Raw genomic sequence first — 230,686 nt, forward strand, 5'->3', positions numbered from 1 at the left:
TAAACGCCTCAGAAGCAACATCAATTACTTTGTCATAATCATTTTTTGAAGTCGTTTTTACCTTGGCAATAAGTGATCCATCAACCGGGGAATAGGATTCAATAGTTTCTCCCGAAGAAAAATTATTGGAACCAGTAGAGCTTCCATCGTTCAAATTTTGAATACCAAGGGCGAACAAGGCCTCATCGATTCCAAAATCAGTTTTTATTTTTGACATTTTTATAACTTTAATAATATTAATTGTTAAATATTTTCAAATTTACAAATAAAGAAACTTATAATAAGAGTGTTCTTAGACTGATATTTTTATGTGCTGTTTATTTTAAAAGTATTAAAATAATGGCAAGTAGAGCGGGCATACCCTGAATGAAAAATATTTTTTTTGACACACTTATTGCCCCATAAATACCGGCAACAGAAATACAGCCTAAAAAAAATAAAGAGATATTATCTTTCCATATCTCATTGCTGATAAAAAATGTCCAAATAAGCCCGGCAGCAAGAAACCCGTTATAAAGTCCTTGGTTGGCCGCCATATTTTTTGTGGGGGTAAACATATCTTTGGGAAAATTTTTAAAAATCTTTGGCCCTTTGGTGGGCCATGCAAACATTTCAAACCACATGAAGTATACGTGCAAGGCAATGACCAGTGTTATTAAAGCCTTAATTAAATAGGACATTTACTCTTCTTTTACAAAACGTTCGTCTACTGGCATAACTGTCCCACAATTGGCACAAGTTCTAAGTTTCTTAGATCCATAAAAATGTTTAAAATGCGCTAAGAAATCCTTTTCAATATCATTTAAAGTAAAATATACCTCATAGAGCTTATGGTTGCAATGATCACAGAACCAAAGTAAACCATCATCTACTTTCATATGGGATCTTTTGCGTTCAATTACCAAACCAATTGACCCTTTATGCCTAACTGGGGAGTGTGGAATTTTTGCTGGGTGTAAATACATGTCGCCGGGCCCTAATTCCATGGTTCTTTTTTTACCATTTTCTTGAATATGGACTTCAATAGTGCCTTCTAATTGATAAAATAGTTCTTCTGTTTCGTTATAGTGGTAATCTTTTCTTGCATTTGGCCCAGCAACGACCATAACAATGTAATCTTCCGATTCTTTGTATAAATTTTTATTGCCTACCGGTGGTTTTAGGTTATCCCTGTTAGCTTCTAACCACTTGTTTAAGTTAAATGGTGCTTTAATACTCATATAAAAACTTTATTGAAAGTTATAAAAACCTAGCTCCAATACCTAAAAAGGGAGAAATAAAAAAAGCCTTTGATCTCCAAAGGCTTTTTAATTTATACTTGAGAAATATTATTTAAAAAACATATGTGTAACATACAGGTTGCCATTGGCATCTGGTTTTATGTTTATGGCAGAATAGTCGTAATTGCCTTCTAAGTTTTTCTTGTGACTAGGGCTACTAAGCCATCCATCTAAAATTTCCTGCATGGTTTCATAATTTCTTGCCACATTTTCTGCCACAATTTCGGCCCCTGTGCGGTTTGCTATCTTAGAAGCACGTTCATTAAAATTGTCATGACTCATAACGCCTTTGGATATCATATAGTTTGTGTGTTCACCCGCATAATAATAAGTAACAGAGTCAAACTCCAAAGCGTTCAAACCAATACTAATTCTATAATCATTTACGAGAGTAAATAATTCATTTTCTATAACAGAATGTTTGTCAGATGAAAATAAGGTAGTCTCTTGGTTTACACCATTAAGTTCTTCCTGGTATAAAGAATCAGATTCATATTTGGAACAAGAACTTAAAATACCAAGGGCGAGTCCAATAATTATAAATTTATTTTTCATGCGTTGGGGAAATTTTTCAATTTGTTCAAGGCAAAAGTATTGGGACAGGCATGATTCAAAAGAAAAATATCTACCACGCAACTAATAAAATCGTTAAGCGGTAACATTAGTGTTTTTAGGCTTTTATCGATGAAGTGTACTTGTTTTTAATCGATGAAAAGTAACCGGTTAAATAAAATCACACTGATAATCCTTTAAAAAAAACCAGACATCGAGTATTCAAAAATGTCACTATAGACCGATGGTAAATAATGATAGATGAATGGTTATTTCTTGTAAAATAATTGTGTAAAATAATAATTGCCACGTTCATCTTGTTTTACACTTACTGCAGTATGGGTAAAATCCCCTTCCATTGTTTTCTTGTGACTAGAGCTATTATACCAACCATTAAATGCTTCGGTTGCCGTGTCATAATCCTTAGCCACATTTTCTGCCACCATTTCAACCACTGCCTCAGAATGTATATTAGAAGCCCGAGAGCTAAAATTATCGTGGCTTATACTTCCTTTGGCAATCATGTAATCGGTATGCTTGTTCGCATATTTATAGGCTACATCACTAAACTCGAGGTCAATAAGCTCCAATGAAACACGATGTGTATTTACAATATCCAAAAGTTCCTGTTCTAGGGCAATATTATTCACTGCCTCTATTATAGGGGTTTCCTCCAAAGCTTCGCTTGTACAAGAATTAAATATCATTACAAACAAAACCAGGACCGCATAAAGCAATCTCATTTTCATATTGTGTCTTATTTGTAAGTAGGCCGCTCAGCGCAGGGAAGTAGGTCTGTAAGAAATAGGTGTTTCTGTGTTCTCTACCAATGTGGGGTATTGGCACAGTAATATTAAATAAAATACGGTTAGAGGTCTTTAAAATCTAGGTATTATTCGATGAAAAGTAAATAATCGCAAAAAGTTTACCAATCATCTTATTTTTAGGCATTTCAACGACACCAAAAAACCTAGTATTTCCTTTTGGCTTCCAGTGCTCTTTCAAAAACAAAGTTGCCTATTTCTTTTAAAGGTCGATATAAGGTAGACTCTTCTAAAGTTGCTTCACTGAGCAATCCAAGATTTTCGTTCATTCGTTCCAAAAAAATTAAAAGCGCCCCTAAAATAACGGTTACTTTAAGAGTGCCAAATAAAGCACCTGCAATTTTGTTCAATAGACCGAGCATAGCAAAATCTGCAATTTTGGTCAATAATTTACCAGCTAGGTTAACAACCAAAACAATGATGATAAATGTAATAATGAAAGCAGCGAGATTTATATTCCTTTCATTCCATTCCATTTTATTAGAGAGGTAATCACCAGTTATATACGAAAAGTGAATAGCGCCATAAATTCCTGCCACCAAAGCTACAATAGAAGCAATCTCTACAAAAAGACCATTGTTTAAACCTTTCCAAAGCCCCCAAAGTAAAAGAAGCCCTAAAATAATATCTAAAAAACTCATTGTAAAAGTGTTTTACACAAATATAGAACTTTGATTAGTACCTTTGTGCCATTAAAACAAAGCATGTATTTTTAAAATATTATGGCTAGGGATTTAGAATTAAAGAAAAGGTGGGAAGTGTTGATTGCTAAACTGTCCAACCAATTTGCAGATGGCGATACTTTAGAACTGGATGCCGTGATTTATTTAGTTGGTGTGCAGGAATTAGGTCAATATCATAGGAGATATAAAAAAGAAGACAAATTAGATTTAATGCATATTGCCATTTGTAGGTTATTAGAACCATACGGGTATTATGAGTTTGATTTTTTTGATGAAGACGGATGGCCCCATTATAGGGTAAAAGAGCAATTACCCACATTAAAGGCAGGTGAGCAGTCAATCTTGATGAAGGAGGCCATAGTGGATTATTTTTTAGAGAAAGAATTTATTTCCTGACCATGAAAAAACCCTATTATGCTGTAATCTTCACCTCGGTACGAAACACTACAGATAATGGTTACTCAGAAATGGCCATAAAAATGGAAGAATTGGCAAAAACCCAACCCGGATATCTAGGTATTGAAAGTGCGAGGGAGGAGATAGGAATTACTGTAAGTTATTGGGAGAACCTGGAAGCCATAGCCAATTGGAAACAAAATGCTGATCATTTGGCTGCCCAAATAAAGGGTGCGAAAGATTGGTATACCAAATATTATGTAAGAATTTGTTTGGTAGAACGTGAATATGCTTTTAATAAGGAACCTATTCCAAACAAGTAAATTGATCTTTCCATTTACTTTGTAAAACCCATAAATCCCACTATCTTTCAATAGGAATTGAACTTTAATAGTATCAAGAAGTTCTTTTATTCAAAAAAAGATATGGGTGAATTCATTATTGCATTAGACCAAGGCACAACTAGCTCTAGGGCCTTGTTGGTGGATCAAGATGGGCAGATTAAAGGGATGGTCCAGAAAGAGTTTAAACAAATATTTCCTAAATCGGGTTGGGTAGAGCATGATGCCAAAGAAATCATGGATTCCCAATTAGAAGTTTTGCATCAATTAATTAAGGAAACCAATGTTTCAGCATCAAGCATAAAAGGTATAGGAATAACCAATCAACGTGAAACAACCGTAGTCTGGGACAAAAACTCTGGGGAACCCATTTATAATGCCATTGTTTGGCAAGACAAGCGAACCGCAAATATATGTGAACATCTTAAAAAGGAAGGCTTGTCAGAACATGTTCAGAAAACTACTGGTCTGGTGATAGATTCCTATTTTTCTGGTACAAAGGTCAAATGGCTTTTGGACCATGTTGAAGGTGCAAGGGAAAAGGCAGAAAAAGGAGATTTACTCATGGGGACCATAGATACTTGGTTGTTGTGGAACATGACCGATACCCGCAACCATTTAACGGATTATACCAATGCCTCTAGGACAATGTTATACGATATTGTAAATCTAAAGTGGGATGACAGGCTGTTATCCGCATTGGATATTCCTAAAAGTATGTTGCCAGAAGTGAAACCATCTGCTTATCATTTCGGGGATTACGAATTAGAAGGTGTTAAAATACCAATAACCGGTATTGCTGGCGATCAACAGGCTGCTCTTTTTGGTCAGGCATGTTTTAAAAAAGGAACGGCTAAAAATACGTACGGAACAGGTTGTTTTATGCTTATGAATACTGGTGACAAACCACAATTTTCTAAAAATGGGTTATTGACCACGATAGCCTATGGACTTGATGGAAAAGTGAATTACGCCTTGGAAGGTAGTATTTTCATTGCAGGTGCAGCGATACAATGGTTACGGGATGGTCTTGAGTTAATTGATGATGCCAAGGAAACAGAAGAGCTGGCCAATTCGGTAAAAGAGGACAGTACGGTTTATGTGGTTCCTGCATTTGCGGGTTTAGGTGCGCCTTATTGGGATATGTATGCCCGTGGTGCCATATTTGGCTTAACTAGGGATACTGGTAAGGCACATTTGGCAAAGGCGACTTTAGAATCATTGGCGTACCAGACAAAAGATATTTTAAAGGCGATGGAAGATGATTCCGGAATTCAATTAAAAAATTTGAAGGTAGATGGTGGCGCATGTGCAAATAATTATCTAATGCAGTTTCAGGCTAATATTTTGGATACTGAAGTGCATCGACCAGAAGTAATTGAATCAACTGCAATGGGCGCGGCGTTTTTGGCGGGAATACAAGTGGGTTTATGGACACAGGCAGACATAGATCAGAGTAGGCCTATGAACCGAATCTTTAAACCAAGTTTTGATCGCGTCAGAAGAAAACGTCTGTATAAAAAATGGCAAAAAGCCGTTGAGCGCACAAAAGGTTGGGAGGAAGAGGAATAACACACCGCCAATTTCACCTAAACTTAGTGGGTTACTATCTATTTTCATTATTATAAGTAGATATCTTAACTATAGAAAGAAAGTTATGCAAAACATTAAATTTTCCAATCTAGACCGTCATAAAATCGTATCTAGACTCAGTAATGATGAGTTTGACCTTGTGGTTATTGGCGGGGGTATCACGGGAGCTGGTATTGCGCTTGATGCTGCTTCAAGAGGTTTAAAAGTAGCTTTGGTAGAAAAGAGAGATTTTGCCTCTGGTACAAGTAGCAAGTCCACCAAACTAATTCATGGTGGATTAAGATATTTGAAACAGTTTGATTTTTGGTTGGTTAAGGAAGTTGGCTCGGAAAGGGCCATAGTTCATAAATTGGCGCCGCACTTGGTCTTGCCAGAAAAAATGTTGCTGCCCCTAATAGAAAATGGTTCGTATGGTAAATGGCTTACATCAATAGGCCTTAAGGTATATGATATTCTTGCACAGGTTTCTGGTGATGATCAAAGAAAAATGCTAGATAAGAAAGAGGCTTTAAAACTGGAACCATTGTTGCCAAAAAAAATATTAAAGGGTGCTGGGTATTATGCGGAATATCGCACGGACGACGCCCGTTTGACTATTGAAAATATTAAGACTAGCTTACTTTTTGGAGCTTGCGCCTTAAATTACGCGGCAGTCACAAATTTCATTTATACCAATGAAAAGGTATCCGGTGTAAAGGTAAAAGATGAATTATCCGGAGAGGAATTTAGTATTTCATCAAAGTATGTTATAAGTGCTGCCGGACCATGGGTAGATGAGCTAAGGGGGATTAACAACTCTAAAAAGGGGAAGCAGTTACATCTTACTAAAGGAGTTCATTTGGTTTTTCCTTATGAAAAACTACCAGTAAAGCAGTCTGTATATTTTGATATTCCTGATGGGCGAATGATGTTTGCCATTCCACGCGGTAAAATTACGTATGTAGGTACAACGGACACTAACTATAATGATGATAAGGATAATGTGAAAACCAATCTTGCTGATGCCATTTATTTGATTTCAGCAGTTAACAATATGTTTCCTGATATTAATTTGGAGTTGGATGATATCGTTTCCTCATGGGCAGGATTACGCCCCTTAATTCACGAAGAGGGGAAATCTGCTTCTGAACTTTCCAGGAAAGACGAGATTTTCATTTCGGATACCGGATTGGTGAGTATTGCAGGTGGGAAGCTTACAGGGTATAGAAAAATGGCAGAAAGGGTAGTCGATAAAATTGCCGATAGATTGGCCACTGATTATAAAACTGAACTAAAACCCTGTTTTACCGAAAAAATAGCACTATGTGGCAATACCAATTTTAAAAAATATAAACACGTAAAAAAATATATTACCACTATTTACGACCTAATTGAGCAAGAAGGTTTCACAAAACATGAAGCTTGGTTTTTGGTTACTACGTATGGCCACCAAACAGAAACGATATTGGAATATTACAAAAAGGGAACTGAACTGGATAAGGCAACAAAACTTGTTTTAGCGGAATTGGAATTTGGAATCAATTATGAAATGATCCAAAACCCAATGGATTTCTTTATTAGAAGAACAGGGAGGCTATATTTTGATATAGACAGCATAGATACGTATTTAGAAGCAGTTATTGAGTACTTTAAAAAAGTTTTTAAAACTGATGAGCAAACCATTAGTAATTGGAGGGATACCCTTCATAAGGAGATAAAGATTCATTCAGATTTTTCTTTGGAAAGGGCTTAGTCTAATTTTTCAGTTAACGTAGCAAATACCTTTTTCGCATTTTTCTTTTCATAAAGCACGCTATATACGGCGTCTATTATTGGGGCTTTTACCTTTTTCTTAAAGTTGGATTTTATTTCAAAAGCACTTTTGGCCGCATAATAACCTTCAGCAACCATGTTCATTTCCATCTGGGCACTTTTTACGGTATAGCCTTTACCTATCATGTTTCCAAACATACGATTACGGCTAAAAGTAGAATAGCCTGTAACCAGTAAGTCCCCTAAATAGGCAGATTGGTTAATATTACGGTCTATGTTATGGATACGCTTAGTGTATCTTTTCATTTCACGAATGGCATTGCTCATAAGCACACTTTGAAAATTGTCCCCATAGCCCAATCCATGTGCAATTCCTGCGGCAATAGCATAGATATTTTTAAGCATTGCGGCATATTCCGTTCCAATGATATCTTTGCTGATTTTTGTCTTTATATAATTACTGGAAAGGTTTTTAGCAATCAAATTAGCTTTTTTCTTATCAACACAGGCAATGGTTAAATATGACAACCTTTCCATAGCTACCTCCTCTGCATGGCAAGGTCCGGTAATAACGCCTATATTGTCAAATGGGATGTTGTAGGTCTCATGAAAATGCTCACCTACAATCAAACCTGTTTCCGGTACAATTCCCTTAATGGCAGAGAAAATTATTTTATCCGTTAATGATTCTGTTAGTTTTTGTAACTCTTCCATTAGAAAGGCAGATGGTATGGCAAAGATGAGTACATCCGCAAAACGAATTATTTCATTAATGTCATCCGTTAATAGCAACTGTTCAGTATTAAACTCGACTGATGTTAGGTAGTTAGGATTGTGCTTTTGAATTTTTATATAACCAATGGCATCAGAATTACGCATGTACCAACCTACCTTTTCTTGGTTTTCCGTCAACATCTTAACAAGGGCCGTTGCCCAACTCCCACCTCCTAAAACCGCAAATTTCAACTCTTTCTTCATTCCATATAATTATGAGTTCAAAATTACCAAATTAAAAGTATCATGTTAATATTTGATAAACAGAAGGTTAACTATTTTGGCATGGTGCTTGTTTTATACCAGTGAAACCATAATACCCAGTACTATGAAAATTTTAAAATTACTTTTTGGATATACCCTATTGGCAACGCTATTGGTTTCTTGTTATGCGGAAGTTATTGTTGATGACGAATTTATTGAGGAATCGGCCTATAATACTGATCAGGTATTACAGTCCTATGATTTATGGTATATAGCTATTAATGAAACACGTGGTAATGGCGAAGTGCCTTTTCTACAAAGGGCCTTTACAGTAAGTTTTAGAGGGGGTATTTTTTATGCCAACAATAACCTGGTCGGAATAGGTAAATCTGGTAATGGTTTAGGATTGGATACCGGTTATTATGAAACGTTCAGAGGTGTGGTTGAGGTAGACCATGTTGTAGATGGTAAATGGTTATTGGAAGTTTATGCCTTAAATGGTAATACGTTAGAATTATATGATGCCCGTTCGGATACTTCCTATGTTTTAAAAGGATACCAAAAAAATAATTTTGACTATGACCAAGTTTTTTATGACAACATTGGTTATTTCATTCAGGAATACGACGCTTGGGAAAAGTCCTATACTAGTGAGGCAGGAATGTTGAATGATTTTGATGAGGAAAATTTCCTTCAATTTTCACCTTCTTTATTCAGATCTTCCGTAGATGTCCCAGGAACATCTTTAAGCAATTTGCAATGGGATTTTGAAGGAGTATACCAATTATACGATGTTGTAGGTGACGCAAGCTTAAAGACCCTTACCTTAGATTATGATTTTTTTGACAACGATTACTTTGAGCTTTACGTAATCAATGATAGCACCATTGAGTTGTATCATCCAGATAGTGGCACTGTATATGAATTTAAGGGTAAAGGATACCAGCAGTACTTAAAAACAGGTAAGGGTGTCATGGATAAGAAAAGAACAAATACCAATAATCCTACCATGGATGTTAAAAGGAAGAGAAAATAGATTTTTAAGGTTACTTAGTTGGTTGATAACCACCAATAGAAAAGTTTTTATTGGTGGTTTTTATAGTAGTTTTTTACATAGGATTTTTTAAACATTGAAGGATTTTCCCCAGTTATCTTTTTAAAACTTCGGTTAAAATAGGAAAGACTTTCAAACCCACATTCAAAACAAGTTTCACTTACATTTTTACCAAGCAATAATAATCTTTTTGCTTGGCTGATACGGTATTGATTTAAAAATGATGTAAAAGTGCTTCCAGTTGCTTTTTTAAAATACCTGCAAAAAGCAGGTTTGGTCAAATTGCATATAATGGCAACTTCTTCTAAGGCAATTTTTCCTTGATATCGCTCATCAATCAATGCATATATTTTTCTAATTCGTTTTTGTTCCTTATCACTATATCGGTTTATATATGGTTTCTTGTGAAGTAATACAAATTCTGCGCTAGCAGACAGTTTTTTAAGAATGGTCATCACTTGCATGAAAAACTCAAAAGGTTGTAGTTGGTGTAGTTTTTTCATTAAAACACCGATTTCAATTTTGGTATCCCCATAAAAGGCGATACCATATTTGGCTAATTCTAAAAGGCGTTCAATTTGTTTTAATTCTGGTAGACCGTCTGTAATCATATCCTTAAAGGAAGGCTTCATATGCAGCACTTCCTTTCTATATGAGGTCTTAACGCCATGGTCAAAATTTAAATGTGGAATATTACTGCCAATGAGAACTAGGTCGTTGTCTACAAATTCGGAAATATGTTCGCCAACATGTCTTTTGGCACTGGCACCTTCAATATATACCAATTCTAATTCTGGATGAAAATGCCAATAAAACAGATGGTTCAGTTTAGGGTTATGAAGTAACCTAAACGGACTTTTAGATTTTGGTGAGATACTCTCTAATTGTACTTTCAAGGTGTTTTTTTATTTGGTTATTTCAGATAATTTGTAGTGTCCTTTTTTAAGAACATCACTGAATTGATATTTATATTTCTAATAAAGCATATTAAATGTCAATATAGTTCAAATTTGAATCAATATCAAGGTGGTTTCAGTTTAGCATCTAAGCTAATTTTATCCTAATCGATTTAAAAACATTAAAAATAGTTTCGACATGCAAGGAATATCAAATAAAATAGAAATGGCCAATAAGGCCCATGAGGAAATCCCTGGAAACCCATCTACAGCAACAAGTAGTAAAATTAAGTTGAACAACCGTTCTAATGGTAGGCCTTTACGTGTATTAAGCGAGGACGATTGGCAATTTTGGAAACATAACGGATATATAGTAATTAAAAATGCCGTACCTAAGGAACAGGCACAAATGACTGCGGATTTTTTATGGGAATTTGACGAAAAAGATCCGAACGACTCCAATACTTGGTATGCCCCTGCAAGGGCAGAAATGAAAATGAAGGAACTAACAGGAACTGGAATGGTAGAGGTGTACAATCATCAATACTTATGGAATAATAGGCAAATGCCTAGGGTTTATGATGCTTTTGTAGATGTATGGGGAACTGAAAAATTGTGGGTAACCATTGATAGGGCCAATTTAAACTTTCCCTTACCACCGGGGGTGAACAAGAAGGGTTTTATTCATTGGGATTATGATCCAGAGACCAGACCACAGAATGTGCAAGGGGTATTGGCATTGGCAGACCAAACTGATGAAAACATGGGCGGTTTTCAATGCATACCTTGGCTATACCGCCATTATGATAAATGGAAATTATCCCAACCTGATGACCGAGACCGTTTTCAACCAGATTTAAATGGTTTGGAAGATAAAATTGTTAAGGTTAAAATGGAGACTGGTGATTTGTTAATTTTTAATAGTACTGAACCACATGGCATACGCCCCAATAAGTCCAATGACAAAGTGCGAATTGCCCAATATATTTCAATGATGCCTGCTGAAGAAGATAATGAAGCTTTAAAAAATTGGCGCATCAATTCTTGGAAAAATCGGATTGCCCCAGAAGGGTATGCCTTTCCTGGAGATCCTAGAAATTGGGAGCAGACAAAATATGAAACCGCTAAGTTAACTCCATTAGGCGAAAAATTATTAGGATTAAAAGCGTGGTAATTTGCTAAATCATTAATAATCATTTGCTTTCTAGTGCCATCGCAGAAATAATACTATTTTTGCGCCCTTAAAATAATAAGCTGTGCGTAAGTATTTGAATTTGTTCGATTTTAAGCAGAAAGTAGATTATAAAACAGAGATTCTTTCCGGTTTAACGGTGGCCCTTGCCTTGGTGCCAGAGGCAATTGCGTTTGCACTTATTCCAGGGTTTTCTCCTCTAACAGGATTATATGCAGCATTTGTTTTGGCATTTGTAACTTCCATTTTTGGTGGTCGACCTGGAATGATATCTGGAGCTACTGGTGCGGTTGCAGTGATTTTTGTAGGGTTGATTTTGGAGTTAAAACGTAATTTTCCAGGCATAGAACCAGAGACTATTTTAAACTACGTTTTTGCCACAGTGATATTGGCAGGAATTCTTCAAATACTGGCAGGAGTTTTACGTTTAGGTAAGTTTATTCGCTTAGTACCCCACCCGGTTATGTTTGGGTTCGTAAACGGACTTGCCATCATTATTTTTATGGCGCAGTTTCCAAATTTTTATCAAAAAGGAACAGGTAGTCTATTGTCCGGTAATCCTATGTATGTAATGTTGGGTTTAACGATATTAACTATGTTAATTATCTGGGGACTTCCTAAATTAACCAAGGCAGTTCCTTCATCATTGGTTGCCATAGTGGTAGTTTCGGCCATAGTGCTGGGTTTTGGAATTGATACTTTAACCGTTGCAGATACTATGCGAGAAGGAGAAAGTATTAAAGGTGGTTTCCCCCCACTATCTATTCCCCAGTTGCCATTTACAATGGAAACCTTTAAAATAATCATTCCCTATGCAGTGATTGTAGCAGGAGTTGGTCTAATTGAAAGTTTGCTTACCTTAAATATTATTGACGAGATAACCGAGACTAGAGGTAGTGGTAACAAAGAGTGTGTTGCGCAGGGAACCGCAAACATTCTATCTGGATTTTTATCAGGAATGGGTGGTTGCGCAATGATCGGACAGAGTTTGATCAATACTTCATCAGGTGCCAGAGCTAGATTATCTGGAATTACTGCAGCGGTGATGTTGTTGGTTTTCATCATGTTTGGATCTAGTCTTATTGAAAGATTACCAATGGCGGCCCTAGTAGGTTTAATGTTTATGGTAGCTATTGGAACATTTGAGTGGGCTAGTTTCAAAACTTTTGGCAAGATGCCCAAATCAGATGTTATTGTTATGGTATTGGTGACCTTGATAACTGCAGTTACACACAATTTGGCGGTAGCCGTATTGTTAGGGGTTATAATTTCTGCCTTAGCCTATTCTTGGGAGAATGCAAAACGCATTCGTGCTAGAAAATATGTAGATGACAAAGGGGTAAAACATTATGAGATATATGGTCCATTATTTTTTGGATCGACTACACTTTTTTCTGAGAAGTTTGATGTCCCCAATGATCCTGATGAAGTTATCATAGATTTCAAGGAAAGCCGTGTTGCCGATATGTCTGGTATTGAAGCTTTGAACAAGTTAACCGAGCGTTATGCCAAAGTTGGTAAAAAAGTACATTTACGGCATTTAAGTAAAGATTGTATCCAATTACTTGAAAATGCCAATGAAATTATTGATGTAAATGTTATGGAAGATCCTACATATAAGGTTGTTGTGGACAAAGTAAAAAAGAGCGATAAAGAATTAGAGCGTCCTTTTAATTTGTGGGAGTTATAATAGCTATGAAAATACTAAATCATTTATTTTACATATTTTATTCCAAAAACAACTAGAATAATACTTAAGGTTATTGTTGAGATTACTAAATTGTTTCATTGATTTTGTTCCGCCTTCATAATAATTTTATCCCGTATTAATTTTTGCTGAAAAGGGGTAAGCTGCTTAAAGGAGAGTTTGGTTTCTTGGTTGTAATTTTCATAGTGTTCCCGAATCTCTTTATAGGAGCGTCTTTTCTTTAATAGAGCCTTATTTGCTTTAATAACTAACATTGGTTGACTGGCTGATCCCAAAAGATGATATTTTATATACAATAAGTAGAAAAACTTCTTTACCTGTTACAGAATTACCAATTTATAATTAATGAGAAATAAAAAAACCCTTTCAATAATTTGAAAGGGTTTTTTTATAGTCCCAATAGAGTTTTGGGATATTTTTTAAAGCGTACGCAAGTACTCGGCTACCGCTCTTGCATCATCCTCACTTAAGTTTTGATTAAGCATTATAGCATTATTGTATTCTTTTAATAAAGCTTTAGCAATTGGATCTTCTTTAAGCATGCCATCAGGATTTAAAATCATGTTCATTACCCATTCTGGACTTCTTCTTTCATAAACACCTTTTAAAGCTGGTCCAATCATACGTTGTTCTGCCATATGGCATGCAGTACAGACAGTTTGAAATTTTTCACTCCCTGCAGCAGCTAAATCAGCATTGATCTCATCTCCAAAATCTACATTTGAAATTGGACCTACACCCTTATTGTCCATATCTACCGGCACACCTTCTGCTGTTGTGGCGGCCTTAACTTCCTTTTTGGCACGGTTCATTTCAAAACCATCTTTCTTTTCTTCTTTCTTTTCACCACAGCTAACTACTAATGTTCCAAGGGCTAATAAGGTTACTAATTTTCGCATTTTCTATTGTCTTTAAGTCTAAAAAAATTGTTGCAAGGACTAATATAGGAATTTTTATTTGCTCAACACTCAGTCTATAAATTTTTAAGAAATTCTGTTGTTCGCTTTTCGCTATATGTTATATTATTTTTACCATGAAATCCCACATGTCCGCCATGTTTGGGAATTTCTAGAAATAGATTTTCGTTATATTTTGCTTCTTGAACAGGGTAACAGGCTTCACCAAGAAAAGTATCGTTTTGTGCATTTATAATCAAGGAAGGTACTTTGATATTTTTTAGAAACTGCAAACAACTGCATTTATCATAATAGTCCATTGCATCTCTAAAACCATGCGCCTTACTAGTGTAGATGTCATCAAAATCTTTTAACGTTTTAATCTTTTTTATATCAGAAACGGAAATTTCCGAAGGGAAAAGCTGTTGTTTTATTTTAAGCTTATCAATCAAGTTTTTTTTAAATTTTTGGGCATAATGCGCATTTTTTAAAGAGAGCAATTGTGCTAAGGAATCATCTAATTTACAAGGAACAGAAACGGCAACAGCACCCTTAATATATTTTGGAATGCTGTTACTTTCGCCTAAATATTTTAAGAGAAGATTACCCCCAAGACTAAACCCATGCAGAAGAATATTTTGGTATTTGTCCTTTTCTAAGATTGATACTATTATTTCTTGTAAATCTTCTGTAGCACCTGAATGATAGGATCTAAACAGTTTATTTGGCTCTCCGCTGCACCCTCTCAAATTAACGGCGCAGACATCAAAGCCATTTTGTTGTAGAATTTTTGCACTTCCCTTAATATAAGCTCTTTTAGAATTACCTTCTAAACCATGAATAATGACTACCACTTTCGAAGTTGGGGCTTGGGCATAACTCCAATCTAAATCCAAAAAATCCCCATCACTTAATAAAAGTCTTTCCCTATATTGTTCTGTATAATCTACTCTTCTTACTAACCCGGCATAAATGGTTGATAAATGCCCATTTCTAAAAAATAATCCTGTTTGGTATTTAGAACTTACTAATGGCATTCTTGTACAACTAAGAATTTATGAATTAACCTTATTTCTTGGTATAGTGTAACAGAAGTTTAGTTTGATCCTCTAAGGCCAAAATAAATTCTGTTTTGAGCTTGGTAATTAAGTCGGCTACGGGGACAGAATCCTGAATTAACGCAACACCTTGACCCGCAGACCAAATCGTTTTCCAAGCTTTGGCCTCTGTATCCATTTCTTTGCCAAAATCTATCTTGGTATCTTTTTTAAGATCTTCCTCGGTTATTCCCGCTGCTCGTAAACTTGCCCCTAAAAAGTTGGCGTGAACTCCAGAAATAGAAGCAGTATAAACGATATCACTTGCCCCGGCATCTATTATCATTTTTCTGTATTCAGGAGTTGCTTTGCTTTCATTTGTATTGATAAAGCGCGTACCCATATAGGCCATATCCGCTCCCATTTGTAGAGCAGAAGCAATGTCCCTTCCTGTACTTATACAACCCGAAAGTATAATGGTTTTGTGATAAAACTGCTTTATTTCCGCAACTAAGGTCATGGGGTTGATCGTGCCTGCATGACCACCCGCACCAGCAGTAACAAGAATTAAACCATCTACTCCTGCTTCTGAGGCTTTTTGCGCATGTCTTTTTTTAATAACATCATGAAATACCAAACCACCATAACTATGAATAGCATCAACAACTTGTGATACCGCCCCCAAGGAGGTTATTATTAATGGGACTTTATGTTTTATACAGAGTTTAAGGTCGGCCTCCAATCTAGGGTTGGTTTGGTGTACAATTAAGTTTACACCAAAAGGGGCCGCTTTTTTCCCTGTTTCTTCTTCAAATTCTTTTAAGGCTGTCTTAATCTCTATTAACCACTCCTCAAAACCTTCACTAGTGCGCTGGTTTAAAGCAGGAAAAGTGCCTACTATACCATTTTTACAACATGATATAACCAATTCAGGACCAGAAATTAAGAACATGGGCGCTGATATGGCTGGTAGGGTTAATTCTTTAATGAACGGTGCCTTTGATTCCATAGAAAGTAATATTGATTTTTAGAATTTAAGCAAATATCCTTTAATAAGGATATTTACTTTCCCAAAACTATGGTATTTTTATCAAGTATTATGCATGCATAGAAAATTAGAAAAATGTATTTAAAGGAATTTGAAATACGGTGGAGCGATATTGATGCCAATAGACATTTGGCAAATTCAGCATATCTGAACCTTATGAGCCATACACGAATGTCGTTTTTAATGGAAATAGGATTTAGCCATAAATTATTGGCTATGCATGAAATTGGACCTGTGGTCTTCTATGAGCATGTTTATTATTTTAAAGAGGCATTTCCTGGAAAACCCATAAATGTTTCTTTGGAAGTTATGGGGATGAGCGAGGATGCTAAATTTTTTGAATTCCATCATAACTTTTATGACCATAAAGGGATTAATTTTGCGCATTGTGAAATGATGGGGTCTTGGGTGGATTTACAGACTAGAAAATTAATAGGGCTGCCAGAGAACTTTTTAAAAACCTTTTCCAATGTTGAAAGGGCAGATGGCTTTAGAATATTGACCAAGGAGGATACCCGTAAATTCGCTAAAACTCCTAAAAATATTGATTTATAGTAGATAAAATCTGAACTATTTAAGAGGAGGACTGCTCATAATTAGTTTGCATTTTTTATATTTAAGTTTTTATGCAGTCATTGGTTGAACAACTAGAGGATGTCTATATAAAGTTGCGAAAAATGATCGTGACAAAAAAACTATTGCCAGGGCTGCAAGTGAGTAGGCCTAGTTTGGCCGTAGAACTTCAAACAAGTGATAATTTGTTGGATTTGGCAATTGAAAAATTGGCCAACGAAAATTTAATAATTATTTCGCCAAACAAAAGTGTTCAAGTGCGTGAAATAAGCACAGTAGAGATGATAGAAATTCTGGATTGCAGAATTGCTCTAGAGACCAAGGCCGTAAAACTTTTCACATTAACTGCAGCGCAAGATAAAATAGACGATTTAAGAAATCTTATGGTACCTTTTGAGAAAGGGCCACAAAGCATCCATGTTTTTCAAAAAATAGACCGGCATTTTCACGAATTGATTGTAAATAATTGTGGTAACAAAACACTTAAGGAATTATTTGATAAATCCAATTTTTGGGAATCAATGGAGCTAATTGGGATTACGCGGTCCTTAAATGATGTTTTACAAGAACACCTGGATATTATATCTGCCATTCACCATAGAAATCATAATAGGGCAGTATTGCTAATGCGTAGGCATTTAGAATATTGCAAGGATTCTATTCTTTAAGCCTTAAACTTTTTTGTCTACAGTAGAAATAGGTTTTTTGCTTGCTAAATAAACGCCAAGCATTACAAAACATGCGGCAATAATCTTAATTGTTGTTAAACGGTCTTGACCAGTGCCAATAGCATAACATATGCCTATCAACGGTTGTACATAAACGAAGGCACTTAATGTAGAGGCTTTTAATTGGGTCAAGGCAAAAATGTTGAAAAGGTAGGTGCAAAATGTAGTGCCTATTATTACAAAAGCAATTGCACCAACAGCCTCAATTGGTAAGTCTAACCATTCAATTTGTGTGAGTTCTTGGTAACCAAATGGTAGGCAAATAAGAATACCCACTGTAAATAACCATTTCATAAAAGTAAATGGGTGGTATTTTGTAATTAGCGTTTTTACAACAATTAAATACGCTCCATAGAAAATTGAGTTTAGCAAGATCAAAAAGTTCCCTAAAGGAATATTGGGAGCATCCTGTCTAATTTCAGCCCCAAAAAGTATAAGCCCCAGTGCGCCTAAAAGCCCTATTCCTATTCCAATTATTTTTCGGTTCCCTATATGCTCTTTAAGAACAATGGCCGATAATATTAAAACAATTATTGGAGTTGTAGTCACCAAAACAGCACTATTTATTGGAGTTGAAAGGGACAGTCCTTTAAAAAAGACCAACATATTGAAGCCCATACCAAGTAAAGCACATAGCAACATTTTTGGAAAGTCTTTTTTATCGATCTTTTCCTTGGGACCAAAGATTGAAATAAGCCAAAACAAGGCAGAGGCACCTATAACCCTTAACATTATAAACCCCATTGGAGGCACATAAATGGGCATCACCCCTTTGGCAATGGTATGATTAAGGCCATAAATTGTAGTAGCACCTATAGCTGCGAAAATAGCAAGTGTTCGTTTACTCAAGAATGTATGGTTTGCTTAGCAGCATCCACTACTTTTTTACTATTCCCAATAAAAATTTTATCGTCAACAATTAAAACAGGTCTTTTAAGAAATGTATAATGTTCTAAAATTAAATCTTTATAATCTTCTTCCGTTAGGTTGCTGTTTTTTAAATTTCTTTCTCGAAAAAGCACGGCCCTTCTACTAAAAAGCGACTCATAACTATCAGTTAGCTCCCGCATTCCTTCTAATTGTATTTTGGATATTGGTTCTGTTTTTATATCCTGTACTATAAAACCATCTAAGGGCTGTAATTCTTTAATTATGCGTTGACAAGTGTTACAAGTGCTCAGGTGGTATATTTTTTTCATCAATTTCTGAAGGTTATTTAAACTACAAAGAAACCCAAATCCCTTGAATTGTACTATTTTTAAATCGTATTAAAACCTTGACATTTTGAATAACATATTTGAATTTACACTACAGAACAGAAAAAACCTAAGTACGTTACTTGAAAGTACTTCAAAGGAGGATTTATTAAAAATCCCTGAAGGTTATAGAAATAACATTTGGTGGAACATAGCTCATGTTGTGGTAACCCAACAAGTATTGTTATATAAACTAAGTGGGCTGCCGATGAGAGTTCCTGAGGAATTAATAAATAAGTTTAAAAAAGATACGGTTCCGGATGGCACAGCTAAAGACGAAGAAATAAAAATGATTGCTGACCTTTTAGTCGTCACTGTAATTTGGGCAAAAGAAGATTATGAGGCAGGACTTTTTAAAAACTATATGGAATATACAACAAGTGCAAAAGTGACTCTAAAAAATGTTGAGGATGCTATCGCATTTAATCTTTTTCATGAAGGGCTACATTTGGGGTCAATTTTAGCTTTAAGAAAAAAGCTATTATAATTAGTATTTTTCAATAAACACCAGAAAATCCTTTAATTCAGGATAGGGCAGGGTAAGGATAATTGGCCCGTCTGCATAGGAAGCTATCTCGTATTGCTCATAAAAAAGTTGAAGTCCATCTTGTGTATATCCTATATTTTCCGGCAGATTAAATGTTTCAGATTCAAACATAAAACCCGTGCTATTGATAGGTTGGGAAATAGGTATTTTTTCTTGTTCCCTAAATTTGGTTTCTGCAAAGGCGATAAATTTTTCTTTATCCTTAAATAACTGAGAGTTATCCAATTCTATTCCTTTTACTTTATCAAAATTTAAAAAGTGTATGGTAGAGTAGCCATGTGCGCCACCGGTAAATAAATAGGATTCTAACTTTATGGTTAAAACATTATCATCTTCATAAGAGACCGTACATTTAATGGTAGCTTCCCATGGTGTGGTTTCTTCCACATACTTTTCCCGTAATTCCCCAAATTCTTTTTGAAAGGATGAAATGGCATTATTTACATCACTAGCAGATTGATCTTCATTAAAATTTAAAGTATATATTATCTCCTCTGCAAGTGCAGTGTTAATGGTTCTACCAATTTTACCATCATTTAATACTTTGGGGTATTCTACCGTAACCAAGGCACAGTCATTACAATGTGGGTTGTTTAAAGAAATGGGTTCAAATATGAGTTTGTTTTCCTTTTCACATGATAGAATCACGATAAGTAGAAATAAGTACAATATTGGGGTTTTCATATCTTAAAAACACTTTTGGGGCTAAATTAGCTCTTCATTGTAATCTCCGAAAGATAACGATACATTTGTTTTAATAATTTTAGTTTATGGGTAAAAAACCGTTAAAATTTAATAGTAAGGTTATTCATGGAGGGCAACAACCAGATTGTGCTTATGGTGCGGTAATGGCCCCGATTTACCAAACATCCACATACGCACAATCTACTCCAGGGAATCATAAGGGCTACGAGTACTCTAGAACTGCAAATCCAACGCGTACGGCTTTGGAGAATGCCCTAGCTTGTATAGAAAATGGTAATTATGGACTTGCATTTGCTAGTGGATTGGCGGCTATAGATGCTGTTATTAAATTACTTCAGCCAGGGGACGAGGTGCTTTCTACAAATGATCTTTATGGTGGGAGTTATAGGCTATTTAAGCAAATATTTGAACGATATGGCATCATTTTTAAGTTTGTAGGGATGCAAAATGCTGGGAATATTGCAAGGCATATCAATTCAAAAACAAAATTAATTTGGGTTGAGACTCCAACCAACCCAATGATGAATATTATAGACATAATGGCAATTTCTAAACTTGCCAAACAATATAATGTTCTTTTAGCAGTAGATAACACATTTGCTACACCATATTTACAAACACCGTTAGATCTTGGGGCAGATATTGTAATGCATTCCGCTACCAAATATTTGGGAGGGCATAGTGATGTTGTGGTTGGAGCACTTATTGTAAGGAACAAGGAGCTGGCCAAAAGATTATACTTTATACAAAATGCAAGTGGTGCCATTTGTGGCCCCATGGATAGTTTCCTGGTTTTAAGAGGAATAAAAACCTTACATGTACGCATGCAGCGACATTGTGAAAATGGAAGAGCAATAGCATTGTTTTTGGTAAAACATCCCAAAATAGAAAAAGTCTACTACCCTGGATTGGAAGATCATCCCAATCATGATATCGCAAAAAGTCAAATGAAGGACTATGGCGGAATGATTTCATTTGTAACCAAAGGTAGCAGTTATGAAGATGCCATTGCATTGGTAGAGCGCTTACAGGTATTTACTTTGGCAGAATCGTTAGGAGGTGTAGAAAGTCTTGCCGGACACCCCGCAAGTATGACACATGCCAGTATTCCTAAAGAGGAAAGAGAGAAAAGTGGAGTTGTAGATGCCATGGTTCGACTAAGTGTTGGTATTGAAGATATAGACGATCTTATTGCAGATTTAGAACAGGCTTTGGGGTAGATACGAGATAAATTTATAGTTTAGAGCAAAAGCGTGACTATTCTTCATATAATTCAAAACAACACAGATAAAACAATAAAATTTATTGAATAATTAAAAAAACAGCACTTAAATTATAATAATAATATAATTTTGCCGATATATTTTGAATTCGTTAATTTAAATTGATATCAATTATCTCTATGGAAGCAAAAATTAAAGCGTTTATGGATGAGGTGAAAACCAGAAATGGTCATGAGCCAGAATTTATCCAAGCAGTACAGGAAGTAGCCGATACTGTAATACCTTACATTGCAAAACATGAAATTTATAACGGTAAGAACATTTTGCTCAGAATGGTTGAGCCAGAAAGGCTAATATCATTTAGAGTGGCATGGGTAGATGATGAAGGAGAGATCCATGTGAATCGTGGCTACCGTATCCAAATGAATTCTGCTATAGGACCTTACAAGGGTGGCCTGCGTTTTCATCCTACGGTAAACGCAAGTATTTTAAAGTTTTTGGCATTTGAACAAGTATTCAAGAACAGTTTGACCACTTTGCCTATGGGCGGTGGTAAAGGAGGGTCTGATTTTGACCCAAAAGGCAAATCAGATGATGAGGTAATGCGTTTTTGCCACGCTTTTATGTTAGAACTCAATAGGCACATAGGTCCTAATACGGATGTGCCAGCTGGAGATATTGGTGTAGGCGCCAGGGAAATAGGTTACTTGTTCGGAATGTATAAAAAAATTAGAAATGAGTTCACAGGGGTACTAACAGGGAAAGGACTTTCTTGGGGAGGATCTAAAATACGACCAGAAGCAACAGGGTATGGTACAGTATATTTTGCACAGAGTATGTTAAAAACTAAAGGGGAGGATTTTGATGGTAAAACCGTTGTTATTTCAGGTTCTGGAAATGTGGCACAGTATGCAGCTGAAAAAGTTATACAGCTTGGAGGTAAAGTAATTACATTATCTGATTCTAGTGGGTATGTTGTAGATGAGGCTGGTATAGATGAAGAGAAGTTGGCTTTTGTAATGGATTTAAAGAACAATAAAAGAGGACGTATATCAGAATATGCAGTTAAATATTCTTCTGCAACATACCATAAGGGTAAAACACCATGGGAAGTAAAATGTGATATAGCCTTGCCTTGTGCAACCCAAAATGAGATGGATGAAAAAGATGCCAAGAAGCTCATGGATAATGGCTGTATTTGTGTCGCTGAAGGCGCAAATATGCCTTGTACAACTGAGGCGGTACATGCGTTTCATGACGCAAAATTACTATTCGCCCCAGGAAAGGCATCCAATGCAGGTGGTGTAGCCACCTCTGGTTTAGAAATGTCACAAAACTCCTTGAGAATTAGTTGGACAAGGGAGGAGGTAGATGAAAGGTTAAAAGGTATTATGGCTGATATACACGATTCTTGTATAGCTTATGGAAAAGAGGAGGACGGTTATTGCAATTATGTAAAAGGTGCAAATATTGCAGGTTTCGTAAAAGTTGCAGATGCTATGTTGGCCCAAGGTGTCATCTAAAAATAGAAAATAGCTCATTAAACGAGCAATAATTGGTAGACCTAACAGATAATTGTTATTTGTTAGGTCTTTTTTATTTGATACCGGTGGTTTGCTTTGTTTATGGCTATTATCTTTGTGCAAATCGTTAAAGTAGATGCAAATAACCACCAAGGCCATTATTTTAACCCAACTAAAATATGGGGATACCAGTCTTATTGTAAAAGCATTTACAGCTTCAGCTGGGGTTAAATCTTACTTGTTAAAAGGAGTATTGGCATCAAAAAAAGGAAAGCTTAGAACAGCACTTTTTCAGCCACTAACTCAACTAGAGCTTGTTGCCAATCATCGTAATAAAGGAACCCTAGAAAGTATTAGGGAGGCCAAAGTGAGTTATCATTACCAAACCTTACATACCAATGTGGTTAAAAATGCCATGTCATTTTTTTTAGCGGAAATGTTGGGAAATAGCATTTATGAAGAAGAACAGAACGATGAGCTTTTTAGCTTTATAGAGGCATCGCTACAATGGTTGGATATGCATACTGAAATTTCCAATTTCCACCTCCATTTTTTATTGCTACTTACCAAGTACCTAGGCTTTTACCCGGATACCAATGCTATCGATGCTGATTGTTTTGACCTGTTGGAAGGGGAGTTTAATAGAGTACCAACATTGAACCCATTATTGACTGGTGAAAACCTTTCATTTTTTAAACAATTTTTAGGCATAAATTTTGATACAATTCATACAATCAAGATGAGGAAGGAAAATCGTCAAGAGTTGCTCAAATCCCTTGTTCTCTATTATGAATTACATCTACAAGGATTTAGAAAACCTAAGTCACTTGCAATTCTAAATGAAGTTTTCAATTAGTATGCACAAAATTACATTTGTTGTTTTATTTTTATGTACAATTATTGGTCGGTCGCAAGAAGTCATTATTCTAGATATCGAAACTAATGAACCCATTGCAAATGTGGCCATATTTAATAACGATAAAAGTAAAATTGCCCTGACAGATTTTGATGGGAATTTTAATACCTCAAAATTTTCAAGCAGGGAACGTCTAACGATCCAACATCTTAGTTACGAGGTAAAGAAAACCACCAAAGAACAAATCGGCAAACAAGATTTTAAGGTTTATCTTGTTATGAAGCCGGAGCAGTTAGATGAGGTAATTATGTCTGTTTCTAAATGGGAACAGCAGAAAAAAGATATTCCAAATAAAATTACTTCAATAGACGCAAGGACCATTGCATTTACAACACCCCAAACTTCGGCGGACTTATTGCAAAATAGCGGCAAGGTCTTCGTGCAAAAAAGTCAGTTAGGTGGGGGTAGTCCTATGATACGTGGTTTTTCAACCAATAGATTGGTCTTATCCGTAGATGGCGTACGAATGAACAATGCCATTTTTAGGGGGGGGAATTTACAAAATGTCATTTCTATTGATCCATTTTCTATAAGAAATACTGAAGTAATTTTTGGGCCTGGCTCTGTTATATATGGTAGTGATGCTATAGGAGGCGTCATGAATTTTTATACTAAAAGGCCAACATTAAGTCCCAAGGATGCACTATTGGTCCATGGAAACTCAAATTATCGTTTTGCAACGGCAAATACGGAAAATACCATACATACAGATATAAATATTGGAAAAAGTAAATGGGCATCACTTACCAGTTTTACTTATAATGAATTCGGTGATTTAAATATGGGTAAAAAAGGACCTGATTCTTATTTAAGGGAAACCTATGTGCAAACCGTGAATGGAAAGGATATTTTGTGGAATAATGACAATCCTAGAAAACAAGTTACAACGGGTTATGATCAGATTAACATTATGCAAAAAATCCTTTTTAAACCTAATGCCAATTGGGATTTAAATTTAGGGGCATATTATTCTGAAACTTCAGATTATTCTAGATATGACCGCTTGATTAGACCAACTAGTGATGGGGAAGGACTCAGGTCTGCAGAATGGTATTACGGTCCACAAAAATGGTTTATGGCCAATGCGCAGTTAAAAAAGAAAGGGAACGGGAAATTTTATGATGGGTTAAAAGTTACAACAGCCTACCAGCATTTTGAAGAAAGCAGAAACAATAGGGATTTTCAAGATGCCATGTTAAATAATACAACTGAAAAGGTAGATGCATTGAACATCAATTTAGATTTTGAGAACAAGAAAATTGGGAACTTTAGATTGTATTATGGCAGCGAATTTATATTTAATAAAGTCTATTCCAAAGGTTCAGACATCAACATAGTTACAAAAGAGGTTTTAAATGCGCCCTCAAGATATCCTAATGGGTCAACTTGGAAAAGTTTGGCGGGTTATGTAAATGGGGAATATAAAGCAAAACCAAATTTTACCATAATGTCCGGTCTGAGATATAGCCAGGTTTGGATTAATGCACTTTTTGACCAAACCTTTTATGATTTTCCGTTTGATGATGCTGACCTGAGTACGGGAGCAGTTACAGGAAGTTTGGGATTTAGCTGGTTCCCAAAAGAAGATCTACAGATTACAGTGAATGGCTCCACGGGATTTAGGGCGCCGAACATTGATGATGTAGGTAAAATATTTGATTCTGAACCAGGTTCAGTGGTAGTGCCCAACCCAGATTTAGAATCAGAATATGCCTATAATATAGAGTTTGGCATTCAAAAAAACTTTAAGGACAAGGTGGTGTTAAAAGGGGCTACATTTTATACGTATTTGGTTGATGCCCTAGTGCGGAGGGACTTTTCTTTTTACGGAATGGAGCAAATAGAGTATAATGGGGAATTGAGCAATGTTCAGGCAATTCAGAATGCGGCAAAAGCTTATGTTTATGGTTTTGAGTTTGGGTTGGATGCTTTTATATCGGATAATTGGTCCTTATCAAGCAACTTAACGATTACGGAAGGTATTGAGGAAGAGGATGACGGAACAGATACGCCAGCAAGACATGCTGCTCCTACATTTGGTGATTTCCATGTGATTTGGAAGAACCAAAAATTAAAGACTGATGTATTCCTTAACTATAATGGAGAACTTGGTTATGAAGATTTGGCATTGTCGGAACGGTCAAAGGATTATATCTATGCCAAAGACACTAAAGGTTATCCATATTCACCTTCATGGTACACGTTGAATTTTCGTTCACAATACAATATTTCTAATAGGGTAAAGGCCACTTTGAGTTATGAGAACATTACAAACCAACGGTACAGGTCATATTCTTCCGGGATTGCTTCAGCGGGGAATAACCTTATATTAGGTTTGGGATATCATTTTTAAAAATGAAAAAGCCCGAATTATTCGGGCTTCAAATCAAAACTAATTAATGATTTAGTTTTTTACTGCCTCTTTAACTTCTTTAGCCTTTTCAGAAACTTTGTCAGCGGCATCTTTAGTGGCGTCTTTAACATCTTCGCCAGCTTCTTTTACTGCTTCAATCGCATCCTCACCAGCTTCTTTTGCAGAATTCATTGCATCCTCACCTGCTTCTGCAGCGTTGTCAATCGCATCTTCAGCCGCATCCATCATATCTTCACCGGCTTCTTTTAGGTCTTCACCTGTTTCCTCTAAAGCCTCACCAGCTTGCTCAGCAGCATCTTTGGCTTTGTCTGTGGTTTCCCTACAAGAAACTAAGGAGATGCTTAATGCTAACATTAATACTGAACCTAGAATTACTTTTTTCATTTTTGTTAATTTTTAGTGTTTGTTTATAAGGATATGTACGTTTCAAAACCTAATTTGGATCTACATTATTTTTTAATTGCACCGTACTTTACCTTTTTATCTATTTCAATACTGATATCGATGTCTAGTTAAATCTAATTTTTATAATTTTGCAGCCTTAAAACCCAGTACTATAAGCATTTCGTATGAAGTTCGAAGAATATAAAGGATTAAACTTACCAAAGGTTGCAGAAGAAGTTCTAAGCTACTGGAAAGAACATGGAATATTTGAAAAAAGTATAAGTTCCAGAGAAGGTAGTGAGAGTTATGTTTTTTATGAAGGACCACCTTCTGCAAATGGTATGCCTGGTATACACCATGTTATGGCCAGGACCATAAAGGATATATTTCCTAGGTACAAGACCATGAAAGGTTTTCAAGTAAAACGTAAAGCAGGTTGGGATACCCATGGTTTACCCATTGAGCTTGGTGTTGAAAAAGAATTGGGAATTACAAAGGAAGATATTGGAACTAAAATTTCTGTTGAAGAATACAACGCTGCCTGTAAAAAAGCGGTTATGCGTTATACAGATGTTTGGAATGCTATGACAGAGCAGGTAGGGTATTGGGTAGATATGAACGACCCATATATTACCTATAAATCAAAATATATGGAATCTGTTTGGTGGTTGCTAAAACAGATTTATGATAAAAATCTAATATACAAAGGGTATACCATACAACCGTATTCCCCAAAGGCAGGTACGGGGTTAAGTTCTCATGAATTAAATCAACCGGGAACCTATCAAGATGTTACTGACACGACCGTTGTTGCCCAATTTAAGGCAGTTGAGGAAACCTTGCCAGACTTTTTACAGAATGAGGGAACAATATATTTTCTGGCTTGGACTACCACGCCATGGACACTCCCTTCCAACACGGCATTAACTGTTGGCACCAAAATAGATTACGTATTGGTAGAGACCTATAACCAATACACCTTTGAGCCAATGAATGTGGTGCTTGCAAAAAATTTGGTTGGGAAGCAGTTTTCTGGCAAGTATTATGCAGTTGAACAAAAACCAGATTTGATCGGATATAATTCCGGCGATAAAAAAATACCGTTTTACATCGTAAAGGAGTTTAAGGGTAAAGAGCTCTTGGAGATAAAGTACCAACAGTTGCTGGATTATGTCTTGCCTTATGAAAATGCTGAAAATGCATTTAGGATTATTGCAGGGGATTTTGTTACAACGGAAGATGGTACGGGTATAGTACATACTGCTCCAACGTTTGGTGCCGATGATGCTTTTGTAGCAAAACAAGCGGTACCGGAGATTCCACCCATGTTGGTTTTGGACGAAAATGCCAACTTGGTTCCATTAGTAGATTTACAGGGAAAATTTAGACCAGAATTAAAAGAGCTTGGAGGTAAATATGTCAAGAATGAATATTATGAAGATGGGCAAGCACCAGAACGATCTGTTGACGTTGAGATAGCGATAAAATTAAAAGAAGAGAACAAGGCATTTAAAGTAGAAAAGTACGTGCACAGCTATCCTAACTGCTGGCGTACAGACAAACCAATCTTGTATTATCCATTAGATTCATGGTTTATTAAGGTTACAGATGTCAAAGACCGCATGTTTGAACTTAACCAAACCATAAATTGGAAACCAAAGGCTACAGGAGAAGGTAGGTTTGGCAATTGGTTGGCAAACGCAAATGATTGGAATTTATCCAGATCTAGATATTGGGGTATTCCATTGCCTATTTGGAGAACAGAGGACGGTAAGGAAGAGGTAATTATTGGCTCGGTTGCCGAATTAAAATCTGAAATACAAAAAGCACTTCGTGCGGGGGTGTTACAAAATGATGTATTTGAAGATTTTGAAGTAGGAAACATGTCGGATGACAACTACGAGAAAATAGATTTACATAAGAACATTGTTGACCAAGTTACATTGGTATCCCCTTCAGGAAAGCCAATGAAACGTGAAAGTGATTTAATAGACGTTTGGTTTGATAGTGGTTCTATGCCATACGCCCAATGGCATTATCCCTTTGAGAATAAAGATTTAATTGATGAGGGTAGAACTTTTCCGGCAGATTTTATAGCAGAGGGTGTTGATCAGACTAGAGGTTGGTTTTATACCCTACATGCAATTGCCACAATGGTTTTCGACTCTGTTGCGTATAAAAATGTAGTTTCTAACGGTTTAGTTTTAGATAAGGAAGGCAAAAAAATGTCCAAAAGATTGGGTAATGCTGTGGATCCATTTGAGACTATGAACGAACACGGGGCAGATGCAACCCGTTGGTATATGATTAGCAATGCCAATCCTTGGGATAATTTAAAATTTGATACTGATGGCATTCTTGAGGTAAAGAGGAAATTCTTTGGCACGCTTTATAATACGTATTCTTTCTTTGCGCTATATGCCAATATTGATAATTTTAGCTTTGAGGAAAAGGTAATACCCGTAAAAGACAGGCCAGAAATAGATCGTTGGATATTATCTGAGCTGAACTCACTAATTGGGGTGGTAGACGAGGCATATTCAGATTATGAACCTACTCGTGCCGCTAGGGCAATTTCAGATTTTGTCCAGGAAAATTTAAGTAATTGGTATGTTCGATTATGTAGAAGGCGTTTTTGGAAAGGAGAATATGGCCAAGACAAAATAGCGGCATATCAAACCTTATATACATGTTTGGTAACTGTTTCCAAACTAAGTGCACCTGTGGCGCCATTCTTTATGGATCAACTCTATAGGGATTTAATGGCAACAACAAAAGAAGAACTTTTTGAAAGCGTTCATTTGGCAAATTTCCCTGTTGGGGACGTTTGTTTAATAGACAAGGGCTTAGAAGCTAAAATGGGCAAGGCACAGACAATTTCATCTTTGGTGTTGTCTATTCGCCAAAAAGAGAAGATAAAAGTAAGACAGCCGCTTCAAAAAATCATGATTCCGGTGCGGGATGAGCAGGATAAAGCTGATATTCTTGCGGTTTCTGATTTAATTAAATCTGAAGTGAACGTAAAGGAGGTTCAGTTATTGGATGACGCCTCCGGAATTTTAGTTAAACGTATTAAGCCCAATTTCAAGACGTTAGGCCCAAAATTTGGCAAGGATATGAAATTAGTGGCCCAGGCAGTAAACCATTTTTCACAGGAAGATATCCAAAAAATTGAGCAAGAGGGCGAAATATCCATCCAAATAGAAAATAAAAGCATTATTTTACAGTTTCAGGATGTAGAGATTAGTTCACAAGATATAGAAGGTTGGCTAGTAGCAACATCGGGCAAAATAACAGTAGCATTAGATGTTACGATAAATGAGGAGTTAAGAAAAGAAGGTATTGCCAGGGAGCTGGTGAATAGAATTCAAAATTTAAGAAAGGAATCTGGTTTTGAGGTAACGGATAAAATAGATGTTAAAATGCAGAAAGATGGTTTTGTTGAACAGGCCGTTTCTAGTAATTTAACATATATTAAAACTGAAACTTTGACAGCAGAACTTAATTTTGAGGAAAAGTTAGAAAATGGCACAGAGATTGCCTTTGATGAAGTAAACACTAAATTGTTGATTGAAAAGCATTAATAAGATGGCAGAAGATTTAAAAGTAAGATATTCAGACAAAGATTTGGCTGAATTCAAAAGCCTGATAGAGGAAAAAATAGTAAAAGCAAAAAGTCATTTAGAGCTTTTAAAAAGCTCCTATATGAATGATGGTAACAATGGCACTGACGATACCTCGCCCACATTCAAGGCATTTGAGGAAGGTTCTGAAACTATGAGCAAAGAAGCCAATACGCAATTGGCCATTAGGCAGGAGAAATTTATTAGGGACTTAAAAAATGCCCTATTAAGAATAGAAAATAAAACCTATGGCATTTGTAGGGTGACAGGAAAACTGATTAATAAAGAAAGACTAAAGTTAGTGCCGCATGCAACTTTAAGTATAGAAGCTAAGAATATGCAATAGTAAACAAGAACGCCTTCATTGGCGTTTTTTTAATAGTATACATTGAGAAGTATTTTTTTCACTCTCTTTCTTGTAGTGTTTTTGCCCTTAACAGCACAAAAGAAAGTAGCAAAGTCTATCCTAAAGGAATCCATTCATTTAATCCAGATTGATGCCAATAGTTGTTTTGAGGTAGTTTTACAAACGTCAACTACTAATGAAATACTAATTGAGGCACAAATGGATGGAGAGTACAGCAATGAACTTTTTTTAAATCTTTTAGAGAACGGGAATACCTTACAGGTTAATGCAGGTTTTGGTCCAAACTATAAAAATCCTAACGACAAATTAAGTGCACATAAAGTGGTGTCCATTGCCTTAAAGGTTACCATACCACAATTTAAAAATGTTAAAGTTCATGGAACAAGCGCAAATATTATAGCTTACGGTGAATATGATAATTTAGGGATTTCACTTTCAGATGGTATTTGTAGGCTAAAAGGCTTATCTGGAAAAGTAGAGGTCAAGACGCAAAATGGAAATATTTTTGTTGAGGCAAATAAGGCTATAATCATTTCGTCAAGCAAATATGGGACAGTTAGTAACAATCCAATAGATGATGGTGCAAGCTTATATCAATTGAGTACGGTAACAGGTGATATCATCTTAAATAAAACAAAATAATATTTATATTTTTGCACTTTGAAAAAACCATATGAATCTTAAAAAATCAGTAGTAGTTATTCTTTTGATATTAATAATAGATCAATGGAGTAAAATTTATATCAAGACCCATTTTGTTTTGGGAGAATCTATTGAGGTATTTAGTTGGTTTAAGATTCTTTTTATTGAAAATGAGGGAGCAGCATGGGGTGCTAAGCTAAGTGATGTGCTTCCAATATCGGACAGTATAGGTAAACTTATCTTGACCATTTTTAGGTTGTTTGCCATTTTTGGTATCGGATATTGGCTTTTTGATGTTATAAAAAAGAATGCATCAAAAACATTAATAATTGCTGTTTCATTGATATTTGCTGGTGCTCTTGGCAATATATTGGACTCAATGTTTTACGGGTTATTGTTTAATGATAGTTATAATGAAGTGGCTACTTTATTTTCAAACGAACCTTATGGCAAAGTCTTTTATGGTAAGGTGGTAGATATGCTCTATTTTCCAATGGTAGACGCTACTTGGCCAGAATGGGTGCCTTATTTTGGCGGAGGTAACTTTAGGTTTTTCGAACCTGTATTCAATATTGCTGATACAGCAATAAGTACAGGAGTAGGTATTTTATTGGTCTTTAACAAGAAGGCTTTTAAAAATAGTGCCGATGAAGAGCATCAATCGGTAAAGGATGATCATGAGGTTTCTGGGAATGAATAGATATTTTCTGGGGTAACACAAAAATCGAGAGGTATATCATTTGGGTCAATATCAGAAATTTTATCTTCGGCCTCAAATAAGGACAATCCAACCTTAATGACATCTTTTTTGCATTCTTTTAAAAAACGATCGTAAAAACCTTTGCCATAACCTACCCTATTGCCTTTTTGGTCAAATGCCAGCAATGGGATGAAAACTACATCAATCTTTTCTGGCTGTATGGGAATGCCGTCAATAGGTTCAGGAACACCCCAATGGCTATTTTTAAATCTAGTATTGTCTGTTAAAAGATAATGCTCTAAAGAAGTATTGGTTACAACTTTGGGTACTATTATATTTTTGTCCTTGCCCTGTAGAATAGACAATAGGTTTATAGTGTCAACTTCTTTTTTGGTTTTAATCGGTAAAAAAATGTGGTAATAGTTGAATGTCCAAATAGGTAGTTCTAATGAAATATTAGCTATTGAAAGACTTTTTGAAGCAAGTGAAACTGTAGAAAGTTCTGCTCTAAGGGTATCGTATTTTTCACGTAAATCTTTCTTCAACATGGTTGAAAAATGATTTTGTATTGGGGCACAGTTATTTAAAACTTATTCTTTTCCAGCAACCGCAAAGAAAACTTTAAAAAACAGCATTAAAATTAAGTAAGTCCCAAGAGTTATTATATAGCTTTCCATTATTCAGGGGTTTTGTTCAGTGTTAAATGTAAGTAAAAAAATCATCAAATTTCCTTGAACGGACACTTTTTATCGATAAAAAGCACTTTTTTTTGAAAAAATTAACTTTCAAGTGAATATTCATAATGCGTAATTTGGCATAATTGTCTGAAAATCAATAAATAAGATAAATAGAGCCATGTAAAAAATTCATTATGTGATAATTATTGCAAGGTTATTTTTATTTATTTTCAATATAACCCTTTAAAATCAAGAATTTAATAACCTCTAGTTTGGGGTTATTATATATTAATGTTTGTTAAAGTGAAGAAAAATGTATTTCATTATTTTAAAAAGAAAGTAATTTATATCTTCTAAGAAAAAGAGTTCTATCTATATCACCTATGTCCAATATTCCTATTAATGTTCAATTAAGCACGCTGCCTAATAGTCCTGGTGTTTATCAATTTTATGATTCTAAGGAGACCATATTATACGTAGGAAAGGCCAAAAACCTAAAAAAGCGAGTTTCATCTTATTTTACTAAAAATCATGAGTATGGTAAGACTAGGGTCTTGGTTAAGAAGATTGTGACCATCAAGCATATAGTAGTACCTACAGAATCCGATGCGCTGTTGTTGGAGAATAATCTTATAAAGGAATATAGGCCTAGGTATAATGTTCTTTTAAAGGATGATAAATCGTACCCTTGGCTTTGTTTAAAAAACGAAAGGTTTTCTAGATTATTCCCTACCAGGCGTACAATAAAGGATGGGTCTGAGTATTTTGGACCTTATACTAGTATGAAAACGGTAAGAACTTTGTTAGACCTAATTAAGAGTGTATATCCTTTACGGACTTGTAATTATGATCTTTCAAAGGATAAAATACGTTCTGGAAAATATAAGGTTTGTTTAGAATATCATTTGGGTAATTGCAAAGGGCCCTGTGAGGGGCTTCAAAGTGAAGAGGATTACCAACGTCAAATTAATGATATACGTGAAATAGTAAAAGGTAATTTTAAATCCTCCTTACTTTACTTTAAAGGTCAAATGAAAAAATTGGCTTCTGATATGCGTTTTGAGGAAGCGCAGCTGATAAAGGATAAGATAGAGGTGTTGGAAAACTATCAGGTAAAATCTACTATAGTCAACCCTAAGATCAGTAATGTAGATGTTTTCTCGATTATATCGGACAAATCTTATGCCTATGTGAATTTTTTACAATTGAGCCATGGCTCTATTATTCGCTCCCATACCATGGAGATAAAAAAGAAATTAGATGAAGAGGATGCCGAGTTATTGCAGCTGGCGATTATTGATATTAGACAGCGTTTTAACTCTAGTTCCAAAGAACTCTATCTTCCATTTAAGGTTGTGATTGATGAATCCTTAAAAGTCACTGTGCCTAAATTGGGAGATAAAAAAAGAATTTTAGAATTATCTGAGCGCAATGCAAAATTCTATAGACAGGAGCGGTTTAATCAAATTAAAATAATTGATCCAGATCGCCATACCAATAGGATAATGTCTCAAATGAAAAAGGATTTGCGACTTTCTGCAGAACCTAAACACATAGAATGTTTTGATAACAGTAATATTCAAGGTACTAATCCGGTAGCAGCTTGTGTGGTGTTTAGAGATGGTAAACCAAGTAAAAGGGAATATAGACATTATAATATTAAAACTGTAGATGGTCCAGATGATTTCGCATCTATGGAAGAAGTGGTTTTTAGAAGATATAGGCGCCTTTTAGATGAAGATGAACCATTGCCTCAACTTATTGTAATAGATGGTGGTAAGGGGCAATTATCCTCCGCGCTTAAGAGCTTGGATATTTTAGGACTTAGAGGTAAAATTGCTATTGTTGGTATTGCCAAGCGATTGGAGGAAATTTATTTCCCGGAGGATCCAATTCCGTTATATCTAGACAAAAAATCGGAAAGCCTAAAAATAATACAACAATTAAGGAATGAAGCCCATAGGTTCGGAATAACATTTCATAGAAATAAAAGAAGTAAAGCGGCCATTAATTCTGAACTAGAAAATATTGATGGTATAGGAGAAAAAACGGCAAGTCAATTATTAAAGAGCTTCAAGTCTGTTAAAAGAATAAAAGAAGCTAACTTAGACAGTCTAACCGAAATAATAGGGGTGTCAAAAGCAAAGATTGTATATGAAGCATTTCATTAGGGTTATACCTGCATATTTTCTATTGTCTAAATGGCTTTGGTCGTCTTTGTTGCTACTTTGTTTAATGGCGGTGAAAGGGCAAGAAAAAACGCAATTTGGCGGTAAAAAGATTGGTGTAGTTCTTAGTGGTGGCGGTGCAAAGGGTCTTGCTCATATTGGTGCGTTAAAGGTTATAGAAGAGGCCGGGGTAGAAATAGATTATATTGGGGGCACAAGTATGGGTGCTATTATCGGTGCCCTTTATGCGTCTGGCTATTCTGCAGACCAATTAGATTCCATTTTTAAGGTTACAGACCTATTAAGTCTTATTGAGGATAAACTTCCACGAAGTGCCAAAACATTTTATGAAAAGGAGGATACAGAAAGATATGCATTAACATTACCATTTGATAATTTTAAGGTTACTATTCCAACGGCCTATTCCGGTGGGCAGAATATATATAATGAACTTATAAGGTTGTTATACCATGTAAAGGATATTAACAATTTTTCTGAACTGCCCATCCCTTTTGTATGTATCGCAACCAATATAGAAACAGGTAAGGAAGTAGTACTGGATTCCGGTTATTTGCCCCAAGCCATAATGGCCAGTGGTACGCTACCATCTCTTTTTGAACCTTCTAGTATTGACGATATGGTGCTTATAGATGGTGGTGTAGTAAATAATTATCCAATAGATAAAGTCCGTGAGATGGGGGCGGATATAGTTATAGGTATCGACGTACAACATGGCCTATCTGAAAGGGATGCCCTTTTATCGGCAACTGAGATTCTTTTACAAATTAATAATTTTAGAACGGTTGAGGATATGGTGGAGAAGTCCATAAAAACAGATATCTATATTAAACCAAAAATCGAAAAATATAGCGTTATCGAATTTGACAAAGCTGCCGAAATTGTAAAAAGTGGTGAGGTGGCCGCAATAGAGCTTTTGCCAGAACTAAAGAAAATAGCCACTAGAGTCAATGGGTCTAAACCAAAAATTAAAATCATGGGCCTGCAGGATAGCATCATGATAAATAGGCTTATAATAAATGGCGATCATGAGCACACGCGTGGTTATATTAAAGGTAAATTACGTTTTAAATTAGGGGAGCCCATTGCATTTAAAAAATTACAACAAGGTATAAGTAATTTAACGGCAACAGGTAATTTTAACACCAATAGGTATAAGCTTGTCTCTAATGGAGCCGGTGAGGACTTAATTCTAAGATTGGATGAGACTACGAATAAGTCTTTTTTGAGATTAGGTGCCCACTATGATGATTTGTATAAAAGTGCAGCCTTAATAAATTTAACATATAAAAATATTGCCTTTAGAGATGATGTTGCTTCTTTTGACCTTATGTTGGGAGATAATGTGAGATATAATTTTGAGTATTATATAGATAAGGGTACATATTGGAGTTTTGGATTCAACTCCAGATTTAATCAATTTAAACAGGAAATTAATTTTGATTTGATCAGGGATAATTTTGAAGTACCTTCCACCGCAAATCTAAATCAAATAACCTTAGACCTATCCGATTTCACCAATCAGATTTATTTGCAAACCGTATTACGGGAAGAGTTTGCATTTAACCTTGGTGCAGAACTAAAACATTTAAAGTTTAGCACAAGCACACTTGGTGAAGTAGCAAACGGTTCTAATACCACGGCCCAATTGAATACAAATGAACGCACATATTTTGAAAAGAGTAATTTCTTTAGTGTGTTTGGAAATTTAAGGTTGGATACTTATGATGACAAATATTTTCCAACTAGAGGTTTGTTTTTTGATGGTGATATGCACTATTATATCTTATCCTCTGATTTTAATAATAATTTTAAAGATTTTTCTGTTTCAAAGGCAAGAATAGGTATGGCCTTTCCAATAGTTAAAAATTTAGCGATAAATATAGAAACCGAAGGTGGGTTTAAACTTGGCACATCCAATGTAACTTCTTTTGATTTTGTTTTGGGTGGTTTCGGGACTGATCTCATCAATAATCTAGTACCATTTTATGGGTATGACTTTTTAAGTCTCCCAGGGAATAGTTTTGTAAAGGCTTACAGTAGATTGGATTTTGAATTTTTGCCTAAAAACCATTTGTTGTTCTCGGCCAATTTTGCCAATGTAGAAGATGATATTTTTAGAACTGGTGAATGGTTTACTTCTCCAAACTTCTCTGGCTATGGGGTAGGCTATGGATGGGAATCCTTTTTGGGTCCCGTTCAAGTAATCTATTCATGGTCACCAGAGATAGAAAACAGTAATTTCTTTTTTAGTATTGGGTATTGGTTTTAGTTAAATAGAGTCTTCGTTTTCCTAATACTTTCCCAATAAATACAGGCAATTGTGAAGATTTGTTAAGTTTATCGTTAAAGTAAGTTAAAACCTATACGTAAGAAAAAAGGTTGTTTAATTTTACATCAGTAAGGGGTGGTTCCCTTACAACTTTAAGTATTGGTTTTTCATAATTTAAAGTTTGGTTGGTTATTTAGGAAAAGCCCAGTTTAAAGACTGGGCTTTTTTTATACAATACTTTGGAATAAATTTTGTTTAAGTTATTGTAAGAATGGCATATATGTCAATTCTATTAGTAATTTTATCTAAAAACTACGTTATGAAAAGGATTTTCTTCATTCTCCCTTTTATGTTTATTTCGGGATTATTTGCACAAAGTGGAGGATCTGCATTTAAAAGTGGGGAATGGCTAAAGTTTAGAATGCATTATGGTTTTCTTAATGCCAGTTATGCGACCTTGCAGGTAAAAAATGCTAAAATAGACTCCATACCCGTTTATCATGTAGTTGGCCATGGAGAAACCACCGGATTTGCGAGTTTGTTCTTCAAGGTTGATGATACTTACGAAAGTTATTTTGATAAAAAAGACGGTAAACCATATAAGTTTATAAGAAAGATAGATGAAGGTGGATACAAAAAAGATGTCGAGATAAATTTTGATCATAAAAATGACAAAGCAATCTTAAATGACAAGAAAAACAAGAAAAAGCTTAATTTTACCCTTGAAGACAGCATACAGGATTTAATTTCTGCGTTTTATTTTTTAAGGAATAATTACGAGCCAGCAGATTTAACAGTTGGTGAGGCCATAGACCTTAAAATGCTTTATGATGATGATGGTATATTTAATTTTAAATTAAAATACCTTGGAAAGGAAATTGTCCATACCAAGTACGGTAAAGTAGAATGTCTTAAATTTAGACCTTTGGTACAATCGGGGAGGATTTTTAAGGAACAAGAAAGTTTATCCCTCTGGGTTTCCAATGACGATAATAGAATTCCGATAAGGATAAAGGCAGATTTGGCAGTGGGTGCCATTAAAGCTGATTTGGATGGTTATAACGGTCTAAAACATCAATTTAAGATAGTAATGGATTAGCTTGCAATGGAAGATAAAGAGCGCATTAAGTCTCAGATTTTAAAACTTGAAGAAAAATATAAAGACTCCGGTCAAGACTTAAGCTCATATCTGGACGGTCTTCTTTATCAACGCTACTTAACGTATTGGGACTACATACATTTAGATACCTTATTAAGTCTTCAAATACCAAGAACACATTTTCCTGATGAAGAAATATTCATCATGTACCACCAGATTACCGAATTATATTTTAAACTCATTTTACATGAGCAAAAGCAATTGGTTGATGATAAATCACAACGGCTGGATTTTTTCCTTGAAAAAATAAGAAGAATCAATAGCTACTATACTGCTTTAATATCCTCTTTTGGTATTATGATAAAAGGTATGGAGCGTGAACAATTTCTTAAATATAGAATGGCGTTGTTACCGGCAAGTGGCTTTCAGTCTGCACAATTTAGAATGATAGAGATATACTCTACACCAATGGAAAATTTGGTACATATATCTAAAAGAGGACACTATTCTTCTGAAACTAATTTGGAGGAACTATATGAGAACATTTATTGGAAAAAGGGTGCGACTGATATGGAAACTGGCGAGAAAACACTTACATTGAAACAGTTTGAGTATAGGTACACGCCTAGGCTCATAAGAATTGCAAGACAGGTTAAGGACAGCACAATTTATAATAAGTATTTATCGTTGTCATTGGAGCAGCAAAAAGATAAAGAACTTATAAAGGCACTAAAGGCATTAGACGTTAATGCAAATATTAATTGGCCCCTAATGCACATGGGTTCTGCACATAGATATTTAGGAAAGGAATCTGTAAATATTGATGCAACAGGTGGTACCAACTGGAAAGAATATTTACCTCCAAGTTTCCAAAAAGTCATATTTTTTCCTAAAATCTACAGTAATAAAGAAATTAACGAATGGGGTAAACAGTGGGTAGACCATATGTTTAATCCTAATAAAATAGGTTCATAAAAATGCATAAATATTGGGGCGTAATATTCGCATTGACCGTAACATTCTCCTGTAAGGATAAAAATCAGGTCGAAGTAAATAATAGTTTAGTAGAAATAGCCGAGGTTAAAAAACCTATAAAAAAACACTTTGGTTTTAACTTAGATGAGTTTAATGTTCAGTTAGACACGGTTAAATATGGTGATAGTTTTGGAGAGTTAATGTTGAAAAACAATGTGGATTACCCAAAAATCGCTAAAATTTCAGAAGACTTTAAGGACACGTTTGATGTTAGGAAAATAAGGGTAGGTAAACCGTACTCTATCTTAAAATCAAAGGATACTACAGAAAAGGCCCAGGTTTTTATATATGAAAATGACCCAATTAATTATACAGTTGTAGATTTAAGGGATAGTGTTACCGCCTATAGGAGCAAAAAGAAAGTTAGGTATGTTGAACGAGAGGCATCGGGAGAAATAGAAACATCGCTATCCGAAGCCATTCTTGATCAAGGTATAGACTATAATGTAACCAATAATCTATCTGAAATATATGCCTGGACCATTGACTTCTTTAGGTTGCAAAAAGGTGATAAGTTTAAGGTTATTTATAAGGAGAAATATATAAATGATACGGTCTACGCTGGCGCAGAGCCTATAGAGGCAGCCTATTTTGAACATAATGGAAGACCAATTTATGCATTTGCATATGAAAATGATTCCTTAAATAATATAGTTGATTATTTTGATGATGAGGCCAATAACCTAAGAAGAACATTTTTAAGGGCGCCAGTTCAGTTTAGTAGAATATCATCGCGATATAACTTAAAACGACGAATTCGCTATTATGGATACAAATTAAGGCCGCATAAGGGCACAGATTATGCAGCGCCAATTGGTACACCAATTTTGGCAACAGCAGATGGCACAGTAATAGAATCTACAAGAAGAGGAGGCAATGGTAAATATGTAAAGATTAGACATAACGCTACATATGCCACCCAATATCTGCATATGAAAGCCCAAAAAGTTAAAAAAGGTGAATTCGTTAGACAGGGCGATGTGATTGGCTGGATTGGAATGACCGGTAATACAGGTGGGCCACATGTATGTTATCGTTTTTGGAGAAATGGTAAACAAGTAGATCCACTTAAAGAAGATTTACCACAAGCAGAACCTTTGGCAGAACCCTTGCGACCCGCATATTATGGTCACATCAACCCAATAAAAGAACAATTGGATTGCATCGCATATCCTGAAAAAATAAATGAAGAAGAATTTCTAACACTTAATGAAGAAAATGTCGCTAAATAAAACCAATCCAACAACCACCCTAGCCTGGAAAAAATTATCTGATCATTATTCAAAAACCAAAGAACATCATTTAAAAGAACTTTTTGCATCTGATAAGAAAAGAGCAGAAACCTTTAGTATAAAATTCAATGATTTTCTTCTAGACTATTCGAAAAACAGAATTACTTCAGAAACATTGGATATTTTGCTTCAATTGGCGGAAGAGGTTCAATTAAAGGACGCTATTTCAAAATACTTTTCTGGAGATCAAATAAATGAGACAGAAGATAGGGCAGTTTTACATACGGCCTTAAGGGCTAACCCTAACGATTGTGTTTTAGTAGATGGGCAGAATGTTATGCCTGAAATAAATGAGGTAAAGCAACATATAAAGTACTTTACAGACGATGTTATTAATGGAAAAAGTAATGGTTATACCGGAAAAGCTTTTACTGATGTTGTTAATATAGGTATTGGTGGGTCAGATCTAGGCCCCGCAATGGTAACAGAAGCATTACGGTTTTATAAAAATCATTTAAACCTTCATTTTGTAAGTAATGTTGATGGTGACCATGTACATGAAATTTTAAAAGGATTAAACCCAGAGACCACTTTGTTTGTGGTGGTATCCAAAACGTTTACCACTCAAGAAACCTTGAGTAATGCAACAACCATTAAAAAATGGTTTTTGAAATATGGATCACAGGAAGATATTGCTAAACATTTTGCTGCGGTTTCTACAAATACTGAAAAGATAGCAGAATTTGGGATAGCATCAGAAAATGTGTTCCCAATGTGGGATTGGGTTGGTGGAAGGTTTTCACTTTGGAGTGCGGTTGGCCTGTCTATAGCACTAGCAGTAGGTTATGAAAATTTCAACAACCTTCTTAAAGGTGCCAATACGATGGATACTCATTTTAAAAATGCGGAATTCAATACTAATATGCCTGTAATTATGGGTCTGATCAGTGTCTGGTATAATAATTTTTATAATGCCGAGACGGAGGCCATAATTCCATACACACAATATTTAAGTAGATTCTCAGCGTATTTACAACAGGGTATCATGGAGAGCAATGGTAAAAGTATGGATCGTAATGGAAAAAAAGTAAGTTATGAAACGGGAACTATAATTTGGGGAGAGCCAGGAACAAATTCGCAACATGCATTTTTTCAGTTAATCCATCAAGGAACCAAATTAATTCCTACAGATTTCATCGGTTTTAAAAATTCGCTGCATGGCGATGTTGATCATCATAACAAATTAATGGCCAATTACTTTGCTCAGACAGAGGCATTGATGAACGGTAAAACCCTGGAAGAGGTTATTTCGGAATTAGAAGTAAAAGGGTTATCTAAATTAGATATTGATAATCTGGCGCCATTTAAGGTTTTTGCCGGAAACAAACCTACCAATACCTTATTGATAGATAAATTAACACCGGAGAGTCTTGGAGCTTTAATAGCACTTTATGAGCATAAAATATTTGTTCAAGGTATTATTTGGAATATTTTTAGTTATGATCAATGGGGAGTAGAATTGGGGAAACAACTAGCTGGAACAATATTAAAGGATATAGAAAGTTCACAAATTGCCGATCATGATAGTTCTACTTTGCGACTTTTACAATATTTTAAGAGTTGATTTACATCTTTATTAATTTTACGCAATTCGCTTCAAGTAATTCATTTTCAGTATTTAAAGTGTGTTAATTAGTTTATTTTTGCATAATATAATTTAACGTTGTCTTAACTTATTAGGTTAAAAAATACAAGACTTTTGCAAAACGTTAAAATTAACAAAACACATAAAAAATGAGAAAAATGTACTTTGCGATCGCGGCATTTTTAATGACCGTAACCGCTTTTTCACAGGGAACAATTACGGGTACTGTTTATGATGGGGAAACCAATACACCATTACCAGGGGCAACCGTAGTGGTAAAAGGGACTACTAACGGTACTTCTTCCGATTTTGATGGAAATTTTATTATTAATATAAGTACCGAGGCAGGTACTTTAGTGGTTTCTTATATTGGATATAATTCCAAACAAGTAACTTTTTCTTCCGCAGGTAACATAGGGAACATAACTTTAAGTCCAAATGCAGAGGAGTTAGAAGGCGTGGTAGTAGTTGGTACAGGTATTATTGACCTTGCTTCTGATAGGCAAACACCTATTGCTGTTTCTTCTATTCCTGTAACAGTAATCCAGGAAAAGATTGGCACACAGGATATTACCATGACTTTGGTCAATACACCTTCAGTTTACGTTTCTGGACAAGCAGGTGGTTTTGGTGACACTAACATGAGAGTTCGTGGTTTTGACCAAGATAATACGGCGTTTCTATTAAACGGACAGCCAATAAATGGGATGGAAGATGGTTTAATGTACTGGTCTAACTGGTCAGGTTTAAACGATATTGCCAGTGGTGTTCAAATCCAACGTGGTCTAGGTTCTTCCAAACTGGCTATTTCTTCTGTCGGTGGCACGGTTAACTTTGTAACTAAAGCTACTGAAATGAATGAAGGTGGTTTTGGTTATGCTACTATTGCCAACGATAACTATATAAAAACATCTGCGGGTTATAATACAGGTATTTCGGAAAAAGGATGGGGTTTAAGTGTAATGCTTTCACACTGGCAAGGAGACGGGTACAATGAGGGTAACTTTGGTGAAGGCCAGACTTATTTTATTTCTGCAGGATATAGACCAAATGATTCACATAACTTCAACTTTTTAATTACCGGGGCGCCACAGTTTCATGATCAAAACTTTACAAAATCTATTTCTACTTATTTAGAAAATGGTTTACGTTATAATAATAACTGGGGTACCTATAAGGGTCAATACTTAACCGAGAGAAGGAATTTTTACCATAAACCAGTGGCGAACTTAAACTGGGATTGGAATATTAGTGAATCTGCTAACCTATCTACAGTTTTATATGCCTCTTGGGGTAATGGTGGTGGTACAGGTAACCGTGGGTCCCGTATCAGAACTGCAGAAGGGCGTATTGATTATGATGCTATTTACGCTCAAAATTCTCAAGTTACAGATGGAGCAGGTGTAAATTTTGGTTCTGAACCTGCATACGTAACCCGTGCTTCTATGAACCTACATAGTTGGTATGGTTTAATAAGTAACTTTGAAAAACAACTTACAGATAATCTTACTTGGAACCTTGGTTTTGATTTAAGAACTTATTACGGAAAGCATTTTAGGGTAGTGTCTGATTTCCATGGTCTTAATTCATGGACTGAGGATATTCGTCTAATTGATCAAAATAACAATCATGAACCTTATGGTAGTTTTGGTACATACAAATTTGTGACAGCTACTGAAAGCTTTAGACCATCTGGTTGGGAAGCAGCTTTTAGCAAATACCCAGAAGACCAGAAAATCGCTTATAGTAATGATGAGCGTATTTCTTACGGAGGATTGTTTACTCAATTAGAGTATGCTACCGATAATTTATCTGCTTTTTTCCAAGGGTCGGTTTCTAATCAATACCACCAAAGATTTGATTTTTATCAATATGCAGACCAATCTTTAATTGATGGTATATCTAGCCAAGCTACAGGTGAGCCGTTGCCTGCCGGAATTGTACCAGGTACAGATTCTGAAAAAGTAAACAACCTAGGTTATAATGCAAAAGCTGGATTTAGCTATAAGCCATCTGATGCCCATAGTTTTTATTTCAACACTGGTTTTTACAATCGCCAACCATACCATGACAATATTTACTTAAACTTTACCAACCAAGTAAATCCATTAACCGAAAACGAAAAGATTTTTGGTTTGGAAGCTGGTTATGGTTTCTCTAGCTCTATTTTTTCAGCTAATGTCAACCTGTATAGGACTTCTTGGAAAGATAGAGTGGTTACAAGCTCTGATGTTGTTAATGATGTACTTACATTTACAACTAATTTTGGCACTGAGCAATTACACTCTGGTGTTGAATTAGACTTTAAAGTAAGACCAACTACAGATCTTTCATTTAATGGTTTTGCATCTATAGGCGATTGGATTTACAAAGGTGAAGCGGTAACGCAGGTAACCGATGAAGAGCGTAATGTTATCAGTCTAGAAAATGTAGATTACGATGGCGGTAAAGTAGGTGGTGCAGCACAACTTTCTGGAGGTCTTGGTTTTAGATATCAAATCTGTGATAATTTTGCTGTAGATTCTGACTGGAGATATTATGACAATTTGTATTCCGATGTTGGCGCGGTTAAAGAAAACTTAGAATTACCTTCCTATAGCTTGTTAGATGCTGGTCTTACTTTTACCGTTCCATTAGGAGCTGATAAATTAAAGCAATTGAAGATAAGAGGTAATATTAACAACCTTTTGGATACGGAATATATTTCTAGATTGACTACTGCCAATTTTGCCCAAGCAGGTGATGAAACTTATGAAGGTATAGCAGTATCAAACCAAGGCTACTTTGGATGGGGTAGAACTTGGAACGTTACCTTAAGATATGATTTCTAGTAGCTAAGCAAATAAAGTATCAATTTTTAAAAAACCCTGCCATTAGGCAGGGTTTTTTTGTTGTTAAATTTCACTATTTTTAGAACTCTAAAACCAACACTATGTACGAAACTATTCAAATGTTACACTCATATTTAGCATATGTAGCATTAGCGGTATTACTTTTGGCTGTTGTTAACTCAATAACCGGTCTTATAGGTAATAGAATCTTTAACATGAACAAAGATTTAAGATTAAGCCTGTTTGCGCTTATTCTATGCCATATACAACTTCTTGTAGGGCTTATTCTGTTTTTTGTCTCGCCTAGCGGACTTAATGCAATTCAAGAGTTTGGTATGGGCGGTTTAACTTCTGCGGCAAGACTTTTAGCCGTTGAGCACCCATTCGTGAATATTTTGGCTATAACTTCTATAACCATAGGATGGTCTAGACATAAAAAGTTTGTAGAAGGGGAGAAAAAATTCAAAAACATTGCCATCTTTTATAGTATTGGCTTGTTACTTATTTTAAGTAGAATTCCTTGGAACCAATGGTTCTAATTTAAAGCAGAAAAAAACATGAAGAATTTAGGATTTATAGTACTGTTATTGTCAACAGTAGGTGCAGTTAATGCCCAAAAAATCGACTTGTTCAATGGTGAAAATTTGGATAATTGGACTATCTATGGTACGGAGAAATGGTATGTAGAAGACGGACTTTTAGTCTGTGAAAGTGGTCCTGATGCAGGTTACGGTTATTTGGCAACCAATGAGTTTTACAAAAATTTTATTCTAGAACTAGACTTTAAACAAGAGGCTAATGGCAATAGCGGGGTTTTTATTCGATCAACAGTAGATGGTACGCTAGTTAGCGGTTGGCAGGTTGAAGTTGCCCCACCTGGTCTTTTTACTGGTGGGATATATGAATCATATGGTAGAAAATGGCTAATTAAACCAAATCTTGATAAGGATAAAGCTTTGAAATTTGGAGATTGGAACCATATGAAAATTATGGTAAATGGGGATAATATAACTACTTGGCTTAATGGAACCGAGATGATTACTCTTGACGATAAAATTATTGGTGAAGGGCAAGGGTCAATACTTCTTCAAATCCATGATGGAGGCGGGATCAAAGTTAGGTGGAAAAATATAGAGCTTACAATGTTGGATTAACTAATGCCTCAGAACATATCATAAATGGCGCTTAACCCTAATTAACTGCTCTTATTAAATAGAGATACACTGGGAAATGGTCACTATAACCGCCAACATAGTTTCCACCGGCATAAGTACGTAAAGGATAACCTTTGTATTTACCTTTTTGATCTATGAGGTATGATGGCGTAAAAATATTTGCATTCCAAAACCTGTATGTTTGTTTTGAATTTAATACTAGATTGGCACTCATATACATTTGGTCAAAAATATTCCATTTATCCCTGTAAGCTAGGGAGCCCATTCCCTTTTTGAACATTTCCTCCATAGGCCCATACAAATCAGTAGAATCCAGTTTTTTCTTTTTGCCTTTTACACCTAAAATCTTTTTGAAACTAGGATCTATTGGGTCATCATTAAAGTCGCCCATGACAATAATCTTAGCACCGTAATCCTGTCTTCTTACAGAATCGATTATTCGTTTATTTAATCTGGCGGCTTCTAATCTAAAAGGTCTACTGCGAAGTTCTCCCCCACTTCTAGATGGCCAGTGATTAATCAAAAAGTATAATTTTTCATCATCAAGTAAACCTTTTACAATTAATTGGTCCCTGGTATAGTTTCGTTTTCCATCATCATTAAAAAGAAGCAATCTGTGACTGTTAAAAGCCACTGGTATAAATGCAGATTTTAGATATAATAACGCTACATCTATACCACGTTCATCTGGCGAGTCAAAATGTATAATCCCATAGTTCTTGTCACGCAAATTCGGATGGTTTATCAAATCTTGTAGAACCTGCCTGTTTTCTACCTCACAGACACCAATTATATCTGGTGAAGATTTACTCTTTTCTGTACCTATTTGGGAAATTACATTTGATAAATGTTCAATTTTATTGTGGTAACGTTCCTTGGTCCAAGCATCTTTGCCTTCAGGAGTTCTATCGTCATCAAAAATTAAACTATCATTTTTAGTATCGAAAAGATTTTCCAAGTTATAGAAGGCAATTGTTCTAACTTGATATTCTTGCGTAGTTTGTGTATAACTATGATAGATGAAAAAAAAGAGGATGTAGGATAGTAACTTATACATTATGAGGTGAATATATGATATTAAACAGAAAATTCGCACTTTATGTCAATAAACTACATATATTGTAAGACCATTAACTTTTTTCACTCACTGATTATATGTACAAAGGCATATTATGGATGTTACTTTTTATAGTGACCGAGCTACTATTTGCCCAAGAAAATACTTCTATCTCAGGAATTGTACTAGATGAACTGGACAATTCATTGATAACAGGTGCAACAGTTGCTATCGAAGGAGAATTATTAAAAACAACAACCAATCAAGCAGGTGAATTTCTATTGGCACATTCATTAAACGGAGATTATATACTAAATATTTCGTACAATGATTTTACTATAAAAAGAATCCCAATTAATTTGCAGGGCAAGGACCTAGACTTAGGGCACATCCTTTTAAAAAGGGATATTGCTGTTGATAAGCAGGTTAATCTGATAACACTAACCGAAAGTGAAATCCTGGACGATGAAGCAAGTGCTAATGCCTTAGGGTTATTGCAATCTACAAGAGATGTGTTCTTAAATAGGGCCGCTTTTGATTTTGGACAGGCATTTTTTAGGGTGCGGGGATATGATTCACAGAATGGGGAAGTGTTGTTAAACGGTATGCCAATGAACAAAATTTATGATGGAAGGCCCCAGTGGAACAATTGGGGAGGGCTTAATGACGTAATAAGAAATCAGCAATATTCAAATGGACTGGAAGCATCAGATTATACTTTTGGCGGCATATTGGGAAATACAAATATTGATCTTAGACCTTCGGGGCTAAGACCTGGACTGCGTATTTCTTCATCTGCAACTAACAGAACTTATACAGGAAGAGTTATGGCAACATATAATTCTGGATTACAGGATAATAAAATAGCCTATATCTTTTCTACCTCGAGAAGATGGGCAAAAGAAGGTTATATAGATGGTACGTTATACGACGCTTATTCATTTTATGGTTCTTTGGAATTTAAGTTTAACACTACAAATACTATTTCCTTAACCGCAATTATGGCCTCTAATAGAAGAGGTAGGTCATCCGCATTGACCAGAGAAGTTTTTGATTTGGTTGGTAATAAATATAATCCGTATTGGGGAATACAGAATGGTAAAATTAGAAACTCAAGGGAGCGAAAAATTGCGGAGCCAATAGTATTGTTAAATTATTTTTATGAGCATGGGAACGTAAACGTAACTGCCGGTATCATGTACCAAACCGGTAATTTTTCTAAAAGTAGATTGGGATACTTTAATTCCCCAAACCCAGACCCCACCTATTATAGATTTTTACCAAGTTTTTATATCAATAGTCCAATTGGAGCTAATTTTGAGAGTGCAGAAATTGCAAGGGAATCTTTTATTTCTAATCCGCAGTTAGATTGGAATTCTATTTACAGAGCCAATACCAGCATATCACAAAATGGGAAAGCAGCATATGTTTTGTGTGATGATACTACTTCTGATACCCAACTAACCGCTAGATTAAATGGAAATTTAAAATTAGCTGATAATTTAAAATTAGGTTTTGGGATACTTGGAAGAAATCTAGTTTCTAAGAATTATGCAGAAATAACAGATTTGTTAGGGGCTAATTACCATAAGGATATAGATCCTTTTTCCTTGACACGTAATAACATCAATGGCGATATTGAAAAATCAACAGGTGATATTTTTAATTACAACTATAACTTCAAGGCTAATCAGGTTAATGCAAATACTCAGTTAAGTTTAGATTTGCCTAAGTGGAAGGCATTTTTAGCAGGGAACATAGAATTGATGTCATACCAGCGAAAAGGAAATTTCCAAAATGAAAGGTTTCTTGATAATTCTTTGGGAGAAAGCGAAAAAATCAGCTTTTCTAATTATGGTTTAAAAGCGGGCTTAACAAAAAGTATTACGGGGAGACATTGGGTGTCCGTACATGGTGCACTAATTAAAAAAGCACCATTGCTTCAGAATAGTTTTATTAATCCTAGAGAATCAAATGCATTGGTTCCCAATCTTGAAAGTGAGAAGATTTCGACAGCAGATATTAACTATTATATCAGAATGCCAAAACTTATTGGTCGTGTAACGGGTTACTATACAAGGTTTCAAAATACTACTGACATTAATTTTTTCTTTGTAGATGCTGGTGTTGGCTCTGATTTTGTGCAAGAAGTATTGACAGGTTTAGATAAGTTACATTTAGGTACAGAGCTGGGTTTAGAGTATCAATTGTCTTCATCTGTAAAATTATCGACTGTAGCGTCGATTGGCAAATATCTATATGCAAGTGATCCAATGGTCACCATTAATTTTGATACTGCAGCCGCAGAAGATGAGTTAATAGATGTAAGTGGCTCAAAAGATTTAGGAATTGCAACTATAAAAGGTTATAAACTAGCTCAAGGGCCTCAAAAAGCTATGGCTTTTGGTATTGAATATCGCGATCCAAAATATTGGTGGGTAGGGGTAACAGCCAATTATCTAGCGAACAATTATGCCAATATTTCAACGATAACAAGAACCAATAGTTTTATGGTAGATCCCGAAACGGGCACTCTATTTCCTGACGCTTCAATTGAAAATCTAAATAAATTGCTACGCCAAAAACCGTTAGATAATTTTTACTTACTAAATATGGTTGGAGGAAAATCTTGGTTGACAAATGGAAAATATATTGGAGTGTTTGCAAGTATTAATAATGTTTTTGATACTAAGTTTAGAACAGGTGGCTATGAACAAAGTCGTAATGGTAATTATGGACAGTTAAAGCAAGATAATTTAAGTGGATCGCCTTCGTTTGCACCAAAATATTGGTATGGCTATGGAAGGACCTATTTTTTGAATCTTTCAATAAGTTTTTAATTTCTAGGAATATGAAATTACCCAACATATTATTGAATACAAGCTTTAGGATTAAGCCAGTTATACTTTTATTAAGTCTAATAGGTTGTGTGAAAAGTTCAAATTTTGATGCTCCAAGCTTGCAGTGTGAAACGGATTTAAAAGCGAACACAACGTTTGGTGCTGTTAAAGGACTCTATGTTGGCGAGACATTTCAAATCCAGGAAGATTTGGTTATTGAAGGGTATATAAACTCATCGGACAGATTTGGTAATTTTTTTGGAACACTTCATTTTCAAGATGCACCCAATACTCCTCTGGAAGGTTTTCAGATAGAAATGGATTTAAGGGACTCGCATTTGTTTTATAGTGTTGGTTCCAAGGTCTTGGTTAAGTTAAAAGGACTGTATCTTGGTAAATCAAAAGGGTTGTATAAATTGGGAGACGTATTCAACTCATTTGGAAATAGAACTGTTGGTAGGTTGCCCTCGAAGACAGTTAATGAGCATGTACTTTTGACTTGTTCTGACAATTCAGAAATAATTCCTACTAAAACTTCTATCCCAAACATAGATAACAACATGGTCAATACCCTGATAGAGTTGGATAATGTAGAGTTTAAGTTTGAGGAACTTGGTAAAACGTTTGCTGAACAGGAAGAGGAAACGGATCGCGTATTAATAGATTGTGATGATAATGAATTAGTTATGATAAATAGTGGTTATTCTGATTTTCAAGAAACGGAATTACCCACGGCTCGTGGAAAAATAAGAGGGCTTCTTACACTAGTGAATAGTTCTTATCGGATTATAATTAGGGGTTTGGATGATATTAGTTTTAATGAACAACGATGTGATGACGTAATCACGGAATTTACCTCTGACAATGTTTTTATTTCTGAATTGGCAGACCCCGACAATAATTCGGGGGCAAGATTTGTAGAGATTTATAATGCTGGGCAAGAGCCATTATCTTTAAATGGTTGGAAACTGTTGCGTTACACCAATGCAAGTTTGGAAATAAGTTCACAATTAGACCTTTCAGATTATAATATTGGAGCAGAAAGCACTCTGGTGGTATCGCCCAATGGTCCGGTTTTTGAAACTATTTATGGATTTCAGCCTGATGTTATTACAGGCACAAATTCTCCAGCAGACTCCAATGGAGATGATACTTTACTATTGGTTGATCCCTTTGGATCCGTAATTGATATTTTTGGTAGAATCGGGGAAGATGGTAGTGGTACGGACCATGAATTTGAGGACGGTAGGGCAGTAAGAAAGATTGAAGTCATTAGAGGAAACCCTAACTATAGTTTCTTTGAATGGATTATTTTTAATGATACGGGAGAATCGGGGACCACAAACTCTCCAAAAAATGCACCAAATGATTTCACACCTGGTGAAAGATAAATATTAACTAGCTTTTTTTGTAACTGTAATTTTATCTAAGGAAGTGACGGTAAATGGTTTCATTATATATTGCTCTACCATATCATATGTTTTTGCTTTTGCGAGATTATCAGGACTAACAAAAGAACTAACAATATAAATCTTAACGCCTAATCTTTGATTCATTGGTATCCCACTAAACTCTTCCAGAAATTCCCAACCGTTTTTGTTGGGCATATTTAAGTCTAGTAGAATAACTTCAGGAAGTGGAATATTCTCAATGAGCAGACCAATTAGACCGTCTATAGCTTTTTGGCCATCAGTATACTGTAATATATTATCACAGAAGCCATTCTCCTTCATTAGTTTTTTGGTGTTAAAGGAAAAAAACTCGTCATCATCTATTATGCAACAACTATCTAATTTAATCATATGCCTGTTAGGGTCTAAAATTTAAATACCATTTACGGCATGAATGTATTTTTGTATCACAAAGTATCTGAATGTCCGCAATGAATCATAAACATAATAAGCCATGTCCGGTCGAGCGCAGTCAAGACCTCTTTTTGAGTACGTAATGTCAAACGACCTCTCGACTGCGCTCGAGGTGACGTTATTATATGACTCATTGCGGATATTCAATAAAAGTATTCATAAGTTACAAAATAATTTCAATTATCTGAAAATTTTGTTAAATAGTAATGGGTAGCGATTTGGTTAGAATAAAATAATATTTTGAGAAGACCTATGGTAGATTAATAGTAAACTATTTGGTAGAAATTGTTGTCAAAATTGTTTCTAAATCCTTAGGGGTAATTGGTTTTAAGATATAATTATTAACTTCTTGATATAATTTCACCTTTTCAAGGTCTCTAGGATCCACGGAGGAGCTAATTATATATACCAAAATTTTATTGGTATTGTTAGTGGGTAATTTAATAAATTCATCTAAGAATTCCCAGCCATTCATAATAGGCATGTTTAAGTCTAAAAATATGATAGAAGGTAATTTTTCACCTGCAGAAGTTATTTTCATTATTCCGTCCAATGCTTCTTGTCCATTGTTATATACAATAAATGATTCACAGAAGTCCATTTCTTTCATTATTCGTTTGGTGCCATAAATGAAAATTGGATCATCATCTATTATGCAACAACTATCAATCTTGCCCATCTTTGTTTATGCTTGTTTTAAGGTAATATAAAATGTTGTCCCCTTGTTTATTTCACTTTCCACATTAATAGTGCCGCCCATAGCCTCAATTTGGTTTTTTGTTATAAAAAGACCAATACCTTTGGAATCCTTGTGCTTATGAAATGTTTTGTACATGCCAAATATTTTGTCGGCATGTCTGTTCATGTCTATTCCAATACCATTGTCTTTAAAGACTATGGTTGTGATACCACTTTGTGTTTTTGCACTTATTTCAATATTTGGTTTTCTAAGTGGTGAGCTATATTTTAGGGAATTTGTATACAAATTAAAGAAAATACTTTCAATATATGCAGGAACAACCATTACAAAGTCGGATTTATTAACAAAGATTTTCGTTTTTGCCTTTTTCTGCAGTAGTAATCCTTCAATACTTTTTTCAATCTTTAGTAAACAAGATAAAACATTGACACTTTGGATTTTTTCTAAAGCACCTGTTTTTACTTGTACAACATCATTTAAATGTAGGATAGTTTCATCTAAACTGTCGGCAGCGTTTACCAACATAGTTGTTATATTTTCACGCTCCTTCTCATCATTTTCTTGAATAAGAAACTTCGTTAACATAGACATGTTGGTAGCATGTGATCGTAAATTATGTGAAACAATATGTGCAAAATTGGTCAAACTAGAATTTTGGTCCTTGGTTACCTTAAGTAATTCTTGTAATCTTTTTTCTGCTTCAATTCTAGGGGTAATATTCAATACTTGTGAAATGTAATGGGAAATGCCGCCATCTAAGTTCTTAACTACGGTTACTGTTTTAATGGTGTTTATTATGGATTTATTTTTATGATAGTATCTTTTTTCTAATTGAAAACTGTCAGTTTTCCCTTGATTAATTTTATTAAATAGATTTAAGGTTTTTTGTAAATCTTCTTCATGTGTTAAATGTTGAAAATTTAAATTGACCAGTTCCTTTTCTGAATAGCCCAAAGTGTTACATAGGCTTTTATTAAGTTTAATAAATTTATAATCTAAATCTAAATAAGCCATTCCTATTACAGAATTCTCAAATGCAGAAGCAATTGACTTTTCACTTTGGTATAATTTAGATTGTGCATTTGTTAGCTCGGTAACATCCCAGTTAACACCGATCAATTTTATTCCTTTTCCATTGGCATCCCTTTCTGTGTTGGCTATTGCCCTTATATTTCTAACATTACCATTTGGCCATACGATCCTAAATTCAGAATTGAACATATTTTCATTGCTAATAGCCGTAGTTATTTCAGATTGGGCTCGTTCCTTGTCATCGTTATGAACTACGGATTCCCAAGCTTCATAGACCCCAGTGAATTTTTCTTTTTTAATACCGTATAGATCAAACATATTTTTATCCCATACCAGCTTATTGTTTTTGATATCAAATTCCCATATTCCAATTTTGGCCGCATTAGTGGCAATTTTTAATCTTTCAGAAGTTTCTCTATATTTTAGTTCATCTTTCTTTTTATTGTCTATGTCCTGAAACGTTCCAATTATCCGTAGTTTTTTACCATCAATACATTCCACTTCACCCTTTGCTCTTACCCATTTTTCATTACCTTTTGCAGTAACCAATATAAGTTCAGTATCCCAATTGGTGCCTTCGGCAATGGCATTACTTACCAATGCGGTTATATTATCTCTATGCTCACCTTCTTTATAGAAATTTATACCCTCTTCTAAATTTGGAATATAACTGAGAGGTAGCTCATGAATTATTTTGGTCATGGGACTCCAATAAAGTTCATTGCTAAGCAAGTTTAATTCCCAGCTTCCTGTTTTGGATACCAATTCACCTTTTAAGAATAATTCCTTATTCCTTTCATAATTAGTAACATCTTCAAGTAATAAAACAATCCCTCCAATTTTTTTAGTATCGTCCAGTATAGGTGAGGTTTTCCATTTTAACCACTTAATGGCATTGCCTTTTGTAGTAAATTTGGTAGCTGGACTTGAAATTCTCTTTCCTTTTAAACTTTTGTTAAGGTCATTTTTTAGCTCGATAGGAATGTGGTCAAGAACATCAACAAGTTTTTGCCCTAATAGGTCAGTGTCCTGACACTCAAACTCCTCTAGCCAAATTTGAGAATAATTAATGATTTTTAGCCTATCATCAAGTACAGCTACTGCAGCTGGATAGTCTTTTACAAAATAATCCAAGAAGGGGGATATCAAGTTAAAATAGATTATAAGTTTAGAATAACTAAGGTATTAAAATTGAAAGAAAATATTGTTTATAAGTAAGAAAATATTACAATTATATTTCAATACTATAAATTTTATCTATTATTAGGCGCTATTCTTAATTAAGAATAAGCTATTAAATATTAAGTCTTTGAAAAGTGTATTTCATATTTTTGACTAACTACTAGGTATGGATATTATGGAAAATAGATTGTTTAGTTTTATCAGGGAGGGGAACGTAAATGAAGTGAAGAAGGGTATTGAATTAAATCCACAATTAATAAACAGTAAAGATGAAAGGGGTTCTACCCCACTTATTTTGGCCACTTATTATAATCATAAGAATATTGTACAAACATTATTGGATTTGGGGGCAGACACCAACTTAAAAGATGCTTCTGGCAATACAGCTTTAATGGGAGTATGTTTTAAAGGGTATACAGATTTAGTTGAAATTTTAATTGAAAAAGGAGCCTTTATAAATGAGCAAAATGCTATGGGTGGTACTTGTTTAATATATGCAGTTACCTTTAAGAAAATTGATATTGCTAAATTATTGATTGAGAAAGGAGCAGACAGGTATATAAAGGATGCCCGGGGAAATACAGCTTTAGACCACGCAAAAATGCAAGGTGTGCCAGAATTAATAGAAATGTTAAAATAATGTCTTTTTTAAAATGGTAGTATAATTTATCCCAAAATTAGTTAGTATGCTTAATTTTAAATAAGCAACTGTAATTCTATAGATTAACACTTGGCCTTTATGAAAGAAACCCTAAAAATAGCGCTTATTCAAACATCTTTAAATTGGGAAAAACCAGAAATAAATCGTGTTGTATTTTCTAAAAAGATAGAAAATTTATCAAGTGATGTAGATTTAATAATCCTTCCGGAAATGTTTACAACCGGTTTTACAATGTCACCAGAAAATATTGATGAAACTGAGGGATTGAAGACAATAGAATGGATGAAGTTGAATGCAAAAGAAAAAGATGCAGCATTGGTTGGCAGTATTATATACACGGAAAATGGAATCAACTACAATAGACTTTTCTTTGTGAAACCAGATGGTAGTTATCTAACCTACGACAAGAGACATTCTTTCACCTTATCTGGAGAACATTTGAAATATATATCCGGTAAAAACACATTACTAGTAGATTTTAGAGGTTTTGTAATCAATCCAATGATTTGTTATGATTTACGTTTTCCTGTCTGGAGCCGTAATACAAATAATTATGATGTGCTGTTGTATGTTGCCAATTGGCCAAAACCAAGAATTGGCGCTTGGGACGTATTGCTCAAAGCCCGTGCAATTGAAAATATGTCGTATTGTATAGGGGTAAATAGGATAGGTTTTGACGAAAAAGGTCTTGAATATGTAGGGCATTCGGCTGTTTATAATGCTTTAGGCGAAACATTGGTATTTTCGGAAGAGGAAGAATCTTTAGAGGTGGTAGTTACCAAAGACCATTTAGTACAAACTAGGGGAAAACTTAAATTTTTAGAGGATAGGGACCATTTTACTCTTCAATTGGACTAAAACATTTTTTGTTATTTCATAAGTCTTCAACCTTTCTGCTTTCCTCTTTCTCATTTAGATGGATATTGCATAACAGTATAGCCTTTAGTACTGGAAACCCTTAAAAACGGAGTATCCATATTGCCAACTTGTTAGGTTGCAACATCTTCCTATGTGTAAGTAACTTGCGAATTAATTACTTTATTGAAAAATGAATGGAAAACATGGGGAAAATGCAATATTGCCCTTAGTCCAGTAGATTAAAAGTTTCAATTTTTTCCCAATTGGCCCTCATTTCTATCAATCCGGGATAATAACTAATTTTTTCGGGTTGCTTCTTTAATAAATAATTACCCGTATCCCATTTTTTATTTTGATTTTCATCAAAAATTACCCTGATCAAGTAGTTGCCTGGATCCAGTTGGTTAAACTCAAAAGGTATTGGTTCCTTGGTATAAATCTCACGTAGTACTTCCTCTTTTTCGTTCATTAATTGAACAATCACCGGGTAAACAATGTTAGACCCATTCAGGTTTAACGTTAAGTTGCCAAATTCTGCGAGGCTTTTGGTCCCTATGGAAAAAGCAATGGAATCATTGGTTGTGCCAAAAAAATCTTCAACAGCCCCAGGCACCATCAGTATCCTGTATTTATTATTAGGTGATACTTCCCAATCAATATTAATCTCATTTTTAATACGGTCTAAATTCACTCCAAATGGTAATTGGATAGAGTCTTGGTGTATTAAGCTGATTTTGGAACTGTCAACAGCTACAAGTGGTGTGTTACTATAAATACTATAGGGCACGTCATATTTTAAGTTTCCTGTTTGACCAGGGGTTAAACGCAATGAATCAAAATCAACTTTTCTATTTTTAACGGTAAAAGTATCTATTACTTTTTCGGCATCATTGATTACTGTAAATAGTAATGAGTCCATTTCAAAAGGCGTAAACCAGTAATTTAAAGTGTCTTTTCCTCGCTCTTTTAGAATAATAGTTTTTACCGAATCTGGCATTGTGGTCAAAGGTGAAATTCGGATATCATTTCCATTGCCATAATAACCAAAGCTAATCTTATTTTTGGCTATCAATGATGGTACTGCCGCCGCATAATCTGGTATTTCCCTAAAGAGATTAAGTAAGTAAATAGAGTCTGTAGGTAAAATTACGGTATCTTGTATAAAAGCAATCTTGTCCGTTTTTTGGTCAAATACATTATTTTTTGCTGCGTCTTTAATAGCAAAAAGAGCATATTTTCCTTCTTTTAAATTTTTCAATCTAAAAATCACAGTACTGTCTAAAGTATTGGTTAAGTAGTTAGGTGGTTTTTTGTAGATGGTAGAGTCGGTATATGAGGTGTCTATTTTATAAAGCATAACACTAATAAAATCCTCCGCCTCCTTTTTCAAGGCATCTTTTACCACTCCAGCAAGTTCTAACGAGTCTAGATAATCACCAGTTGAAAATACATAGCTAAAAAAGCTATTTGGGTTTTCTTCATTGTTGTCCACGATACTTTGACCAAAATTCAAGGTATATGTAGTGTTTTCCAATAAGGTGTCCTTAATTTTAATTTCTATGTATTTATTGGCACCTCCTTGGGGCGTCACTATAGGTGGGTACTTTAATGGGGGTGAAACTATGAGCTGTTCTTGTACATCTTTTAATTTTACCAACTCATCAAAATATAACCTTATTTTTTCGGCTTTGAAGCTAATAGACATATTAGGTGGTTCCGCCTTAACAAGAACGGGGGGGGTAACATCTTTAGGTCCTCCAGTAGGTGTTCCTTTGCGTGCACATTGGTAAAAAGCCATGGCAATAAAAAAGAGATAAAAACAAGCTAAAAATCTACGAAACATACTAATGAAAATCTTGCACAAAGAAACGACATATTTTATAGAAATAACATTATTCAACTATGGCCATACTGGCTATAAAGATTTCCGTACCCTCGATTCTTTTAATTGGTATGGCGCACAATTCCATCGTTGCCCCCGTAGTTATAACATCATCAAGCAAAAGAATCTTTTTGTTCATCAGTAATTTTTCATCTGTTACTTCGTATAGTGATCTATTATCGTACCATCTACCTATTCTGGTTTTTTTGGTTTGTGTGCGTGTATTTGCGGTCTTTATTAGTATACCTTCTATGTAGGTCGCCCCTATATGATTAGCCACTTGTTCTGCAAATTTAGCCACTTGGTTATACCCTCTTTTCTTTTGTTTTTTCTTATGTAAAGGAACAGGGATAACAAAATCTATGTTTGGTATATAATTATTCTCTTTAATAATTTGTCCAAACCAATTGCCTAGAAAACTGCCGATCTGTTGTTGGTTTTTATATTTTAGATTGTGGATAATGTTTTTTACAATACCGTGATCTGTAAATAAAAGGAAGGAATTTGCCTTTTTAATGTTAATTCTCCCGTAAAAAATACGATCTACGGGATTTTCATCGTTAAAGGTATAATCGGTGAGTGGCAATTGATGCCGACAAACGGTACATAAAAGTTTCTCTCCTCTAGTTAATTGGGTATTACATCCAAAACACACCAAGGGGAATAGCAGGGTGTTTACATCATTTACTATATTTGAGAGCTTATTGTATAACAAGTCTTACAATATTAGAATAACCTACTAAAGGCCGATTTTTGAATGGATAGTCAAGATACTAAATTCAATTATAAAATAATCCTTACTGCTTTGGTTGCAGTTATATTAGGCATACTTATTGCCTTTTATTATAGCTATGCCCAGTCAAAGACGGAAATAAATTTCTTAGAACAAGAAAAGGAAATTTTAGTTAAGGACCTTACCATAATGAAAGCCGATTTGGATCGGATATCTGCATTAAACGAAATGAACGATATAGAGCTTCAAGATGCAAAATTTGAAGTTCAACAATTAAAGGATTCCGTAGGAAGGTTAAACTTCACCGTTGCTAAGTTGAGAGAATTTAAATCTGAATTAAGGAGGCTTGCCGCTAAGAATGACAGTTTAATGCTTAAAAACAATTTTCTACGCTATAATAATATGCTTCTTACCGATAAGTATGAAGATAGCCGAAGGCAAATGGAACTATTACGTGCCAGTTCAAGTTCATTAGCTGAAGCAGAGGCACTCCAACGCCGAAAGATATTGGAGTTGAACCAAAAATTAAAAACCAAAAACTATCTAAAGATGGACTTTTCTGAAGGTCGGGGTTATAGGTTAAGGGGAGCAAGACCGGTAGGCACCAACAAAGCCTCCACTATAGAAAAGCTGCGAGGTTGTGTTACCATTCTTACTGATCCCAACGTTGCTGAGTCTGAGAAGGTTATTTACCTGCAATTTTTAGATCCTGATAAGCAGATTGTTGAGGATAACGCCAATACAATCGTAGTTAACGGAAATGTTTATAGTAAAAGGGTAGAATTTGTGTATTTGGGTGTTGAGACCTCTGTTTGTGAATCTGTAACCATTCCAGAGGGCTCTTTAAAACCAGGAACCTACACCCTAAATGTATTTGAGGATGAACGCCTCATTACCTCTTCAGAATTTCAACTAAAATAATTATCCTTATTTAGGGTAAAATTCTATTTTTGCCGCATGGCAAATCAAGAAGACAATTTTAAGAAAGTTATTTCCCACGCTAAAGAGTATGGGTACGTATTCCAATCCAGCGAAATTTATGATGGTTTAAGTGCTGTTTATGATTACGGTCAAAATGGTGTTGAGCTAAAAAAGAATATTCGCGAATATTGGTGGAAGGCTATGGTACAGCTAAATGATAACATAGTAGGTATCGATGCCGCTATATTTATGCACCCAAGTACGTGGAAAGCATCTGGCCATGTTGATGCTTTCAATGATCCCTTAATAGACAATAAAGATTCCAAAAAAAGATATAGGGCAGATGTTTTAATAGAGGACTATGTTGGTAAGATCGATGTTAAAATAGAGAAAGAAGTCAACAAGGCCGCTAAACGATTTGGGGATACTTTTAATAAGGAGAAATTTATAGCCACCAACCAACGTGTGGTAGATTATATAGAACAGGGCAAAACTATTTTAAGCCGTATGGCCAAGTCTTTGGAAAATGAGGATTTGGCAGATGTAAAAGCTCTAATAGAGGAATTGGACATAGCTTGCCCAATGTCCGGATCTAAGAATTGGACAGATGTAAAGCAATTTAACCTGATGTTTGGCACAAAGCTCGGTGCAAGTGCAGAAAGTGCCATGGACCTATATTTAAGGCCAGAGACCGCCCAAGGTATTTTTGTTAATTTTTTGAACGTTCAGAAAAGTGGTCGCATGAAAATACCGTTTGGAATTGCCCAAACAGGTAAAGCCTTTAGAAATGAGATTGTTGCCAGGCAGTTTATTTTTAGGATGCGTGAGTTTGAACAGATGGAAATGCAGTTTTTTATACAACCTGGCACCCAGCAAGAATGGTATGAGTATTGGAAGGAACACAGGATGAAATGGCACCTTTCTTTGGGTATGGGTGAGGAAAATTATCGTTTTCACGACCATGAAAAATTAGCTCATTACGCAGATGCTGCGGCTGATATAGAATTCCGATTTCCCTTTGGTTTTAAAGAACTGGAAGGCATACATTCCAGAACTGATTTTGACCTTGGCAGTCATGAGAAATTTTCGGGTAAAAAACTTCAGTATTTTGATCACGAGACCAATAAGAATTATGTTCCTTATGTATTGGAGACATCAATTGGTTTGGATCGTATGTTTTTGGCCGTTTTTTCTAATTCTTTGCAAGATGAAGAATTAGAAAATGGGACTTCAAGGACCGTTTTAAAATTACCGGCAGTTCTTGCCCCTACTAAAGCAGCAATTTTACCATTGGTCAAAAAGGATGGTTTACCAGAAATAGCTAAAGATATTATCGATGATTTAAAGTGGGATTTTAATGTCACTTACGATGAAAAAGATGCCGTGGGTCGCAGATACAGAAGGCAGGATGCCAACGGAACGCCTTTTTGTATTACTGTAGACCATCAAACAAAAGAAGATCAAACGGTAACTATTCGCCATAGGGACTCTATGGATCAAGAACGTGTTTCTATCCCAGATTTAAGGAAGATTATTTCAAATGCTGTGGATATGCGTACTTGGCTAATGAAAATGGAATAGCCTAAAGGGAGTACCCAATACTAAAACTTGCATAATAATTTCTAGCATTGCCCGGATAGTAATATCTGGGTTCATTGCCTCCAAAACCTTGTGTGTTTATAAGGACAGATTGTGCAAATACCTTATCTGTTAGATTGTTAATGCCAAAATCAATTCCCAAAGAAAATTTATTCGATATTTTTTTTTGGTAACCGCTTCTCAAATTAAAAACTGTAGATGCATCACTATACACATCATTGGCATCGGTTATTGGAATTTTGCCAATGTGTTGTGCAATTAAGTTCAGATAAAAATGGTTGAATATACGTGTCTGTAATCCAGCAGTAACCCTATTTTTAGGTACTCCGGTAACTTCATTTCCGGAATAATCGTTTCCATTATCAACAAAATCCACAAAACTATGATAGTTTAGGGTGTAATTAATAAATGGATTTAAGTTGAATTCAGGGGTATGAATCAAAGAATAATCAAGACCTAGTTCTAAACCTTGGTGTTTTGATTTTCCCGCATTTTTTTCTATAAACTGATCATCTCCCACTTGTTCCCTTATCAATAAATTGTTGATGTTCATTTGATACAAAGCCAAGCCTATATTAAGGTTATTGTCAACCAAGCGTAGGTTCGTGCCAATTTCATAATTAACTCCTGTCTCTTGCTTTAAATCTGGGTTTACCAGTCCGTCTGGCGTTAAGGTCCTTTCTAAACTAGGGTTGGAATAGCCTCTACTAATATTGGCAAAAAACTCATTGGTAGTATTGGGATGGTAATTTAATTCTATACTGGGGAGTAGTATTGCCTTAAAACTTTTTTCCGAACTTTTATTATCATTTCCTTCATTAAAACGGTCCTGTAAATTAAATTTTGTTTTATTCACAGAAAGTCCTACTTGGGTTGATAAAACATTGGTAAATGGAAACAGAAATGTTGCAAAACCATTCAATTGATTTCTATATTCCTTATTTCTTGCAAATTGAGCACCTTCTAGGCTACCATTGCCATTATTGTCCTGATATAGGTTCTCATACTCGTCCCAATCATATTCATCCTTATAAAGTTCACCTCCAAAAGTTATTTGACTGGTTTTATTAAACACCTCAAGGCTGCTAGAAAATTTAGTCCTAAATCCGTAGCCATTGGTCATTTCATCAAGAATACCAAAAGGCCGTGCTTCGTATTTATCTAAATATGAATAAAAAACACTAGTGGTATTTTTAAAATTTTGATTGAATTCATGTGCCAACGAAATACCAACAAGGGTTTGATTGTTGGTCTCATAACCTTGGGAAGCCCTCCAGGTAAATGTTGCTTGCTTTGGATCTTCCGCAAATGCAGTAGCCCCTAAGGAACTTGGTATTTGCGCAGTATAGTCAACATGGTTAATTAATAGTGATATTGTATTTTTTTCATTAATTTGATAGGCGGTATTCAAAAGAAAACCGTCTCTTTCAAAATTATTGTTTTCCCTAAAGCCATTAGTTTGTAAATGTCCATATTGTAAATTTAGGCTGAAAACATCATCCTGATGGTTAAAGGATAGGTTGTTTTTGATCATATTAAAAGAACCTACTGTAAAGTTGTTCCTTAGATTGATGGATTTCCCCAAAGCTTCTTTTGGCGTTAATAAGATTGCCCCACCCAGGTTGGCGCCATAAACTGTTCCTTTAGGGCCTTTAATGATTTCAATTTGACTTAAATTTTCTAAATCATAAGACTCCAGTGTAGACGTGCCCGTGCCATTGGTAACAGGAATTTCATTATAGTACATTCTTAGCTTATCCGTTCCAAATAAGGTTCTGGCCCCTATACCTCTGATTGTAATTCGGTTGGTATTCAATGCCCCAGAAAGGATATAGACGCCAGGAATTTGATTCATGGCAGAAACTAAATCAACCGGGCTATAGCTTTGAAAAATTTTTGCTGATATTACATCTGATGGTGTTATACCAGTAGCATTTTTCGCTTTTAATGCATCAATTAGGATTACTTCCTCTAGTTGTGTTATACTATCTTTTAAAATAGCATCTTGACCTTTGGCAGCAATGAAACTAAAAAGAAAGACAAGTGATAAAATTCTCATAAATCATTAAATAAAATACGAAAATACAGTTTAAAACTTAAAACCAGCAGATAAACCTGCCCTGTGAATACATGAGTTTTGAATAGCTTCTGGATGTATATTTCTAGGCAAAACACTATTGACTTCCAATATGAGCCTATCACTTCTTGTATCCCATTTTGTACCAAGACCATGACCTAATGCAGTTATGCCATAATCATTGTTTCTTTGGCCAATGTTGTTAGTATCAACTTCATCTTTACCGTCATTAAAATTGACCAGTATTAAAATTGACTTCATGATTGTTTTGAAATTGTGGTTATGCCTTGCTACTAATAGATAAGCAAGTTATATTTTGAAGAATGAAACTAAATAGAAGCCTCATAATCAAATACTTAGTATTTCTAATAGTATTGTAAACGTTGTTCCGAAGAACAAAGGTTAAGTTTTATTAATCTTCCTTACCCTATTATATACTAAGGTTTTTCTATTTTTGAAACAAAGACTACTTCATGAAAATAGTATCCTATAATGTAAATGGAATTCGCGCTGCATTGAAAAAAGGATTTTTAAATTGGTTGATAACAGTAAACCCGGATGTGGTTTGTCTTCAAGAAATTAAGGCTAATGAAGAACAATTGGACCTGTCTGTTTTTGAAGCTGCAGGGTATAGCTTTAACTACTGGTATAGTGCACAAAAGAAAGGATACAGCGGTGTAGCTATTTTAATGAAAAAGAAGCCAGACCATATAGAATGGGGAACTGGTATTGATTATATGGATGTTGAAGGCAGAAATTTAAGGGTGGATATCGGTGACATGTCCATTATGAGTATGTACTTGCCTTCTGGAACGAATATGGACCGCTTGGATTTTAAGCTTACTTATATGGATGATTTTCAGAGATATGTAGATGAACTTAGAAAGACACACCCAAATTTAATTGTTTTAGGGGACTATAATATTTGCCATGAGGAAATAGATATTCATAACCCAAAAGGACTTAAGAACGTATCTGGCTTTTTGCCTGTAGAAAGGGAATGGATAGGTAGTTTTATAAATAGTGGTTTTGTTGATAGCTTTCGCCATTTTAATGATTCGCCAGACAATTATACTTGGTGGAGTTATCGGGCCAATGCCAGAAACAACAACAAAGGTTGGCGCTTGGATTATGGTATGGTAAATGAAAGTCTAAGAGATAGGTTAAAGAGATCGGTTATCCTGTCCGAAGCAAAACACAGTGATCACTGTCCAATTCTTGTTGAGTTGACCGATTAATGAATCTTCAACACCTATTTAAATTTGTAATTTTGCCAATTTTAAAGTTTTAAAAATAATCCCATGATTTATAACAATCTTCCAAATACAACTATTGAGGTAAGTAAAATTTGTTTAGGCAGCATGACCTGGGGCAATCAAAATACAGAGGAAGAAGGTCATGAACAAATGAACTATGCCGTAGACCAAGGAATTAATTTTATAGATACAGCAGAGTTATATCCAATCCCGGCACATCCTGATAGACATTCTGTGACTGAAAAAATTATTGGTAATTGGTTCAAGAAAAATGGCAATAGGGAAAATGTTGTATTAGCCTCTAAAATTGCTGGCAAGGCCGAAATGTCCAAGTTTATAAGAACTACTGGATTTTCAAGAACATCAATAATAGAGGCGGTTGAAGGAAGTTTAGAGAGATTGCAGACAGATTATATTGATCTTTATCAGTTACATTGGCCAGAGCGAAACACAAATTATTTTGGTAAGAGGGGTTATGTACATGATATTTCGGACCATTGGGAGGATAATATCCATCAAGTTTTAGAAACACTCAGAGACCTTATAAGAGAAGGAAAAATTAGGCATATAGGAATTTCTAATGAAACACCATGGGGGACTATGCGCTTTTTAGAGGAGAGTAAGGTACATGCTACCTTACCAAGGACTATTACTGTTCAGAATGCTTATTGTCTAACCAACCGGTTGTATGAAGTAGGTATGGCGGAGATATCTGCTAGGGAACAAATAGGTTTGTTGGCTTATTCCCCTTTAGGTTTTGGGGTTTTAAGTGGTAAATATTTAGGAGACAGGTTGCCACAGGATTCACGTCTTGCCCTTTTTCCCCAATATAAAAGATATAGTGGTACAACGGCCATGGAGGCAACGCAGAAATACTATGAATTGGCCCAAGCCAATAACCTTTCCTTGGCTCAAATGTCATTAGCTTTTGTAAATACAAGGCATTTTGTGACAAGTACTATAATTGGGGCAACCACTATGAAACAATTAAAGGAAAATATTGGAAGTATAGATGTAGAACTATCGGATGAGGTACTTTCTGAAATTGAAAATATACATAATCTATACCCTAACCCAGCTCCTTAAATATGATGAATCTAGTTTTTTTAAAAGTCGGATTTGGACAAATAGTCTTGATAATTGCCGTAATAATTATAATAATGGTTTTTGCACGTATAATGAGAGACAAGCGCTAACCAAATAAAAGACGTACCACATCTTCTATTTTTGAAGCCATTTGAATTCTGATTTTGGTGTTCTTAAGGCCAATTTTATTGTTTTTAGATACCACAATGGCTGTATAACCCAATTTTTCTGCTTCTAGAATGCGTTGTTCCACGCGCTGTACCGGTCTAATTTCACCCGCCAATCCTACTTCAGCGGCAAAACAAATGCCTTTTTCTATCGGAATATCCTCATTGCTGGAAAGGATAGCTGCAATTACCGCTAAATCAATGGCAGGATCATCAACAGAGATTCCTCCAGTTATATTTAAGAACACATCTTTTGCCCCAAGTTTAAAACCGGCTCTTTTTTCCAATACCGCCAAAAGCATGTTTAAACGTTTGGCGTTATAACCGGTTGTAGAGCGCTGTGGGGTTCCGTAGACCGCTGTACTCACTAAGGCCTGTATTTCTATCAACAAAGGCCGCATGCCTTCTACTGTTGAGGCAATGGCGGTTCCGCTAAGGCCTTCGTCGTTCTTGGAAATTAATACTTCAGAAGGATTGTTTACTTCCCTTAATCCACTCCCTTGCATTTCATAGATGCCTAATTCTGCCGTGGAGCCAAATCTGTTTTTTAATGACCTAAGAATACGATAAACATAGTTGCGGTCCCCTTCAAACTGAAGGACTGTATCTACCATATGCTCCAAAATCTTAGGTCCGGCAATAGACCCATCTTTAGTTATATGGCCAATTAGAATAACAGGTGTATTGGTTTCCTTGGCAAATTTGATTAATTCTGCTGTGCACTCCCTAATCTGTGAAATACTGCCAGCGGCAGATTCTATATAATCTGAATGTAGGGTTTGTATAGAATCTATCACAACAATATCTGGTTCTATATCCCCAATTTGTTTAAAGATGTTCTGCGTCTTGGTTTCGGTAAGTATAAAGCAAGTCTTACTATCTGGGTGAATACGGTCTGCCCGCATTTTTATCTGTTTTTGGCTTTCTTCACCCGATACATAAAGAGTCCTGTAGGGTAATTTTAAAGCAATTTGTAATAATAATGTGCTTTTCCCTACACCAGGTTCGCCTCCTAAAAGGACTAAAGCGCCAGGAACCAATCCGCCGCCTAAAACCCTATTGAACTCTAAATCAAAAGTATTTAATCTAAGTTCTTTTTCTGTGCTAATTTCATTGATTAAAAGTGGTCTTGAAACTCTTTTTTTATCATTCGATGGTTGTTTCCATCCCGTTTTTTCTTCTTTTTGAACTAGTTCTTCTACTACAGTATTCCACTGTTTACATGCAGAACATTGACCAACCCATTTTGAATATTGGGTTCCACAGTTTTGACAAAAAAAAGCAGTTTTTACCTTGGCCATAACTATAAATCGTAAGTTTGGCTAAAGGTAACAAGAAGTTTCAAAGCATAGGCTTATGAAACCGTAAAGAAGTTAAAGTCTCAACTTTCTCGTTTTCTACTTTCAATTATTGCTAAAAAAAAGGAAGTCCAAGCCATTATTAGGGCACTGCCATTATAATGGAGGACAAAGTCCCCTTTTAATCCGTGGTACGTAAATAGTACACCGGCAATAGATAGGAATACAGATTTAACATTGATCATTTAAGTAGGTGTAGGTTAAGATTTGGGGGTTTGTTATTTCAGGATTATCTAAAATCCAAAATCTGCCTTTAGGGCGTCTATTTTTTCCAAGGCCATTTCTTTAGTTAAAAAATCTATCTCTTTCATCTGAAAAGATTTTTCAAAAGTTTTTAATGCTTTTTTAGGTTCTCCCAATTGCTCATAATATTCACCTTCAAAATAAAAACCCAACATGGTTTCTGGATATTCTTTTTTACATAAGTCCGATAAAGGTTTTAATGATTCAAAATCTTCTTTTTTTCTTGCTGCTGCGTAAATAGCCATTATATCATTAAGCTCTACTGGTTTACTAAACCCAAATAAATCAACTATTCCCTGGTATTTATCCTCTAAATACTTATAAACTGGTTCGTCTGAAGTTAATATGTTTGTTTTATACTCTTTTGGACTTATGGGTTTGAACATGCCAAAAATATTGTCAAAAGCTTTGCCTATACCATATGTGGCTACAGAGATATGGTCAGCGGTTTTGTATTCATCAAAGAAATAATGTAAGGTCTCTTTATTTAATGCCTCAATTCCCTTATGCAGTGCCATCACTTTTGGGGTATCCCTTGTTTGTTCACCTTCGACAATAAGTTGATAGAAGATTTGCTTGTCAAAAGTATTTAATCTCATTGGCACCCTACTTTCCATTTCTGGAGCTAGGGTAGGTGAGATACTTACATAAGCATCAAAAACAGAATTATCCTTAAACAACCAATAATTTTGAAAGTTGGCAGTGATATCATAACCAACTATCATTTTAAAGGGGGCAGTACTAAAGTTCAAGTCCAAATATGGAATAAGTTCCATGCCAATAAATTCGTAGAAGTTTTTGCCTTTTTCACTTGGCAGTCCATTATTTTCATCAAAAGCACAATCCTCATATCTAATATCATTTTTACTTTGGTTGATACCTACCACAATACTTTCTGGCATCCCATGAAACCGACTGTAAAATTTAGATGTGGCAACAACTTGGTCAAATAAATAATTTCCATCCAAAACAATGATTAATGGATATTTCTTTGTGTCATCTAACCCTTCGGGAAAATAGTATTGTACATCCCTTCTTTCTTGAAGTTTAAAAGATTCAAAAATTTCCTGTGTTACTTGTGCATAGGAAGAAATACTAATAAATAGTATGAAAAGGCCAATTAATTGACGCATAGTAGGATTTTTGCAATAGTAAGGTACTATTTGTTTCTGTTTAATAACGGTAACAGAAGAAAAGATATTGCACCGAAAACTACGTTCATAAGAGTTTGTGCAATCCACATGATCCAACCAAAAGCATCACCAGAGACAGCACTGATGCCAAAAAGCATTAATGCCTTGCTTACCAAGATAGGAAATAGACCTACACCACCATTGGTTGTGGCCATAGCAAAGGCACCAAAAACAAAGGCTACCATAATTTCATTTAAGCTAAGCTCCGTTGTTTCCGTAATGGTAAATTTTATGACCCACATCATGCCAATATAACATGCCCAAATAAGTATGGTGTGAAAAACAAAGGACCATTTGTTTTTCATCTTAAAAATACTAAAAACGCCATCTAAGAGCCCTTTTACAAAACCCTTGATTTTTAAGGCGATTTTTAATTTGGATTTTTTGATGAACAGAAAGAAAATAAGTAGGGCTATAACTCCAAGACCAATCAGTAAAAAAATACCATTTAGATTGAATCCTCGTTGTTGAAAAAAATGTAGAATTATATCGGTTTGTAAGAGAAGGGTGGTTAAAACTACAATTAGTAACATAATTACATCAATTACCCTTTCTGTAACAATAGTCCCAAATCCTTTTTCAAAAGGCACGCCTTCATACGTAGTTAATGCAGTGGCTCTAAGGATTTCACCTGTTCTTGGAACACCCAGATTGGCCAAATAGGCCATGAAAATCATAAAAATATTATTTATAAGTTTAGGTTTATAACCTAAAGGCTCCAAAAGGTAATTCCATCTAATGGCTCTCGAGATATGGCCAACCAAACCCAGTATTAATGAAATGAAAATCCAAAACAAATCTGCTTCACTAATATAAAATAGAATTTGTTCCCTATCTGAAGCAGGTGTTTTAATGTACCAGTAAAGTACCAAGAATAGACCAATTAAAATGGGTAATACAATTTTTAGGGTCTTCTTAAGGTAACTGGTCAAAATATAGTAACGTTTAGAATTCGAATGTAACCAATGTATTAACTAATATAGAAAATGAATTTAGAAAATAATGCGAATGGTATTCTAGTTTAGTTGAGTAAATTGTTTTCTTCGTTAGGGAAAACTAACGAAGGATTAAATGATTTTGCGTCGGCTAAAGGCATCCAAGCATAGGTAATTAATATTAAAACATCGCCAACTGCAACTTTTCTGGCGGCTGCACCGTTTAACGTGATTTCCCCACTGGATCTTGGTCCTGGTATGGCATAGGTTTCTAGCCTTTCCCCATTATTGTTGTTTACAATTTGGATTTTCTCACCTTGTATGATACCGGCTGCATCCATTAAATCTTCATCTATGGTAATGCTTCCGATATAATTGAGATCTGCTCCAGTGACTTTTACTCTATGAATTTTAGATTTTACTACTTGTACTTGCATGTGGCAAAATTAATTAATTGAGGGCAATATTGTCAATTAGTCGTACATCATTGGCGTAAACCGCTATGAACGCCCTGTATTTTGTATTGGCTAATATAGTTTTAGTAGGCGTTAAAGTTTCAACATCCGTTATCTCAAAATATTCTAATTCCAATTCCATTTGATTTTGAAACGTATTTACTACCCACTCCTTTGTTTCTAAAGCACTTTTCATGCCAAAGATTTCCTTGGCAGTTTGCAAAGTCTTATATATAAAGCCAGCTTTTAGTCGTAATGTTTTATCTAACCTTTCATTTCTAGAGCTCATTGCCAATCCGTTAGATTCTCTTACAATTGGGCAGCCAATAATTTGAACAGGTATATGTTGTATTTGGGTAAGTTTTTGAATAATTCTTAATTGTTGAAAGTCCTTCTCACCAAAATAAGCTCTGGTAGGTTTGATGAGCTTAAAAAGCTCTTCAACTATAGTTCCTACACCATTAAAATGATTGTCCCTGAACTCGCCCTCCATCACTTTGTCCAATCCATTAAAATCATAGGATTTAGAAATTATATTTTCATTGTAAATTTCTTTAATAGATGGTGTAAATACAATTATTTTAGTAGATATATCTTTAATTAGTGTAAGGTCTTCATTAATGGTCTTGGGGTATTTAATAAGGTCATCTGCATTATTAAATTGGGTAGGATTTACAAATATACTAACAACTACATAATCATTTTCAGAAACCGCCTTTTCAATTAGAGAAGCATGGCCAAGATGTAGCGCCCCCATAGTGGGAACAAGCCCAAGACTATCTTTTTGGTTAATTGTATCAAGTACTTGCTTAAGTTCTTTTTTGGTCATTATAGGGAACATGTAACGTTGTAATTGGCGAGCAAACTTACTATAAATACTGGTAATCTCTATATTTTTTGTAATTTTGCACCTGCATTTCCGCGAAATATAAAAAACAGCTTTTATGAATGGCAAAAAGATATTGTTTGTATCTTCTGAATTAGTTCCTTACCTCCCAGAAAATGAAGTTTCCTTAATGTCCTACGAAGCGCCAAGAATGGTGAACAGTAATGGTGGGCAGATAAGGATATTCATGCCTCGCTACGGTAATATTAATGAAAGAAGACATCAATTGCATGAAGTGATTCGTTTATCTGGCATGAACTTGGTAATCAATGATATGGACATGCCATTGATCATAAAGGTGGCCTCTATCCCAAGAGAGCGGATTCAGGTGTATTTTATTGATAATGAAGAATACTTTAAGCGTAAGGCGACCTTTACCGATAAGCAAGGAAATCTGTTTCCAGATAACGATCAACGAGCAATATTTTTTGCAAAGGGAGTTATGGAAACGGTTAAAAAACTGAATTGGTCTCCAGACATTATCCATGTTCATGGGTGGATGGCCAGTTTATTGCCATTATATCTAAAGAAATATTATGCGGATGAACCTTTGTTTGCCGATAGTAAAATTGTTTTGTCTGTATACGGTAAAACATTTGAAGGGGAACTAGATGCGGACATGATCAAAAGAATAACTTTTGATGGTATTCCAGAAGAGGAGATTCAGGCCTTGGGCACGCCCAACTATAATAATTTGTTAAAAGTTGCAGTAGATTATTCTGATGCGGTTATTTTAGCCTCGGAAGAAATTCCAGAAGAATTATTAAACCATATTTCTAACCAAGAAAAACCAGTGCTGCCATATGTCCCTGTTCAAGAATTTGAAGAAGCATATGCAAACTTTTATAATTCAGAAGTTTTAAAATAGCCTAAATGAATCTTTTCAAGAAATTGCCTTTTTCGGTGCTTTTGGCACCCGTTCTTATAATGGTCTTATTTACATCTTGTGAAGAAGATTTAACAACTATTGGTGCAGGTGTGGTTACTAGCCAGCCTTTCGCCACTGGAAAAGAAGTTTTTGATGTTTATGCCTTCAATAAGAATATTGAAGCAGTCCAGACCAATAAATTGCCTGTTTATCAATTAGGAACATTTGATGACCCCATCTTTGGTCAGACACAAGCCACAATAACATCACAACTAACTTTAACTTCTAGTAATCCTACTTTTGGTATTTTTTCGCAAGACACGGAAAATAATGCGGATACTGATGACATTATTACTACGATTGATGAAAATGAGACCGTTAAAGAGGTTTATCTATATATCCCATTTTTAACCAAAAGTGGTTCTAGGGATACTGATTTGGATGGCGTGGAAGATGAGTTTGATGAAGTGCCTGATGAAGATAACGATAATGACAAGGATGGTGTATCCAACAGGGTTGAAACTGCCCAAGGTACCGACCCGCTGGATAAAACAAGTGTAGATGCCGATCAAGATGGCATCAATGACACAGATGGTATTGCCATTGTTGCCAATAGCTATGCTAAAAAAGTGGACATAGACAGTGTTTATGTGAATAGTAAAAACTATGATGACATTAAAAACGTATTAACCCCAACTTTTAATCTTAAGGTTGAGCGCTCAACTTACTTTCTTAGGGATTTAGATCCCGATACAAATTTTCAAAATGCACAAGAATACTATTCAGATCAAGAATTTTCACCTTCATTTGTTTCCGATGAATTATTTGATTCTGAAGCCTATGGGGATATAGAGGTAAATGATTCTGAAATCTTAATTCAGAATGAAGACGATAAGGAAACGGAGGATGTGGATGAGTCTCTTACATACACCAAATTAGCTCCTGGAATTCGTATTCCCTTGAATAATACATTTTTTCAGTCCAATATTTTAGATAACGAAGGTAAATCGGAATTGTTGAGTCAGGCGAATTTCAATGAGTTTATGAGAGGAATTCATTTGTCCCTTTCTAATTCTGGTGAAACGGAATCCCTAATGCTTTTGTTAGATTTAAGACAAGCCAATATTACCGTCACCTACACTTATAATTCTTACAAGACCAATAGTACAACAGATGATACAACAGATGATACTATCGAAGAAGAGGAAAAAGACTTTGTCCTTAATTTTTTAGTAGGGTCAACATCTGGCAATATTACTGGTAATGCGGTGAACACATTCATAAATGAGGCGTATCCAACGGAAATACAAAATGCATTGGACAACGGAATAAATGCATCGAGAATTTATTTAAAGGGAGGTGCTGGTACCACAGCTCAAATTAATCTTTTTGAATTGGATGGAGGAGAGGATATTGTGGAGCGGATAAGATCGGAAAATTGGATAATTAATGAGGCGAATCTAGTGTTTTATGTAGATAAGGAGCAAACGGGGGCAGCTATAAATCCACCAAGATTATATCTATATAATTCTGAAAGTAACAACCCTCTGTTCAACGTAAATACAGAACAAAATGTAGCGGAAAGTCTTTTTGGTCTTTTCCTAAACTATGATGGTATAGTTGATGATACAGACCCACAATCCCTTAAATATACGGTAAGAATAACAGAGCATATCAATAATATTATCGTACGTGATTCTGCAAATAGTACCCTAGGTTTAAACCTAACCACAAATATAGAAAATATTGGTGTGGTCAAGGCAAGATTAAGTACAGTTGAACAGGATGTCCCAGTAACTGCGACAATAACGCCTTTGAGCTCAGTTTTTTATGGAAGTAATATCCCTGTGTCCGATCCAAATTATGATAAAAGGTTGAAGCTAGAAATTTTTTATACAAAGGCAGACTAACGTTTTAAGGTTAAAATTATCACGTTAAGTAAATTTTTTAACAACAACATACACTTAAAAGATTTTATTCGTTCTATATCCATAAACTAAAGTGTATTTCTATGTATTAGGTTACTTTTGCGTAGGAAATTATTGATAAACACCTAACTATAAAAATATGTGTGGAATTGTAGGATATATTGGCCATAGAGACGCTTTTCCAATTATTATAAAAGGATTACAGCGTTTAGAATATCGTGGTTACGATAGTGCAGGTATTGCCTTATTTGATGGTAATCAAATAAATCTTGCTAAGACTAAAGGTAAGGTTGAGGATTTAAAAAAGAAAGCTGAGGGGATTTCCCTGAAAGGCAGCTTAGGAATAGGCCACACACGTTGGGCTACACATGGTGTGCCAAATGACGTTAACTCCCATCCACATTATTCCAATTCAGGGGAATTAGTAATCATCCATAATGGAATCATTGAGAATTATGAGTCCATTAAAAAAGAATTGACCAAGAGAGGATACAGCTTTTCTTCGGATACTGACACAGAGGTGTTGATAAACCTTATTGAAGAAGTAAAAAAGACCGAAAACGTTAAATTAGGTAAGGCCGTTCAAATTGCGCTTAACCAAGTTGTAGGTGCTTATGCAATTGCTGTTTTTGATAGAGAGAAACCAGATGAGATTGTTGTTGCTAAATTAGGTAGTCCACTGGCCATTGGCATAGGTGACAATGAGTTTTTTATTGCCTCTGATGCTTCTCCCTTTATAGAATTCACAAACAATGCTGTTTACTTGGAAGATGAGGAAATGGCAATAATTAGATTGGGAAAGGAAATTAAGCTTAGAAAAATAAAGGATGACGCGGTTGCTTATCCAAGGATTTTGGAGCTTCAAATGAACTTGGAGGAAATAGAAAAAGGTGGTTACGACCATTTTATGCTTAAAGAAATTTATGAGCAACCAAGGGCCATTAAAGATACGTATAGGGGAAGGTTACTTGCAGACCAAGGGATAATACGTATGGCGGGGATAGATCAGAACTTGGAAAAGTTCATGAACGCTAACAGAATTATAATCGTTGCTTGTGGTACTTCTTGGCATGCAGGTTTAGTAGCGGAATATATTTTTGAGGATTTGGCTAGAATTCCTGTTGAAGTAGAGTATGCCTCTGAATTTAGGTATAGAAATCCTGTTATTACCGATAAAGATGTACTTATTGCTATATCACAATCTGGTGAGACAGCGGATACACTCGCTGCTATAAAATTGGCAAAGGAAAAAGGCGCTTTTGTTTTTGGGGTGTGTAATGTTGTTGGTTCGTCTATTGCCAGGGAATCAGATGCCGGAGCATATACCCATGCTGGGCCAGAAATAGGTGTTGCTTCTACCAAGGCATTTACCACACAAATTACGGTGCTGACTTTAATGGCACTTAAATTGGCCAAGGAGAAAGGTGTGTTCTCACAGAGTAAATACCATGAGTATTTATCGGAGTTGGAAACAATTCCAAGTAAAGTGGAAAAATCATTGGAGTCTAACCCTTTGATTGAGATAATATCTGATGTTTATAAGGATTCAACAAATTGTCTTTACCTAGGCAGAGGATATAATTTTCCAGTTGCCTTGGAAGGGGCATTAAAATTAAAGGAGATAAGTTACATTCATGCGGAAGGATATCCTGCTGCAGAAATGAAACATGGGCCAATTGCTTTAATAGATGAGCATATGCCTGTTTTTGTAATCGCCACTAAAAAGGGCCATTATGAAAAAGTTGTGAGTAATATTCAGGAAATAAAATCCCGTAAGGGTAAAATAATAGCCATTGTTACCGAGGGTGATGAGCAAGTCACGGAGTTGGCAGATCACGTGATTGAGGTTCCGGAAACGCTTGAAAGTCTAACGCCATTATTAACTACTATACCATTACAATTACTATCATATCATATTGCGGTGATGAGGGGATGCAATGTTGATCAGCCCCGTAATTTGGCAAAATCAGTTACAGTAGAATAAGTCAGAAAAATAGTATTAAAAAAAGGGGTTCTAATTTTAGAGCCCCTTTTTTTATGAATTTTTAGTTTATACAAGTTTTTATTGCGAATAAAATACTATGCATGCATAATTTTTTTACATTTTGCTGTTATCCGTTCAAAATTATCTGTATCTTGAACCCCACAAATTTTAACTCAAATTTAGAATGAAAACAATACTTTATTTGGCATTGGTTTTGTTTGGCGCCTTAGGTTTTTCCCAAACAACCATCAATGGAAACGTTGTTGATGAAAACAACGAACCTATACCTGGAGCTAACATTGTTATAGAAGGTAAAGCAATAGGTACAACTACCGATTTTGATGGTAATTTTGTTTTACAAACTTCAGAAGTCCCCCCGTTTCAACTTAAGGTCACAAGTATTGGATTTACAGAGGGTTTTGCAAGTATTACTGCCAACATTCAAACAATTTCTGTTGTATTGCAAGAATCTCAAACTTTTTTAGATGAGGTAGTAATATCTGCATCAAGAACACCTGAGCGTATTTTTGAATCCCCGGTAACCGTAGAAAGAATGGGTATTTCGGAAATTCAGAATACCACGGCTGCAGATTTTTACGGTGGTCTGGAAAATTTAAAGGGTGTTGATGTAAACACAAATAGTTTAACTTTTAAATCTGTCAACACAAGAGGTTTTGCAACTTTTGCGAATACTAGATTTATGCAATTGGTAGATGGAATGGATAATTCTACACCAGCATTAAACTTTCCAATTGGAAATTTAGTGGGTATGGTAGAAACCGATGTATCAAGTGTTGAGCTATTACCAGGTGCATCTTCAGCCCTATATGGTGCCAACGCATTTAATGGAATTTTATTCATGCGTAGTAAAAGTCCTTTTGACTATCAGGGAATAAGCGCTTCCATAAAGCGTGGTATTACTTCTCAAGAGTCCGCTGGTGATAATTCCTATACAGATGTAGGAATCCGCGCGGCCTATAAGTTTAGTAACAAGTTTGCCGGTAAGGTAAATTTTGGGTATTTAAAAGGTACCGATTGGGCGGCAACTAGTGAGATAGACAAATTTGACCCAACGAGAACAAGGGCAGATTTAAATTATGATGGAATCAACGTTTATGGAGATGATTACTCAGCTGATATAAAAGATGTTGCTGTTACACTAGAGGGTCTTGGTATTTTACCTGCGGGTGCCAATGCGCTTGTTCCTTCACAAGAGGTTAGTAGAACTGGGTATAATGAAAGAGACCTTACCAATTATAATGCTGAAAGTATTAAGGCGGATTGGGGACTGTATTACAGACCAATTGAAGGTAATAGTCTAGAATTATCGTATGTAGGTAAAGTAGGAACAGGGTCTACTATTTATCAAGGGACTAACCGGTATAACATCAACGGTTTTTTTCAAGAACAACACAAACTTGAAATAAGAAACGATAATTTCTTTTTAAGAGGGTATGTTGTTGCAGATAAAGCTGGAGACTCTTATGATATGGTCTTTACAGGTATAAATATTAACAGGGCCTGGAAAGACGACAATACATGGTTTGGAGAATACACGGGCACTTATGTGCTGGCAACTTTATCTGGTGCTACTGACGAACAAGCACATGCTGCAGCAAGGGCACAAGCAGAATCTGGAAGATATTTACCTGGGAGTCCAGAATTTAAAGCTGCTTTTAATAGAAGTATCAACGATCCAGACTTATCTACGGGTTCTAAATTTCAGGATGCTTCAAAATATTACCATGCTGATGCTAACTATAATTTTAGCCATTTAATAGATTTTGCTGATATCCAAATTGGAGGTTCCTTTAGGGAATATAGTCTAAATTCATCCGGGACTATTTATACGGATTTTGATGGTCCAATATCTTACTCGGAGTATGGTATTTATACCCAAGTTCAAAAAAGTATCGATCTTCAAAATGAAAAAAGCTTAAAACTAACAGGGTCTGTTAGATATGATAAGTCGGAATTTTTTGATGGTTTCTTTTCTCCTAGATTATCTGCAGGTTTTACATTAAATCGCGATCATAATATTAGGGCTTCCGTTCAAACAGGTTTTCGCAATCCAACAACACAAGATTTATTTATAGGGTTAGATGCCGGTAGGGCAATATTGGTTGGTTCTGCACCGGATAATTTGGATAGATATTCTAGAAATTTTGAAGTAAGTGGTGCTGGTCAAGATTTAGGTCAACCAGCCAGTATTACCCAAACCGGGGCTGCTGCATATACTAGTTCATATTCTTTGAGTTCTGTTGAGCGCCTAGGTCAAACAGGTAATCCTGCGGATTTGGAGGTTGCCAATCCAGATTTGGTTAAACCAGAGCAGGTAACTTCTTTTGAGGTGGGTTATAGGGGGAAAATAGATAAGATAATTGTTGACTTTAGTACGTATTATAATAACTATAAAGATTTTATTTCCCAAGAAGTAGTGATAGCTCCATTTTATGGATCAGCTGGTGACGGTGGGCTGTCAGTAGCTGCAATTTCAAATGGGGATTTTCAAGCGTATAGTGCTTATACCAATTCTAATGTTGATATAAATTCTTATGGGGCATCACTAGGGCTTTCTGCCAAAGTGTTGGGAAATTTTGATTTGAGTGGAAGCTATACCTTTACTAAACAAGACTTTGACCAAGAGGCTAATCCAGATTTTATGTCAAACTTCAATACACCAGAGCATAAGTTCAAGGCTTCTTTTGGTAATGAGTCCTTGTTTAAAAATGTTGGATTTAACGTAAACTACCGTTTTAGCGATGATTATTTTTGGGAAGCTACTTTTGGTAATGGTGTAGTACCAGAATTCCATGTGGTTGATGCCCAAATAAGCTTAAACGTGCCTAGTATTAAATCATCCTTTAAGGTTGGTGGAAATAACCTGTTAGGTGATGAGTACTTTACGGCATTTGGAACAGGTTTTATTGGATCTATGTACTACCTGTCATGGACAATCAATAACTAATTTAAAATCAAACTTAGTTTAAAATGAAAAATTTAAAATATATTTTCTTTTCCTCTGTAGCTTTGGCCTTTGTGGCTTGTAACGATATTGAGGATGTGGACATGTCCGATGTAGATGTTGTAGAACAACTTCCAGAATTAACCTCTGGCTCGGCGGACTTTTCCAACTATGTGTCTTTGGGAAATTCATTAACCGCTGGTTTTACGGACAATGCATTATTTCAAGCAGGTCAAACCAATTCCTTGCCAAATCTACTTTCCCAAAAATTCGCTTTAGTTGGCGGTGGAGATTTTTCCCAACCATTAACTAGCGATAATTTTGGCGGACTAGCAGTGGCTGGTAATCGTATACAAGATCCTAGGCTAGTTTTTGGAGGTGCAGGTCCTGTTCCTTTGGAGTCGGTTATTGGTCCGGTTACTGTATCTACGGATATTGTTTTGAATAATCCTGCGGGACCGTTTAACAACTTGGGCGTTCCAGGCGCAAAAAGTTTTCATTTATTGGCCCCAGGCTATGGTAATTTGGCCAATTTGGAAGCAGGTCTTGCCAACCCATACTTTGTGAGAATGACCGGAGCAACACCAAATGCAAGTGTTTTAGAGTTGGCGGTAGTGCAAGCACCTAGTTTCTTCTCCCTATGGGGCGGTGAAAATGATGTATTGGGTTTTGCACTATCGGGTGGTGACGGAACAAACCCTATTACTCCAGTTTCTGGAGCTCCTGGTGTTGGTTTTGATGGTACTTACGGAGCATTGATTGCTAGTTTGACTGCAGGAGGAGCCAAAGGCGTAGTTGCAAACATACCCAATGTCCTTAAAATCCCGCATTTTACTACGGTTCCACATAATCCGTTAGATCCTACAAATGAATCTTTTGGACCATTAATTCCCACTTTAAATGGCATTTTTGGGCAATTGAATCAGGTTTACGCTTTTCTTGGTGTACCTGAGCGATCTATTGAATTTTCAACCTCAGCTGCAAGTGAAGTAGTTATACGGGATGAAGAATTAACGGATATTTCTGCACAGATTGAGGGTGTTTTAAATGCTAGCCCAACATTCCCTGTATTTGTACAGTCATTTGGTTTGCCTGCCCAAGCAGCACCATTGGTTGCTAATTTGTTAGGGTCTGCATATGGCCAAACAAGGGAGGCAACTGTCGATGATTTATTCGTTTTACCTAGTTCTACAATAATAGGAACCGTAAATACTGTATCGGTAGCGGCATTAATGGGTCTTGGCTTATCTCAAGAATTGGCAGGTCAGTTTTCTGTGGAAGGAATTACTTTTCCTTTAGCCGATAAATGGGTATTGTTGCCAAGTGAGCAAGCAGAAATAGCAGATGCCACAGCTAGCTTTAATGCTATAATTGCTGCTACTGCTAGTCAAGCTGGTTTGGCTTTGGTTGACACCAATGGGTTATTGGATCAATTGGCAAATGGTGGTATTACCAGTGGCGATTTTACATTAACAGCCAATTTGGTTACCGGTAGTGCTTTTTCATTGGATGGTGTACATCCAACAGCACGGGGGTATGCCCTCATTGCAAATGAATTTATGAAAGCGATTGATGCCACATATGGTTCTAATTTTGAAGATTCGGGTAATTTATTGAACGTTGGGAATTACCCAACAAATTATTCTCCTGCGTTACAATAGAACGACTTGTAAAAATAAATGATAGAAAGGTGCTCTTTGGGCACCTTTTTCATTTGAAAAAAACAAAAAAACAATTTTTGTTTAAAATGGAATGATATATCTTTGCAGCCTGAAAATCAGAGCATTTTTTAAGATATTTTTAAAGTAATATATAAACAACATAGTAATGTCAAAAGTTACAGGTAAAGTTTCGCAAATTATTGGACCCGTGGTCGATGTAGAATTTGAGTCAGGTGCAGACCTTCCAAAAATCTATGATTCTTTGGAAATAACCAATAAAGATAAGTCCAAACTAGTACTAGAAGTTCAGTCTCATGTAGGTGAAAACACAGTAAGAACCATTTCGATGGATTCTGCGGATGGTCTTAGCAGGGGAACAGAAGTTGTTGCAACAGGTGCAGCAATTCAAATGCCAGTAGGTGATGATGTTTATGGTCGTCTCTTCAATGTTATTGGAGACGCTATCGATGGTTTGGGAAATTTACCTAAAGCAGGAAAAGACGGATTGCCAATTCACCGTGAGGCCCCAAAATTTGAAGACCTTACTACTTCTACGGAAGTTTTATTTACGGGTATCAAAGTTATCGATTTGATCGAGCCTTATGCAAAAGGTGGTAAAATTGGATTGTTTGGTGGTGCAGGTGTTGGTAAAACGGTATTGATCCAAGAATTAATCAATAACATTGCTAAAGGTCACGGTGGTCTTTCTGTATTTGCAGGTGTTGGTGAAAGAACACGTGAAGGAAACGATTTGCTTCGTGAGATGTTAGAATCAGGTATTATCAAGTATGGTGATGATTTCATGCATTCTATGGAAGAAGGCGGATGGGATTTATCCAAAGTAGATAAAAAGGCAATGAAGGATTCAAAAGCAACTTTTGTTTTTGGTCAGATGAACGAACCACCTGGAGCACGTGCACGTGTGGCACTTTCAGGATTAACCATTGCAGAATATTTCCGTGATGGGGCTGGCGAAGGTCAAGGTAAAGATGTTCTTTTCTTCGTAGATAACATATTTAGATTTACCCAAGCAGGATCGGAAGTATCCGCACTTCTTGGTCGTATGCCATCTGCGGTAGGGTACCAACCAACATTGGCAACGGAGATGGGTGCCATGCAAGAACGTATTACTTCTACTAAAAGAGGTTCTATTACTTCAGTACAAGCGGTTTACGTTCCTGCGGATGATTTAACGGATCCTGCCCCAGCAACTACCTTTGCGCACTTAGATGCAACAACGGTATTGTCCCGTAAAATTGCTGAGTTGGGTATTTATCCTGCGGTGGATCCTTTGGATTCTACCTCTAGGATTTTAACAGCGGAGATTTTAGGAAAAGATCATTATGCTTGTGCGCAACGTGTAAAAGAGTTATTGCAACGTTATAAAGAGCTGCAAGATATTATTGCTATCCTTGGTATGGAAGAATTATCGGAAGAGGATAAATTGGCTGTAGGTAGGGCTAGACGTGTACAACGTTTCCTTTCCCAGCCATTTCACGTAGCAGAACAGTTTACTGGTATACCTGGTGTTTTGGTTGATATTAAGGAGACTATTAAAGGCTTTAACATGATTATGGATGGTGAGTTAGATCATTTACCAGAATCTGCCTTTAACTTAAAAGGTACCATTGAAGAAGCTATAGAAGCTGGGGAGAAAATGTTAGCGGAAGCTTAAACGGGTAATCAGTAATTGGTTTTCAGTGGGTTTAGGACGGCTGAATACTGAGTACTGGATACGGAATACTTAAAAAATTATGTATTTAGAAATAGTATCACCAGAAGCCACATTATTTGCGGGAGAGGTAACATCTGTAACTGTACCGGGAATCAATGGTGAGTTTCAAATGTTGAAAGACCATGCGCCTATTGTTTCCTTATTACAGGAAGGCAATGTAAAAGTTGAGGGGAATATTAGTATTGATGAAGCTTACGAAACCAAGTTCTCTAAAGACGCAACGGGCAAAACCATACTTCCTATTACTAGTGGAACAATTGAGTTAAAGGACAATAAGGTTATTGTATTGGCTGACTAACCACGTATAAAATAAATATTTAAAAAGCCATACTAACAAGTATGGCTTTTTTATTTAGGAAAACTAATCTTTTTCGAAGGCCAATATATCACCTGGCTGACACTCCAGGACTTCGCAAATTGCCTCTAGGGTGGAAAAGCGAATAGCTTTTGCCTTACCAGATTTTAAGATAGACAAGTTGGCTTCGGTAATGCCTATAGCTTCCGCTAATTCTTTACTCTTCATTTTTCTTTTGGCGAGCATCATATCTAAGTTTACGATAATTCCCATATTATATGGTTAGGTCGTTTTCAGATTGAACATATTGGCCCTTTTTGAAAATATGAACTAAAAAGAGCGAAATCAATCCAAAAATCAGATGTAAAATCAGATTATGAATATCTCCAAAGTTTGTTTTGTGCATAATGGGATAGTGAATCATGAAATACAAAATGGGACCAACTACTAAGTTGAGGATGGTAAAAAACCTTAAATGACGTATAACTATTTTGCTAAAAATATGTTCTTTAGTGAGTTCCTCAAAAATATTGGAAATCACATAGAAAAAGATTGTCGCAAAAAGTAAACCCAACGAAATGGTTAGAATAATATTGAACTGATAATCACCTTCTATATTAGTTCCTAATAAAGGAATTTTAATAAAGAACCTTCCATTTTCAATTCTAAAATTGTTGGTGAGAAAGGAAAAGTCAATATAGATAACCAATAGTAAAGTAAGTATGGCAATTATTCTAAATGAAAAAAAAGCCACGGTAGAAAGTGATTTTGGACCTAATGTTCTCATAAAATTATTGTTTATCAATAATCAAATATATAAAAATTATTGATAAACAATAATAAAATATTGAAGAAAGGAAATATTACTTCCAGTCCCAGCAAATCAATTCCCAAGAAATACCCTCTGAAATTTGTGTTTCGAGAATATCAAATCCTATATTTAAATGGGCATTTAAAGATCGCTTATTGCTCGTAGCCACCTCAGTAACCAGACAGTCATAATACCCATTAAGTTCTTTTCTGTAAAAAGTGTACATCCCCCTAAAAACACCTTTACCCCTAAATTGCTTGGAAACACAGATTTGACCTAAGGCCAAATAGTTTTTTCCTTTTAATAATGAATCGGCGGTGTTGAACATAGGGGTAAGCACGGGTATTTCCTCTCTGAACTTTTTAGTCATGCAAAGGGCATAACCTATTACCTCATTTTGGTACTTAGCGATAATATGGGGACAGTCTTCATTAAATTTTTTTAATTGTTCAAAGCTATGGATCACGGTAATAAAACCCTCTTTTACCTTTTCCTCTGCCGATAGGTTAGTGGGTGCATTTTTTTGTTGAAGTGTTAAAATTTGATTTAACTCTTTATCCGTGATGGCACGTCCATAGGTTATGTTCATTTATTCCAGTTTTAGCCAATTTTTTCTTGCCTCAATCTGTTTTTCGGTAAGCTTACCACCCTCTTTTTCTAAAGGGAGTATGGTATAGATGGGACTGGACCCTAATTGTACTTCGGTACTTTTTGGCTTTCCAAAACGCTCAAATTCAATTTTTAGAATGTCACCGGGCTCAAATTGGGATAGGTAGTCATCAAATTGAACTCCATTAGGAAAACTTTCCCCGTTTATGGAAGTAATGACATCCCTTTTGTCCAAATTAGCGGTATAGGCTGGACTACCTATTTTGAGGTTGGATTTTATTTCACCATTCCCATCCCCAATTAGGAAGGCGGTAGCTCCAAAATAAGGTACTTCTAGATTTTTCATAAGAACAACACCCATTGACCCTAAAAGTCTTTCGTAATCGGGCATATCACTATTGTAGATATGTGAATTAAAGAACATATTCCCAAAAAGGGCACCAGCATACTCTTTTAACGTATTGTGCAAATCTTCTATGGTATATGGGGTTTGGGGCTTCCCAAATTTTTTCCAGACCAGCTTCATATAATCATCAAGATTTAAGTTTTGTTCTCTAAGGCTAAGGTCTAAGGCAAGGCCTAGTACACTACCATAAGAATAATAGGATACAAAGGTATTTTCTCTATTCACAGGGTCAACAGAAGTTGCGGCATCCACAAAAGGGGCCTGATAACTCATTTCAATAGGATTAAAGAATTCTAGTGCCGGAGAATTCCAAACATAGTTAAATGATCCGGTAAGTTCATCTATGTATTTTTCAGGAGAGATTAGTCCGGCCCTACAAAGTATTAGATTGGTATAATAACTGGTAAATCCTTCAGCAAACCAAAGTTCCCCGCTCATATTGGTCTCTTCAAAATTAAAGGGCTCCAAAGCTTTTGGTCGAATACGTTCTACATTCCAAGCATGAAAAAACTCATGTGATACCGTACCTAAATTTTCATCCATACCACCATTAGCCAGACCTCTTGTACTTGTAAGAATAGTAGAGTTTCTGTGTTCCATTCCATCTCCAGAAGCATTAGGCATATAACATGCTAAGAAGGTGTATTTGCTATAATCAAAAGTGGGTAACTCATCAAAAACTTCCTTTTCTTCTAAAACAATCTTCTTTACTTTTTTAAAATAGGTATTTAGTTCTTCCTCTGTCCCATTGTGGTGTAGTACAAATTGAATGGTTTGGCCATCTACAACAAATTCACGTATGCCATAATTACTAATTTCCGTTGGAGAATCCATAAAATACTGCAAATCGGGAGCAGTATACGTGGTCCCTGAGGACAATGGTAATTGTGTTGCCACTCTCCAGCCTAGATCTTCACGAACCTTAAAATCTATTTCAATTTTTCTATCAGCGAATGTTGGGGCGTACATAAAAGTAGCTGGAATATTCAAGTGGGCATGTGTTTCATCAATTTGTGAATAGGTGCCGTCACCACGGTTGGCAAACAGGGTATATGTAATTGTAACAGTTCCATCATGACCGATAATCAACCACTGATATGGGTCTGGCCGTAAAACCTCTAAACCCTTGCCGTTACTGTCCGTTGCATTAAATCCATATACATTTTTGGCAAATTCATGGAGGGCATATCGTCCAGGGGATGTCCTACTCATTCTTATAGCCAATGTATCCGAAGAAACATTTGGAAAGGTTGCAGTAATTACCGCTTCATGATGTACTGCATTATCAAAAGAAATTTCATAAGAATTTGTTTGGGAAAAAGAGATATAACCTAAAAGAAAAACGATACCATATAGCGCTTTGAAGTTCATAAATTCATCTTTAGAAATAAAAACTAAAGATATGCAATTACACTGCGGAACTCGAAAAGCAATTTTTAGTAAAATAACCTTGTTATTTAGTATTTCAATATTACTATTTTATAAATTATTTAATATTTACTGTTTAATATAATTTCTAAACATCATACATTTGGGCGATGTCCAAGTTTCCTATTAAACTACAACAAAAACTAGATAAAAGGCTACAAGAAAATGCGTTTCGCAGCTTGGGCATGACTTCTGGTATGGTTGATTTTTCCTCAAATGATTATTTGGGCATTGCCCAAAACGAGACTGTCTTTTCCAAGACCTTTCAGTTGCTGCTAAATCGTAATATAGCACAAAATGGGGCTACTGGTTCCCGCTTGTTGAGTGGAAACCATGGTCTTTATCCTATTTTAGAGGAGATGCTCACATCTTTTCATGATAGTGAGAGTGCCTTAGTGTTCAATTCTGGTTATGATGCTAATATTGGTTTTTTTAGTGCCGTTCCGCAAAAGGGAGATTTCATTTTTTATGATGAATACATACACGCTAGTATTAGGGACGGTATTCGTTTAAGTTTGGCCAAAAGCTACAAGTTTGCACATAATGACCTTGAAAGTCTTAAGAACAAAATTGAGCAGGCACTAAAGAGTTCCGAGGGGATTTTTGATTCGGAAATATATATTGTTACGGAATCTGTGTTTTCTATGGATGGGGATTCTCCAGATTTGCAAGCTTTGGTAGCCCATTGTAATTCTAATAGTTATCGTTTGGTAGTTGATGAAGCCCATTCCGTTGGTGTTTATGGTAAAAATGGCGAAGGGCTTTTGCAGGAGATGAATCTGCACCAAAAAGCTTTTGCACGAATCGTTACTTTTGGAAAGGCTATGGGTGCTCATGGTGCCGCTATTTTGGGTGATGCTTCCTTAAAACAATATCTGGTTAATTTTGCCCGCAGTCTAATATATACCACAGGACTTCCACCTCATGGTGTTGCAACCATTATTTCTTCTTATTCATATATAAAGGAGAATGGAAAGGCCGAACAAAATAAGCTGTCTGAAAATATTACCTTTTTTAAAGAGCGATTGAAAAAACTAAATTTAGAAGATTATTTTACTAAAGGAAATGCACCAATACAATCGTGTATCATTGGAAATACGGAAAAGGCTAAAAAGATTTCTAGAAAATTAATGGACAAAGGTTTTAATGTAAAGGCAATAGTTTCGCCTACCATCCCAGAAGGTCAGGAAAGATTGCGTTTTTGCGTACATAGTTATAATTCTAAGGAAGAGATAGGTTTAGTATTACAATTATTATCGGAGTATATTTAAGGGTATGGATGAAACTTTTTATTTATTGGCATCTTTCGAGTATGCTGCAGATGTTCAAATTATTAAAGGCAAGTTAGAGTCTGAAGGCATTCCTGTTTTTTTAAGGGACGAGAACACCTTAAACTCCGACCCATTAATTAGTAATGCCATTGGAGGAGTTAAGCTACAGGTATATAACAAAGACAAGGATAGGGCACTTGAAATTTATAATGAGGTTAGGGCCTATGCATTGGACGAAAATAACAACCCAGTGAAATGTCCCAACTGCAAAGCTGAAAAATCTGAGGTATATTATAACAGGAAGGGTCTATTTTATAAACTTTTTCCATTTTTCGAAAAAAGAAAATATAAGTGCTTAAATTGTGGCATAATCACTAATTCAAAATAGGAATGCAAAAGATTTTTATTGCGGGAATTTCAACAGGGGTAGGTAAGACATTGGCTTCAGCTATTATAACAGAAGCGTTACATGCAGATTATTGGAAACCTATACAATCCGGTGATTTGGATAATACCGATAGTGATACTATAAAAAATTTAATTTCTAACGATAATACTGTTATTCACCCTAGTAGCTATGAGCTTAAATCTCCAATGAGCCCACATGCAGCTGCAGAGATAGATGGGGTTCGTATAGATCGTTTTCATATCAATGAACCGGAAACTGAAAACCATTTGGTAATTGAAGGTTCTGGAGGCCTTTTGGTACCTTTGAATGAGGAAGATACAATGTTTGATATTATAATGCCCAATTACAAGGTTATTGTAGTTTCCAAACACTATTTAGGCAGTATTAACCACACGCTTTTAACCATTAATTGGTTGCAGCATAAAGGGTATGATGTTTCCGTTCTTTTTAACGGCAACCCAAACCCGCAATCAGAAAATATAATTTTACATAAAACAGGTGTTTCCTTAATTGGCCGTATTGAAGAAGAGAAAGAGATCAGTAAGGAGGTAGTTAAAAAATATGCCGATAAGTTCAAAGGCATATTGGAATCACTTTAAACGCTGCAATATATCTGCTTTATCAACAGTAGCCAATACTTTGTAATGGTCTTGTAAATACTGGTTGATATATTCATTCGCTTCAATTTCCAATTGATCAAAAACGCGTCGTCCTTTTCTAACAACCACTGTTTTGGGTTGTAATGATTCCATTATATATTTAAGTTCTTCCAGGGAGTTTGTTCTAGGATTATCAAAAAATGGAAAAAGTTCGTCCCGGCAAATATTGCTAGGGTGGGTTGAAGCCACTGTTGGCGGAAGAGTATCTAAGTTCCAATAACCAATATGATAGCCAAGGAACAAGATGTTTTTTCTCTCCAAATTACTTTTGGCAATATAACTAGGAACGCTAAAACCTTCACCATTAAAAAAACTACCCTTTTCAATTTTATGTTTAATGATATTGCCATATTCCAAATAACTTTCCATAGGAATCAATAATAGTAAGTAAAGTACAGTTTTGGGTATTTTGCATTTATAAAATAGAATCAATTTTTCAACAACAATCACAACCAGTATAATGAGCATAGGATGCAATTGAATTAGGTAATGGCCATTTATTCTACCGCCTTTTAAAAATGAAAATAATACACCAATAATGGCAAGTGTCAAAACTATAATCGCTGGATTTTTAAAAGAAACCCATTTTTTCTTCCATGAGTGAAATAGAAAAAATCCAACCAAAATAAAGGTAGGTGCCAATTTAAAAACGGAAAACCTTCTGGCTTCTGTATACTTCAAAGGAGCAAGTACCACAGATTTCCACCAAATAATAGTTTGTCCATTTAAATAGTAGGGTAGAATGGTAAGCAAGATGATAAATATGATGCCTAAACCATAAAATGAAATCTTCAAAAATGATGCTATTTGCCTAGATTTCACAAAATCATACATCAAATAAAGACCCAATATGAGTACAGCATAGGCCATGTTTAGTTTTACCATAACCGAGATACCCATTAAAACTCCCGCAATCAAAAACCAATAATTTTCTTTTTTTGAAACCAGGAGATATATTGCCGGCATAAAAAATGCCATGCAAATATGCTCCGACATAACACCTTGTAAACTACCAAACAAACTCAATAGGAATATGCAAAACAATGATGCCCAAAGTGCTATTTTTTTGGAGCTAATTCGCAAGCCTATTTTGTATGTAAAATAGGAAGTGACAATCACCAAAACAGTCCCGAAAACACGAATAACGACAAAGCTCTTACCGAAAATCGAAATGATAGCTGCAAAAAAGGCAAAAGTTAGTGGGGGTTTAAGGTCCCATAATTGTGTGTACGGGAGATAACCATCTACCCAGGATTGGCCCATGAGGATAAAAGTACTTTCATCCCGATCAATATAGTCCCTAAAAAAAAATGGAAGTCTAACAAATAGGGTAATAACAGAAAGAAATAGAAAAACGGCTTTGTTTTTTAATTGGGAATTGTTAAACAACCCATTATATAGCGCCGTAAATACCTCGAAGGGTTTAAGTTTATTTCCCATCTTTGCAAGATAGATAAAATGCGGATTTTGAATTCTATGACAGGTAAAAATCTATCGGAAAGGGATAAAAAACATTTGTGGCACCCATTGACACAGCATAAAACAGCAGCACCAAACATAGGTATTGCAAAGGCGAAAGGTGCTTTATTATGGGATGAGGATGGAAAGGAGTATATAGACGGTATTGCATCATGGTATTCTACTATGTATGGTCATGGTAACACTACTATTGTCAAAGCGATAACCGAGCAGATGCAACAATTGGATTTTGTTATGTTCAGTGGCTTTACCCATGAGCCAGCCATTAAATTATCTGAGGAGTTGGTAAAAATACTGCCAGATAATCAATCTAAAATATTCTTTAATGATAATGGATCCACAGCTGTGGAAGCGGCTATTAAAATGGCCTTGCAGTATCATCATAATATTGGGGAAAAGAGAGATACCCTTATTGCTTTTGAAGACGGTTTTCATGGGGATACTTTTGGTGCAATGAGCGCTTCCGGACTCTCTTCTTATAATGGTCCGTTTGAAGATTTTTTATTGAAGGTAGAACGTATTCCAGTTCCTAAAGTGGATACTATTGAAAGCGTTTTAGCACAACTAGAGACCATTATTCAAAATAATAATTGTGCTGCCTTTGTTTTTGAGCCGCTAGTACAGGGTGCTGCAGGAATGAAATTTCATTCTGCCAAGGGGTTGAGTTTGTTAATTGAGAAATGTAATGAAAAGGGTATCATCTGTATTGCCGATGAAATCATGACTGGTTTTGGTAAAACAGGTAAAAACTTTGCATCTGAATACTTGGACCATAAGCCGGATATTATGTGTCTGAGTAAAGCATTAACCGCTGGAATGTTTCCATTAAGTATCACCAGTTGTTCGCAAAAAATATTTGATAGATTTTTGAGTGATGAGGTATCAAAAGGATTTTTTCATGCACATACCTTTAGTGCACATCCTTTAGGTTGCGTGGCCGCATTGTCCGGAATAGAATTATTATTATCTAAAGATATTACGGAGAACAGGCAAAAAATTGAGCATCTTCATAGGAGATTTTTAAAGGATATTCAAGGTCATCCTAAAGTCGGTGAAGCTCGTTCTATAGGTGTCATACTTGCTGTTGATTTGAATATTGAGATTGCCCGTTATGGTAACACACGTGATCAGCTCTATCAGTTTTTTATGAAAAGAGGTGTTGTACTTAGACCTCTGGGAAATACAATATATGTACTACCACCATATATTATAACAGACACACAGCTTCATAAGATTTATGGAGCTATAAAGGAACTTTTAGAAACGCTTTAGCTTTATGTTAAACGATAAGATAGGAATAACAGCTATAGCTTCTGTATCCCCTTTGGGAGATGGTATGGATGTGGTTTGGGGTAATTATCAGAATAAAGGTCATTGTTTTCGTCAGCAAAGGTTTAATGGCAACCCGGTTTGGGTTGCCCCACTTCAAAAGGACCTTGTGAATAAAATAGAAGCCATCAGAATATCTGATAGCAAATATAAAAACCTTGACAAATCGGTTTTATATGCTTTGTATGCTTCAAGGAATGCTATAAAAATTGCTGGTTGGAAGGCAGATGATAATTTTGGAATTAATATAGGGTCATCAAGAGGAGCTACAGCATTATTTGAAAAGTATCATGAAGAATATTTAAATAATGGTAAAACGGCAACCTTGGCTTCCCCAACAACCACATTAGGCAATATTTCGTCGTGGGTAGCACATGATTTACAGACACAGGGGCCTGAAGTATCCCATTCCATTACATGCTCTACGGCATTACATTCCTTGTTAAACGGAATAGCTTGGCTAAAAAGTGGTATGGCCAACAAGTTTTTGGTTGGCGGTAGTGAAGCACCCCTAACACCTTTTACCATTGCCCAAATGCAAGCTTTAAAAATCTATTCAAAAGTAAAAAACGAAAGCACTGGTTTAGTAGGAGACAAAGAAAGTGCTATAGTTAAGGAAAGTCTATGGGGAACTGAGCGTAGTCAAAGTTACCCTTGCCGTGCATTGGATTTGAAGAAGGATAAAAATTCAATGATTTTAGGAGAGGGTGCATCTGTCGCCTGCCTAGAAAAAGGAATCTCAAATAACACGCTTGCCATTATTGATGGAATTGGTTTTGCTACAGAACCCCTTGAGCACAATGTATCAATTTCTACAGATGCTGATTGTTTTCAAAGATCTATGAAAATGGCCATGGGAGCAACAAAACCAGAAGAAGTGGATGTTATTGTAATGCATGCACCAGGCACTATAAAAGGAGATCAAACCGAGGTAAACGCCATCCAAAAGGTTTTTAGAGACAAAATGCCTTTTTTAACTACCAATAAGTGGAAAATAGGACACACGTTTGGCGCATCGGGTATGTTGAGTATAGAATTGGCGGTACTTATGCTACAACAACAACAGGCCATCAGCGTGCCGTATATTGACAATTTAAAAGAACCAAAATTTATAAATAAAGTTTTGGTGAATGCGGTGGGTTTTGGCGGTAATGCGGTGAGTGTTTTGGTAAGTAAGCCATGAATTCTATGGGCACCTTGTTATGTTAGAAATAATATTATTCTTACAACCGTCAAAAAATAGTATCTTTCAAATGCTTATAATTACCATCACTAACTAAACTTGTCATTATGGAACAATGGTTCGCTGCATTGACCCTTTTTGAAAAAATATATTGGGTCATTGCCCTATTATCCTCAGGAATTTTTGTCATTCTTATGATTATGACTTTACTAGGCAGTGATTCAGATGACATAGGAGGTGATGTAGATGCTGAAATTGAAAGTGATGCCGGGATAGGGTTCCAGTTTCTATCGTTTAAAAACTTAATGGGATTTCTGACCATTTTTGGATGGTCCGGTATTGCATGTTTGGATGGAGGATTAAACAAATTGCTCACGGTTGTCATTTCAATTTTATGTGGACTCTTAATGATGACTGCAATGGCAGCGCTATTTTACTACTTGGCCAAATTACAAAGTAGCGGGACACTTAAACTTAAAAATGCCCTTAATCAGGTTGGGGAAGTTTATTTGACCATAGGGGCCAATAGGACTAAAATAGGCAAAGTAAGTATTAATGTACAGGGTACTTTAAGGGAATTAGAGGCACTTACAGATGAAAATCAAGATCTTATTCAAAGTAACGTAGTACGTGTAAAAGATGTCACGGCCAACGGAATATTAATAGTTGAACTTTTAAATAAATAACCAAATGTTGTTACCATTACAAATGGGAGGAAGTGCCTCTTTGCTAGCTATTGGCTTTGCAATTCTTTTCTTTTTTATTATAATAATTTCTTTTATCCGTAGGTATAAAAGGTGTCCGTCTGATCGTATACTTGTGGTTTATGGTAAGGTTGGCACGGGTAACTCTGCAAAATGTATTCATGGTGGCGCGGCCTTTATTTGGCCGGTAATTCAGGATTATGAGTATTTGGATTTGACCCCAATATCTATAGAGGTTAATTTGGTAAACGCTTTGAGTAAGCAAAATATCAGGGTAAATGTTCCTTCAAGATTTACAATAGGTATTTCCACTGAACCGGGTATTATGCAAAATGCAGCTGAACGTCTTTTAGGTCAGGGAATGCAAGAAGTGCAAGATTTAGCCAAGGAAATTATTTTCGGACAATTAAGGTTGGTAGTCGCCTCAATGGATATTGAAGAGATAAATTCAGATAGGGACAAATTTTTGACCAATATATCACAGAGTGTGGAATCCGAATTAAAGAAGGTTGGACTTAAACTCATTAACGTAAATATTACAGATATAGTTGATGAATCTGGGTATATAGAAGCGTTAGGTAAGGAAGCTGCAGCTCACGCCATAAACGCGGCACGTAAATCGGTTGCTGAAAAAAATAGGGATGGTTCTATTGGTGAAGCCAATGCCGTACAGGATGAAAGAACCCAAGTTGCCGCAGCTAATGCACAAGCCGTGGAAGGGGAAAATATCGCTAAAATTAATGTGGCAAATTCAGATTCGTTAAGAAGGCAAAGAGAGGCAGAGGCAGAACGTACGGCCATAGCAGCAGAAAAAGTACAATCAGCCAAGGCATTAGAGGAATCTTATGCCGCAGAAAGGGATGCGGAATTGGCAAGGGCAGAACGTGTGCGAAGTTCACAAATGGCAGATATCGTAGTACCTGCAGAAATAGATAAAAAGAAGGTGGAAATTGACGCTGAGGCGGAAGCAGAAATGATTAGGAGAAAAGCAAAAGGCGAGGCGGATGCCATCCTTTTTAAAGCGCAAGCGGAAGCGAAAGGATTATTTGAAATTTTGACCAAACAAGCACAGGGATTGGATGAAATAGTTAAAGCTGCGGGCAATGACCCTAAAGATGCAGTACTATTATTAATAGCGGATAAATTACCGGAATTGGTAAAGACCCAAGCAGAGGCCATAAAAAATATCAAGATTGATAAAATAACTGTATGGGATTCTGGTGCAACTGGTAAAGATGGAAAAAGCTCTACGGCCAATTTTATATCGGGGATGTACAAATCCGTGCCTCCATTGCAGGAAATGTTTAATATGGCAGGAATGCAGCTGCCTGAGTATTTAAAAGGTAAGGACGTTATTGGCGAAGATGAAGTTGTAGATGGTGATAATCATTCCAATTCTAAGAAGAAAGAAAAGGAAGAATAAAATTATAGGTAAGGCAACTTATTTGAAATACATATTGATTAGAGTGTAATAAAGTATAAAACCTACACATTTTTAAAAGGAAGGTGCATTTTTAGATTTAAACGCTGTAATTATATTTTCTAGGTGAATTCAGCTATTTTTGACCTCTGTTAGATTATTAGATTTATGAGCGAAATGAGACATAACTGGACCAAACAAGAAATTCTTAACATATACAATCAGCCTTTGATGCAATTGTTATACGATGCGGCAACTGTGCATCGTAAACATCATGACCCTAACACGGTACAGGTTTCAACTTTGCTATCGATTAAAACAGGCGGTTGCCCAGAAGATTGTGGCTATTGTCCACAGGCAGCAAGATATCATACAGATATAGAAGGGAACGATCTAATGAAAGTATCGCATGTTAAGGCACAAGCCTTACGTGCTAAAGCTTCAGGAAGTTCACGAGTTTGTATGGGTGCAGCTTGGCGTAATGTTAAAGATGGTCCAGAGTTTGACCAAGTTTTGGAAATGGTACGCACCATTAATAAATTGGATATGGAGGTTTGCTGTACCTTGGGTATGCTAACCGAAAACCAAGCTAAACGTCTGGCAGAAGCTGGGCTATATGCATATAATCATAATTTGGATACATCAGAAGATTATTATAAAGATGTAATTTCCACTAGGGCCTTCGAAGATCGTTTGGAAACCATAGATAATGTTAGAAAAAGCAATGTTACCGTATGTAGTGGTGGTATCATAGGTATGGGAGAGAAACTAGAGGATCGTGCAGGTATGTTGGTGGCGTTATCTTCGTTAAACCCACAACCAGAATCGGTTCCAATCAATGCTTTGGTAGCTGTTGAAGGCACCCCAATGGAAGATATTGAGCCTATAGCTATTTGGGATATGATCCGCATGGTTGCAACTACTAGAATCGTAATGCCAGAAACACAAGTAAGACTTTCTGCCGGTAGAACTGAAATGAGTAGGGAAGGGCAGGCAATGTGCTTCTTTGCTGGTGCTAACTCTATTTTTGCTGGCGATAAATTATTGACCACGCCTAATCCCGATGTAAACGAGGATATGGAAATGTTCAAGCTTTTGGGTCTAAATCCTCAAAAGCCTTTTACTAAAATATCCCAACCAAAGACAGTTGAGGCAGAAGATTCTAAATACACCGATCAAGGAGAAAAGCCAAAATGGTCTAGGCCGGGGCATAGTATTGAACGAAATGAAATGGCCAAGCAAAAGGCTAAATTGACGGAGTAGTCTTACATTAATACATTTTTAATAAGATATTTTCTTTAGGTTAACTAACTTTGAGGTTCCTATAAATTTAAATATCATTGAAATTAGTTGAAATCCCAAGGGTTGACACAATAACCAAGGAAGACTTCTTAGAAAACTATTTTAAGCCTCAAAAACCTGTGGTAATTGGCAATGCCATTACTGATTGGCCGGCCTTTTCCAAATGGAATTTGGATTATATGAAAAGTGTTGCTGGGAACAAGATTGTGCCACTTTATGACGATCGCCCAGTTCAACATAAAGACGGTTTCAATGAACCACATGCCACTATGAAAATGGCGGCATATATTGATCTTTTAAAATCCAAACCTACAAAATATCGCATTTTTCTCTGGAACATCTTAAAGGAAGTGCCCGCGTTACAAAACGATTATATATTTCCAGATTTTGGTTTAAAGCTAATGAAGGGTTTGCCCATGCTATTCTTTGGTGGTAAAGATTCGCATACGTTTATGCACTATGATATTGACTTGGGAAATATTTTTCATTTTCATTTTGATGGGGAAAAGGAGTGTATTCTTTTTCCGCAATCAGAGACCAAGTTTTTATACAAGGTACCCCACTCTTTAATTACTCATGAAAGTATAGATTTCTCCAATCCAGATTTCAGGAAATGGCCTGCTTTAAAACAAGCGATAGGGTATAGAACAAAATTGTCACATGGTGAAGTTCTTTACATGCCAGAAGGATATTGGCATTATATGAAATATATTACACCTGGATTTTCGATGAGTTTGCGGTCTATGGCCAAGAACCCCAAAAACATAAGTAAGGCAATCTATAATGTTTTGATCATGCGCTATTATGATGTGTTGATGCGAAAGATAAAGGGTCAAAAGTGGATAGATGAAAAGAATGAAAGGGCCATAGTGAATTCTAATAAAAATCTTTAAAAAGTGCTTTAGTTTTATAACGCTTTTTGTCAAGAAATTAGTTCTTGAATCTTTTCATAGACCAAATGACTTTCCCAACCACGATATAGTAAATAATCAGCTAGTTTTTTTCTTCTTTTTTGGATATTTGTCTCTTTTATTTGGCCTACTCTTTTTATGGCAAGTGAGTGTAAGGATTCCAAATAATCATTTTCATTAATTTCCTTAAGGGCAGTTTTTATATTATAACTAGTAATATTTCGTTGTTTTAGCTCGGTTACAATTCTATTTTTACCCCATTGTTTTATTGTGAATTTACCTCGGGCAAAGCTTTGCGCAAATCGTTCTTCATTCAGGTAATTTTCTTGGATAAGGTGCGCCACTATTTGGTCAATAGCATCAGGTATCATGCGCATCTCCTTTAACTTCCTTATTACATCCTGATGACAACGCTCTTGATAGGCACAATAACCTTCTAATTTTTTAATAGCCTCGTTAATGGTGTATGTAGGGGTGCTTGGAAACAAAAGTACTGCGTTAAAAGTTTTAAAATTTGGAGCTAATAAAAGCAATGACTATGCCAATAATTACTGCAACTATAAAAAGTGCGATAATCACACCCATAAGTATACCTAGAAATATGATAATTTTCAATACAGACTGGCCAAAAGTTAATTTGTAAAGCTTACCATATACATAGCTATAGAATAAAATTGATAATACAACAGTTAAAAAGTAAATTGATGAAAAAGTATATATACTTATAATAAACATAATGGTTGTAACCCAAAACGTAATTCCTTGGATATAACTATTTATTACTAAATGCTCTGCATAATTATAGGGTTTACCGTAAACCAATTTAGCCATAAAGGTGTATAGAGGTATTAAGATTAAAACAAATAAGTTAAAATACTTTAATGTAAAAGCACTGGTATTTGTAATCTGTTCTAGCTGTTCCTTTTTAAAAGATGTGGCGTCAAAATCATCTCCTAATTGATTTGCAAACATATCTCCCATTAGCTCTATGGATTGTTTGTTAGAATCAACCTGAAGTGCTAAATAATCATTAGTAAAAAAGTTAAAAGCAAATAATGCAATGGCACTACCGATTCCTAAAAATGTGAACGGATTCATATATTTTTTACGAGTTCCATTTAAAAACTCACTCAAAATTTCTTGGGGTGCTTTTATTAGTTTTCTGAAGGTTAAAAAGAAAGTATTATCCCATCCAAAAATGTTACTTGTGAAATTGACAAGAATGCCTTTAATTGTAATTCTATCGTTTACCACTTTTGCCCCACATTGGTTACAAAAAACGGAGTCAATGGTAATATCAGAAGTACAGTTTTTACAAGACATTGAATTCTGTTTGGTTAAGAAAGTGTCAAGGTAAAGAAATTGTGTTAACAAAAAAAGCGACTCCTTTTGGAAGTCGCTTTTAACTTTAAATAGCTATTATCGCTTAATATATGGTTTTACCGTCTTTATTCTTAAAACGGTATTCTAGATATGTGTAGGCATCCCTTGGTTGAATTTTAATCCATTTTTTATGCTCCAAAAACCACTTGGTGCGTATGGATGGGAAACCTTTTGTGATATAAGCTGCTATAAAAGGATGTATATTTAGTGTTATACTATTATCCTTTGCAGGGCCTTTTAAAAGTCGCTCTAGATCTACATTTATTTTGTCTATTAATACAATGGGGGCTTCTATTTCCTGACCAACAAGGTTAGGGTTTTGCTCTGTTGTCTTAATATTCATTTCGGGTCTAACCCGTTGCCTAGTTATTTGGATCAATCCAAATTTACTTGGCGGTAAAATTTTATGTTTCGCACGGTCATCTTTCATTTCATCCCTAAGATGTTCAAAAAGTTTTTTCCTATGCTGTGCTTTTACCATGTCTATAAAATCCACAACAATGATACCTCCCATATCTCTAAGACGGAGTTGTCTTGCGATTTCTGAAGCTGCCAATAAATTGACTTCCAAAGCAGTATCTTCTTGATTTTTTGCTTTGTTGGAACGGTTGCCGCTATTTACATCTATAACATGTAATGCTTCGGTATGTTCTATGATCAGATAGGCACCTTTGCTCATTGTGGCAGTTTTACCAAAAGACGTTTTGATCTGTCTTTCAATTCCAAATTTTTCAAATATTGGAACGGTACTGGTGTAATGTTTCACGATGGCTTCCTTATTAGGGGCGATTTCTGCCACGTAATCTTTAACTTCTTCATATAAGGAGTTGTCATCTACATAAATTCCAGTAAAACTATCATTGAAGATATCCCTCAGAATGGAAGAAGCCCTATTTAGCTCTACCAATACTTTTGAAGGTGTTTGTGCACGGTATAATTTTTTACACATTGCTGTCCATTTGTTCAGCAAGTTTTCTAGATCTTTGTCCAGCTCGGCTACTTTTTTGCCTTCTGCAACTGTTCTAATAATTACGCCAAATCCTTTTGGTTTTATACTCTTTACGAGTCTCTTTAACCTATCTTTTTCTTCATTGCTGCCTATCTTTTGGGATACGGACACGCGGTCGGAAAAAGGTACCATTACCAAATAACGCCCAGCTATAGATAGCTCAGAGCTTATTCTTGGCCCTTTGGTGGATATGGGTTCTTTTACAATTTGCACTAAAAGAGATTGGTTGGCCTTAATAACATCTGTTATCACTCCATTTTTGTCAATATCTTTATCAAACGGAAAATTTTTTAAGGAGAAATCTTTTAATTTTCCAGAACTCACTTGTTTTGTGAACTTAAGCATAGAGGATAATTGTGGGCCAAGATCATGATAATGCAAAAATGCATCTTTCTCATACTCAACGTTTACAAAAGCCGCATTTAGCCCTGTAACCGGTTTCCTTATTTTGGCCAAAAATATATCGCCAACAGAAAAATTATTATTGTCTTCTTCTTTATGCAGTTCAGTGAGTTTTCCGTCTTTTAGTAAAGCAAAGTCAACGGCTTCGGAACTAGATCTTACGATTAATTCTCTATTCACCTGAATGTATTTGTATTTATCCCACAAAATAATATGCGGATAAATTGATTAAACAATGCCATAAACAGATTTGATTTAAATCTGCCGAGATTCTTTATTTGAACCTCTATGTCAAGGAACGTGTTAAAATGAAAAAGTAGTTTAAAAAACTACTTTTTCTTGTGTCGGTTAGCTCTTCTACGCTTTTTGCGCTTGTGTGTAGCTACCTTATGTCTCTTTCTTTTCTTACCACTCGGCATAAAGTTCTTCTTTTAGATTATTATTTTACTTGTACGTTGCTCTTAACTCCTTCAACAAAAACCTTTGCAGGTTTAAATGCTGGAATATTATGGGCGGGTATTTTAATTGTCGTATTCTTCGAGATGTTCCTACCGGTTTTTTCAGCTCTTGTTTTAATAATAAAACTACCAAAACCTCTTAGGTAAACATTATCTCCACTCTCTAATGAAGTTTTCACTTCTTCCATAAAGGATTCCACTGTTGCTTGTACATCTCCTTTTTCAATTCCCAGTTTATCTGAGATCTTCGATACAATTTCCGCTTTCGTCATCTTGAAATATTATATTTTCTGTATTTTTTTCGGGTTGCAAATATATAAATTAAATTCAATCTTTCTTTCTAAAGGGTTAATTTTAAGTATATAAACTGCTACTTTTATCCCTTAGTATTAAACTAGATGAGTTTTTCCGAAAAATTATTGACTTGGTATAGTCACAATAAACGAAAATTACCATGGCGAAATACCAAAGATCCTTACAAAATTTGGTTATCGGAAATTATACTTCAACAAACCCGAGTAATTCAAGGAATGCCTTATTATGAGCGTTTTATACAGGCATTTCCAACGGTGCAGGATTTGGCGAGTGCCAATGAGGAAACTGTTTTAAAGTTATGGCAAGGTTTAGGGTATTATTCTCGGGCAAGAAACTTACATGCTACTGCAAAAATAGTGGTCAATGATTTTGACGGAGTATTTCCCGATACTTATAAGGATTTATTAAAACTAAAAGGAATAGGGGATTATACAGCGAGTGCTATTTCATCTATTTGTTTTAATGAGCCACATGCCGTTGTAGATGGCAACGTTTATAGGGTATTAGCTCGTTTTTATGGTATTGACTTACCAATAAATAGTACTGAAGGGATAAAATATTACAAAGAACTGGCGCAAAACCTTTTGTATACGGGCAACGTTAGGGATTATAACCAGGCAATCATGGAGTTTGGGGCAATTCAATGCACACCTAAAAACCCTAATTGTATGTACTGTCCATTAAACGATAAGTGTGTCGCCTTAAAGGAAGGCAAAGAAGCGGTTTTGCCTGTAAAACTTAAAAAGTCTAAAGTAAAAGATAGATATTTTAATTATCTGGTTCCTTTATATACTGATGATTCTGGTAAAACAACCACTCTTTTAAATCAACGGTTAGGAAAAGGTATTTGGCAAAATTTATGGGAATTTCCACTTTTGGAGAGTCAACATGAAATACATTTGAATGATGTTGAAGCTCAAATACAAACTTTATTGCCCCAGGTTAACACACAGGACGTATCATTATATAATACTAAAACAGTCATACATAAATTATCTCACCAACACTTAAACACCAAATTTTGGATTGTAGAAAGTTGTAGTCCTTTAATCAAGGGAATTTCTACTTTTGAAATAGACAAGTATCCCGTACCTGTTTTGATAGCTGATTTCATGAAAACATTTAAATTTTAGTACTTTTGAATATTAGATTAAAGTTATGAGCGGTACATTAAATAAAGTGATGTTGATAGGGCATCTAGGAGATGAGGTTAAAATGCATTACTTTGAAGGAGGAGGCAGTATAGGCAGGTTTCCTATCGCAACGAATGAGACCTATACAAACAAGCAGACCGGAGAGCGTGTAACCAATACAGATTGGCATAATGTTGTAGTGCGAAACAAGGCTGCAGAAATTTGTGAAAAGTATTTGAGCAAGGGGGATAAGGTATATGTAGAAGGTAGGCTTAAGAACAGACAGTGGCAAGGAGAAGATGGCAACACAAGATATACAACGGAGATTCATGTACAAGATTTTACCTTCCTGACCACTAAAAAGGAAAGTATGTCCAATATGGCACCCGGTTCTAGTGCGCCACAGCCTTCAAGTACGGAGCAAAAATCTCCGTCTAAAGAACCTGCACCATTAAACCAAGTGGAAGAAGATGATTTACCTTTTTAAGTTTTAAATAGGAACTATTGGACCCTGACCCTTTACGATTTGTCTTAAATTTTATGGTAATGGATGGTGCTTATGCACTTAATTTCATAGTACTGGTAGTGCTGTTAATTTGTTCTGCTTTAATCTCAGGAGCAGAAGTTGCCTTGTTTGGATTATCGCCGACAGAGGTAAATGAGCTACAGGAACAAAAGACGATACAATCAAATATTTTAATCAAACTCTTGGAGCGGCCAAAAAAATTATTGGCTACTATTCTAATTGCTAACAATGCCATTAATATTGGCATTGTATTGCTTTTCAACATTATAGGGGATACACTTTTTTCAAGCATTGACCAGATGCTTTTTAATATCATCTCTGTCCGGTTTTTGTTAGAAGTGGTGGTTGCGACATTCCTCATATTGATGTTTGGGGAAATTTTACCAAAGGTTTATGCCAATAGGAATCGTATGAGTTTTTCTAATTTTATGGCATACCCCCTAAAGGTGTTGGATTTTTTGTTTTCTCCCTTAAGTTTGCCAATGCGTTCTGGAACTATTTTTCTATATGATAAATTAGGAAAGGAAAAATCTAATTTAAGCGTTGACCATCTCTCACAGGCTCTAGAACTTACTTCGGAAGGGGATACCACAAAAGAGGAACAAAAGATTTTAGAGGGTATAGTCTCTTTTGGTAATACCGATACCAAACAGGTTATGTGTCCACGTATAGACATTTTTTCCTTGAACGACCAAATGAAATTTTTAGAGGTTTTGGAAGAAATTAAAAAGAATGGATATTCTAGGATCCCTGTATTTTCAGAAAATATAGATAATGTTCTCGGTGTATTATATGTGAAGGACCTACTGCCGTATTTAGACCGAAAATCCTTTAATTGGGTCACATTGATCCGTGATCCCTATTTTGTGCCAGAGAATAAGAAATTAGATGATCTATTAGCAGATTTTCAGGAGAAGAAGAATCATTTGGCTGTTGTGGTAGACGAGTATGGGGGTACTTCTGGAATAGTGACTTTAGAAGATATTATTGAAGAAATAGTAGGTGATATTAGCGATGAATTTGATGATGAGGACCTTATTTTTTCCAAATTGGATGACTTTAATTATGTATTTGAAGGAAAAACAACCCTAAAAGATTTTTACAGGGTTATAAAATTGGAGAATGAAGATCTCTTTGAAGAAAATAAAGGCGAATCTGAGACCATTGCAGGTTTTGTTCTAGAAATAGCGGGTAGTTTTCCTAAACGAGGGGAAGAAATAGTTTTTGACAATTATAGGTTTACTGTAGAAAGTCTAGATAAAAAGAGATTAAAACAGATAAAGGTTACTTTACCGTATGAGGCTTAACTATCTAATACTATGTATAGGTTTACTCTTGGCAAATTTTGCATGTCAGGATAACATACCAGTTCCAAAGCCGAAGGCGCAAATACGTCTAGAATATCCTAAAGGGGAATTATCATCGTTAGAAACCGATAATTTTAAGTTTAAATATAACCAGTTTGCACGACCGAGGTTAAATAGTGAAAATGCGTATACCCTGGATTACCCCGAGATGAAAGGTGCTATTTTTTTAAGTTATAAGAAAATAAATAGCAACCTAGAAAAATTGATAATCGACGCTAAACGTTTGAGTTATGAGCATGCGGTAAAAGCAGATAATATAGTAGAGCAACCCTATGTTAATCCAGATAAAAAAGTGTATGGTGCTTTATTTGAGGTACAAGGTAATGCCGCCTCTCAGTCCCAATTTTTTGTTACCGATAGTACCAAGCATTTTTTGACTGGATCTGTTTATTTTTATACAAAACCCAATTATGATAGTATTTTACCTGCCGCTGCTTACTTACAAAATGACATTAGGGGAATTATAGAGACCTTGCAATGGAAATAAAAAATGGCTAAATGATATCAAAAGAGGTTTTGTTGAATTGCTGCCAAAGGATACAACCTTTTATCCATAATACACCGATTCTTAGTTCAAAGTCGATAGATCAAAAAATTGGAGCCTCCATTTTCTTTAAGTGTGAGAACTTTCAACGTGCTGGTTCCTATAAGATTAGAGGTGCAACCAATGCTATTCTGCAATTATCCCAGGAACAGAAATATAATGGGGTGGTTACACATTCCTCGGGTAATTTTGCCCAAGCCTTATCATTGGCTGCCCAGAGTATAGGAATACCTGCTCATATTGTAATGCCATCTTCCGCCCCACATATAAAAAAAGAAGGCGTACTCTCCTATGGTGGTAAAATTTATGAATGTGCACCAACGGTAGAGGCTAGACAAAAAAAAGCAAACGAAATAGCCGCGAAAACGGGAGCTACTTTTATTCATCCTTCAAATGAGACCGAAGTAATCATTGGTCAAGGAACAGCAGCCTATGAACTTTTACAGGTACATCCAGATTTAGATATTGTTTTTTGCCCTATTGGGGGAGGTGGGCTCATTGCCGGAACTGCGTTATATGCCAATTATTTTAGCAACACGTGTATGGTGATTGGTGGGGAACCTTTTGAAGCAGATGATGCCTATCGTTCGTTAAAAAGTGGTTCAATAGAGAGTAATACCACCGTAAATACTATTGCAGATGGGTTAAAAACTACCTTGGGAGACAAAAATTTTCCAATTATTAAAAAACATGTGTCTAAAATAGTCAGGGTAACAGAAGGAGAAATAATCGATGCAATGCGCTTGGTCTGGGAACGGATGAAAATTATAATTGAACCTTCCAGTGCCGTTGCACTTGCAGCCTTGATTAGGGATGCTCAAGAAAATAAGGACATGTACAAGAACAGAAAAGTTGGGGTCATTATTTCTGGAGGTAATGTTGATTTGGACAACTTGCCCTTTTAACCTGCATTTTAAAAATAGCACCTATTCATTAAAAGGCGTTTAAATTAGCAATTCTCCCATAGATATAACCTGTGGAAAGAATTAGTGCTTAGAAAATTGTGTTACGTATCTTTTACTTGCCAAAAAGACGGGTCAATATTATTTATAAATAATGCTTTAACTGTATAAAGTGGTGGATTAAATTTAATTAGTGGTATCTATAAGTGCCTCAGCTTGAGATATACTAGCGTTTATTTTTTCTTTTACCGCTCGTACTTTGGCTTCTTCCTCATTAAGCATTTTTTGTTTTTCTGGACTAAGTGCTTTACCTTCTAAAATTTCTTCCGAATCAAATTTATCACCAAATCCTTGCATCCATTCCATCATAGATTTGTTGGCATCTTGCAAATCTTTCATCGCTTTTGCTTGTTTGGATTCAGCACCTAAAGAATCAGCCATAGGTTTTAAGTAGCCTACGAGTTTACTTAACTGACCCATTTTTGGCATTACCTCATCATGTATGGCCATTACCTGATCCATTTGTGATGGGCCCCCTTCTTTTTTTTCTTCTTTACAGGATACAAATATTGCTAGGAAGCTAAGAATTATTAGTGTCAAATTTTTTTTCATGAGTCTTATTCTTTAATGTTTGTTTTACCAATCGTATAGATGTAGTCTTTTACTCGAGTATTGGTGATGACAGATTTTAAATCGGCTAGGGACACTATATCAGGATAAAAATTGATGATAGCTTCTTTTTTTTCAAAATTGACTTCAACAGCGGCAACACCGACTGTGCCTTTTAGATTGGAGCTAATTTTATCTGCACAACCTTCTTGGCATGCCATGCCTTCAATCTCAATAGTGACTAATTGTGTACTTGATTGCAACATGTCTATTTGGGTAGAAAGTGAAACTTGGGCAACTATGGCAGTGCTGAAGTTCAAAACAAAAACTAAGGGTAAATAGATTTTATGTTTCATCAATTTCATTTTGGATATTTTACTTTTTAAAAAAAGCATAAATCCCCATGGGAAGGTAAAGATACCAAATATAGAAAATGCTCTTTTAGTGAATACAGGAAATTTTAGATATAGATACGATATAATAAAAAGGTGGGATTAAATTTACTGCCCTGTAGTAATTGGAATTAGGTTTATTGTAACTTTCCATACATACATAAAGACTCAATAAACATTACTTTCCCCATCAGTTTGGTTTCTCTTGACTTTTATGTTTCATCACAATTACAGCCACTTTGTTTTCATTTAACATGTACTATACGGTTCTGTTTTTTTGAAATTGATGTTTTTTATTTCAAAGGGGCTTCTTCAATGACTAATCAATAAAGTGCTGTAATTTATGATATATGTCAGGTTTTAGTAAAATAAGAAAGGCCACATTTGTAGTTTATTTAATCTTAAAAAGATGGTTTTGCCTAAATCAATACATACCTTTCATATTCCAGTAATGGGATTAGCGTATACCATAGATAGTCCTATTCGTGTAGCTCAATATGGAATTTCTTCTGTGATATCCATTATTGACGATGAGCTTATGGAAAAAATGAATGCGTTTTACAGCAAAAAATTTAATCTTCCATATCAGGAAATATCAAAAAAAGCACAGGACTATCGTGCCGAACGTATTACTTCTTATTTAAATTTAGTCGATACTATAGTTAAGGAAAAATTTGCAAAATTTAAAACAGAATTGGCCGAAAACAAATTAGCTTTGGAAAGCTTCATGGCTACATTACCTAATAAATCCAGTTTAAAGGAAGGGATTTCTAAATTAATTAATGAAGGCGCTGCACTTAAGAACACTATAGAAGATTTTTTGGAAATACATTTAAAAGCTGGAGACATTGATGTAAATATCATGACAAAAGTTGACAAAGATAACTTTGTTAAAAATGAGCCATTACCTGTTGAATTTAACGATGCGCACGCATCACTTCGGGGTTTTGCCAATAGTAACCTAAATTCTTCAGTGGTGCTCTCGGCAGGAATGAACCCAAGATTATACAGTTATTTTGAAAATTTCAAAGATTTCTTCCCAGATAAAAACAACCAGTTAAAAAAGAAGATTATCCTTAAAGTCAGCGATTATCGTTCGGCAACCATTCAAGGAAAATTTTTGGCAAAAAAGGGCATTTGGGTTTCAGAATACAGAATTGAATCTGGTTTAAATTGTGGCGGACATGCCTTTGCAACAGATGGTTTTTTATTAGGTCCGATTTTAGAAGAGTTTAAAAACAAAAAAGCGGAACTAATACAAGATACACACGATGTTTTTGTAAAAGCGTTACGTATAAAAGAATTCAATGTTCCAGAGCAACCTTTGGATTTAAAGATTACCGTTCAAGGCGGTGTTGGCACAGCAGATGAACACGCATTTTTACAAGAAAAATATGAGGTTGATTCTGTAGGTTGGGGATCCCCCTTTTTATTGGTACCTGAAGCTACATCTGTTGATAAACAAACTAGGGAGTTATTGGCAAATGCTAAAGAGAAAGATTTGTATTTAAGTGCTATTTCACCTTTAGGAATTCCTTTTAACACTATTAAAGGAACTACAAATGAGTACCACAAACAACAACGTATCGATAATAATAAAGCAGGTAGTTCTTGTCCGAAAAAATATTTGGCATTGAGCAAAGAATTGGGTCCAGAAGGTGTCTGTACAGCTTCAAAAAAATATCAAGATTTGAAACTACAAGAATTAGAAGCTAAAAGAACCGAAGTATCTGGAAAAATGTATGAAACCGCCAAGGCTAAAATAAACGAAAAAGCCTGTCTTTGTGTAGGTTTGGCCAATGCGTCCTTTTTGGAAAACGATATTAAAATAAAGGGTCAGGAACAAGGTGTTGTTATTTGTCCGGGACCAAATATGGCTTATTTTGATAGTGAAGTATCGCTTTCCAAAATGATGCAACATATTTATGGAAATGGGTCTGTACTTTCACATATAAATCGTCCAAACATGTTTGTCAAAGAATTGAAAATGTATGTGGATTATTTAAAAAATGAAATAGAAACTATTTCAGAAGAAATTACAACCAAACAAATTAAGAAATGGGAGGCTTTTAAAAGTAATTTATTTAATGGCATCACCTATTATCAGGATTTGTTTCTAACGTCTAGAGCTTCTGAAAGCACTAACATTCAAAAAGAACTTTTATTTTATAAGGAAGAACTCAAAGCAGTTACTATCCCAGTATTGGGATAGAAATAGTTGTAGGGTTCAATTGAAATGAAAGATTTAGATTTTATGGCCTTTGCAGAAATGTAAGGGCTTTTATATTGGATAGGTCGAAAAAATAGATGACTTAGTGTAGTTTAGAAAACTCATCCTTGTTGAGTTGATTGATTTAAGTTGTTTGGTTGCGCGCAGATTGTCATACTGCCGCTTTGATTTCCTCTTCACTTAGGTCCTTACGTTGACCTTGGGCAACCCATATATTGTTAATCACCACCTTGAACCTGCTTACATACAGAATTACCTAAAATTAGAACATCTTGCAGAAATTCGTTCTTAGAAGTTTTTTCATTTCAAGATCCATTTTCATTCCTTGCATTTTTACATTGGCCCCCATACAATGAGATTCAACACCTTCCAGTTTGGATTTTCCCTTTATTCCTGCAATATAATTCTCAATTATTGATGTTGCCGCTACTACCCACCGGTATTTTGGTATTGGCAATTGGTTTTTCAGTCTTTTCGGCCATTTTAGAATAGAAAAGTACTGGCAATTGTTTTCCTTGGAAATTTACTTTTTCTAGATTCTCCAAAACATCGCTTCCTTTTCCAACAACTACCACACGGGCATTGGAGGAGCTTATATATTTCTGGGCTGCATTTTGAACATCTTCAATGGTAATTTTATCTAATCGTTCTAGATACGTTTTATAAAAATCTTTTGGGAGGCCTTCTTTTTCAATATTGAGGGCATAATTGGCTATTGTTTGTGGTTTTTCTAAAGCCATAACAAATCTACCTGCATAATTAGCTTTGGTATTCTTAAGTTCTTCAGCAGTTACTGGTTGAGATATCATCTTGTCTATTTCCTTTAACATTTCTACTACAGTGCTATCGGTAACCGTATTTCTAACACTGGTAGTGGCAAAAAATCGAGAAGATTCATATTTATCATTTCCAATATAGGAGTAGGTATCATAGGTATAACCTTTATCCTCCCTTAGGTTAAGGAACAAACGGCCTTCTCCGCCCCCTCCTAGAATTTGATTGGCGATTAATGCTGGCAAATAATCGTCATCCTTCATTTTTAAGGAAACAATATTCTGTACCGCTATTTCTGATTGTACGGCATTGGGCATATCTACAAAATTAATTTGTGTATTGTAAACATCTTTTGGTTTGGTGTATGTAAACGTAGGTGGGGTTGCCTTCGTCCATGAAATGAAATATTCTTCTACCAAAGCTTTTACCTTATCAAAATGTACGTCACCAAGAACTACAAGATATGCATTGGCAGGAACAAAATAATCACGGTAAAATCCCTCAACATCTTTTAATGTTATATTGTTAACTGTTTCAACAGACATAATTTCTCCAAAAGGATGATCCTTGCCGTATGCTAAGGCACGTTGTACCCTGTCAGCAATTGCAGCTACATCTTTTTCCTCTGACTTAAGACTGGTTATCCACTTCTCTTTTTCTTTATCAAATTCTTCCTGGGTGAAATTAGGATTGATTGCAGCATCAGACATTAATTCTAACATTCTTGGAAAATATTTTGACAAAGAACTGGCAAATGCACTTTGCGAACCAAAATTCATCCGTGCGCCAAGAAAATCTATCTCTTCATTAAATTCATCTTTGCTAATATTCTTTGAACCTTTTCCTAAAAGCGTGGCTGTTAAACTGGAAACCCCTGCTTTGTCACCTTCTAAAATAGGAGGATTGTCAATTGTTAATTGAATAGAGACTCTAGGTAGCTTATGGTTTTCAACAACCATGACCTTAAGTCCATTACTTAATGAAAAACTTTGGGGTTCCTCTAGATTAATTTCAGGAGCTGGTCCTGGTTTTGGCATTACGGTCCTGTCTACTTGTGCTTGTCCGACTATGGTAACGAAGACACTTAAAATTAAAATATATAATGTTTTCATCTTAGTGTTTAATTTGCTGGTTTTTCTTCTGGTAGATAGTCTATTGTTACACGCTGTTTTGGGTTAAGGTATTTATTAGCTACCTCCATTATTTCTTTCCTCGTAATAGATCTATATATTTCTATTTCCTTATTTATTAATGAAGTGTCACCATATAGCATATAATTAGTTGCTAAAGAACTGGCTATACCTTCTACGTTAGAATTTGAGTTTACGAACCGGTTTTCAAATTTGTTCTGTAATTTTTTGTAATCGTTTTCAGAAATCAACGTTGTCCTAGCTTTTGATATCTCTTCCTCTATAGATACGTTCAAGGTGTCTAAAGTGGTTTCGCCTACAGGCAAAGCGTAGACTAAGTACATGCCATAATCTTCCTGGCCAATATTTAAAGCACCTACTTGTAAGGCCTGCTTTTGCACATCAACCATTTTTTTATATAGTTTGGATGTAGGTCCATCACTTAAATACGTGGAGATCATATCCAAAACATAGGCATCTCGATCTTTAAAGCCGGGAGTTCTGTATGCAATTATGGTAGCAGGAATTTGAATATTTGGATCGTACTCTTTAGTTTTTATAGCCGTGGTGATTGGGTCTTCCTTAGGATAATCCCTAATTATTTCCACACCTTTAGGTATAGGGGAAAAATAGTCGAAAATCCATTTTTTGGTTTGATCAATAACTATATCGCCTGCAACCACCAAGGTAGCATTGTTAGGCACATAATATTTGTTTTTATAGGCGATGAACTCTTCCAAGGATGCCGCGTCTAAATCCTTCATATAGCCTATATTTGGGTCTTTATATGGATGTTTTTTGAACAGGTTTTCAGAAACCGCGAACAGAATCTTACCATAGGGTGAATTGTCATACCGGAGTCTTTTCTCCTCTTTTACTACTTCATTTTGCGTATCTACCCCGTCTTGATTAATAACTGGGTGAAGCATACGTTCGGACTCCATCCATAAACCAAGCTTTAAATTATTTGATGGGAAAACCTCATAATAATACGTTCTATCCTGTGATGTATTCGCGTTGTTCATGCCCCCATTTGAAGAAACAATTTCAAACCATTTTCCATTTTCAATATTTTTGGTTCCCTCAAACAACAAATGCTCAAAAAAATGCGCGAATCCAGTCCTGTCTTCGGTACGGTCTTTACCGCCAACATGGTACATTACAGCAGTAGTCACGACAGGAGCAGTATTATCTTGGTGTAAAATCACATGTAGTCCGTTATCAAGGTCGTACTCTTGGTAAGCTACTTCTTGTGCAAGTATAGTGGAACTACAAAAAAGTAGGGCAGAAGCTACTAGCAGTCTTTTGTTCATTACATAGTTTTTAGATTTCATACTCAGTGTTAGTGTACAAGTTGTGAATGATGTTACACGAATTTAAGGTATTGTAAGTTAAATTCTTACAAACGTTTTTTGATTAACGACAATTTATGACTCTATTTTCATCAAGATTTCTTAACTTAATACTATTGTAAAAAAGAACGATTATGAAATACTATGCGTTACCTATTCGTTTTGGAATTGCCACTAGTGGTTGTTTGATAGCTTATTTCTTAATTTTATCGTTATTGGGTTTTCACACTACTATTTTTTATAGTCTTTTTAATGGCATAATCACTGGTTTTGGTATTTATGAGGCCATCAAATATTTTAAGATAAAAAAATCTGTTTCGTTTACCTATAGCAATGGTTTTATAGCTGGCTTGGTAACAGGAAGTGTGGCAACATTGATTTTTACTATATTTTTTGCATTGTATTCAACAGAGCTAAATCCTGGTTTTTTGGAAGAACTGTCTACCCAATGGGCCCATGAATATGCTAATTTTGAAGCAATTGTATTTTTAGTGGTAGCGATAATGGGATTCAGTACTACTTTGGTTTTGACCCTCTCCTTTATGCAACTGTTTAAACCTTCAAATAATTTAAGGCAAAAAGAGGGCTAAATTCTAACGAAAACCCTTGTGAGTTAATGAATAAGCAGTATATTTGCACCCGCCTTTGGAAAAAATCCAACAGGTTTTAATATTACATTTTTAACGATATGTACGCAATTGTAGAGATGGCAGGGCAGCAATTTAAAGTTGCAAAAGACCAAAAAGTGTACGTTCACCGTTTACAGACTGAAGAAGGTAAAAAGGTTACTTTTGACAATGTTCTTCTTTTGGATGATGGTAAGAACGTTACCGTTGGCGCCCCAGCTATAGACGGAGCCGCAGTAGAGGCTAAAGTCATTAAGCACCTAAAAGGTGACAAGGTTATCGTCTTTCACAAGAAAAGACGTAAAGGTTACAAAAAGAAAAACGGACATCGCCAGTCGTTGACCGAGATTGTAATTGAGTCCATTATTGCCAAAGGTGCAAAGAAAGCTGCACCAGCAAAAAAGGAGGAAAAGCCAGCTGTAAAGGTAGAATCTGAAAAAGCAGCACCTGCTAAAACAGCTACAAAAAAGGCAGCTCCTAAAGCAACAAAAGCCGATGACCTTAAAAGGGTAGAAGGTATTGGACCAAAAATTGCAGAAACGCTTATTGCGGCAGGTATTTCTACCTTTGCTGAATTGGCGAAAACAAAATCAGAAAAAATTTCTGAGATTATTGCAGATGTTCGTGGCAACCACGTTACAGATACTTGGCCAGCACAAGCAAAATTGGCTGCCGAAGGTAAGTGGGACGAGCTTAAGAAATGGCAAGACGAATTAGATGGTGGTAAGGCTTAATTGCAATACCATTTAAGTATAACATAATAAAACCGGAAAAAAATGGCACACAAAAAAGGTGTAGGTAGTTCTAAAAACGGTAGGGAATCAGAATCGAAACGATTAGGTGTTAAGATTTTTGGTGGTCAGGCTGCTATCGCTGGTAACATTATTATCAGACAGCGTGGAACAAAACACAATCCTGGTGAAAATGTATATGCCGGGAAGGACCATACATTGCATGCCCGTGTAGACGGACTTGTAAAGTTTGAGAAAAAAGCAGGTGGAAAATCTTATGTTTCCATTGAGCCTTTCGAAGCTTAATAATGAAACCAATGTTTTTAAAAGCCTTTGCATCTGCAAAGGCTTTTTTGTTTTTGGGTGGGTAATTTTATGAAAGCCTAGTCCAAAATTTGACGACTACATAACTAGTATCAAATTTCCTCTCACTTATTATTTTTTGGAGAGATTCTGTACTGCTTTCAACGATGATATGATTTTTGTTTTTATAACTTGGTTAAAGTTAGATTATAATAGTTTTTTGGCAACATCTAGCCAAGTGTCCACCCGTTCAAATCCATTGGTGTTTACATTATGGGGCGATGTGAACTGTAGACTTCGACCATTAAAATGCTCTAAATTGTAACTCCTATCATCAATAAGTACATCGCCCTTTAAAATATGCTTATGGCCACATAAAATTCTATTTTGCCAAGATATGAAAGGAAAAAATTCATCTAGCCAGTCGCTTTTTTCCTCCAAGGAGTTGGGGAATTGCATTGCGGCAGAGGCAATATAAAGCTCATGCGCCTCATTAATTTTAGAAAGGACTTCAATACTGTGTTCTATAGGTTTTAGGTTTCTAAAGAATCCTCTTCGCGTAGCATGTTTGCGCACACTTTCCTGATGCCCTTCGGGAACCATCTTCCACACCTCATTGCCGAGACAGTCTTGTTTTGTAAGGTTTGCATTAAATTCTTGATTGTAAATTTCTATATGGGCGCCGTAAGTATCCGCAATAACCTCGTCCATGTCCACGTATATAACCATTTTTCAAATTTTAATAATGTAAAAATAAAAACCCTTTCGATATGGAAAGGGTTTTTATTAACAAGATAAATATTTCTTAATATCTATAATAATCTGGTTTAAAAGGTCCCTCGACCGTAACGCCGATATAGTCTGCTTGTTCCTGTTTAAGAACAGTAAGTTCTGCGCCTAAACGAGACAAGTGAAGCTTGGCCACTTTTTCATCTAGATGTTTAGGCAGCATATACACTTGGTTCTCATAATTATCACTATGCTTCCATAATTCAATTTGAGCCAATGTTTGGTTGGTAAAGGAATTACTCATTACGAAACTTGGATGTCCTGTGGCACAACCGAGGTTTACCAATCGGCCTTCGGCTAAAATGATAATATCCTTACCGTTAATGGTGTATTTATCAACCTGTGGTTTTATCTCATCTTTTGAAGCACCATGGTTTTTATTTAGCCAAGCCATGTCTATTTCATTATCGAAATGACCAATATTACAAACAATGGCCTTATCCTTTAAAGCTTCAAAATGTTCCCCTCTAATGATGTCTTTATTACCCGTAGTTGTAATGACAATATCAGCATTGCCAATTACAGTTTCTAATTTTTTAACCTCAAAACCGTCCATACATGCTTGTAAGGCACAAATTGGGTCAATTTCTGTAACGGTTACAATAGATCCCGCACCTTTAAAAGAAGCAGCTGTACCCTTGCCTACGTCACCATAACCGGCAACCACAACTCTTTTTCCTGCAAGCATAGTGTCTGTTGCTCTTCTTATAGCATCCACAGCACTTTCCCTACAACCGTATTTATTGTCAAATTTTGACTTAGTTACAGAATCGTTCACATTAATGGCAGGCATAGGTAATGTACCCTTCTTTACCCGCTCATATAATCTATGTACTCCAGTAGTTGTCTCTTCGGAAAGTCCCTTTACACCAGAAGCCAATTCTGGATATTTATCCAAAACCATATTGGTTAAATCGCCACCATCATCCAAAATCATGTTCAAAGGCTTTCTGTCCTCACCAAAAAATAAGGTTTGTTCTATACACCAATCAAATTCCTCTTCGTTCATGCCTTTCCAGGCGTAAACCGGTATTCCTGCTTCGGCAATTGCTGCAGCTGCTTGATCTTGTGTAGAAAATATATTGCAAGAGCTCCAGGTAACCTCTGCTCCTAAGGCAATCAACGTCTCTATTAATACTGCCGTTTGTATAGTCATATGCAGGCATCCTGCTATGCGGGCACCTTTTAATGGTTGCTCATTTTTATATTCTTCTCTCAAAGACATTAGGCCTGGCATTTCTGCCTCTGCCAATTCAATTTCTTTTCTCCCCCATGCTGCCAAGCAAATATCTTTAACCTTGAAGGGTACAAATGGTACTGTTTTGGTGCTCATATGTTTTTTTCTTTATACTTTCGTTCGTAAGCCTATAGGCTAAAATTTTTGCTGCAAAGGTACAAAATAGACAAGGAATCTATGCCCATTTACAAGACAATAAAAGTAAATAAGGATACCTCCATTGCCATATGGAAGGTAGAAGAAACTGAAGAATTTTTATCCAAGGGTATTGATCTTGGTCCAAAGTGCCAAACGCGATATGACGGGATGAAATCTGAAACACACCGTAGGGCATTTTTAAGCATTAGACATTTAATGGCCTTGTTTGGTTATGTTGATACGGATTTGTTTTACGATGAAGCAGGTAAGCCACATTTAAAAGATGGTAATTTTATCTCTATAACACATTCAAATAATTTTACCGGGATTATTATTAGCAAGACAGATGAAGTTGGTATAGATATAGAAAAGCAACGTGATAAAATATTGCGAATAGCACATAAATTTACACCCTTTGAGGAATATAGGACCTTGGCGAATACTGATGCTATAGTGCGGAAATTGACTATAGTTTGGGGTGCTAAGGAAGCTTTATATAAAATATATGGCCAACAGGGGGTAAGTTTTCTCCATCATATAAATGTAATGGACTTCTCTTTTAATAATCTAAAAACTACAGCTGAAATTTTATATAATGGAGATTTGTCAAACTATGCAATAGACTTTTTGGAGTTCGAAGGATTCACTTGTGTGTATGCTTTGAAGGAGAGGAAATAGAGCGAAACTTACTTATTACATTTAAAACTTATTTTACCAACAACCAACAACCAACAACCAACAACCAACAACTAAAATAATAGCATGAATATATCAGTAGAATTAACCTTCTCACCCTTACAAGACGATTTTGAAGAACATATTATCAATTTTATCAAAAAGCTTAGAGCATCTGGACTTACGGTTCGTGAAAATCCATTGAGCACACAAGTATATGGCAATTATGACGCTGTCATGAAAGTGTTACAATCTGAAATTAAAACCTCATTTGAACTTATGGACAGGGGTTTATTGTACATGAAATTAGTAAAATCTGATAGAAGCTTGTATGAACCCCATTTTTGATTTCTTCTTAGACGGTTACCGTAACAAAGAATCGTACATTATTATATTGGAGGCCGTAGTTTTTGTTTTTGGTATTGCAAGTGTTTGGTATGCCAAAAAAGAAAATATTTTGGTATATCCCACAGGCTTAATAGCGACTGTTATTACTGTCTACCTTTTTTTAAGAGACGGACTTTTAGGTGATATGATGATGAACCTATATTGGTCTGCCATGAGTTTATATGGTTGGTGGAACTGGTCTAGGAAAGAGAATAATGTAAAAATAGTCCATATTACAAAGACAACACAAAAAGAAAAAATGATTGGACTGGTAATGTTCATAGCCACTGTTTGCTTAAATTATATAGTATATAGGATATTTGGTAACGAAATAGCAGTTAGTAATTACATCGATATTTTCACATCTGGTATATTTTTTACGGCTATGTGGTATATGGCTCTTAAAAAATTAGAAAATTGGACACTTTGGATATTTGCAGATTTAATTACAGTACCACTTTATGCCTATAGAGGTTGGGGTATGCTATCGCTCCAATATTTAATATTTACAATTTTGGCCATTCAAGGCTATATAGCATGGAAGAAAAATATAGACAAGAACCTTCAAACATATTAAAAGTTGTTCTTTTTGGACCAGAGTCTACTGGGAAAACTACCTTATCAGAGCAATTGGCAAGACATTATAACACGGTTTGGGTACCAGAATATGCACGGGAGTATTTGCAAAATAAATGGAACAATGAACGAAAGACCTGTGAACCAGACGATTTGCTTCCAATTGCTAAAGGACAGATGGTGTTGGAAAACAACTTGACAAAAAAAGCAACAAAGATTCTAATCTGTGATACCGACCTACTAGAAACAAAAGTATATTCCGAAGCATACTATGTGGGTGACTGTGATCCCATTCTAGAAAAATATGCTCTGGAAAATACGTATGATCTGTATTTGTTAACCTACATAGATATTCCTTGGGAGGCAGATGATTTAAGGGACAAGCCTAATGAAAGGGAAGAAATGTTTACCTATTTTAAGCAGACTTTGATAAAATATAATCGGAATTTTATTATCTTAAAAGGGAATAAAAAAGATCGCTTAAAAAAGTCGATTACGCATATAGATAATTTATTGAATCAAATGACAGACCTAACCAAAAAAGACATTGAACAATTTAGCAATAAGGGGATAAGTAAAGAAAAAGTACTCGGACAGATTCGGACTTTCAAAGAAGGAATCCCTTTTGTAACATTAAAAAATGCCGCCGTAGTAGATGATGGTATTCTTAAGTTCACCGACCAGGAAGAAAAGAATTTAATTGAATTGTATGAATCCAGGGTCAAGGAATTGGATGTTTTAAAATTTGTCCCAGCGTCTGGAGCTGCATCACGTATGTTCAAGGCTTTGTTCGGTTTTTTAGATTCGTATGATTATAGAAAAGAAACTTTAGAGGCATATTTAGAGCGTACCAATGATAAGGATATTGCTATTTTGGCCAATGGTCTAGAACAGTTGCCTTTTTATGGGAAAGTGATGAAAAATTTGCCTCATTCCTTCTTATCAAAAGGTGAAAAGGTCTACCGATTTGTTGAAGAGGTCTTAGCGGAAGATGCACTTAATTATGGTTTCTATCCTAAGGGCTTATTACCTTTTCATAAATACGGAGAACTTACTTCTACGCCATTTGAAGAACATTTAAAGGAGGCGTCACTTTATGCAAGTTCCAATAATTACGGAAAGCTTCATTTTACAGTTTCTGAACAACATGAAGAGATGTTTAAAACGGAGTTCAAAAATGTTAGGGATAGGGTAACTAAGGAAACAGGAACTATCTATGAGGTAGACTATTCGTTTCAAAAATCGTCAACAGATACGGTTGCGGTAGATTTAGAAAATAAACCTTTTAGAAATTCTGATGGCTCCATATTGTTTAGGCCCGGTGGTCACGGTGCCCTAATTGAAAATTTAAACGAGCAAGATGCAGACATCATATTTATTAAAAATATTGATAATGTTGCTGTATTGGACGATGCCAAATTAGTAGCAGATAGCAAGAAGGTACTTGCAGGAGTATTATTGGATGTTCAAGAGCAGGCATTTAAATTTGCTAAACTTTTAGCTGATAAAGTTGTTTCTGATTCAGAAATTAAAAATATAGGTATGTTTTTAACTAATGGTTTAAACGTAAAACTACCTGTTGGGTATGCTGATATATCAAACGAGGAGAAAATCTCTTTTTTAAAGGATAAAATCAACAGACCTATACGAATCTGTGGTATGGTAAAGAATGAAGGTGAACCGGGTGGTGGACCGTTCTGGATAGAAAATTCTTCAGGAGAAGTTTCGCTACAGATCATTGAGTCTGCTCAAATAGATTTGGACAACTCTCAACAGAAATCAATTGCACAAAATGCTACTCATTTTAATCCTGTAGACTTGGTATGTGGCATTAGGGATTATAAAGGTAAGAAGTATAATTTGATAGATTTTGTTGATGAAAAACAAGGTTTTATTACTGGGAAGACAAAAGATGGTAAAGAGTTAAAAGCCTTGGAATTGCCTGGTTTATGGAATGGCGCTATGGCATTTTGGAACACTATTTTTGTTGAGGTGCCATTGGTTACTTTTAACCCGGTTAAAACGGTAACAGATCTCCTCAAAGATTCTCACCAAGGGTAATTACATAATTAATGATGCTAAAAAGTGTGTATGCTTACACACTTTTTTTATGCCCAATTTCAACTATTCTTCTTTTAAATTGGAACGCTTTATCCATATAAAATCCCTGTGTTCAACATCCAGATGTATTTCTTTTCCGTAAATAATAGTAATACATAATTAAAATTTAAAATTTACAGAATGAAAAAGTTTGCACTATTGACGTTAATAGGATTAGGTTTTATTACAACTATTTCTGCAAAGGAAGTTTTCATAACTGCCAATGAAATAATAGTTTTTATAGCAGATGATTATGAGAAAGTCAGTTCTAGTGAATTAACCCCTGCTGTAGTAGAAGAGCTATTAAAACAATATCCAACTTCGAAATTAGGTGGGGTGTATAGAAATTCTAAAGGCGAATTTAAATTAATAATGGTTCTTAAGAGTGGTACCAGAAGAACGGTTTTTATTGATCCTTACGGTAATTGGATTGACAAAAAGAAAAAATAATCCTAGTTTAAATGGGTCTAAAAAACTGCTGAGGCAGTTTTTTTTTGGTTAAAAGTGACCTTTTAAATAGTTGTGTGTCTTATTACATAAAGAACAAATCCTTTAAAATGGCAACCCTGATTCTTGTAGCAGTGGCAGTAATAATAACAGTGACTTCCTTAGGTATAATGGTAAAAATTATTTGTGAAGAGTAATATGGAGCATTTCACTAAATCAACAATTCTCGGCGTATTAACGATTGTAATATGGATTGCGTCATCATATATACTAAATAGGTCAGAACAGCAGGTGTCAGATAATATTGAAATAGTAAAGAGTGGAGAAAATTTAAAGAACCCTTTATAGAAACACTAACCATTGACTATAGAGGCACCATCAAATAAACTAGAATAAAGGTATAGACTTTACTCCCCATTAATTGAGACTGAAACTGGTTCATTTTTAATAGAATTGGTTCAGAAATAATTAAAAAGTTTAGAAAAGCGGTTTTTTTGGTTGGTTGTGAAGGGAGTTGCTTAGGCAGCTCCTTTTTTGTTTTAAATAGTTTGTTATACTCTTCTCGAAAGTATAGTGCTATGTTAAAATAATTTAAGATAGAACTCAATAATATTAAAATAACTGTTTTACATTTGTCCCCATCTCAAAGGGGTGCCGAATCATAATATGAGGAAGCTGAGATTATACCCAAGGAACCTGGGCGGGTAATGCTGCCAAGGGAAGACGAAAGTCACTATTTGGAACAACAATGTCCTTAGTTGGGCAACAATCAATTTTAACTTAGAATAATTGCCCCTTTTATTCGTAATATTTTTTACGAATGAAGACTTTTATTTTTACATCACTGGCCGTTCTAGGGCTAGGGACGGGCTTAAAGGCCCAACAACAACCAACAGATTCTTTAGAAGGCAAAAAAGTAGTGCTAGATGAAGTTTTTGTGTCCGCAGTACGTGTTACCAAAGAATCACCAGTAACCTTTTCCAATTTAACCAAGGCCGATATTAAACCTAGGAATTTAGGTCAGGATATTCCGATCTTAATGAATTTTCTGCCTTCGGTGGTTACCACTTCAGATGCTGGTGCTGGAGTAGGGTACACTAGTTTACGTGTTAGGGGCAGTGATGCTACTAGGATTAACGTTACCATTAATGGGATCCCATATAATGATTCGGAATCACAGGGGACATTTTGGGTAAATATGCCTGATTTTGCTTCTTCTACAGAAAGTTTACAGTTGCAAAGGGGTGTGGGCACCTCTACCAATGGAGCAGGTGCTTTTGGTGCTAGCTTAAATTTGTTGACCGATGGTTTTTCTGAGGATGCCTATGGTCAGGTTTCATCTTCTATTGGTAGTTTTAATACGCTGCGGAATACATTGAAATTTAGTACCGGAATGCTGAATGACCAAATAGAGGTTTCTGGAAGGCTCTCTAGAATTACATCAGATGGCTATATAGACCGTGCTTCTTCCGAATTGGAATCATACTTTTTACAAGGAGCATACAAAGATGATAATACATTGCTAAAGGCATTACTATTTGGGGGGCATGAAATTACCTACCAAGCTTGGTATGGTATAGATGCTGAAACATTGGCAACTGACCGTACTTTTAATCCGTCTGGGATTTATACAGATGCCAATGGAAATACACAGTTTTATGAAAACGAGGTTGATAATTACAAACAAGATCACGCCCAGCTATTATGGAATCAACAGGTTTCAGAATACTGGAGCACTAATATCGCATTACATTATACAAGGGGTAGGGGCTTTTTTGAACAGTTTAAAGAGGATGATGATTTTGAAAACTATGGTATTGACCCCATAATTGTGGACGGAGCAGTAGTCTCTACCACAGATTTAATACGAAGACGTTGGTTAGATAATGATTTTTACGGTATAGTTGCTTCAACCAACTATGCCAAAGATAATTTGGACCTAATAATAGGAGGTGGATGGAATACATATCAAGGAGATCATTTTGGTGAGATTATCTGGACACGTTATGCAGGTAATACCAATTATAGAGATCGTTATTATGACGATAGTTCAGACAAAACGGACTTGAATATATATACAAAAGCAAATTATAAATTAAACGATCATTGGTCTTTGTATGGTGATCTGCAATATAGAACTGTTGGGTACAATGCCAATGGTGATGATACCGGAATGGTAGATGATAACTTTAATTTTTTTAACCCAAAGGCTGGGATTACGTATGACCTTAATAAAAATAATAATTTCTATTTGTCTTATGCTGTAGCAAATCGTGAACCAAATAGGAACGACTTCGAAAGTGGCAATCCCAAACCAGAGAAGCTCAATGATTTTGAGCTAGGTTGGCGTTATATTTCCCCGTTGGTACAGGTAAACACCAATGTTTACTATATGAAGTATAAAGATCAATTAGTACTTACAGGTGAGTTGAATGATGTGGGTGCCCCACTGCGTGAAAATGTAGGTAACAGCTATCGTTTAGGTTTGGAATTGGATGCCAATATCAGAATTGGTAATTCCTTCGTGGTCAGACCAAACATTGCATTAAGCACCAATAAGAACCAAGATTTTGTTTTTGAACGCGATGGTTTATTAGAGGCATTGGGAAATACCAATATTGCCTATTCCCCTAATCTGATCATAGGAAATACTGTAACTTATAGAACTAATGAGGCGTTTCAAATTTCGTTTTTATCCAAATATGTAGGTAAGCAATATATGGGGAATATAGACTCTGAAAATTCTATATTGGATGCCTATTCCCAAAGCGATTTAAACTTACAATATGAAATACCTTGCAATGGTTTTTTAAAGAGTATTGTCTTTTCAGGATTGGTTAACAACATTTTCAATGCTAAATATGAGTCCAACGGATATTTTTATACCTACGATGATGATTTTTCAAACCCCGGTACTACTACCACTATTGAAGGTGCTGGCTATTATCCCCAGTCAGGGACGAACTTTCTATTGGGAGCTGCAATTAATTTTTAAAATATCTGAATAAACAAAAGACTATGGAAATAGTTCATTTCCAATAGTAATTTTAACTTAGGAATCACAGTATTTTAATATGGTAACTCTATTGTTTTGGTAAACCTTTTTTCTTAACCATTTGTGTCTATTAAATATCTTATGCTAGGTTGGAATTAAAAAAAAGGGTGCCCAACAGAACAAATGGGGCACTACACTAAATAGTGAAAATCCCATTTATCATATTAAATGGGATTTTCTATTACTGTTATAGCTATTTTATATGTTATAATTCTAAACTTTGAGTTTAAAATATAATTAGTAAAATATCGTTATTTAAAAATGGTATTTTTCACTAATAGTGATATTAGGGAGAATTATTATTTGCTGATCATTTTTTGGTCTAGTGTTGTGTGAGTGAATCAAAATCTAGAAAGTATTTATTTAAAGTAAAATTGTGCAAAGTTATATTCTATAATAAATGAAAATTTTAATAACAGATGGCGAAAGCGACCATGCCTTAAATGTTCTCCATTGTTTTAAAAGAAGAAAGGGCTTAATCATTTATGTTTTATCGAAAAAGAAAATTAGCCTTGTTAGATTTTCTAGATATTGCCACAAATTTATTTATTATCCTCCTTTCGAATCAGAAAATGATTATTTAGAATTTATAAAATCTATGATTCAAGAGTATAAGATAGATGTGCTCTTTCCAGTTGATGAGGATGGAATCCAATATATTTCTAAGCATAGTTTAAAATTTCAAAACCTTTGTAAGATTGCACTAATACCTAAAAGTGAACTTTCATTAAAAGTATCTGATAAATGGACTTTCTATAAAGCTTTAAAAGGTTCTGGTGTTAACCTGCCAGACACTTTTCTTATTGATGAGGTAAAGGAAATATCATGCCCGCTAATCTTAAAACCCAGAAGGGGGAAAAGTGGTGAAGGGATATATTTAATTAGGAATTTAAAGGAAATAGAACAACTAAAGATTTTAAAATCAGAATATATTGCACAGAAATTCATAGAAGGATATGATATAGACTGTAGCTTTATTGCAAGAAATGGAAGTGTTTTGGCCTTAATTGTTCAAAAACCAATTAGAAAAAATAACGCCTTAAATTTTGAACCAGCAAAAGATTTGGAAATTTGCAAAAATGAGCAAATTAAAAGTTTAATAGAATCTGTTGTCAAAGATCTTTCCTGGAATGGCGTAGGACATGCCGATTTAAGATATTGTATAGAAACTGGGAAATTCTATTTAATTGAAATTAATCCTCGTTACTGGTCTTCAATACTTGCTTCCTTAGCCGCTGGAATTAATTTTCCTATGCTGGCATTGGATTTAAATCCGAAAGCTCAATTTGACTTGGAGAGCTATAATGCCATACATTTTTTAGGGATGAAATCTGAAATCAAAAGAATAATTTTAAATAGAAGAAAAAAAACACCTTCAGATTTTTCAAGTCTTTACCACTTTATCTATGATCCAATGCCTTATTTTACATATAAGGTCAATTGGTTACTACAACGGTACTTCCACTAAATGTCGCTCTATATTCCAACATGTCATAATAGCGGTTACCATCATCCGGTCTATTCAATTGCTGACCTGTGAACAAGCTATATTCATAACCCTCACAAGAGCAAGTAGCTATTTGACCATTTAGAGTCATTGTTGAGCAATTATTAGCTGCATGGTTAGGACAACTCGCCTCGAATGCCCTATATTGATTAAAACCCGAATTGATTATAAAGATTCCTTTCGTGCCAATACCATCGGTGGTAATTAGCACAGTACTTCCTGTATTGGTCAACGGACTATATAATGGTAAATTCAAATTCGCATCAAAACGGAAATTAATCTCTTGTAAATATGGGTTTCTGTTGGTGCTGTTTTTTTCACAAGAAGTAATAAACATTAAAAATATGAGTGTTAAAATAGGTTTCATGTCCATATTAGTTTTGGGAACGCTTAAGCAAAAGTGCATAATTTTTATGTATATTTGCGTTAAATCCTCTCTAAAAGGCCTCATTAAAAGGCAGTTGAAGAGGATTTTTCCTATTTATAAAAGACGATGTTATGAGTAATATATCTTACTATACGGCAGAAGGTTTAAAAAAGCTCAAAGATGAGCTTAATTACCTTAGGGATGTAGAACGTCCTAAAGCATCACAAGCAATTGCAGAAGCTAGGGATAAAGGGGATTTGTCTGAAAACGCTGAATATGATGCGGCCAAGGAAGCACAAGGCTTACTGGAAATGAAAATTTCCAAAATGGAGGCCACTCTTGCCAATGCAAGATTAATTGATGAATCCCAATTAGATACTTCAAAGGTTTTGGTTCTATCTACAGTCAAACTTAAGAACCAAATCAATGGTATGGAAATGAAGTATAAATTGGTTGCAGAAAGTGAGGCGGATATAAAAACGGGAAAAATATCGGTTAGTTCTCCTATTGGTAAAGGATTATTAGGTAAAAGTGTTGGTGATACAGCAGAAATTACGGTTCCTAATGGCACTTTAAAATTTGATATTCTAGAAATTACAAGGGAATAAGAATTCATATTTACTTATATTTAATCCTATTATTCACTATGATTAATAGGATTTTTTATTTTCTTAAAACAAAACAGTATGCCAACGATATTTACTAAAATTATTAGCGGGGAAATACCATGTTATAAAATTACCGAGGATGATTCATTTTTGGCTTTTTTAGACATTAATCCTAATGCAGTTGGGCATACCTTATGTATACCAAAAAAAGAAGTAGATAAAATTTTTGACCTTGATGAGGAAACCTATTTGGGCTTAATGCGTTTTTCCAGAAAAGTAGGTAAGGCCATAGAAAAAGCAATAGATTGTAAACGTGTTGGCATCACTGTTATTGGTCTAGAGGTGCCACATACGCACGTTCATTTAATTCCATTAAACAGTATGAAAGACGCTACATTTCAACAAAAAGTATCGTTGACCAATGATGAGTTTAAGGAAATTGCAACGCAAATACGTTCTAATATTCAATAGTCCCTCCAAGCAAAAAATAGATAACAACTGCAACTAAAACAGTAATAACCAACATAAGGATATAAAAAAATAAGGTTGGCTTAGAGGATTTTTTATCCGGGACCACTGTTTTTTGGTAGTAATTGAACATGCGCTCAATATCATCGGTCCATTTAACAGGATAGATCATTGAGCTACACTTTCTACATACAATTTGATTGGTAATCTCATCCGTTGTTTTATGAAAAAAAGTTCCGTAAGTATGTTTTTGATAAAAAGATAGTTTCAAATCCTGATTAAAACATTCTGGACAATTATTGTTAAGGTCCGCTTCCTTTATCAGATTCAATTTTTCTTTTGCCATAGTTATAACTTTGCTTTGAGGGAAATTTGCATTATAGTTCCTTCCTTTCCTGAAGAAAGGACTTTTATTTTACCATCATGGTATTCTTCTACAATTCTTTTTACCAAAGATAGGCCTAATCCCCAACCTCGTTTTTTGGTAGTTACACCAGGGTTAAAAATGGCAGAAAAATTGCTCTTTGGAATACCATGACCTGTGTCGGCAATTAGTATGTGTACAAATTTGCCTTCTGGTACTATTTCTATAGCAATACTGCCTTTACCACGCATGGCATCAATGCCATTTTTAACAAGATTCTCTATTGTCCAATTGTAAAGAGAACTATTTAAAAGTACCGACATACTATCAATTTGTGACTTGAAAGTAAAATGAATTAGCTTGGAACTTCTTTTTTTCAAATACTCATATGCTCTTTTTGTTTCTTCTACAATATCACTTTCATTGAGTTTTGGAAGCGATCCAATTTTTGAAAAACGATCAGTAATGGTTTGCAACCGATCTATATCCTTTTCAATTTCTTTAGGGATATCTGGGTTAATGTTTTCTGCTTTTAACAATTCGTTCCAACCCAAGAGAGAAGATAAAGGAGTCCCTATTTGGTGTGCTGTTTCTTTGGCCATACCCGCCCATAGTTTGTTTTGCTCGGAAGCCTTGTTTGTTCTGAACAAGAAGTAAATTACGGTGCCAAATAAAAATATGATAAGTAATAGTGCAATAGGGTAAAATTTTAGTTTATTTAAAACTTCAGAATTGCCATAATACAAAGTAGCCAAATGCTCTCCTTGTTGATCTATGGCGATTGGCGTGTTCTCATTTTGAAATTTCTGTAATTTCTTAAGAATATAGAGACTGTCCTTAGCCTTCTCTTTTGGAATATTATTTACCCTAATAGAACTGTCTTTATTAATAAGAATCATTGGGGTAGAAGTATTGTTTTGAAATACCTTTAAGTGCAAACTTCCCAAATCTACATCTTCTGCAGATTGTAGGAATTCTGATTGTGCAGTGGCCCATATCTCCATTTTTAATCGCTCTTCTTCCTTAAACTTTTTAAAAAAACTATTAGTATTCCAAAGTATAAGGCTTACAACAATAAATGAGCCGATTAACAAAAATATGCTTGTGGTCTTGTTTTTGGGATTAAAATTCATCCAGTGTTTTTCTATTACTAAAGATAACCCAATTTGTAAATAATTGTTGTGTTGGAATTTTGCTTCATTATTTTATAACCGCTTCATTTTATGTATTTTTGTTTTTTAGATAAAAGAGAATTTAAGATGGAAATAGAAGGAAAAGTTAAAGTTTTAGGTGATACCCAAACCTTTGGGAACAACGGGTTTAGAAAACGTGAGATTGTAGTGACAACAGATGAGCAGTATCCGCAGCATATTATGGTAGAATTTGTGCAGGATAAATGTGATTTGTTGAATAGCTATAGTGTTGGTCAGGACGTAAAAATCAGCATTAACCTAAGAGGAAGGGAATGGACCAATCCACAAGGAGAAACGAAGTACTTTAATTCTATTCAAGGATGGCGTATTGAAAGCTTACAACAGGCACAGCCTGAGGGGATGCCTCCAGTACCGCCTATGGAAGCTTTTGAACCAGCTGATAATTTAAACGAAGAAGATCATGACGACCTTCCTTTTTAAGGTCGGCAACACTACTTTTTAGATAAATAAAGAACTTGTTTGACTTAATTAGTTAAACAAGTTTTTTGTTTTTTGACCTTTTTATTAAATTGAAAATGAATATTTGGAAAAGGAGATGACAAAGAATCCTATTTACTTTCTATCCGATAGGTTGTATTTTCCACCAGTTGGGGAAGCCAATGAAGAAGGTTTGTTGGCAGTAGGTGGAGACTTGTCTCCAGAACGGTTGTTATTAGCTTATCAGGAGGGTATTTTTCCGTGGTTTAATTCAGATTCCCTTATCATGTGGTGGAGTCCAGAACCCAGAATGGTATTGTATCCAGAAAATATAAAAATTTCAAAAAGCATGCGCAAGGTACTAAGTGACAATGTTTTTACAGTTACGGTAGATACTTGTTTTGAGAAGGTGCTCGAGTATTGTGCTTCCGTTAGAAGAAATGATCAAGATGGTACTTGGATTACCAAAAATATGAAAGATGCTTATATAGAAATGCATCGGCGAGGAATTGCAAAATCATACGAAGTATGGCAAAATGAAGAATTGATCGGAGGTCTATATGGTATTGACCTGGGAACAGTTTTTTGTGGAGAAAGTATGTTTAGCCTAAAAAGCAATGCCTCTAAATTCGCATTTATAAAACTCGCCCAAGAGCTAAAAGAAAAGAACTATAAATTAATAGATTGTCAACTGTATACAGAGCATTTAGCAAGTTTGGGTGCAATAGAGATTTCAAGGAAGGAATTTATAAAACTGCTAAAGGCTTAGCACCAATATTGATGTACTCTTCTAATCAAATGGCGCCCTAAAACGATAATAAATTCACTGGACCATAAACTAGTTATTTTTTTTAATTTTTAATATAGCACATGGTCATAATTTGCAGGAAGTGATTGTTTGATGTTTTTGAATTTACCTTGCGCATCAAATTGAGCTTCAAGGCCAACATGTTTTTTGTCTTTTTTTCCAGCAATACTAAATTTGTAATTTATGGATGGCAGCAACATGTTTTGAAAGGCATTTTTTAAGGTAATGTCCAAAAGTTCACTAGAATTGGAAGGATATTGTTGTTGGATACTTTTGATTTTATAGGTGTCAAAATAGGTATTTAAGTAACTTGTCATTTCCGAAAAAGCATCAGTAGGGATGTCTACTTCTGTAATACGGATTTCTATAGTCTCCAAAATACCATCTTCATTAAATACTATGTTATACCAGAGTTTTGCTTTTTTAAATTTCGCTTCAAAATTGGTATTGGCACTATCTATTTCCTTATAAAACTTCAATCTTTTAACACCATCCAACTTATCTTGTATCATTACAAGGGCATTTTCTGGAAATTGGGATTTTCTAATTCTAAATTCCTGTTCATACTTACCTTGGCCTAGACCTATAAATGTTCCAGAAAATAAAACTAAAATAAAGTAGAATATGTTTTTCATGATGTTTAAAGTTAGTGCAATTAGGACAACAAACGTAACGCTTCTCGCTTACTTAAAGGAGTAAGATTATTTTTGGCAACAAAATTAATTACCCAATTTGGATTTGTTTTACTGTATTCACGCAATACCCACCCAATGGCCTTATTTATGAAAAATTCTTTGGAGCCCAATAGTTTTTTGATGATGTATTCAAGTCTTTTTATGTCTATTTTATCCTTGCTTTTTAATTGATAGAGTATACAGCAACGTTGTAACCATATATTGCCTGAAGACAACCACTTTTCAATTGCGGAATCTATTAGAGATGGGTATAACTTAAAATAAGCGCTCATCAGCTTTGCCGCAATATAATCTACCGTATCCCACCAAGATTTATGGGTTACCATATATTCTAAAAGAGACAAATCTTTTATTTCAAAAACTCTGGTGTATTTTGAAACCAATTCTTGTGCAAAAAGTTGAAATTCCCTTTCTGGTTTGTTCCATAATATGGTAACAATAGTTTCCAGTTCTGATTTAGGAGGCAGATACTCATTAGCTAAAAGTGGTTTTTGTAGTGTACGACGTTTAGGTGTTTTTATTCCGAAAAACTCAAACTGATCGCGCATATATGCTTTTTGTCCAGCAGCTATTTTAGCGTTTGAATTACACTTAAATTCATGTTCTAAAGTTTGGATGTAATTGTTTATTAGTACCATGTTCAAGATGATAAAACAGGGAATGGGAATCTAAACCTCACGATATCTATAACAGCCTAATTCATGATCGTTTACCATACCGGTTGCTTGCATAAAGGCATATACTATAGTGCTTCCTACAAACTTAAACCCTCTTTTTTTAAGGTCTTTGCTAATTTTATCCGATAATGGTGTAGTGGCGGGTGCTTCTTTGTAATTTAATATGGTATTTATAATGGGCTTGTCATCTACAAAATCCCAAATGTAGTCGCTAAAACTTCCAAATTCATCTTGAACGTCCATAAAGGCCTGTGCATTGCTTATGGCTGAATTAACCTTTAATTTATTACGGACTATGCCTTCATTTTGTAATAAGGATTGGATTTTGGAATCATTATATTTTACAATTATCTTATAATCAAAATTATCAAAAGCCCCCCTGAAATTTTCCCGTTTGCGCAAAATGGTAATCCAGCTAAGCCCCGCTTGAAAAGTTTCCAATATCAAAAATTCAAATAGTGTGGCATCATCCTTTACAGGCACACCCCATTCTTCATCGTGATAGGCTTCATAAAGGGAATCACCTTTGCACCAGCCACATCTTTTGTTTTCCATATAAAACTTATTATTAAAGATATGCGAATAAATTAAAAGTACTGAACTATACAAAGATAAAGTGGCATGCCCAAGGTTATATTAAAAGGAAAGGTTATTGCCAATGCCATCGGCAAATACAAGCTAGGATTTGCCTTTGGCGCAGCCAAACGCATGGCGGCAGGTACGGCTATATAGGATGCACTGGCCGCTAAAATGGCAAATAAGAGTCTGTTACCCATACTGTCTGTTATTACAGAACTGATTAGGGCTACAGTACAACCATTAATTAATGGAATGACTACAGCAAATAATAAAGCAAACCAACCCTTTTTCATAAAATCATTAAGTTTTTTACCACTACTAATGCCCATATCTAAAAGAAATACTGCTAAAAATCCTTTAAAAATATCTGTTGTAAAAGGTTTTATACCCATAGCCTGATGGTCACTGGCCAGAAAACCAATACAAAGGCTCCCTATTATAAGCAATACACTACCATTGGTAAGTGAATGTTTTAAAACAGATGAAAGGTTTATTTTGTCTTTATTCTTTTTTTGAAAATAGGACATCAAAAGAACGCCAACAATTATTGAAGGAGCTTCCATCAAAGCCATGACGGCTACCATATGTCCGCCAAATTCTATTTGTTCAATCTCTAAGAAGGATATCGCCGTTACAAAGGTTACAGCACTAACAGAACCATAGGCTGCTGCAATAGCCCCAGAATTGGCCACATTGAATTTTTTTCTCAAAATAAAGAAAGCGTATATAGGTACAAAAACGGCCAAAAAAACACCAAATAAAAGTGACCATAGAATCTCCATGTCCAAATTGCTATGCGATAGTTCTACACCACCCTTAAAGCCAATTGAAAACATTAAATAAAGAGAGATGAACTTTGATGAATTGGGAGGTATTTCCAAATCGCTTTTTAATTGAACAGCAACTATACCCAAGAAGAAAAATAGTAGGGCTGGGTTGGTTAGGTTGTCAAGAAGTAAATTTAAATCCATTAATAGTAATGAGGTAATTATTTTGTTAATTAGGCAAATAAAAGCCTTCAATCCTAAGTTATATTTTTGGAGTGAAGGCCTTTTGTACTGTTTTTAGGATGATTTTATCTTATCGTAAATTAGATTAATCTTCAATTACTAAGACAATAGAACTATTAATCTTAAGATTTTTACCATCTCTCCTAGCAAGAGAAATGAAATCCTTTACAATGTTCTTATCATACTCTAACTCATTAATTCTTTCTGAAGGCTCCTCAGTATCGCCATCTGGGTGCACAGCATAAACCGATAAGCGTTCTAATTTGTGAAAATTTATTTTATGCTCAAAAAAGGCAATAAGCAAGTCTGAAGCTTCTGATGGTGTAAAATTTCCTTTAATAAGATCTACTGATTGTGTTGAATTTTCCATGATTTATTTTTGGGAGTTAATTAATTTTTCTTTTATCTAAATTTTCCTCTTGTTCATAAAGATTTACCACTTTAGAGAAATCCGTTTTCCTATCCCTTCCTTTAAGTACCATGACTATAGATATAATGGCTATCGCAATGGCTAATTCCTTTAGGAACAATTGGTCGTTTACATAGGAGAAGGATAGAATAAAAGCTGCAAAGACTATGGCTAAAATTGTCTTGAATAATTGAAACCGGTTCTTATTTTTCTTTTTTAATTGTATTACGTCTTTCATTTTAGTCTGTTTTTTTATTGACACGGCAAAGGTGTAAATCTTATTCGATTAAATTTTATTTATATTTATTATGAAAAACATAAATAAAATTAATGAACTATACATTGCACCAACTTCAGGTGTTTCTTAAAGTAACTGAAAAACAGAGTATTACACTTGCGGCAGAAGAGTTGTTTTTAACACAACCGGCGGTGTCAATACAACTAAAAAATTTTCAAGATCAGTTTCCAATTCCGTTAACAGAGGTAGTTGGTAGAAAGCTCTTTGTTACAGATTTTGGCCAAGAAATTGCAAAAGCCGCTGAAAAAATATTAAATGAGGTACATGCTATAAACTATAAAACATTGGCATATCAAGGAAATCTATCAGGTCGGCTAAAACTCTCTGTGGTATCAACGGGAAAGTATGTGATGCCTTTTTTTCTAAATGATTTTATGAAGGACAATAATGGACTGGAGCTTATTATGGATGTAACTAATAAGTTAAAGGTAGTTAGGGCTTTGGAACAAAATAAAATTGATTTTGCATTGGTTTCTGTTTTGCCCGATAATTTAAAAATAGAGGCTGTTCCCCTTTTGGATAATAAATTGTTTTTTGTAGGAAGTGGAGAGTTAGTGCATGAAAACCTTTCTAAAAAGCAACTTTTTGAAACGCGACCTTTAATTTTTAGGGAGCCAGGTTCGGCTACAAGAAACGCTATGGAAGATTTTATAGCTAAAAATAAATATAGATCTATAAAAAAAATGGAGCTTACTTCAAATGAAGCTGTTAAACAAGCTGTTGTAGCCGGTCTCGGATATTCTATTATGCCATTAATAGGAATTAAAAATGAGTTAAAAAATAAAGACTTAAACATTGTGGAAGTAAAAGGCTTGCCATTAAGCACTACTTGGAATTTAGTTTGGTTAAGTTCAAAAAAACTATCACCTGCCGCAAATGCTTTTTTAAGTTATATAAAGAAAGAAAAGGAGCATATTATTGAGGATTGTTTTAGTTGGATCAAAGACTATTGAAATAGGAAGCTGCTATTCTTCTTAAAATTTCCATTTTTGCTTTATATTTAATTTCGAAATTGATATAACGTACTACAAATTATATAGGTTATTTGAACAAGTTAATATTCTATGTATTGCCCTTCATAATACAAAAACATATACTAGTAAATTAGGGAGTCATTAAAAAACGGCCCAGCTCCCCATTATATAATGGTAAAAGGAATTTCTAGGCCGTATTGGAGAACAAAAATCTAGTATTAATTATTGGCCAAGGATTCTTTAGATAGATTTGGTTGTATAAGTTCATTACTTTCAATAGCCTTACTTAAGTTTGCTGAAACATAGGTATAGCGATTAAAGAATTTCCCACCTGCTATGGGGGTTAGTTTGGCCATTTGATTACCTTTAGTGTTAACATATGACAATTTGATCTTTACTGCAATTCCATTTAGGCTTTTATAATTAGCTATAGCGCCCCTTTTTATGATAAAGTTGGTGCGGGGAAAATCTATATGGTCAAAGGGCATGTTTTGCTTTTTGTTAATTATCAAAATAGCTCCATCAGTAACCATTTTGGAATTATCCTGACCAATCAGGTTTAAGGATGCCAGTATCAAAACAAAAACAAACATTACATTTCTCATAATAATAATTTAATATTTAGGGTTCTACTTCGTTTTACATCTTCTTTGGAATCGTTTCTTCATTTATAGGAGTGTATGAATCGTAAAATGTTATGATCTTTTTTCTGTTTAGGACTAAAATTGCATTGCCATAACGTGTCTGATATATCCTCTTATTTTTTTGAAATATGTCATTTATTAGACTTGCTAAACCTCTACATCATATAGCTTTTGGCACACTATTTTTTAACTAATGATAATTTTAAAAATCAATAAAATGACAATAAAATACTCGTATAAATATATTATTCCAATTTTAAACACAAAATAGTAATAAATCCACAAAAAATACAATTACTATCGTTAATGATTAGTTAAACTATCATATTATGATAGTTATACTATTATATTTGCATGGTAATATTGTTAGTTATGGAACATTTACTTAAAACGGTAAAAATTGTTATAAACGATAAAATATTTGTGAAAGACCCTGAGTCATCAGATTTGGGTAAAAGAATTATTAAACAAAGCATTATAATGATTAACGAAATGGGATTTGAAAGCTTTACGTTTAAAAAATTAGGTGTAAACATAAATTCCAATGAAAGTTCTATATATAGATATTTTGAAAACAAGCACAAACTGTTGCTTTACCTTACCTCGTGGTATTGGGGATGGATGGAGTATCAATTGGTTTTTGCTACCAACAGCATAGCTGATCCAAAGTTAAAACTAGAAAAGGCTATAGAGGTGGTAACCAAAACCACCGTTGAGGATTCTTCCTTTTCACATATTAATGAGGTACTTCTAAATAAGATAGTAATTAATGAATACTCTAAATCGTACTTGACCAAAGAGGTTGATGTTGAGAACAAAGAAGGTTATTTTGTAATCTATAAACGATTGGTGAATCGTTTAAGTAATATGATAGGTAATTTTAATTCGGAATACAAGTACGCCTCAAGTTTGGCCAGTACAATTTTGGAAGGTTCTTTGCATCAAAACTTTTTAAATGATCATTTTAATTCTTTGACCAATTGCCATGACAATCAAAGTACCACACAGTTTTTTCTTCAATTAACTTTCTCATCACTTAAACAATAAGTTTTATGTCTAAAAATATTATGACCCCATGGCAAAGGATGCTGGGAATGTTGCGCTTGGACAAACGGGATATCTTACAAATTTTTTATTATGCCATTTTCGCTGGAATTGTGAGTTTGTCACTTCCCTTGGGAATACAGGCGATAATTAATCTTATTCAAGGGGCACAAATAAGCACTTCATGGATAATACTTGTCATTCTGGTAACCTTGGGTGTGGCATTCGTAGGAATTTTACAGTTAATGCAATTGAGGATTATAGAGAATGTTCAGCAAAAAATATTCACTAGGGCATCATTTGAGTTTGCATATAGGTTTCCTAAAATAAAAATGAGTGAGTTACATAATTATTATCCTCCTGAACTAGCAAATCGCTTTTTTGACACCTTAACCATACAGAAGTCGTTGTCAAAGGTGCTTATAGATTTTCCTGCGGCTTTGCTGCAAATTGTTTTAGGGCTATTGTTACTTTCTTTCTATCATCCTTTTTTTATCATATACGGGATACTCCTTTTAGGCCTTATCTACATTGTATTTAAGTTTACTGCACAAAAAGGTTTAGACACTAGTTTGGATGAATCAAAAAACAAGTATAAAGTAGCTCACTGGTTACAGGAAATAGCAAGGTCCATTATAAGCTTTAAACTTTCGGGAAAAACATCACATGCAATCGACAAAAATGACACTTTGGTTTCGAGATATTTAGATGCAAGGGAAAGTCATTTTAGGATTATAGTAATTCAATTCATCCAGATGATTGGTTTTAAGATTCTGGTTACGGCCGGTCTTTTATTAATTGGTGGTTTATTGGTTTTAAATCAGGAAATGAATATTGGTCAGTTTGTGGCAGCGGAAATTATTATTCTACTGGTTATCAATTCCGTTGAAAAACTCATTCTTGGTCTGGAAACTTTCTATGACTTACTTACTTCTTTAGAAAAAATGGGTCAAGTAGTGGATAAGGAACTGGAACCTCAAGAAGGAGAGATTCCTTTTAAGGAGAACGAGAGTTTTACGGTAGAATTGGAAGACATTCATTATAAATTGCCGGATACCGGCAAAGGAATACTTAATGGTATTAATTTAAAGATAACACCAAACAGTATTATATATTTAAAGGGGGGCAGGGATTCTGGTAGAACGAGCCTATTACGTGTCATAGCTGCAATTTTGGAACCCGATTCTGGTGGCATGTATGTAAATAATGCTTCTATCAAGGGGATGAACCTAAATTATTATCGTTCGCATTTAGGGCAGTCCTTATTAGAGGAGTCTCCATTTGAGGGTACTATATTGGACAATATTACTTTTGGTAATGCCTCTATTTCCCAAGATCAAATTTATTGGGCCATGGAGAAGGTTGGCCTTACCAGTTTTGTAAAAGAACAACCCAATGGCTTGAAGACTGTTTTATATCCTGAGGGAAAACAAATACCATATATTGTTTCAAAAAAAATAGTCTTGGCAAGAAGTATCGTAAGCAAACCTAAATTATTGGTGCTCAAAGATCCATTGGATCAATTTGGTAAGGAGGAGGCCAATAGGATCATGAAATTTTTAACAGACCCAGAAAATGGATGGGCTTTATTGGTGGTTAGTGAAAATGATTCATGGTCAGATTACTGTAATGGTATAGTGACCTTGGAAAAAGGTAAGGTTGTAAACGAAAAATACAAATAAGGTTATGTTGAACATTTCAAACAATAAGCTTAATAAAAAAGTTTCCCTAGATCGATTTGCTTCGGTACAGAAAGTTTTTCATCAAAGGCATTACAAGCATTTTAATCGATTTTTAATGGCTTTTACTATTATAGGGGTCATAGTGCTATTCTTGCCGTGGACTCAGTCTATTAGTGGGAGTGGCTATTTGACCACTTTAATGCCTGGACAAAGACCACAAACCATACAATCCCCAATACCTGGGCGTATTGAAAAATGGTATGTCCAAGAGGGTGACTATGTTAAAAAAGGGGATACCATATTATTCATTTCTGAGATCAAGAACGAATACTTTGACCCAAGGCTTGTAGAAAGAACAGGTCAGCAAATAAGGGCAAAGGAAGCATCAGTTACCTCTTATGGTGGTAAAGTCAAAGCCTTGAACAATCAAATTGCAGCATTAACCAATGAACGTAGTTTAAAGCTGCAACAGGCAGAGAATAAATTAGTACAGTCCAGATTAAAGGTACAGAGTGATAGCATAGATTTAGAGGCGGCCAAAACAAATATCTTAATAGCCCAACGTCAATTTGACCGAACGGAACAATTACAAAGTGAGGGCTTAAAGGCGGTGACCGATGTGGAGGAAAAAAGGTTAAAGCTCCAGGAAACACAAGCAAAACTTGTATCGCAAGAGAATAAATTGTTGGCAGCTAAAAATGAAGTCATTAACGCCCAAGTAGAAATAAATAGGGTTAAGGCAGCATATACCGATAAAATATCCAAAGCACAAAGTGATATGTTTACGGCACAGTCCAATCAATATGATTCGGAGGCACAGGTAACCAAATTGGAAAATCAATATACCAATTATGAAATGCGTAGTCAGATGTATTACATAAGGGCTCCGCAAAACGGGTATATCAATAAAGCCATACAGGCCGGTATCGGTGAAACTTTTAAAGAAGGTGATCGTTTGGTAGGCATTATGCCATCAGACTATGAAATGGCAGTAGAGACCTTTGTTGAACCAATTGATTTGCCATTAGTCCATTTAGGAGAGAAAGTAAGAATACAATTTGATGGATGGCCTGCAATTGTCTTTAGCGGTTGGCCCAATGTATCATATGGTACTTACGGTGGTAAGGTAGTAGCTATTGAAACCTTTATTAGTGATAATGGTAAATACAGAATTCTATTGGCACCGGATGAGGACGATCATGAGTGGCCTAAAGATTTAAGGGTGGGTTCAGGTGCTAGAACTATTGCTTTATTGGAGGATGTACCTATTTGGTTTGAGTTGTGGCGACAGTTAAACGGTTTCCCGCCAAATTATTATCAACCTCAGGGTGCACAAGCAAAACCAATTAAAAAATAAACATGAAGAAGTATATTCTTGGTCTATTTTTTGGTCTGGGCCTTATAATTCAGGCTCTAGGGCAGGACTCAGCTAAGCTCAAGTTTAATGAGTATTTGGGTTATGTGAAGAAATTCCACCCAATTGCTAAACAAGCTGATTTGACCATTGGAATGGGGCAGGCCAACCTTATGAGATCAAGAGGTGGTTTTGATCCGAAAGTAGAGGTAGACTATAGTCGAAAAGAGTTTAAGGGTACGGAATATTATGACCGGTTAAATGCAACGTTTAAAATTCCAACTTGGTATGGTATCGAGCTTAAAGGAAATTTTGAGCAAAACGAAGGCGCTTTTATTGATCCGGCGGAAACCGTGCCCGAAGATGGTTTATATAGTGCTGGTATATCAGCATCATTATTGCAAGGGTCTTGGATTAATGAGCGTATGGCGACCTTAAAAAAGGCTAAGTTTTTTAGGGAGCAAAGCAAGGCCGATCGGGATCTGTTGGTTAACCAGGTATTGTTTGAAGCTTCCCTTACATATTTCAAATGGCTACAGACCTATAAGGATAGTAAGGTTTTCTCTAATTTTTTAAACAATGCACAAGTACGTTTTGAGGGAATTAAAAAGAGTGCTTTGGCCGGAGATAAGGCGGCGATTGATACTGTTGAGGCAAAAATAGCTGTGCAAAATAGGGCATTGGAGTTAGAACAGGCCAATGTAAAATTTAAGAATGCCTCGTTAGAACTTTCTAACTTTTTATGGTTGGGAGATAATATTCCTACAGAATTGCAGCCCAATGTAATACCAGATGACAATCTTGATTTGGAAATAGACACGACTTTAGAAATTCTAGGTAAACCCCTAGATAGCTTCACCTTGGAGAATCATCCCAAATTAAAGTCCTTAAGTTATAAGGTAGATGGTTTACGGGTTGACAAACAACTGAAGACCAATAAGCTATTGCCTACATTAAATGTGGAATATAATTTTTTGACAGAAAGCCCAGAATTTATAAACTCATTTGTAACCGAGCAATATAAAGGAGGCTTAACATTCCAGATGCCCTTGTTTTTAAGAAAAGAAAGAGGAGATCTTAAATTGGCTAAAATTAAACTAAGGGATGCCCAATATGAATTGGATAACGCTGAAATCCAGGTGAGGAATAAAGTACTCGCCATTTATAACGAGTTGGATTCCTTTGAAAGACAAAACGACTTGATTTATAATATTGTTTCTAATTACAATACCATGCTGGCTGCAGAGGAACGCAAATTTAGCTTTGGAGAAAGCTCGCTATTTCTTATTAATTCTAGGGAAAGCAAACTTATTGATGCCGTATTAAAACAAAATGCCGTTCAGAACAAGTTTTATTCAGCAAAGGCCAAATTATTTAATAGCTTGGCAGTGAATCCAGAGAATTTATAATGAACTCAATCAAAAAAATATGCAGTTAAATCAATATAAGCAGCAGGTAAATTATAAGTTGCTTATTATGGATTCCTTTTTCATTATTTCTGGGATTTTTCTAGCTGCCTTTGCCTTAGAAAGTTTTTTGTTACCAAATAAATTTATTGATGGTGGTGCAACGGGAATATCATTGCTTATTGCAGAAACATCTGCAATACCCTTGTATGTATTAATTTTAATAGTAAATGTTCCTTTTGTAATGCTAGGTTACCATGTGATTGGTAAAGTATTTGCTTTTAAGACCGCTTTGGCTATTTCTGGTTTGGCCCTAGTGCTACTACTTGTTGATTTTCCAGAAATCACCCAAGATAAACTGTTGGTTGCCGTTTTTGGCGGGTTTTTTCTTGGTGCAGGAATTGGACTTTCTGTTAGGGGAGGCAGTGTTTTGGATGGTACAGAGGTTTTGGCAATTTTTTTGAGTAGAAAAATAGGTACAACCATTGGCGACATTATTATCCTTATAAATATTTTGGTCTTTTTGGCGGCCGCATATCTTTTGTCTATAGAAACGGCATTGTATTCCATGTTAACGTATTTATCGGCCTCCAAAACATTGGATTTTGTCATAGAGGGTATTGAAGAATACACGGGGGTAACCATAGTATCTGATGCAAGTGAGGCAATTAGGTTGATGATTATAGAAAAATTGGGGCGTGGCTTAACTATATATAAGGCAAAAGGAGGCTACGGAAGGCATGGAATCCATAAGGAATATGATGTAATTTATACGGTAATTACCAGATTGGAAATTCGTCGTCTTACTATTGAAATTAGCAAGATAGATTCAAAAGCTTTTGTAGTAATGGGTAAGATAAATGATACACGTGGAGGAATGATAAAGAAACGCTCTTTGTAATGAATTGTCGTCCAATGCTACTAAGCTCTAATGGATACAAAAGTAAAAACGGTCAATGCGAAATCAACTGTGGATCTTGTGAACAAGGCTTTGACCAAAGCAATATCTTACCGTGAATATAGAGATTTGGTTAATAGGTTAGTTCTAGAAAATAAGCCTACTGGCCCTAATCAGACGGATTCATATATTCATTATACCCAATTAAATACCCATCGAATGAAACGATGGGACAAAGTTTTGAAGTTTGATCAAGAATCGGTTCAAAAAATCAATCAGCTAAATGAAAAATTAGATTGGTTGGTTTTAACTGAAAGTTGGTGCGGTGATGCTTCACCAGCTTTACCTTTAATGAACAAAATAGCAGAAATAAATCCGAACATCAAATTAAAAATTATCCTTCGTGATGAAAACCTTGAGCTTATGCAGCAGTTTTTGACTCAAGGTGCTTTGTCTATACCTAAATTAATTCAAATTAACATAAATACCAATGAAGTCATAGGCACATGGGGTCCACGTTCCACTAAAGCCACTAAGTTGGTTGAGGATTATAAGGCAGAACACGGAATGTTAAGTGCTGAATTCAAGGAAAGTCTTCAGTTATGGTACAATAAAGATAAAGGACAAAGTATTTTGGAAGATTTATTAGAATTATTTCCCTTGAAATAGATAGGTAATTGTTCCTTTTTGTGTAGCTCTTTCTGAAGGGCTAAATTTTGCCTTCAAGGCATATGCAATGGCATTATCTACCAAACATCCGTTAGAAGTTCCAGAACTTTTAGCGTTAAAATCGGCTTCGGTTACATAGCCCAAAGCATCTACTTCTATGTTTATAACTACTTTTCCACCTTCGATACAAGTATATATTGGAGGTGGTAACTTATAACTGTTTCTATCTATTAAAGAATACGAAATGGAGGTTCTTTTATCCGCCAAGTTATTGGTAAATTCTTCTTTTTTAGCCTCTTTTTCGCCAAGTGATTGTTTTATTTCTTCACGCTTTTTAGCTAATTCTTTTACTTTGGCGGCATATTCGGAATCTGAAATGAGTTGGTCAGAAACTTCACTATCGTTCATGGCTTCTTTTTCCTCAAGTATTTCCTCAAGGGTTTTAAGTGGTTCAGGATTACCATAGCTTGGCTTTGCAGTTTCGTTAAAGGCCATATGACTTTTTATGGGGTCTGCATTGGAAAGCTCTTCGTGCAGTTTTTCTTCTTGCTCTAATTCTTCAATACGTTCTTCGTCCAAAACCATTTCAACAACATAGTCTTCATCTTTTTCTTCCTCAGCACCTAAATGAATATTATAGAGTACCAACACAATTATAGCCATTGAAAAAATGGTGATAATTAAAGAAAGCTGTTGTCTATTTAAGTTCATGTTTATATAACCTCAATTTTCAAAAAATATTACAGAAAATTGGCAAACATTGGGCGTTTAGGCTAATTTAATATAATTATTCTTCTAATATTTGTTTAGATAAGACCATTGGGTCTTGGGCTGTATTTACGTTAAAATCTCCTATTTTGGTTCTTCTTAAGGCTGTTAAATGCCCTCCAGTAGCTAAAGCTTTACCAAAATCATGGGCAATGGATCGTATATATGTCCCTTTACTACAGACAATTCTAAAATGTACTTCTGGCAGGTTTATTTCTGCAATCTCAAATTCTAGAATCGTAGTTTTTCGGGTTTTAATTTCTATGGATTTCCCTTCACGGGCATACTCATATAGTCTTTTGCCATCCTTTTTTAACGCAGAGAATATTGGAGGGGCCTGTTCAATTTCCCCTATAAATTGTACAGTAGTTTCTTGAATAATTTTTTGTGTAATATGCCCTGTTGGAAAAGTTTGGTCAATTTCAGTTTCCAAATCATAGGAAGGCGTAGTTGCTCCTAAGGTAATGGTTCCTATATATTCTTTGGACTGACCTTGAAATTCTGGAATTTTCTTAGTGAATTTTCCAGTGCAAATCACCAAAAGCCCTGTGGCTAGAGGGTCTAAGGTACCAGCATGGCCAATCTTAAATTTTTTTAGATTAAATTTTTTTCGGATGGCCCATTTAAGTTTGTTTACCGCTTGAAATGATGACCAACCCAAGGGCTTGTCTATTAACAACAACTGACCGCTCAAAAAATCGTCCTTGGTTAAACTTTCCATTGCAAGCTTGCTTTGTCTTCGGGGTTTAAGTATTCATAAGGCCATAGGTTATGGCTATTAAACCAACTATTAAACAGTATATGGCAAAGTAGGAAAGTTTACTTTTTCTTACCAATTGTATCATCCAAGTACAAGCCGCGAGTCCAGCAATAAATGCAGCAATAAAGCCAACGCCCATGGCAACATTGTTTTCGCCATTAAAGGTAAGGTCACCACTCATTAGATCCTTGGCAATTTTTCCAAAAATTAAGGGTACAACCATTAAAAATGAGAAACGGGCCGCTTTAGATTTGTCTACACCTAGTAACACAGAGGTTGAAATTGTGGCACCACTTCTAGATATACCGGGGAGCATGGCAATAGCTTGTGAGATACCAACTATAAACGCATTTCCAAAGCTTACTTTTTTATCCGTATCCTTTGCCTTGTCGGCAAAATAAAGAAGTAATGCAGTAATCAAAAGCATAATCCCTACAAACTGGATATTACCGCCAAAAAAAGCTTCTAGTTGTTCTTCAAAAAATAGACCTACAAAAACAGCAGGCAGCATGGAGATGATTATCTTAACCGAGAATTGACTCTCCTCATTCCATTTAAATTGAAAAAGCCCACGAATAATTTCCCAAACATCTTTTCTAAATACGACAATAGTACTCAAAGCCGTAGCAAAGTGTAATACAACCGTGAACAATAAACTTTCCTCTGGCACAGAGTTATCACCTAAAATAGCTTTTCCCAATTCTAGATGACCGCTAGACGATACTGGTAAAAATTCTGTCAACCCTTGGATAATCCCAAGGATAATAGCATCTAATGTATCCAATTATTCCTTCTTTTTATGGGGATTCAACAAAATGGCATAAACCTCTATTCCTAAACCCGCCAATACTAGTGTAGGTGCCAGTCTTATTCTTCTAAAATTAAAGATTTCAGGATTAAAGATATTTGGGTCATCGCTGCCACCACCGCTCATTAAAATAAAGCCAAGGGCAATACATGCCAAGCCAATGAACATAAACAGATAGTTTTTCGTTTGAAAAATAAACTCCTGTTTTTGTGTATTTTCCACTTTGTTCTTTTTGCTCATAAAGGCAAATTTAATAATATAATTCGTCTGTTCTTAGGTTTAGGAAACGTTGTGTTGCAAAATAGGTGCTCACATATGATATTAAGATTCCTAAAACAAAAACACTAACCAATAAAATAGCAACAATATAGGGTTCTTCCAACAAGCCAAGATCTTGAAAGTTAGTGTGTATATAGTAAATAACCCCGCCAATTGCCAATAATGCCAATAATGCACCAAGCATACCCAGCTTAATATTTTGCCAAATAAAAGGTCTTCTAATAAAGGTTTTTGTTGCCCCTACCATTTGCATGGTTTTAATGATAAATCTTTTGGAGTAGATAGACAATCTTATAGAACTGTTGATGAGTAAAACGGCGATAAAGGTGAAAATGGCACTAGCTACCAAAATCCAAAACCCAATTTTCTCAACACTTTGCACGACAATACCTACTAACACTTTGTCATAGCTTACCTCATCCACATAGCTTTTTTCTTCTAAGGTTGTCGCTATTTTCGCAACTTTTTCTGAGGTAACAAAGTCTGCATTAAGCCTAACGTCTATTGAATTTTTTAACGGATTATACCCCAAATAATCTACAAAATCCTCACCTATTTCTTGGCTATGCTTTTCTGCAGCTTCCTCCTTAGACACATAAGTGGCAGATTTAGTATAATCTGACATGGCCAAAGTCTTTTGTAGTTGTTCAACTTCAACCTCCTTTGCCGTTTCTTTTAAAAAAATGGAAATGGTAATTTGCTCTTTAGAGCGATCTGCCATCTTTTTTGTGTTCAGGACCAATAGCCCTAAAATTCCAAGTAAAAAAAGAACCAATGCAATACTGAGTACTACGGAGAAGTATGAAGAAATCAACTTACGTTTTTGGTAATTTTCAAATGAATTGGCCATAGCTAATAATAGAAATGTAAAAATAACAAAGTAAAGTGAAATGAATCTTAAAATTTAAGACCTCATCGCTTCAGGGTAAAATGACCTTTTAAAACAGTGGTGTCAATTTGCAATACGTACCAATAATCATTGACGGGCATTGGTTGCCCATTAGAGGTGCCGTCCCATTCGGTATTTTGGTTGTTACCATATTTAACCAGTTTACCATATCGGTCAAAAATAGAAATATTGATATTGCTAAAGGATTCTATGCCTTCCGGTTTAAAAACATCATTTCTGCTGTCTCCATTTGGCGTAAAGAAATTAGGGACTACCACATGTAAAAATAATTGTGTCACTACGCTACAACGATTTTTGTCCCTAACGTATATGATATAGTTTCCGCCACTGACAATTTCAAAGATAGGACTGTCTTGGAAAGTTGAGCCATCAATGGAATATTCAAAATTGCCTTCATTGGCAGTGGTTACAATTATTCCTTGGCCATCAGATTTAATGGAGGCTATTATTGGTAGATCTATTTGTTCAAGAGTAATGTATTTGGTATTGGAACAGCCATTGGTATCGGTTACTACAACAGTATAATTACCTTCGGTGTCTACCAGTATTTGTTTTGTTATTTCGCCTGTGTTCCACAAGTAGGTGACATTATCAACACCTGCTGATAAGGTAGCGCTATCACCTTCGCAAAAAACAATAGATTCATCGGTTACAACCGGTAAAGGGTTTATGGTAACTGTTACCACGGTTCTATTGGCAGAAGGACAGTTTATTTCATCCGTATTAGATTCAGCATAATACGCACCAGCTTGGGTAGTACTGAATTCAGGACTGTTTTCTTGTAAAAGATTACCGCCAGTTGGTGCATCGTACCAATTAACAATATAGCCATTAGGTGTGCTCACACTCAAAATGGCAGTATCGTTTTCACAGATAGTCACATTACCGTTGGATGTGGGTTCAACCGGAATAGGGACTATTTTTATTTCAAAAACATCAGAGAGTATATTACACAAATCATTAGATACATTTATAGCATCTTCCGCAATTTTCACCCTGTAAAAACTTGTGTTATTAATTAATGGGGTAGTGTAAGTAGTGTTGTTTTCGCCCACAATATCGGTCCAAACAATTTCATCATCACTTTGCTGCCATTGGTAGGCATGCGTCGTAAATATCGAAAAATCTGGAGTAGCTTTCAAAGTTGCCCCAACTGCTCCTTGATCTTCGCAAACTACAATGCTTTCCTCATTTTGGATTGTAGCTACATTTACGGAATCCCCACAAGATTTAAATACAATATCGTCAATAGCAAGGTCATTACCACATCCGCCATTACTATTATTGCGCATTTTTAAAATAACAGATGTTTGTCCCGGTAGGGTTTGAAATACTAAGGCATATTGGTTCCATTCTGGCATGCCGTTGTTAATTATATTTCCAGTATCGCCTTGTGCCAGTAAATTGGTGTCAGTCTCGTCCCAGATTTGAAATCGTACGTTTACAGGTATTCCATTTCCATCACAAGAACTGGAAAGTAGTAAGTTTAATAACCAAGCAGAAAATTCGTAAGTGGTATTTTCACAGAGTCCAGAAACTTGTCTGCGATAAAATTCACCTGCCGTAAAACTCGCATTTACAATAAAAGATTTGCCGTTATTGTCCCCCGGAGTATGGTCCTCTGCATTGTACCAATCAAAATAGTTGGTGGTGCTAGAAAGGGTATAATAGCCATCATCTGGCGCACCGGAAGTAAAATTATATGTAGTTGTACCCAAAGGCAAGGCTGGCCCATCTGTGAGACCAGTACCAAAATCTTCCATAAAAATAGGGTCTCCTGAGCTTCCGGTACAAAAGCCAAGTTGGGCCTTGGTTTCCAAAGTGTAGAGACCAAGTATGATCAAGATAAGCGGCAGTAATTTATATGCAGTAAATTTCACAGAATTAAAGATACTGTATTTGAACAAAAATTAACTTCAATAAGGCATATAGGTGTTAATCATCAATATCTTTTTGACTTTCATCGAATAGACCTATTTTTGTCACTGAAAACTAAAGGGCCATACCGTGGTTATTTGTGATTACACAACCGGGATATGGTCGTTTTTTTTAAGAATTGATGATGAATTACAATTTCAACGAAATTGAGGCCAAGTGGCAAAAATATTGGGCAGAGAACCAAACATTTAAGGCAGATAACATATCTGACAAGGAAAAATTTTACGTGCTTGATATGTTTCCATATCCCTCAGGTGCAGGCTTGCACGTAGGGCACCCGTTGGGGTATATTGCTAGTGATATTTATGCGCGTTACAAAAGGCATAAAGGTTTTAATGTATTGCATCCGCAAGGCTATGACTCTTTTGGTTTGCCAGCAGAACAATACGCCATTCAAACTGGGCAGCACCCGGCTATTACCACAGAGGCAAATATTAAGACCTATAGGAGACAGTTGGATCAGTTGGGCTTTTCTTTTGACTGGAGTCGTGAGGTAAGGACATCGGATCCTAGTTATTATAAATGGACGCAATGGATTTTTATTCAACTGTTCAATTCTTGGTACAATAAGGAGACTGATAAGGCAGAGGACATTCAACATCTAATTTCCATTTTTGAAACGATGGGTAATTCAGAAGTCCGTGCGGTTTGTGATGATGACATAGCTACTTTTACCAATTCGGAATGGAATGGGTTTTCTGATAAAGAAAAACAAGAAATTTTATTGAAGTATAGGCTAACCTATTTGGCCGAAAGTGAAGTGAACTGGTGTCCTGCTTTAGGGACGGTTTTGGCCAATGATGAGATTGTAAACGGTGTTTCTGAACGTGGTGGTCACCCAGTTATACGCAAGAAAATGACACAATGGAGCATGCGAATTACCGCGTATGCACAGCGTTTATTAGACGGACTTGAAAAAATAGATTGGCCACAGCCACTGAAAGATTCACAGACCAACTGGATAGGAAGAAGTGAAGGGGCTAGTGTAACTTTTAAATTGCATGAAAATTCTATCCAGGGCCTGAGCGGAGTCGATAGCCAAATAGAAGTCTTTACCACAAGACCTGATACTATTTTTGGGGTGTCTTTTATGACTCTGGCACCAGAGCATGAATTGGTATCTAAAATAACCACTCTGGATCAAAAATCTGAAGTTGAGGCATATATTGATGCTACGGCAAAGCGTTCAGAACGCGACCGTATGGCCGATGTAAAAACCATTTCAGGTGCATTTACCGGTGCCTATGCTGAGCATCCGTTTACAAAAGAGCCTATTCCTATTTGGATTGGCGACTATGTACTGGCCGGTTACGGTACTGGAGCGGTAATGTCCGTGCCTTGTGGTGATCAGCGTGATTATGATTTTGCCAAACATTTTAATATTCCAATTCCCAATATTTTTGAAGGTGTAGATATTTCTGAAGAGGCATTTGCGGATAAGGATAAAACCGTTATTGCGAATTCAGATTTCTTAGATGGATTACCTTATAAAAAAGCTGTAAAACGTGCCATTTTTGAATTGGAACAATTAGGACAAGGTGAAGGAAAAATAAACTATCGTTTACGTGATGCTGTATTTAGCCGACAAAGGTACTGGGGCGAGCCATTTCCCGTGTATTATGATGCTAACGGGATGCCACAAATGATAGATGCTGCCTATTTACCTATCGAATTACCAGAGGTTGAGAAGTATTTGCCAACAGAAACCGGGGAACCACCATTGGGCAATGCCAGTGTTTGGGCTTGGGATACCAAGAACCATCAGGTAGTTGATAATAAAAACATAAATAATAGCACTGTTTTTCCTCTAGAGTTGAATACCATGCCAGGTTGGGCAGGAAGTTCACAGTATTTCAATAGGTATATGGACCCGCATAATACTGAGGAGATATTCTCCCAGGATGCTATTGGTTATTGGCAAGATGTAGACCTGTATATTGGAGGTAGTGAGCATGCCACGGGGCATTTGTTGTATGCCCGTTTTTGGCAGAAGTTTATGTTTGATAAGGGCTTGGTTCCCAAAGATGAGTTTGCAAAAAAACTCATTAATCAGGGAATGATTACGGGGACGAGTGCTTTTGTGTACAGGGTATTGATTAACAACAAGAACCTTATCGATAAACAATATTTCGTTACTTCAGGTAGAAAAGATGAAATACGAAACATTCTATTATCATCAAAAGAAAATTGCCCTAATGATTTAATAGGGTTGAGGGAGTCGGCCTATGATTCAATAAATATGCAATTAAATGGGCCAAATGCTGTATTAGAACGATTAAAGAATCTAAATGCCCCGAAAATTTCTGTGAAATTATTAGATCTGCATGTTGATGTTTCTCTTGTTAATTCTTCCGATGAATTAGATGTTGAAGGTTTCAAGAAATGGCGTCCAGAATATGCAGATGCCGTGTTTATAACCGAGAAGGACGGTTCTTTTAAAGTTGGTAGGGAAGTGGAAAAAATGTCGAAATCCAAATACAATGTGGTCAACCCAGATGCCATTTGCGAGGAGTATGGGGCGGACAGTCTACGTTTATATGAAATGTTCTTGGGACCATTGGAGCAATCCAAGCCATGGAACACGGCAGGTATTACCGGTACACATTCCTTTTTAAAGAAGTTGTGGAGACAATTCCACACTGGTGAAAACGCTTCCTTTAAGGTAAGTGAGGAAGAACCTTCAAAAGAGTCATGGAAAACCTTGCATAAGACCATTAAAAAAGTAGAGGAAGATATTGAGCACTTTAGTTTTAATACGTCGGTATCTACTTTTATGATATGCGTTAACGAACTATCTGCACAAAAATGCACCAGTAGAGAAATTCTGGAGCCATTGGCCATTTTGGTATCGCCTTATGCGCCACATATTGCGGAAGAACTTTGGGAAAAATTAGGGCATAATACGTCCATCTCAACAGCTCCCTTTCCAAAATTTGACGCTAGTTATTTGGTGGAGAGAAGTAAAGATTACCCAATTTCCTTTAATGGCAAAATGAAATTCACCATGGAACTATCCCTGGAATTATCTAAAGAGGAAATAGAGGCCGCAGTATTGGCACATGAAAAGACGCAGCTACAATTACAGGGCAGGACCCCTAAAAAAGTTATTGTGGTGCCTGGCAAGATTGTGAATATAGTGGGGTAAATAACACCACTATAGTTGAATGTTTTAGAGGCGATGAAAATCGCCTCTTTTTTTTATGCCTAGGTTGTACTTGTGTTATGGGTGAAAAATAAAAATGAAAACGATTATTCTATTTTTTTGGGGTTCGTTATAAGTAAAATATAAATTTTACAAAATAAACCCTATAAAAAATAGGGGTATAATATAAAAATACGTAATATTAAACCTTTTGACCCCTCTTTTTGTCGAATATATGTTTGAAAAGTGTTCAAATTGTCACAACTTTGCTGCTTAATTCAAAACTATATAACAATGATTGTTGGTATTCCTAAGGAAATTAAGAACAATGAAAGTCGAGTTGGCATGACGCCAGCTGGTGTCTTTGAGCTGGTAAAGAATAACCATACCGTTTACGTGCAATCTGGAGCAGGTGAAGGGAGCGGTTTTTTCAATAAAGATTATCAACAAGTAGGTGCTGTTATTTTGGACACCATAGGTCAGGTTTATGCCATGAGCCAAATGATAGTAAAGGTTAAGGAGCCTATAGAACTAGAATATGATATGATTCAAGAAGGTCAGATTTTATTCACGTATTTTCATTTTGCATCCAGTGAGTCCTTAACTAAGGCTATGATCAAGCGTAAGGCAATTTGCATTGCCTATGAAACGGTAGAGGACGAGGATGGTACCTTGCCACTACTAACACCAATGTCTGAAGTAGCTGGTAGAATGGCCATACAACAAGGCGCCAAATATCTAGAAAAACCAGTAAAGGGAAGAGGTGTATTATTAGGAGGTGTTCCTGGTGTTGCTCCTGGAAGAGTATTGGTTTTAGGTGCTGGAGTTGTAGGGATACAAGCTGCAAAAATGGCAGCTGGTTTAGGTGCCCATGTTACCATACTGGATATCAACATGAAACGTTTGCGCTACGTTAATGACGTTATGCCGCCACATGTGGTTACAGAATTTTCCAATGAGTTCAATATCCGTAAACATATTAAAACACATGACCTTATTATTGGGGGTGTATTACTAAAAGGAGCTAAAGCACCTAATTTAATAACTAGGGATATGTTAAAAGAAATGCGCCCAGGGACCGTAATTGTGGATGTTGCCGTTGATCAAGGCGGATGTGTTGAAACAACAAGGCCAACGACCCATGAAGACCCTATTTACATTATTGATGATGTGGTACACTATTCAGTAGCGAATATGCCGGGAGCTGTGCCATATACTTCTACTATGGCTTTGACTAATGTAACCTTGCCATATGCCTTAAAATTGGCAAACTTGGGATGGGAAGCGGCATGTGATAAGGATGATGCACTTAAAAAAGGCCTTAGTATTGTTGCTGGTAAGGTGGTATATGAGGAAATTATAGACGCATTTGGCTGGGAAGGTGCCTTGGCATAATTGTACAATTTGTCAGTAAAATAATACCCTGTCCTTATCTAAAATGTAATTTTTAGGTTTGGCGGGGTTTTTGCATTTCAAAAAGCAGATTTCAGTAATAAAAGGGAATCTTTATTATATTTAGTTGAATTTAAAATTGAATAGTTATGATGGGATATTATATATTGATAGGTGCCATTGCTTTGGTGAGCTGGCTGGTAAGCAGTCGTTTAAAAAGTAAGTTTAAGCAATATTCTAAAGTGCATCTTCAAAATGGCATGAGTGGTGCAGAAATCGCGGAAAAAATGTTGGCCGATCATGGTATACGTGATGTAAAGGTAATCTCAACACCAGGAATGCTTACCGATCATTATAATCCAAAAAATAAAACGGTTAATTTGAGTGAAGGGGTGTATAATCAGCGTAACGCTGCTGCTGCTGCCGTTGCAGCACACGAATGTGGACATGCTGTGCAACATGCACAAGCGTATGAGTGGCTAACTATGCGTTCTAAGTTGGTGCCTGTGGTAAGTGTAACCTCTGGGATGTCTACTTGGATCGTTTTCGGCGGTTTGGCCTTGGGCGCCGCTGCAGGTGTAGGCTTTGGCTATTGGGTTGCCGTTGCTGGTCTGGTAATGATGGCTATGGCTACATTATTTAGCTTTATAACTTTACCGGTAGAATATGATGCCAGTAACAGGGCATTGGCATGGTTGAAAAATAAAAATGTTGTGACCCAAGGGGAATTTAAAGGTTCAGAAGATGCACTTAAGTGGGCAGCTAGAACATATTTAGTAGCCGCTATTGGTTCCTTGGCAACACTAGTATACTGGGGTTTACAAGTCCTAGGAGGAAGAGATTAGCCTTGTGTTGACAAAATTTGAAAAAGCCCCTTTCATTAGAAAGGGGCTTTTTTTATATGGTAATCTGACGATCTATTTGTTGGGCAAGGGAGATAAAGGTTTCAGTTCTTGAGACACCCTCAATTTGTTGAATTTCCTTGTTTAATACATGCATCAAGTGCTCATTGTCCTTACATAATATCTTGATAAGTATAGACCAGTTTCCAGTGGTATAATGGCATTCCAGTACTTCAGGAATTTTTTTCAATTGCTGCACCGCTTTTGGGTTACTCATTGCCTTATCCAAATAAATACCAATATAGGCCATAGTGGTATAGCCCATTGCTTTGGGATTAATAATAAATTTTGAACCTGCCAATAAACCAGAGGATTCCAATTTACGAAGGCGTTGATGAATTGCCGCACCTGAAATACCTATACTTCGGGCTATTTCCAAGACAGGTTTTCGTGCATCTTCCATTAAAAATCTTAGGATTTTCTTGTCAATACCATCAATTTTTACATTTTTATTATCCATTTACTTAATTCTAATTTCAATATGAAAGTAAAAATAATAATTTCAAATTAAAATATCAACTCATTACAGAATCTGGATTATATCCTAAATAAGGCACTTCATATTCCTTGAAGTTTATTCCCATTTCTTCTAACTCCTGTAGAATAGGCTCATATACTTCTTTGGTAATAGGGATTTGAACCCCTGGGGATGTGATTTTTTTGTTTAGGATTTGAATGGTTGCAATGGCCACAGGTAATCCTACGGTTTTAGCCATTGCCGTAAATTTGCGGTCTTTTCCAATTACAACTAGTTTAGCATCTATCTGTTTTTTTTCACCGTTGAGTTCAAATCCAAATTTATGGTACATCACAATCATATCTTTTTCAACTTCCTGTAATGTCCATTTGTCTTCCAAGATTTTCTGTAAGGCTTGGGCAGGAGTGGCATTAGGGATATTTATTCTTTTGTCCTGATCAAATAAATTTAACTCTAGTAATTTGTCCCATACAATATCATCTTGCTCTATTTTTAGGTAGTGACGTAATTTTAATTCAACAGAATCTGTTGGGGAATAGGGAAGGAAAAGATTTATAAACTCCCGATAACTCATATTTTCAGAGTTTTCTAAGGTATAGCTGTCGTCGGTTGCGCCAAGTTGTACAAAAATGTTCCAAGCTTTGGAAAAACCTACACGGCGCATGGTGCCCCTGTAAATAGTTAGGGCATCCTGTAATCCATAGGCTTCCCTGTAATTTAATGAATCTCGGTTTGCATAACCTTCAAAACGACCAAAACCTTCAATCTCAAAATATTCTGTACGTCTAAACAGTCTATGGTATGGAATATATTTATAGGTGCCTTCCTGTATAAATTTTGCAGTCCCCCCTTGTCCGGCAAGTACCACATTTCGGGGATTCCAAGTGAATTTGTAGTTCCACAGATTATTATCATGCTCTGGTGCTACCAATCCACCGCAAAAGGATTCAAATAATAGCATTTTGCCTCCTTTATGCCTTATACTGTCAATTATTTTCATGGCACTCATGTGATCTATACCTGGATCTAGACCAATTTCATTCATGAAGATCAAACCGCTTTGTTTTACCTTTTTATCCATGGCCATTATTTCTGGGCTCACATATGACGCTGTAACAAGATGTTTCTTAAAATCCAAACAAACTTTTGCTACCATGAGGTGAAACCTAGCAGGAAGCATGGAAATAACGATATCGGAATCCTTTATGGAGGTAATTAAATCTTCGTCATTAAATATATCCAAGGCAATAACCTCGCAATTTGGATGGGTCTTAATTTCTTTGTCAATGGATTTTGGATTTATATCACCTATGGTTAATTGCAGTTTTTCTTCATCTGATTTTTTAAGCAAATAGTCAATTAAATAAGAGGTGGATTTCCCGGCACCAACTAGCATTATTTTTCGCAACATGTTATTCCTTATTTTTGTTTGATTAGGATAAACTAAGATATCAAAATGTTACATTTATAAAAAATACATCTTAAAAAGTTATGAAAAAAACAATTCTGACAACGGCATGTATTTTAGGTATATTGGCTGTGGTCCTTGGTGCTTTTGGTGCACATGGCTTAAAAAAGTTGGTAGAGGCAGATGCGGTAAATTCTTTTGAAACGGGTGTCCGTTACCAAATGTACCATGTGTTTTTATTATTTGTGGTTGGGTCGTTGCCCTTTTTGTCCAATAAAAAGAAGCAGATTGTTTACTATTTGGTGCTTATAGGTGTTTTTTTATTTTCATTCTCAATTTATCTACTATCGATCAACGATTTAACTTTATTTGATTTTAAAAGTATTGGATTTTTAACGCCAATTGGTGGTATATTCTTAATTGCGGCATGGATATATTTAGCTATAACGATCTTACAATCTAAAGAATTTAAGTAGCCTTCACTTTCAAAAGTTACTTTCTTTTATTTTAAAAGGGTTTATGTCTATTTTTAGCTTTTAATGATTCTTATATGAAGAACAGTAAGTTAATTGGGCTATTATTAGGACCACTTTCATTTTTGTTGATTCTTATTTTCTTTCACCCAGAGGGACTTTCAAAAGAGGCCAACGCAGTTTTGGCATCGACGGTGTGGATTGCCATTTGGTGGATTACCGAAGCCATACCCATTGCCGTTACAGCGTTGTTGCCTTTGATTCTTTTCCCATTGTCTGGCGGATTGGATTTATCGGCAACTTCGGGGTCTTTTGGCCATAAATATGTATTCTTATACATGGGTGGATTTATTATTGCGATCGCCATTGAAAAATGGAACCTGCATAGGCGAATCGCCTTAAACATTATTCATCTTATTGGCTCTGATGTTAGAAAGATAATCTTGGGTTTTATGGTGGCAACCGCATTTTTATCTATGTGGATATCCAATACGGCAACCTCGGTAATGATGTTGCCAATAGGTTTAGCTATTATAAAGCAACTACAAGATAATCCCGATACCATTGAAGATGAAAATCTAATTTTTGGTAAATCGTTGATGTTGGCCATTGCCTATAGTGCTTCTATAGGAGGATTGGCCACGTTAATAGGAACACCACCAAACTTAGTTTTGGCAGGGGTCGTGTTAGATACCTATGGCTATGAAATAACCTTTATGCAATGGTTTGTTTTTGGTTTGCCTATTTCTGTTATACTCATTTTTATTTGTTGGAAGTATCTGACGAAATATGCATTTACCTTTAAACAAACTGAATTTCCTGGTGGTAAGAAGGAAATTAAGCGCTTAAAAAGCGCATTGGGGAATATTACTTACGAAGAAAAAATTATTTCTGTTGTTTTTGCCTTGACCGCTTTCTGTTGGATTACACGTTCTTTCTTACTTCAGAAAATGCTACCTAATTTGGATGATACGATTATAGCTATATTTTTTGCGGTAGTCCTGTTTATAATTCCGTCTAAAACTAAAGGGAGGCAACTCATTAATTGGGATGAAGCGGTTAAAATGCCATGGGGAATAATTCTGTTGTTCGGTGGTGGAATGGCCTTGGCAAAAGGATTTGATGAAAGTGGCCTGGCACTGTGGATAGGAAATCAAATGACAGCGATGTCTGGACTGCCAATTATAATATTGGTTTTGGTGCTCATTGCAGCGGTAAATTTTTTAACAGAAATCACATCCAACCTAGCGACCACGGCAATGCTTTTGCCAGTATTGGCACCGATGGCACTTAGTATAGATGTACACCCATTTGTACTAATGGTGGGTGCTGCAGTAGCGGCTTCGTGCGCGTTTATGTTACCCGTTGCTACGCCACCAAATGCTGTGGTATTTGGTTCGGGTTATCTGCGTATACCTGATATGGTTAATAAGGGATTTTTTATGAACCTTATATCCATTGTCGTCCTTACCATTTTTGTGTATTTTATACTTCCTGAACTTTGGGATATTGCCATTGATGGTTTTCCGGATAATCTTAGGGAATGAAATGTATTTCAGTAAAAGATTTAAAATTACTATCGCTTCGCAAGGGATGAAGCTGTTTATGGATCTAAGGGTAGGTAGGAATTAGTTTGGGATTATTAGTCCATTCATTTTATTAAAATTAGAGTATAAAACGAAAGAATTTACCCATAATACTAACATTGAATAAAGATTGTTTTTTTGATTAAAAAAATAACTATTTCATAAAAAATACAATCTAAATCAATAATAAAGTATTCATTATCACTATTTAGTAATAATTATTAAATAAAACATATTGTTTCATTTAGGATAATACTAACTATTAGACCGTTTATGGCCATTTTCGTATTTCGACGAGGTTTAGACTTAATTAAGCCTTGATTCTCAAAGGTTCAGGTTTAATTTTTATAATTTTACTTCAAATAAGTAAACTTATGGAACACATATCATCAACAACGAGATCAATATCTTTAAAAAAGAATGGTATAACCCATAAAAACATTCATTATCAATTAAGTCCAGAGGAGTTGCAAGAATTAATATTGGATAATGATATGGGTGTTGAAACCAAAAATGGAACATTAGCTATAAATACTGGTGAATTTACCGGAAGGTCACCTCTAGATCGTTTTATTGTTAAAGATGATATTACCAAAGACAAAATTTGGTGGGGAGAGATTAATATACCTTTTGAAGCGGATAAGTTTAATCTGTTATACGCAAAGGTTTTGGATTATTTAAATACAAAAGAGGTTTATGTAAGAGATAGCTATGCCTGTGCCGATCAAGATTACAAGTTGAATATTAGGGTAATAAATGAATACCCTTGGTCAAATATGTTTGCCTACAATATGTTTTTAAGGCCAACTAAAGAAGAATTGAAGGATTTTATTCCAGAGTGGACCGTAATCAATGCGCCTGGTTTTATTGCCGATGAAGCAGTAGACGGTACAAGGCAACATAATTTTGCTATATTAAATTTCACCGAGAAGATAGCTTTGATAGGTGGCACTGGGTATACAGGGGAAATTAAGAAAGGAATATTTTCTGCGCTTAATTTTATTTTACCCGTATATAAGGAAACATTACCAATGCACTGTTCGGCAAATGTTGGGGAAGATGGTGATACCGCTATTTTCTTTGGGCTGTCCGGAACAGGTAAAACAACCTTATCTACAGACCCGAATAGAAAATTAATAGGTGATGACGAACATGGATGGACAAGCAGAAATACTGTTTTTAATTTTGAAGGAGGTTGTTATGCCAAGGTAATAAATTTATCAGAAGAACAGGAACCGGAAATATATGGTGCCATTAAACCGGGTGCTATTTTAGAAAACGTAGTATTAGATGATTCTGGAAACGTTGATTTTACCGATACATCAATTACACAAAACACGAGGGTAAGTTATCCGATTTACCACATAGATAATATACAACAGCCATCTATAGGTGAAAACGTAAAGAATATATTTTTTCTTACTGCCGATGCATTTGGGGTATTACCTCCTATATCTAAATTAACCCCAAGTCAGGCTGCCTATCATTTTATATCTGGGTATACGGCAAAAGTAGCCGGTACGGAGACGGGAGTAGTAGAACCACAACCTTCTTTTTCAGCATGTTTTGGTGCTCCTTTCATGCCGTTGCATCCTGCAAAGTACGCGGAGATGTTAAGTAAAAAAATGAAGGAATCGGGTGTAGATGTTTGGTTGGTCAATACGGGATGGACAGGTGGCCCTTATGGTATAGGAACCCGGATGAAATTAAAGTATACCAGGGCAATGATCAGTGCTGCCTTAAGTGGTGAGTTAGGGTTATATTCTTATGATAAGTATCACATACATTCTGTATTTGGGGTGGCACAGCCAAGGGAATGTCCAGGAGTACCAACAAGTGTTTTAAGCCCAAGGGCTACTTGGAACAATGATGAAAAGTACTATACTACGGCATTTAAACTAAGTAATGCGTTTAGGGAGAACTTTAAAAAGTTTGAACAATATTCCAGTGAGGAAATAAGACGGGGTGGACCACAGCGATATGCATTTTAAAGATGTAAAAAGGCCCCGTATTTACGGGGCCTTTTTATTTTACAAGTAAATATTTTTATTTATTTACACTAGTGATATATTTCTGTAACGCCATTGTCATGGAGGGTGTTTCAGGCGTAGGTGCCTGAATGTCGATTCTTAGACCAGCACCATTTGCAGCATCTACCGTGGAATTTCCAAATACGGCTATTCTTGTGTCTTTTTGTTCAAAATCCGGAAAATTGTGTAATAATGATTCTATTCCAGAAGGGCTAAAGAATACCAAAACGTCATAGTAAACATTTCTTAAATCGGATAAGTCACTAATAACCGTCTTATAGAAAATACCTCTTTTCCAAGAAATTCCCAATTCATTTAAAGTTTCTGGAACATCAGGCTTTAGAACGTCTGAAGAAGGAAGTAGGAACTTTTCGTCCTTATATTTTTTTATTAACGGTATAAGGTCTGAAAATTGTCTTTTACCAACATAGATTTTTCGTTTCCTATACACCACATATTTCTGCAAGTAATAGGCTACAGCCTCGGACTGGCAAAAATATTTCATGCTGTCCGGTACCTTAAAACGCATTTCTTCCGCTATTCTGAAAAAATGGTCTACAGCGTTTCTACTTGTTAGAATTATTGCTGTATAATCGTTCAAGTCTATCTTTTGTTGACGCACGTTTTTTGCATCAACTCCTTCGACATGTATAAAAGGTCTAAAATCAACCTTGACCTTTTCTTTGTCAATAAGTCTGGAATAGGGAGAATTTTCCATTTTTGGTTCAGGTTGAGAGACCAAAATAGTTTTTACTTTCATATGGCGCACTATTTAAGAAAGCTTCCCATTATAATTAAGGGTGCAATTTCGAGTGCGCAAAGGTACAAAATAAAATAGAAAAAATAATTGCTTATTAATATTTGGTGATTTTTTACCACTGTAACCCAACCAATTAAGTTGATTAACACAAATAATGATATCGCCAAAAAAACAATAAATTGGGAACTAGGGAAAACATAGGCCAAAATCAAATTGGCAATAAAAAGTACAATGCCACTATAGTTAAGATAAGATGTTTTTTTAAACACAATTTCATTGAAAATACGGTAGTTGCCAAAAATAAAACCATTACCTAATTGCACAACAGTTTTTATAACAATGAAAAGAAAAAAACCACTTAAGATCAGCAGATATAAAAGTACCTCATAAGTTGAGTGTTTGAAGGTATTCCATGCCAGAAAAATAAAAAGTGAGGTGTTTATAATCTGAAAAGTAGTGAGAAGTATATGAAACCTGTTAAATAATTTTTCTTTTTTACTATACATAAAAATGTACTTGTTGTTAAAAGGCAAAATGATAAAATTGATAAACTTGGAATAATGGAGGATTTTAGCACCTATTATAAACAAGAGACTTCCAAAAATTAGTATGGTAATCCAATCTACTTTATCACTATATCTAAGAATGGGTTCCATTAGTTCATTGGTGTTGATTTACCTTGTAGTCCAAAATAAAGATTGTTTTCTGAAATCACTATTCTAAAGTTGGCCGCATTTTGATTAAACGAAGGTAAACGTATTTTAAAACTAGTGGTATCTTTTGCTAGCAGACGTTCAATATTCTGGTTAACTTTTACAGGAGAAGGCAATATTGCAATAGGTTTTTTATAAGAATCGAGATAAGCTACTGCAAATTTTAATTCTTTTAATGGAATATTAAATTCGTACGGATTGTAAATCTTTAGATTTATTTCTTGGTCTGCAGTTACAGGAAGCTCTTCTTGATCTATAATACATTCCAGTTTTCTATAGGACTTAAAATTCTTGATATACTTTCCATGATATTCACCACCATCGGTTTTGGTATAATGAAAAGTACCATCTTTAATAAATCTAGAAACATATAGCACATCTTTACCCCTAACCTTTTCTTCAGAATCATCAATTGAATATTGGTTTTTACGGTAATGGACATTATTCAATGAAAAGATATTATGGTTGCCAGAATAAAAGGCATACATGGGAGCGTTTCTATATGAATTTTCAAACACTACTGGCATATCGCCAACCTCATCCCTTATTTTTTTGACCCAATCTTTATTGCCATGGGTTTCATAAAACACATTAAACAACAAAGGCTGATGTACAAGTCCAAGCCTTAAATAAAGAATCAGGACAATATTTATAATTCCCAATCTATAAATCCATTTAAGGGTCTTGTTATCCTTCAACATATAATTATAAACAAGCACCGCCAAAGGAATGCAAATTATAATGATCCATTGCGTTTGCACCCTGCGGTTAAAACTGGATATAAAAAAGAAAAGTAGTACTCCATAAGTTAAATACAGTAAAGCCTTAATGAACAAATCCTTGGGTTTTGTCCTATACAGCGAATAGTATATAAATGGAAATGTGAGACCAAAAATTGCCACTAGGTTCACAAAGAAACCTAGGGTGTATTTTTCAAAACGGTAAGCTCCATTAGGTCTTTCATACAAATGATATTTTATGGAGACAAAATCTTGGTCATACAGCCAATAAAAGTGAGGTGCATAACAGACTAGAGCAACGATAACTGAAAACCAGGCATATTTATTTCGAACAAGGTTTAAGTTGGATAAAAGCACAAATAAGATAACCAAAACTGCATGGTACTTACTATACATTAATGCCGCCATAAAAACACCTAGGAGTAAAGCTTTAAGCCAACTTTGCTCTTCAATAAATTTTTTATAGGTAAGTAAAAAACAACTAGTGAAAAATAACAGCGGTGTGTCAGGAAGTGTTAAGAATCCATAGGCATTTAATAAGGTCATAGAAAATACCAATACAAAAAATTCTGTAATGTATTCGTTCTTTTTAGGGTTGTCTATTAATAACCATAATACCGCCAAATTAGCCGCAGAGAGAATGCAACTAACAAAACGAACTCCTAGTTCACCATTAAATAATAGGCTACTTGTTTTTATAAGTAATGCCACCATTGGAGGATGGTCAAAATAACCCCAAGCCATATTTTGACTATAGTACCAATAGTAAGCCTCGTCAAAAATAAGTTCTGTAAAAATTGCCTGTATTAAATTCACGGCCAAGACAATGCCAAGAAAATAATAGAAGTGTTTTGGGATTTGGTTCAACATTATTGGGGTTTAATGTAGGCAAAATTACAAATTCTAGTCTGGATTCATTTTTTAAAAATATCATAAAGCTAATAACGGAGTTTTACCACCGTTTTTTAAAACATTACTTTTGTGCAAATACGTTTATTTTTATGTCCAACAGCATTGTAATAATTCCCACTTATAATGAGATCGAGAACATTGACGCCATTATAAGAGCTGTTTTTCAGTTACCAAAGGATTTTCATGTTTTAATAGTCGATGATAACTCACCAGATGGTACTGGCTATGCTGTTAGAAAATTACAACAGGAATATGACAATAGGCTTTTTTTAGAGACAAGAAAGGAAAAGTCTGGTTTGGGAACCGCTTATATTCATGGTTTTAAGTGGGCTATTGCCAAAAAGTATGAATACATATTTGAGATGGATGCAGATTTCTCACATAATCCAACCGATTTATTACGGTTACACAAAGCGTGTGAAAATGGAGCCGATGTAACTGTTGGGTCTAGATATAAAAAAGGGGTAAACGTGGTAGACTGGCCATTGTACAGGGTCCTTTTGTCCTACGGTGCGTCTTTCTACGTTAAAATGATTACTGGTATGCGGGTACATGATCCAACAGCAGGATTTGTATGTTACAAAAGACATGTGCTGGAGCATATAGATTTGGATTCAGTTCGTTTTGTTGGCTATGCATTCCAGATAGAAATGAAATTTAGAGCTTACCTTAAAAACTATTCTATAGAAGAAGTCTCTATTATTTTTAGGGATAGGGTTAAGGGTAAATCCAAGATGAGTTCATCTATTATTAGTGAGGCAGTATGGGGTGTTTTAGTAATGAAATTACGTAGCCTTTTTCAAAAAAATAGATTTTAAATAATGGGGAGAATACTTTTAAAAGGAGGAAAAGTTGTTAATGAGGGTGTCGTTAAAGAAAGCGATATTCTTATAGATGGTGAAATAATATCAAGAATTTCTAGAGATATAAGTGATGCCACGGCCGAAGTTATTGAGGTTAACGGAGCATTTGTCCTACCGGGGGTTATAGATGACCAAGTGCATTTTAGAGAGCCCGGTTTAACACATAAGGGAAATATTGCGACAGAAAGTAGGGCGGCGGTAGCAGGGGGCATTACCACTTTTATGGAGCAGCCCAATACTGTGCCACAAACTACCACAATTGAAAAATTGGAAGAAAAATTTGCTATAGCAAAATCAACTTCTTTTGCAAACTATTCATTTTTATTCGGTGGAACCAATGATAATTTAGAAGAGCTTAAACGGTTAGATAAAAATGCTTGTTCTGGCGTTAAATTATTTTTAGGCTCATCTACAGGTAATATGTTGGTGGATGATGAGAATATCATTGAGGCTATATTTAGGAATACAGAGTTGGTTATATCAGCTCACTGCGAGGATGAAACTACCATTAGGCAGAACCTTGAGCGTTATAAGAATGAGTATGGTGATGATATACCCATGAAATACCATCCTTTGATTAGAAGTGAGGAAGCTTGTTATCTTTCTTCATCCAAGGCTATTTCCCTTGCGAAAAAAACGGGTGCCAGGTTACATGTTTTTCACTTATCAACAGGTAAGGAAACGAATTTGTTTAGAAATGACATTCCGTTAGAGGAGAAGAAAATAACGGCAGAAGTGTGTATTCACCATCTTTGGTTTTCAGAGCGTGATTATGAAGATAAGGGTTCTCTAATCAAATGGAACCCTGCTGTTAAAACAGCCAACGATCGCGATAAACTTTGGGATGCACTTTTAGATGATAGATTGGATGTGATAGCTACAGACCATGCACCTCATTTATTATCGGAAAAAGATAATGTTTACACAAAGGCACCAAGCGGTGGACCCTTAGTACAACATGCATTACCGGCAATGTTGGAAAAACATAAGGATGGTATAATTTCTTTGGAGAAAATAGTGGAGAAAATGTGTCACAACCCAGCTAAATTATTTCAAATTGAAAAGAGAGGTTTTATAAGGGAGGGCTATTATGCAGATTTAGTAACAGTTGACCTAAATAATTCATGGAAAGTTACCAAAGACAATATTTCGTACAAATGTGGTTGGTCACCTTTTGAAGGGGTAACCTTTTCCACAAAAATACTTCATACCTTGGTCAATGGGCATTTAGCCTATACGAATGGAAAATTTTCCGAAAAAAGAAACGCCAAAAGACTCACCTTTAATAGACCATGAAAAAAGTAATTGCCTTTGTTTGTTTGAGCCTATTGATTTCTTGTGGTGAAAAGTTAATAGAGCCACCAGCCAATTTAATTCCTAGAGATAAAATGATACTTATCTTGAAGGATTTGGCAGTGGTAAATGCAGCTAAAGGTATTAATATTGGTGTTTTAAAGGACAATGGAATTGACCCTACCAGTTATGTCTTTAATAAATACAAAATAGATAGTGTCCAATTTGTGGATAGCAATAAGTATTATGCCTCCATTCCTTTGGAATATGAGGCAATTTATACTAAGGTCGATGAAATAATATCAAAGGAAAAAACGGAGATAGAGGAGTTGAAAAAAGTGAATGATAGTTTAAAATCGTTAGAACGGGAATCTAAAAAAATAGGTACTAAATCACCTGAATCTACTGATAAACCAATGACTGACGCTCCAAAATAAATTTCTCACAACAAAATTTTATTTCCTTCTCTAAAGGTTCAAATTCAAAATCAAGGGCTTCTTTGATTTTTGAATTATTATATTCTTCTGGATGTTTTAAGGAATAAATAGTGTTTTTTGTAATCGTTCTTTTTTTACCTAATAAAACATGTTTAAGGAGTTCCATATAGACACCGATTTTTAGTTGCCAGAATGCTAGTTTTTTATGAGGTGGTTTTCTCCCCATATTCTCCCCAATTTTTTCTAAAATATTGGCGTAGGATTTATTTTTTGCAATAGCAATAAATCTTTCTCCCTTTGTACTTGAAGCCATAAGTCCGCGCATTATTTTAATTACATCTCCAATGGCGATAAAACCGGTGCCACCTGGTGGATAATAGGCGTATCCCTTTTGTGCTGTTGTAAAGAATCTTCCACTACCTGTTTCCCAAAAACCAGGCCCAAAGATTACACCTGGATTTATAATAACTACAGGAAGATTTTCTTGGGACCCACGCCATATCTCCATTTCTGCAGCTTGCTTGGTTAACGCATAAACATTAGTGTGTTGGCTGTTCCATTCATTATTTTCAGTTGCTTTATTGCCGTTAATGCTTCTACCAATGGCACCAATAGTACTCACATAACAAAGCTTTTTCACCTTAAAATCAATACAAAGGTTTACAATGTTTGCCGTACCTTCTACATTTGTCTTTTCCAAGGCTGTAAAATCATTTGGTTCGAAAGATATTAGCGCTGCGGTATGATAAACATAATCTATGGCGGAAAATGCCTTTTCTAAAGAAGGTATATCTAGGATATCGCCCTGTACCCAATCAATCTTATTAAAATAATCTGTGGGATTGTCAACATAATAGGAAAAGACTTTTTTAACGGCGTCCAGTTTAGAGGGAGTCCTGTATATTGCCCTTACCTCAGTATTGCTCATTGCCAAATTTAATAGCAGATGCGACCCAACCAATCCTGTACCTCCCGTAACTAGAACCATGCGTCAAATTTAGCGAATACCTATGGATAAATTCCTAATGCTTTCCAGTAGATAAGCGCAATATTTCCTTTTATATTTGCACTCAAATATTTAACACTAGTAAAAAATGACTTTAAATTTTGTTAAGGAATTGGAATGGAGGGGAATGTTACACGATGCCATGCCTGGAACCGAAGAATATCTAATGGACGGGATGCAATCTGCCTATGTTGGTATTGATCCTACTGCAGATTCCTTACATATTGGTCATTTAGTAGGGGTTATGATGCTCCGTCATTTTCAATTGGCAGGCCATAAACCGTATGCGTTAATAGGAGGGGCAACAGGCATGATTGGTGATCCATCGGGTAAATCCGCAGAACGTAATTTATTGGATGAACAAACCTTAAGATATAATCAAGAGGCTTTAAAAGAGCAGCTTTCTAGATTTTTAGATTTTAAAAGTGACGCTAGCAATGCTGCTGTTTTAGTAAATAATTATGATTGGATGAAAGATTTTTCATTCTTAGCGTTTATTCGTGATGTAGGTAAGCACATTACAGTTAACTACATGATGTCCAAAGATTCCGTAAAGAAGCGACTTTCAGCCGAGGCTAAGGAAGGTATGTCCTTTACAGAGTTTACATACCAGTTGGTTCAAGGATATGATTTTTTACATCTGTTTAGGACATATAACTGTACCCTTCAAATGGGAGGTAGTGATCAATGGGGAAATATTACTACTGGAACAGAGCTAATTAGAAGAATTGCAGGTGGAAAGGGATATGCGCTAACATGTCCATTAATCACCAAGGCCGATGGCACTAAATTTGGCAAGACAGAAAGTGGTAATGTTTGGTTGGATGCCAATAGAACGTCACCCTATAAATTTTATCAATATTGGTTAAATACCTCAGATGCCGATGCAGAAAAATATATTAAGATCTTCACTTTTTTGACCAAGGATGAAATTGAAAAATTAATTTCGGAACATAATGAAGCGCCACATATAAGGTTACTCCAAAAAACCTTGGCAGAAGAAATAACCATAATGGTGCATAGTCAAGAAGATTTGGACAATGCGGTAAAAGCGAGTGGTATTTTATTTGGGAAATCAACATCTGAAGATTTAAAGGGCTTAAATGAAAAGACCTTTTTAGATATATTTGAAGGTGTTCCTCAGGCAGAAGTGTCCATGGATTCTATACATGACGGACTGGATATGATTGCGGCACTTTCTGCCCAAACCGGTTTTTTAAATTCCAATGGCGAAGCACGTAGGGAATTAAAACAGAATTCCATTTCCGTTAATAAAGAAAAGGTAAAAGAGGGCTTTGTCATAACCAAAAACGATTTGATAAATAACAAGTTTGTGCTATTACAAAGAGGAAAGAAGAATTATTTTGTAATAACCGTAAAAAATTAGATGACCTTTGGCGGTTATATAATGTATAGCTAAACGAAAAAAGTAATGAAAAAAATCTTTCTGCTTTTAACTTCATTATTTTTTGTTGCTTGTGCTTCTGACAATGATCGCGTTATATATGACAGTGGGTTGGAAGGTGAATGGGTACTGACCAATGTTAGCTGTTTTTGTGCTTTTGACCCTGAAATCAATTTTTCTGAAACTCATATTATTTTTGATGTCAATGCCGGCACAGTAACTGTTATTAATGCCGGGGACTATCAATTCTTTAAAGAAAACGGAGTTTACTATTATGGGGGAGAAGGAAATACCCTTGGCTTTCCCGACAATACCGTTTATCAATTCAGTATTAACGGAAACAAACTATCACTTATTTATCTGGACAATCCAAATATCGCAGATGATGAGGTGTCATATAATTTTGTCAGGTTATAGATATTCATCTATTTAGGTCCAACGATGCATTAAAAAATACCAAGTTCACCTTTGATGTTCTTGGGTTGCATTGTGTGTAAAAGACTAAAGTGCCATAAGATTGCAACCGCGAATGTCAGAATGGTCAAACCTACCAAGTATTTCAAAACTTCCTTTGGCATAGCTTTTACCTAAATCTTGTGTGGCAATAAAGGAACAAGAATTTCTATTTGCCAGATCTATCACGTTTATTCCTCCAGTTTTTCCTGTACTTTGGTATGATAAGGGGTCTTCGGTATCCCTTATTAAAATATGCATCCACGGAGGGCAGTTAAAAAGGCTGTCGCCTTTCGAATACGCTTGTGAGAGCAATTCCGTCATTCCATATTCAGAATGGATTTTGTCCACTCCAAACCCTTTTATTAGCATTTCATGGAGTTCTTGTCGAATAAGTTCTTTTCGTCTTCCTTTCATTCCCCCAGTTTCCATCACAATGGTATTTTTTAATTGAAACTGATATTTCTCCACAAAATCCAATAAAGCAAAGGAAACACCGATCAGTAGGGTTTTTTGGCCTGTAGCTTCAAGCTCATCCAAATGTTGGGATAAAAGTTCAAAATCGTTAAGAAAAAAACCACTTTTTGGGTGCTGGGATTTTTTAATAAGATCATTGACCATATATATCAAGGAAGAGCCTTCACGCTCTAAATAGGAGGGTAAAAGCGCTAAAATGCAATACTCCTTAGGTGAGCCGTAAAATGCTTTAAAACCTTTTAAATAACTGTCTGTATATAAAGAAATATCGGTAACATAATGTTTGCTTGTTACAGAGCCTGTAGTTCCGCTACTGGTAAAAATTGTTTTAGGGTCGTTCGAAGTACTAAGAATTATTTTTTCCTTGAAAAATTGGATGGGAAGAAATGGTATTTGTGCTAGTGTGGTCACTGAATTTGGACTAACATTTAGGAAGTCACAGAAAGATTTATAAACGCTGTTATTTTTATTTTGAAACCGAAAAGTTTCCAGTGCATGTGTTATGAAACTTTCTTCTGAATCAATTTTAAAAATGTCCGTAGTATTCATTTTCCTTAACCTTATGACAAAGGTAAAGAACCCAAAGAAATGAATGGTATATTATTAATGGTTAAAGAGGTAAACCAGAGAGGCCTTTACTTTATTACCAATTTCCGATTTATAGAATTTTCGTTTTCTATTACCTGTACAACGTAAACCCCAGGAGAAAGACGTGAAATGTCCAATGTTTTGTTTGTTATTCTATCGGTCAGTACCAATTCACCAAAAACATCGAAAATTTTAATTTTTTTGATGTCGTTTTTTTCAGTGGTTACGTATACCATATCCGCCGTAGCAGGATTGGGATATAATTTAAAACCAGGAATTTCATCATTTTTAGAATTTCTGAAGTCAATAGGTTCCTGGGCGTACATGCCTATGGTAAATCCTAAAAGCAGGATAAAGTAGATTTTTTTCATTTGAAATTGATTTGGGATCAACAAGCTAAAGGTATAAAGAAGCCATTAAGGGTAATTAAAAATGTTGTGAAGCATAAGATTATGTAGGTCAACAGATTACGGCTGGTAATTCATCGGATTTTTTGACCGATAACCGAATGTTAAATGAAGGCAATGGAGGTGTTGGCCTTACTTAATGATTAGTTTTCGGGTAGCCATTTTATCTTTTTCAAAGACACGTAAAACATATACACCCGCGTCCAAATCATTCAATCCAAGTTCTTTGCCTAAAATAGTAGTTTTCAAAACTAATGTTCCCAAAACATCGTAAATCATGATTTCCTTAGGGCCATTTTGTGACGTGGAGATATAAACTTTACTATTTGTAACAGGGTTGGGGTACATTCTAAAACCGTCAATATCCCCATTGTTTTGGGAACTTTGCCCATAACTATAGGAAATAAACAAGAATGTTACAATTAGGTAAAGGTGCTTCATATATAGCTGGTTACAAATGCTATGCCACAAATATAGGAATTATAGAAGCTGAAAGTCAATAGGATAGCTTAGAATCTTTTAACTTTTCGATGAAATGTAAAAAAGCCCGCGACAAGCGGGCTTTTTCTTATTTTAAATAGAATTTCTTAATTAATACCAGTAGTCCAACCAGCGGCCCAATCAGGCTCGCCAGCACCGTTACCAGCACCGGTATTATCGCCAACTACGATAAATGCTTGGTTGGCACCTGTATAATCTGTTTGTACAAAACCTACAGCAGGAGCATCAAATTGTATTGGATCAATAGATAAGGCATTGGCTTCTATTCTTGCAGCAGCAGCAGTATCCGTATCCTTAACTTTTACCCCTAAGTCAACACCAGAAGTGTAAAAGTTAACTACCGTAAAGTTCCCGCCTCCTTCTTTAAAGTAAAGGGCACCTTCGGTTACTGGACCAACTACAGTGATATTGGTCAAAGTTGTAGTGGTAACAGGAGTAGCATTTCCGTTATCCCCATTGTTAGAACCTTCGATACCAGCTTTGGCACCATCAGCGATGTACCAGTCTGTACCGTTACCGGTCCAACCATCGGCAAAGTCAATAGAATCGTCACCACTTCCTATGGATACCAAGTGGTTGCCACTAACGGCACCACCAAAGAACTCTATACCGTCATCACCGCCATTGTAGGACTGTACATAGTCAAAAGTTGTTCCAGATCCAACACCGAAAAGGGAAACGCCGTTGAACTCCTTATCGTTAGAGAAGGTAGCACCTGTATATTCAACACGTAGGTAGGTAATAGAACCAGAATCATCTGCTGCATTAGTACCACCATAGGTAAGGTCACCAACCTCAGTAGTGATGTCCGTTCCTTTATTGGTAGGGGCATCACCAGCTATCACTAGACCACCCCAGTCACCGGCTGCGGGAGTAGCACTAGAAGAAGTCATTACAACAGGAGCAGAAGAAGTGCCATTAATGAATATTTGTGCACCTCTTTCCACACCGATAAAAGCAGCAGTACCACCAGCGGCTTTTATTGTAGTTCCAGCAGGGATAGTTAAAGAACCACCTGCTTTAACAACAAGACCACTTGTAAGGAAATATTCAACAGAAGCAGATAGAGAAATATCAGTAGTAATTTCACCGGCTAAATTTTCACTTGTAATTGAAATACTATTGCTTAGACCAGTGGTCCAACCGGCTGCCCAGTCAGGAGCACTAGCTCCATTACCCGCGCCAGTTGCAATTCCTTCTGTATAGAAATCAGTATTTGTTCCGGCATAATCGGTAGCAACAAAACCTTCTGGGGCATTTGTAAATTGAATGTTCGTGATCACAAGGGCATCGGCATCAATTCTAGCATTGGCCTCAGTATCGGTATCCTTAACTTTTATTCCTAAATCAACGCCAGAAGTGTAGAAGTTATTTATTGTAAAGTTCCCGCCACCTTCTTTAAAGTAAAGGGCACCTTCGGTTACTGGACCAACTACAGTGATATTGGTCAAAGTTGTAGTGGTAACAGGAGTAGCATTTCCGTTATCCCCATTGTTAGAACCTTCGATACCAGCTTTGGCACCATCAGCGATGTACCAGTCTGTACCGTTACCGGTCCAACCATCGGCAAAGTCAATAGAATCGTCACCACTTCCTATGGATACCAAGTGGTTGCCACTAACGGCACCACCAAAGAACTCTATACCGTCATCACCACCATTGTAGGACTGTACATAGTCAAAAGTTGTTCCAGATCCAACACCGAAAAGGGAAACACCGTTGAACTCCTTATCGTTAGAGAAGGTAGCACCTGTATATTCAACACGTAGGTAGGTAATAGAACCAGAATCATCTGCTGCATTAGTACCACCATAGGTAAGGTCACCAACCTCAGTAGTGATGTCCGTTCCTTTGTTGGTAGGGGCATCACCGGCTATCACTAGACCACCCCAGTCACCGGCTGCAGGAGAAGCAGCTCCTGAAGTCATAACTACGGGTGCAGCGGCCGTACCATTAATGAATATTTGTGCACCTCTTTCCACACCGATAAAAGCAGCAGTACCACCAGCGGCTTCAATAACTGTTCCCGCAGGAATGGTCAAGGAAGCTCCAGATTTTACTACATATGCGCCAGTTAAATTATACGCAACAGAGGCGTCTAAAGTAACATCCTCGGTAACATCGCCGGTTAAGTCAACAGAAGTAGGTTCCTCAACACAGGCGGTACATGAAGATCCACCACAATCAACTCCGGTTTCATCCCCGTTTTGTATTCCGTCTGAACAAGTTGCTGTTGGGATTACGGTACCATCATCTTTACCACAACTAACCACAAATGCTGTCGCGGAAAAGGCTAACATTAATCTAAAAATTTTCTTTTTCATAGCGTTAATTTTTAAAATGTTTTAATAGGTTTATTGATTAAAATTTATATGCAAACGATAATTTTAAATCCAGACCTTTTTTGTAGGTCAAAATATCCACTTCTTGTTCTAATACACCTCTTTCGATAAAAATGGGGTCTATATTGCCAATAGCATTATCTTGGTATCTGGTTACCGTAGGATTTAATAAGTTCTTGGCGTTCAAGCCTATACTGATATGGTCGTTTACTTGAAAGGAGCTAATGAAATCTAAGGTAGAAACACCTTTGTCTACCAAGTTTCCCCTACCTTCAGATCCAAGTGCAAATATTCTATCTGAGAAATAGTTGTATGCCAATGTTGTTTGGATATTGGAATTTTCCTTAATATCAAAATTGTAAGTGATATCACCGTTGGCAATAAAATCAGAAGCACCACTTAATCCAGTTTCGGTAAATGTTGGTCTAACTGTAAAGGTGGTCTCTTCGGCAATTTTAGTTGGATCTAGTTTCTGATTTGTGTTTAAGTATGAGAAATTAGCACCAAAACTCATTCCTTTTTTAAGGATAGTATTTGGCATCTCTTTTTCGGTTTCAAAAAGTTGTTTTCTTATTTCCAACTCTGCTCCTAAAGCAATAGCATTGTCACCTGTATTTGCCCAACTTACATCGTTGGCAGCAGAGGCTACGGTAATCTTGTTGATTGGATCTAAGATATACCTGCCAAAAGCCGTCAAGGAAACAACCTCACTAGCTGTCGGGAAAAACTCCCAGCGAACATCGGCATTATAGTTTACAGAATTTTGAAGGTTAGGATTACCAAAAGTATCTTGGTTTACTTCCTCTTGGAACAAGAAAGGAGCTCTTTCCTTAAATTGTGGCAACGTATAGGTTTTACTGCCCGCGAAACGCAGGTTAGCTTTTTCAGTTACCTCATATTTTAAGGATAGTGATGGTAAAACTTCAAATGTACTTAAGCTGTTATCGCCTTCACCTTGTATTACCGTGCTCCAGTTGATACTCTGTGTAATGTTTTCACCCCTTACACCAGCGAGCATGGTAAATTTTGGATTTAACTTATAGGAAAGTGAAACGTATCCTGCATTAACCTCTTGATTTCCTGTGTAATATTGGGGTATTAAAGCACCGCCGAAACCTGCATTTCCCCTAAAGGTCTCTATGCTATATAATCCGGCATTTAAATTCTCTTGGTTAAAGTAGCCATCAATATTTCTAATATCATTGATTAAAGGTTGATTAATGCCACTGCCCCTTCTAATTCTGAAGTTATATTGTGTCGCATAAAATTCAACATCTTTAAATCTACCGCTATAACCCAAGGTTAATTTTCCATCAAAACCATCATCTTCGTTGACCTTAAAGTTATAGGAAAGAGAAGCATTGGCAGCCAATTCATTCTCGTCAAGATCTTGAAAATACCTGTGGTTGTCAGACGCAGCGGAGACAAATTCGAATGATTTAGCGCTTTCTGGAACACCATTTATAGAGGGGACCAATGTGTTTTGCCTTCTATTGGGAACTTTATTAATAAGCATATTGTATGAAACACCCCAGTCTGCCTCTACCTGATCTCCTAATTTGTGATTTCCAAGTAATTGGTTTACAATTAAAATGTTTCTTTCGAAAGTAGCTCTTTGAATAAATCCACCACCATCGGCAGCGTCATCTTCACGGTCAATAATACCGGTAAACTCGTCCTGTCTTTGCGTGGTTGTATTTAAATAAAGTGTATTATACTTTAAACTGTGTTTTTCACTGATTAGGCCTATATTGGCCATGGCGGTGGTATTCGTATTGTATTTAAAACCAATATAATCGTACTCAGAGTTAGCTAGTGCTGTACCTATGTTAACACCGCCTCGGTTAATACCCTCGCGATATTCATAACCATTACTAAAAGACCCAACACCAAAGAAATTTAATTTGGCTTTCTCCCCAATGTTAAACGTTTTTCCAATCTTTAACGATCCACCAATATTAGTAGGGGAGTTTACTTCTGAGCGGTCCCAGCTAGTTGTGAAATTATAATTGTTTAATGGAAAAGCTGGAGCGTTGATATCATAGAATCCAGAATAAGTAGGGCCATCATTAAGATAAAATTGCTCACCTACAACCAATGTATTTACACCAGAGGATAAGGATACCTCTAAAAGACCGCTACCGGAATAGTTTCTTGATAAAATATCAATATTGGCACCGGCAAAATCTCCATAATTCTGTACGTTGAATGTTTTGTCAATACCAATAGATTCAACGATACTTGTGCCAAAAATACCTAAATCTATATTTTTCTTTGAAGGGTCGTTAGACGGTAATGGTAGTCCATTTAATGTGGTCACATTATATCTGTCACCCAATCCTCTTACATATACATCGCCTGATCCTTCTTGTTTAGAAACACCGGTTACCTTGCTAACCGCAGTGGCCACATCACCAACCCCTTTTCTGGTCAATTCTTCAGCACCAATAGTGGTCTTTATCTCTACAGCTCTTTTTTGGTCTAACAACAAAGCAACTTCTGAGTCTTTCCTTGCTACTGTTGTTACTACTACCTCGTCTAGAGAAACCCCTTCTGATGCACTCATGGGTACATTAATAGTGGTTACTTTGCCAGCTTCAATAGTTACATTGGGTATTTCCACTGTTTCGTAGCCTAAGTAACTTATAACTACAACGTATGTTCCCGGTTCTAAATTTCCAATTTCATATAGTCCGTCAAAATCTGAAGTTGCCCCTTTTGTTGTACCTTTAATAAGTACGTTTGCAAATGCCAATGGCTCGTCGTTATATTCTTTGTCGGTAAGCTTTCCAACAATGCTACCAGTCTCTTGGGCAGATAGATATACTGTGCACGATAAAAATAAAATAGTTACTAAATTCTTCATTAATTACAATTGTTCTAATCAGCGGCAAAGAACGTTAGGAGGTGTAAAAGTCGAGTTATGGCTATGTTAAATGTATATTGCAATAAGGTTAGTTAAACGTTACTATATTAAATCAATGTTAAGCGACTCTGTGTTAATGGTATTATCTTTATTTTTGACAAAACAACCTCACTGAATTACCATGAAAAAGAAGGATATTAAGATACTACTTGTAGACGATGAGCCTGATATATTGGAGATTGTAGGTTATAATCTGTCTGCAGAAGGTTATGATGTTTACACGGCCAAGAATGGTGCAGAAGGAGTTGCCAAGGCCAAGAAGAAACTTCCACATTTAATTATTTTAGATGTTATGATGCCTGAAATGGATGGTATTGAAGCCTGTGAAATAATCCGAAGAACGCCCGGTTTGGAAAATACTATCATTACCTTTTTAACAGCTCGTGGAGAGGATTATTCCCAAGTTGCGGGTTTTGATGCTGGTGCAGACGATTATATTACCAAGCCTATTAAACCTAAAGTTTTAGTAAGCAAGGTAAATGCATTGCTTCGTAGAATTAAACAAGAAGATAGCTCCCATAACGATATCACCAAAGTCGGTGATATTGTAATCAATAGGGAAGAGTACAAAATTGTTAAGAAGGGAAAGGAAATAATATTGCCAAGAAAAGAGTTTGAATTACTTGCTCTTTTAACCTCTAAGCCTAGTAAAGTTTTTAAACGGGAAGCAATATTGGACCAAGTCTGGGGTAATGAGGTAGTTGTTGGTGGCCGTACCATAGACGTGCATATTCGTAAGTTAAGGGAAAAAATAGGGGAGGATCATTTTAAAACAGTTAAAGGAGTAGGATATAAGTTTGTGCTGTAATGGCTGTAAAATCTAAAAAATCCTATAGGTTTGCCTTTCGTTCGGCATTTTACATAACGCTGTTCACTGCAATAATTTTAGCCTTTTTGTTATGGCAGTTTAATTTAATAAACTGGCCACTAATGATTTTACAGTCAGTTTTGGTATTTGGTGTCTCATTTATCTTTCTTCAATTTCGGATAGAGAAATTCATCTATAAACGTATCAAAAAAATATACGATGATGTAGCACTGTTAGAATCCAGTTCACTAAAGTCAGACGCAATTACTACAGATATGCGTACCCTAACGGCAGAAATAGAAAAGTTTGCCAAGGATAAGAAAATTGAGATCGACACTCTTAAGATTCGAGAGGAATACAGAAAGGACTTTTTAGGAAATGTATCCCACGAGCTTAAAACACCTTTATTTACTGTGCAAGGGTATTTAGAAACATTGTTGGATGGTGCTATGGATGACAAGAATATTCGAAAAAAGTATCTCATAAGGGCCAATAAGGCAGTTGATAGGCTTATTTACATTGTAAAGGATTTGGATTTGATTACCAAACTAGAAGTAGGTGATCTACGGTTACAAAAAGAGCACTTTAATATTATAGAATTGATACAAAGTGTTTTTGACCTATTGGAAATGAAGGCGGCCAAAAAGAACATAGTGTTAACTTTTGATATGTTTTATAAAGATCCTATAATGGTATATGCCGATAAGGAAAAAATACAGCAAGTTTTAACGAACTTATTGGTAAATTCAATTAAATATGGCAATGAAAATGGCACTACAGAGGTAAGTGTTGAAAACTTGGTAAAGAATAAGGTCATTGTTAGGGTCACCGATAATGGCGAGGGTATTCCACAAAGTCATATTCCGCGTCTATTTGAGCGGTTTTACAGGGTAGATCAAAGCGGTAGTAGAAAAGAAGGGGGTTCTGGTTTAGGATTGGCAATTGTTAAACATGTGATAGAAGCACATAAGGAGAAAATTTATGTAGAAAGCTCTTTGGGTGTTGGTTCAGAATTCTCATTTACCTTAGAGAAAAGTCCAAAAGAAATTAAGGAGAAACAGTAAGGGACACCCTATCTAATTTTCTTAGCTTTGCCAATATTTTATTATTGTGGGAAGCAAGAACAAGCTTAAAAGATTTAAGGAAAACGAGACATTTAAAAATGTCATACAACCAACTAGGGAAGAAGTTCAAGAAGGCTTTAAACATAAGGGTCTTTGGAAATCGTATTTTGGAAATGACAATCCTATTATAGTTGAACTGGGTTGTGGTAAAGGCGAGTATACCATTGGACTCGCACGCAAAGAACAGAACAAAAATTTTATTGGGATCGATATAAAAGGTGCCAGATTTTGGAAAGGAGCTAAAACAGCCCTAGAAGAAGGTCTAGACAATGTTGCCTTTTTGCGCACCCAAATAGAATTGGTGGATATGATTTTTGGGGCCAATGAAGTTTCCGAAATATGGATTACTTTTCCAGACCCACAAATAAAATACAAGAGAACAAAACACCGTATGACCAACAAAGTGTTTTTAGAGAAGTACAAAGCCGTTTTAGAACCAAAAGGTGTAGTAAACTTAAAAACGGATAGTGAGTTCATGCACGGGTATACTCTGGGCCTTTTACAAGGTTTGGGTTTAGAGGTGCTATACGCTAACCATGACGTTTATAAGAATGAAGGCAGTCCTGATGAGGTATTGGACATTCAAACTTTCTACGAAAATCAGTATCTTGAAAAAGGCAAACCAATTACCTACATTCAATTTAGGGTGAACTAACCAAATGGAACACTTGCTTATACTTTTTTTTGCAACTTTTTCGGCTGCATTTATGGCAACGGTTCCACCGGGCCTTTTAAATATGAACGCTGCAAAGACCAGTGTAGAAAAGGATAAATTAAATGGTGTGATATTTAGCCTTGGCGTTTCTACCATGATTATGTTACAGGCTACTGTGGCTGTATTTATTTCAAAGTTTTTAGATAGAAATCCAGATGTTGTTTCTGTTTTGTTAAAGATTGCTTTAGTGGTATTCGCAGTACTGGCAGTCTACTTTTTTTTAGCTGCCCGTAGCAATAGGAAAAAGGAAATACAAGCCATTAAGATCAGCAAGAGAAACAGTTATTTTAAAGGTGTTTTTTTGGCAGGTATAAATCTATTGACTATCCCATATTATAGTGGACTTAATATTATGTGGAATGCTTCTGGTTGGATAAAATTTATGGTTTGGGATATCATAATTTTTGTCTTGGCCGCTGGGTTAGGCACCTTTTCCGTTCTTTATCTTTATGTTTTCTATTTTAATAAATTGGAACATAAAACCGATAGTTTTGCAAAAAATGCAAACTATATTTTATCGGCTTTAATGCTTGTTTTATTACTGATAACCATTGCAAGGGTCTATAACAATTAAAATGCAGGACAATCAAAATTTTTTTCAAAAAGTGTATGAAGTAGCTAGGCAAATTCCTTATGGTAGAGTAACTTCCTATGGGTCTATTGCCAAGTATTTAGGTGCTGCAAGAAGTGCTAGAATGGTTGGTTGGGCCATGAATGCTTCACATAACATGGAATACATACCGGCGCATAGGGTCGTAAACAAAGCGGGTTTGTTAACAGGGAAACATCATTTTGAGGGCACTAATTTGATGCAGCAATTGTTGGAAAGTGAAGGTGTAAAAGTAATCGATAATCAAATTCAGAATCTTGAATCCCATTTTTGGGACCCTTTTAAGGAATTGGAAACAGATGGTTGAAATTATTCAAAAGTTAAGGTGAAGGTGGTGTTTCCATTAGAAATTACCCTAATTGAACCTCCATGTAGCCGCATAATTTGTTTGCTAAGGCTTAATCCAATTCCCGTACCTGTATTCTTGGTGGTGAAAAAGGGAACAAAAATCTCGTCCAGAAGTTCTGGCGGTATACCGGGACCGTTATCCTTCACGCTAATAAATTTTTTACCCTGCATATCAATGCCAGAATGTATAATAATGAGACCGTTGGTTTGACCTGTAATGGCTTGTTGTGCATTCTTGCCTAAATTGAGCAATATTTGGGTCATTTGTTTTTCGTCTATATAAAGTTCTAAATTCTCCGGTTCACAATATATTTCGAATTGTATATTATGGGTATTGGTGTACTCCTGTAAAAGTAATTTTACTTTTTCAAGAATTTTTTTTGCTGGAATTAACTCCCTGTCTGGCTCGGGCACACTTAAAAATGTACGATAAGACTGTACAAAACTCATAAGGTCATTTCCTTGCTCTTTTATCACTTCTAAACCTTTCGCAGTATTCTTAATCTGTAGTTCCCCAAACGCTTCTGGGGTAGCTAATTCATTTCCTTTTTTGTAGTATTTTAAAATGGATTCTGATATTGAGGTTATTGGGGTTATCGAGTTCATAATTTCATGGGTCAAAACCCTAATCAATTTTACCCAAGAATCGGTTTCCTTGTCATCCAATTCCTTTTGTATATCATGTACTATTACAAGCAATAATTTATTTTCCTCAATGGTTATAGGGGTACATTTTAAGGTAAGTTCTCTTTTTCCACGTTCATTGCCTAGGGAATATATAGTATTTTCAAAAGGTTCTAACGTTTCAAACAGTTCATATAGGTTTTGATCTATTAGTCTTAATTGTTTTATGTGATTTAAAGGTCTGTAGTTTAGAAGATTTTGTACAGTTGGATTTGCATACAGTATATGCCCTTTAGCATTGATTGTGAAAATACCAATATCGGCCTGTCTTAATATTTCTTGATAATATTGCTCCTGTGCTTGTTTTTTTAAATGAATATCCTGAATCATGGAATTTAACATATTCAAACTGTGATTAAGTTCCTCTAAGGATTTTACACTGAGTTTCTCAGGGAATCGTAAAGTAAAATCCTCATTCTTTATGGCATCAAAAAAATAAGCGATTTTTCTATTGGTCTGGTTTACATAATAAACCAGGCCATAGGTTTGTCCTATAAAAATTATGCATACTACTCCAAATAGTAAATAGTTTTGATTAAAGTAAAGATAGGCTACCAATAATGCAGAAACCACAATAAAGATTATTCTAAAAATCAGTTGGTAGTATATGCTTTTGCTGACCATTATTTACCTGATTTTTTTAGTTTGTTATAAAGGGTTTGTCTAGAGATACCTAGTTGTTCCGCTGCTGCACTATAATTACCTTCATGCTCATTTAAAGCCTTGTTTATCATTGCCAACTCCATTTCTTCCAAGGTTCTTGGTCCATTTTCGATAGATATTTTGGTTTGGGACTCCAATAAGAAGTCGTTCGGTTTAAGGACATTGCCATCACTTAAGATTACAGCCCTTTCCATGGTATGTAGCAATTCCCTAACATTTCCGGGCCAGGAGTACGCAAGCAATTTTTCTTGTGCCGATTGATTTATTTTCAGTCCCGGCTTTCCATATTTGTTTATGAACTTGTTTAAAAAAAATTCGGCCAAAACTAGAATATCATTTTCTCTTTCCCGTAAAGGGGGAACCTCCACACGGATTGTATTTATACGGTACAAAAGATCTTCTCTAAAAAGCCCTTCGGATACCATTTTATCAAGGTTGCAGTTAGTGGCACAGAGTAACCTTATGTCTATAGGAATGGGTTTGTTTGAACCTACCCTAACTATGACCCTATTTTGAATGGCGGATAAAAGTTTAGCCTGCATCTGTAATGAAAGGTTGCCTATTTCATCTAAAAACAAGGTGCCTCCATTAGCGGCTTCAAACTTTCCCGCTCTATCTTCCTTTGCATCGGTAAAGGAACCTTTTACATGCCCAAACAGTTCGCTTTCAAACAAATTTTCTGAAATAGACCCCATGTCTACAGAAATAAAAACTTCTTGACTTCTGGCCGATAGTTTATGTAGCTCACGGGCAATCAATTCTTTCCCAGTTCCATTTTCACCGGTAACCAGAACATTCACGTCTGTTTTTGCCACTTTTTGAACTAAGCTCAGGACCGAGTTCAAAGCCTTGGAATTGCCAATGATATAATTGGAGTTTTGATTGATAACCTTTTTTAAGTTGCTTTCCTTTTCTCTTAACTGAATAACCTCTTTTTGTGTCTTTCTAAGCTCATAGGCAGATTTTACCGTAGTTAATAGACGTTCATTGTTCCAAGGTTTTAATATGAAATCGGACGCACCTTCCTTTAGGGCTTCCACGGCCAAATTAATGGCTCCGTAGGCGGTCATCATGATAACGGAAATATGCGGTGCTTTTTTCTTTATTTCCCTAAGCCAATAAAGGCCTTCATTTCCGGAATTTACCCCAGCAGAAAAATTCATGTCCAAAAGGATGATGTCTATAGTTTCCAAATTTGGGAAAGAGGAAATTTGATTGGGGTTAGAGATGCTCTGAATATTTTTGTATTCAAACTGTAATAAAATCTCCAAAGCGCTCAACACACTTTTGTTATCATCAATCACCAAAATTTTTGCATCTATCATGAGACCAAATAATTGTTGCTTTATTGGTTTAAAGCTACAAATTGAAAATCTTATAATTCGTATAGTGTCAAAATTTTATACATTATCTGTATAACTATTTTACAGTTGTCTTATTTTTTAAATTTAATATTTAATATAAAATATTGATAATCAATTAATTAAATTTATGGCATGTTAATAGTAATTAGTTTGGCATAGCAATTTAGAATATGATCAAAAAAATAAAAATATCTATCTTTTTCATTCTTGTTTTAGGCACAGGACTAAGGGCCCAAGACAAATGGACTTTGGATGAATGTGTAGCTTACGCTTTAGAAAATAATTTACAGCTTAATGATTTTAAGTATACCAACCAATCAAATAAGGAAACCTACTCCCAATCAATAAGAAACTTATTGCCTTCTGTAAATGCATCGTCAAGCTATATCATTAATTTTGGTAGGGCAGAAGACCCCAATACGGGTACTTTTATAACACAAGATTTTTTTTCCAATAACTATTCCTTAGAATCATCTATAGATCTGTTTCAAGGTTTTCAGAAAATGAATGCTATAAAAGCATCAAAGTTTTTATATAAGGCAACAAAGGAAGAATTGTTGCAACAGAAATTTATATTGGCATTCAATGTAATGCAAGCCTTTTATGATATTCAATTTTTTAAAGGATTGGTAGCCATATCCAATGAGCAATTAGCTGTGTCTCAATCCAATTATGACCTAGTAAAAAAGCAGATAGAGCTTGGGTTAAAAGCTGGTGCCGATCTTTATGAAGCTGAATCCATATTGTTAACAGATGAATTAAGCCTAACACAGAGTAAAAATCAATTGGCCACTGCCAAATTAGCTTTGATACAGGCCATGAGTCTTGATAATATATCAGATATCAATATTCAAGAAAGTTTGGTAAGCACCTCTGTGGATTTAGGTAAAGAGGAAATTAAATCGGACACCATCTACAATACCGCTCGTGACTTTTTACCTTTAATTAAAGCCCAGGAACTTAGGGCAAAAGCTGCAAAGAAACAAGTAGCGGTCTCAAGAGGTAGGCTATACCCTTCTCTTTCCCTATTTGCAGGTGTTAGGACAGGCTATTTTGAAACCAGACAAGATACTTTAGGAAGTACCTTGCCTTTTAGAGAGCAATTTAGGGATAATACATCCCAATATATTGGAGTAAGTTTTAGTGTTCCAATCAGTAATGGCTGGTCTGCGAGATCAAGGGTAAAACAATCTAAAATAGAACGCTTAAGGGCAGAAAATAATCTGAAAACACAAGAACAAGTGCTATTTCAAACCATTCAACAATTGGTACAGGACCATAATTCACTTTTAGTGGAGTTGGCACAGAGCAATAAGAAAGTAGAAGCTCAAAATTTGGCATTTACCATAGCTCAAAAGCGTTATGAAAAAGGATTGATCAATGCACTGGAACTTTTTACCGCAAAGAATTTATTTGCTAGCGCACAAAACGAAAATTTACAGGTACACCTTCGTTCAGAAATAAACAAAAGCACTTTGGATTTTTATAGGGGGTTGCCAGTATTTAATATTAACTAGAAAGATTAATTAGTAAAATGGATATAAAAATAGAAAAGAAAAAAGGGTTGCGCCCTAAACATTATGGCTATATAGCTATAGGCATTTTAATAGTGTTTGTTGGCTATCAGCTTCTGTTTGCGACGTCTGTTTCAACCTTTAGGGCGGAAAAGGATAAGCTTAGTATTGCTGAGGTTAGCCAAGGCAAGTTTGATGATTATATTACCATCAATGGTAATGTAGCCCCAATAACCACAATTTATATGGATGCTTATGAAGGGGGACGGGTTACTGAAAAATTGATAGAGGAAGGAGCAACCGTAAAGAAAGGGGATATCATTTTAAAGCTGGAGAATATGAACCTTTACGAGCAAATTTTAGCTAGTGAAAGTAATCTTGCCTTAAAGCAGAATGATCTTAGATCTACCAAATTAACTTTTGACTCACGCCAAGTAGAAGGTAGGCGTTCATTGGCTACAGCAAGTACCGATTTACAGCGGTTAAAAAGAAATTATGAGCAAAATAAGGCGCTTTATGACGATGAGCTTATTTCCAAGGAAGCCTATTTGTTATCCAAAGAAAATTTTGAGCTGTCCCAAAAACAATACGACATAGTTAAATTACAGACAGAGCAGGATGATGAGCTTAGAAAAACGTCACTAACTGGTTTGGATGCAGATTTGGCAAGAATGCAAAAAACCCTAGGCATGGTGTACCAAAGGTTAGACCACTTAAATGTTAGGGCCCCTGCAGATGGCCAATTAGGTTTTTTAGACGCAGAAATAGGTCAAAATATTTCACAAGGACAGCGAATAGGACAAATAAATGTGCTTACAGATTTTAAGATAGAAGCGGCTATTGACGAGCATTATATAGACCGTGTCCAAAGAGATCTTGTTGCGGTCCTAGAAAGAAATAGAACGGATTATCCTTTAAGGTTACGGAAAGTATATCCTGAAGTGAGAAATGGGAGGTTTAGGGTAGATTTAGTTTTTACTGGTGACCGGCCAGAAACTATTAGGGCTGGTCAAAGCTATAACATTAAACTTCAGTTGGGAGAATCAAGTAATGCATTATTGTTGCCAAAAGGTAGTTTTTTCCAAAGTACCGGAGGTCAGTGGATTTTTGTTGTAGGACCAAATGGAGATGAGGCCTTAAAAAGACCTATTAGGGTAGGTAAACAGAATTCTAGATATTATGAGGTTTTGGAGGGCTTGGATTCTGGGGAACAAGTTATTACCAGTAACTATGATAGCTTTGGGGAAGCAGAGCGAATAGTGTTAAAATAAAACAGTTACTGTCACAAACGGCAGGTTAATGAAGTCATTTACTAATCAATTAATACAACGAATAAAATGATAACGATTAAAAACTTAAAAAAGAGCTTTAGAACAGAGGAGGTCGAGACTTTGGCTTTGAACAATGTAAGCCTTAACGTAGAAGATGGTGAATTTGTAGCTATTATGGGTCCGTCTGGTTGTGGGAAGTCTACATTGTTGAATATTATTGGCATGTTGGACAACCCAACTGAAGGAAGCTACAACTTTGCCGGTCATGAAGTAGGAGGGCTTAAAGAAAGTCAACGTACCCAATTAAGGAAAGGAAATCTTGGATTTGTTTTTCAAAGCTTCAACCTTATAGATGAACTTACCGTTTATGAAAATGTAGAGTTACCCCTTATCTACTTAAAAATGGGTAAAGCGGAACGTAAAGAAAAGGTAATGAAAGTATTGGAACGCATGAAAATTGCACATAGGGAAAAACATTTTCCACAGCAATTATCAGGTGGTCAACAGCAACGTGTAGCTATTTCAAGAGCTGTGGTTACCAATCCCAAACTCATACTTGCAGATGAGCCAACAGGAAACTTGGATTCTAAAAATGGTATAGAGGTCATGAACCTCTTGACGGAATTAAATCAAGAAGGAACGACAATAGTAATGGTAACGCATTCAGACAGGGATTCACATTATGCACATAGGGTAGTAAATCTGTTCGATGGGCAAATAGTAACAGAGAGTCAAAACAGGGCCATTGGCGCCATGATATAAAAGGGAGTTTATTCACTTGCCCTTAGTACGGTCATTGAGCGGAGTCGAAATGAGGACGAAGGGCCAATCAAAAAACAATCAATCCGTCCTCTAATCAAGGACAATAAAAATCATCGATCATGTTTAAGAACTATATCAAAATTGCTTGGAGGAGCTTAAAAAAACAACCCTTCTTCACTTTCCTAAATACTTTTGGACTGGCCATAGGTATGGCAGGTGCATTACTTATTTCATTGTATATATATGATGAATTGAGTTATGACACCATGTTTGCTGATGCAGATAGAATTTATAGGGTAAATGCCGATATTAAGTTTGGCGGGGATGCACGACAGTATGCGGTTACCCCAGCTCCAATGGCAGAGGCTCTTAAAAGTGATTTTTCTGAAGTTGAACTGGTCTCAAGGTTCAGGACCAGAGGTAGTGCCCTCGTAAGAAAAATGGATGCGGAAGCCAATGTTAAGGAGGAACAAACTACATACGTAGATCCCTCTTTCTTTGAAATGTTTGGTATAGAAATGTTGGCAGGAGACCCAAATACTGCCTTAAAAGACCCGAATACCATCGTGATGACTAAAACGGCAGCAGAGAAACACTTTGGGGTATCCAATGCCATTGGTCAAAACCTTGTATTGAACAATGAAGAATCTTACACTGTTACTGGTGTTATTGATGATTTGCCAAGAAATTCTTTCTTAAGGGATTATACCTTATTTGAATCTATGGAGGGCTACGATGATGCTAAGATTGTGAATTGGGGCAGTAACAACTATAATACTTTTCTTAAACTAATTCCATCGGCACAAATTGAGGATATAAAGGAACCGTTAGAAGGCTTTTTAGGAAAATATGTGGTGCCAGGAGTACAAGAATTTATGCCAGGAATTACGGAAGAACAATTTAAAGCGGCAGGTAATTATTTGGTATATAGCACTATATCCTTAGTGGACATTCATTTAAGTTCCAATTTGGTTGCAGAAATGAGTGGGAATAATGATATGCAAAGTTTATATATCCTCTCTTTTATAGCCATATTCTTAATTGTTTTGGCAAGTGTTAATTTTATGAACCTATCTACGGCCCATTCTTTAAAAAGAGCCAAAGAGGTAGGGGTAAGAAAAACCTTGGGTTCCAATAAGAGCGATTTAGTTAGGCAGTTTTTGGTTGAGTCAAGCTTAATTTCCTTTTTATCATTGGCTTTGGCCTTACTTATGGCATACATAGCGCTGCCATTTTTTAATTCGTTATCGGCAAAGGATATTTCAATTCCAATTTTAAACCCGTTCTTTTGGTTGATACTGCTCGGTTCAGTTGTACTATTGGGATTATTTTCTGGTAGCTACCCTGCCTTTTTCATGTCACGTTTTATGCCGGTAAAAGTATTGAAGGGAGGAGGTCAAAGTAGTGTTGGTGGAGGAAAAATAAGAAATACCCTAGTAATATTTCAGTTTGCAATATCTGTATTTTTAATTGTTAGTACGTTGGTGGTATACCAACAATTATCCTATATCCAAGGTAAAGACCTTGGTTTTTCAAAAGACCAAGTATTAATTGTCAATGATGTCTATACAGCGGGTAATAAGGCAAACTCATTTAAAGAACAGGTAAAGCAATTGGGATTTGTCAAGAACGCCACATTAAGTAGTTTTTTCCCAACACCATCTAGTAGAAGTGACTCTACTTTTAGTCCGGAAGAAGGGCTCACAGAACAAGAAAATGCAGTAAGTATGCAGACTTGGGGTGTTGATTATGATTATGTGGCTACCATGGATTTTGAATTTGTGGCAGGTCGGGATTTCGATAAAAATTTTGGTAATGATTCTACGGCCATTATAATAAATGAAACGGCTGCTAAAGTGATGCGGGTAAGTCCGGAAGAGGCCATAGGGAAAAGATATTCTCCGGATTTTAATTCTGATAACCCAGAGTTTTTTACTGTTATAGGAGTACTCAAAGATTTTCATTTTGCATCGTTAAAAGATGAAATAGATGCATTAAGCCTTCATTTATCAAATGGGGCCTATGCTTTGGCCGTAAAAATTGAAGCGGGAAATTTGGAAGATGCCGTAAGCGGTATTGAAGGAGTTTGGAACACCATTGTGCCAGGGGAACCCTTTAATTATTATTTTATGGATGATTCTTTCAACAATTCCTACCAGAGTGAACGTAGGTTGGGCAACATATTTGTCATTTTCACTGTGCTTTCAATTTTTATCGCCTGTTTGGGGTTGTTTGGATTAGCTGCCTTTAACGCCCAAAAAAGAACCAAGGAAATCGGAGTTAGAAAAGTATTGGGTGCTACCGTAGGCCAGATATCCTATCGTCTTACATTAGATTTCCTAAAATTAGTGGCCATTGCTATTCTAATTTCGCTGCCCATTGGTTGGTATGTAATGACCAAATGGTTAGAAGATTTTACGTATAGAATAGAAATAGGATGGTGGGTTTTTGCATTGGCCGCGTTTTTAGGTGTTGCAGTTGCCATAATCACGGTAAGCTACCAAAGTATTAAAGCTGCTATCGTAAACCCGGTGAAAAGCTTACGCACGGAATAAAAAAGAGTATTGAGCAAGGTAAATACATCAATCAAAAAAAAACAAAAATCATGTTTAAAAACTATCTAAAAATCGCTTGGCGAAACCTTTGGAAAAACAAAGGGTATTCGACAATAAATGTGGGTGGATTAGCCTTGGGAATGGCTGTGACCATAATCATTGGTCTTTGGATACATGATGAGTTGACCCACAACAATTATTTTAATAATAAAAGCAAAATTGCCCAGGTATGGCAATCTCAAACTTTTAATGGCAATGTTGGAACAGGCCCAGCTATTCCATTGCCATTGGAGCCAGCATTGCGAGATGGCTATGGGGATAATTTTAAACACTTAATGATGGCCTCGTGGACGCAGGACAGTTACCTAAAATACAAAGACAATAGTATTTCTAGGCCTGGTAATTATATGCAGTCTATGGCTCCTGAATTCCTTAACCTAGAAATTGTTAAAGGAGAGAAAGATGGTTTACGGGAAATTAATTCTATTATGCTTTCTAAATCTACAGCGGATGCACTGTTTGGAAAAGAAGACCCAATAGGTAAAACAATAAAACTTAGTAATCAATATGATTTAAGTGTTACCGCTATTTATAATGATATTCCTTTTAACAATACTTTTAATGATACAGACTACATTATTCCATGGGACAATTATGTAGCCAATAGGGATTGGATTAAAAATTCATTGGACAACTGGGGCAACAACTCCTTTCAAATGTTTGTGCAATTGGTAGATAATGCCAACATGAAAAGTGTATCGCAAACGATTAGGAATGTTAAGAAAGATTTGAATGAAGATACAGCGGAGTTTAATCCACAAATATTTCTACTTCCAATGGAGGATTGGTTCTTGCGTTCCAATTTTCAAAACGGGGAACAGGTAGGAGGCCGTATTAAATATGTTTGGCTTTTTGGAATCATAGGGGCATTCGTTTTACTTCTGGCATGTATTAACTTTATGAATTTGAGTACTGCCCGTTCGGAAAAAAGAGCAAAAGAAGTTGGAATTAGAAAATCAATTGGATCCCAAAAAGGACAGCTTATATACCAGTTTTTGAGTGAGTCTTTTCTTGTTGTGTTGTTTGCATTTTTTGTTGCATTAATTATTGTCTTTTTATCCTTGAACGGGTTTAATGAACTAGCGCGTAAAGAAATCTTATTCCCTTGGGAAAACCCTAATTTCTGGGGTATATCTATACTGTTCATACTCTTTACAGCACTTTTAGCAGGAAGTTATCCGGCACTGTATCTCTCTTCGTTTAGACCAGTTGATGTTTTAAAAGGAACTTTTAAAGCTGGCAAGTATGCCGGCCTTCCGAGAAAAATATTGGTAATACTGCAATTTACGGTTTCAGTAGCTTTTATTATTGGTACCGTAATTGTTATGCAGCAGATTAACCACGCGAAAAATCGTCCTATTGGTTATGATAGGGAAGGATTAATACAAGTACCTACGTGGTCTGCAGATTTTAATGGCAAGACAGATGTAATGCGGGAACAATTCTTAAAATCTGGAGCGGTAATAGCAATGGCAACTTCTAGCAGTCCAACTACACAAATCTGGTCCAATAGAAGTGGTTATACGTGGGAAGGTAAACCTGAAGGTTTTCAAGAAGATTTTGCATGGACAGAAGTATCCCCGGAATATGCCCAAACATTAGATTTGAAGGTTGTTCAGGGAAGGGATTTTTCTAAGGATATGGCGTCGGATTCATTAGGTATTTTAATAAATCAAACGGCCGTAAAATATATGGGGGTAGAAAACCCTGTAGGGATGGTTATTCGCGATACAGACGAGGAAGACCCCGGACCAGCTATGAAGATAATTGGCGTTGTAGAAGATATGATTGCACAATCTCCCTATGAACCGGTTAAACAAGCATGGTATGTTTATGATAGACATGGTAACTTTAGCTATTATAATTTGAGGTTGAATCCAAAGCAGAGTGCCAATCAAAATATAGCGATTATCGAAAGGGTGTTTAAGGATAATTTTCCTGCAATCCCGTTCCAGTATGATTTTGTGGATGATCAATACGCTAGAAAGTTTGCTGCCGAACAACGTATAGGAACCTTGTCGGGAATATTCACGGCTCTTGCCATTCTTATTAGCTGTTTGGGACTGTTTGGATTAACTTCCTTTGTAGCAGAGCAACGTACCAAAGAAATTGGCGTACGAAAAGTATTGGGCGCATCTGTTTTCAATGTATGGAACATGCTGTCCAAAGATTTCCTTAAACTAGTGGTTATTTCCTGTTTTATTGCAGTACCGATTGCGTATTATGTTATGAACGGTTGGTTACAGGAGTATCCTTATCGTGTGATTCTAAAATGGTGGATTTTTGCCTTGGCAATGCTCGGTGCAATGGCAGTTACGGTACTTACGGTAAGTTTTCAGGCCATTAAGGCGGCTAAACAAAACCCGGTAAAAAGTTTACGAACGGAATGAAAAAACAAGGTAGTTGGATACCAATTTGAGGAAATAATTTTTTTTTAAATCAATCAAGAACTAAAGTATGCTACTACAACTAAAAAATATTTTTAAATGGGTACAGCAAGGTGGCCAACGGGTTTTTTTGTTAAAGGATCTCAACCTGGAAGTAGAGGAGGGCGAATTCATTTCCATCATGGGACCTTCCGGATCAGGTAAATCAACTTTATTGAATGTCATTGGTATGCTGGATACGTTTGATGAAGGCGAGTATCATTTCCTGCATGAAAGCGTACATACCCTAAAAGAAAAATACCGATCAAATTTATACAAGGAATATATTGGCTTTGTGTTTCAATCCTATCATTTATTGGATGAACTAACGGTTGAGGAAAATTTGGAAATGCCCTTATTGTATAAAAAGGTAAAAGGTTCCGAACGAAAAGCCTTGGTTGCCGATATGTTGGATAGGTTTAATATTGTTGGCAAAAAAGACCTGTTCCCTACCCAGCTCAGTGGTGGGCAGCAACAACTGGTAGGTGTGGCCCGTGCATTGATCGCAAACCCTAAGTTAATTTTAGCGGATGAGCCTACTGGAAATCTTAATTCCCAACAAAGTGAGGAGATTATGGAGCTCTTTCAGAAATTGAACAAGGAGGATGGGGTTACCATAATCCAAGTCACCCATTCAGAAAAGAACGCGCAGTATGGGTCACGGATCATTAATCTATTGGATGGCAGAAAAATTTAAAATATAAAAACTATCCCAAGTAACGATATATTATTGCAATCTATCTCTTTATATTCATTTTCAATGCTGTAGCTTCATTATCTCAAAGCTAAGGACTATCTTTGTTGTTTAGAATGAATATACATAATGAAGATAGATAAAAAGGAGGTCTTAAAAGCTTTGGAAAAGATTACCGTACCTGGTGAAGGCCAGAATATGGTTGAGAGTGGTGCAGTAAAAAACATTCAAATTTTTGGTGATGAGGTAGAGGTAGATATTACGATTACCAATCCGAGTTTACAGGCACGTAAAAAGACCGAAGTCGAGATTCTTAAAATCATTCACAAAGAAGTGTATGAAAAAGCCAAGATAAAAGTCAATATTAAGGTAGACGCACCAGCTAAGCCAAAAGTGAATGAGATAAAAGGGAAGCCGCTTCCTGGTATACAGAATATAGTTGCTGTTGCTTCGGGTAAAGGTGGTGTCGGTAAATCTACAGTAACGGCGAACTTAGCGGTTACCTTGGCTAAAATGGGCTTTAAGGTGGGTTTGTTGGATGCGGATATTTATGGTCCGTCTATGCCAATCATGTTTGATGTAGCCCAAGAGAAACCTTTGGCAGTGACCATTGATGGGAAATCTAAAATGAAGCCAGTGGAAAGTTATGGGGTGAAAATGCTTTCTATTGGATTTTTTACACAACCCAACCAAGCCGTTATTTGGAGGGGTCCAATGGCTGCTAAAGCCTTGAACCAAATGATTTTTGATGCCCATTGGGGTGAATTGGATTTTTTATTATTGGATTTGCCTCCGGGAACGGGAGACATTCATTTGAGTATTATGCAAGCAATGCCTGTTACCGGTGCTGTTGTGGTAAGCACACCTCAAGAAGTGGCCTTGGCCGATGCCCGCAAGGGTGTGGCCATGTTTCAACAAGAATCTATAAATGTTCCTGTATTGGGAATAGTGGAAAATATGGCCTACTTTACACCTGAAGAATTACCGGATAATAAATATTATATTTTTGGAAAAGAAGGCGCAAAACATTTGTCAGAGGATTTAAAAGTACCCTTCCTTGGGGAGATTCCATTGGTGCAAAGTATACGGGAGGCGGGTGATATTGGTAGGCCCGCAGCATTACAGACTGCCACGCCAATAGAGGAAGCTTTTGAGGAGCTTACTAAAAATGTAGTACAACAGACTGTTTTTAGAAACACGAATATTCCGCCAACAGAGGCAATTAAAATAACAACGATGGCAGGATGCTCTGCCGTTAAGAAATAAAGATATGACACCGGAAGAACTAAAAGTAAACGTGGAAAAAGCATTGGAGGAAATAAGGCCTTTTTTGCAAAGTGATGGTGGAGATATTTCTTTGATATCAATAGATAATGAAAATTCCGTTAAAGTAAGATTAGAGGGTGCCTGTGTAGGCTGTACCGTAAATCAGATGACCTTAAAAAGTGGTGTGGAAATGACCATAAAAAAGTATGCGCCACAAATAGAAGAGGTTATTAATGTTGGTTAAAAGGTTGACTATTATCATATTTTGTCAAAGGCAATGCTACTACTTTTCCAGCCTTAAATTACCCAGTACATGATTAAGACAGATATTCTCATAATTGGTGCCGGACCTACGGGTCTTTTCACCGTTTTTGAAGCAGGATTGTTACAGTTAAAATGTCATTTAATTGATGCTTTGCCACAAGCCGGGGGGCAATGTTCAGAAATTTATCCTAAAAAACCAATTTATGACATACCTGGTTTCCCAGAAGTTTTGGCAGGTGATTTGGTAGAAAACTTAATGCAGCAAATAGCCCCTTTTCAACCTGGATTTACTTTAGGGGAACGTGCACAGACCATAGATAAACTTTCAGACGGCACCTTTGTAGTCACAACAAATAAGGGTACTCAACACAATGCTCCTGTTGTTGCCATAGCTGGCGGACTTGGTAGTTTTGAACCTAGGAAACCATTATTGGAAAATTTAAAGGATTATGAGGATAAAGGCGTTGCTTATATCATTAAGGACCCTGAGGTGTATCGTGGTAAAAAGGTGGTGCTTGCTGGGGGTGGAGATTCTGCTTTGGATTGGAGTATTTTCTTGTCAGATGTAGCTTCTGAAGTAACCTTGGTACATCGAAGAAATGAGTTCAGGGGCGCCTTGGATTCTGTTGAAAAAGTGCAGCAGTTAAAGAACGAGGGAAAAGTAAATTTAATTACCCCAGCAGAAATTGTAAGCTTAAATGGTAATGGAAAATTAGATGCCGTAACTGTTAGAAAGACCACCAATGCTGCTGAAGATATACAGTTAGAGGTTGATAATTTTATACCACTTTTTGGACTCTCACCTAAATTAGGACCTATTGCCGATTGGGGATTGGAGATTGAAAAGAACGCCATTAAAGTAGATACGTTTGACTACCAAACTAATGTGCCCGGCATTTATGCAATAGGCGATGTAAATACCTATCCGGGAAAACTTAAATTGATACTATGCGGATTTCATGAGGCAACTTTAATGTGCCAAAGTGCTTACCAACGCATATTTCCTGAGAAAAAATATGTAATGAAATATACAACCGTTGGTGGTGTTAGTGGTTTTGATGGCTCAAAGAAGGAGGCACCTAAAGCAGTTGTAAAAGCGATAGAATAGGAAGTTAGCTAGTAAATTAGTTCGATGGTGGATTAGTAAAATAAATTTATGACTATTCAACGTTTTGAGGACTTGAAAGTATGGCAAAAATCTCAGGATTTAGCTGTTCTTATTTATTCTCATTTTAGGGAAAACAAGGATTTTGGTTTTCGCGATCAGATTACAAGAGCGTCTGTTTCTATTTCAAATAATATTGCGGAGGGGTTTTGAACGTAATTCAAATGCAGATTTCAAAAGATTTCTTTACTTTTCTTTGGCATCAAATAGCGAATTAAGGTCAATGTTATATCTTGCAGTTAGATTGAAATATGTAGATGAAAATATGTCTAAAGAAATTATTGCAAAAACAAATGAAGTGTCAAAAATGTTATATGCTTTCATAAAATTTATGAAGTGATACTGCTGCCATAAAACTAACAAACTATTTAACTAACTCACTAAAAAACTAAAGGACAATGTCCGATATTAAAATTAAAATTACCGACCGCGACGGAGTACTTCATGAGATAGATGCCCCTACAGACATGAACATGAACCTAATGGAAGTAGTTCGTTCTTATGAATTGGCTCCAGAAGGTACTATTGGTATTTGCGGAGGAATGGCCATGTGTGCCTCATGTCAGTGTTATGTAAACTCAGACCATAACCTTCCTGAAAAGAGTGATGATGAAGAGGCCATGTTGGCCGAGGCATTTAATGTGAAAGAAAACAGCCGTTTAGGATGTCAGTTGCATATTACCGAGGATATGGACGGGCTGGAAGTTGAGTTGGCTCCAGAAGAGTTATAAAAGACTCCATATTAATAGAGTACTATCGGTCATAGAAATAAGGTCAAAGAGTGAGGTTATTGAGCGTAGTCGAAATAACTTGATTCTTGTGGCTTCGACTCCGCTCAGCCACCAATAAAAGACAGCTATTTTTTCTTTTTTGCCAACAACCAACAACCAACAACCAACAACCAACAACTATATCCTCGCCTGGTACGTAAATAAGTTATAATACCTTCCTTCTGAAGCTATTAACTGATCATGGGTGCCTTGTTCGGCAATACGCCCATTTTCTATCACTAGAATCTGATTTGCCTTTCTAATGGTACTTAGCCTATGGGCAATTACAAAAGTGGTTCGGCCTTTTGTTAATGCGGCTAAACTCTTTTGAATCAGTGCTTCACTTTCAGTGTCTAAATTTGAGGTGGCCTCATCCAAAATTAAAATTTTAGGGTTGGCCAAAACCGCTCTTGCAATGGCAATACGTTGGCGTTGTCCTCCAGAAAGTTTAACGCCACGCTCTCCAATAATGGTATTTAATCCGTCTTCAAACCTATCTGTAAATTCATCCACATAGGCCGCTTTTACAGCGGCCTGCAACTCTTCTTCAGACGCATCAGGTCTAGGGAAAAGAATATTTTCCTTAATGGTTCCTTCAAAAAGAAAATCATCTTGTAATACCACACCCAAAAACTGCCTAAAACTGGTCAGATCCACTTTGGATAAATCAGTGCCATCAACAAGTATTTGACCAGAATCTGGATTCAAAAAACTTGCTGCCAACCCTGCAATGGTAGATTTTCCGGATCCTGAACTGCCAACTAGCGCAATAACATCGCCAGATTTGGCTTCAAAACTAATATTGTGCAATACGTCCTTATCTTCTTCATAAGCAAAGGAAACATCTTTAAAGACCATATCGCCTTTAATTTCTGAAAGTACAATAGAACGATCTTTTTCATCTGACTCAGATACTTTGTTCATCAATTCCTCAGTACGGTCCAAACCGGCCAAAGCTTCTGTAAGCTGGCTACCTATATTACTCATCTGCACAATGGGGGCTACCATTAATGCCAGAAGAAATGTAAACTCAAAATACTCGCCAGTGGTCAATTCACCTTGTATCATTTTATAGCCTCCAAAACCCATCATAATACCTGTTGTGGCCAATCCTAAAAGAAAGGTAGACGAACTGGTCATGACAGCAGTAGCGGTAAGACTCTTTTTTACATTTTGGTAAAGGCGTTCAACACCTTCCTCAAATACTTTGCCTTCCTGTTCCTCCGCATTAAAACCTTTTATAACCCGAATGCCGCCTAACGTTTCTGTAAGCCTACCCTTGACCTCTGCATTTATTTTACCACGCTCCCTAAAAACAGGCCTAATTATCTTGAATGCCTTTAAGGCAATAAAAGCAAATAATATCAAGGGTATAAAGGTCAGTAATGTCATCGCAGGACTAATTCTTAACAATAATATTAGAGAAACTACGGCCGTAATCGTGCCACCAACCAATTGCACAAGTCCGGTACCGATCAAATTTCTTACCCCTTCTACATCACTCATAATTCTAGATACCAAAGCACCAGATTTTGTATTGTCAAAAAAGCGGATAGGTAAGGAGAGCACTTGTTTTTGAACCTGTGCCCTAAGTTCAGATATCATAAACTGAGCTTGTATGCTTAAAACTTTAGTCAATAGAAATGACATAACGGCTTGCACTAAAAAAGCTAGGATAACAACCGCTACCAATATTTTTAACAAGCCATAGTTTTTATTAGGAACAATATCATCAAGAAAGTAACGAAGCGAAACTGGAGCTACAAAACTTGCTGCTTTGCTTATTACAATAAACAATAACCCAATTAACACCAATTTTCTCCTTGGCCATATAATGGTTTTAAATGCTTTTAAAATACTTACTTTCTTCTCTGCCATAATAGTTGCTCTTCCAAAGACTGCAAGTTAATTTATTCATCATAAAAAACCTTGTTATTACAATTGTATGCATGATATCTTTAAATGATTGTCTGTATCTTGTAGTTTATAAAAATCAAGCAATGAACTATTTATCCATCTTGGGAATCTTCCTATTTTTTTCGTGCAACATTAAAAAGCCTACTTCTGAAGTTGAAAAATGGGAATCCCAAGCTGCTGCAATTGAAATTATTAGGGACGATTTTGGAGTGCCACATATTTATGGTAAAACAGATGCTGATGCTGTTTTTGGTTTACTATATGCACAATGTGAGGATGACTTTAACCGTGTGGAACAAAATTATATTTGGGCAACAGGGCGTTTAGCCGAGGTAGAAGGGGAAGAGGCCTTGTACAGCGATCTTAGGGCCAAATTATTTATGACAGAAGAGGAAGCCAAGTTGAATTATGAAAAAAGCCCGGCTTGGTTGAAAAAACTCTGTAATGCCTTTGCGGACGGAATTAACTATTATTTATATACGCATCCTGAAGTAAAGCCAAAATTATTGACACATTTTGAACCTTGGATGCCTATGTATTTTAGTGAAGGCAGTATTGGGGGCGATATTGAACGTATACGAGTAAATAAAATAAAGGCTTTTTATGAAAGCGGGATGGAAATTCCTGAAATGGAGATTAAAGAATTGCAAAAAAAAGAGGAATTGGAAGAACCTCAAGGGTCTAACGGAATTGCCATTTCTGGAAAATTGACACAATCTGGTAATGCCATGTTACTGATAAACCCGCACACTTCTTTTTATTTTAGAGGGGAAGTACACGTAGTTTCAGAGGAAGGGTTAAATGCGTACGGGGCTGTAACTTGGGGCCAGTTTTTTGTGTATCAAGGTTTTAATGAGAAAACGGGTTGGATGCATACATCTACCTATACCGATGTATTGGATGAATTCAAGGAGACCATAATTAGAAACAACGATAATCTGTTTTATCAATATGGTGAGGAATTAAGAAAAGTAGATTCAACAAGCGTTACCTTAAGGTATAAGGATGGGAATTTAATTAAGGAAAAAATCTTTCCAATGTACAGGACCCATCATGGGCCTATAACACATGCCGTTGATGGTCAATGGACCGCTTCTGCCATGATGTGGGAGCCCATTAAGGCGTTAGAACAATCCTTTGTGCGTACCAAAAAAGAAGGTTATAAAGGGTTTCGGGAAATGATGGATATCCGTACCAATTCCAGCAATAATACAGTTTATGCTGATGCTGAGGGAAACATTGCTTATTTTCATGGGAATTTTGTTCCAAGACGAGATGTTTCCTTTGATTATTCAGAGCCCGTTGATGGTAGTAATCCTAAGACCGATTGGCAAGGGTTACATACCGTGGATGAAAATATTTTGGTATTGAATCCAGAAAATGGATGGATCCAGAATTGTAATTCTACTCCATACACTTCTGCATTGGAGTATAGTCCCAAAAAGGAAAATTACCCTTATTATATGTCAAGGGACCAAGAAAACTTCAGAGGCGTACATGCTATTGAATTATTAACCAACAGAACTGGGTATACCATTGATAGTTTAATACGTTTAGCCCATGACCCATATCTGCCTGCGTTCAAAACCTTGATTCCAGGATTGGTAAAATTTTTTAATTCTTATGATGATAAAAATCCAAAACTGAGAGAGGCTATTGAAGTACTGAAAAATTGGGATTATAAAACATCCAAAGAATCAATTGCTATGACTCTGGCGCATTTTTATGGCTCACGTTATTATAAAGAAGGAAAATTTCAAGAAGGTATGACTGCCATGGAACGTGTTCAGTTTTGGGGAAGTGAACCTGGCGAGCAGTTACAAATTTTTGAAGCTACCATTGATCAGCTAGTTGAAGATTTTGGCACATGGAAAATGCCTTGGGGAGAAGTAAATAGATATCAAAGAATAAACGGTGATATTCACCAAGCATTTAACGACAGTTTACCAAGTGTAGGCGTAGGTTTTGCATCTGGTACTTGGGGTGCTTTGGCCGCTTATGGAGCTCGGTATACCAACAACACTAAAAAAATCTATGGTACACGGGGTAACAGTTTTGCTGCCGTGGTGGAATTTGGGGATAAAGTTAAGGCCAAGACAATTTTAGCCGGCGGACAAAGTGGAGATCCTACATCCCCACATTTTGACGATCAAACAGAAAGATATATCAATGTAAAGTGGAAGGATGTCGCTTTTTATAGAGAGGATGTTTTAAATCGTACCCAAAAAAGGTACCATCCGGGAGAATTGAAATAGTCTTAATCCTTAGTAACAATCAACGTGGCCTTGGATCCTGCGGATAACAACCATTTATTGGAATATAACAATTGCCCGGTATCGTCATAAACGTCAACTTGTGCGGTATTTGGGGCTGAGGAACCGTGGTTGAGTGCTTCAAAATCAATTTTATTAAAACCTTTTTGTAGGTCAACATTTATACCCTTAAAAGCACCAGTAAGCAGCATGTTAGGTTCAACTACCATATCGTTCACATAAATTTTCACACGGTCACCGTCTACGTATTCATGATCTCTACAAACGATACCAACATATTTGCCATTACTTTTAACATCGCCTAAATATTGATCTGCAAAATATTGTCCAGAACCACCCAATCTTTCCCCGGGTCCAATTCTCGGGTCTATTTTAAGTCCAGTACCAGCCTGTACTAGTTCCTCATCAGGTAACATTTTAACAGGGTTGGGGTCTCTCATATCCAATTTTGGCTGGTCTTTAATAACCGATGGAATATTTAAAACAGAGCCGGTATTGGCACTTCCTTTTGGGTCCAATTTATTGGCGGCCTCTATTTTTAAAGGTTTTTTTGTAGGTAGGTCGGTTTGTGCCATGGCCCACCCAAAGGAAAGAAAGCACAAAATTAAAAATAAGACGTTCTTACTTTTCATCTTTTTTGATAAGTTGGAATAAAGATAACAAATACCCTGCCACGGGTATTTAAGACCTTGTTAAAATCGTTGAACCAACATTAAATGACGGAGTTATTCGGGCAAGTGCTTATGCAAGAATTGAACAAAATTTTTATTCATAATTTGCTCAATATCTATAGCGCTATAACCTCTTATTGATAGTAATTCCGGGACTTTTTGCAAGTCGGTAATCGTGTCTAAATCATAAGGAGATTGTTCCGTTCCAAAGCCCCCATCCAAATCTGATCCTATTCCTACATGTTGAACATTACCAGCTATTTGACAAATATGGTCTATGTTATCTGCCATTTGCCTTAGACTTACATTTGCAGATTGTGGCGTGGTAACGCCTCTTTGCCAATTAGGAGCCATCATCCATGCATCTAAAACTACTCCAATTACCCCATTTCTGGTGATTATTTCCTTAATCTGTTCATCTGAGAATTGCCTGTTGTGATCCACCAATGCCCTGCAATTGTTATGACTTGCCCAAAGAGGTCCTTGATATACATCCATTGTTTCCCAAAAACTTTGGTCACATAAATGGGTAACATCTAAAATTAATCCTAATCGGAAAATTTCCTTTAAAAGCGCTTTTCCCTTATTCCCAATACCACCAACAGAATCAGTGCCAAAAGCATAGGTGCCTGGTCCATAATGTGCTGGGCCAATAGCGCGAAGTCCCTGTTCATATGATTTCTCTAGATATTTGAGGCTTACTATTGAGTCTGCACCCTCCAAACTAAGCATATAGCCTATAGGGGTTAAGATATTATCATTTTCCCATTCTATAAGATGGGCCTGTAGTTGTTTTTTATTGGTGATTTGTCTTAAATCACCTGTGTCTTCCATAGTCCTATACCATGCCAACTGACCTTGGGTCTGTGCCCACGCCTGTTCAGGGGATTTCCAGCCGGGAAGTGGGTTTTGTGGTTTCACATAGCGTGCAATTTGTGTTGCCACACAAAGTCCAATATTCCCTTTTCGCATGGCATCTAAGGAAACCGTGTTTTTGCCACGATCAGGTTTGTCCACCATTCCTTTTTCGCTATTACGAATTGTTTTGACCGGCCACCGTAAATCACGGTTCCATTCCATGGCATTCATGGATAGGTCTAAATGGGCATCAAATATGAACATATTAAATGGTAATTTTTTGATTACGTGCGGCTACTTTCCATTGTCCTATTATCTCACCATTTTCTACTACCTGTAAATACTCATATTTAGCAACTGTCGGACAAATATGTTTAGGTATGGCATAATGTATATCGCCAATTTCTGGGATATTGAGATCATCGTACTCTACAACTAGGTGTTCTTCAGACTGACTTATCTGTTTACCATGTTGCAAGGTTAAGAACATCACTCTTGGAAAGGGCATTTCTGGGGCTATGGATTTATGGCCAAGATCAAAACATAGGATACCCGTTTTTGGCTTGCTGATTATCCTAGTTAACAAAACTGCTGCAGGTAAAAAATCCATTTCAGGAAATAAGGTGCCATAACCAACATCCCATAATAAAGTTGTGCCTGGGCTTGCAATTACATCTTCTCGTTTGCAATGAAAAGGAAATGTTGGTGAGCCACCAGCAATGATAATTGGTTCTGGAAGATTTGCATTAATAATTCGGGATTTTAGGTCCAACACCGTTTTAAATGCCTTGTTGCAATCAATCTCCCTTTGGGTAGCATCTGGGTTTCGTAAATGGCCATCATAAACATGTAACCCTTCAATGTGAAGATTGGGGTGTTCAGAAATTGCTGTGTAAAGTTGAAAGGCATATATATCAGGTGCAATTCCTGTCCTGTTCATGCCAACATTCAAATCAATATAAAGACTGATCTTTAAGTCATTCTCCTTTCCTAGAATAGCTAGCTGATTGGTTATTGCCATGGAATCCACCAAAGCGCAAAAATGAACTTTTGGGAATGTTTTTATAAGTGTAACGAGCCTGTGCATATTAGCTCCTACAGGTTGCATTGCCAGTAAAACATCTTTAGCACCTGTAGTTGCTAATAACTCTGCCTCTGCAATGGTGGCACACTTAAATTTATCAATACCTTGGTCCATTTGCATTTTAATAATCTCAGCACACTTGTGTGTTTTTATATGTGGGCGGAGTTTATCTGCGTTGCCGCACATTTTTACCATGGTTTGAATGTTATGCTCAATCCTATCTGGGTAAACCAATAATGATGGGGATATGACTTGTTGTGTATTTTTCAACACATACCATTTGTCTTGGTTCATACTTCTTATTTATGTAGTTCGAACATGGCTTCAATTTCCACGGCAATATTACCGGGAAGCATCATTCCAACAGCACTTCTTACCCCAACACCGTTTTCAGGACCAAAAACATCAGACATTAGTTCGCTAAAACCATTAATTACCAAAGGATGGTCTTTAAAATCTGGAGTACAGTTAACCATACCCAATGTCTTTACCAACCTTTTTATACGGTCTATTTCACCAAAATGGGTAATGATGGTAGAGAGCATGGTTAAGCCAACATGTCTGGCACCAATTTTACCACCTGTTAAATCCAAATCTTTACCCACACGACCAGTATAAAGAGATCCATCTTGTTGTACTGGTCCTTGCCCTGATACATAAAGAAAATTGTCTACCACCAGCACTGGTTTGTATAATCCAGCCGGTGGCGGTGCTGGAGGTAATAGTAGACCTAGTTCCTTGATTCTTTCTGAAATATTCATTTGATTTTTAAATAAATTGATTCAATATTAAAACACCAACTAAACCCATGATTCCAACAGTAGTTTCCATGAGGGTCCAAGATTTAATGGTGTCCTTTATGGAAAGGTTAAAATACTCTTTAAATAACCAAAACCCACTATCGTTAACATGTGATAGCATCAGACTTCCAGAACCAATGGCCAAAACCATCAATTCCGCACTGGCTCCGGTTCCCTCTATTAGCGGTAAAACAATTCCAGCGGCCGTTAGACCCGCAACGGTTGCAGAACCAACGCAAACCCTAATAATCGTAGCTATCAACCACGCCAGTATCAATGGAGAAACTGAGGAATCTTTTAACGCTTCACCAATATAGTCGCTTACACCACTATCTATTAAAACTTGTTTTAAGGCACCGGCCCCTGCAATTATCAATAAAACCATGGTGATACCAGTTACGGCCCCTCCAACGGTTTCCATTACATCTTTCATTTTTTTACCACGGGCAAGACCCAAAGTATAAATGGCTACCAGAACCGAGATGAGCATTGCCATAACTGGGTTGCCAGCAAAGACCAAAACTTTTTTAATGCTTGATCCAAAAGGAAGTAATAATTCTGCTATGGCCGCAACCGCCATAAGAATTACAGGAAGTAGCGCGGTAAAAATACTAATCCCAGTTCCTGGCATCTCTTCGTCCTTTAGAATAGTAGGATTTAAAAATTCCTTTAAAGGAGTTGCATTTATATTTTTCATGGTTCTTGACAGCAACGGACCTGCAACAATAATTGCTGGTATTGCCACAATAATGCCATATAGTAAGGTTTTGCTAATATCAGCATTAAAGGTAGCTGCTATCGCAGTCGGGGCGGGATGTGGCGGTAGGTAACCGTGCGTAACGGACAAGGAGGCAAGCATTGGCAGTCCCACATATAGTAATGGTAGTCCCGTGGCGGCAGCAATTGTAAAAACCAACGGTACTAAAATAACAAAACCCACAGAGTAAAACATAGGTATACCAACAATAAACCCTGTGAGCACAACTGCCCATTGAATATTTTTTTTGCCAAATTTATCCACGAGTTTAGTCGTAATTCTTTGAGCGGCTCCACTTACCGCCACTAATTTTCCAAGCATAGCCCCTAGACCTAAGATCAGCACCAAAAAACCAAGTATATTTCCTATACCTTTTTGAATGGAAGTTACTACGGCTATAGGGTCCATGCCTTCGGCAATCCCTACAAATAGGGAGACAAGAATAAATGCTATAAAACCGTTGAGTTTGAACTTGGCGATCAAAAGGAACAAGAGAAGTATTCCTAGGATTACTATTAATAGTGGCATGATAAAAAGGTTGGTTAAATAATTATTTGACCTTAAATATACCATTAAAAAATAAACGCATCTTGTTCGAAAGGGAAAAGAACGCGTATTAAACTACATCAACTTGTCTAGATTACTACTTAATTTCTGGACATACAAATTTATATACTAATCCTGCAATTACGGCCCCTATTATTGGGGCAATCCAAAATAACCACAGTTGTTCTATAGCCCAATCACCCACAAATAAAGCTTGACTAGTGCTACGTGCAGGATTTACAGAAGTATTTGTTACCGGTATGCTGATCAAATGGATCAGGGTTAAGCACAAACCTATCGTTAAACCAGCAAATCCTCTGGGAGCTTTGATATTGGTAGAACCAAGAATAACAAATAGAAAGAGAAAGGTTAAAACTATTTCTATTACGAAAGCGGAAACTATACCGTAGCCACCAGGTGAATGTTCCCCAAAACCATTAGCTGCAAAATTTCCTAGTTCAAAATTTGGGTTTCCTGTGGCTATAATATACAGTATTGCTGCACCAACAATGGCACCCATCAATTGGGCAATAATATAAAGTAGAACGTACTTTCCCTCAAATCGTCCACCTATCCAAAGGCCTATTGAAACTGCTGGGTTAAGATGGCACCCAGAAATATGACCAATGGCATAGGCCATGGTAATTACGGTTAGACCAAATGCAAGGGAAACACCAACAAATCCAATTCCCAATTCAGGAAAACCTGCTGCTAAAACGGCACTGCCACAACCACCAAGTACTAGCCAGAGTGTGCCAATAAATTCTGCAACTAATTTTTTCATAATTATGTTTTTAGGTTATAATCATATTAGAAACGATACTATAGCATAAGTCACAATAAATTTCTCATTTAGCGTTGGGTTTACTAAAAAAAGTCATTTATTTTAAATACTTCTTAATATAAACCTTGTAATTGTTGGCAATCTTTAACTAATCTTTTAATTTTTCCATATAAAGGATGAGGTATTAACTTATTTGATAATTTTAAACAAGCTATAAATTAGAAGGGCAAAACAGAGTGTTTGCTTCAGTAAAATCAATAAGATGGACAAAAGACAGTTTTTAGGACAAGTAGGCAAGGCGGCCTTGGTTACCCCGTTTTTACCGTATACCTTTTCAGCTCAGGATACCACGATTGATAAACTATATACAGAATCTACCGATGATGATTTTTGGTTACGAATACGAGAGGACTATCTATTGAAACCAGATTATATCAATCTCGAAAATGGGTATTATAATTTTATTCCAGTGCCCACAATGAACAAATATGTTGATCATTTAAAAATGGTTAATTATGAAGCATCCTATTATATGAGGACCGTGCAATGGGAGAACAAGGCAAAAGTTAGGGACCGCCTTTCCCTTTTAGTTGGTAGCAGCCCGGAAGAACTCATTATTACTCGAAATACCACAGAATCACTTGATTTAATAATCGGGGGCTATCCTTGGCAAAAGGGTGATGAGGCCATCTATGCCACACAGGATTATGGAGCAATGAAGGATCATTTTGAATTAATGGTAAAAAGGTACGGGATTATAACCAAAGTTGTGGATGTCCCTAATCATCCAAAATCCGATGAAGAAATCGTTACTCTATATGAAAACGCGATTACATCTAAAACCAAATTAATGATGGTATGCCATATGGTGAACATTACGGGTCATATTCTTCCTATTCGTAAAATTTGCGATATGGCACATGAACACGGAGTGGAAGTCATGGTTGATGGTGCACACTGTGTTGGTCATATCGATGTGAATATAGCGGAACTTGGATGTGATTATTATGGTAGTAGCCTCCATAAGTGGCTAAGTGCACCCTTGGGCAGCGGCATGTTGTTTGTAGCAAAACCACACATTGCCAAAATTTGGCCGCTTTTTGCTGATTATAGCGATGACATATCTGAAATAAAGCGTCTTAACCATACAGGCACTTTGCCTGTACATACCGATTTGGCCATAAACGATGCCATTGATTATTTGGAAAACATCGGCCTAAAACGAAAAGAAGAAAGGCTCCGTTATTTGCAACGGTATTGGAGCGATTCTGTTAGGGATGTGGAACACATCGTAGTGAATACACCTAAGGAACAGCACCGCAGCTGTGGTATTGCCAATGTGGGCATAGCACACATGAAACCGGCGGACTTGGCCAAAAGCTTATTGGACGAATTCAACATATTTACCGTGGCGATCGATTATGCAAATGTTAAGGGCTGTAGGATTACCCCAAATGTTTATACCACCACCAAAGAACTCAATGCATTCGTTGTTGCATTGAAGACATTGGCGAAGAGAGTTTAGTTTATTTCGGTCGTATCTTTTTTAATCCAAATAAAGGATGAAGCAAGGGAATTTTTAGTATTAAAAAATGATAGATCAACCAACTAAGCCCAAAGGTTCCTAAAATAAGAAGGGTGGCCTTTGGAAATATGCCCCAGGAAATATCCATAAGATAATATGCCAAAATAACCGTAATGGTTTGGTGTAGAATGTAAAAAGGATAAACCGCCCTATTGAAATAGGAAAGAGAATTATTTTTACGGTTTAAGTATTTTGCAGCATAACCAAAAAGCACCAAAATCCATGACCAGATATTTAAGACCTTAAGTAAGGCTTCGGTAAAATGAACCACATACCCGTCCTCTAGAAATACCCAAATAAAAATTTGACTAAAGAATGTGAACATACCTAATGCCATCGCCTTCGATTTTATTTTGTCCACACTTTTCCAAAATACAATACCCGTGGAAATTAATATAAAACCATAGAAAAATAGCACCAGGCTGAAACTAAAATTAAACCAGTCGTCTATTAAAGCATGGGTGATATCAAAAAAAGGTTCCATAAACGCTTCCAATAAGTAAAGCGGAATTACAAACCAATATAGTCCAAAAGGTTTGCTAATGAATTTTTTGATCCCGTTGAGGAAACCGATTTCGTTTTTTCTTAAATATATAAATATGGGTCCTGATAAAAGGGAAAAAATTAATAGATAAGGAAGGAACCAAAGGTGGTGCCAACTAAGATTACCTTCAGGATAAATACCGTCATAGGGTACGGACAAAAAATATTTCCAGTAAGAACCAGTGAATTGGTTGTTTGCCAAGCGTTCAAAATAAACCTGTGGAGGTACAATGAATAGCATTCCAAAAACGAGAGGAATTCCCAAGCGCTTAAAACGTTCCCAACTGAACTGCCTAAGACTTCTCTTGGAGAACGCATAATAAGTACCCATACCGGATATTACAAAAAGAATGGGAAGTCTCCATTGGTTTAAAAAAAGCATGGGCCATTTTAACCATTCATAAGTATGGTTGTTCTTTATGTGCCATCCCCAAGGGACAAAAAACATACCTACATGATAAAAAATGAGTAATGCAAATACAATAATACGTAACCAATCCAAATCGTACCTTCTTAGGGCTTTCTCCATGATTTTTATTTTTGAGACAAATATCAACCCCCTTGTTTATCGTACAAATTTTCAACTCCCTATTCCTGTCCTGAATTACAATTTTGGAGAAAAAGATTTAATAAAGGCAGAAGGAGAAGTATTTGTATGCTTTTTAAAAGCATTATAAAAAGCAGACTTAGATTTAAATCCTGCCATGGTTCCAATGGCCTCAATGGTAACGTTGGAGAATTTTGGATCAACCAATTTTACTTTAGAAAAGGCTATTCTTTTTTGATTTATAAAATCATTAAAATTAGAATGATTTCCCTGATTGATTATTTTTGAAATTTGATTTGGATGTGTGTTTAACATCGATGCTAAATCTTTTAAAGATGCTTTCTGCTCTAGGAAGTAGTTATTTTCATTTATATAGGATTCAATGACCTCGAGGTTTAAATCTGATTTGGTTAAACCTAATGTTTCGTATTTATCGGCAATCCATGATTTTTCAAAAAATTGGGATTCTGCAAGTAAAACATAAGTGGTGAGAAATGCTAGGAAGCCGTGAAAAATGGCCAAGTAATGGTCGCCGCTATCATCATCAAAGGAGTAGAAAACCAGAAAAATAATAAACAATAACAGGGAAAGAGCAGCTACTGTGTTTCTAGTAAAAATATACTTTTTGGAAATGCTATTTGTCCCGATACTTAGTAACCTTGATTTTTCTTTCCAGACAAGATTCAAGGATAAAATTACATAAAGTAGAAAACTGAAAAGCACTAACCAATCAAAAGTATCCTTGATATAGTGATAACTGTAATCAAAAGATTCTCTAACTTTTGCAATTGGTAAATCTGAGTAGTATGCTCCTAAATAAGCGTTGTATTTGACCGATAGGGGTGCCAAATAAAATGGGATTTGCGAGAGTAAATAACCAGTAGGAATAACAAAATGCCACCAATGTTTTCCTAATACCATATTTTGTCTCTTTAAGAAAACATAAATAGAGAAATAGATAGTGGGCCCCAATAAGAGCACCAAAGATTCTGTAGAATCATTAAGAAACAACACATTTTTAATTAAACCGGTATAGCAAAGGTATACATCCAAGAAAACTAGAGCTGAAGCCAACATGGTAACAGCAAACCATGTTATTCCCTGATTTTTTTTGGACCTTATAAGAAGAACAAACCCTAGAAAAAAACTTTGTACCACACCTAAAAACATGAGGGTAGAAATGAAATTATGTCTTAAAGGAATATTTTCTATAAGTTTATCTAAATGGTCCAATGTTAATTTTTTTCTAAATAGTCCACCAATTTTTGAGGTCCTTCCAGCAAAACCTTCACCACTTTTAAAGTGCCATCCAAAGTGGTGTCTATGTGCCATTTTATCAAAGATATTTGTCCGTTTTCAATTTCTATACCTGTAATACTTCTAGGGTGGACGCAACTGCCATCATTAAAGAAGGGAATATCTCCAGGTTCCGGAAAACGTGGTCTGTGGGTATGGCCTACAATGGTTATAAGTAACTTATTATTAAGAATCCATCTTTTTATTCTACGTTCAATTTTTATAAGCTCCTTATAGTTTTTGGCGGGACTGGTCGGGTCTGCAATACCCCACACTTGTAGGGGTTTCCAAAGTACCCTCACCAAAAAACGGCCCCAGCGCCAAAAGGTATAGTTCCACCAATCTGCTTGGTGGCCATGGGTTAAAAAAATTTCTTGTTGGGTTTTGGAATGTTTAAGGATGATGGCTTCATTATAGGTAAGGTCCTCAAAAAGTTCCTTATCAGTATTGTCAATAGGTTCAAAATAGCTGGATAAATGTTTGTCTACATAAGCCTTGTCTTTATAGACCATATCATGGTTGCCCCAAATCATATGCAGTCTTTTGTCTAAATGAAACTTTCTTAGAAGTTGGTAAACATTTTTATGGGCTTCAAAAATAGATTCGAAATGAAGGTTTTCCCAAAGTTCATCGCCATCACCCAATTCAAAATATTGATAACCCTCATTGTAGTAATGACTTAAAGCATGAAAGTATATGTTTCTGTTATTGGCAAAATCATCGGCAAAACTGTTATCTCCCCTGTGACAATCGCTAAATAATATAAATTTAGAGGTGTCATCAAAAGAAATGGTCTTGGCATTTTGGTAGGCCCTAGAAAGTCTTTTAGAAGAGGACATTAAATATGTTTGCATAAATATCCGAAAAAGAGGCTAATCCAGAACATAATCTTTTAACAAAAAACTACACTAGCTTTTGTAATTTTACAGATAATTGGGAGACTAAAAGAAGTATGTTAAAAGGAAACCACAAACTAAGGCCATTAAAGCATCTAATAAGTTTTGATAAACTATTATCAAAATATGATGTATTGAGTAAAGGGGATGACCAAGTTGCAGCCAGGGCCAAGGAGGTTTTAAAGGCACAAGAACCTTATCCAGAACTTAGGGAAGGTTTTTGGGATACCTCTTTGTTGGCGAAATATAAAGATGTTATTGATCTTGTCTTACAAGATAGCTTTTCTCCTATTCTTAGTGAAAATGAAATTAAGGTGGCGTCTTTCCCTTATTTTGATTTTTTCTTTGCATCTTCTAAACGATTTCAACAGATAGTCAAGGATGCTGGCGAAGGTTTTGAACCTCAAATTCGAAACCAGGAAGAAGGGGTGGATTATATCATGGGCTGTACAGTTATTCTTAAGTACCACTATGGTTTCAATTTAGATTTTAGCAGGCCTTATTTTTATGATATTCCTGATGCGAACGGGGTAATGCGCCATTATCGAATTTTATATAATGCAGACTTTATTGAAATTTTACCTACAGAAAATTCGAAAAAAATCACACAGGAAGATGTTGATGAACTTCTAGAGAATCCCAATGATTTAAATCTTTGGATGGATAAAATTCCACCAGACAGTTTTATATCCAAAGGTTTTGTTATATCCAATATGTTCGATGTTACGGTTGAACACTCCATATCTGAAATTAAATCTGAATTGATTGCCAGTGATAAAAGAGGCAGTGATAATTTCATGATAAATCTACAGGAGACGTTTAAATCGTTTTTTAGGTCACCAGGGATACAGGTTGGTTTTGTAACCTACAATGCCAAAAAAGACCAATTTGAACCTGTTTATGGCAAGGGGATGGGCAGTTTTATACTTAACGGAGAGGATGCTAAAATATGTAATAATGCCCTTTGTCAATATTCTTATGGTAAGCTCATTAAGGAAAGCACCTATTTTGCAATATCAGATGTCGATAAGAACTATGAAAAATCCGGTGGCATGGATCCTTATAAAGGATTAAAAGAACAAGGAATTAAAAGTGCTATCTTGGCCCCTATTGCTTTTGAAGGGGAACTACTTGGGGTATTGGAATTGGTCTCACCCAAAAAAAATGCATTGAACGGGGTTAATGCAAGAAAGTTAGATGATGTAATGCCGTTTATTGTGTCTGCCGTTGTTCGATCTAAGGTAGAGGAAGAGAACCTGATAGATGCTATTATCCAAAATGAATGTACGTCGGTACATTCTTCTGTTTATTGGAAATTTCAAGAAGAGGCCAAATATTTTATTAAAGATCAATTAGAGGGCAAACAACCTTTTTTTAAGGAAATTGTATTTAAGGACGTGTATCCCCTTTATGGACAGATAGACATTAAAGATTCGTCAAAGGCTCGTAATAAAGCGATACAACGTGACCTCATGATTCAGCTAGCGCGTATTAACGAGGTATTGAACAAAGCATTTGAAAAGAAACAGCTCCCTATTTATGAAGAGTTGATTTTTAGGGTAAACAATCACTTAGAAAGCATTAAAGAAATGCTTTACACGAATAGTGAACAAGCTATTTTTGATTTTGTAAAGGAAGAAATTATTCCGGTATTCTCACATTTAAAAAAGACTGAACCCGAAATAGCCCAACATGTTCTTGAATATGAATCTAAAATAGACATGGGTACGGAATCTTATTATGATCATAGGAAGAATTATGACGAGAGTGTTACCTTGATCAATAAAAAATTAGCTAGTGTAATTGATAGAAGGCAAGAGCAGGCACAAAATATGTATCCGCATTACTTTGAGCGCTATAAAACAGATGGTGTTGAACATAACATGTATATAGGTGAAAGTATTTCTGGAAAAGAGAATTTCAACACCCTATACTTAAATAATCTTAGGTTGTGGCAGTTGCAGGTAATGTGTGAAATGGAAAACACCCATTATGCGCTTAAACCAGAATTACCAGTGCCTTTAGATGCAACCTCACTGATCTTGGTGTACAACACATCACTTTCTATCAGGTTCCGAATGGATGAAAAACAGTTTGATGTTGATGGCACCTACAATGCCAGATATGAAATAATCAAAAAAAGAATAGATAAGTCCTATATAAAAGGAACCAATGAACGCTTGACACAAGCTGGTAAAATAGCTATTGTATATTCTCAAAAAAAGGACGAGCTTGAGTACTTAAGGTATATCAAATTCTTAAAATCCAAAGGGTGCTTTACCGACAATATAGAAATTGTAGAATTAGAAGGCTTGCAAGGCGTATCTGGCTTAAAGGCCATCAGGGCAGAAATAGTGTATAGAACAGACAAGGAATCTGAGAAAACCTTTACCTATGAGGACCTTATGGATACCTTAAAAAACTAATATTTCTGAGAGTAATTGGAGTTTTCTTTCTGGCCCATAATATTTGAACGCCACTGCAAATGCAATTACAGATAGGACCATTCCAATCATGAAAATTGTGTAGGTCCAGCGTAATAACTTATATTTTCTATTCAATACGAGTCCTAAGAAATAAAGATCCTTGGTTAGGGAGGAGTAAATATATTCTTTGTCCTTAACTAGTTCGTTAATGGCCCATTCATAATCTACCAAACTCATTTTATGAAAATTACCAAAGAAAAGTAGGTTTACCTTTTTTTGTTGTACATCTTCTTTAGTAAACTCTCCGCTTGTAACATTAGGTCTCGTAGCTAAAACGGCCAATACCATAGATACTATACTAAATACTACAAAAATAATGGTTGGATATATAAGATATGCGTTTGAAGGGTTATCTAACTTTGGTATTAAATTGGAAAGTGCCAAGGAGATAATAATGGCATTTACCGACAAAAGAATATTCGCTTTGGTATCTGCAATATCACTTAGTGTAATATGGTTCTTTAAAGTTACCCGGAACAAGGTTTGTATGCCACGATCGGGGCTTTCACTTTTATACTTAGCTTTTAAAGCTTCCTTTTTGGCAATTTCTTTTTCTGATTTTTTATCCTTTATAAGTTTTCTTAAATTTTTATCCTTGCCAGCTTGCCAGTTTTCAATAGCATAATCTGTATAAAACCGATGTTCTGTCCTAAACATTTTAATATTGGCATTTAACCATTCTTTATAGCTATAATCTGCGATTTCTAAAAGTTTAAGTTCCTCCCTTAGCAACTCTGAGGTTTCTAAATAACTTTTTTGCCCGAAGTGTGAGCTGTCCGCATCCCTAATGATTTTTTCATCGATGGTTTGTGGTTCAGCAAAACGTTCGGTGGCCATAATACATTTTAATACCTCAGTAATTAAATGGGGAGTATACCCTTCTTTTTTTAAAAACTCATTTGCGATCTGGCAACTATGTTCTTCATGATTGGTGCTACCCTTGGTATAACCTGTATCATGCAACCAAGCCGCCAATAAAATAGCCTCCTTTTCCTTGTCGGATAGCGTACACGAATTCAATAATTCTTTAGTACTTTTAACAACGCGTTGTGTGTGTCTTAGGTTGTGGTATAAATACCTGGAGTCTAGATTATTTGATAATAGTTCTGCAACAAAATTTTCAGTTTTCTCTAGAATTTCCGACATATAATAGGGATTTGAATAATCCAAATTACAAAAATTTGAATACAGGAACATTTATATGAAAAAATATTACGCTTCTATTTTGTTAATACTACTGTTCACGGGATGTGCAACATACAGGACAAAATATGTAAATGAAAAGGATGCTAATGATATATCACTAGATGATGAAGTGTTGCATACATTTTATTTGGTGGGCGACGCAGGTCTTTCTCCTATTGGAGGAATGAATCCGGCTTTAAAAGCATTTAAATCAAGATTAGATAAGGCCAAAGAGAATAGTACAGCAATATTTTTGGGGGATAATATTTACCCAGCGGGTTTGCCGGACCCTAAAGATTCCACCATTGCCTATTTAGAAGCAAAGAGCCATTTAGATGCGCAAATTAAAACATTGGAGAGTTTTAAAGGCAAACCTATTTTTATTCCAGGAAACCATGATTGGTATACAGAGGGGCTGATTGGCTTGGAACGTGAGGAAAAATACATTCAGAGGCAATTAGACGATAAAAATGCATTTGTTCCACAAAACGGTTGCCCTATTGAAGTTATAGATGTTAATGAAAAAGTTGCAATTATAGTTTTAGATACAGAATGGTATTTAACAAATTGGGACAAAAGACCAGATATCAATGACAAATGTGATATAAAAAGCAGGACTAAATTCTTGTTGGAATTGGAAGATGCCATTAAGGACAACAGGGAAAAAACTACGATAATAGCCATGCACCACCCTATGACCAGTTATGGGCCACATGGCGGTCAATACTCAATAGAGAAACAATTCTATCCTAAGAAACTGCCTTTTCCAATCCCCATTCTAGGAACCTTTATTAATGTTTTGCGCAGAACCTCAGGGGCTTCTATAGAAGATCTGGGTAATAAGAGATATACTGATTTAAGAAAAAAGATAACCACCTTGGCCCAATTTTCAAATAAAGTGATATTTGCATCAGGGCATGAGCATACCTTACAATATATAGTTGAGAAAAATACCCCACAAATAGTTAGTGGTTCTGGTGCTAAAAAGGGGACAACAAGACTTTTAAATGGCTCGCGATTCTCTACAGGTAGAATGGGTTATGCCACTCTGGAAGTTTATGAAAATGGCGCATCTAGAGTGCGGTATTATGGTATTGATGAAAACGGTAGGGAAGAATTCCTATTTACATCAGCAGTCTTACCACCCGATGAAAAGGAAATAGAAAATAATTATCCTGTGAACTTTCCTCCTACGATCAAGGCTTCAGTATATAGCAAAGAACAAATAGAGAAGAGTAGTTTTTTTAAAACTATATGGGGGGATCGTTACCGTAAATACTATGGGACAGAAGTAACCGCGCCTGTAGTTATGCTAGATACACTTTATGGCGGTTTGACTCCAATAAAAAAAGGAGGTGGACATCAATCCAAATCGTTAAGATTAACCGATAATGATGGTAAAGAATACGTAATGCGGGCATTGCGTAAAAGTGCAGAGCTTTATTTGCAGTCTATGGCATTTCAAGACCAGTATGTTTTGGAAGATCTTAAAGATACGTACACCCAAGAGTTGTTGGAGGATTTTTATACGGGAGCACACCCTTATGCACCATTTACCATTGGTAAACTATCTGATGCTGTTGGGATTTATCATACCAACCCTACACTATATTATGTGCCAAAACAAAAGAAATTAGGAAGTTTCAATGAACTTTTTGGGGATGAATTATATATGATCGAAGAACATGCTGGGGATGGCCATGGTAACCTTGCGAGTTTTGGTTTTAGTAATGAGCTCAAAAGTACTGATGCTATGTTAGAGAATTTAAGGGATGACGAGAAGTATGAAGTTGATACAGATGCTTACCTGAAAGCAAGACTATTTGATATGGTTATTGGCGATTGGGATAGGCATGTTGATCAGTGGCGTTGGGCAGAATTTAAAGTGGGCAAGAAAATCATTTACAGACCGGTACCAAGGGATAGGGATCAAGTTTTTTCTAAAATGGGTGATGGCCTGTTAATGGGCATTGCCACACGAATTATCCCCGGACTTCGTTTAATGGAAGGTTTTAATGAGGAAATAAGAAGTGTTAAGGGTTTTAATTCCTCCCCTAAAACCTATGTATTGGATCTTGCATTATTTTCTGAAACGACTAAGGAAGAGTGGATTGAACAAGCTAAATTCTTACAAGAAAATTTAACACCAGAGGCTATCGATGAAGCATTTACAATGTTCCCTGAAGAAGTACGTGACGAAACCGTTATGGAACTAAAGCAAACTCTACTTTCAAGATTAAACAAGATTGATGAAACAGCGACTACCTATTATGATATATTGAACAAATATGCCGTAGTAGTAGGCACCGATAAAGATGATTGGTTCGAAGTAAATAGGCTAAATGATAATCAAATCGAAGTAAAGGCGTATCGTATTATAGATGGAAAAAAGAAACGGAAGTTTTATGATAAGGTTTTTCAAAAAACCACCACCAAAGAGATATGGGTGTACGGTCTTGATGATGACGATATTTTTGAGGTTAACAATGAAAAGAACATAGGTGGTATTAAAGTACGCTTAATAGGAGGCCAGAACAATGATGTTTACGAGGTTGAAAATGGAAAGGGAATTGTAATTTATGAATACAAGGGCAAGCCCAATACTTTAAAGAAAACCAATGGGGCCAGAGTAAAACTAACCGATGCTTATGAGGTAAATACCTATCGCCCTTTAAACATTAGGAGTAGTAATAACCAGTTAATACCCACTGTTGGTTTTAATCCAGATGATGGTTTTAAAATTGGTGTTTTAAATACCTATACATATAATGGGTTTCGTCAAAATCCATTTAGCCAACAACATACATTTAATGCTTCTTATTATTTTGCTACAGGTGGGGCGGAGTTGGGATACGCTGGGGAATTTGCACATATTTTTGAGAAATGGAACCTAGAAGTCAAAGCAAGGTTTACTACACCTAATTTTGCTGTCAACTTCTTTGGTTATGGTAACAATACTATTAATAATGATGATGATGATTTGGACTTTAATAGGGTGAGGATTCAAAATTTTGAATTTTCCCCTTCATTGGTTATCAGGGGGCAATTGGGTTCTAAAGTGAAATTAGGGGTATCCTATGAATCCATAGAAGTAGAGGAGACCCAGAACAGATTTATTAATACGTTTTACCAGAATAATGGCGAAGAAACACAAAATACTTTTATTGGTGTACATGGAGGATATTCTTTTGAAAACTATGATAGCCAAAGTTTTCCAACTATGGGAATGTCAACTTCTATAGAAGCTGGGTTTAAGGATAATTTAGGAGAAGAAGGAGGTAATTATGGCTATGTTATTCCAAGTATTTCTTTTGATTATAAATTAGTGCCAAGTGGAAGATTGGTTCTTGCTACAAAATGGAAGGGGCATTTTAATATTGGCAATGGTTATGAGTTTTATCAAGGGGCAAGTATTGGCGGTGTGGACGGTTTAAGAGGATTTCGAAACCAACGTTTCACTGGCAAAACTGCCTATTATCAAAATACAGATATAAGATATAGCCTACGGAGGATGCGAACTAGGATATTACCTACTTCTTTAGGTTTGTTTGCAGGCTATGACTATGGCAGGGTTTGGTTTCCTGGAATAGCATCTAACCAATGGCATACCTCATATGGCGGTGGATTTTTCCTAAATGCCTCAGATATTCTAGCGGTTAATTTAGCATTGTTTCACAGTGAAGATGGTGCTCGGTTTAGCTTTGGGCTAGGATTTGGATTCTGAAACACTAAGGTTTAAGAGTATACCTATACAGATTTTGTCCCGTACCATGGGAGCGTTCATCAGATAATAGGAGGGTAGTATCGTTTAAAAAACAGACAGATTCTAATTGTGTTCTGGTTTCCAGATCTATTTCTACAATTTTGCCTTTTGAAAAATCGTCCCAGCCAAATTCGGTAAAAACAAAAAGTTTGCCATAACTAAGTGCGACAATTTTATCACCATTTGGTGAAATGTCTACACCAGTTATTTGGCAGGTCTTCCAATCAGAACACAGGTTTATTTTGCCTACCAAGGTAGCGTTGTAGGTTCCTGGTTTGTCAGGAACACTATAGATGTATGCATCACCAGTGAAGGGGTTGCTTCTGTTTTTTGTAATAATAAAAAGTTTGTTCTTATGGTGGAATAAGGCCTCGGCATCGTATAATAATGCATCGTCTTTAGGTGGAAATTCTTTTTGTTCGGGATAATTGAATTCTATCTTTTTGGCATCAATTTTATCCCCGGGCTCTATCTCGGGATTCGGAATTTTGTAAATGGTAAGGTTCTTTCGTTCATTCTGGTTATTACCAATATCAGCTATATATACATTGCCTAATGAATCTTTGGCCAAATCCTCCCAATCATCATTATCCCCATTTTTTACTTTTAAAGTCTTAAGAATTTCACCTGTAAAATCAACCTTATAAATTTCATCTTTATTACCATTGTCCTCAATGACCCAAACAGTAGAATCTTTAAATGAAATAATCCCTGAGTTTTCATCAAGTTTGTTTGGAAGGTCAGTTATTACTTTAAGTTGCCCATAATTTGAGCAGGAAATAGTTGTACAAAGTATTACTACAAGACACGTTCTTATCATTTAAATGAATTTAAGTGGAAGATTTGGAACAGTCCTTTAACTACAGAAATAATTAACTCTATTGGTTCAATGCAATTGCCTTATCCTCTATCATTTGTACCTTGAGGTTTAGTAGGTCGCCAATTTTTCTTCCCTGTCCTACACCAACTTCAACTGCTGCACGATAATGTATTCCGCCATACATTCTACTTATAGCAGCCTCATCAGCAGCCGCATTGAAAGAATTAAACGACCTCATTGGAAGTCCGTAGGGAAGCTCTGTATCATCTTCAAATACAAAATCATCGCCAAATATATCGGTCAAAGCCGTACTGGCAGCGCCGGAGACTACACTATGTCCACTTGTATATTCTGGAAAAGGTGGTGTTTGTAAAATGGGTTGCCAATTTTCATCGATATGTTGATTGATCAATGTTTCTGGACGAATTAGGTTGCTCCTATATTTTTCGTCCCAGCAACTAATGAAAGCATCTGCAATGGCCATTGAAGTTTTAGTGTAGGCATAAACCGTCTTACTAAAATCTGCTTCTGTGTTTCTACAAGCAATTTTAGTAATACCGATCCAGTGTGCACCTGGTGTGATTTTTTTTGTGGCAAACATCAAATGGCCCCTAGTAACAGAAACATATGGGTTGCAATCCCAGAATTTTGCAATTTGTACTTCTTCAGACTCATCACCATCCGCCGTAATTTTGTTACTAATATCATAGACTTCTTTAAGCTCTTTGTAAAAAGCAGAATTCTCTTCCATGGAAAATGGTGGTGGTGGTACTGGCTTAAATTGCGCAGCAGAATCAAGGAAAAATGGTCTTATTTTATTCCAATGAGGTTCAATACCATCCATGTAGGCAGGTGGCGTTGGTTGCCATCTTGCAGCGTCATCAGTATCAACCGTAAATTTGGGCATGGTACGTGTTTGGCTATAATTATCCTTGTTCATCCATTTCTTTATATGGTCTGCTACTTTTAGTCCATAGGTTTTTGAGGCTTCAAATTCTATTTCATTAGTGGTTTTCCATTTATTAAAAAGACTGTCTTGAAGAACATTGAACTTATCTTCAGAGAAGATAAGTTGTTTACTAATGTTCATATGGGCAATCATTGCTGCCAATTCTGGATTTATATTTTGGATGGTATCCATGGCAGGTATGGGAGTTAAATCATTTACCTGTCCTGTAAGTGTTTTATACTCTGGATTTACCTGTGCCATTATCTCATATGCTGCAATATTAGGATAAGCAAATATTCTACTGGCAACAGGAGGTGAAAAGATATCATGAATCATAATCTCCACAACCTTATCTATTGAGTTATGTAAATCTTCTGGACTTATATGGATAGGCTCATTTCTTTCTGGCTTTTCTTGGGTACAAGAAATTGAAATTAATAAAAGCATGAGTGCGGAAACTTTCCTGAACATAACTTATCTGTTTTTCTTTTTTACGATGAAATATTTCTAAAAATGTACGTAAAATTACACTTAATTTATTTTTAACAGCACAATTTACGAATTCTTTATACCTATGAACAACATGGCATTCAACAGATAGGATATTAGTGGTATAAGTATTAGATGAGAAAAATGGATATTTCTATTCTTCAGAAAGTGAAACTAAATATGATTGTTCATCATTGGCCAGTACCAAATACTTGTTAGTTGAAATCTCGATGATTTGTCTGGCATTGATACCTGCTGGTAGCGGAAGTCTATTTTTAGCAATGAGTACTTTTTTGTCATCTATCTTTAAAATACCACCTGTATTGCCGGTACTGGGACCCAATTCGTTGGTGTAACCAGAATAATTGCCAACATAGAGTACATTTTTGCCGATTACTTCGAAGTCTTCAATGCTGCTCATTTGAGCCTGCTTAGGTAAGGGAATAGCTTTCATATTTTTTCCGGGATTTAGATAGGCCATTGAACGAAGCTCTTTTACTTCTCTTGCTTCAAGGATTTCTTTTTCCTTTTTACCCGTGAGATCCTCAATACCATTAATTTTCGAAAACTTGGTATAGCTTAAAAACTTCTTTTTTAAATATGGTAGTTGTTCGGACAATTTGTCTTTAGTGGCGAAAGGCACATATTTACCAAAGAAATCATAGAATATAATAGGGTCGGGCTGTCCGTTATCATCAAAATCATCAATGAATAATTTCATTGGATGCTCTGCACTGGCCTTTATCTTAAAGTTCAATCCAACGTTGCCCGCTAAGAGATCAGGTTGGCCATTGTTGTCCAGATCCGTTACAGCTACGGTATTCCACATTCCTTTTGTGTTTTCCAGCCCCATTTTTTCCGTCTCGTTCAATAATTGTGAATTTCCTTGGTTAATGAGTACCGTAATGGGCATCCAATCACCCACAATTACTAAATCCAATAAGCCATCGGCATTTAAATCTGCCCATTCGCTGTCCGTTACCATACCTATCCTTTCCTGTTGCAAAACCCTGAATTTTCCCGTGCCATCATTTTTTAGGATATAGCTCAGTGGTGAGAGTCCATAGCCTCCGGGAATAGAACGATTGCCAATAAACAGGTCTGCATAGCCATCACCGTCAAAATCGGCCGCAGAAACGCTACCTCCATTGGTTTTTATCAAAGGGATGTCCAAGCGTTCAAATGTACCAGTACCATCATTGATATAGATACGGTCTTCCAAATTGGGATTTCCTTCGACCATTTCATTGCCCCCGCTCATTACATAGAGATCGAGATCGCCATCATTTTCAATATCGAACGCCGTGACATCGACATCCTCAAAAATGGCATCCCTCTTTAGGTTCGTATTTTTGTCTTCAGAAAAAGTACCATCGCTGTTTCCAAAGTAAAGGGATGGAGATTGGTATTTGGCCCCACCTATAAAGAGATCATCAAAACCATCGCCATTGAAATCCACTTTTGCCAAAGCAGGGCCTTCATTGGATAATTTTTCTGGGATAAGGCGCTCACGCTCATAATCTATATAGTTGTTTTCTAAATGCACAAAATTGAAAAATTCATAGTTTTCCTCTTGGGATATTTCCTTTTTCGGATTATCAGTTAGGTTCGGTTTTCTGGTAATCATATGTTCCTGATTGATGCTCAATCCAGTTTCTGATTGTACCTTGCCATCCAACCAATGAATTTGAATAGAATCTATGTTTTTGCTATTGCCCAATCCAAAATGTAGCCTATGAGTGGAAGATGACTGAAAGCCCTTTACGGTGGTAAGTTCTTTCACATAGTGATTCTCATCGGAATACACTATGATTTTTGCTCCATGGGGATTGTTGTACGCTTCATTCCCTTTCAATTTAAAGGCTACATAACTTTTACCCTCATCCCGTTTACTTTCATTTTCTAGAAGACTCGCCTTTTCATTAATATTGTTCACAATTAGGTCAAGGTCGCCATCGTTGTCCAAATCCGAATATGCGGCACCATTTGAATAAGATGGACTAAGACCCGAAGTTTCCGAGAGACGTTCAAAGGTTAAGTTACCTGTATTCTTAAAAATGACATTGGGAATATTGACAGTTGGTATCGCCGCAATGAGCTTGGATTCTATTTCATTTTGTTCTTCACGCTGGTATTTCGAGAAGTCTATATTGCTCAAATAATTTATGTAATCCAAGTCATTAGGTCTTTTATAGATACCGTTTGTTATAAAGATGTCATTATGACCGTTATTGTCAAAATCCTGTACCAAAGGGGACCAGCTCCAATCTGTAGCATGGGTATTTGTCATAAGGGTAACATCGACAAAATGGCCTTGACCCGTATTCAATTGAAATGTATTTCTTGCATATTGGTCCTCAAAACCGAAACCTTTTTTTATTAAATTAACCTTGTCAGAGTCTTCACCGCCAGATCTCATAAAGATTTGTGCATCAAAGGGCATCATATCGAGCGAAAAGACATCGGGAAGCAAATCGTTGTTTATATCGGCTATATCAACACCCATGGTAAAACGTGAGGTATGGTTGAAATACTCGGCTACGGATTCTTTAAACGTTTTATCGCCTTGATTTATATAGAGATAGTCGTTCTCATGAAAATCGTTCCCCACATAAACATCTAATAGTCCGTCATTATTGATATCGGAAACACTTATTGCTAAACCGTATCCCAGGGCACTACTATAAATGCCACTGGCATCGGTTACATCTACAAAAAAAGAAGTTCCTTCATTCAGCTTGTTTTCATAGAATCGATCACCGGACAAAGGGTCTTTTTCTTGGCGTAGGGAAATATTTCCATAGCTTCTAGGGGTATGAACGGAATGGTTTAATAGATACATATCCTGATCTCCGTCATTATCATAGTCGAAAAAAGCAGCTTGAGTAGAAAAACCGGAAAAATTTAGTCCATATTCTTTGGATACCTCTTTAAAGGTAGCATCGCCGTTATTAAGATAAAGTACATTGTGGGATTTGAGACTCTTATAATCACCTACTTTACAGACATAGATATCCAAAAGCCCGTCGTTGTTGATATCCGTCATGGTTGCCCCTGTAGACCAACTTGCATCCATGACTAGGCCAGCTTCCTCAGAAATATCCTTGAATTTTAAATTTCCTAGATTCAAATACAGTCGGTCCGGTTTCTGGTTTGCCGTTAGGTAGATGTCTTCCAGTCCGTCATTGTTGATGTCACCCACGGCTACCCCGCCACCGTTATAATAGTACAAGTATTCGATAATATTTAACTCTCCCGAATCTGTGAGGTCGTTCGAAAAATGGATACCACTACTATCTGATGGCACTTTCTTAAAATAAATAGAAGCCTTTTCCTTAGCAGATTTATTATTTGGCTCCTTGGTGCATCCTACAAATGCGAGCGCAGCCGCTATTATTAGTAAATGTCTCATCAATTGAATTTAAATACGGCTATGGAGTCGCGATTTCGGCTTACGAATAACTTTTGGTCGATAATGCCCATATCCCGAATTTCGCCTTTGACTTTAAAACCCTTACCATTTTTAGCAGGTTCAAATTGTAATCCTCCTTTATTTTCCAAAAACACACCGTAAGAGGCGTCATAACGTCCTACCTCTGGTTTTACATTATATAGGTTTCCCCCGAGTAGAATATCCTGATCACCGTCCCCGTCAAAATCATTGGCGGCAATGGCATAGGTAATTGAAAATTGTGCCGTGATGGGAAGCGGCATAACTTCAAATGTAAAGTTTCCTTTGTTTACCAGTATAACAGATTCAAGGATGTTGGCTTCCAATTTTTTAGCATTTTTTAGGGCTTCTTCTGAAAAAATATCTTCGACCGAAGCATTTTTAAAAGATTGATAATCAGGGTATTTTTTAGTGATTGCCTTTATTTGTTCGATTAAGTCGTGTCTAAGTGCATAGGGATAGTCTTGGCCATCTTCAGCTCTAAATGTTAAAATGGGATCAATAAACCCGTTACCGTCAAAGTCAGCAGAGTATAAGCTGATCGGTCGATTTTTACTAGCCTTAAACCTACTGTTCAAACCATGGTTGCCAACGACGAAGTCCATGTCCCCATCCCCGTCTAAATCGCTTGGCACAATGGTATTCCACCATCCTTTCAACTCCTTTAAGGTATTGTCTTCATTACGAATAAATTTCCCTGATTCGTTGGTCAATATTTCAATACCCATAAATTCACCAACAATGATCAAGTCCTTGTCTCCATCCTCATCAAGGTCTTGAAACGTTGCCGATGTGATCATGCCTATACTTTGTAAATCCTTTGCTGCTATATTGGTGATGTCCGCAAAGTTACCTTTACCATCATTTTGAAGAAGAAACCCAGAGCAGGCCATGCCGTATTTGAGCGGCACCATGCGTTCGCCTACGAACAAATCTTCATCGCCATCGTTATCAATATCAGAAGCAACAACAGTTGAAGAGCTGTGGAAAGTTTTGCTGACGGGAAGTTTTTGATTGGATAGCTCAAAATTCCCTTTGCCGTCGTTCAAATAAAGTCGGTCAAGAAACTCTGCGGAATACTGTGAATATTCTATGCCACCACTACACACGTACAAGTCGAGGTCCTTGTCACCGTCCGCATCAAAAAACACGCTTTGCATGTCTTCGGAATTTTTGTTCTGGTCAAAGTCCGTTGTCTTTTTTAGATCGAATCCCTTATCGGTATTAATAAATAAACTTGGCAGGTTCCCTTTGGAACCACCAATGAATAGGTCTTCCTTGCCATCCCCATTTACATCACCAAAAGCCATTTTAGGACCTTCCGTACTCACCATAAGGTTGAGCAAACGGTCCCTGTCAAAATCAACGAAACGGTTTTCTTGATGGACGAATTCTAAAAGTCCATCCGCTTTTTGGAATATTTGGATCTCAGAACCTGATTTATCCAATGCTTCATTTTCAGCATCTTTTTCATATAGAACAAGGGTCTGGTTTACTTTAATATCATTTAACTTGGTTTTTTTGCCAGATGGCCAGGTTATCATAACCGAAACATTTTGATTGTTGGGCAATCCAATATTAGGTCTAATATCCATGCTGGATTGAAATCCCCTTACAGGTTGATTTTCTACTGTGATATTGTAGGGGAGCACCTCAATTTTAGAGCCTACGGCGAGGGTGTTTTTGCCTTCGCCCCGTAAATCAAACTTTAGATAGTAGGAACTCTTGGAATCCATCGTGGTGTTTTCATAGACAAAGGATTCCATGTTCAGGTTGTTGACTACCAAATCCAAGTCGCCATCGTTATCCAAATCACCGTAAGCGGAGCCATTTGAAAAACTCTCCACAAGCAAGCCGGAATCCTCATATTTTATAAATTCTAAATTACCCAGATTTTTATAGGCATGATTTTGAACTTTATTGGAAGGGATTAGATCGATGAGTTTGGCATAGTTTACCGAATCTGTCGAAATCATGGATTTGAGAATTTCGGTGTTCGATATGTACGAGAGATAGTCCTGGTCCGTTAAATCTTGATAGACCCCGTTTGCGATAAAAAGGTCTTTCAGCCCATCGTGATCCATATCGAATATCAGGGCTCCCCAGCTCCAATCGGATGCTTCTACACCACTTAATCTGCCAATTTCACTAAAGGTATTGTCCGCATTATTAAGTTGAAAGGTGTTTCTGGTAAACTGATGATAATATCCGCTATTTAAGTTTAGCTGGTATTTGTTCCAATCTTCGAAGGTGGTTACGGTTTTTAACCTTTCATATTCAGATGGAAGCATTTCTGTAACGAAAATGTCATTATAGCCATCATTATTTATATCCGCCATGTCCGCACCCATGGAAGCAATACTTGTTGCCGTAATTTGATTTTCAAGCGATTCCGTAAAGGTGCCATCTTGGTTATTGATGTATAGATAATCACGTTCGAAAAAATCATTTGATACGTAAATGTCCTCCCAACCGTCGTTATTCACATCGCCTACGGTAACCCCAAGTCCAAAGCCTATGACGCTGCCATAGATACCGGCCTTTTCGCTAATATCAATGAACTTTCCATCTACATTTTCCATGAGTTTGTCACCACCAAGGATATCACGTTTATTTCGTTCGTTCTTTTTTAGGTCAAAACCTCCAATGGCCTTGTATGAATTATTGAGAATGTAAACGTCCAAATCTCCATCTTTATCAAAATCAAAAAACGATGCGTGTGTTGAAAAACCTTTATCGTCCAAATTGTAGTCGGCCGCCATTTCTTGGAACGTCCCATCCTGTTGATTAATGAAAAGTTCGTTCTGTTTGTTTTCACCATTCAGGTCACCAGAATTACAAACATAAATATCTAGGTAACCATCGGCATTGATGTCTACCATACTTACACCTGTTGACCATGGTCTTGTACCATCAACATTGGCTTTTTTCGTTATATCCTCAAACTGAAAGTTGCCTTTGTTTAGATAAAGTCTGTTCTCTTTTTGGTTAGCTATGAAGTAGATATCCGGCAAACTGTCATTGTTGATATCACCAATGGCAACGCCACCACCATTATAATAGTTGCGATATCTATAGACGTTGAATTCCTGGTCATACTTTAAATCGTTTACAAAATCGATTCCTGTACTTTGTGGGGAACGCAACTTGAAAACCTTTTCAGTGTCGTTTTCAGCGGGAGCACTATTTTTGTCTTTACAAGCGTATAGGAACAATTGCAAAAATGATATGGCTGCTATTCTCCAAATTGTTTTAGTCAACATCGTTCTTTTTCTTACCATCCAAAACATATCTAAGGTCATCTATTTTTGCCTTTAAAATGCGGTCGTCATCTATTGGCCTTATTACTATTCTGCGGTTTCCATCAACTTTTACCAAGAGATGGGTACTATCCTTTTCAAGAGGAACTTTAATGAAATCATTTCCTGGGTACCACTTTTTCAAGGTATCCATGACAACCGGCACTAATTTATCTGTTTGTAATTTCTTGTTCCATATGGACCATGCACTGTAAAAGAATTCCAAATCCATACCTGTCATAATCTTATCATCATTGAAATCTCCAAAGAAAAGCAAAGTGATTTCAGATTTCAAAGGTGCGTCTGCACTTAAAGGTAATTTATATTTTACGGTTTTATTACCCGGTCCATTGGAGACCAATCCTTGCTGGTTCAACTGCCAACAAGCGCTTAAAAACTCCATTCTATGTTGACCGAATTTCATATCAAAAAGTAGGGAGTCATGGATTATGCCTGTCGACATTTCCCGTTCAATAAGTTTAGAATATTCTGAACCTGAGGAACAACTTAAGATAAGTAAACATATAAAGGGAATACCTATTCTAGTGATTATTTTTGAATTCATAAAAAAGAACTTCTTCATTATTTTTTGTAACCGTTAATATCTTTTTTCCTTCTAAATTTATCCATTTTAAAGCGCGTATTTGCCCATCGATAAACAACGGAATTACTTTTTCGCTGTCATTTAGAGTACTATTAGGTCCAAAGATAGCCCATCCTTTTGACGCATCATATCTCCCGAACTGGGGTTTTACCATAAATTGATTTCCTCCAAGAAAAATATCTAGATGGCCATCACCATTTATGTCTTCTATGGCAATAGAGTATATGGGTGCATACTGTATTTCTTCTGGAAGTTTCTTGGCCGTGAACGTACCATTTTCATTGCTAAAAATGACACTCTCTATCATGTCAAGTTCTGCCACATAGCTATTTTCAAGTTGTTCCTCCGAGAAAATCATGGTCATGTCAGCTTGGGCGTAATCTTTATAGTATAGAAATTTCTTTTTGAGTGCAGGCACCTGCGAAATTAACTCATCCTTATCTGCAATGGGATAATACTTACCATGCCTTTCCTTACAGATCAGCTGTTCTTGAAAACCATTACCATCAAAATCGGCAATGAACACTTTCATGTTTTCTTCATAGAAGGCATTGCGGCCAATATTGCCTGCTATGATATCTATATCGCCGTCTCCATCAATGTCCCTAGTTTCAAACGTTTGCCAGAGGCCCGAACTCTCAGAAAATCCAAATTTGGAACTTTGGTCTTCAAGAGCTCCCTTAATGTTAATAAAAATTTTAATAGGCATCCATTCACCAGAGATAATTAGGTCGTCCCATCCATCGGAATTTATATCTACCCATTGGGCATCGGTAATCATACCAAGGTCTTTAAGGTATGGATTTTCTTGGGGGGTAAAATTTCCATTGCCATCGTTTTCAAGTATATAACCTGATACTGGTATGCCATATACGTTCGTTTTATAGCGTTCTCCAACAAATAGATCTATATCTCCATCTTTATCAAAATCCGAAACTGTAACTGCCGAGGAGCTAAACGTTGAACCAAATGTTGGTGATATGTTGGATTTCTCAAAGGTAGCACCTGTGTTGATATAGTACGCGTCATTGAGTGCTATGGAATAGGGGGAAAAGGCTTTGCCTCCATGGCATACATATAAATCAAAATCGCCATCACCGTCACCATCAAAGAAAACGGCATCAGTATCTTCAGAACCGGTATCGTTTTTAAAAGGGGTTTCGTTTTCTACATACCCGTTTTCATGTGATAAAAAAAGTTTACCTGATTGGTTTTTGGCCCCTCCGATAAAGAAATCTGGTTTACCATCCCCATTTATGTCGGCTGTGGCAAATGCTGGGCCCTCATTACTACTCATATGGGGCAATAACCTTTCGTTGTCGAAATCTATGTAGCGATTTTCTGTATGCTTAAAACTAAACAATGGTTCAATTTTATTGAGGAGGTAAGGATACTTGTCTGATTTTATTAAGGATTCAGAAGCTATGGAATCATTCTTTGGCTGGTCAAATCTATATTTTTGATTTGTTTTTAGATCAGTATGCATGCTAACGGTTCCGTTAGGCCAGGTAATGATCAAGGAGTCAATTTTTGAAAGGTTGCCAACTCCAAAATGGAGACCATAAGGCACGCTGCTTTGAAACCCTCTTGATACAAAGTTCTCTCCATACCTTATTATTTTTTTATCTGATTTTATAATTGCCTTGGCACCTATTGCCCTTAATTTTCCTTCAAAAAGTGTGATTTGTATACTTCTGTGGTCTAAGGTATCTGTTTTGTTTTCATAGACAAAAGATGGCATATTTACATTATTCACTACCAAATCAAGATCACCATCATTGTCCAAGTCGCCAAAGGCACTTCCGTTACTGAAACTGGGAGTACTTAAACCCCAATCTTCAGCAACGTTTTCAAAGTTGAAGTTACCTTTGTTATGAAAAACGGAATTGGGGACTGCTTGGGAGGGCATGGCGTCTATAAGCGAGGTAATGACATTTTTTTCTTGTTTGGCAATTCTGTTTCGTATTTTCTCTTCATTGGCATCATAAGCCAGGTAGTCACGGTCCAAAAGGTCTTTATAAATTCCATTGCTGATAAAAATATCCTTTAAGCCGTCATTGTCCATATCGAAAATGAGAGCTCCCCAACTCCATTCAGTACCTGATACGTTAGCTTGTCTACTAACTTCAAGAAACGAATTATTACCAAGATTTCTCTGAAGGGAATTTCGGGCATATTGATTAAAATATCCTTGTTTTGCAGCAAGTTGTTGTTTGTCCCAAGATTCGAATAGGGTTTTTGTTTTTTTTCGCTCTTCAGTGGCTGGAAGCATTTCCATAACTATTAGGTCTGAAAGCATATCGTTGTCCAAATCCGCTAAATCTGCGCCCATGGAACCCATAGATATAGATTCAAAGTAATTTTCCAAATTTTCAGTAAAACCACCTTGGGTATTGTTAATATAGAGATAGTCCCGCTCAAAGAAATCATTTGAAATAAAAATATCCGTCCAATTGTCGTTATTGAAATCACCAAGGGTTATCCCAAGACCAAAGCCAATTTTACTGGAGAATATGCCAACCTCATTGGTGACATCAATAAATTTACCATCATCGTTACGTAGAAATTTATTGCCGTTTTCATCTGGAATTTGCCGTAGGTCTTTTTTTAAGTCAAAACCGCCAATGGAACGGAGGGAGTTGTTTAGTATATAGACATCTAAGTCCCCGTCCTTGTCATAATCGAAAAAGGCGGAATGTACTGTGAGCCCTTCAATATCCAGGCCATAGTCTTTGGAAGATTCTGTAAAGGTGAGGTCTCCATTGTTTATAAAAAGTTCATTGTGTCTATTGGTGCCTTCCGGTTTTCCGGCCTTACATACATAAAGGTCCAATAGACCGTCATTGTTTATATCTGCAAAAGTGGCTCCAGTAGACCAAACATTAGGACAAGCCACACCCGCTTTAAGGGTAATATCTTCAAATTCCCAATTGCCCTTATTTAGAAACAGCCTATTGTCCACCATGTTGCCTGTAAAATATATGTCCACTAGGCCATCATTGTTTATATCTCCCAGTGCAACTCCTCCACCATTATAAAAATTACGATATAGATAAGGATTGAACTGTTCATTATAAACTAATTTATTTTCAAATAACACACCAGTAGTGCTGTCTTTCAAGATATATAGTGGAGAAGATGTATTTTTAGCCTTTTTTTTACAGCTTGAAGGTAGCCCAGTGAATATAAGGATGATACACAGTAGTAGTAAGTTAATAGATTTAATCTTCATACTTTGAAACAGTCAATTCTCGAGCAAATGTTGCGCAGGGCAAAGTTATAGATCTTATTAAAAAAGGGCTGCTCCTTCGAACAACCCTTTTAAAATAAAATACTATATGAGATTAGTAACCAGGATTCTGAGTCAAGGTACCATCAGATGCATTGATTTGAGCTATTGGAATAGGCATCAATGACCTATATGTATCTGTATTGGTTTTCTCCCACCATACATCGTCAAATGTTCCAAATCGAATTTGATCTGTTCTTCTGTTTGATTCTTGGAACATTTCACGCCCTCTTTCTGCCAAGAATTCAGCGGCATCGATGGAGCTTAATGGGGCTACACCAGCCCTTGCTCTTATGGCGTTAACGTCAGGTAATGATAAGTTCCAGTCACCTGCCGCTCTAGCACGGGCTTCACCACGAATCAAGTGTACATCTCCCAATCGAATAATTGGATAATCGTTGTTCATATCTTGTCTTCCCAAGACTTCAAAGCTAAATTTTTTCATACGAGCACCTGATTGTCTGATTGAATTTGGCTCCAATTCATTGATTTCTGGAGTGTACACTACTTGAAGATCATCATCATCCGAAGCGAAATCAATTAAGGCGTTACCTGAGAAATCAGTTTGTGGTCCTACCAAGAAATTTGCCTCTTTTCTTGCATCTCCGTCTTCGTAACTATTGTAAAATTCCTCCAAAACTTGGAAACCATTCCAAGGAGCGGCATCCAAACCATAGGTCAATTGACTTGGTCCGTGTAGCGTCATTTGATTGAAGTTCATACCGCCAAGACCGACACTATTGTATTCAATAGACCAGATAATTTCTGGATTATTTTCATTATTAGGGGCGAATACGGTAGCATATCCTTCCAATGTTTCTGGATCAGAATCTACATCGGGTCTTTTTGCCAAATTTGTTGCAGTACAACCTGCATCACAAAGAATGTAAGGACTATTGTCAATTACGTAGGATGCTGCCCAATCGGCTTCTAGATATCTAGGGATGCCTGTATAAACTTCAGCGTTCAAATACAATTTGGCCAATAGACCCAACGCAGCATATTGATTAATACGGTAGTTATTTACCTCAGTTCCTAATGGGCTTCCAGACAAGTCCAAACTAGCTGTAACTGAGGAAATGCCTAAAGATGCAAGTAATTGATTTTCCACAAATTCAAAAACTTCAGTACGACTAGCTTGTGGGGGATCTTCACCTGATGCCGTAACAATTTTTACCCTTCCAAAAGTATCTAATAATCGAAAGTAAAAATAAGCACGTAGTGTCCTTGCCTGAGCGGTTTGGTTAGCATCCAATGCACCACCTTCAAGAGCTGAATTTACTTCTCCAATGCCTCCATAGGCATCGTTCCATGTCTCGCCAATACGTTCATGGGCGGCATCCCAGGTATGGCGATGTAATTGAATCCAAATTCCACCATCGAACCAGTCACCTCCTTTTTGACCCACGGCAACGGCATCGGAGGTAACGGTTTGTGTAGCAAACCAACCTGTGTTACCGGCAGAACCGTTTCGTAGTCTGGAGTAGGCACTTAAAAGGGGTCCACTGCTGCCTCCAGATTCACCAGTAGATACACCTTCAATCGAAAACTCTTCCGTTAGGGAGTCTTCTAGCTCATCATCTAAATCAGTACAAGAAAAGGCAATTAAAGCCAAACTTGCCATTGTTATTTTAATAATTCGTTTCATAGTATTTTTTTTAGAAATTAACATTCAATCCAAGAGTTATGGTCGTTGATGTAAAGTAAGCTTCTCTTCTTTCAATACCAGGAACAAGTGGATTAGGAGATCCAGACCTTAAATTTCCAAGGTCGCCACCATCTGCCAAATTAGGATCAGGGTTAATACCGTCGTATCCTGTGATAGTAAATAAATTCTGTCCTGCCAATGAAAGACGTAATCCTTTAATATAACTGTCTGGTTTCAAATCAAAGTTATAACCTACAGACATGTTATCCAAACGTAAGAAGTCGGCCTTTTCTACATAGTAGTCGCTAAATTGGGCTGTCTTAATGTTAGGATTGGCATTGTCCGTATTAACAAAGTTATAGGAAGCTTGTGAACCAATTACAGGTTCATAAAAGGCTCTAAAACTGTTTACAAGGCTATGACCTACCACGGCTCTAAAGAATACATTGGCATCCCAGTTACCAAAAGAAACCTGGTTGGTCCAACCCAATTCGAAATCTGGAAGACCGTTACCCAATATTCTAAAATCTGCATCCTCATCCAAGGCACTACCTTGACCAGTAACCAAATTACCGTCACCGTTTATATCACTTAAAATAGGTGTTCCAGAAGCATCAAGCTGTCCAGACCAAACCGGTCCCCAAATTTGACCAACTTCCTCACCTTCTTTAACACGCACAACAAAAGTGTTGTTTTGACCTGGAGCTCCAAGGTTACCCAACACTTGATCCCCTTGAGGGTTTTCCTCTAATACAGTTTTGTTATGGGTGAAGATGATACCTGTGTTGTAATTAAGGTTTTCTTGTTTGATCAAGTCATAATTTATGGCAAGCTCAACACCATTCACACCTAGAGTTCCTGCGTTTTCCCAACGTTGACTGAATCCATCAAATTCAGATGATTCAACATTGGCAAGAATAATGAAGTCTTTGATATCCCTTGTAAAGAAATCCAAGGTAGCACCCAAACGATCTGTGGCGAATTCAAAACCAAGATTGATTTCTGATTTCTCTTCCCATTTCAAATCTGGATTTGCTGCACGACCATTATTCTGTGTAGTAGCGGCTCCACTTTGCCCATCAGCTCCGTTTTGTACGTTATAAATCTGCTGAGACAACCCTACCTGTGGTGGGTTCGCCCCGGTAACACCCCATCCAAGACGAGCTTTCAAAAGGTTTACATTGTTTAGGTTCAAATACTTGTTCAAATCGGCACCTACGGCAACCGCAGGGAATATACCCCATTGATTCTCTGATCCAAAGCGGCTGGAACCTTCACGGCTCAATGCAGCGTTTAAGTAAATGGCATCATCAAAAGTGGCGTTTACACGACCAAACATTCTAATAATACGGTCATCATCTTGTCTTGAACTACTTGCTTGTACTCGACCACCTTCCAATAAATCCTGTGCATCTTGAATTCTGTTGCTAAAGTCGAAATCCACACCGGCAGGAAAATCTCCAAGTGAAAAGAAATTAAAATTTTGGTCGGTTTCTTGGAAAGAATATCCTCCTGTAACGGTTAAATCTACAAAGTCACTGACTTCTCCAGTATATGTAGCGTATGTTTCAAACAAGGTAAAATTACGTTGGGAATTCCCAAAGTTTGCTAATCCTCTACGTGTTGGACTTAAAGCATTACCCCTCCAAAGGTTCGTAGTAGGATAGTATTGATTTGAATCCTCTTTTTCATCCTCTTTCGCATAATTCACATTGATTTTAAGCGCATCAGAAATTTTGTAATCCAAATTAATATTGTAGTTCAGGGTAGTATTGCCCCTATCATTCCTATTTTGCTTAGCAATAGCCACTGGGTTGAAACTATCGAATAAGCCAAGAGTTTCAAAATATCCACCGAACTGTGCAGAATTAAACGCAAAAGGAGCATCGTCCCCAAAAACCGGGGCGGTTGGGTTGTAACTCGTTGCATAACGTAAGGCTTCATTGAACCCAACTTGTGAATCTCTAGTTGTAAATGCGGTATTTACGGTTACTTTTAATTTGTCGTCAAAAAGTCTTCCCGTAAAGTTAGTACGGAAATTCGATTGCTGGAAACCCGATTTAACCAGGATACCATCTGTATCCCTAAAATTCGCAGCAATACGATAGGTCATGTTTTCACTACCTCCAGAGGCAGAAATATTATGTACTTGAGCAATTCCTGTTTGGGTAACTTCATCTCTCCAATCGGTATCACTACCTAAATCATTACCGCCAGCTGCCAAGAACTCTTCACGATTCATAATTTCAATTTGGTTGGCAATTGTTGATACACCAAACTGTCCGTTGTAAGATACTTGAAGAGGTTGACCACTTTTTCCGCTTTTGGTTGTTATTACAATCACACCAGAAGAAGCACGCGAGCCATAAATGGCCGCTGCGGAACCATCTTTTAATACAGTGATATTTTGAATATCAG

General features: G+C 36.1%; 204 protein-coding genes (2 of these 204 cut by a window edge). 110 read left to right on the forward strand and 94 right to left on the reverse strand.

Annotation, left to right across the window (positions count from 1 at the left end; all coding sequences use genetic code 11):
• The 6 genes from amaB to ACOCEA_RS05595 form a co-directional block, all read right to left on the reverse strand.
• Window positions 1-217 carry the 5' end (the start) of an L-piperidine-6-carboxylate dehydrogenase gene (amaB, locus tag ACOCEA_RS05570; RefSeq protein ID WP_420755221.1) on the reverse strand. 1,337 nt of this gene lie to the left of the window's left edge, so the window shows 217 of its 1,554 coding nt (coding positions 1-217); the start codon lies at window positions 215-217; its stop codon lies beyond the left edge, outside the window.
• A 100-nt stretch (window positions 218-317) separates the two neighbouring features.
• The gene (locus tag ACOCEA_RS05575) at window positions 318-680 is read right to left on the reverse strand and encodes a DUF1304 domain-containing protein (protein WP_420755222.1); all 363 of its coding nucleotides are present in this window, start codon (window positions 678-680) and stop codon (window positions 318-320) included.
• Window positions 681-1,220, reverse strand: coding sequence for a 3-hydroxyanthranilate 3,4-dioxygenase (locus ACOCEA_RS05580; RefSeq protein WP_420755223.1), 540 nt, complete (start codon window positions 1,218-1,220; stop codon window positions 681-683).
• Window positions 1,221-1,328: 108 nt separating this feature from the next.
• A complete protein-coding gene (locus tag ACOCEA_RS05585) occupies window positions 1,329-1,835 on the reverse strand; it encodes a CAP domain-containing protein (protein ID WP_420755224.1) in 507 nt (168 codons plus the stop codon).
• A 266-nt stretch (window positions 1,836-2,101) separates the two neighbouring features.
• Window positions 2,102-2,581, reverse strand: a complete 480-nt coding sequence (locus tag ACOCEA_RS05590; protein WP_420755225.1) for a CAP domain-containing protein — start codon at window positions 2,579-2,581, stop codon at window positions 2,102-2,104.
• A 221-nt stretch (window positions 2,582-2,802) separates the two neighbouring features.
• Complete coding sequence (locus ACOCEA_RS05595) at window positions 2,803-3,297, reverse strand: CvpA family protein (RefSeq protein WP_420755226.1); 495 nt, start codon at window positions 3,295-3,297, stop codon at window positions 2,803-2,805.
• An 81-nt stretch (window positions 3,298-3,378) separates the two neighbouring features.
• Here ACOCEA_RS05595 and ACOCEA_RS05600 point away from each other — a divergent pair, with 81 nt between their 5' ends.
• The 4 genes from ACOCEA_RS05600 (at window position 3,379) to ACOCEA_RS05615 (ending at window position 7,401) form a co-directional block, all read left to right on the forward strand.
• Window positions 3,379-3,735: a hypothetical protein gene (locus ACOCEA_RS05600; RefSeq protein ID WP_420755227.1), complete on the forward strand. Its 357-nt coding sequence runs from the start codon at window positions 3,379-3,381 to the stop codon at window positions 3,733-3,735.
• A gap of 2 nt (window positions 3,736-3,737) precedes the next feature.
• On the forward strand, window positions 3,738-4,058 hold the full coding sequence (locus tag ACOCEA_RS05605) for an antibiotic biosynthesis monooxygenase family protein (RefSeq protein ID WP_420755228.1): 321 nt from the start codon (window positions 3,738-3,740) through the stop codon (window positions 4,056-4,058).
• A 102-nt stretch (window positions 4,059-4,160) separates the two neighbouring features.
• Complete coding sequence (glpK, locus tag ACOCEA_RS05610; RefSeq protein ID WP_420755229.1) at window positions 4,161-5,648, forward strand: glycerol kinase GlpK; 1,488 nt, start codon at window positions 4,161-4,163, stop codon at window positions 5,646-5,648.
• A gap of 85 nt (window positions 5,649-5,733) precedes the next feature.
• Window positions 5,734-7,401 carry a glycerol-3-phosphate dehydrogenase/oxidase gene (locus ACOCEA_RS05615; RefSeq protein ID WP_420755230.1) on the forward strand — a complete coding sequence of 556 codons (1,668 nt, stop codon included), beginning with the start codon at window positions 5,734-5,736 and terminating at the stop codon, window positions 7,399-7,401.
• Here the strand turns inward: ACOCEA_RS05615 and ACOCEA_RS05620 are convergent.
• Window positions 7,398-8,399: an NAD(P)H-dependent glycerol-3-phosphate dehydrogenase gene (locus ACOCEA_RS05620; protein ID WP_420755231.1), complete on the reverse strand. Its 1,002-nt coding sequence runs from the start codon at window positions 8,397-8,399 to the stop codon at window positions 7,398-7,400. The genes ACOCEA_RS05615 and ACOCEA_RS05620 overlap by 4 nt on opposite strands.
• Before the next feature lie 124 nt (window positions 8,400-8,523).
• Here ACOCEA_RS05620 and ACOCEA_RS05625 point away from each other — a divergent pair, with 124 nt between their 5' ends.
• On the forward strand, window positions 8,524-9,435 hold the full coding sequence (locus ACOCEA_RS05625; RefSeq protein ID WP_420755232.1) for a nicotinic acid mononucleotide adenyltransferase: 912 nt from the start codon (window positions 8,524-8,526) through the stop codon (window positions 9,433-9,435).
• A gap of 47 nt (window positions 9,436-9,482) precedes the next feature.
• Here the strand turns inward: ACOCEA_RS05625 and ACOCEA_RS05630 are convergent, their stop codons facing one another.
• Window positions 9,483-10,349: a helix-turn-helix domain-containing protein gene (locus tag ACOCEA_RS05630; RefSeq protein ID WP_420755233.1), complete on the reverse strand. Its 867-nt coding sequence runs from the start codon at window positions 10,347-10,349 to the stop codon at window positions 9,483-9,485.
• A 199-nt stretch (window positions 10,350-10,548) separates the two neighbouring features.
• Between ACOCEA_RS05630 and ACOCEA_RS05635 the strand changes: the two genes are divergently transcribed.
• The gene (locus tag ACOCEA_RS05635; protein WP_420755234.1) at window positions 10,549-11,523 is read left to right on the forward strand and encodes a phytanoyl-CoA dioxygenase family protein; all 975 of its coding nucleotides are present in this window, start codon (window positions 10,549-10,551) and stop codon (window positions 11,521-11,523) included.
• An 82-nt stretch (window positions 11,524-11,605) separates the two neighbouring features.
• Window positions 11,606-13,231, forward strand: coding sequence for a SulP family inorganic anion transporter (locus tag ACOCEA_RS05640; protein ID WP_420755235.1), 1,626 nt, complete (start codon window positions 11,606-11,608; stop codon window positions 13,229-13,231).
• A 95-nt stretch (window positions 13,232-13,326) separates the two neighbouring features.
• Here ACOCEA_RS05640 and ACOCEA_RS05645 read toward each other — a convergent pair whose 3' ends face one another.
• The 4 genes from ACOCEA_RS05645 to ACOCEA_RS05660 all read right to left on the reverse strand — a co-directional run bounded on the left by ACOCEA_RS05645 (window position 13,327) and on the right by ACOCEA_RS05660 (window position 16,191).
• Window positions 13,327-13,503 carry a hypothetical protein gene (locus ACOCEA_RS05645; RefSeq protein ID WP_420755236.1) on the reverse strand — a complete coding sequence of 59 codons (177 nt, stop codon included), beginning with the start codon at window positions 13,501-13,503 and terminating at the stop codon, window positions 13,327-13,329.
• Window positions 13,504-13,668: 165 nt separating this feature from the next.
• Entirely contained in the window at window positions 13,669-14,148 is a 480-nt protein-coding gene (locus tag ACOCEA_RS05650; RefSeq protein ID WP_420755237.1) for a c-type cytochrome, read from the reverse strand.
• 74 nt (window positions 14,149-14,222) lie between these two features.
• A complete protein-coding gene (locus ACOCEA_RS05655; RefSeq protein ID WP_420755238.1) occupies window positions 14,223-15,182 on the reverse strand; it encodes a YheT family hydrolase in 960 nt (319 codons plus the stop codon).
• Between the two features lie 31 nt (window positions 15,183-15,213).
• Window positions 15,214-16,191, reverse strand: coding sequence for an NAD(P)H-dependent flavin oxidoreductase (locus ACOCEA_RS05660; RefSeq protein ID WP_420755239.1), 978 nt, complete (start codon window positions 16,189-16,191; stop codon window positions 15,214-15,216).
• Window positions 16,192-16,305: 114 nt separating this feature from the next.
• Here ACOCEA_RS05660 and ACOCEA_RS05665 point away from each other — a divergent pair, with 114 nt between their 5' ends.
• Both ACOCEA_RS05665 and ACOCEA_RS05670 read left to right on the forward strand, forming a co-directional pair.
• Window positions 16,306-16,785, forward strand: a complete 480-nt coding sequence (locus tag ACOCEA_RS05665; protein ID WP_420755240.1) for an acyl-CoA thioesterase — start codon at window positions 16,306-16,308, stop codon at window positions 16,783-16,785.
• A 71-nt stretch (window positions 16,786-16,856) separates the two neighbouring features.
• Window positions 16,857-17,471 (forward strand): GntR family transcriptional regulator, encoded by a 615-nt coding sequence (locus tag ACOCEA_RS05670; protein WP_420755241.1) that lies wholly within the window; start codon window positions 16,857-16,859, stop codon window positions 17,469-17,471.
• Between the two features lie 3 nt (window positions 17,472-17,474).
• Here the strand turns inward: ACOCEA_RS05670 and ACOCEA_RS05675 are convergent, their stop codons facing one another.
• Both ACOCEA_RS05675 and ACOCEA_RS05680 read right to left on the reverse strand, forming a co-directional pair.
• Window positions 17,475-18,380 carry a DMT family transporter gene (locus tag ACOCEA_RS05675; protein ID WP_420755242.1) on the reverse strand — a complete coding sequence of 302 codons (906 nt, stop codon included), beginning with the start codon at window positions 18,378-18,380 and terminating at the stop codon, window positions 17,475-17,477.
• Window positions 18,377-18,730 carry an arsenate reductase family protein gene (locus tag ACOCEA_RS05680; RefSeq protein ID WP_420755243.1) on the reverse strand — a complete coding sequence of 118 codons (354 nt, stop codon included), beginning with the start codon at window positions 18,728-18,730 and terminating at the stop codon, window positions 18,377-18,379. The genes ACOCEA_RS05675 and ACOCEA_RS05680 overlap by 4 nt, the downstream gene beginning before the upstream one ends.
• Before the next feature lie 85 nt (window positions 18,731-18,815).
• Between ACOCEA_RS05680 and ACOCEA_RS05685 the strand changes: the two genes are divergently transcribed.
• Entirely contained in the window at window positions 18,816-19,274 is a 459-nt protein-coding gene (locus ACOCEA_RS05685; RefSeq protein ID WP_420755244.1) for a DinB family protein, read from the forward strand.
• Here ACOCEA_RS05685 and ACOCEA_RS05690 read toward each other — a convergent pair whose 3' ends face one another.
• On the reverse strand, window positions 19,275-20,018 hold the full coding sequence (locus tag ACOCEA_RS05690) for a DUF3298 and DUF4163 domain-containing protein (RefSeq protein ID WP_420755245.1): 744 nt from the start codon (window positions 20,016-20,018) through the stop codon (window positions 19,275-19,277). It abuts the gene before it with no gap.
• 86 nt (window positions 20,019-20,104) lie between these two features.
• Here ACOCEA_RS05690 and ACOCEA_RS05695 point away from each other — a divergent pair, with 86 nt between their 5' ends.
• The 4 genes from ACOCEA_RS05695 (at window position 20,105) to ACOCEA_RS05710 (ending at window position 26,054) form a co-directional block, all read left to right on the forward strand.
• A complete protein-coding gene (locus tag ACOCEA_RS05695) occupies window positions 20,105-21,259 on the forward strand; it encodes a cystathionine gamma-synthase (RefSeq protein WP_420755246.1) in 1,155 nt (384 codons plus the stop codon).
• 182 nt (window positions 21,260-21,441) lie between these two features.
• The gene (gene gdhA / locus ACOCEA_RS05700) at window positions 21,442-22,785 is read left to right on the forward strand and encodes an NADP-specific glutamate dehydrogenase (protein ID WP_420755247.1); all 1,344 of its coding nucleotides are present in this window, start codon (window positions 21,442-21,444) and stop codon (window positions 22,783-22,785) included.
• A 136-nt stretch (window positions 22,786-22,921) separates the two neighbouring features.
• On the forward strand, window positions 22,922-23,641 hold the full coding sequence (recO, locus tag ACOCEA_RS05705; RefSeq protein ID WP_420755248.1) for a DNA repair protein RecO: 720 nt from the start codon (window positions 22,922-22,924) through the stop codon (window positions 23,639-23,641).
• A 1-nt stretch (window position 23,642) separates the two neighbouring features.
• Entirely contained in the window at window positions 23,643-26,054 is a 2,412-nt protein-coding gene (locus ACOCEA_RS05710; RefSeq protein WP_420755249.1) for a TonB-dependent receptor, read from the forward strand.
• 51 nt (window positions 26,055-26,105) lie between these two features.
• Here ACOCEA_RS05710 and ACOCEA_RS05715 read toward each other — a convergent pair whose 3' ends face one another.
• Window positions 26,106-26,429 carry a hypothetical protein gene (locus ACOCEA_RS05715; protein WP_420755250.1) on the reverse strand — a complete coding sequence of 108 codons (324 nt, stop codon included), beginning with the start codon at window positions 26,427-26,429 and terminating at the stop codon, window positions 26,106-26,108.
• 215 nt (window positions 26,430-26,644) lie between these two features.
• Between ACOCEA_RS05715 and ileS the strand changes: the two genes are divergently transcribed.
• From ileS to ACOCEA_RS05735, 4 genes are read left to right on the forward strand one after another with little or no spacing between them, the layout of a single operon-like run.
• Window positions 26,645-30,043, forward strand: coding sequence for an isoleucine--tRNA ligase (gene ileS / locus ACOCEA_RS05720; RefSeq protein ID WP_420755251.1), 3,399 nt, complete (start codon window positions 26,645-26,647; stop codon window positions 30,041-30,043).
• Window positions 30,044-30,047: 4 nt separating this feature from the next.
• Window positions 30,048-30,428, forward strand: a complete 381-nt coding sequence (locus ACOCEA_RS05725) for a TraR/DksA family transcriptional regulator (RefSeq protein WP_420755252.1) — start codon at window positions 30,048-30,050, stop codon at window positions 30,426-30,428.
• A 42-nt stretch (window positions 30,429-30,470) separates the two neighbouring features.
• Entirely contained in the window at window positions 30,471-31,091 is a 621-nt protein-coding gene (locus ACOCEA_RS05730; protein ID WP_420755253.1) for a DUF4097 family beta strand repeat-containing protein, read from the forward strand.
• Window positions 31,092-31,122: 31 nt separating this feature from the next.
• Complete coding sequence (locus tag ACOCEA_RS05735; RefSeq protein ID WP_420755254.1) at window positions 31,123-31,791, forward strand: lipoprotein signal peptidase; 669 nt, start codon at window positions 31,123-31,125, stop codon at window positions 31,789-31,791.
• Here ACOCEA_RS05735 and ACOCEA_RS05740 read toward each other — a convergent pair.
• Window positions 31,767-32,339: a 5-formyltetrahydrofolate cyclo-ligase gene (locus ACOCEA_RS05740; RefSeq protein WP_420755255.1), complete on the reverse strand. Its 573-nt coding sequence runs from the start codon at window positions 32,337-32,339 to the stop codon at window positions 31,767-31,769. The genes ACOCEA_RS05735 and ACOCEA_RS05740 overlap by 25 nt on opposite strands.
• 512 nt (window positions 32,340-32,851) lie before the next feature.
• Between ACOCEA_RS05740 and uvrC the strand changes: the two genes are divergently transcribed.
• The 9 genes from uvrC (at window position 32,852) to ACOCEA_RS05785 (ending at window position 45,922) form a co-directional block, all read left to right on the forward strand.
• Window positions 32,852-34,639 carry an excinuclease ABC subunit UvrC gene (gene uvrC, locus ACOCEA_RS05745; protein ID WP_420755256.1) on the forward strand — a complete coding sequence of 596 codons (1,788 nt, stop codon included), beginning with the start codon at window positions 32,852-32,854 and terminating at the stop codon, window positions 34,637-34,639.
• Window positions 34,623-36,926: a patatin-like phospholipase family protein gene (locus ACOCEA_RS05750; protein WP_420755257.1), complete on the forward strand. Its 2,304-nt coding sequence runs from the start codon at window positions 34,623-34,625 to the stop codon at window positions 36,924-36,926. Before uvrC ends, ACOCEA_RS05750 begins: the two co-directional genes overlap by 17 nt.
• Before the next feature lie 319 nt (window positions 36,927-37,245).
• On the forward strand, window positions 37,246-38,025 hold the full coding sequence (locus ACOCEA_RS05755; protein WP_420755258.1) for a DUF3108 domain-containing protein: 780 nt from the start codon (window positions 37,246-37,248) through the stop codon (window positions 38,023-38,025).
• A 6-nt stretch (window positions 38,026-38,031) separates the two neighbouring features.
• Complete coding sequence (locus ACOCEA_RS05760) at window positions 38,032-39,000, forward strand: tryptophan 2,3-dioxygenase family protein (protein WP_420755259.1); 969 nt, start codon at window positions 38,032-38,034, stop codon at window positions 38,998-39,000.
• Window positions 39,001-39,002: 2 nt separating this feature from the next.
• Entirely contained in the window at window positions 39,003-40,292 is a 1,290-nt protein-coding gene (locus ACOCEA_RS05765; protein WP_420755260.1) for a peptidoglycan DD-metalloendopeptidase family protein, read from the forward strand.
• Window positions 40,279-41,916, forward strand: coding sequence for a glucose-6-phosphate isomerase (gene pgi, locus ACOCEA_RS05770; RefSeq protein WP_420755261.1), 1,638 nt, complete (start codon window positions 40,279-40,281; stop codon window positions 41,914-41,916). Before ACOCEA_RS05765 ends, pgi begins: the two co-directional genes overlap by 14 nt.
• A 170-nt stretch (window positions 41,917-42,086) precedes the next feature.
• Window positions 42,087-44,768, forward strand: coding sequence for a TonB-dependent receptor (locus ACOCEA_RS05775; protein ID WP_420755262.1), 2,682 nt, complete (start codon window positions 42,087-42,089; stop codon window positions 44,766-44,768).
• Window positions 44,769-44,869: 101 nt separating this feature from the next.
• Window positions 44,870-45,307 (forward strand): hypothetical protein, encoded by a 438-nt coding sequence (locus ACOCEA_RS05780; RefSeq protein ID WP_420755263.1) that lies wholly within the window; start codon window positions 44,870-44,872, stop codon window positions 45,305-45,307.
• Window positions 45,308-45,325: 18 nt separating this feature from the next.
• Window positions 45,326-45,922, forward strand: a complete 597-nt coding sequence (locus tag ACOCEA_RS05785) for a 3-keto-disaccharide hydrolase (RefSeq protein ID WP_420755264.1) — start codon at window positions 45,326-45,328, stop codon at window positions 45,920-45,922.
• Between the two features lie 37 nt (window positions 45,923-45,959).
• Here the strand turns inward: ACOCEA_RS05785 and ACOCEA_RS05790 are convergent, their stop codons facing one another.
• Window positions 45,960-47,000, reverse strand: coding sequence for an endonuclease/exonuclease/phosphatase family protein (locus ACOCEA_RS05790; RefSeq protein ID WP_420755265.1), 1,041 nt, complete (start codon window positions 46,998-47,000; stop codon window positions 45,960-45,962).
• A gap of 98 nt (window positions 47,001-47,098) precedes the next feature.
• On the opposite strand from ACOCEA_RS05790, the gene ACOCEA_RS05795 reads away from it, so the two are divergent.
• Window positions 47,099-49,840: a carboxypeptidase-like regulatory domain-containing protein gene (locus tag ACOCEA_RS05795; protein WP_420755266.1), complete on the forward strand. Its 2,742-nt coding sequence runs from the start codon at window positions 47,099-47,101 to the stop codon at window positions 49,838-49,840.
• A gap of 89 nt (window positions 49,841-49,929) precedes the next feature.
• Window positions 49,930-51,231, forward strand: coding sequence for a DUF5689 domain-containing protein (locus ACOCEA_RS05800; RefSeq protein WP_420755267.1), 1,302 nt, complete (start codon window positions 49,930-49,932; stop codon window positions 51,229-51,231).
• A 3-nt stretch (window positions 51,232-51,234) separates the two neighbouring features.
• Here ACOCEA_RS05800 and ACOCEA_RS05805 read toward each other — a convergent pair whose 3' ends face one another.
• From ACOCEA_RS05805 to ACOCEA_RS05815, 3 genes are all read right to left on the reverse strand, one after another.
• Complete coding sequence (locus ACOCEA_RS05805; RefSeq protein ID WP_420755268.1) at window positions 51,235-51,642, reverse strand: response regulator; 408 nt, start codon at window positions 51,640-51,642, stop codon at window positions 51,235-51,237.
• Window positions 51,643-51,976: 334 nt separating this feature from the next.
• Window positions 51,977-52,384, reverse strand: a complete 408-nt coding sequence (locus tag ACOCEA_RS05810; protein ID WP_420755269.1) for a response regulator — start codon at window positions 52,382-52,384, stop codon at window positions 51,977-51,979.
• A 6-nt stretch (window positions 52,385-52,390) separates the two neighbouring features.
• Window positions 52,391-54,571, reverse strand: coding sequence for a PAS domain-containing sensor histidine kinase (locus ACOCEA_RS05815; protein WP_420755270.1), 2,181 nt, complete (start codon window positions 54,569-54,571; stop codon window positions 52,391-52,393).
• 214 nt (window positions 54,572-54,785) lie between these two features.
• Here ACOCEA_RS05815 and ACOCEA_RS05820 point away from each other — a divergent pair, with 214 nt between their 5' ends.
• Together ACOCEA_RS05820 and ACOCEA_RS05825 are read left to right on the forward strand one after the other, a co-directional pair.
• Window positions 54,786-55,259, forward strand: a complete 474-nt coding sequence (locus ACOCEA_RS05820) for an ankyrin repeat domain-containing protein (protein WP_420755271.1) — start codon at window positions 54,786-54,788, stop codon at window positions 55,257-55,259.
• A gap of 99 nt (window positions 55,260-55,358) precedes the next feature.
• Window positions 55,359-56,138 carry a nitrilase family protein gene (locus ACOCEA_RS05825; protein WP_420755272.1) on the forward strand — a complete coding sequence of 260 codons (780 nt, stop codon included), beginning with the start codon at window positions 55,359-55,361 and terminating at the stop codon, window positions 56,136-56,138.
• A gap of 226 nt (window positions 56,139-56,364) precedes the next feature.
• Here ACOCEA_RS05825 and ACOCEA_RS05830 read toward each other — a convergent pair whose 3' ends face one another.
• Both ACOCEA_RS05830 and ACOCEA_RS05835 read right to left on the reverse strand, forming a co-directional pair.
• Complete coding sequence (locus tag ACOCEA_RS05830; protein ID WP_420755273.1) at window positions 56,365-57,981, reverse strand: Ig-like domain-containing domain; 1,617 nt, start codon at window positions 57,979-57,981, stop codon at window positions 56,365-56,367.
• Between the two features lie 49 nt (window positions 57,982-58,030).
• A complete protein-coding gene (locus ACOCEA_RS05835; protein ID WP_420755274.1) occupies window positions 58,031-58,735 on the reverse strand; it encodes a ComF family protein in 705 nt (234 codons plus the stop codon).
• Window positions 58,736-58,777: 42 nt separating this feature from the next.
• Between ACOCEA_RS05835 and ACOCEA_RS05840 the strand changes: the two genes are divergently transcribed.
• Window positions 58,778-59,674 carry a hypothetical protein gene (locus ACOCEA_RS05840; protein ID WP_420755275.1) on the forward strand — a complete coding sequence of 299 codons (897 nt, stop codon included), beginning with the start codon at window positions 58,778-58,780 and terminating at the stop codon, window positions 59,672-59,674.
• 36 nt (window positions 59,675-59,710) lie between these two features.
• The gene (locus ACOCEA_RS05845) at window positions 59,711-61,255 is read left to right on the forward strand and encodes a glycine--tRNA ligase (RefSeq protein ID WP_420755276.1); all 1,545 of its coding nucleotides are present in this window, start codon (window positions 59,711-59,713) and stop codon (window positions 61,253-61,255) included.
• A gap of 1 nt (window position 61,256) precedes the next feature.
• Here ACOCEA_RS05845 and ACOCEA_RS05850 read toward each other — a convergent pair whose 3' ends face one another.
• Window positions 61,257-63,332: a TonB-dependent receptor family protein gene (locus ACOCEA_RS05850; RefSeq protein WP_420755277.1), complete on the reverse strand. Its 2,076-nt coding sequence runs from the start codon at window positions 63,330-63,332 to the stop codon at window positions 61,257-61,259.
• Between the two features lie 30 nt (window positions 63,333-63,362).
• Entirely contained in the window at window positions 63,363-63,611 is a 249-nt protein-coding gene (locus ACOCEA_RS05855) for a hypothetical protein (protein ID WP_420755278.1), read from the reverse strand.
• 212 nt (window positions 63,612-63,823) lie between these two features.
• Here ACOCEA_RS05855 and ACOCEA_RS05860 point away from each other — a divergent pair, with 212 nt between their 5' ends.
• A complete protein-coding gene (locus ACOCEA_RS05860) occupies window positions 63,824-64,588 on the forward strand; it encodes an exodeoxyribonuclease III (protein WP_420755279.1) in 765 nt (254 codons plus the stop codon).
• Between the two features lie 63 nt (window positions 64,589-64,651).
• Window positions 64,652-65,692 carry an aldo/keto reductase gene (locus ACOCEA_RS05865; protein WP_420755280.1) on the forward strand — a complete coding sequence of 347 codons (1,041 nt, stop codon included), beginning with the start codon at window positions 64,652-64,654 and terminating at the stop codon, window positions 65,690-65,692.
• Between the two features lie 106 nt (window positions 65,693-65,798).
• Here the strand turns inward: ACOCEA_RS05865 and radA are convergent, their stop codons facing one another.
• The 6 genes from radA to panC form a co-directional block, all read right to left on the reverse strand.
• Complete coding sequence (radA, locus tag ACOCEA_RS05870) at window positions 65,799-67,160, reverse strand: DNA repair protein RadA (RefSeq protein WP_420755281.1); 1,362 nt, start codon at window positions 67,158-67,160, stop codon at window positions 65,799-65,801.
• An 80-nt stretch (window positions 67,161-67,240) separates the two neighbouring features.
• The gene (locus ACOCEA_RS05875) at window positions 67,241-67,402 is read right to left on the reverse strand and encodes a hypothetical protein (RefSeq protein ID WP_420755282.1); all 162 of its coding nucleotides are present in this window, start codon (window positions 67,400-67,402) and stop codon (window positions 67,241-67,243) included.
• Between the two features lie 48 nt (window positions 67,403-67,450).
• A complete protein-coding gene (locus ACOCEA_RS05880; protein WP_420755283.1) occupies window positions 67,451-68,593 on the reverse strand; it encodes an alpha/beta hydrolase in 1,143 nt (380 codons plus the stop codon).
• 26 nt (window positions 68,594-68,619) lie between these two features.
• The gene (locus tag ACOCEA_RS05885; RefSeq protein ID WP_420755284.1) at window positions 68,620-69,585 is read right to left on the reverse strand and encodes a lysylphosphatidylglycerol synthase transmembrane domain-containing protein; all 966 of its coding nucleotides are present in this window, start codon (window positions 69,583-69,585) and stop codon (window positions 68,620-68,622) included.
• A gap of 89 nt (window positions 69,586-69,674) precedes the next feature.
• The gene (gene panD, locus ACOCEA_RS05890) at window positions 69,675-70,025 is read right to left on the reverse strand and encodes an aspartate 1-decarboxylase (protein WP_420755285.1); all 351 of its coding nucleotides are present in this window, start codon (window positions 70,023-70,025) and stop codon (window positions 69,675-69,677) included.
• 13 nt (window positions 70,026-70,038) lie between these two features.
• Window positions 70,039-70,884: a pantoate--beta-alanine ligase gene (panC, locus tag ACOCEA_RS05895; protein WP_420755286.1), complete on the reverse strand. Its 846-nt coding sequence runs from the start codon at window positions 70,882-70,884 to the stop codon at window positions 70,039-70,041.
• A gap of 103 nt (window positions 70,885-70,987) precedes the next feature.
• Between panC and ACOCEA_RS05900 the strand changes: the two genes are divergently transcribed.
• The 7 genes from ACOCEA_RS05900 (at window position 70,988) to ACOCEA_RS05930 (ending at window position 82,368) form a co-directional block, all read left to right on the forward strand.
• Window positions 70,988-71,797, forward strand: a complete 810-nt coding sequence (locus tag ACOCEA_RS05900) for a glycogen/starch synthase (protein WP_420755287.1) — start codon at window positions 70,988-70,990, stop codon at window positions 71,795-71,797.
• Window positions 71,798-71,802: 5 nt separating this feature from the next.
• Window positions 71,803-73,707, forward strand: coding sequence for a DUF4270 domain-containing protein (locus tag ACOCEA_RS05905; RefSeq protein WP_420755288.1), 1,905 nt, complete (start codon window positions 71,803-71,805; stop codon window positions 73,705-73,707).
• 157 nt (window positions 73,708-73,864) lie between these two features.
• Window positions 73,865-75,709, forward strand: coding sequence for a glutamine--fructose-6-phosphate transaminase (isomerizing) (gene glmS / locus ACOCEA_RS05910; RefSeq protein WP_420755289.1), 1,845 nt, complete (start codon window positions 73,865-73,867; stop codon window positions 75,707-75,709).
• A 184-nt stretch (window positions 75,710-75,893) separates the two neighbouring features.
• Entirely contained in the window at window positions 75,894-78,677 is a 2,784-nt protein-coding gene (locus tag ACOCEA_RS05915) for a TonB-dependent receptor (RefSeq protein WP_420755290.1), read from the forward strand.
• 23 nt (window positions 78,678-78,700) lie between these two features.
• Window positions 78,701-80,335: an SGNH/GDSL hydrolase family protein gene (locus ACOCEA_RS05920; RefSeq protein WP_420755291.1), complete on the forward strand. Its 1,635-nt coding sequence runs from the start codon at window positions 78,701-78,703 to the stop codon at window positions 80,333-80,335.
• A gap of 166 nt (window positions 80,336-80,501) precedes the next feature.
• Window positions 80,502-82,010, forward strand: coding sequence for a F0F1 ATP synthase subunit beta (gene atpD, locus ACOCEA_RS05925; RefSeq protein ID WP_420755292.1), 1,509 nt, complete (start codon window positions 80,502-80,504; stop codon window positions 82,008-82,010).
• Between the two features lie 79 nt (window positions 82,011-82,089).
• Window positions 82,090-82,368, forward strand: coding sequence for a F0F1 ATP synthase subunit delta/epsilon (locus ACOCEA_RS05930; protein ID WP_420755293.1), 279 nt, complete (start codon window positions 82,090-82,092; stop codon window positions 82,366-82,368).
• A 63-nt stretch (window positions 82,369-82,431) separates the two neighbouring features.
• On the opposite strand, the gene ACOCEA_RS05935 is transcribed toward ACOCEA_RS05930, so the two are convergent.
• The 4 genes from ACOCEA_RS05935 to ACOCEA_RS05950 all read right to left on the reverse strand — a co-directional run bounded on the left by ACOCEA_RS05935 (window position 82,432) and on the right by ACOCEA_RS05950 (window position 85,562).
• Window positions 82,432-82,638 (reverse strand): helix-turn-helix domain-containing protein, encoded by a 207-nt coding sequence (locus ACOCEA_RS05935; protein WP_420755294.1) that lies wholly within the window; start codon window positions 82,636-82,638, stop codon window positions 82,432-82,434.
• A 1-nt stretch (window position 82,639) separates the two neighbouring features.
• Window positions 82,640-83,152, reverse strand: a complete 513-nt coding sequence (locus ACOCEA_RS05940; RefSeq protein ID WP_420755295.1) for a DUF2975 domain-containing protein — start codon at window positions 83,150-83,152, stop codon at window positions 82,640-82,642.
• A gap of 76 nt (window positions 83,153-83,228) precedes the next feature.
• Window positions 83,229-83,765, reverse strand: a complete 537-nt coding sequence (locus tag ACOCEA_RS05945) for a GNAT family N-acetyltransferase (protein WP_420755296.1) — start codon at window positions 83,763-83,765, stop codon at window positions 83,229-83,231.
• Window positions 83,766-85,562 carry a M61 family metallopeptidase gene (locus ACOCEA_RS05950; RefSeq protein WP_420755297.1) on the reverse strand — a complete coding sequence of 599 codons (1,797 nt, stop codon included), beginning with the start codon at window positions 85,560-85,562 and terminating at the stop codon, window positions 83,766-83,768. It lies immediately after the preceding gene.
• A gap of 167 nt (window positions 85,563-85,729) precedes the next feature.
• On the opposite strand from ACOCEA_RS05950, the gene ACOCEA_RS05955 reads away from it, so the two are divergent.
• The 3 genes from ACOCEA_RS05955 to bioD are packed head-to-tail and all read left to right on the forward strand — an operon-like array spanning window position 85,730 to window position 87,898.
• Window positions 85,730-86,890 carry an aminotransferase class I/II-fold pyridoxal phosphate-dependent enzyme gene (locus ACOCEA_RS05955; RefSeq protein ID WP_420755298.1) on the forward strand — a complete coding sequence of 387 codons (1,161 nt, stop codon included), beginning with the start codon at window positions 85,730-85,732 and terminating at the stop codon, window positions 86,888-86,890.
• Window positions 86,891-86,894: 4 nt separating this feature from the next.
• Complete coding sequence (locus tag ACOCEA_RS05960) at window positions 86,895-87,278, forward strand: putative signal transducing protein (protein WP_420755299.1); 384 nt, start codon at window positions 86,895-86,897, stop codon at window positions 87,276-87,278.
• A 2-nt stretch (window positions 87,279-87,280) separates the two neighbouring features.
• Window positions 87,281-87,898 (forward strand): dethiobiotin synthase, encoded by a 618-nt coding sequence (bioD, locus tag ACOCEA_RS05965; RefSeq protein ID WP_420755300.1) that lies wholly within the window; start codon window positions 87,281-87,283, stop codon window positions 87,896-87,898.
• On the opposite strand, the gene ACOCEA_RS05970 is transcribed toward bioD, so the two are convergent.
• Window positions 87,890-89,398: an ArnT family glycosyltransferase gene (locus ACOCEA_RS05970; protein ID WP_420755301.1), complete on the reverse strand. Its 1,509-nt coding sequence runs from the start codon at window positions 89,396-89,398 to the stop codon at window positions 87,890-87,892. The two genes, bioD and ACOCEA_RS05970, sit on opposite strands and share 9 nt — an antisense overlap.
• 18 nt (window positions 89,399-89,416) lie before the next feature.
• On the opposite strand from ACOCEA_RS05970, the gene bioA reads away from it, so the two are divergent.
• The 6 genes from bioA to ACOCEA_RS06000 all read left to right on the forward strand — a co-directional run bounded on the left by bioA (window position 89,417) and on the right by ACOCEA_RS06000 (window position 96,268).
• Entirely contained in the window at window positions 89,417-90,709 is a 1,293-nt protein-coding gene (gene bioA / locus ACOCEA_RS05975; RefSeq protein WP_420755302.1) for an adenosylmethionine--8-amino-7-oxononanoate transaminase, read from the forward strand.
• A 4-nt stretch (window positions 90,710-90,713) separates the two neighbouring features.
• Window positions 90,714-91,949: a beta-ketoacyl synthase N-terminal-like domain-containing protein gene (locus ACOCEA_RS05980; protein WP_420755303.1), complete on the forward strand. Its 1,236-nt coding sequence runs from the start codon at window positions 90,714-90,716 to the stop codon at window positions 91,947-91,949.
• 107 nt (window positions 91,950-92,056) lie between these two features.
• Window positions 92,057-92,635, forward strand: a complete 579-nt coding sequence (locus tag ACOCEA_RS05985) for a hypothetical protein (RefSeq protein ID WP_420755304.1) — start codon at window positions 92,057-92,059, stop codon at window positions 92,633-92,635.
• 4 nt (window positions 92,636-92,639) lie between these two features.
• Window positions 92,640-94,076, forward strand: coding sequence for a flotillin family protein (locus ACOCEA_RS05990; protein WP_420755305.1), 1,437 nt, complete (start codon window positions 92,640-92,642; stop codon window positions 94,074-94,076).
• Between the two features lie 165 nt (window positions 94,077-94,241).
• Entirely contained in the window at window positions 94,242-95,336 is a 1,095-nt protein-coding gene (bioB, locus tag ACOCEA_RS05995) for a biotin synthase BioB (RefSeq protein WP_420755306.1), read from the forward strand.
• A 71-nt stretch (window positions 95,337-95,407) separates the two neighbouring features.
• Window positions 95,408-96,268 (forward strand): cupin-like domain-containing protein, encoded by an 861-nt coding sequence (locus tag ACOCEA_RS06000; RefSeq protein WP_420755533.1) that lies wholly within the window; start codon window positions 95,408-95,410, stop codon window positions 96,266-96,268.
• 29 nt (window positions 96,269-96,297) lie between these two features.
• Here ACOCEA_RS06000 and ACOCEA_RS06005 read toward each other — a convergent pair whose 3' ends face one another.
• From ACOCEA_RS06005 to ACOCEA_RS06020, 4 genes are all read right to left on the reverse strand, one after another.
• Complete coding sequence (locus ACOCEA_RS06005; RefSeq protein WP_420755307.1) at window positions 96,298-96,774, reverse strand: regulatory protein RecX; 477 nt, start codon at window positions 96,772-96,774, stop codon at window positions 96,298-96,300.
• 19 nt (window positions 96,775-96,793) lie between these two features.
• Window positions 96,794-97,609, reverse strand: a complete 816-nt coding sequence (locus tag ACOCEA_RS06010) for a DUF3667 domain-containing protein (RefSeq protein ID WP_420755308.1) — start codon at window positions 97,607-97,609, stop codon at window positions 96,794-96,796.
• Window positions 97,610-97,712: 103 nt separating this feature from the next.
• Window positions 97,713-99,260 (reverse strand): Rne/Rng family ribonuclease, encoded by a 1,548-nt coding sequence (locus ACOCEA_RS06015; protein WP_420755309.1) that lies wholly within the window; start codon window positions 99,258-99,260, stop codon window positions 97,713-97,715.
• A gap of 259 nt (window positions 99,261-99,519) precedes the next feature.
• A complete protein-coding gene (locus ACOCEA_RS06020; RefSeq protein WP_013306152.1) occupies window positions 99,520-99,810 on the reverse strand; it encodes an HU family DNA-binding protein in 291 nt (96 codons plus the stop codon).
• Window positions 99,811-99,936: 126 nt separating this feature from the next.
• On the opposite strand from ACOCEA_RS06020, the gene mutY reads away from it, so the two are divergent.
• The 5 genes from mutY to ACOCEA_RS06045 are packed head-to-tail and all read left to right on the forward strand — an operon-like array spanning window position 99,937 to window position 104,328.
• A complete protein-coding gene (gene mutY, locus ACOCEA_RS06025; protein WP_420755310.1) occupies window positions 99,937-100,986 on the forward strand; it encodes an A/G-specific adenine glycosylase in 1,050 nt (349 codons plus the stop codon).
• Between the two features lie 25 nt (window positions 100,987-101,011).
• Window positions 101,012-101,473, forward strand: a complete 462-nt coding sequence (locus ACOCEA_RS06030) for a single-stranded DNA-binding protein (protein WP_420755311.1) — start codon at window positions 101,012-101,014, stop codon at window positions 101,471-101,473.
• Window positions 101,474-101,490: 17 nt separating this feature from the next.
• Window positions 101,491-102,819 carry a gliding motility-associated protein GldE gene (locus tag ACOCEA_RS06035; protein WP_420755312.1) on the forward strand — a complete coding sequence of 443 codons (1,329 nt, stop codon included), beginning with the start codon at window positions 101,491-101,493 and terminating at the stop codon, window positions 102,817-102,819.
• Window positions 102,809-103,366 carry a gliding motility lipoprotein GldD gene (gldD, locus tag ACOCEA_RS06040; RefSeq protein WP_420755313.1) on the forward strand — a complete coding sequence of 186 codons (558 nt, stop codon included), beginning with the start codon at window positions 102,809-102,811 and terminating at the stop codon, window positions 103,364-103,366. Before ACOCEA_RS06035 ends, gldD begins: the two co-directional genes overlap by 11 nt.
• 11 nt (window positions 103,367-103,377) lie before the next feature.
• Entirely contained in the window at window positions 103,378-104,328 is a 951-nt protein-coding gene (locus ACOCEA_RS06045; RefSeq protein WP_420755314.1) for a threonine ammonia-lyase, read from the forward strand.
• A 183-nt stretch (window positions 104,329-104,511) separates the two neighbouring features.
• On the opposite strand, the gene ACOCEA_RS06050 is transcribed toward ACOCEA_RS06045, so the two are convergent.
• On the reverse strand, window positions 104,512-104,937 hold the full coding sequence (locus ACOCEA_RS06050; protein ID WP_420755315.1) for a hypothetical protein: 426 nt from the start codon (window positions 104,935-104,937) through the stop codon (window positions 104,512-104,514).
• A 5-nt stretch (window positions 104,938-104,942) separates the two neighbouring features.
• Complete coding sequence (locus tag ACOCEA_RS06055) at window positions 104,943-105,290, reverse strand: heavy-metal-associated domain-containing protein (protein ID WP_420755316.1); 348 nt, start codon at window positions 105,288-105,290, stop codon at window positions 104,943-104,945.
• 445 nt (window positions 105,291-105,735) lie between these two features.
• Here ACOCEA_RS06055 and ACOCEA_RS06060 point away from each other — a divergent pair, with 445 nt between their 5' ends.
• The gene (locus ACOCEA_RS06060; RefSeq protein WP_420755317.1) at window positions 105,736-107,538 is read left to right on the forward strand and encodes a hypothetical protein; all 1,803 of its coding nucleotides are present in this window, start codon (window positions 105,736-105,738) and stop codon (window positions 107,536-107,538) included.
• Window positions 107,539-107,963: 425 nt separating this feature from the next.
• Here ACOCEA_RS06060 and ACOCEA_RS06065 read toward each other — a convergent pair whose 3' ends face one another.
• Complete coding sequence (locus ACOCEA_RS06065) at window positions 107,964-109,442, reverse strand: M16 family metallopeptidase (protein WP_420755318.1); 1,479 nt, start codon at window positions 109,440-109,442, stop codon at window positions 107,964-107,966.
• An 8-nt stretch (window positions 109,443-109,450) separates the two neighbouring features.
• Complete coding sequence (locus tag ACOCEA_RS06070; protein WP_420755319.1) at window positions 109,451-110,773, reverse strand: M16 family metallopeptidase; 1,323 nt, start codon at window positions 110,771-110,773, stop codon at window positions 109,451-109,453.
• A 173-nt stretch (window positions 110,774-110,946) separates the two neighbouring features.
• Here ACOCEA_RS06070 and ACOCEA_RS06075 point away from each other — a divergent pair, with 173 nt between their 5' ends.
• From ACOCEA_RS06075 to rpmA, 3 genes are all read left to right on the forward strand, one after another.
• Complete coding sequence (locus ACOCEA_RS06075; RefSeq protein ID WP_420755320.1) at window positions 110,947-111,402, forward strand: DUF4199 domain-containing protein; 456 nt, start codon at window positions 110,947-110,949, stop codon at window positions 111,400-111,402.
• A 98-nt stretch (window positions 111,403-111,500) separates the two neighbouring features.
• Window positions 111,501-112,172, forward strand: a complete 672-nt coding sequence (gene rplU, locus ACOCEA_RS06080) for a 50S ribosomal protein L21 (RefSeq protein ID WP_420755321.1) — start codon at window positions 111,501-111,503, stop codon at window positions 112,170-112,172.
• A 42-nt stretch (window positions 112,173-112,214) separates the two neighbouring features.
• Window positions 112,215-112,475 (forward strand): 50S ribosomal protein L27, encoded by a 261-nt coding sequence (rpmA, locus tag ACOCEA_RS06085; protein WP_420755322.1) that lies wholly within the window; start codon window positions 112,215-112,217, stop codon window positions 112,473-112,475.
• 204 nt (window positions 112,476-112,679) lie between these two features.
• Here rpmA and ACOCEA_RS06090 read toward each other — a convergent pair whose 3' ends face one another.
• Together ACOCEA_RS06090 and ahcY are read right to left on the reverse strand one after the other, a co-directional pair.
• Window positions 112,680-113,201: a 5' nucleotidase, NT5C type gene (locus ACOCEA_RS06090; RefSeq protein ID WP_420755323.1), complete on the reverse strand. Its 522-nt coding sequence runs from the start codon at window positions 113,199-113,201 to the stop codon at window positions 112,680-112,682.
• A gap of 76 nt (window positions 113,202-113,277) precedes the next feature.
• A complete protein-coding gene (gene ahcY / locus ACOCEA_RS06095; RefSeq protein ID WP_420755324.1) occupies window positions 113,278-114,594 on the reverse strand; it encodes an adenosylhomocysteinase in 1,317 nt (438 codons plus the stop codon).
• Window positions 114,595-114,675: 81 nt separating this feature from the next.
• On the opposite strand from ahcY, the gene ACOCEA_RS06100 reads away from it, so the two are divergent.
• The 7 genes from ACOCEA_RS06100 (at window position 114,676) to ACOCEA_RS06130 (ending at window position 123,344) form a co-directional block, all read left to right on the forward strand.
• Window positions 114,676-115,314 (forward strand): 4'-phosphopantetheinyl transferase family protein, encoded by a 639-nt coding sequence (locus tag ACOCEA_RS06100; RefSeq protein WP_420755534.1) that lies wholly within the window; start codon window positions 114,676-114,678, stop codon window positions 115,312-115,314.
• 84 nt (window positions 115,315-115,398) lie between these two features.
• A complete protein-coding gene (locus ACOCEA_RS06105) occupies window positions 115,399-115,659 on the forward strand; it encodes a thiamine-binding protein (RefSeq protein WP_420755325.1) in 261 nt (86 codons plus the stop codon).
• The gene (pnuC, locus tag ACOCEA_RS06110; protein WP_420755326.1) at window positions 115,643-116,275 is read left to right on the forward strand and encodes a nicotinamide riboside transporter PnuC; all 633 of its coding nucleotides are present in this window, start codon (window positions 115,643-115,645) and stop codon (window positions 116,273-116,275) included. Before ACOCEA_RS06105 ends, pnuC begins: the two co-directional genes overlap by 17 nt.
• A complete protein-coding gene (locus tag ACOCEA_RS06115) occupies window positions 116,236-118,335 on the forward strand; it encodes a DUF4301 family protein (protein WP_420755327.1) in 2,100 nt (699 codons plus the stop codon). The genes pnuC and ACOCEA_RS06115 overlap by 40 nt, the downstream gene beginning before the upstream one ends.
• A gap of 180 nt (window positions 118,336-118,515) precedes the next feature.
• Window positions 118,516-118,824, forward strand: coding sequence for a hypothetical protein (locus ACOCEA_RS06120; protein WP_420755328.1), 309 nt, complete (start codon window positions 118,516-118,518; stop codon window positions 118,822-118,824).
• Window positions 118,825-119,641: 817 nt separating this feature from the next.
• Window positions 119,642-121,816, forward strand: a complete 2,175-nt coding sequence (locus tag ACOCEA_RS06125) for a TonB-dependent receptor (protein ID WP_420755329.1) — start codon at window positions 119,642-119,644, stop codon at window positions 121,814-121,816.
• Between the two features lie 460 nt (window positions 121,817-122,276).
• Window positions 122,277-123,344, forward strand: coding sequence for an ATP-grasp domain-containing protein (locus tag ACOCEA_RS06130; protein ID WP_420755330.1), 1,068 nt, complete (start codon window positions 122,277-122,279; stop codon window positions 123,342-123,344).
• Here ACOCEA_RS06130 and ACOCEA_RS06135 read toward each other — a convergent pair.
• Window positions 123,313-123,750, reverse strand: a complete 438-nt coding sequence (locus ACOCEA_RS06135) for a Rieske (2Fe-2S) protein (RefSeq protein ID WP_420755331.1) — start codon at window positions 123,748-123,750, stop codon at window positions 123,313-123,315. The genes ACOCEA_RS06130 and ACOCEA_RS06135 overlap by 32 nt on opposite strands.
• A 131-nt stretch (window positions 123,751-123,881) precedes the next feature.
• Between ACOCEA_RS06135 and greA the strand changes: the two genes are divergently transcribed.
• Together greA and ACOCEA_RS06145 are read left to right on the forward strand one after the other, a co-directional pair.
• Window positions 123,882-124,358 (forward strand): transcription elongation factor GreA, encoded by a 477-nt coding sequence (greA, locus tag ACOCEA_RS06140; protein ID WP_420755332.1) that lies wholly within the window; start codon window positions 123,882-123,884, stop codon window positions 124,356-124,358.
• 78 nt (window positions 124,359-124,436) lie between these two features.
• Entirely contained in the window at window positions 124,437-124,829 is a 393-nt protein-coding gene (locus ACOCEA_RS06145; RefSeq protein WP_420755333.1) for an HIT family protein, read from the forward strand.
• Here the strand turns inward: ACOCEA_RS06145 and ACOCEA_RS06150 are convergent.
• Window positions 124,816-125,172, reverse strand: coding sequence for a hypothetical protein (locus ACOCEA_RS06150; RefSeq protein WP_420755334.1), 357 nt, complete (start codon window positions 125,170-125,172; stop codon window positions 124,816-124,818). The two genes, ACOCEA_RS06145 and ACOCEA_RS06150, sit on opposite strands and share 14 nt — an antisense overlap.
• A gap of 2 nt (window positions 125,173-125,174) precedes the next feature.
• Window positions 125,175-126,323, reverse strand: coding sequence for a sensor histidine kinase (locus ACOCEA_RS06155; protein ID WP_420755335.1), 1,149 nt, complete (start codon window positions 126,321-126,323; stop codon window positions 125,175-125,177).
• A gap of 126 nt (window positions 126,324-126,449) precedes the next feature.
• On the opposite strand from ACOCEA_RS06155, the gene ACOCEA_RS06160 reads away from it, so the two are divergent.
• Entirely contained in the window at window positions 126,450-126,824 is a 375-nt protein-coding gene (locus ACOCEA_RS06160) for a DUF3127 domain-containing protein (protein WP_420755336.1), read from the forward strand.
• Between the two features lie 115 nt (window positions 126,825-126,939).
• Window positions 126,940-127,590: a leucyl/phenylalanyl-tRNA--protein transferase gene (gene aat, locus ACOCEA_RS06165; RefSeq protein ID WP_420755535.1), complete on the forward strand. Its 651-nt coding sequence runs from the start codon at window positions 126,940-126,942 to the stop codon at window positions 127,588-127,590.
• A gap of 89 nt (window positions 127,591-127,679) precedes the next feature.
• Here the strand turns inward: aat and ACOCEA_RS06170 are convergent, their stop codons facing one another.
• The 6 genes from ACOCEA_RS06170 to ACOCEA_RS06195 form a co-directional block, all read right to left on the reverse strand.
• Window positions 127,680-128,264 carry a hypothetical protein gene (locus tag ACOCEA_RS06170; protein ID WP_420755337.1) on the reverse strand — a complete coding sequence of 195 codons (585 nt, stop codon included), beginning with the start codon at window positions 128,262-128,264 and terminating at the stop codon, window positions 127,680-127,682.
• 20 nt (window positions 128,265-128,284) lie between these two features.
• On the reverse strand, window positions 128,285-128,962 hold the full coding sequence (locus ACOCEA_RS06175) for a DNA alkylation repair protein (RefSeq protein WP_420755338.1): 678 nt from the start codon (window positions 128,960-128,962) through the stop codon (window positions 128,285-128,287).
• Window positions 128,963-128,992: 30 nt separating this feature from the next.
• Window positions 128,993-129,556 (reverse strand): DNA-3-methyladenine glycosylase I, encoded by a 564-nt coding sequence (locus tag ACOCEA_RS06180; RefSeq protein ID WP_420755339.1) that lies wholly within the window; start codon window positions 129,554-129,556, stop codon window positions 128,993-128,995.
• A gap of 32 nt (window positions 129,557-129,588) precedes the next feature.
• Window positions 129,589-130,551 (reverse strand): sodium-dependent bicarbonate transport family permease, encoded by a 963-nt coding sequence (locus ACOCEA_RS06185; RefSeq protein ID WP_420755340.1) that lies wholly within the window; start codon window positions 130,549-130,551, stop codon window positions 129,589-129,591.
• Window positions 130,552-130,675: 124 nt separating this feature from the next.
• Window positions 130,676-130,960, reverse strand: coding sequence for a hypothetical protein (locus ACOCEA_RS06190; protein ID WP_420755341.1), 285 nt, complete (start codon window positions 130,958-130,960; stop codon window positions 130,676-130,678).
• Between the two features lie 16 nt (window positions 130,961-130,976).
• Complete coding sequence (locus ACOCEA_RS06195; protein ID WP_420755342.1) at window positions 130,977-131,237, reverse strand: hypothetical protein; 261 nt, start codon at window positions 131,235-131,237, stop codon at window positions 130,977-130,979.
• 92 nt (window positions 131,238-131,329) lie between these two features.
• Here ACOCEA_RS06195 and ACOCEA_RS06200 point away from each other — a divergent pair, with 92 nt between their 5' ends.
• Complete coding sequence (locus ACOCEA_RS06200) at window positions 131,330-132,250, forward strand: LysR family transcriptional regulator (protein WP_420755343.1); 921 nt, start codon at window positions 131,330-131,332, stop codon at window positions 132,248-132,250.
• A gap of 239 nt (window positions 132,251-132,489) precedes the next feature.
• On the opposite strand, the gene ACOCEA_RS06205 is transcribed toward ACOCEA_RS06200, so the two are convergent.
• Entirely contained in the window at window positions 132,490-132,876 is a 387-nt protein-coding gene (locus tag ACOCEA_RS06205) for a hypothetical protein (protein ID WP_420755344.1), read from the reverse strand.
• A 411-nt stretch (window positions 132,877-133,287) separates the two neighbouring features.
• On the opposite strand from ACOCEA_RS06205, the gene ACOCEA_RS06210 reads away from it, so the two are divergent.
• From ACOCEA_RS06210 to ACOCEA_RS06235, 6 genes are read left to right on the forward strand one after another with little or no spacing between them, the layout of a single operon-like run.
• Entirely contained in the window at window positions 133,288-133,962 is a 675-nt protein-coding gene (locus ACOCEA_RS06210; protein ID WP_420755345.1) for a TetR/AcrR family transcriptional regulator, read from the forward strand.
• Between the two features lie 5 nt (window positions 133,963-133,967).
• Complete coding sequence (locus tag ACOCEA_RS06215) at window positions 133,968-135,641, forward strand: peptidase domain-containing ABC transporter (RefSeq protein ID WP_420755346.1); 1,674 nt, start codon at window positions 133,968-133,970, stop codon at window positions 135,639-135,641.
• 4 nt (window positions 135,642-135,645) lie between these two features.
• Entirely contained in the window at window positions 135,646-136,998 is a 1,353-nt protein-coding gene (locus ACOCEA_RS06220) for an HlyD family secretion protein (protein ID WP_420755347.1), read from the forward strand.
• 2 nt (window positions 136,999-137,000) lie between these two features.
• A complete protein-coding gene (locus tag ACOCEA_RS06225; RefSeq protein ID WP_420755348.1) occupies window positions 137,001-138,404 on the forward strand; it encodes a TolC family protein in 1,404 nt (467 codons plus the stop codon).
• A gap of 19 nt (window positions 138,405-138,423) precedes the next feature.
• Window positions 138,424-139,302 carry a YitT family protein gene (locus tag ACOCEA_RS06230; RefSeq protein WP_420755349.1) on the forward strand — a complete coding sequence of 293 codons (879 nt, stop codon included), beginning with the start codon at window positions 138,424-138,426 and terminating at the stop codon, window positions 139,300-139,302.
• A 30-nt stretch (window positions 139,303-139,332) separates the two neighbouring features.
• Window positions 139,333-139,968 carry a thioredoxin family protein gene (locus tag ACOCEA_RS06235; RefSeq protein WP_420755350.1) on the forward strand — a complete coding sequence of 212 codons (636 nt, stop codon included), beginning with the start codon at window positions 139,333-139,335 and terminating at the stop codon, window positions 139,966-139,968.
• Here ACOCEA_RS06235 and ACOCEA_RS06240 read toward each other — a convergent pair.
• The 6 genes from ACOCEA_RS06240 to ACOCEA_RS06265 form a co-directional block, all read right to left on the reverse strand.
• A complete protein-coding gene (locus tag ACOCEA_RS06240) occupies window positions 139,951-140,679 on the reverse strand; it encodes an energy transducer TonB family protein (protein WP_420755351.1) in 729 nt (242 codons plus the stop codon). The genes ACOCEA_RS06235 and ACOCEA_RS06240 overlap by 18 nt on opposite strands.
• A 76-nt stretch (window positions 140,680-140,755) precedes the next feature.
• Window positions 140,756-141,457: a tRNA pseudouridine(55) synthase TruB gene (gene truB / locus ACOCEA_RS06245; protein WP_420755352.1), complete on the reverse strand. Its 702-nt coding sequence runs from the start codon at window positions 141,455-141,457 to the stop codon at window positions 140,756-140,758.
• A gap of 25 nt (window positions 141,458-141,482) precedes the next feature.
• On the reverse strand, window positions 141,483-142,280 hold the full coding sequence (locus ACOCEA_RS06250) for an undecaprenyl-diphosphate phosphatase (RefSeq protein WP_420755353.1): 798 nt from the start codon (window positions 142,278-142,280) through the stop codon (window positions 141,483-141,485).
• The gene (locus tag ACOCEA_RS06255) at window positions 142,281-142,544 is read right to left on the reverse strand and encodes a DUF3098 domain-containing protein (protein WP_420755354.1); all 264 of its coding nucleotides are present in this window, start codon (window positions 142,542-142,544) and stop codon (window positions 142,281-142,283) included.
• A gap of 10 nt (window positions 142,545-142,554) precedes the next feature.
• Window positions 142,555-143,433 (reverse strand): cell division protein FtsX, encoded by an 879-nt coding sequence (locus ACOCEA_RS06260; protein ID WP_420755355.1) that lies wholly within the window; start codon window positions 143,431-143,433, stop codon window positions 142,555-142,557.
• Window positions 143,434-143,495: 62 nt separating this feature from the next.
• Window positions 143,496-145,373, reverse strand: a complete 1,878-nt coding sequence (locus tag ACOCEA_RS06265; RefSeq protein WP_420755356.1) for a T9SS type B sorting domain-containing protein — start codon at window positions 145,371-145,373, stop codon at window positions 143,496-143,498.
• Window positions 145,374-145,555: 182 nt separating this feature from the next.
• Between ACOCEA_RS06265 and ACOCEA_RS06270 the strand changes: the two genes are divergently transcribed.
• The 3 genes from ACOCEA_RS06270 to ACOCEA_RS06280 all read left to right on the forward strand — a co-directional run bounded on the left by ACOCEA_RS06270 (window position 145,556) and on the right by ACOCEA_RS06280 (window position 150,810).
• Window positions 145,556-148,576, forward strand: coding sequence for a leucine--tRNA ligase (locus ACOCEA_RS06270; RefSeq protein ID WP_420755536.1), 3,021 nt, complete (start codon window positions 145,556-145,558; stop codon window positions 148,574-148,576).
• Window positions 148,577-148,867: 291 nt separating this feature from the next.
• Window positions 148,868-149,968, forward strand: a complete 1,101-nt coding sequence (gene ald / locus ACOCEA_RS06275) for an alanine dehydrogenase (protein ID WP_420755357.1) — start codon at window positions 148,868-148,870, stop codon at window positions 149,966-149,968.
• 146 nt (window positions 149,969-150,114) lie between these two features.
• Window positions 150,115-150,810: a zinc metallopeptidase gene (locus ACOCEA_RS06280; protein ID WP_420755358.1), complete on the forward strand. Its 696-nt coding sequence runs from the start codon at window positions 150,115-150,117 to the stop codon at window positions 150,808-150,810.
• 52 nt (window positions 150,811-150,862) lie between these two features.
• Here the strand turns inward: ACOCEA_RS06280 and ACOCEA_RS06285 are convergent, their stop codons facing one another.
• Both ACOCEA_RS06285 and ACOCEA_RS06290 read right to left on the reverse strand, forming a co-directional pair.
• A complete protein-coding gene (locus ACOCEA_RS06285) occupies window positions 150,863-151,327 on the reverse strand; it encodes an Lrp/AsnC family transcriptional regulator (protein WP_420755359.1) in 465 nt (154 codons plus the stop codon).
• Between the two features lie 55 nt (window positions 151,328-151,382).
• Window positions 151,383-152,756, reverse strand: a complete 1,374-nt coding sequence (locus ACOCEA_RS06290) for a saccharopine dehydrogenase family protein (RefSeq protein ID WP_420755360.1) — start codon at window positions 152,754-152,756, stop codon at window positions 151,383-151,385.
• Window positions 152,757-152,836: 80 nt separating this feature from the next.
• Here ACOCEA_RS06290 and ACOCEA_RS06295 point away from each other — a divergent pair, with 80 nt between their 5' ends.
• From ACOCEA_RS06295 to pckA, 3 genes are all read left to right on the forward strand, one after another.
• Entirely contained in the window at window positions 152,837-153,229 is a 393-nt protein-coding gene (locus ACOCEA_RS06295) for a DUF423 domain-containing protein (RefSeq protein WP_420755361.1), read from the forward strand.
• A 74-nt stretch (window positions 153,230-153,303) separates the two neighbouring features.
• Window positions 153,304-154,773 carry an SLC13 family permease gene (locus ACOCEA_RS06300; protein WP_420755362.1) on the forward strand — a complete coding sequence of 490 codons (1,470 nt, stop codon included), beginning with the start codon at window positions 153,304-153,306 and terminating at the stop codon, window positions 154,771-154,773.
• Window positions 154,774-155,186: 413 nt separating this feature from the next.
• On the forward strand, window positions 155,187-156,803 hold the full coding sequence (pckA, locus tag ACOCEA_RS06305; protein ID WP_420755363.1) for a phosphoenolpyruvate carboxykinase (ATP): 1,617 nt from the start codon (window positions 155,187-155,189) through the stop codon (window positions 156,801-156,803).
• A gap of 55 nt (window positions 156,804-156,858) precedes the next feature.
• Here the strand turns inward: pckA and ACOCEA_RS06310 are convergent, their stop codons facing one another.
• The 3 genes from ACOCEA_RS06310 to ACOCEA_RS06320 are packed head-to-tail and all read right to left on the reverse strand — an operon-like array spanning window position 156,859 to window position 159,925.
• Window positions 156,859-157,602, reverse strand: coding sequence for a uroporphyrinogen-III synthase (locus tag ACOCEA_RS06310; protein ID WP_420755364.1), 744 nt, complete (start codon window positions 157,600-157,602; stop codon window positions 156,859-156,861).
• An 8-nt stretch (window positions 157,603-157,610) separates the two neighbouring features.
• A complete protein-coding gene (locus tag ACOCEA_RS06315; RefSeq protein WP_420755365.1) occupies window positions 157,611-158,258 on the reverse strand; it encodes a DUF4271 domain-containing protein in 648 nt (215 codons plus the stop codon).
• Window positions 158,258-159,925, reverse strand: a complete 1,668-nt coding sequence (locus tag ACOCEA_RS06320; protein WP_420755366.1) for an ArnT family glycosyltransferase — start codon at window positions 159,923-159,925, stop codon at window positions 158,258-158,260. The genes ACOCEA_RS06315 and ACOCEA_RS06320 overlap by 1 nt, the downstream gene beginning before the upstream one ends.
• A 131-nt stretch (window positions 159,926-160,056) precedes the next feature.
• On the opposite strand from ACOCEA_RS06320, the gene ACOCEA_RS06325 reads away from it, so the two are divergent.
• From ACOCEA_RS06325 to ACOCEA_RS06335, 3 genes are read left to right on the forward strand one after another with little or no spacing between them, the layout of a single operon-like run.
• Window positions 160,057-160,785, forward strand: coding sequence for a polyprenol monophosphomannose synthase (locus tag ACOCEA_RS06325; protein ID WP_420755367.1), 729 nt, complete (start codon window positions 160,057-160,059; stop codon window positions 160,783-160,785).
• Window positions 160,786-160,788: 3 nt separating this feature from the next.
• Window positions 160,789-162,126, forward strand: coding sequence for a dihydroorotase (locus tag ACOCEA_RS06330; RefSeq protein WP_420755368.1), 1,338 nt, complete (start codon window positions 160,789-160,791; stop codon window positions 162,124-162,126).
• Window positions 162,123-162,560: a DUF4296 domain-containing protein gene (locus tag ACOCEA_RS06335; protein WP_420755369.1), complete on the forward strand. Its 438-nt coding sequence runs from the start codon at window positions 162,123-162,125 to the stop codon at window positions 162,558-162,560. Before ACOCEA_RS06330 ends, ACOCEA_RS06335 begins: the two co-directional genes overlap by 4 nt.
• Here ACOCEA_RS06335 and ACOCEA_RS06340 read toward each other — a convergent pair.
• Window positions 162,526-163,548 (reverse strand): NAD-dependent epimerase/dehydratase family protein, encoded by a 1,023-nt coding sequence (locus ACOCEA_RS06340; RefSeq protein WP_420755370.1) that lies wholly within the window; start codon window positions 163,546-163,548, stop codon window positions 162,526-162,528. The genes ACOCEA_RS06335 and ACOCEA_RS06340 overlap by 35 nt on opposite strands.
• Window positions 163,549-163,654: 106 nt before the next feature.
• Here ACOCEA_RS06340 and tyrS point away from each other — a divergent pair, with 106 nt between their 5' ends.
• Together tyrS and ACOCEA_RS06350 are read left to right on the forward strand one after the other, a co-directional pair.
• Window positions 163,655-164,953 (forward strand): tyrosine--tRNA ligase, encoded by a 1,299-nt coding sequence (tyrS, locus tag ACOCEA_RS06345; protein WP_420755371.1) that lies wholly within the window; start codon window positions 163,655-163,657, stop codon window positions 164,951-164,953.
• A 45-nt stretch (window positions 164,954-164,998) separates the two neighbouring features.
• Window positions 164,999-165,388, forward strand: a complete 390-nt coding sequence (locus ACOCEA_RS06350) for a hypothetical protein (RefSeq protein ID WP_420755372.1) — start codon at window positions 164,999-165,001, stop codon at window positions 165,386-165,388.
• A gap of 84 nt (window positions 165,389-165,472) precedes the next feature.
• On the opposite strand, the gene ACOCEA_RS06355 is transcribed toward ACOCEA_RS06350, so the two are convergent.
• From ACOCEA_RS06355 to ACOCEA_RS06375, 5 genes are all read right to left on the reverse strand, one after another.
• A complete protein-coding gene (locus ACOCEA_RS06355; RefSeq protein WP_420755373.1) occupies window positions 165,473-166,450 on the reverse strand; it encodes a LuxE/PaaK family acyltransferase in 978 nt (325 codons plus the stop codon).
• 86 nt (window positions 166,451-166,536) lie between these two features.
• Entirely contained in the window at window positions 166,537-166,860 is a 324-nt protein-coding gene (locus tag ACOCEA_RS06360) for a T9SS type A sorting domain-containing protein (protein WP_420755374.1), read from the reverse strand.
• A 168-nt stretch (window positions 166,861-167,028) separates the two neighbouring features.
• Window positions 167,029-167,337: a T9SS type A sorting domain-containing protein gene (locus tag ACOCEA_RS06365; protein ID WP_420755375.1), complete on the reverse strand. Its 309-nt coding sequence runs from the start codon at window positions 167,335-167,337 to the stop codon at window positions 167,029-167,031.
• Between the two features lie 146 nt (window positions 167,338-167,483).
• Window positions 167,484-169,721 carry a hypothetical protein gene (locus ACOCEA_RS06370; RefSeq protein WP_420755376.1) on the reverse strand — a complete coding sequence of 746 codons (2,238 nt, stop codon included), beginning with the start codon at window positions 169,719-169,721 and terminating at the stop codon, window positions 167,484-167,486.
• 37 nt (window positions 169,722-169,758) lie between these two features.
• Window positions 169,759-172,605, reverse strand: coding sequence for a TonB-dependent receptor (locus ACOCEA_RS06375; RefSeq protein ID WP_420755377.1), 2,847 nt, complete (start codon window positions 172,603-172,605; stop codon window positions 169,759-169,761).
• 181 nt (window positions 172,606-172,786) lie between these two features.
• Here ACOCEA_RS06375 and ACOCEA_RS06380 point away from each other — a divergent pair, with 181 nt between their 5' ends.
• From ACOCEA_RS06380 to ACOCEA_RS06400, 5 genes are all read left to right on the forward strand, one after another.
• Window positions 172,787-173,473: a response regulator transcription factor gene (locus ACOCEA_RS06380; RefSeq protein WP_420755378.1), complete on the forward strand. Its 687-nt coding sequence runs from the start codon at window positions 172,787-172,789 to the stop codon at window positions 173,471-173,473.
• A 122-nt stretch (window positions 173,474-173,595) separates the two neighbouring features.
• Window positions 173,596-174,537, forward strand: coding sequence for a sensor histidine kinase (locus tag ACOCEA_RS06385; protein WP_420755379.1), 942 nt, complete (start codon window positions 173,596-173,598; stop codon window positions 174,535-174,537).
• A 46-nt stretch (window positions 174,538-174,583) separates the two neighbouring features.
• Window positions 174,584-175,252 (forward strand): tRNA (guanosine(46)-N7)-methyltransferase TrmB, encoded by a 669-nt coding sequence (gene trmB, locus ACOCEA_RS06390; protein ID WP_420755380.1) that lies wholly within the window; start codon window positions 174,584-174,586, stop codon window positions 175,250-175,252.
• A gap of 4 nt (window positions 175,253-175,256) precedes the next feature.
• Window positions 175,257-175,886, forward strand: coding sequence for a LysE family transporter (locus ACOCEA_RS06395; protein WP_420755381.1), 630 nt, complete (start codon window positions 175,257-175,259; stop codon window positions 175,884-175,886).
• A 1-nt stretch (window position 175,887) separates the two neighbouring features.
• Window positions 175,888-176,229: an MGMT family protein gene (locus tag ACOCEA_RS06400; RefSeq protein ID WP_420755382.1), complete on the forward strand. Its 342-nt coding sequence runs from the start codon at window positions 175,888-175,890 to the stop codon at window positions 176,227-176,229.
• Between the two features lie 2 nt (window positions 176,230-176,231).
• Here the strand turns inward: ACOCEA_RS06400 and ACOCEA_RS06405 are convergent, their stop codons facing one another.
• Window positions 176,232-177,578, reverse strand: coding sequence for a sensor histidine kinase (locus tag ACOCEA_RS06405; protein ID WP_420755383.1), 1,347 nt, complete (start codon window positions 177,576-177,578; stop codon window positions 176,232-176,234).
• The gene (locus ACOCEA_RS06410) at window positions 177,578-178,942 is read right to left on the reverse strand and encodes a sigma-54-dependent transcriptional regulator (protein WP_420755384.1); all 1,365 of its coding nucleotides are present in this window, start codon (window positions 178,940-178,942) and stop codon (window positions 177,578-177,580) included. Before ACOCEA_RS06410 ends, ACOCEA_RS06405 begins: the two co-directional genes overlap by 1 nt.
• Before the next feature lie 209 nt (window positions 178,943-179,151).
• Between ACOCEA_RS06410 and ACOCEA_RS06415 the strand changes: the two genes are divergently transcribed.
• From ACOCEA_RS06415 to ACOCEA_RS06470, 12 genes are all read left to right on the forward strand, one after another.
• A complete protein-coding gene (locus ACOCEA_RS06415) occupies window positions 179,152-180,498 on the forward strand; it encodes a TolC family protein (RefSeq protein ID WP_420755385.1) in 1,347 nt (448 codons plus the stop codon).
• Window positions 180,499-180,515: 17 nt separating this feature from the next.
• Window positions 180,516-181,766: an efflux RND transporter periplasmic adaptor subunit gene (locus ACOCEA_RS06420; RefSeq protein WP_420755386.1), complete on the forward strand. Its 1,251-nt coding sequence runs from the start codon at window positions 180,516-180,518 to the stop codon at window positions 181,764-181,766.
• A gap of 66 nt (window positions 181,767-181,832) precedes the next feature.
• Window positions 181,833-182,528: an ABC transporter ATP-binding protein gene (locus ACOCEA_RS06425; RefSeq protein WP_420755387.1), complete on the forward strand. Its 696-nt coding sequence runs from the start codon at window positions 181,833-181,835 to the stop codon at window positions 182,526-182,528.
• A gap of 119 nt (window positions 182,529-182,647) precedes the next feature.
• Window positions 182,648-185,083 (forward strand): ABC transporter permease, encoded by a 2,436-nt coding sequence (locus tag ACOCEA_RS06430; RefSeq protein ID WP_420755388.1) that lies wholly within the window; start codon window positions 182,648-182,650, stop codon window positions 185,081-185,083.
• A gap of 50 nt (window positions 185,084-185,133) precedes the next feature.
• Window positions 185,134-187,533, forward strand: a complete 2,400-nt coding sequence (locus ACOCEA_RS06435) for an ABC transporter permease (RefSeq protein ID WP_420755389.1) — start codon at window positions 185,134-185,136, stop codon at window positions 187,531-187,533.
• Window positions 187,534-187,600: 67 nt separating this feature from the next.
• Window positions 187,601-188,266 carry an ABC transporter ATP-binding protein gene (locus ACOCEA_RS06440; protein ID WP_420755390.1) on the forward strand — a complete coding sequence of 222 codons (666 nt, stop codon included), beginning with the start codon at window positions 187,601-187,603 and terminating at the stop codon, window positions 188,264-188,266.
• Window positions 188,267-188,392: 126 nt separating this feature from the next.
• Window positions 188,393-189,529, forward strand: a complete 1,137-nt coding sequence (locus ACOCEA_RS06445; RefSeq protein WP_420755391.1) for an Mrp/NBP35 family ATP-binding protein — start codon at window positions 188,393-188,395, stop codon at window positions 189,527-189,529.
• A 4-nt stretch (window positions 189,530-189,533) separates the two neighbouring features.
• The gene (locus ACOCEA_RS06450) at window positions 189,534-189,773 is read left to right on the forward strand and encodes a NifU family protein (protein WP_420755392.1); all 240 of its coding nucleotides are present in this window, start codon (window positions 189,534-189,536) and stop codon (window positions 189,771-189,773) included.
• 69 nt (window positions 189,774-189,842) lie between these two features.
• Window positions 189,843-190,901 carry an NAD(P)/FAD-dependent oxidoreductase gene (locus tag ACOCEA_RS06455; RefSeq protein ID WP_420755393.1) on the forward strand — a complete coding sequence of 353 codons (1,059 nt, stop codon included), beginning with the start codon at window positions 189,843-189,845 and terminating at the stop codon, window positions 190,899-190,901.
• A gap of 48 nt (window positions 190,902-190,949) precedes the next feature.
• Entirely contained in the window at window positions 190,950-191,111 is a 162-nt protein-coding gene (locus tag ACOCEA_RS06460) for a four helix bundle protein (RefSeq protein ID WP_420755394.1), read from the forward strand.
• A gap of 43 nt (window positions 191,112-191,154) precedes the next feature.
• Window positions 191,155-191,298, forward strand: a complete 144-nt coding sequence (locus ACOCEA_RS06465; protein WP_420755537.1) for a four helix bundle protein — start codon at window positions 191,155-191,157, stop codon at window positions 191,296-191,298.
• A gap of 58 nt (window positions 191,299-191,356) precedes the next feature.
• Window positions 191,357-191,689 carry a 2Fe-2S iron-sulfur cluster-binding family protein gene (locus ACOCEA_RS06470; RefSeq protein WP_420755395.1) on the forward strand — a complete coding sequence of 111 codons (333 nt, stop codon included), beginning with the start codon at window positions 191,357-191,359 and terminating at the stop codon, window positions 191,687-191,689.
• 177 nt (window positions 191,690-191,866) lie between these two features.
• Here ACOCEA_RS06470 and ACOCEA_RS06475 read toward each other — a convergent pair whose 3' ends face one another.
• Entirely contained in the window at window positions 191,867-193,606 is a 1,740-nt protein-coding gene (locus ACOCEA_RS06475; RefSeq protein ID WP_420755396.1) for an ABC transporter ATP-binding protein, read from the reverse strand.
• A 122-nt stretch (window positions 193,607-193,728) separates the two neighbouring features.
• Between ACOCEA_RS06475 and ACOCEA_RS06480 the strand changes: the two genes are divergently transcribed.
• Window positions 193,729-195,900 carry an acylase gene (locus ACOCEA_RS06480; RefSeq protein WP_420755397.1) on the forward strand — a complete coding sequence of 724 codons (2,172 nt, stop codon included), beginning with the start codon at window positions 193,729-193,731 and terminating at the stop codon, window positions 195,898-195,900.
• A gap of 2 nt (window positions 195,901-195,902) precedes the next feature.
• On the opposite strand, the gene ACOCEA_RS06485 is transcribed toward ACOCEA_RS06480, so the two are convergent.
• From ACOCEA_RS06485 to aqpZ, 6 genes are all read right to left on the reverse strand, one after another.
• Window positions 195,903-196,550: a hypothetical protein gene (locus ACOCEA_RS06485; RefSeq protein WP_420755398.1), complete on the reverse strand. Its 648-nt coding sequence runs from the start codon at window positions 196,548-196,550 to the stop codon at window positions 195,903-195,905.
• Between the two features lie 93 nt (window positions 196,551-196,643).
• Window positions 196,644-197,711 (reverse strand): dipeptidase, encoded by a 1,068-nt coding sequence (locus ACOCEA_RS06490; protein ID WP_420755399.1) that lies wholly within the window; start codon window positions 197,709-197,711, stop codon window positions 196,644-196,646.
• Window position 197,712: 1 nt separating this feature from the next.
• Window positions 197,713-198,825 (reverse strand): D-TA family PLP-dependent enzyme, encoded by a 1,113-nt coding sequence (locus ACOCEA_RS06495; protein ID WP_420755400.1) that lies wholly within the window; start codon window positions 198,823-198,825, stop codon window positions 197,713-197,715.
• Window positions 198,826-198,830: 5 nt separating this feature from the next.
• Window positions 198,831-199,292 carry a RidA family protein gene (locus ACOCEA_RS06500; RefSeq protein WP_420755401.1) on the reverse strand — a complete coding sequence of 154 codons (462 nt, stop codon included), beginning with the start codon at window positions 199,290-199,292 and terminating at the stop codon, window positions 198,831-198,833.
• A gap of 7 nt (window positions 199,293-199,299) precedes the next feature.
• Window positions 199,300-200,616 carry a gluconate:H+ symporter gene (locus ACOCEA_RS06505; RefSeq protein ID WP_420755402.1) on the reverse strand — a complete coding sequence of 439 codons (1,317 nt, stop codon included), beginning with the start codon at window positions 200,614-200,616 and terminating at the stop codon, window positions 199,300-199,302.
• Window positions 200,617-200,731: 115 nt separating this feature from the next.
• Window positions 200,732-201,418, reverse strand: a complete 687-nt coding sequence (gene aqpZ, locus ACOCEA_RS06510; RefSeq protein ID WP_420755403.1) for an aquaporin Z — start codon at window positions 201,416-201,418, stop codon at window positions 200,732-200,734.
• Between the two features lie 262 nt (window positions 201,419-201,680).
• Between aqpZ and ACOCEA_RS06515 the strand changes: the two genes are divergently transcribed.
• Window positions 201,681-202,943 (forward strand): aminotransferase class V-fold PLP-dependent enzyme, encoded by a 1,263-nt coding sequence (locus ACOCEA_RS06515; protein WP_420755404.1) that lies wholly within the window; start codon window positions 201,681-201,683, stop codon window positions 202,941-202,943.
• A gap of 1 nt (window position 202,944) precedes the next feature.
• Here the strand turns inward: ACOCEA_RS06515 and ACOCEA_RS06520 are convergent, their stop codons facing one another.
• The 3 genes from ACOCEA_RS06520 to ACOCEA_RS06530 all read right to left on the reverse strand — a co-directional run bounded on the left by ACOCEA_RS06520 (window position 202,945) and on the right by ACOCEA_RS06530 (window position 206,228).
• Window positions 202,945-204,075: an acyltransferase family protein gene (locus tag ACOCEA_RS06520; protein ID WP_420755405.1), complete on the reverse strand. Its 1,131-nt coding sequence runs from the start codon at window positions 204,073-204,075 to the stop codon at window positions 202,945-202,947.
• A gap of 75 nt (window positions 204,076-204,150) precedes the next feature.
• The gene (locus ACOCEA_RS06525) at window positions 204,151-205,425 is read right to left on the reverse strand and encodes a helix-turn-helix domain-containing protein (protein ID WP_420755406.1); all 1,275 of its coding nucleotides are present in this window, start codon (window positions 205,423-205,425) and stop codon (window positions 204,151-204,153) included.
• The gene (locus ACOCEA_RS06530; RefSeq protein ID WP_420755538.1) at window positions 205,329-206,228 is read right to left on the reverse strand and encodes a metallophosphoesterase; all 900 of its coding nucleotides are present in this window, start codon (window positions 206,226-206,228) and stop codon (window positions 205,329-205,331) included. The genes ACOCEA_RS06525 and ACOCEA_RS06530 overlap by 97 nt, the downstream gene beginning before the upstream one ends.
• 113 nt (window positions 206,229-206,341) lie before the next feature.
• Here ACOCEA_RS06530 and ACOCEA_RS06535 point away from each other — a divergent pair, with 113 nt between their 5' ends.
• Window positions 206,342-208,711 (forward strand): GAF domain-containing protein, encoded by a 2,370-nt coding sequence (locus ACOCEA_RS06535; RefSeq protein WP_420755407.1) that lies wholly within the window; start codon window positions 206,342-206,344, stop codon window positions 208,709-208,711.
• Here ACOCEA_RS06535 and ACOCEA_RS06540 read toward each other — a convergent pair.
• Window positions 208,700-209,917: a Pycsar system effector family protein gene (locus ACOCEA_RS06540; protein ID WP_420755408.1), complete on the reverse strand. Its 1,218-nt coding sequence runs from the start codon at window positions 209,915-209,917 to the stop codon at window positions 208,700-208,702. The genes ACOCEA_RS06535 and ACOCEA_RS06540 overlap by 12 nt on opposite strands.
• A gap of 55 nt (window positions 209,918-209,972) precedes the next feature.
• Between ACOCEA_RS06540 and ACOCEA_RS06545 the strand changes: the two genes are divergently transcribed.
• Entirely contained in the window at window positions 209,973-213,680 is a 3,708-nt protein-coding gene (locus ACOCEA_RS06545) for a metallophosphoesterase (protein ID WP_420755409.1), read from the forward strand.
• 4 nt (window positions 213,681-213,684) lie between these two features.
• Here ACOCEA_RS06545 and ACOCEA_RS06550 read toward each other — a convergent pair whose 3' ends face one another.
• From ACOCEA_RS06550 to ACOCEA_RS06585, 8 genes are all read right to left on the reverse strand, one after another.
• On the reverse strand, window positions 213,685-214,539 hold the full coding sequence (locus ACOCEA_RS06550) for an NHL repeat-containing protein (protein WP_420755410.1): 855 nt from the start codon (window positions 214,537-214,539) through the stop codon (window positions 213,685-213,687).
• 58 nt (window positions 214,540-214,597) lie between these two features.
• Window positions 214,598-215,959, reverse strand: a complete 1,362-nt coding sequence (locus ACOCEA_RS06555) for a vanadium-dependent haloperoxidase (protein ID WP_420755411.1) — start codon at window positions 215,957-215,959, stop codon at window positions 214,598-214,600.
• A gap of 172 nt (window positions 215,960-216,131) precedes the next feature.
• Window positions 216,132-219,389 carry a VCBS repeat-containing protein gene (locus ACOCEA_RS06560; RefSeq protein ID WP_420755412.1) on the reverse strand — a complete coding sequence of 1,086 codons (3,258 nt, stop codon included), beginning with the start codon at window positions 219,387-219,389 and terminating at the stop codon, window positions 216,132-216,134.
• Window positions 219,389-222,691 carry a VCBS repeat-containing protein gene (locus tag ACOCEA_RS06565; protein WP_420755413.1) on the reverse strand — a complete coding sequence of 1,101 codons (3,303 nt, stop codon included), beginning with the start codon at window positions 222,689-222,691 and terminating at the stop codon, window positions 219,389-219,391. Before ACOCEA_RS06565 ends, ACOCEA_RS06560 begins: the two co-directional genes overlap by 1 nt.
• The gene (locus ACOCEA_RS06570) at window positions 222,681-223,310 is read right to left on the reverse strand and encodes a hypothetical protein (RefSeq protein ID WP_420755414.1); all 630 of its coding nucleotides are present in this window, start codon (window positions 223,308-223,310) and stop codon (window positions 222,681-222,683) included. The genes ACOCEA_RS06565 and ACOCEA_RS06570 overlap by 11 nt, the downstream gene beginning before the upstream one ends.
• Window positions 223,270-226,563 (reverse strand): VCBS repeat-containing protein, encoded by a 3,294-nt coding sequence (locus ACOCEA_RS06575; RefSeq protein ID WP_420755415.1) that lies wholly within the window; start codon window positions 226,561-226,563, stop codon window positions 223,270-223,272. Before ACOCEA_RS06575 ends, ACOCEA_RS06570 begins: the two co-directional genes overlap by 41 nt.
• 112 nt (window positions 226,564-226,675) lie before the next feature.
• On the reverse strand, window positions 226,676-228,268 hold the full coding sequence (locus tag ACOCEA_RS06580) for a RagB/SusD family nutrient uptake outer membrane protein (RefSeq protein WP_420755416.1): 1,593 nt from the start codon (window positions 228,266-228,268) through the stop codon (window positions 226,676-226,678).
• A gap of 10 nt (window positions 228,269-228,278) precedes the next feature.
• A protein-coding gene (locus ACOCEA_RS06585; RefSeq protein WP_420755417.1) for a SusC/RagA family TonB-linked outer membrane protein crosses the window boundary here: on the reverse strand, window positions 228,279-230,686 show its 3' portion. Its footprint extends 580 nt past the window's final position; the window shows 2,408 of its 2,988 coding nt (coding positions 581-2,988); its start codon lies off the right edge, out of view; the stop codon is at window positions 228,279-228,281.

Origin of the sequence: Maribacter luteocoastalis (assembly GCF_048890225.1) — a bacterium.
Classification (GTDB): domain Bacteria; phylum Bacteroidota; class Bacteroidia; order Flavobacteriales; family Flavobacteriaceae; genus Maribacter; species Maribacter luteocoastalis.

Excerpts from the sequence above, each read along its gene's own strand:
- ACOCEA_RS05575 (WP_420755222.1), bottom strand. The coding sequence starts at position 680 with ATGTCCTATTTAATTAAGGCTTTAATAACACTGGTCATTGCCTTGCAC.
- ACOCEA_RS05580 (WP_420755223.1), bottom strand. The coding sequence starts at position 1,220 with ATGAGTATTAAAGCACCATTTAACTTAAACAAGTGGTTAGAAGCTAAC.
- ACOCEA_RS05585 (WP_420755224.1), bottom strand. The coding sequence starts at position 1,835 with ATGAAAAATAAATTTATAATTATTGGACTCGCCCTTGGTATTTTAAGT.
- ACOCEA_RS05590 (WP_420755225.1), bottom strand. The coding sequence starts at position 2,581 with ATGAAAATGAGATTGCTTTATGCGGTCCTGGTTTTGTTTGTAATGATA.
- ACOCEA_RS05595 (WP_420755226.1), bottom strand. The coding sequence starts at position 3,297 with ATGAGTTTTTTAGATATTATTTTAGGGCTTCTTTTACTTTGGGGGCTT.
- ACOCEA_RS05600 (WP_420755227.1), top strand. The coding sequence starts at position 3,379 with ATGGCTAGGGATTTAGAATTAAAGAAAAGGTGGGAAGTGTTGATTGCT.
- ACOCEA_RS05605 (WP_420755228.1), top strand. The coding sequence starts at position 3,738 with ATGAAAAAACCCTATTATGCTGTAATCTTCACCTCGGTACGAAACACT.
- glpK (WP_420755229.1), top strand. The coding sequence starts at position 4,161 with ATGGGTGAATTCATTATTGCATTAGACCAAGGCACAACTAGCTCTAGG.
- ACOCEA_RS05615 (WP_420755230.1), top strand. The coding sequence starts at position 5,734 with ATGCAAAACATTAAATTTTCCAATCTAGACCGTCATAAAATCGTATCT.
- ACOCEA_RS05620 (WP_420755231.1), bottom strand. The coding sequence starts at position 8,399 with ATGAAGAAAGAGTTGAAATTTGCGGTTTTAGGAGGTGGGAGTTGGGCA.
- ACOCEA_RS05625 (WP_420755232.1), top strand. The coding sequence starts at position 8,524 with ATGAAAATTTTAAAATTACTTTTTGGATATACCCTATTGGCAACGCTA.
- ACOCEA_RS05635 (WP_420755234.1), top strand. The coding sequence starts at position 10,549 with ATGCAAGGAATATCAAATAAAATAGAAATGGCCAATAAGGCCCATGAG.
- ACOCEA_RS05645 (WP_420755236.1), bottom strand. The coding sequence starts at position 13,503 with ATGTTAGTTATTAAAGCAAATAAGGCTCTATTAAAGAAAAGACGCTCC.
- ACOCEA_RS05650 (WP_420755237.1), bottom strand. The coding sequence starts at position 14,148 with ATGCGAAAATTAGTAACCTTATTAGCCCTTGGAACATTAGTAGTTAGC.
- ACOCEA_RS05655 (WP_420755238.1), bottom strand. The coding sequence starts at position 15,182 with ATGCCATTAGTAAGTTCTAAATACCAAACAGGATTATTTTTTAGAAAT.
- ACOCEA_RS05660 (WP_420755239.1), bottom strand. The coding sequence starts at position 16,191 with ATGGAATCAAAGGCACCGTTCATTAAAGAATTAACCCTACCAGCCATA.
- ACOCEA_RS05665 (WP_420755240.1), top strand. The coding sequence starts at position 16,306 with ATGTATTTAAAGGAATTTGAAATACGGTGGAGCGATATTGATGCCAAT.
- ACOCEA_RS05670 (WP_420755241.1), top strand. The coding sequence starts at position 16,857 with ATGCAGTCATTGGTTGAACAACTAGAGGATGTCTATATAAAGTTGCGA.
- ACOCEA_RS05680 (WP_420755243.1), bottom strand. The coding sequence starts at position 18,730 with ATGAAAAAAATATACCACCTGAGCACTTGTAACACTTGTCAACGCATA.
- ACOCEA_RS05690 (WP_420755245.1), bottom strand. The coding sequence starts at position 20,018 with ATGAAAACCCCAATATTGTACTTATTTCTACTTATCGTGATTCTATCA.
- ACOCEA_RS05695 (WP_420755246.1), top strand. The coding sequence starts at position 20,105 with ATGGGTAAAAAACCGTTAAAATTTAATAGTAAGGTTATTCATGGAGGG.
- gdhA (WP_420755247.1), top strand. The coding sequence starts at position 21,442 with ATGGAAGCAAAAATTAAAGCGTTTATGGATGAGGTGAAAACCAGAAAT.
- recO (WP_420755248.1), top strand. The coding sequence starts at position 22,922 with ATGCAAATAACCACCAAGGCCATTATTTTAACCCAACTAAAATATGGG.
- ACOCEA_RS05710 (WP_420755249.1), top strand. The coding sequence starts at position 23,643 with ATGCACAAAATTACATTTGTTGTTTTATTTTTATGTACAATTATTGGT.
- ACOCEA_RS05715 (WP_420755250.1), bottom strand. The coding sequence starts at position 26,429 with ATGTTAGCATTAAGCATCTCCTTAGTTTCTTGTAGGGAAACCACAGAC.
- ileS (WP_420755251.1), top strand. The coding sequence starts at position 26,645 with ATGAAGTTCGAAGAATATAAAGGATTAAACTTACCAAAGGTTGCAGAA.
- ACOCEA_RS05725 (WP_420755252.1), top strand. The coding sequence starts at position 30,048 with ATGGCAGAAGATTTAAAAGTAAGATATTCAGACAAAGATTTGGCTGAA.
- ACOCEA_RS05735 (WP_420755254.1), top strand. The coding sequence starts at position 31,123 with ATGAATCTTAAAAAATCAGTAGTAGTTATTCTTTTGATATTAATAATA.
- ACOCEA_RS05740 (WP_420755255.1), bottom strand. The coding sequence starts at position 32,339 with ATGTTGAAGAAAGATTTACGTGAAAAATACGATACCCTTAGAGCAGAA.
- uvrC (WP_420755256.1), top strand. The coding sequence starts at position 32,852 with ATGTCCAATATTCCTATTAATGTTCAATTAAGCACGCTGCCTAATAGT.
- ACOCEA_RS05750 (WP_420755257.1), top strand. The coding sequence starts at position 34,623 with ATGAAGCATTTCATTAGGGTTATACCTGCATATTTTCTATTGTCTAAA.
- ACOCEA_RS05755 (WP_420755258.1), top strand. The coding sequence starts at position 37,246 with ATGAAAAGGATTTTCTTCATTCTCCCTTTTATGTTTATTTCGGGATTA.
- ACOCEA_RS05760 (WP_420755259.1), top strand. The coding sequence starts at position 38,032 with ATGGAAGATAAAGAGCGCATTAAGTCTCAGATTTTAAAACTTGAAGAA.
- ACOCEA_RS05765 (WP_420755260.1), top strand. The coding sequence starts at position 39,003 with ATGCATAAATATTGGGGCGTAATATTCGCATTGACCGTAACATTCTCC.
- pgi (WP_420755261.1), top strand. The coding sequence starts at position 40,279 with ATGTCGCTAAATAAAACCAATCCAACAACCACCCTAGCCTGGAAAAAA.
- ACOCEA_RS05775 (WP_420755262.1), top strand. The coding sequence starts at position 42,087 with ATGAGAAAAATGTACTTTGCGATCGCGGCATTTTTAATGACCGTAACC.
- ACOCEA_RS05780 (WP_420755263.1), top strand. The coding sequence starts at position 44,870 with ATGTACGAAACTATTCAAATGTTACACTCATATTTAGCATATGTAGCA.
- ACOCEA_RS05785 (WP_420755264.1), top strand. The coding sequence starts at position 45,326 with ATGAAGAATTTAGGATTTATAGTACTGTTATTGTCAACAGTAGGTGCA.
- ACOCEA_RS05790 (WP_420755265.1), bottom strand. The coding sequence starts at position 47,000 with ATGTATAAGTTACTATCCTACATCCTCTTTTTTTTCATCTATCATAGT.
- ACOCEA_RS05795 (WP_420755266.1), top strand. The coding sequence starts at position 47,099 with ATGTACAAAGGCATATTATGGATGTTACTTTTTATAGTGACCGAGCTA.
- ACOCEA_RS05805 (WP_420755268.1), bottom strand. The coding sequence starts at position 51,642 with ATGATTAAATTAGATAGTTGTTGCATAATAGATGATGACGAGTTTTTT.
- ACOCEA_RS05810 (WP_420755269.1), bottom strand. The coding sequence starts at position 52,384 with ATGGGCAAGATTGATAGTTGTTGCATAATAGATGATGATCCAATTTTC.
- ACOCEA_RS05820 (WP_420755271.1), top strand. The coding sequence starts at position 54,786 with ATGGATATTATGGAAAATAGATTGTTTAGTTTTATCAGGGAGGGGAAC.
- ACOCEA_RS05825 (WP_420755272.1), top strand. The coding sequence starts at position 55,359 with ATGAAAGAAACCCTAAAAATAGCGCTTATTCAAACATCTTTAAATTGG.
- ACOCEA_RS05830 (WP_420755273.1), bottom strand. The coding sequence starts at position 57,981 with ATGTTTCGTAGATTTTTAGCTTGTTTTTATCTCTTTTTTATTGCCATG.
- ACOCEA_RS05840 (WP_420755275.1), top strand. The coding sequence starts at position 58,778 with ATGGATAGTCAAGATACTAAATTCAATTATAAAATAATCCTTACTGCT.
- ACOCEA_RS05845 (WP_420755276.1), top strand. The coding sequence starts at position 59,711 with ATGGCAAATCAAGAAGACAATTTTAAGAAAGTTATTTCCCACGCTAAA.
- ACOCEA_RS05850 (WP_420755277.1), bottom strand. The coding sequence starts at position 63,332 with ATGAGAATTTTATCACTTGTCTTTCTTTTTAGTTTCATTGCTGCCAAA.
- ACOCEA_RS05855 (WP_420755278.1), bottom strand. The coding sequence starts at position 63,611 with ATGAAGTCAATTTTAATACTGGTCAATTTTAATGACGGTAAAGATGAA.
- ACOCEA_RS05860 (WP_420755279.1), top strand. The coding sequence starts at position 63,824 with ATGAAAATAGTATCCTATAATGTAAATGGAATTCGCGCTGCATTGAAA.
- ACOCEA_RS05865 (WP_420755280.1), top strand. The coding sequence starts at position 64,652 with ATGATTTATAACAATCTTCCAAATACAACTATTGAGGTAAGTAAAATT.
- radA (WP_420755281.1), bottom strand. The coding sequence starts at position 67,160 with ATGGCCAAGGTAAAAACTGCTTTTTTTTGTCAAAACTGTGGAACCCAA.
- ACOCEA_RS05875 (WP_420755282.1), bottom strand. The coding sequence starts at position 67,402 with ATGATCAATGTTAAATCTGTATTCCTATCTATTGCCGGTGTACTATTT.
- ACOCEA_RS05880 (WP_420755283.1), bottom strand. The coding sequence starts at position 68,593 with ATGCGTCAATTAATTGGCCTTTTCATACTATTTATTAGTATTTCTTCC.
- panD (WP_420755285.1), bottom strand. The coding sequence starts at position 70,025 with ATGCAAGTACAAGTAGTAAAATCTAAAATTCATAGAGTAAAAGTCACT.
- panC (WP_420755286.1), bottom strand. The coding sequence starts at position 70,884 with ATGTTCCCTATAATGACCAAAAAAGAACTTAAGCAAGTACTTGATACA.
- ACOCEA_RS05900 (WP_420755287.1), top strand. The coding sequence starts at position 70,988 with ATGAATGGCAAAAAGATATTGTTTGTATCTTCTGAATTAGTTCCTTAC.
- ACOCEA_RS05905 (WP_420755288.1), top strand. The coding sequence starts at position 71,803 with ATGAATCTTTTCAAGAAATTGCCTTTTTCGGTGCTTTTGGCACCCGTT.
- glmS (WP_420755289.1), top strand. The coding sequence starts at position 73,865 with ATGTGTGGAATTGTAGGATATATTGGCCATAGAGACGCTTTTCCAATT.
- ACOCEA_RS05915 (WP_420755290.1), top strand. The coding sequence starts at position 75,894 with ATGAAAACAATACTTTATTTGGCATTGGTTTTGTTTGGCGCCTTAGGT.
- ACOCEA_RS05920 (WP_420755291.1), top strand. The coding sequence starts at position 78,701 with ATGAAAAATTTAAAATATATTTTCTTTTCCTCTGTAGCTTTGGCCTTT.
- atpD (WP_420755292.1), top strand. The coding sequence starts at position 80,502 with ATGTCAAAAGTTACAGGTAAAGTTTCGCAAATTATTGGACCCGTGGTC.
- ACOCEA_RS05930 (WP_420755293.1), top strand. The coding sequence starts at position 82,090 with ATGTATTTAGAAATAGTATCACCAGAAGCCACATTATTTGCGGGAGAG.
- ACOCEA_RS05935 (WP_420755294.1), bottom strand. The coding sequence starts at position 82,638 with ATGGGAATTATCGTAAACTTAGATATGATGCTCGCCAAAAGAAAAATG.
- ACOCEA_RS05940 (WP_420755295.1), bottom strand. The coding sequence starts at position 83,152 with ATGAGAACATTAGGTCCAAAATCACTTTCTACCGTGGCTTTTTTTTCA.
- ACOCEA_RS05945 (WP_420755296.1), bottom strand. The coding sequence starts at position 83,765 with ATGAACATAACCTATGGACGTGCCATCACGGATAAAGAGTTAAATCAA.
- ACOCEA_RS05950 (WP_420755297.1), bottom strand. The coding sequence starts at position 85,562 with ATGAACTTCAAAGCGCTATATGGTATCGTTTTTCTTTTAGGTTATATC.
- ACOCEA_RS05955 (WP_420755298.1), top strand. The coding sequence starts at position 85,730 with ATGTCCAAGTTTCCTATTAAACTACAACAAAAACTAGATAAAAGGCTA.
- ACOCEA_RS05960 (WP_420755299.1), top strand. The coding sequence starts at position 86,895 with ATGGATGAAACTTTTTATTTATTGGCATCTTTCGAGTATGCTGCAGAT.
- bioD (WP_420755300.1), top strand. The coding sequence starts at position 87,281 with ATGCAAAAGATTTTTATTGCGGGAATTTCAACAGGGGTAGGTAAGACA.
- ACOCEA_RS05970 (WP_420755301.1), bottom strand. The coding sequence starts at position 89,398 with ATGGGAAATAAACTTAAACCCTTCGAGGTATTTACGGCGCTATATAAT.
- bioA (WP_420755302.1), top strand. The coding sequence starts at position 89,417 with ATGCGGATTTTGAATTCTATGACAGGTAAAAATCTATCGGAAAGGGAT.
- ACOCEA_RS05980 (WP_420755303.1), top strand. The coding sequence starts at position 90,714 with ATGTTAAACGATAAGATAGGAATAACAGCTATAGCTTCTGTATCCCCT.
- ACOCEA_RS05985 (WP_420755304.1), top strand. The coding sequence starts at position 92,057 with ATGGAACAATGGTTCGCTGCATTGACCCTTTTTGAAAAAATATATTGG.
- ACOCEA_RS05990 (WP_420755305.1), top strand. The coding sequence starts at position 92,640 with ATGTTGTTACCATTACAAATGGGAGGAAGTGCCTCTTTGCTAGCTATT.
- bioB (WP_420755306.1), top strand. The coding sequence starts at position 94,242 with ATGAGCGAAATGAGACATAACTGGACCAAACAAGAAATTCTTAACATA.
- ACOCEA_RS06010 (WP_420755308.1), bottom strand. The coding sequence starts at position 97,609 with ATGTCTTGTAAAAACTGTACTTCTGATATTACCATTGACTCCGTTTTT.
- ACOCEA_RS06020 (WP_013306152.1), bottom strand. The coding sequence starts at position 99,810 with ATGACGAAAGCGGAAATTGTATCGAAGATCTCAGATAAACTGGGAATT.
- mutY (WP_420755310.1), top strand. The coding sequence starts at position 99,937 with ATGAGTTTTTCCGAAAAATTATTGACTTGGTATAGTCACAATAAACGA.
- ACOCEA_RS06030 (WP_420755311.1), top strand. The coding sequence starts at position 101,012 with ATGAGCGGTACATTAAATAAAGTGATGTTGATAGGGCATCTAGGAGAT.
- gldD (WP_420755313.1), top strand. The coding sequence starts at position 102,809 with ATGAGGCTTAACTATCTAATACTATGTATAGGTTTACTCTTGGCAAAT.
- ACOCEA_RS06045 (WP_420755314.1), top strand. The coding sequence starts at position 103,378 with ATGATATCAAAAGAGGTTTTGTTGAATTGCTGCCAAAGGATACAACCT.
- ACOCEA_RS06050 (WP_420755315.1), bottom strand. The coding sequence starts at position 104,937 with ATGAAAAAAAATTTGACACTAATAATTCTTAGCTTCCTAGCAATATTT.
- ACOCEA_RS06055 (WP_420755316.1), bottom strand. The coding sequence starts at position 105,290 with ATGAAACATAAAATCTATTTACCCTTAGTTTTTGTTTTGAACTTCAGC.
- ACOCEA_RS06060 (WP_420755317.1), top strand. The coding sequence starts at position 105,736 with ATGGTTTTGCCTAAATCAATACATACCTTTCATATTCCAGTAATGGGA.
- ACOCEA_RS06065 (WP_420755318.1), bottom strand. The coding sequence starts at position 109,442 with ATGAAAACATTATATATTTTAATTTTAAGTGTCTTCGTTACCATAGTC.
- ACOCEA_RS06070 (WP_420755319.1), bottom strand. The coding sequence starts at position 110,773 with ATGAACAAAAGACTGCTAGTAGCTTCTGCCCTACTTTTTTGTAGTTCC.
- ACOCEA_RS06075 (WP_420755320.1), top strand. The coding sequence starts at position 110,947 with ATGAAATACTATGCGTTACCTATTCGTTTTGGAATTGCCACTAGTGGT.
- rplU (WP_420755321.1), top strand. The coding sequence starts at position 111,501 with ATGTACGCAATTGTAGAGATGGCAGGGCAGCAATTTAAAGTTGCAAAA.
- rpmA (WP_420755322.1), top strand. The coding sequence starts at position 112,215 with ATGGCACACAAAAAAGGTGTAGGTAGTTCTAAAAACGGTAGGGAATCA.
- ACOCEA_RS06090 (WP_420755323.1), bottom strand. The coding sequence starts at position 113,201 with ATGGTTATATACGTGGACATGGACGAGGTTATTGCGGATACTTACGGC.
- ahcY (WP_420755324.1), bottom strand. The coding sequence starts at position 114,594 with ATGAGCACCAAAACAGTACCATTTGTACCCTTCAAGGTTAAAGATATT.
- ACOCEA_RS06100 (WP_420755534.1), top strand. The coding sequence starts at position 114,676 with ATGCCCATTTACAAGACAATAAAAGTAAATAAGGATACCTCCATTGCC.
- ACOCEA_RS06105 (WP_420755325.1), top strand. The coding sequence starts at position 115,399 with ATGAATATATCAGTAGAATTAACCTTCTCACCCTTACAAGACGATTTT.
- pnuC (WP_420755326.1), top strand. The coding sequence starts at position 115,643 with ATGAACCCCATTTTTGATTTCTTCTTAGACGGTTACCGTAACAAAGAA.
- ACOCEA_RS06115 (WP_420755327.1), top strand. The coding sequence starts at position 116,236 with ATGGAAGAAAAATATAGACAAGAACCTTCAAACATATTAAAAGTTGTT.
- ACOCEA_RS06120 (WP_420755328.1), top strand. The coding sequence starts at position 118,516 with ATGAAAAAGTTTGCACTATTGACGTTAATAGGATTAGGTTTTATTACA.
- ACOCEA_RS06125 (WP_420755329.1), top strand. The coding sequence starts at position 119,642 with ATGAAGACTTTTATTTTTACATCACTGGCCGTTCTAGGGCTAGGGACG.
- ACOCEA_RS06130 (WP_420755330.1), top strand. The coding sequence starts at position 122,277 with ATGAAAATTTTAATAACAGATGGCGAAAGCGACCATGCCTTAAATGTT.
- ACOCEA_RS06135 (WP_420755331.1), bottom strand. The coding sequence starts at position 123,750 with ATGAAACCTATTTTAACACTCATATTTTTAATGTTTATTACTTCTTGT.
- greA (WP_420755332.1), top strand. The coding sequence starts at position 123,882 with ATGAGTAATATATCTTACTATACGGCAGAAGGTTTAAAAAAGCTCAAA.
- ACOCEA_RS06145 (WP_420755333.1), top strand. The coding sequence starts at position 124,437 with ATGCCAACGATATTTACTAAAATTATTAGCGGGGAAATACCATGTTAT.
- ACOCEA_RS06150 (WP_420755334.1), bottom strand. The coding sequence starts at position 125,172 with ATGGCAAAAGAAAAATTGAATCTGATAAAGGAAGCGGACCTTAACAAT.
- ACOCEA_RS06155 (WP_420755335.1), bottom strand. The coding sequence starts at position 126,323 with ATGAATTTTAATCCCAAAAACAAGACCACAAGCATATTTTTGTTAATC.
- ACOCEA_RS06160 (WP_420755336.1), top strand. The coding sequence starts at position 126,450 with ATGGAAATAGAAGGAAAAGTTAAAGTTTTAGGTGATACCCAAACCTTT.
- aat (WP_420755535.1), top strand. The coding sequence starts at position 126,940 with ATGACAAAGAATCCTATTTACTTTCTATCCGATAGGTTGTATTTTCCA.
- ACOCEA_RS06170 (WP_420755337.1), bottom strand. The coding sequence starts at position 128,264 with ATGAAAAACATATTCTACTTTATTTTAGTTTTATTTTCTGGAACATTT.
- ACOCEA_RS06175 (WP_420755338.1), bottom strand. The coding sequence starts at position 128,962 with ATGGTACTAATAAACAATTACATCCAAACTTTAGAACATGAATTTAAG.
- ACOCEA_RS06180 (WP_420755339.1), bottom strand. The coding sequence starts at position 129,556 with ATGGAAAACAAAAGATGTGGCTGGTGCAAAGGTGATTCCCTTTATGAA.
- ACOCEA_RS06185 (WP_420755340.1), bottom strand. The coding sequence starts at position 130,551 with ATGGATTTAAATTTACTTCTTGACAACCTAACCAACCCAGCCCTACTA.
- ACOCEA_RS06190 (WP_420755341.1), bottom strand. The coding sequence starts at position 130,960 with ATGGAAAATTCAACACAATCAGTAGATCTTATTAAAGGAAATTTTACA.
- ACOCEA_RS06195 (WP_420755342.1), bottom strand. The coding sequence starts at position 131,237 with ATGAAAGACGTAATACAATTAAAAAAGAAAAATAAGAACCGGTTTCAA.
- ACOCEA_RS06200 (WP_420755343.1), top strand. The coding sequence starts at position 131,330 with ATGAACTATACATTGCACCAACTTCAGGTGTTTCTTAAAGTAACTGAA.
- ACOCEA_RS06205 (WP_420755344.1), bottom strand. The coding sequence starts at position 132,876 with ATGAGAAATGTAATGTTTGTTTTTGTTTTGATACTGGCATCCTTAAAC.
- ACOCEA_RS06210 (WP_420755345.1), top strand. The coding sequence starts at position 133,288 with ATGGAACATTTACTTAAAACGGTAAAAATTGTTATAAACGATAAAATA.
- ACOCEA_RS06215 (WP_420755346.1), top strand. The coding sequence starts at position 133,968 with ATGTCTAAAAATATTATGACCCCATGGCAAAGGATGCTGGGAATGTTG.
- ACOCEA_RS06220 (WP_420755347.1), top strand. The coding sequence starts at position 135,646 with ATGTTGAACATTTCAAACAATAAGCTTAATAAAAAAGTTTCCCTAGAT.
- ACOCEA_RS06225 (WP_420755348.1), top strand. The coding sequence starts at position 137,001 with ATGAAGAAGTATATTCTTGGTCTATTTTTTGGTCTGGGCCTTATAATT.
- ACOCEA_RS06230 (WP_420755349.1), top strand. The coding sequence starts at position 138,424 with ATGCAGTTAAATCAATATAAGCAGCAGGTAAATTATAAGTTGCTTATT.
- ACOCEA_RS06235 (WP_420755350.1), top strand. The coding sequence starts at position 139,333 with ATGGATACAAAAGTAAAAACGGTCAATGCGAAATCAACTGTGGATCTT.
- ACOCEA_RS06240 (WP_420755351.1), bottom strand. The coding sequence starts at position 140,679 with ATGAACTTAAATAGACAACAGCTTTCTTTAATTATCACCATTTTTTCA.
- truB (WP_420755352.1), bottom strand. The coding sequence starts at position 141,457 with ATGGAAAGTTTAACCAAGGACGATTTTTTGAGCGGTCAGTTGTTGTTA.
- ACOCEA_RS06255 (WP_420755354.1), bottom strand. The coding sequence starts at position 142,544 with ATGAGCAAAAAGAACAAAGTGGAAAATACACAAAAACAGGAGTTTATT.
- ACOCEA_RS06260 (WP_420755355.1), bottom strand. The coding sequence starts at position 143,433 with ATGGCCAATTCATTTGAAAATTACCAAAAACGTAAGTTGATTTCTTCA.
- ACOCEA_RS06270 (WP_420755536.1), top strand. The coding sequence starts at position 145,556 with ATGAATTACAATTTCAACGAAATTGAGGCCAAGTGGCAAAAATATTGG.
- ald (WP_420755357.1), top strand. The coding sequence starts at position 148,868 with ATGATTGTTGGTATTCCTAAGGAAATTAAGAACAATGAAAGTCGAGTT.
- ACOCEA_RS06280 (WP_420755358.1), top strand. The coding sequence starts at position 150,115 with ATGATGGGATATTATATATTGATAGGTGCCATTGCTTTGGTGAGCTGG.
- ACOCEA_RS06285 (WP_420755359.1), bottom strand. The coding sequence starts at position 151,327 with ATGGATAATAAAAATGTAAAAATTGATGGTATTGACAAGAAAATCCTA.
- ACOCEA_RS06290 (WP_420755360.1), bottom strand. The coding sequence starts at position 152,756 with ATGTTGCGAAAAATAATGCTAGTTGGTGCCGGGAAATCCACCTCTTAT.
- ACOCEA_RS06295 (WP_420755361.1), top strand. The coding sequence starts at position 152,837 with ATGAAAAAAACAATTCTGACAACGGCATGTATTTTAGGTATATTGGCT.
- ACOCEA_RS06300 (WP_420755362.1), top strand. The coding sequence starts at position 153,304 with ATGAAGAACAGTAAGTTAATTGGGCTATTATTAGGACCACTTTCATTT.
- pckA (WP_420755363.1), top strand. The coding sequence starts at position 155,187 with ATGGAACACATATCATCAACAACGAGATCAATATCTTTAAAAAAGAAT.
- ACOCEA_RS06310 (WP_420755364.1), bottom strand. The coding sequence starts at position 157,602 with ATGAAAGTAAAAACTATTTTGGTCTCTCAACCTGAACCAAAAATGGAA.
- ACOCEA_RS06315 (WP_420755365.1), bottom strand. The coding sequence starts at position 158,258 with ATGGAACCCATTCTTAGATATAGTGATAAAGTAGATTGGATTACCATA.
- ACOCEA_RS06320 (WP_420755366.1), bottom strand. The coding sequence starts at position 159,925 with ATGTTGAACCAAATCCCAAAACACTTCTATTATTTTCTTGGCATTGTC.
- ACOCEA_RS06325 (WP_420755367.1), top strand. The coding sequence starts at position 160,057 with ATGTCCAACAGCATTGTAATAATTCCCACTTATAATGAGATCGAGAAC.
- ACOCEA_RS06330 (WP_420755368.1), top strand. The coding sequence starts at position 160,789 with ATGGGGAGAATACTTTTAAAAGGAGGAAAAGTTGTTAATGAGGGTGTC.
- ACOCEA_RS06335 (WP_420755369.1), top strand. The coding sequence starts at position 162,123 with ATGAAAAAAGTAATTGCCTTTGTTTGTTTGAGCCTATTGATTTCTTGT.
- ACOCEA_RS06340 (WP_420755370.1), bottom strand. The coding sequence starts at position 163,548 with ATGGTTCTAGTTACGGGAGGTACAGGATTGGTTGGGTCGCATCTGCTA.
- tyrS (WP_420755371.1), top strand. The coding sequence starts at position 163,655 with ATGACTTTAAATTTTGTTAAGGAATTGGAATGGAGGGGAATGTTACAC.
- ACOCEA_RS06350 (WP_420755372.1), top strand. The coding sequence starts at position 164,999 with ATGAAAAAAATCTTTCTGCTTTTAACTTCATTATTTTTTGTTGCTTGT.
- ACOCEA_RS06355 (WP_420755373.1), bottom strand. The coding sequence starts at position 166,450 with ATGAATACTACGGACATTTTTAAAATTGATTCAGAAGAAAGTTTCATA.
- ACOCEA_RS06360 (WP_420755374.1), bottom strand. The coding sequence starts at position 166,860 with ATGAAAAAAATCTACTTTATCCTGCTTTTAGGATTTACCATAGGCATG.
- ACOCEA_RS06365 (WP_420755375.1), bottom strand. The coding sequence starts at position 167,337 with ATGAAGCACCTTTACCTAATTGTAACATTCTTGTTTATTTCCTATAGT.
- ACOCEA_RS06370 (WP_420755376.1), bottom strand. The coding sequence starts at position 169,721 with ATGAAAAAGAAAATTTTTAGATTAATGTTAGCCTTTTCCGCGACAGCA.
- ACOCEA_RS06375 (WP_420755377.1), bottom strand. The coding sequence starts at position 172,605 with ATGAAGAATTTAGTAACTATTTTATTTTTATCGTGCACAGTATATCTA.
- ACOCEA_RS06380 (WP_420755378.1), top strand. The coding sequence starts at position 172,787 with ATGAAAAAGAAGGATATTAAGATACTACTTGTAGACGATGAGCCTGAT.
- ACOCEA_RS06385 (WP_420755379.1), top strand. The coding sequence starts at position 173,596 with ATGATTTTACAGTCAGTTTTGGTATTTGGTGTCTCATTTATCTTTCTT.
- ACOCEA_RS06395 (WP_420755381.1), top strand. The coding sequence starts at position 175,257 with ATGGAACACTTGCTTATACTTTTTTTTGCAACTTTTTCGGCTGCATTT.
- ACOCEA_RS06400 (WP_420755382.1), top strand. The coding sequence starts at position 175,888 with ATGCAGGACAATCAAAATTTTTTTCAAAAAGTGTATGAAGTAGCTAGG.
- ACOCEA_RS06405 (WP_420755383.1), bottom strand. The coding sequence starts at position 177,578 with ATGGTCAGCAAAAGCATATACTACCAACTGATTTTTAGAATAATCTTT.
- ACOCEA_RS06410 (WP_420755384.1), bottom strand. The coding sequence starts at position 178,942 with ATGATAGATGCAAAAATTTTGGTGATTGATGATAACAAAAGTGTGTTG.
- ACOCEA_RS06415 (WP_420755385.1), top strand. The coding sequence starts at position 179,152 with ATGATCAAAAAAATAAAAATATCTATCTTTTTCATTCTTGTTTTAGGC.
- ACOCEA_RS06420 (WP_420755386.1), top strand. The coding sequence starts at position 180,516 with ATGGATATAAAAATAGAAAAGAAAAAAGGGTTGCGCCCTAAACATTAT.
- ACOCEA_RS06425 (WP_420755387.1), top strand. The coding sequence starts at position 181,833 with ATGATAACGATTAAAAACTTAAAAAAGAGCTTTAGAACAGAGGAGGTC.
- ACOCEA_RS06430 (WP_420755388.1), top strand. The coding sequence starts at position 182,648 with ATGTTTAAGAACTATATCAAAATTGCTTGGAGGAGCTTAAAAAAACAA.
- ACOCEA_RS06435 (WP_420755389.1), top strand. The coding sequence starts at position 185,134 with ATGTTTAAAAACTATCTAAAAATCGCTTGGCGAAACCTTTGGAAAAAC.
- ACOCEA_RS06440 (WP_420755390.1), top strand. The coding sequence starts at position 187,601 with ATGCTACTACAACTAAAAAATATTTTTAAATGGGTACAGCAAGGTGGC.
- ACOCEA_RS06445 (WP_420755391.1), top strand. The coding sequence starts at position 188,393 with ATGAAGATAGATAAAAAGGAGGTCTTAAAAGCTTTGGAAAAGATTACC.
- ACOCEA_RS06450 (WP_420755392.1), top strand. The coding sequence starts at position 189,534 with ATGACACCGGAAGAACTAAAAGTAAACGTGGAAAAAGCATTGGAGGAA.
- ACOCEA_RS06455 (WP_420755393.1), top strand. The coding sequence starts at position 189,843 with ATGATTAAGACAGATATTCTCATAATTGGTGCCGGACCTACGGGTCTT.
- ACOCEA_RS06460 (WP_420755394.1), top strand. The coding sequence starts at position 190,950 with ATGACTATTCAACGTTTTGAGGACTTGAAAGTATGGCAAAAATCTCAG.
- ACOCEA_RS06470 (WP_420755395.1), top strand. The coding sequence starts at position 191,357 with ATGTCCGATATTAAAATTAAAATTACCGACCGCGACGGAGTACTTCAT.
- ACOCEA_RS06475 (WP_420755396.1), bottom strand. The coding sequence starts at position 193,606 with ATGGCAGAGAAGAAAGTAAGTATTTTAAAAGCATTTAAAACCATTATA.
- ACOCEA_RS06480 (WP_420755397.1), top strand. The coding sequence starts at position 193,729 with ATGAACTATTTATCCATCTTGGGAATCTTCCTATTTTTTTCGTGCAAC.
- ACOCEA_RS06485 (WP_420755398.1), bottom strand. The coding sequence starts at position 196,550 with ATGAAAAGTAAGAACGTCTTATTTTTAATTTTGTGCTTTCTTTCCTTT.
- ACOCEA_RS06490 (WP_420755399.1), bottom strand. The coding sequence starts at position 197,711 with ATGTTCATATTTGATGCCCATTTAGACCTATCCATGAATGCCATGGAA.
- ACOCEA_RS06495 (WP_420755400.1), bottom strand. The coding sequence starts at position 198,825 with ATGAACCAAGACAAATGGTATGTGTTGAAAAATACACAACAAGTCATA.
- ACOCEA_RS06500 (WP_420755401.1), bottom strand. The coding sequence starts at position 199,292 with ATGAATATTTCAGAAAGAATCAAGGAACTAGGTCTACTATTACCTCCA.
- ACOCEA_RS06505 (WP_420755402.1), bottom strand. The coding sequence starts at position 200,616 with ATGCCACTATTAATAGTAATCCTAGGAATACTTCTCTTGTTCCTTTTG.
- aqpZ (WP_420755403.1), bottom strand. The coding sequence starts at position 201,418 with ATGAAAAAATTAGTTGCAGAATTTATTGGCACACTCTGGCTAGTACTT.
- ACOCEA_RS06515 (WP_420755404.1), top strand. The coding sequence starts at position 201,681 with ATGGACAAAAGACAGTTTTTAGGACAAGTAGGCAAGGCGGCCTTGGTT.
- ACOCEA_RS06520 (WP_420755405.1), bottom strand. The coding sequence starts at position 204,075 with ATGGAGAAAGCCCTAAGAAGGTACGATTTGGATTGGTTACGTATTATT.
- ACOCEA_RS06525 (WP_420755406.1), bottom strand. The coding sequence starts at position 205,425 with ATGGCACATAGACACCACTTTGGATGGCACTTTAAAAGTGGTGAAGGT.
- ACOCEA_RS06530 (WP_420755538.1), bottom strand. The coding sequence starts at position 206,228 with ATGTCCTCTTCTAAAAGACTTTCTAGGGCCTACCAAAATGCCAAGACC.
- ACOCEA_RS06535 (WP_420755407.1), top strand. The coding sequence starts at position 206,342 with ATGTTAAAAGGAAACCACAAACTAAGGCCATTAAAGCATCTAATAAGT.
- ACOCEA_RS06540 (WP_420755408.1), bottom strand. The coding sequence starts at position 209,917 with ATGTCGGAAATTCTAGAGAAAACTGAAAATTTTGTTGCAGAACTATTA.
- ACOCEA_RS06545 (WP_420755409.1), top strand. The coding sequence starts at position 209,973 with ATGAAAAAATATTACGCTTCTATTTTGTTAATACTACTGTTCACGGGA.
- ACOCEA_RS06550 (WP_420755410.1), bottom strand. The coding sequence starts at position 214,539 with ATGATAAGAACGTGTCTTGTAGTAATACTTTGTACAACTATTTCCTGC.
- ACOCEA_RS06555 (WP_420755411.1), bottom strand. The coding sequence starts at position 215,959 with ATGTTCAGGAAAGTTTCCGCACTCATGCTTTTATTAATTTCAATTTCT.
- ACOCEA_RS06560 (WP_420755412.1), bottom strand. The coding sequence starts at position 219,389 with ATGAGACATTTACTAATAATAGCGGCTGCGCTCGCATTTGTAGGATGC.
- ACOCEA_RS06565 (WP_420755413.1), bottom strand. The coding sequence starts at position 222,691 with ATGTTGACTAAAACAATTTGGAGAATAGCAGCCATATCATTTTTGCAA.
- ACOCEA_RS06570 (WP_420755414.1), bottom strand. The coding sequence starts at position 223,310 with ATGAAGAAGTTCTTTTTTATGAATTCAAAAATAATCACTAGAATAGGT.
- ACOCEA_RS06575 (WP_420755415.1), bottom strand. The coding sequence starts at position 226,563 with ATGAAGATTAAATCTATTAACTTACTACTACTGTGTATCATCCTTATA.
- ACOCEA_RS06580 (WP_420755416.1), bottom strand. The coding sequence starts at position 228,268 with ATGAAACGAATTATTAAAATAACAATGGCAAGTTTGGCTTTAATTGCC.